Below are 230,686 nucleotides of genomic sequence, written 5' to 3'. Positions count from 1 at the left end.
GTGGCACGCACATCCAAGGCTCCCCTAAAAATAAAAGGAAAACCGAGTACGTTGTTGACTTGGTTCGGATGGTCCGAACGTCCCGTAGCCATAATAATATCTTTACGCGTCTTAACGGCCAGGTCATAATCTACCTCTGGATCGGGGTTCGCCATGGCAAAGACGATAGGGTTTTCGGCCATTGATTCCAACATCTCGGCAGTAACGATATTCGCAATGGAAAGACCGACGAACACGTCGGCATCGACCATAGCTTCGGCAAGCGTATTTATTTTCCTATCGGTCGCGAATTCTTTTTTAGAGGCAGACAGGTTCTCGGCATCTTTTCTAATGACCCCCTTACTGTCTAGCATAACAATATTTTCGGCCTTGGCCCCAAAAGCCTTGTACAGTTTGGTACAGGATACTGCCGCAGCTCCGGCCCCACTGATAACGATACGTGCGTCCTCTATTTTCTTTTCCGATAATTCGAGGGCGTTCAACAATGCGGCGGCAGAAATGATGGCCGTACCGTGTTGATCATCGTGCATTACCGGAATATCGAGTTCTTCTTTAAGCCTTCGCTCTATTTCAAAAGCTTCAGGAGCCTTGATGTCTTCCAAATTGATTCCACCAAAAGTAGGGGCGATCATTTTAACGGTCTGCACAAACTCGTCTACATCTTCCGTATCAACTTCTATATCTATACCATCGATATCGGCAAAAATCTTGAACAACAAACCCTTCCCTTCCATAACGGGCTTTGACGCTTCGGGCCCAATGTTACCCAGCCCCAAAACGGCCGTACCGTTCGAGATAATGGCTACAAGATTCCCCTTTGAGGTATATTTATAGGCGTTATCCTTGTCCTTTGCAATTTCAAGACAAGGTTCTGCCACACCCGGTGAGTAGGCCAAAGCCAAATCACGTTGGGTGCTATAAGGTTTTGTAGGAACGATTTTTATTTTACCAGGCTGTGGTTTCGCGTGATAGATCAACGCTTCCCTTCTCTGTTTTTGATTGCCCATAGGATTATTCTGTTTTAAGGAGACAAATTTAAGGGTATTCTTCGGATATGTGTAGCCCGTTAAGCGTATAAATTTCTACGATTTAGCCATATTAAAGAGGGAAAACATCTCAACTAGCCCATTTTTTCTTCCTTTTCGCCCTTTACGTTCAAGCGCAGCGAAAACACAGCTGCAAGTACAAAAAACACGCCAGCGAACAAAATGGCATTAACCGCATTGCCCCCTAAAAGACTTTTAAAAATAGGTCCGAAAGTAAGGGTCTCTATCCCCATGGGAATAACGATCATCATATTCAAAATGCCCATATAAACCCCGCGCCTATCTTGCGGTACGATTTTAGACACCATGGTATAAGGTATACCCATCATAGCCGCCCAGCCTATACCAAAAAACACCATGGGCAATAAGACGTATATAGGGTCGGAGATATACGGAATAGCAAACAGTGCCAAACCGGTACCTAACAAACTGGCCGCATAAACCTTTTTGCTTCCGATTTTAAGGACCAAGGGTACCAAAGCTAAAGCCACGACCATGGTAGATATATTGTAGGTAGTACTCATTTTTGCCGATTGGGCGGCGGCCTCGGAAAGATCAAACCCCATGGTATGCATAAACAAAGGGGTTATAAACTGCCAATACACAAAAAGTGCATACCACTGAAAAAGATAAACTACGGAAAGCTTCCACATAAAGGGAGGCATTTCTTTGATTGCCTTGGATATTTCCACGAAAGGCATATTGAAACGCTGAACGAAGGACAGTGCATTATGCTCCTTTATTTCCCTCATTTCTTTTTCCGTTGGCGGAATCTCCGGCGTTTTCAATACGGACCAAAGAATAGTGGCTACCGATAAAAAGGCCCCTATAAAAAAGGAATAGTACAACCATTTCGGAATAGACCCTGCCACATCGGCAACATCGCCGCCCCCAAACCAATCTTGAAACAAGAAAATGGAAGCATTGGCCAAAACAATACCCGCTCCCACGAACAGACTTTGCATTTGATACCCGAGACTCAACTGCTTTTCGGGGAGTTTATCGCCTACAAAGGCACGATAGGGTTCCATGGCCATATTGTTCCCCACATCTAAAATCCAAAGTAGGCCAACGGCGAACCATAAGGCGGGACTGAGCGGAAATGCGAATAAACACAGACTGCCAATAATGGCCCCGATCAAGAAAAAAGGTTTTCTACGACCAAAACGGGGAGACCAAGTCTTATCCGATATCGCCCCGATAATAGGCTGAATGACCAGACCCGTAACCGGACCCGCTATATTCAAAATGGGCAACATATCTTCAGACGCCCCCAAGAACAAAAAAACAGGATTGATAGCGGTTTGCTGTAGGCCAAAACTGAACTGAATGCCCAAAAAGCCAACGTTCATATTAAAAATCTGCCAAAAACTTAAGCTTGGTTTTTTTATCAAGTGCATTACAAGGAGGTTTGGTACAAAAACTACCTAACAAGATAACACAATATATCTTCGGCCCGAAAGAACTTTAGTGGAATTTTCAAAAGTTGGCCAACTCTAAGGTTTGAGGACCGCCCCCTCTATTACTTCAAAAATTTGATATTTCGTTGTAAACCAGAAAATTTAGTCCGCTTGACCGCCGATTTTTGAAACACCTTTCGAAATACATCTTCGGTAATCTCTTCCCAATCTTTTTTTGTCATGGACAATAGCTCGGGATGGGGGTCGAACAGCGGTTCTTGGTGGGGTTTGGAAAAACGGTTCCATGGACACACATCTTGGCACACATCACAACCGAAGGCCCAATCGTCAAACTGACCCTTAACCTCGGTCGGAATCTCATTTTTAAGCTCAATAGTGAAGTATGAAATGCATTTACTGCCATCGACCACATAGGGCTCAACAATAGCTTCCGTTGGGCATGCATCGATACAGGCAGTACAGGTTCCGCAGTGATCCGTGACCCGGTGGTCATATTCCAAATCGACATCGACGATAAGTTCGGCTATAAAATAAAACGAACCTACACGTTGGGTGAGTAGATTGCTGTGCTTACCGATCCACCCCAAACCACTTTTAGCGGCCCATGCCTTATCGAGTACCGGTGCGGAATCTACAAAGGCCCTGCCCCCGACTTCACCAATATGCTCCGACATAAAATTCTGCAGTTCGCGCAACTTCGATTTAATGACGTGGTGGTAATCTTGCCCGTAGGCGTACTTCGATATTTTGTACGTATCTTCTTTTTGCGTTTCCTTGGGATAGTAATTGAGCAATAAGGAAATAACGGACTTGGCGCCATCTACCAGCAAACGCGGATCCAACCGCTTATCAAAATGGTTGGCCATGTACGACATTTCACCGTGCATATTATTGTTGAGCCAGCTTTCAAGTCTCGGGGCCTCTTCCTCTAAAAAATCGGCTTTGGAAATACCACATGACAAAAAACCGAGGCGTTTGGCTTCGGTTTTTATAAGTTCTGAATATTTCGCTTTGGAGTCCATATTAAAACAACCCGGGCTGTATTCCTCCTTTAAGCTTTCCCAAGTGTTTATAGGCCAAATCGGTAACTTCACGCCCACGTGGGGTACGCATGATAAAGCCTTGTTGTATCAAAAAAGGTTCGTATACCTCCTCAATGGTTTCGGCACTTTCCGAAACTGCAGTGGCCAAGGTTGTAATTCCCACCGGACCACCTTTGAACTTATCAATGATGGTGGAAAGAATTTTATTGTCCATTTCATCCAATCCGTGGGCATCGACATTCAATGCCTTTAGACTGAACTTAGAAATCTCCATATCTATCGTCCCGTTCCCTTTGATCTGGGCAAAATCGCGTACACGACGGAGCAAGGCATTGCAGATTCTGGGCGTCCCCCTACTTCTGCCCGCAATCTCTATGGCGGCCTCTTGACTAATAGGCACCTTCAATATTTCGGCACTACGCTCTACAATGGTAGAGAGCAGCTCGGTTGAATAGTACTGTAAGCGGCTCTGGATGCCGAATCGGGCGCGCATAGGCGAAGTCAATAGTCCCGAGCGGGTAGTAGCCCCTATCAAGGTGAAGGGATTTAGATTTATTTGAACCGATCGGGCGTTGGGGCCCGTTTCGATCATAATATCTATTTTATAATCTTCCATGGCCGAGTAGAGGTACTCCTCGACAATAGGGCTCAACCGATGGATCTCATCGATAAAAAGCACATCGCGCTCTTCGAGATTCGTAAGCAGGCCGGCCAGGTCACCAGGTTTGTCGAGTACTGGCCCAGAGGTGATCTTTATCCCCACCCCCAACTCATTCGCCAGAATATGTGCCAAAGTCGTTTTTCCAAGTCCCGGAGGACCGTGAAACAAGGTATGGTCTAATGCCTCACCCCTTTGATTGGCTGCCTCTACAAAAACCTTTAAATTTTCCAAGACCTGTTCTTGCCCCGTAAAATCGTCGAAACTTATGGGGCGCAAGGCTCTTTCTATATCAAATTCCTCTGGGGTAAAATTCTCCCCTACGGGGTCTAGGTACTCGTTCATATCAAAACAAAGATAATGGAAAAAGAAACAAGCCCACTATACTTTACAAGGGGAATACATCGTTTTCCAAATGGTCGGATTCCATCTTACCGTGAAAATAATTTTCGTAATTTCATTCTATGCAAGACTCCACTTACTCCTCAGAAATACTTCAGTACATTCCCTTTTTCTATGTCATCTGGTCCGACGACCTACTTACGACGTCTGAAATCGACGTAGTACAAAATGCTATAGATGCAGATAACTCCCTATCGGAAAGGAGTCGTGCGCAGTTGCTTACATGGCTCAACACCAATAATCCCCCAGCCAATTCGGAACTAAAAAAATGGAAACGGACCATTTCGAATTCCTCCGTAAAATTGACCGAAAACGAAACCTATCCCCTGACCTCCTTTAGTCAAAAAATAGTATGTCATTACAAGAAAGAGTGCCCGTTTAACGACCAACTGAAACACATTGAAATACAATTGGGCATTCAACCCAACCATTACAACCACCTCTTTGACGTGGAGGTAGCTCACAAATCTACTTCGGATTTCTACAGTGCCGATGCCATCGATACGATCTTAAAGGGAAAGCACGCCCCGGTAGTCGATAGCTTTAGAAAGACATTGGCCGACCCCATTTTTAAATGGGAAGTACATCGTAACAAGGAGGAATTCAGGGAAACCGTCTTGAAGCAAGTGAAGTTTTTGGCGGATAAGGGTTATGGGGCCATGGCATACCCAGAGGCCTACGGAGGCACCGATGACATGGAAGGTTATGCCTATATGTTCGAAAACATGATGTTCGCCGACGGTAGCCTATCTATCAAATTCGGTGTTCAATTCGGACTATTCGGCGGGAGCATACAAAAACTAGGCACTAAAAAACATCACGACCAATACCTTACAAAGACAGGAAAGACCGAACTCTTAGGATGCTTTGCCATGACGGAAACGGGGCACGGCTCCAATGTGCGTGGAATAAAAACCACCGCAACCTATAACAAAGCGACCGACGAGATTGTAATCCATACCCCTGGCAAAAACGACAACAAAGAATATATTGGCAATGCCCTGCACTCTAAAATGGCCACGGTATTCGCCCAACTCATAGTTAACGGAAAAAACGAAGGCGTTCACGCCATTCTGGTTCCACTTAGGAATAAGGAGCACGAACTTCTGCCTGGGGTAACCGTAGAGGATAATGGATACAAACTAGGACTCAACGGGGTGGACAACGGTAAAATATGGTTTGACCAAGTTGCCGTTCCCAGGGAGAACCTACTCAACAGATATGGAGACATCAAGGAAGACGGCTCTTATTATTCCGAAATCAAAAATCCGAACAAACGCTTCTTTACCATGCTCGGCACCTTGGTAGGGGGAAGAATTTGCGTCGCCCGAGCAGGACTCGGAGGGGCGAAATTTGCCCTGGCCGTAGCCATCAAACACGCCCTAAAAAGAAGACAGTTCAATGACAGCGTTAAAATACAGGAAGACCTATTAATGGATTACCCCTCCCACCAATTACGACTAACGCCGTTAGTAGCAAGCGCCTATGTATATCACGTAACCCTTGATAAGATGATGCAGCTCTATTGCGACCCTTCAGAACCGGACAAAAGAAAGGTAGAGACCCAGGTCGCAGGCTTAAAATCGATCATCACCTGGTACGCCAACGACAGCATTCAAGAATGTCGCGAAGCCTGTGGCGGAAAAGGCTATCTTCTTGAAAACCGAATCGCCGACCTGAAAGGCGACGTGGATATCTTCACCACTTTTGAAGGCGACAATACCGTTCTTCTTTTATTGGCGGCAAAAGGGGTGTTGTCCGATTTCAAATCGGAATTCAATAGCGCAGGATTTTCGGCCGTACTAAAAATATTGGGCATGCAGATCAACGACAAGCTAACGACGATTAACCCGATATACTCCAACAAGGTAGACAAAGACCACTTGTACAATCCAAAGTTTCACAAACACGCCTTGGAGTATCGCACAAGACGGCTGACCTACACCCTGGCCATGCGCATCCGTGACTACATAAAACAAGGGGTACCTTCCTATCAAGCCTTCCTAAAAGTGCAGACCCACCTTTTGGCATTGGGCAAGGCCTACAGCAATGAATTGGCCTATAACACCTTCATTGATTTTATCCAAGACATCGAGGACGACAAAAACCGTACACTCTTTCAGAAACTAGGCACGCTCCACGCACTTCATACCATCAGGCAGGATGCGGAATGGTACTTGGAACAAGGTTATATCGGCGGAACGAAATCAAAGGCCATACGGCAGCGCGTAGAGCGGCTATGCACCGAGCTAAGACCCCATATAGGCGTTTTGGTCGACGGCTTCGGCATACCCGAGCACTGCATGACGGCACCCATTACCCAGTAGAAAAGTATTCTTAGGAATTGTTTACTTTTCCTTATGCAATTCAGAAGTGTCGAGGAAATCGATAATTTCGACTTTTCCTTCACCGAACAGGTAGGTCTTGGCATTGCCACTTGAAGACAGTTGAATATTTTGGGTGGGCCGCACTTCGGCGGTAGCCGATTCCTCTACGGTCAAATATATGGATTCAGCTTCCAGCTTCTCCCCCTTTAACTTAGAGTTCTCAAGAAGATTGGCATATAACTCAATGGCCGTTCCTTCAAGAATAGCGGTAGCGTTCTTATACATCTTGATATTGTTCAGATGGGTATTTGCATAAATCTCAACATCGACCCTATCCTTTAGCACTAGGTTCATTTCCCTTCCCGCAATATTAAAATCTCCCGAACTATTCCCTTCCATATTGATATTGAGGATTTCGGCATCGGCGTTTAAGTTGAGCCTTGCGGATTCATGCAAATCTACGTAGAGGTCCTTTGAGTTGATGGCCCCGTCCATATCTATCTTTCCATCATACATGGTAATCCCCTCAAGGTAGATGTAGTCGACCGTGATTTCAAGTTTCTTCTTTCTTGTAATATTGTAAAACGAACTGATCTGCAAAACACTATCGATTACCCTAAACCTCAAAACATCGATTAGGTTGTCATCGGCTACAATAGACACCCCTTCTTCCGTTGCATCATGGAGCTTGATTTCAAGTCCGTCACGCAACTCTATCGCATGAAAGGGGGGTAGGCCTTGATAGACCTCAATAACACTTTTGTTTCCCTTTATTTTAGGCTTACGTTGGGAGAAACCTTGACAAACGAAAAGAACAACAAATAGAAAAACCAGATTCTTCATCCTAAAACATCGTTAACACAGGTCGTTAAAAAGAAATTGGATTTTGAAACGCCCGCAGATTTCAATTATCAAAAGTAGTGTAAATGTTAAATATAAGGGTCAAAAAAAATGCCTAACTATAAAAGTTAGGCATTGTACATTTGAGTTAGTCCAGCATTTAGTGCTGAAGTTCTTCTTCATCTTCTTGAAGCGGTACGGTCTGTGGGATAAAATCCTGTCCCGGAATAATGTACTCGCCGTTCGCGTCGACCTTACTATAATCATAGGCCCAACGGTGAACTTCAGGAATGGCACCTGGCCAGTTCCCATGAATGTGTTTCTGTGGAGCAGTCCATTCCAAGGAAGTCGCCTTCCAAGGGTTTATAGGACCAACCTTACCGTAGAATATACTTCTTACAAAGTTGAATACAAATACAAGCTGTGCCGCTGCCGTGATGATGGCGAACACGGTCATCAATACTTGAATATCGGTCAATTCATCGAACATCGGGAAAGCGGTGTTCTCATAATAACGTCTAGGTACACCTGCCATTCCGACAAAATGCATCGGAAAGAAAACACCATAAGAACCAACTGCGGTAATCCAAAAATGAACATAACCTAGGTTCTTATTCATCATCTTACCTTCGAACATTATCGGGAACCAGTGGTAAATACCGGCAAACATCCCGTATAGTGCAGATATACCCATTACCAAGTGGAAGTGGGCAATTACAAAATAAGTATCATGAACATTGATATCAAGAGTACTATCACCTAAGATGATACCTGTTAGACCCCCAGTAATAAAGGTAGAAACCATACCGATTGAAAACAGCATCGCCGGATTCAACTGCAAGTTACCTTTCCAAAGAGTGGTTATCCAGTTAAACGCTTTTACCGCAGAAGGAATAGCGATCAACAAGGTAGTAAAGGTAAATACCGATCCCAAGAACGGGTTCATACCAGAGATAAACATATGGTGACCCCAAACAATGGTCGACAAGAATGCGATTGCCAAAATAGAAGCGATCATCGCTCGATAACCAAAAATCGGCTTTCTTGCATTTACCGCCATCACTTCAGATACGATACCCATTGCCGGTAAGATCACAATGTAAACTTCAGGGTGACCTAAGAACCAGAAAAGGTGTTCATATAATACAGGAGAACCACCTTGGTAATGCAAAACTTCACCTTGTATAAATATATCGGACAAGAAAAAGGATGTTCCAAAACTTCTATCCATTATCAACAGCAATGCTGCAGACAATAATACCGGGAAAGATATAATACCAATAATAGCAGTTACAAAAAATGCCCAAATAGTCAATGGCAATCTAGTCATAGACATTCCCTTGGTACGAAGGTTAATTACGGTCACTACATAATTCAAAGACCCAATAAGAGAAGAAGCAATGAATATTGCCATTGCGACCAACCAAAGTGTCATACCCATACCAGAACCAGGCTGCGCCATTGGCAAAGCACTTAAAGGCGGATAGATTGTCCATCCCGCTGCCGCAGGACCTGCTTCTAAAAATAAAGAAGATAACATTATAATACACGAAACAAAGAACATCCAGAACGATAACATGTTCATAAAACCAGATGCCATATCACGCGCGCCAATCTGCAATGGAATAAGTAAATTACTAAAGGTACCACTCAACCCCTGTGTAAGTACGAAAAATACCATTAAGGTACCGTGGATGGTCACCAAAGCAAGGTATACATCGGCATCCATAACACCTTCTGGTGCCCACTTACCCAATAAAGCTTCGAAAACCGAAAAGGATTCACCTGGCCAAGCCAATTGCATCCGGAACAAAAGAGACATTGCAATACCTATTGCCCCCATAACGAATACACCAAGAATCAAATATTGTTTAGAGATCATTTTATGATCCTGACTAAATATATATTTGGTTACAAAGGTTTGTTTGTGGTGATGCTCATGATCGTCATGTGCATGATCATCAACCTGTGCATTTGCAGTAACAGACATATTTGTTATTCTTTAATTATAAAATTTTCCTTTTCTAACTAGCAAGTACGCCTTCCGTATAAAGACTTAGTGACTTGCCGTAGCCGTTTCTAGTTTACCAAAATCCTCAGTCGAACCCGCATCGGCCTGCCCCATGTTTTGACCGAAAGTTTTCTGTTCGGCAATCCAAGCGTCATACTCTTCTTGGGTCTCGACGATAATTTTCATTTGCATGTTGTAATGCGACTTTCCACAAATCTTGTTACAAAGCAAGACATAATCGAATTCCCAAGGATCAGAATTATCTTCACCCCTAGCGGCTCTCTCAGCCCTGATTTCGTTGGTTCGTTTTACCTTCGCGGCAACATCGGGATTCTGACGCATTTCCTCAGTTGTGTAAATCGGTGTAAAAGAGAACTCGGTAATCATACCGGGTACACAGTTCATTTGCGCCCTAAAGTGAGGCATGTAAGCAGAATGCAACACATCTTGTGAACGCATTTTGAAATTCACCTTTCTCCCCACGGGCAAGTGCAATTCCTTTACGATGATATCATCGGCCGCATAGGTGTCAGATTCATCCAACCCAAGAACATTGGCCTTGTTGATGTCGATCATTCTAACGTTGGCCTTCCCCAAGACATTATCATCACCGGCGTATCTGGCCGTCCAGCTAAACTGCTGTGCATATAGTTCTACAACAATAGGATCATCCTCGTCATTGATATCCATAATATTGGTCCACGTGTACAATCCCCAAAGGATAAGACCTGCCAATACAATTACGGGAATAATCGTCCAAATAAACTCCAAACGGTCGTTATCGGCAAAGAAAAGTGCCTTTCTTCCTTTAACACCCCTGTATTTGTATCCGAAATAATGAAGTAAAGCCTGAGTCAAGGTCTGTACGATGAAAATGATCACCATAGACACCAACATTAGGGAGTCGTAATCGCCACCGTGCTCGGATGCAGCTTCCGGTAGTAAGTATTTACCATAATTCCAAAAGCTGAAAATGGTTATACCATAGATAAAGATAAGAAACGCAAACAGTAGATATCCGTTCGTCTTGTTATCTGAATCGTTAGCTATTTGAGAATTTTCGGCCTTGAGCTGGGACAGTTCGAAAATCTTCGTCATCTGCCAAATCGCTATTGCCACAAGGGCCAAAACCACTAAAGTCAATAATGTAGTCATCGTACGTTCTACTATTATACGTTAAAATTACTAATAATGAAAATGCCTGCTTTCTTCTATAAACGGATTTCGTTTCGGTTGTAAAGGCGCACTGCTCAAGGCACGGAAAACCCAGAAAATAAAGGCTCCAGCAAAGAATAGTATCGACCCTATCTCAGGAATACCGATAAACCATTGATCACCCACCGTAGATGGCATTATCATATTAAAGATATCCATATAGTGCCCTGCTAGAATAACGATACCCGTAAGAACCACAAACCAATTCAAACGTTTGTAATCACTATTCATCAAGAGCAATACTGGGAATAAAAAGTTCATAGCGACCATTCCGAAAAACGGTAATCTATAATCGGCAATTCGAGTTACGTAATACGTAACTTCCTCAGGAATATTAGAATACCAGATCAACATAAACTGAGAGAACCAAAGATAGGTCCAGAAAATACTGATACCGAACATAAACTTGGCCAAATCATGAATATGGCTATCATTAACATCTGGTAAGTATCCTTTCGATTTCAAGTATATGGTTATCATAGCGATTACCGTAATACCCGACACGAACATACTTGCAAACACATACCATCCAAAAAGTGTACTGAACCAGTGTGGGTCAACACTCATGATCCAATCCCAAGACATAATAGACTCGGAAACCAAATAGAATACCAAGAAAGCGGCAGACCATCTAAAGTTCAATTTAAAATTGGAATTATCATCCGATTCATCTTGTCTAAGTGAAAGCTTTCTAGAGTATTCCCTATAGAATATCCATCCGCCTAAGAATATAGCGGCACGAATCAAGAAGAAAGTAGGGTTCAAATACCCAGATTTTCCTTGTAAAAGGTGATCATGCGCCACCACTTCGGGATCCATCCAAACAAATAGGTGATTCATGTGCAATACGGAAAGTACCAATATTACAAATACTATTATACCACCCGGCACCAAATAGGCCGTAATTCCTTCCATCACACGAAATAGCAATGGCGACCAACCCGCTTGGGCCGCTCGTTGAATGGCATAAAAGGCCAATACTCCCAATGCGATCATAAAGAAAAAGAATGCCGCAACGTAAAGCGCCGCCCATGGCTTGTTCCTTAATTGGTGAAAAACATGCTCGTCATGCGAGGCATCGTGCGCTTCTGCCGCTTCACCATGCGCATCGGCAGCAACCGCGGCATGTGCGTCCGTAGCACCATGAGCATCACCGTGTGCGTCACCATGGCCGGCAACAATAGCTTTTGCTTCTTCAACGGTACTCGGTGCCGAAATGAATCCGATTGCAATACCAAGTATTCCAAGCACCATTAAAACAAAGGAACCGATCTTTAATTTGTTTGAAAACGTATACATATCCCTTTTCTAAGTATTATTTCGTTAAGTCTTGTTTCAATTTCATCACGTACTCCGAAACCTGCCACATCTCTTTGGTATCCAATTGAGATGCATAAGACCCCATTGAGTTCAAACCGTACTGAATTGTATGGTAAGCCGTACCTATAGTAATGTTACGTGCCTCATCGGCGTAACTCGGTACCCCTAAAATCTTTTCTCTTTTTACCAATGTACCCTGACCGTCGCCCTTGTCACCATGACAAATCGCACAATAAATGGTATACAACTCGGCACCAACCGCCAAATCAGATTCAATGTTCAACGAATCTAAGGGGCTCTTTTGTACCCTGGCCAACTCTTTACCTTCCGGTGTGTTTTCGTAACCATAAGGAATCCATCCCCGCGAAATCGTATTTGCAGGAGGCACCATGGCCTCTTGCCCATTTGGCAGAAAATCGACTTCCCCATAGGCTTCATAGCCCACTGGTTCGTACATATTAGGCATATACTGATAGTTGGGACTGTTTTTATCGGCACAAGCCGTAACGCACAGTAGCAACCCGAAAACAATTCCTATTTTGCTAAAACTGTTCATATTTAATGACTGTTTTTTTCCACTATATTTATTTCGACTGCCCCTGTATCCAACAACAGATCTCTCAATTCTTTTTCGTTATCGTGTATATCGATCTCCATTAAAAAATGGTCATCGGTAGTACGCGGATCAGGATTCTCAGCATCTTTAAAAGGCCACAACCGGCTTCTTAGGTAAAACGTGATAACCATTAAGTGAGCTGCAAAGAATACGGTAAGCTCGAACATAATCGGTACAAAAGCCGGCATATTCTCTAGATAGCTAAAACTAGGCTTACCTCCAATATCTTGGGGCCAATCTTCGATCATAATGTAATTCATCATCAAAGTTGCCACTGTCAAACCAACACAACCGTAAAGAAACGATGTAATGGCTATACGCGTAGGGGCAAGCCCCATAGCCTTGTCTAAACCGTGAACCGGAAATGGGCAATATACCTCTTCAATGTGATGCTTGGCTGCTTTTACCTTCTTAACGGCAAGCATTAGCACATCATCATCGTCATAATATGCGTGTATCGCTTTAGATGCCATAATTACTGTTTCTTGTTATTTAATAGTTTTGCCTGTCCGGCCCAATCGTCTCGTTGTGCCCTACCTGGGAAAGATTCGGTAATTGAATCCAACAAATCGTATTCCTTAGCCGTCATTCTTGCCACCTGGGCAAAAGTGAAGATACCGATTTCATTAAGGGTAGCTTCCATTTGAGGTCCAACACCCTTAATTTGCTTAAGGTCGTCAGCCGTTTCCTTGGTCGCATCGAAAGTACCGATAGTACTCAAAAGCTCGGATACGCTCTCACTAGCATCTTTTTGAGGAACAACCTCTCCCATCAACACATCATCCGTAATAACAGCTTCCTTTATTTTTGAGGCATCCATCTTTTTTATCTGATACAATGGCTTACCTGCATCCCTAAGATCTTTGTAACGTTGGCCTGAGGATTTCAAAATAGATTTTACTTCTGCCTGTGCAATCACAGGGAACGTTCTAGCATAAAGCAGGAACAACACGAAGAAGAACCCTATCGTACCCACGAAGATACCGATATCGACAAAGGTAGGAGAGAACATCGTCCAAGATGACGGAAGGTAATCCCTATGCAAAGATGTAACGATGATCACAAAACGTTCGAACCACATACCTATGTTCACGACAATAGATATAAAGAAAGAGAACATGATACTGGTACGTAATTTTTTGAACCACATGAACTGTGGGGAGAACACGTTACAAGTCATCATTGACCAGTAGGCCCACCAGTAAGGCCCCGTAGCCCTGTTCAAGAAGGCATATTGCTCGTACTCCACACCTGAATACCAAGCCATAAAGAGCTCTGTAATATAAGCACAACCTACGATAGAACCTGTAATCATGATTACGATGTTCATCAATTCAATATGCTGAACGGTTATATAAGCTTCTAGATGACACACTTTACGCATAATGATCAAAAGCGTGTTCACCATGGCAAATCCGGAGAAGATAGCCCCTGCCACAAAATATGGAGGGAAAATCGTTGTATGCCATCCAGGAATTACCGAAGTAGCAAAGTCAAAAGATACGATGGTGTGTACGGAAAGTACAAGTGGCGTTGCCAAACCGGCCAATACCAAAGACACCTCTTCGAAACGTTGCCAGTCTTTTGCACGACCACTCCATCCGAAACTCAATAGACTGTATATTTTCTTTTGAAAAGGAAGTACCGCCCTATCACGTATCATGGCGAAATCGGGAAGCAAACCTGTCCACCAGAAAACCAAGGATACGGAAAGGTAAGTAGAGATCGCGAACACATCCCAAAGCAAGGGAGAGTTAAAGTTCACCCAAAGCGAACCGAATTGGTTCGGAATAGGCAATACCCAGTACGCCAACCAAGGACGTCCCATATGTATGATCGGGAAAAGTCCCGCTTGTACCACCGAGAAGATGGTCATAGCCTCCGCAGAGCGGTTAATGGCCATTCTCCACTTTTGACGGAACAATAAAAGTACCGCGGATATCAACGTACCGGCGTGACCGATACCTACCCACCATACAAAGTTTGTAATATCCCAAGCCCAGTTAACGGTCTTGTTCAATCCCCAAGTTCCAATACCTGTTGATACGGTATAAATGATACAACCTACACCCCATAGGAATGCTACCAAGGCAATGGAAAACACAATCCACCAATGCTTATTGGCCCTTCCTTCTACGGGGGCAGAGATGTCCACACTAACATCGTGGTAACCTTTATCCCCGACAACTAAGGGCTTTCGAATAGGTGCTTCGTAATGCGACGCCATAAAATTCTGTTATAGTTGTTTACTTAAATACGATTATGCTTCGTTCGTGTTTCTGACCTTAACATGGTAGAACACATTTGGTTTTGTTCCTACATGCTCCAATAAATGGTACATGCGGTCGCTCTCGGCCAATTTGGCAACTTTACTTTCCTTATCGTTGACATCACCGAAAACGATAGCCCCAGTACTACAGGCAGACGAACAGGCCGTTTGAAACTCGCCATCTTTTACAAGGCGACCATCTCTCTTGGCATCTAAAATGGTTTTTTGTGTTTTTTGGATACACATCGAACATTTTTCGATAACCCCTCTTGAACGAACGTTTACATCTGGGTTTAATACCATTTTACCCAAATCGTTGTTCATGTGGTAATCGAACTCATCATTGTTGTTATACAAGAACCAGTTGAACCTTCTTACTTTATACGGACAGTTGTTAGCACAGTATCTCGTACCTACACAACGGTTATACGCCATGTGATTCTGACCTTGACGGCTATGCGATGTTGCAGCAACCGGACATACCGTTTCACACGGCGCATGGTTACAGTGCTGACACATTACAGGCTGAAAGGCCACTTGTGGGTTGGCCGCTGGATGCTCCAACTCACCAAAACCACCTAAAGAACCATTATCTCCGGAAAGACCGTCGAAATTATCCTTTTTGGTATTGTCATCCTCAAAGGTATCCTCCGAAGAATAATATCTATCGATACGCAACCAGTGCATATCCCTACTTTTTCGCACTTCTTCCTTACCTACTACAGGAACATTGTTCTCCGCATGACAAGCAATAACACAGGCACCACAACCGGTACACGCATTAAGGTCAATGGACATGTTGAAATGATGACCGATAGAACGATCAAAACTATCCCACAAATCGACAGAAGTAGCAGGAACCTCTTTATGGTCTAAGGACACCATCGGTTGAACATTCCACTCCGAATGATCTTTGGTGTTGAATATCTCCAAGGTAGTTTCTTTAATGATATCACCCCTACCCATCAAGGTTTTATGCAACTGAATACAAGCGAACTCGTGTGTACCTGAAGCTTTTTCTATAGTAGCCGACTGAACGCTCTTAAAATCTTGATATAATGGATAAGCGTTTACCCCGGTCTGCATTTCAGACTTCATACCGACCTTTCTTCCATAACCAAAGGAAAGTCCGATTGAACCCACTGCCTGACCAGGCTGTATTATTACAGGAACATTGCTTACCGTAACACCGTTGACCGTAATATTGGCATAGCTACCATCAAGGCCACCGTTGGCCACATGATAGTTTTCGAAGCCCAATCGTTCGGCATCATCCTTGGAAACCGTTACGTAATTATCCCAGGAAACCCTTGTTATAGGATCAGGGAACTCTTGCAACCATGGGTTGTTAGCCTGATGACCGGCACCCATTCCTGTTTTTGAATAAAGCTCCAATTCCATACCCCCGCCACTTGTAGCATTGACCAAACTATTAATGGCCGCGGCAATAGAAACACCGGAAGCAACAACTTCCTCGGCCTCACTCGCATTGACAGTTTCCTTATCTTCTTCCGAAGCGGCCTCATCCTGTGGATCAGCATCGTTTCCAGCTGTAAAGACAGCAGCAGCACCCGAATACACACCATCATGAAGCGCCTTATTCCAATCGTTCCCGGCCAATATGGAATTTGACCAAGTCTCCTTAATATAATCGTAATAACTTTTATCACTACCCAACCAGTTCAACAAGGCCGTTTGAAACTGCCTTGTATCGAACAACTCTTGAATAGTAGGCTGCATTAAACTATAATACCCTTTTTTCACCTGAACATCACCCCACGACTCAAGGAAGTGATTCGCAGCAGCAGTGTACTGCATCACCTCGGTAGTTTCGTTCCAATTGGTAGAAAAAGCAACTGAAAGCCCTACTTTCTCAACACCTTCCTTAAAATCGGCGGCGTTGGGCAAGGTATACATTGGGTTGACCCCATCGGTTATCAAAGCACCCACCTTACCGGCCTTCATGTCGGCAATCAACTTTTGAACCGATTTCACGTTACCCTGTCTTACATAACGGGGCGACTTCGCATCAAAAGCCTTACTTCCCAACATTTCGTTGATGGCCAATACAACGGTCTGTGCATTTATATCATCAAGCCCCGTAACCACTACGGCACCATTTTTATTCTTAGCTATCTGCGCGGCAACATCTTTTATCGCCTTCAACACCCCTTCCGAAAGCTCACCACCAACACTGCTACCGTTCAATTCGGCGTACAACTTGGCCAAGGCGATTTTTTGCTGCATTGGAGTCAAGGGAACACGCTTATCGGCATTAGCCCCACTCAAAGTCATGTTCGCCTCAAACTGTACGTGACGCGACATTTTGCCCTTCTTAGGAATTCTACCCTTGGCATAACCCGAATCATAACCGCCTCCTTGCCAATCCCCTAAGAAATCCGCTCCGAAGGAAACAATAAGATCCGCTTTTTCAAAATCGTAATCGGCCAACGCACGCTCACCATATCTTGCTTCAAAAGCACTGGCTGCGGCATCTTCGGCTATAGCATCGTAAACCACATGGTTCACATTACCGAACTCGGCCTTCATATCAGCTATCAATCTATCGGTAGACGGACTGGCATATGTCTGGGTCAACAAAGCGATTTGTTGCCCTGAACCTTTAAGACTACCCAACTTGGCTTTTACCGCCGCATCAAGCACCGACCATTCCACAGGCTCACCGTTGGCCATTGGACCTTGCAAACGCGTACTATCATACAACGAAAGCACAGAAGCCTGAACCCTGGCATTGGCAGAACCCGCAACCTTGGCATCTTTATTATTCTCAACCTTTATAGGTCGACCTTCCCGAGTCTTTACAAGGATACTTGCAAAATCAAAACCATCCGCTATGGTAGTAGCATAGTAGTTCGCAACACCAGGAATAATATTCTCCGGTTGAACCACATAAGGAATGGATTTATGAACAGGACCCTCACAAGCCGCCAATGCGGCCGCTGCCGTACTAAAACCGACGTATTTAAGGAAATCCCTTCTATTGGTAGATGTAGCGGACAAACCTTCTTTATCACCCAAAAAATCATCTACGGGAATTTGCTCAACAAATTCGTTCTGTCTTAGCGTCTCAACAATGGAATCGTTCGGATTTAACTCCGCTTCGTTTTTCCAGTATTTTTTGTTTGATGCCATACGTTTTTATGTAATTAGCTACTTTCTAGTTCGATTAATAGTGACACTTTCCACATTCCAGACCACCCATTTGAGCAGCGGTCAACTTATCCACCCCATACTTCTTGGAAAGTTCGGCATGAATTTTTTCATAGTAAGCATTCCCTTCTACCTTGATATCGGTCTCACGGTGACAGTTCACACACCAACCCATGGTCAATGGCGAATACTGATACATAACCTCCATCTCCTCAACCGGTCCGTGACATTGCTGACACTCAATACCCGCAACACTCACGTGTTGAGAATGGTTAAAGTAAGCAAAATCAGGTAAGTTGTGGATACGCACCCATTTTACAGGCTGGCTTTCCCCGGTATACTTTTGATTTTCTTCATCCCAACCAACGGCAGCATAAAGCTTCTTGATTTCTTTATTATAGTCGATACCGTACTCCCTCTTACCTTCTTCCAAGGTTTCATCGGCCACTTGATAGATCGACTTATGACAGTTCATACAAACATTCAAGGATGGAATTCCGGAAGTTTTGGAAACCCTAGCCGAAGAATGACAGTACTTACACTCTATTTTATTGTCACCGGCATGGATACGGTGCGAGTAATGAATAGGCTGAACCGGGGCATAACCCTGATCAACACCTACCTGCATCATCCACCCATAGGCAAAATACGCACTTCCCAATAACAAGAAGACAACGGTCACCAAAACCAAAAATTGGTTTTTAGCAAAGGCCTTCCAAAGCGGAAGTCTTTTTGCCGACTCTTCTTGACTCAAATCTACACCATTTGCCTCAGCGATTCTTCTTAGCGTTTTGTTCACCAAGAACAACATCACCACCAACAAGGCAAAAACCAGGACCAAGGCGCCAAGCACCAACTCATTTGAAACCCCATCACCGGAAGAACCACTACCCGAACCGGAAGCTTCCCCTGCAGCAGTGGCAGCAGGAGCGGCCGTTTTCGGCGGAGCGGCAGTATAGGCCAAAATATTATCGATATCCTCATTCGACAAAGTCGGAAAAGGAGTCATTGCAGCCTGGTTGTACTCACTGTACACCTTATTGGCATACGCATCCCCGGAAGCAATCAAGCCCGGACTGTTTTTAATCCAATTGTAAAGCCATTCACGATCCAGACCTTCATCATCCGACAACCTTGACTCAACATTAGCCAAAGCCGGACCGGTCATTTTTCGAGTTAATGAGTGACATGCGGCACAATTCTGATTGAACAGTGCTTTACCTTTCGCCGGATCCCCAGAGGAATCTCCCGAATCCGCAACCTCGGCAGAAGCCCCCTCAGCGGAACCTCCATCTTGAGCGAATATAGAAACGGAAAATAGCAGGAATACAATTAGAGATACACCTAAAACCTTAGAAATCGAATGGCGGTACGGAACCTTTTTCATATGAATCTTATTTCTATCGAGATCTTGGCACGATAATTTCAGTTGCAAGGAACGACACCTTGTTTTTATCAGTGCTAAAATTGATGGCAAAAATACGTAATACACTTTATTCTTTAAATGTTAGCGGATTGATAATTTCTAATTTATAATAGTTCTAAATAAATCGGAAGGGCTTTCTATGCCTCATAATAATTTACTTTTGCATAAAATATTAAAACCCAATTATTTCACGACAATGAAAACATTTTTCACCCTTAGTCTCACCATAGCGTCATTAGCCATTGGCCACGCACAACAGGGCCAAGTTCATATAGAACAAGACCAAAAAATCACCGATCTCATAGAAATCTACAAGACTTCAAACGAAAGTTCGGACTATTACCGCATTCAAGTCGGCTTTGGTTCTTATAGCAAAGCCCAAAACATTCAAGCGAAAGTAGAACAAGATTTCCCCGACCTTCCTTCTAAAATCGATTTTGACTCCCCTACCTACCGCGTAAGGGTCGGAAGGTTCGCCAACAAATTGGACGCCGAGCGGAAATTTCGCGAGGTACGGCAGAAATATCCCGATGCCATGTTGTTAAAACCAAAAAAATCGACCCGTTAGGTCGATTTTTTTATTCTTATTATTACTTCACAGGTCACAAGGACCTATTTCAAATCACTTATTTCGTCTTAAGCTTCTTCTTAACAGCTACTTCTTGGAAGGCCTCTACGATATCCCCTTCCTTGATATCGTTGTAATTCTTCACCTGAAGACCACAGTCATATCCTTTGGAAACTTCCTTGACATCGTCTTTGAAACGTTTCAACGAAGACAGCTCCCCGGTAAAGACCACCACACCATCACGTATCAAACGTATACCGGCGTTACGAAGAATCTTACCATTGGTAACCATACAACCTGCAATGGTACCGACTTTAGAGATTTTAAAGGTCTCTCGTATCTCGGCCGTACCGGTAATCTCTTCCTTGATCTCTGGAGACAACATACCTTCCATCGCATCCTTAAGGTCATTGATCGCATCATATATAATAGAGTACATTCTGATATCGATCTCTTCTTTTTCAGCAACATCCCTTGCATTACCCATCGGCCTTACATTAAACCCGATAATAATTGCATCGGATGCAGAAGCCAACAACACATCGGATTCGGTAATGGCACCTACACCTTTATGAATGATGTTCACTTGAATTTCTTCAGTAGACAATTTCTGGAAAGAGTCGGTCAATGCTTCAACAGAACCATCCACATCACCTTTAAGAATGATGTTCAACTCCTTAAAGTCGCCCAATGCGATACGTCTTCCGATTTCATCAAGGGTAATATGCCTTTGTGTCCTGACCGATTGCTCACGCTGTAATTGCGAACGCTTGGTGGCAATTTGTTTTGCCTCCCTTTCATCTTCAAGCACATTGAACTTATCACCGGCCTGTGGCGCACCATCAAGACCCAATATGGATATCGGTGTTGCAGGACCTGCAGTTTTCACGATGTTTCCCCGCTCATCTTGCATAGCCTTGACCTTACCACTATTTGTTCCGGCAAGCACATAGTCACCTATTTTAAGCGTACCACCCTGCACCAAGATCGTAGATACATATCCACGGCCCTTATCCAAGAAGGCTTCTACAACAGTACCATGAGCCATCTTGTTCGGATTGGCCTTAAGCTCTAACAGTTCAGCTTCAAGCAGGACTTTTTCCAAAAGTTCTTTTACGCCCTCACCTGTTTTTGCCGATATGTCATGTGATTGTATTTTACCCCCCCAGTCTTCGACCAAAAGGTTCATTTGAGCCAATCCTTCTTTTATTTTATCAGGGTTAGCCGTAGGCCTATCGATTTTATTTATCGCAAAAACAATAGGAACACCTGCCGCCTGGGCATGGCTTATCGCTTCTTTGGTCTGGGGCATAATATCATCGTCCGCCGCAATAACGATTACCGCTATATCGGTAACCTGCGCACCCCTGGCCCGCATCGCCGTAAAGGCTTCGTGACCCGGAGTATCAAGGAAGGTAATTTTTTGTCCGTCTTCCAACGTAACACCATAAGCACCGATATGCTGGGTAATCCCACCACTTTCGCCTGCAATTACATTGGCTTCCCTAACGTAATCCAACAACGAGGTTTTACCGTGATCCACGTGACCCATAACGGTTACGATGGGCGCTCTTGGCTCAAGATCTTCAGGCGCATCGGCCTCAACTTCTATGGATTCCTCTAATTCGGCAGTTACAAACTCGACCTCATAACCGAACTCGTCGGCTACGATAGACAAGGTTTCCGCATCTAGACGTTGGTTCATGGTCACCATGATACCTAAAGACATACATGCCGATATAATTTCAGTGGTAGACACCTCCATCATGGTAGCGACCTCACCAACGGTTACAAACTCGGTAACCTTCAACACCTTACTTTCCAGTTCTTGTTGTTCAAGATCCTTCTCGGTCTGTTGACGGTGTTGATCTCTTTTATCCCTTCTATATTTGGCACCTTTGCCCTTCTTCGATTTACCCTGTAACTTCTCTAGGGTCTCCCGAATCTGTTTTTGTACATCTTCTTCGGTAGGCTCTACTTTTGGAGCTCCATAACGTGGGTTACCACCGCCACCGCCTTTTCTGGCAGCTGGGCCCGTACCTCTTTGTCTAGGCGCATTTCCGGTATTACCGCCCGAATTATTGCTTACAATACGTTTTCTTCTCTTCTTACGGTCATTGCCCGCATCGGAGCCAGTCTTGGGCTCTTCTTTTTTCTTCTTGGGCTTATTGAACTGCGAAAGGTCAATTTTGGCCGTAATCTTAGGACCGGTAAGTTTCTTGTACTTCGTAGCCAGTATACCGTCATCCTTAGGGACTTCAGCTTCTGTCTTCGCAGCAGCTTCCTCTTTTTCCGCTTTTTCCGGTTTGGCCTCAACCTTAGGCTCTTCCTTAGGAGTTTCTTCCTTCCCTAGCTTCTCCGGTTTCTTCTCCTCTACTTTCTCGACCACCTTTTCAACAGGCTTCTCCTCTACCTTTTTAGGTTCCTTTGGAACCTCTACCTGTGGTTTCACTTCTTCGACCACAGCTTTCTCCTCAACCTTCGGCTCTTCCTTCTTAGCAACTGGAGCTGGAGTTGGAGTCGGTGCCGGCGTTTCCTTGGCTTTCTTCCCACCATCCAAATCGATTTTGCCAATCGTTTTGGGGCCTTGAAGTTCCACCTTGCCAACCAAAGTCTTTTCTGCGGCAGCTGCACGTTTTTCACGGGCCAAACGTCGTTCCTCTTGCTCTTGCTCTAATTGCAATCGCAGGGCCTCCTTTTCTTTACGCTTTTCTTCACCGACTTCCTTAGAGGCAACTTTCTTGCTCTTATCGGTCTGAAATTCTTGTTGAAGCACTTCATAGACCTCGTCAGAAATCTTCGTTGTCGGCCGTGCATCTATTTCATGCCCTTTCGAGGCAAGAAAATCCACAGCCCTATCCAAAGAAATATTAAACTCTTTGAGGACTTTGTTAAGCCTTATTTTTGCAATGTCTGCCATAAATACTTTCTCCTAATTCTCTTTAATCCTTGCTAATATACAGAACCTTGGCCAGGTTTCACAAACCAATACAGAAGCAGAATTTTCCGCTAAAGTATTAAAAACCCTTGACTAGTTCATAGCTATTCTTCCAATTCTTCCCGAAGAATGCGCACAACTTCCAAAATTGTTTCCTCTTCGAGGTCGGTACGCTTAACAAGATCATCAACATCTTGCTCCAATATACTACGAGCTGTATCCAATCCTATTTTCTTAAATTCTTCTATAATCCATGCATCGATTTCATCGGTAAACTCGGTCAATTCCACATCTTCCTCGACCCCTTCCCTGAATACATCTATCTCATAACCAGTTAACTGACCCGCGAGACGAATATTGTGTCCTCCCCTACCAATGGCCTTTGAAACCTCTTCGGGTCTTAAGTACACCTGGGCGGTCATCTTCTCGTCGTTCAACTTTACCGAAGACACCCTTGCCGGGCTCAACGCCCTGGTTACCATCAACTGAGGGTTAGCCGTCCAGTTGATTACATCGATATTTTCGTTACCCAATTCACGAACTATGCCATGAATTCTCGAACCCTTCATACCCACACAGGCACCTACAGGGTCGATACGGTCATCATACGAGTCAACGGCAACCTTTGCCTTTTCCCCAGGAATACGAACCGCTTTTTTAATGGTGATAAGTCCGTCGTACACCTCTGGAATCTCCTGAAAAAACAATTGTTCCAAGAATTTAGGGGAGCTCCTAGACATTATGATGGTAGGCTTGCTTCCTTTCAACTCCACACTTTCGATCACACCTCGCACATTATCTCCCTTTCTGAAAAAGTCGGAAGGTATCTGCCTATCTTTTGGCAAAATAATCTCATTTCCCTCATCATCCAACAAAATAATGGCCTTGTGACGAATATGGTGGACCTCGGCGGTGTAAATTTCACCTTCCAAATCCTTAAACTGCTTGTAAATAGTAGTATTATCATGCTCGTGTATCTTAGATATCAAGTTTTGGCGCAGTGCCAAAATAGCCCTTCTACCCAAGTCGATCAACTTTACCTCTTCGGAAACATCTTCCCCGACCTCAAAATCGGGCTCGATCTTACGCGCTTCGGAAAGCGATATCTCTTCGTTAGGCTCTTCAACCTCTCCATCTTCGACTACTACACGATTTCTCCATATTTCCAAATCGCCTTTATCTGGATTGATAATGATATCGAAATTGTCATCAGAGCCAAATTTCTTCTTGAGGGCACTTCGAAATACATCTTCCAAAATGGCCATCAACGTTACCCTATCTATGAATTTATCGTCTTTAAATTCCGAAAAAGACTCAATCAGTGCAATATTTTCCATTACGCTACTATTACCATTAAAATTTTAAAATGACTTTTGCTTCCTTGATGTCAGAAAAATTGATTTCCTCTTTTTTCTGAACTGTAACTTTCCCTTTTCCAATGGGTTTGGGTTCCCGTGCCTTCCATTCCAGCACAATACCTTCATCGGTAGTTCCGGTTAAATTTCCTTCAAAGGTCTCCGCCTCGGTTCTCACCATGAGCTTTCGACCTATATTCTTAGTATACTGCCGAGGCATCACTATCGGCGATGCTGCACCGGCCGAAGCGACCTCCAATGAAAAATCGTATTCATCGCGATCTAAATTATGTTCTATTGCACGACTAATTTTCATACAGTCTTGCACCGTTACACCTTCATCGCCATCTAAAACCACTTTTATATGGTTATCGGCAGACATCGAAAAATCGATTAAAAATAACGTGTCATCCGCTGCCAGCGCATCGTCTAAAAGTGCCTTGACCTTGTCCTTCAACATAACATTTAGAAATAAAAAAGAGGACCAAATTGTCCCCTCATGAATACTTTTATATCCTTTCAGTGATGCAAATATACGATTTTTTTATTTCCGACAATATAGCTTTCACTTAAAGAGTTTTATATCATAGTTATTCATATAAAATTAACAATTTTACAATAGATTCAAAACACCCAACCCAATCAACAGCCCATGGAAATCTTATCTTCTTACAATATGATCATCGGAGCCTCGGCCATTGTGATCATATCATTCTGGTTTAACGGCATCTCGAAAAAGACCAACATCCCCTCCGTTCTCATGCTGATCGTCTTAGGCGTTCTCTTACAATTCGGCCTAAAACACCTTATGGGCGCCGAGATCAATTTTGAAAAGAACCTACGCGGCACCCTTGAAATTATCGGAACCGTCGGCCTGATCATGATCGTGCTCGAAGCCGCGCTAGAACTCGAACTCAAAAAAGAAAAACTGATACCCATTCTAAAATCTATGGCCATTGCCCTGGTCGGCCTGGTCGCCTCGGCATGGGTAGCAGCCCTTGTACTCCATCAATTCATCGACGGCATGAGCATGCAATCGGCCTGGCTCTATGCCACCCCACTATCGATATTATCGAGCGCCATAATCATACCCAGCGTGAGCGGACTACGCGAAGACAAAAAGGAATTCCATATTTACGAAAGCACCTTTTCCGATATTATGGGAATCATGATGTTCTATTTCCTGATCGGAACCCTAGACCCCGAGACCGACACGGGCGCCCTGGCCTTCGGCGGAAATATCGTTCTCACCATTGTCATCGCCATTGTTGCCAGCTACGCCCTAGTACTTATTTTTCAAAAAATAAAAAGCCAGGCCAAGCAATTTTTATTGATTGCGGTACTCTTACTGCTTTACGCCATCGGAAAGAAAATGCACCTGTCTTCCTTGATCATTATTTTAGTGTTCGGATTGGTCATCGCCAACGTCAAGCTCTTTTTTCCGGGTAAGACCGCTATTTTTCTCGAAAAGGAAAAGATGCAGCAGATTTACCATGAGCTACATATCATCACCCTCGAGACCGCCTTTGTCGTTCGTACCTTTTTCTTTGTCATCTTTGGTATAACCATCGTTCTTTCTTCACTTTTTAGCATTAACGTTGCCCTAGTCAGCATATTGATCATCGCCTCTATCTACGTCATTCGATATGGCATGCTAAGGCTTTTTATCGGCAAGGACATTTTCCCCCAGGTTTTTATCGCCCCACGGGGATTGATTACCATTTTACTCTTCTACGCCATTCCCAAAAAAGCAGAAGTGGCGGGTTTTGAATCGGGCATCCTACTCTTTGTCATCATAGCCACCAGCCTGATCATGACCTGGGCCATGATTCGCGACAAGAAGAAAATGGGCACCATGCTAGACGAAATAGACGAAGAGATGCTGGCCCGCAACGCGGCCGAAGACGAACTCAACGAACTTCAAAACGAATCCCTTGAAACGGAAACTCCCGAAGAACACACCTTTGAAACCCCTTACGACAAGAAAGACCCGCCCGATTACGGGAACGAAACGGCTTAACACAAAAAACCCGATACTTTGCAGTATCGGGTTTTTTAATTTTTGTTGGCCTACTAGGACTCGAACCTAGAACGACTGGACCAAAACCAGCTGTGTTGCCAATTACACCATAGGCCATTACCGTAATTGTCACTGAAACAAGTTCAGCATTTGAGCGTGCAAATTTAAAACAAAGTTTGGTTTGCACAAACATTTTCTGCTACAATAATTTAAAATCTACACAACTTACAGATTTTCAACACCATAAAATCTACAATTTGACACATTTTTATAAACACAAGACTTGCCCGCAAAGCCTTGACGACATAGAAATTCGTATTCCTCCTACAAATTGCCTGTTAAAGGTTTATCAAAAATGGCCTTGCATATGTATATTAATTAGTAAATTCGCCACATTGGTTAAACCACGTAGTACATGTTTTCAAAGAACTTCGAAAAATGGGACAATCTTCTTGGATGGTCCGTCTTTTTTATAGCCCTTATCACTTATGCCATTACCGTTGAACCCACGAACAGCTTTTGGGATGCCGGTGAATACATAGCCACTTCGGCCAAACTGCAGGTCGGTCACCCCCCAGGGGCACCACTGTTACAAATGATCGGCGCATTTTTCGCCATGTTCGCCATCGAACCTGACCAGGTGGCCCGTATGGTAAATTATGTTTCGGGCGTATCGAGTGCCTTTACCATTCTTTTTATGTTTTGGACGATTACCAATCTCACCCAAAAACTTATAAAAGGAAAGGACGATGTCATTACCAACAGTAAGGCCATTGCCATTTTTGGCAGCGGTATCGTTGGCTCACTGGCTTTCACCTATTCCGATAGTTTCTGGTTCAATGCCGTTGAGACCGAAGTATACTCCACCGCGAGTTTACTCATGGCCCTCTTGTTATGGCTCGGACTGAAATGGACCGACGACCTTCAAAACCCTAGGGGCAATAAGTGGCTCGTTCTTATTTCATTCGTTGTCGGACTGACGTTCGGGGTACAGTTCATGGGCTTTTTGGCCATACCTTCCATAGGACTCCTCTACTACTTCAAGACCTACGAAAAGACGACCGTAAAGAACTTTTTAGTGGCGAATCTTGCCGTGATTGCGGTATTAATGTTGGTGTACAAGTTTTCCCTGACCTACGTTTTAAAACTTTTTGGCTGGAGCGAAGTCTTTTTTATCAACACTATCGGCCTTCCCTTTAATTCGGGTACCATAATCATGGGGCTTATTTTTATTGCCGCATTCTACTTCGGATTGAGATATACCCGACAAAACAACTACAAAACGGCAAACACCATCGTGCTTTGCCTAATGTTTCTCTTTTTAGGATTCTCATCATGGATGATGCTTCCTATCCGTGCGAACGCCAGGGTGGTCATCAACGAGAACAACCCTGAAGACGCCCGTGCCTTATTGGCTTACTACAACAGGGAGCAATATCCCGGGGTAGACAGCCCTTTTTTCGGAACCTACTACTCCAATACCTTTGGCGAGGGCGGTGAAGACAAAGACGAAGCCCCCAAATATGAAAAAGACGAAAAACTGGGCAAGTACGTTATCGTAAACCACTACAAAGGTGCGGTACCGGGCGACGACCCCAAACACATTGGCTTCCTGCCCCGTATGTGGAGCGGCCAACATGCCGAAAATTACATGCGCTACTTCGGTCCTTTAGATTTTAAATTGAAACAATCCAACGAAGAACTGAGACAAGCAGCCACCCAAGTAAAGGAAGGTTTTGCCAAAGGCGAAATAGACGCCGAGCAATACATTAGCTTCCTAAGAAGGTTTGGCGACTACCTTGAAGTCCAACCCCCATCGATCTGGCAGAACATCGTTTACATGGTAGAGTTTCAGTTTGGATATATGTACTGGAGGTATTTTATGTGGAACTTCGCCGGTAAAAACAACGATGTACAAGGGCGCTACAACGGTAATGGCGAATGGCTTAGCGGCATCGACCTCGTTGACAGCGCGCGCTTGGGAAGCCAAAACAACCTGCCCGACGAAGTAAAAAACAATAAAGCTAGAAACACTTATTTTTTATTGCCCCTTATACTGGGTATTGTAGGCATTCTATTCCAGATCAGCAAGAACCCTAAACAATTTTGGGTCTTACTCGTTTTCTTTTTATTCACGGGTCTGGCCATTCAGTTTTATACCAACCCCTACATTTTCCAACCCCGTGAACGCGACTATTCGCTTGTAGGCTCATTTTATATTTTCGGCATATGGATAGGCTTGGGGGTTTACGGTCTTTTTGACGAAATGAAAAAATACCTGGCCCCAAAAATACTGGCCCCGGCCATAACCATAGTCTGTCTTTTGGCCGTTCCGACGGTAATGGCCGTTCAAAACTGGAACGACCATGACCGATCTAATCGGTACACCGCAAATTCATCGGCCAAGGCCTATTTAGACTCTTGCCAAAAAGATGCGGGCGCCATACTCTTTACCATTGGCGATAATGACACCTTCCCCCTCTGGTACGCCCAAGAAATCGAAGGCTATCGCACCGATGTACGTATTGTATGTACCAGCCTTTTTGAAACCGACTGGTATATTGACCAAATGAAAAGGAAGGCCTATGAGAGCGAGGCCATACCCTCACAGATTTCCCACGACAAGTACCGATGGGGATCGCGTGATGTTCTATACTACCAAACGGTAGACCCACTTTTCAACAAAAAGATATCGGAAAGCCGATGGTCTATTCAAGATTTTATCAAATGGGTCGATAGCGACAACCCGCAAACCAAGCTAAAATATATCTTAGAAAGGCAAGAGAACATAGATTTAGGCGCCTATTCGGAAAGCAGCCAGAACATTGTTTACTACCCCACGAACAAGCTTCGCATACCGGTAAACAAGAAAAACGTTTTGGAGACCGGCTTGGTCAAAGAAAAGGACTCGGCACTTATCGTTGACTATATCGATATCGAATTGCCAAAGAGCGCCATTACCAAAAAGAGTATGATGATGCTTGACATCATTGCCAACAACGACTGGAAGCGCCCGATTTACTTTTCAGGAGGAAGTTTTGACGATGCCGAATTTATTTGGATGAAAGACTACTTACAGCTTGACGGCATGGCCTATAAGTTGGTTCCCATAGAAACAAAACGAAAGAATTCTTTTGAAATGGGAAGGATAGATTCTGACCTAATGTACGAAGTGGTGACCAACTGGGACTGGGGCAACTCAGGAAGCCCTGACATCTATCACGATCCACAGACCCGTATCCAAGGGCTATCGTACCGAAGTAATCTGGCGAGACTACTCGAACAATTGCTGAAAGAAGAGAAAATTGAAAAGGCGAAGAACATTATCGACATTACCATGAAAAACCTCCCTGTAGAGTATTTCGGGTACTACACCTTTGTCGAACCTTTCGTTGATGGCTATTACAAAGTTGGCGAAACCAACAAAGCCAGGGAACTTTTCGGAAAATTAAAATACATCTACCAAGACCGCTTGGATTACTATGCTGGCATACCTTTGGATGAGCAGTATAAAAAGATAGATGAAATTATAGGCGACATGGAAGGTTACCGCAGAAACATCGACATCTTGATCGGTAACAACGACCGTGAAATGGCAGAAAAGGAAACTTTGATTTTCAATGAATACATTGAAAAGTTCGAACATTTCTACAAAAACAGCCTATTGGAGGAAGACGAGCTAGAACCAGGACAAAACCCCGACTTGGAAGACAGCACCCCTATTTCCGACACAACCGCCAAGGATGCCGTAAACGTGTTAGAAACCATAAAAGACACAGTGCTGATACCCGAAACCAATTAATGCGTTTTATATCACTAAAAAAGCCGGTGCGAACAATGTTCACACCGGCTTTTTCTATTTCTGCCATCGACAGAATTACCTTAGAATTGCCTAAGCTGAATTTCAGTAAAACAATTCACTATATATAACTTCTAAACGTATTCCTTTAGAATACCGATAAGCGTATTGGCATCTTGTTCACCGCTCTGCCGCCATACCATTTCGCCCTTTTTGTAAATCATCAAGGTAGGAAGACCTTTAACACGAAGTGCCTGGGCAAGCTCCTTGTTCTTGTCCACATCGATCTTTATGACCTTTCCCTTGTCACCCAAAGCAGCCGCAACATCGCGCAGAACGGCGTGCATGGTATTCGATTGCTCGTTCCAATCCGCATAAAAATCCAAAAGAACAGGGATTTTCAAATCTATAAGTTCACCAAACTTTGACATACGTAGTTATTGGGTTAGGATCCAAAAGTAAGAAAAAATGTTAAATAGCCACCTATAGCCCAAATTTTATAGACTTTACGCGGCGTTAAAATCGTGTTAAGCCCTCTTTTTAAGTGTAATTACGGTTATTTCCGGCCATATACCAACCCTTCCCGGATAGCCTAAAAAGCCAAAACCCCGGTTTACATTAATGTATTGGCCCAGCTCATTATAGATGCCCGCCCAGTATTTGTAACGCCATTTTACCGGGCTCCACTTGACCCAACCGGGAATTTCAATCCCGAACTGCATACCATGGGTATGACCACTCAAAGTAAGGTGATAATGGTAGTCATCATGAAGGACCACATCTTCCCAATGCGAAGGATCATGGCTCATCAAGATTTTAAAGTCCTCTTGATTCACATGGGCCACGGCCTTTCTAAGGTCACCGGCCTTTTTAAATCCGCCACGCCCCCAGTTCTCGACTCCGACCAAGGCAATTTTGTCATCGCCTTTCTGCAAATATCGATTTTCGTTGAGCAATAGATCAAAGCCCATATCGCGCTGTAGCGCCTTTAGATCTTCTAAATTTTTATGCTTGGCCTCTTCGGTTTCCCAATCTACATAATCTCCGTAATCGTGATTTCCCAAAACCGAAAACTTACCATCGGCAGCCTCAAGGGTCGAAAACAAATCCGCCCAAGGAAGCATTTCCTCGGCCTTGTTATTGACCATGTCCCCCGTAAACAAAATCACATCGCTCTTTTGCTTATTGATAAGGTCTATGGCATATTCTATTTTTTCCCTATTGTCAAAACTACCACTATGCACATCGGATATTTGGGTAATCTGATACCCATCGAAGGCTTCCGGCAAATCGTCGAACTCTAAATTATACTTCAATACCTTAAAGTTATACTTGCCTTTGTACATTCCGTAAAGCAGGGCCCCAAACGGAATCGCCGCCAGCCCAAGCCCTATCATACTCAAAAACTTCCGGCGTTCCGGCAAGGTAAATTCTTTTGACCGACCCGAAAACTTGAAGTAGACACTAGAGAAAAACCGAAAGATATCCTCTGAAAAAAGAAATAGAATGGTGACCAATTGAAAAGACAACACGGTGAGCAAAAAGCCAAAAGCGTAACTTTTTGACCGACTCAACACCCTACCTTCTTCTTCTCCCAAGGTAAATTGATAAACAAAATTACCCAGCACCAGTACGGCGACCGTTATAAACAGATAGTATACCCAAGGGTATCGGGTTACGGTTTTCAGTGCCTGCAAAGTATAGAGGCCCATTACAATATAAACGACAATAAATATAATCCAACGTAGCATAGCCGCAAAGATATTTCAATCTAACGCCAAGATCGCCCCATTTAGTTTTTATTTAACCCTATTTACAACATCTTCTATAGTATTAAGGTCGGTAAGGGCTATTTCCGTATCGCTTAAAAAGGAGGCCGAGTTCATAGAAACCCTATTGGATTCGGGCAAGGTCCTAAAAAATTTGGTTCCCGACAAATGCACGGCCTTAAAGCCCTCGGCCATAAAGGTTTCAACATTGGTCGGCTTCACCCCTCCACCGGGCATAAGAACACAGTTCGATTCGTCTTTTAGGAGTTCTTTCAGCAAGGCCATTCCCTCAACGGCCGATGGCCGCTGCCCCGAAGTCAACACATAGTCCACTCCCAAAGATTGAAGTTGTCCGAAGGCTTCCCGAGGATCCCGAACCCAATCGAAGGCCCGATGAAAGGTAAACTTCAAGCTTCCGGAAGCCTCTATCAGTTTCTTGGTCCGATCTATATCCAAAGAAAAATCCGTCTTTAAAACCCCTGAAACAATTCCATCAAAACCCAGTTCCACACAAAGGGCAATATCCTCTTTCATGATTTCCAGCTCATTGGAAGTATAAGTAAAATCACCGCTACGGGGGCGCACCAAGACATGAACGGGTATTGAAATCATTTCGCGAACCGATTTTAAGAGACCATAGGAAGGGGTAATCCCCCCGACGGCAAGTTCGGAACAAAGTTCGATTCTATCCGCCCCCGCCCTTTGGGCGTTTAGCGCAGATTGCAATGAATTGGCACAGACTTCTACTAGCATTTTACTTATATTTAATGCCCAAACGTTTTTTAAAACTACGCCTAAAATAGAAATCCTTAGACCATGCAAAGAAGAAACTTCCTAAAAAAATCTACCGCGGCTACCGCGGGACTGATTTCAGGTCCGATATTGGCTTCCCCACAAAATATCACCGGCCCGACCACCGAAAAATATCATAAGCCGGTAAAACCTATCGTTATATGCACCTGGAATTTTCTCAATGCATCCTCAAAAGCATGGGAAGTATTAAAAGAGGGCGGCTCTTCTTTAGATGCCGTTACCCAAGGCGTAATGGTAGAAGAAAACGACACGAGCAACCAGACCGTTGGGGTGGGCGGCAGACCGGACCGCGACGGAAACGTAAGCCTTGACGCCTGTATTATGGACAAGGACGGCAATTGCGGTGCCGTACTGGCCCTACAGAACATCGCCAACCCGATCTTAGTAGCCCGCAAGGTCATGGAAGAAACACCCCATGTGATGCTCGCGGGAAAAGGCGCCGAACAATTCGCTTATGAAATGGGGTTCAAAAAAACCAATCTCCTTACCGAGAAATCAAAACAAGAATGGCTGGAATGGAAGAAGACCTCACAATACAAACCTATTATAAACATTGAAAACCACGATACCATCGGCATGCTGGCCATTGACAAGAAGGGGGATATTTCAGGAGCCTGTACCACCAGCGGCATGGGATACAAAATGGCGGGACGCGTAGGCGATTCCCCGATTATAGGGGCCGGACTTTTTGTCGACAACGAAATTGGGGGCGCCACGGCAACCGGAATGGGCGAAGAAGTCGTACGTACCGTAGGCAGCTTTCTCATTGTTGAATTGATGCGCCAGGGGAAATCGCCCCAAGAAGCCTGTGAAGAAGGGGTGAAACGCATTATGGCCAAAAATAAAGGTAGGGACGATTTTCAAATCGGATTTATCGCTATCAATAAAAAGGGCGAAACAGGCAGTTACTGTATTCACCCGGGCTTTACCTTTCGGTCGTATTCGGAGGAAGGACATGTTAATAATCCTTCGGAAAGCTATATCAAATCGTAAAACACTAAAAAGAAATCAAAAACTTGATTAGCTTTGAAACCTTTTGAAAAACTATAAAATGCCAGAACAAAAACGACTCTTCCTTTTAGACGCCTACGCACTAATCTTTCGCGGCTATTATGCCCTTATAAAAAACCCAAGAATCAATTCCAAAGGCATGGACACCTCTGCCATCATGGGATTCATGAATTCGCTTTTTGACGTAATCAAGCGTGAAAAACCCGATCACTTGGCCGTTTGCTTCGATAAGGGAGGGAGTGCCGAACGCACCGAATTATTTCCTGAATACAAGGCCAACCGCGACGAAACGCCCGATGCCATAAAAATAGCCATTCCCTATATACAGAACATTCTCAAGGCCATGCATATTCCTTCCGTAGTCCTAGAAGGATGGGAAGCCGATGACATCATAGGTACCTTGGCAAAACAGGCCGAAAAAGAAGACTATAAAGTATTCATGGTTACCCCCGACAAAGATTTTGGCCAATTGGTCTCCGAAAACATATTCATGTACCGCCCTGCCCGAATGGGTAACGGAATCGAAATATGGGGCATTCCAGAAATACAGAAACGTTTCGGCGTTGAACGCCCCGAACAAGTCATCGACTATCTCGGTATGATGGGCGATGCCAGTGACAACATTCCCGGCTTGCCTGGTGTAGGCGATAAAACCGCCAAGAAATTTATTGAACAGTTCGGGTCTATGGAAGAGCTATTGGCCAACACCGATAAATTAAAAGGGAAAATGAAAGAGCGGGTCGAAGCCAATAAAGAACTAGGCCTACTCTCTAAAAAACTAGCGACCATCTGCACCGATTGCGACGTAACCTTCAACGCGGAAGACTACGAACTTTCGGTACCCGACAGCGAGAAGGTACAGGAAATCTTTGAAGAACTGGAATTCAGAAGACTCAAAGACCAATTTATAAAAATATTTTCGGGCGAAGCGGAAACACCGACCCAAGTTAGTAGTACCGATACCGGCAAAAAACAATCCTCGTCGGCCGGAAGCGGTCAGTTTTCACTCTTCGGTGGCGATGGGGCCTCACCGGCAACCATAAAAGACAGCTCGAGCCGCAAGACCATAAAAGACGTAGCCCACGTCTACCAAAGCGTAGCACCGGGCATGGCCATGAAGCTCTTTATGCAGAACCTGATGAAACAGCCCTCGGTATGCTTTGACACCGAAACCACATCCTTGAATCCACTTGAGGCCCAACTTGTAGGTATTGCATTTTCTTGGGAGGCCACCAAAGGATACTACATTCCTTTTCCGGAAAACAAAGAGGAAGCCCAAGGACTCATCGAAATACTTCGACCTTTCTTTGAATCGGAAACCATTGAAAAAATAGGCCAGAACCTAAAATACGACATCAAGGTTCTCGACAAATACCATATTAAGGTACGGGGTACTTTTTTCGACACCATGTTGGCCCACTACCTTATCAACCCCGATATGCGCCATAATATGGACGTGCTTTCGGAAACCTATTTGAACTACACCCCTATTTCAATCACCGAGCTTATAGGTAAAAAAGGAAAGAACCAATTAAATATGCGCGATGTGCCGTTAGAAAAACAAACGGAGTACGCGGTAGAAGATGCCGACATCACCTTTCAATTGGCAGAACACTTCAGACCCGAACTGGCCGAGGCAAAAACAGATGTACTTTTTAAAGACATCGAGATCCCCTTATTACGTGTTTTGGCCGATATGGAACTGGAAGGCATCAAGCTTGACGAAAAGTTTCTGAACTCCCTTTCCGAAGACCTGAACAACGATATCAAGACCCTTGAGCAAAAAATCTACCAAGATGCAGGCGAAGAGTTCAACATAGGATCGCCCAAACAACTCGGGGAAATACTGTTCAGCAAAATGAAGCTGGTCGACAAACCCAAAAAGACCAAAACGGGACAGTTCTCTACCTCGGAAGACGTATTATCGTACCTGGCCAAAGACCATGAGATCATAAGGAATGTATTGGAGTATCGTGGATTGGCCAAGCTAAAAAGCACCTATGTCGACGCCTTGCCCGAACAGGTGGAGCCTTCCACCGGAAGAATCCATACCGACTATATGCAAACCGTAGCCGCAACCGGCCGCTTAAGCAGCAATAACCCGAATTTACAGAACATCCCCATTCGTACCGAAAGGGGCCGTCAAGTACGTAAAGCTTTTGTGCCCCGCAATGAAAACTATATTTTATTGGCGGCGGATTACTCTCAAATCGAATTGCGCATCATTGCCGCCCTAAGTGAAGAGACCACTATGATCGAAGCCTTTAAAAACGGCGAAGACATTCACGCCTCTACCGCTTCCAAAGTTTTTAACGTACCCATTGAAGAAGTTACCCGTGAACAAAGAAGCAACGCCAAGACCGTAAACTTCGGAATCATTTATGGGGTTTCGGCCTTCGGACTTAGCAACCAAACCGACCTATCGCGTTCGGAAGCCAAAGAACTGATCGACACCTATTACAAAACCTACCCCAAGCTTCGCAACTACATGAGCGAACAGATCGATTTCGCCCGTGAAAACGGTTACGTACAAACCGTCTTGGGCCGTCGCCGCTATCTAAAGGACATCAACGGAAGCAATCAAGTGGTTCGCGGAGCCGCAGAGCGAAACGCCGTCAACGCCCCTATCCAGGGCAGTGCCGCCGACATCATAAAAATAGCGATGATCAACATCCACAGAAAGCTGACCGAAGGCAACTACAAATCTAAAATGCTGTTACAAGTACATGATGAATTGGTATTCGACATCTTTAAACCCGAATTGGACGAATTGAAATCGCTTATCAAATCGGAGATGGAAAACGCCTATACCCTATCAGTACCTTTAGATGTAGAAGTCGGAATCGGACAAGATTGGTTGGAAGCACATTGACATACAAAACCCTCCTTTTCACAACATTTTTTGGATTAAAGCCTTTTTCATAATTACTTTTACACTCCCGTTCCAAACGGAACAGGGTCTAGCAACGTTCATATGAAAACCTTCGTATCACTTATCTGCCTTCTTTTTTTTATCTGCACCGCCCAAGCACAGGACAGCGCGGAAAACAATGGGCGCCAGAATACCAGCATTACTTCAACAAAAAAAGTAAAGGTCTTCCCAAACCCCGCCAGTAATGTCGTAAACATACTAGGCCTAGAAAATACGGACAAGGCACATATATCCATAATGGACATCTATGGCAACACGGTTCTGATATACGAATGGGAAATCAGGCGCAATGCCATTAATATCCCCATTCCCTCTTTAGATTCCGGTGTATACACGGTCACCGTGAATTCCAAAGAACAAAAGGTATGTGTCAAATTCTACAAGCAGTAGCAACTGCACCACCCTAAAACAAACCAAATTTTACAATAATACGCTTTCCCGACCCCCTCTTTTAAATAGGCTTTATAAACCTAGCAGCCCATTCCGAATTGCAAAAAGGAAGACAAAAAGTTTCCCGTTAAAGTTTGCCATCGGAAAAACAACAGATCGCCCCATGGTCTCATCACGAGTTACCTCCCTCCTCACTTTCCCTTTAAAGTCGAAGCATTAATTTTATTTAAATTTGGCCCAAGAAATTGAAAAAGAGTATTTTTAACTAAAAATAATCGTAAATCACCACTTGTTTTTCAATAGAATTAGTGTACATTTGCAGCCCGTTTGACGGGATTGAAGTGTTTAATTAAAAAGTAACCGTAGTGGATACATTGAGTTATAAGACCGTTTCTGCCAATAAGGCGACTGTTAACAAACAGTGGTTGTTAGTTGATGCAGAAGGAGAGACTTTAGGCCGATTGGCTTCTAAAGTTGCCAAAATGCTTAGAGGAAAACATAAGCCAAATTTCACGCCCCACGTTGATTGTGGCGATAACGTTATTGTTATCAATGCAGAAAAAATCGACATGACCGGTAACAAATGGGAAGACAAAACCTATTTGCGTTACACAGGTTACCCTGGTGGTCAGCGTGCGACTAGCGCAAAAGAACTTTTGGCCAAGAAACCTGGGCATATCGTTGAAAAAGCGGTTAAAGGCATGCTTCCTAAGAACAGATTGGGTGCAGACCTTTTCAGAAACCTTAAGGTTTTTGTAGGTCCTGAGCACAACCATGAAGCTCAAAAACCACAGGTTATCAACTTAAAAGAATTCAAGTAATGGAAATCATTCATAAAATCGGCAGAAGAAAGACAGCGGTTGCCCGTGTATATGTTTCAGAAGGAAAAGGAAACATTACCGTTAACCAGAGAGATCTTAACGATTATTTTCCAACAGCCACTCTTCAGTACAAAGTAAAGCAACCTTTTGCCCTTACTGAAAACGAAGATGCTTACGATGTAAATGTAAACGTTTACGGTGGCGGTATTACCGGTCAAGCCGAAGCTATCCGTTTAGCTCTTTCGAGAGCTATCTGTGAAGTAGATGCTGAAAACAGATTGGTTCTTAAGCCAGAAGGCTTATTGACCCGTGACCCGAGAATGGTTGAGCGTAAGAAATTCGGACAGAAGAAAGCTCGTAAGAAATTCCAGTTCTCTAAACGTTAAGAGTACAATTTTATTGATACCCACCAATCGGTGGGTATCACCTTTATATTTTTTTCTTTAATCAAAGTTCATTGAAAGTTCGCATCGAGCGAATAAATTAAAAACTATTTTCCATTTAGGGAATAGTTATTCGGGAGACCCAAGAACATCTCATGTTCAAAGGCACCGTTAGTTTAGCATCTAAATGCTTGAGGCTTGTCGATTATATCGGTATACCACTTGGGCATTGCCTATTCAAAAGAACGTAAACTAAATTCAAATGGCGAAAGTCGAAGTAAAACAATTATTGGAAGCTGGTGTGCATTTTGGCCACCTTACACGAAAGTGGAACCCTAACATGGCGCCCTACATCTACATGGAGCGTAACGGTATCCACGTTATCAACCTTTACAAAACTGTTGCAAAATTAGATGAGGCCAATGAGGCCCTCAAGAAGATTGCAGCATCTGGACGAAAAATTCTTTTCGTAGCCACAAAAAAACAAGCAAAGGACATCGTTGCCGAAAAAGTAGCGAACGTAAACATGCCCTACATCACAGAAAGATGGCCCGGTGGTATGTTGACCAATTTCGTTACCATCCGTAAGGCGGTAAAGAAAATGGCATCTATCGACCGTATGAAAAAAGACGGTACGTTTATGACCTTATCTAAAAAAGAACGTCTTCAAGTAGACCGTCTTCGTGCCAAGTTAGAAAAGAACTTAGGTTCTATTTCCGACATGACCCGTCTACCTGGCGCCTTGTTTATCATCGATACTATGCGTGAGCACATTGCGGTAAAGGAAGCCCAAAAATTGAACATCCCTATTTTTGCAATGGTCGATACCAACTCCGACCCAAGAGATGTCGATTATTTGATTCCATCTAACGATGATGCCTCAAAATCTATCGATATTATCATGACGCAAGTAACCAATGCTATCGCAGAAGGCTTGGCCGAACGTAAATCCGAAAAACAAGCAGACAAAGAGGGCGCTGAAGAAACCCAAAAAGAGCAGCCTAAAAAAGCTGCCGCAGAAGCTCCTAAAGCTGAAGCTCCAGTAGCTGAAGCCCCAGCTGCCGCTACGGAAGCCCCAGCAGAGGCCGTTGACCTTACCAAAATAGAAGGTGTTGGTCCAAAAGCCGCAGAAGCTTTGGTAAACGCCGGCTTTGATTCTTACGCTAAATTAGCCGAAGGTGACCCTGAAAAAATCAAGGAAATCTTGAACGAGGCCAGCTCTAGAATGGCCCATTTAGATCCTACCTCATGGCCAAAGCAAGCCAAAATGGCTGCCGATGGCAAATGGGACGAGCTAAAAGAATGGCAAGACAGCGTTAAAGGAGGGGTAGAATAGATTTCTTTCCTTACTTATACAGTAAACGAAATAATAACATAACATTTGCTTTAAGATAGAGTCGTAAAATGGCTCTATCTTGGGGGCAAATTGAAAAATAGAACACAAAATGGCAAAAATTACAGCCGCAGAAGTAAACAAATTAAGAAAAGCTACTGGCGCAGGAATGATGGACTGCAAAAATGCTTTGGTTGAAGCTGAAGGAGATTTTGACAAAGCAATTGAAGTTCTTCGTAAAAAAGGACAGAAAGTAGCCGCAAAAAGATCTGACAGAGAGTCCTCTGAAGGTGCTGCAGTTTCTAAATTGAATGCTGACCAAACCGTTGGCGTTGCAATCGTATTAGGTTGTGAAACCGACTTTGTTGGAAAAAACGAAAACTTCTTAGCATTAGCAAACCAAATTGCCGATATAGCTTTGAACTGTGATTCTAAAGAAGCTCTTTTAGAAGCTGATTTTGGAGGAATGACCGTTGCTGAAAAATTAATTGAGCAAACTGGGGTTATCGGTGAGAAATTAGAAATCACCGCTTTCGAAAAACTAGAGGCCCCATATGTTGGAACTTACGTTCACATTAACAAAATTGCCGCTTTAGTCGGTCTTTCGTCTCGAGTAGATTCTGCCGAAGTGCTTGCAAAAGACCTTTCTATGCAAATAGCTTCAATGGGAGCAACAACTTTGTCTTACAAAGATTTTGACCCTGCATTCGTTGCCGCCGAAACAGAAGCTAGAATCGCCGTTATCGAAAAGGACAATGAAGAACTTGATCGTTTAGGAAAGACGCTTAAAAACGTTCCTAAATACATTTCAATGGCCCAATTAACTGACGAAGTTTTAGCCCAGGCCGAAGAAGATGCGAAAGCACAATTGAAAGCTGAAGGCAAGCCAGAACAAATTTGGGACAAAATTCTTCCCGGTAAAATGGAAAGATTCATTTCTGACAACACAACTTTGGACCAAGAACAATGTTTATTGGACCAAAACTTCATCAAAGATGAGAAAATCAACGTTGCAAAATACGTTGCTTCTTACGGCGATGTATCCGTTACCGGATTCAAACGTGCTACAGTAGGATAACCCTATATTCAACACATACAAGAAAAACCGCATTAACTTCATCGTTAGTGCGGTTTTCTTTTTAACATATACTACTTAGGTATTTCAAATAAAAACCGTGACACTTTTCAGCATCACGGTTTTTTTATAGGTTAAATTCACCCGCCTAACCTTTCAACCAGGCTTGACGCAATTCCAAAACTTCATCAGATACATTTTCAACGGGAACTATGGTTTCCACATTTACGGTAGGCGCACCAACCTTTCCTTCCAACAATACCTCTTTGCCGTCACGATCAACCACCATACTGATTTCGGTATCGGGAGACCAACCAAAACTCTTTCCTATAATGGGCCGAATCGACTCCAAGGTTACCGCAGTTCCGTTAATTTCCTTGATTATATCACCTCCTTCGGCGCCCAGCCCCTTAAAGAAGCTATTCAATTGAATGCCCTTTCGAATAAAAACAACATTCTCATTGCCTTGTTCCACATCTATAAAGGGGTTATCACCATCTAGAAAATAACCGGTTTCCTGCTCAATTAAATCAGTCGACAACCCTACCATACCCAAATAAGAGTTGTAATCAATAGGCGTATCGCCAATAACGTAGGTATCAAAGAAAGTCCGTATTTCAGGATAGGTCATGGCAACGATTTCATCAATCAGCTTATCATCTTCAAAAGGCGTGTCGTTCCCGTACTTTTTAGAAAGCTCCTTCATCAACCAAAGCACCCCTTTTTCCCCATTGCTCAATTGACGCAACTGAATATCGAGAACCATATTTATCAAGGTGCCTTTTTCATAGACATTGGCATAGTTCTTTTTATAGGGGTCCACCAAAATGTTCTTACTCATCTCGGTAAAAGACATGGCATCATCGTATGACTTAGCGTTATTGATCTTATCCATCATCCGTTGATAAAACTCCCCTTCATCGATGAGTCCTTGCTGAATTTGAAAAAGATTGGCAAAGTATTCGGTCGTCCCTTCATACATCCACAAGTGTTGTGACATTTTTGGATCGTTAAAATCGAAATACTGCACCTCTTCCGAATGTACGTTCAAAGGAGTAACTATATGAAAAAACTCGTGCGAAACCACATCGACCATAGCCTGCTCCAAACGTTCTTTCGGCATGGCTTCGGGCAACACGACCACCGTTGAAGTATGATGTTCGAGGGCACCAAAACCGGATGCATCATCAGCTTCCATAGTAGACAAATACAACAGTATGTTGTAAATTTTGGTTCCATCTACATCACCCAAGAACGTCTTTTGGGCACCCATCATTTTTTCCATGCGGTCCTTTAAACTTAAGGCCGAATAGATTCCCGATGGCGAATACACGCTCAAGGTTACAGTTATACCATTAATCTCAAAGGTTTCGGTATTGGGCTTTGCGTAAAGAATAGGGTTATCGATAACATCAAAATACCTACTAGCCGAAAAGACATCAACATTTGCAACCGGAGCTTCCAGTACTTTGGGCGTTAATGAGGTCGTAGGCTTTAAAGCTTCCGGCCTGACGATGGACAATTCATAAGGCACTTCTTTCAGTCCCCCGAAATACCCGACAAAACCATGAAGGTTGAGCATAAAGGTCTTTCCCGCATTGATATTTGTTCCTGAAGGGGAAAAAACCTTGTCCTTCACTTCGCCTTCCGTATCATAGGTATCATTCACCCAATAAGTCACCTTATCAAGGTTTTTTCCATTGGAAACCTTCCACGTATTATCGTCCAATTTAGAAAAAGTCAATTCCTTCCCTTCATAATCCAAGGCCTTAAACCCTTCAATATATTGACCGTAATTATCTGTACTATACGTACCGGGCACCGTTTTAGGTATATAAAACAAAACTTCATCCGTAGTAAAAGCACCAGCATCGACCGTTACGGCAACTTTATCGTCAACCACGTTTTTTAGGTCTAATTTGGCCAAGACCGGGGCCTTGTCTGCCGTCAACACCGTTTTGGTCGCTCCGCAGGCCGCCAAAAGTACGGCAAATGCGAGTAATCCTATTTTTCTCATTGTATCTATTTAATCGCTTTATTGTAAGTAATCCCTCTAATTTTTAAAGGGTTACAAGATTATAAAATTTAACAGAATACGGCATCATTATTAGGAAATAATTAAGGTTCGCTTAATCTGCACCTTCAAAAACAAACCCTAAGATTTTTTGATTATTTTTGCCCCAACGAAATACTAGCCATGCAATACAAAAGAATACTCTTAAAACTCAGCGGTGAAGCCCTAATGGGCGAAAAGCAATACGGAATAGACTCAAAACGTCTAGCGGAATACGCCGAGGAAATTAAAGAGGTAGCCGAAAAAGGCATAGAAGTAGCCATCGTAATCGGCGGAGGAAACATTTTTAGGGGCCTAACAGGTGCCGCAACCGGTATGGACCGCGTACAGGGCGACCATATGGGCATGTTGGCTACCGTAATCAACAGCTTGGCCCTACAGAGCGCCCTTGAGACCATAGGCGTACAGACTAGGGTACAATCGGCCATTCAGATCAACGAGGTTGCCGAACCCTTTATCAGAAGACGGGCCATGCGACATCTTGAAAAGGGACGTGTCGTCATTTTTGGTGGAGGAACGGGAAACCCCTACTTTACTACCGATTCGGCGGCGGTGCTTCGGGCCATTGAAATCGAGGCCGATGTCATTTTAAAGGGCACGCGCGTAGACGGCATCTACACCTCCGACCCCGAAAAAGACAAAAACGCCACAAAATTCGATTCTATCTCTTTTGCAGACGTTCTTCTAAAAGGCCTAAAAGTTATGGACACCACCGCTTTTACCCTGAGCCAAGAGAACGAACTGCCGATCGTTGTTTTCGATATGAACAAAAAAGGGAACTTAAAAAAACTGGTTGAAGGTGAAAACATCGGTACGGTCGTAAATCTTTAAAACAGGTCTACTATATATTTGCACCGTTATATTATATTTGAATTATGAACGAAGAGATACAGTTTATACTTGATTCCGCAAAGGAGAACATGGATGCCGCTATGAGGCATTTGGAGAAAGAATTTGTAAAAATACGTGCAGGAAAGGCAAGCCCCGCCATGCTTTCTTCCGTGATGGTCGAATATTACGGCTCGCAGACCCCCCTATCACAAGTAGCCAACATCAATACGCCCGACGGCCGAACCCTATCGGTACAGCCATGGGAAAAGAACATGCTCCACGAGATAGAAAAAGCCATCATGAACTCGAACTTGGGCTTTAACCCTATGAACAATGGTGATTTTGTGATCATCAACGTTCCACCGCTGACCGAAGAGCGTCGTATTCAGCTAACCAAACAAGCCAAAGCCGAGGCCGAAGACGCCAAAGTCGGTATACGTAGCGCCCGTCAAGATGCCAATAAGGAAATTCGGGATTTAGACGTTTCCGAGGATTTACAAAAAAACGCAGAAGTAGACGTTCAGGCCCTTACCGACAAATTCATTAAAAAAGTAGATGCCTTTTTGACCGTAAAAGAAGCGGAAATCATGAAGGTCTAATTCAGCATCTTTTTATAAAAAACAGAAAAAGCAGCCCTAGGGTTGCTTTTTTCATTTACAGATACGTTAATAAAATATTACATTTTAGGTACACTCCCGATCATTCTATACCTTTGCGCTCGGTAAAATTGAACGATGGCAGCGAAACTTAAACAAGGTTTTTGGGAAAAGACAGCGAGTATAATTCTCCGTAATCGCATTTTAATACTTATTCTAATCATTGCTTTCACCGTCTTTTTGGGCATGCATTGGAAGAATATGCGCTTTAGCAATACCCAGGCCAACCTATTGCCCGACCACCACCCGGTCAACCTTGAATACCGTGCATTTCTAAAAAAATTCGGTGAAGAAGGCAATGCCGTAGTCTTCGCCATTCGCGATTCCTCTCTTTTTACTCCCGACAAAATCAATAGATGGAATAAATTCAGCAAGCAACTTGCCGCTTTTCCCGAGGTTGATTTTGTGCTTTCACTCGACAATCTGCAAGAACTCAAAAAGGACAACAAAAACCAAAAGTTCATACTCGAACCCCTTATTCGTTCGCAAGTAAAGTCAAAACAGGAAATAGACAGTATAAAGAACCATCTTTTCAACGACCTTCCTTTTTATGACAATTTGCTTTTCAACAAAGAAAGTGGAACGGTAAGAACCGTTGTCAACCTAGATAAGGATATCATCAACACTACGGTCCGTAAAGATTTCATTTTAGAGGACCTGACCCATTTGGTGGAAAAATTCGAAGAGGAAACCGGCCTCGACGTACGCGTATCGGGCATGCCCTACATACGCACCATGAACTCGCAGAACATCATAGATGAAATCGGCAAGTTCATTCTGGCGGCCCTTGGGGTCACTTCCTTGATCTTCTTTTTCTTCTTTAGAAGTTTTAGGGCCACCCTAATTTCAATGTGCGTGGTTATCATTGGTGTTATGTGGGCCTTTGGTATTTTAGGCCTCTTACAGTACGAAATAACCGTGCTTACCGCCTTGATCCCGCCTTTGATCATCGTTATCGGTATACCCAACTGTATTTTCTTGATCAACAAGTACCAACAAGAAGTAAAGAAACACGGCAACCAGGCCCTTTCGCTTCAAAGGGTGATTTCCAAAATCGGAAATGCCACCTTGATGACGAATATGACTACGGCTTCCGGTTTTGCCACTTTTATTATTACCGACAGTAAACTGCTCAAGGAATTCGGAATCGTAGCTTCGATCAATATCATTGGTATATTTATACTTTCCTTATTGATCATCCCTATCATCTATAGCTTTTTATCCCTTCCCAAGACAAGACACCTTAAGCATCTCAACAAGAAATGGATCGATGCTTTTGTCAACTGGATGGAACGCATTGTAAGAAACCATAGGATCTCGGTCTATATCGTATCCATTGTTCTTTTAGTAACCAGTATCATCGGCATCTATCAGATCCAGATTTCAGGAAGCCCTATCGAAGACATGCCCAAAAATGCGCAATTCTTTAAGGACATTCGCTTCTTCGAGCAAGAGTTCGACGGTATTATGCCCGTAGAAATCGTCATCGATACCAAAAAACCCAAGGGGGTTTTAAAGCCGGCCAACCTCAAACGAATGGACCAATTAGGCGATGTGATCATGGAGATTCCCGAGCTATCGCAGCCCATCTCGGTCGTTAACCTGGTAAAATATTCCAAGCAAGCCTTTTACAACGGTATCCCAAAGTACTACCAATTGCCCACTTCGCAAGAGAACAACTTTATAATGAAAGTGGCGCAAAACTCGGGAGGCAATGGCAACCTGCTCAAGAACTTCGTCGACAGTACCGGTCAAACGGCGCGTATCACCACCTTCATGCAAGACGTGAAGACCGATCGCATGGAGCAAATTGAAGAAAGGTTGAACGAGAACATCAACAAGTTCTTTCCACCTGACCGCTATAACGTTTACATGACCGGTAGCGCCCTTTTGTTTTTAAAGGGCACCAAGTATCTCGTAAAGAACTTAGTACTCTCATTGGCCTTCGCCATATTCTTGATAGCCCTCTTTATGGCCTATCTCTTCCGTTCGTTCCGAATGATCGTCATTTCATTGATCCCGAACCTTTTGCCCCTGGTAATTACCGCAGGAGTCATGGGCTTTGTAGGTGTCCCCATAAAACCGTCTACCATACTGGTGTTCAGTATTGCTTTTGGAATATCGGTTGACGACACCATTCACTTCTTGGCCAAATACCGTCAAGAACTGATAGCGAACAAATGGCATATTCGAAAATCGGTCTATGCCGCCTTGCGCGAAACAGGGGTTAGCATGTTCTATACCTCCATTGTACTTTTCTTCGGGTTCTCGGTATTCATCATTTCAAACTTTGGAGGTACCGTAGCCCTTGGGGCCCTAGTTTCGGCCACCTTGATGTTCGCCATGCTGGCCAACCTGATCTTGTTACCTTCGCTTTTGTTGTCTTTAGAGCGAAATATTGCGAGTAAAAAAATCTTAAAAAAGCCACAAATCAATATTCTACCGCAAGGTGAAGACGAGAACCCTAAAAAATGAGGTTGATTTAACCCTTCATTAGCACGGATTCTTTTGTCCAAAAACTTATCTTTGACCTTCAATTTTCAAGTGACTCAAATGAAATCGTACAGCGTAAAAGAACTGCTTTCGGAAAATTTTTTATTACAAGAGGTAACCGTCAACGGATGGGTTAAAACCTTCAGAAGTAATCGTTTCATAGCCTTAAACGACGGATCCACCATCAACAATATTCAGTGTGTTGTCGATTTTGAATCATTTGACGAGAGTCTTCTAAAGCAAATCAACACGGGTGCCGCCCTTAAAATATCGGGGACCCTTGTAGAAAGCCAAGGCAGGGGACAAAGCGTAGAGATCCAAGTAAAGGACCTAAAGGTCCACGGCGGCGCCGACCCGGAGACCTACCCTATCCAACCTAAAAAACACTCTTTGGAGTTTTTGCGTGAAAAGGCGCATCTACGTATACGCACCAACACGTTCGCTGCGGTAATGCGCGTACGGTCGGCCTTATCTTTTGCCATTCATCAATATTTTCAGCAAAACGGCTTCTATTACTTTCACGCACCGATCATAACCGGATCCGATGCCGAAGGCGCCGGTGAGATGTTCAAGGTGAGTACATTAGACGATAAAAATCCGCCCCTAGACGAGGATGGAAACGTAAACTATAAAGAAGATTTCTTCGGAAAGGAAACCAACTTAACGGTTTCCGGCCAATTGGAAGCCGAAACTTACGCCATGGCCTTGGGCAAGGTCTATACCTTCGGCCCCACATTCCGTGCTGAAAACAGCAACACCTCAAGGCACCTGGCCGAATTTTGGATGATAGAGCCCGAAATGGCCTTCTTTGACCTAGACGCCAACATGGATCTAGCCGAAGACTTCATAAAAAGCGTTATCAAATACGTTCTCGACAATTGTCAAGACGACCTTCAGTTTCTTGAAAAACGTCTTTTAGACGAAGAGAAAACCAAACCACAGGCCGAACGCAGTGAGATGGCCCTAATCGAAAAGCTTAAGTTCGTTGCCGAGAACAATTTTATGCGGGTATCGTATACAGAGGCCATCGATATCTTGCGAAACAGCAAACCGAACAAAAAGAAAAAATTCCAATACCCCATTAATGAATGGGGAGCGGACCTACAGAGCGAACACGAGCGCTTTTTAGTGGAAAAGCATTTTAAATGCCCCGTAATCTTATTCGATTATCCGGCAAAGATCAAAGCTTTCTACATGCGCCTTAACGAAGACGGAAAAACGGTTCGTGCCATGGACATCCTATTCCCAGGTATAGGTGAAATCGTAGGTGGGTCTCAGCGTGAAGAACGCCTTGACGTCCTCAAAGAAAAGATGGCGGCATTGGGTATTGACGAAGAAGAACTATGGTGGTACCTAGACTTGAGAAAATTCGGTAGTGCGGTGCATAGTGGTTTCGGCCTAGGATTTGAACGCTTAGTGCTGTTCGCTACAGGCATGGGCAATATTAGGGATGTAATTCCTTTTCCAAGAACACCGCAGAATGCAGAATTTTAGCAGGAATTCGCTAACTTAGAAGGCAGGCAAAACGAATTTTAGACCCCAATGCTAAAACAACACTTACAATTCAAATTATCACAAAAGCTATCTCCCCAGCAGATACAGCTTATGAAGTTGATTCAATTGCCCACACAGGCCTTTGAGCAACGTCTTAAACAAGAATTGGAAGAAAACCCCGCATTGGAAGGAGGCAAAGAGGAATCGGACTCCATAGACGACGAATTTGCCGACACTTACGAAAACGATGAGACCGATAGTGAGATCATATCCACCGAAGACATCAACATCGACGATTACCTAAGTGACGACGAAATACCCGACTACAGAACAAAGGCCAACAATTATAGCGCCGATGACGAAGAAAAGAACGTTCCCTACGCGGCGGGCACTTCGTTCAACCAGTATTTGTTGAGCCAAATGAACACCGTATATCTTAGCGATGACGAGTGGAGCATTGCCGAATTTCTTGTCGGTAGCGTAGACGAAAGCGGCTATATCAGAAGACCGCTCTCAGACATAACCGATGACCTTGCGTTTACCCAAAACATATACACCGACGAAGAAACGGTAGAACGGGTATTGAAAATCGTTCAGAAACTCGACCCTCCCGGGGTTGCGGCACGCTCATTGGAGGAATGCCTAATCATTCAACTCAAGAGAAAAGAAAGCTCGCCAAGCATAGAACTAGCGATTACCATTCTCGAAAAGTCATTCGAACAGTTTACCAAAAAGCACTACAAAAAGCTTATTCAGAAATACAATATTTCAGAAGAACAGCTCAGGGAAGCCATTAGTGAAATCGAAAAGCTAAACCCAAAGCCCGGTGGCTCGTATTCAGGCAACAACCGCATGGTAGAGCACGTTGTTCCCGATTTTTCCATTCGGATCGTAGACGGCGAACTAGAGCTTAGCCTAAACGGAAGAAACGCCCCGGAACTTCACGTATCGAGGGAGTACAGCAACATGCTAAAGGGATATAAAGACGCCAAGAAGAAGTCTAAATCACAGAAAGACACCGTTATGTTCATCAAGCAAAAGCTCGATGCCGCAAAATGGTTTATAGATGCCATTCGACAACGTCAACAGACCCTGTTCATCACCATGAACGCTATAATGCAGTACCAGTCGGAATACTTTCTTACGGGAGACGAACGCAACCTGAGACCCATGATCCTAAAGGACATTGCCGACGAAATAGAAATGGATGTCTCTACCGTGTCGCGTGTAGCCAACAGCAAGTACGTTGACACCCCTTACGGCACCAAACTCATCAAGGAATTCTTTTCCGAATCAATGAAAAACGACCAAGGGGAAGATGTATCTACCAAGGAAATAAAGAAAATCCTTGAAACGGTCATTGGGGAAGAATCGAAGAAAAAGCCCCTTACCGACGATAAATTGGCAGCACTGCTTAAAGAAAAAGGGTATCCGATTGCCCGTCGAACCGTTGCCAAGTACAGGGAGCAGTTAGACATTCCGGTAGCCAGGCTGCGCAAACAGATTTAATGAAGGTTCTCTTAAAAGCCATATCCTACGTTTTCCACCCTTTATTCATACCGGTGGCAGGTACGGCAGCCTATTTTCTCATAACACCGAAATACACTCCCCTGAGCGTTCAGGGCGCCTTCTTTTTTCCCATTTTCGTACTTACCGTAATCATTCCCATAATCACGTATTTTATATTGAGAAACCTCGGTTTGGCCAGTAGTGTTTTTATGAGCGACCTGAAAGAACGCAAATACCCCATGTACGTTCACATCATACTGTTGCTCTTTGTCATTTATAAAATCATCCCCCACTCCAATATCGTTGAACTCTATTTCTACTTTGTAGGTCTTGTCATAGCCGCACTGACCGCATTGACCCTTTTGTTTTTCAAAACAAAGATAAGCATGCATCTTATGGGCATGGGTAGCTTGGTCATGTTCTTGACTAGCCTAAGCATTCACTTTGAGGTAAATATCACATTGGCAATAAGTATCGCCACACTACTCACCGGTGTAGTCGCCACCTCTAGATTATACCTAAACGCGCACACCCCGATAGAACTTGTTCTAGGTTTTTTTATCGGGTTTCTGTCCCAACTATTAACGATACGTTTTTGGTTATAGGATATAGAAGATGAGTCCTATTCTAAGCGGCTTTGAATTCAAGCTTTCGTCACCCAAAACCACTCCATCGTTAAAGAGACTGTTCAATGCGTAATACGCATGCAGATTGAAGGTGTTATACCCAAAATTTAAGGTAACACCATAATGAAAATCCCTGATATCATTATTGTAAAAGGAGACTTTAGGAGTATCGTTCGGTACGAGTTTAGACCTACCACCGAACACATAACCGAATTTCACTCCCGCATATAAACGCCAGAACTTATACTCCGAAGGTGTAGAGTTACGCCATCTGACCTCAAACGGCACCTCCAACATGTGGGTCTCTACCTTATTTCGCTTAAAATCATCGTCTATCACACTATAGACAACACCATCGGCCGTCTCGCTTGCCAAAAGGTTAGTATAATACGAATAAACGCCGTATCCAAAGCCAATTCCAAGCGCGGTAGTTCTACTATGGTTAAGGGGGATATCCTTTATAAAACCCGCTTGTAAGCCGTAAGACAGGTTACGCTGGCTTACACTCTCAGGCTGGGCCACAAGAAAGTTATAGGTAATACCAATATAAAACTGATCCTCTAGATATCGCTCATCGGAAACGACAGAATCATTGACCGCTTGCGCCATTACGTTCGCACAGCACAAAAACATCAGCACATAAAAACAAGGCTTCATCATGGGTCAAAAATAAGCAAATAAAAAACGCTTCGGAAAAGAATCCGAAGCGTTCATATATTCTAACTATAGTTTGAAAAAATACTATTGCAAATTGTTGAAGGCGTCACCGTCATAAGTCGTATAATTGACCTTAAGGGCGTTAACCTTTCTCAATTCTTGCTTAATATCGGAAATGAGTCCCATATTAGCATTCTTATCCACTTTCAAAGCAGTAGTCAATACATTCTGCAATTCTTGAGGCTTCTTAGCTCTTTCCTGCAAAATATAGTCGCCTACTTCGTTAGGCGATGAGAACTTATCGTTCAATTGAATTCTTGCCTCTTCACCGAACTGAGCCTTATACTGAGAAGTTGGTTCCCCAACGTAAATGTATATAACCCTATCTTTCTTTTCCAGTTTCTTGGTCTCACTGGCGTTTGGCAGAGTATTCTCTACTTTCAAGGTATTGTCTTTCATCACCGTTACGGTCATGAAGAAAAATAAAAGCATAAATACAATATCAGGTAACGATGCAGTGTTTACAGCTGGTAAACCGGCGTCTTTTTTCTTTGCAAACTTTGACATATATTTTGTTTTAAGCTCTTATTAATTACTTGAATCAGTCTCCGCCTCGGACAACTTCTGTGGAAACAATTCCTGAATCCGCTTCACCTTCTCTTTAAGATCCTCTTTTCTACTAGATTCGGTTTCTGGATTAAGGTACTCTGCTTCCATATCGGTAAAGTCCCTTTTATAAAGACGTTGTGCCTCACGGTTACGCAAATCATTGTAAGCCCCTACCAATTCGTTTTGAACCGTTATATAGGTACCGTACTTTGTTTCACGGTCGTTTTTAAGAGAGATAATCGCCTTAGTAGGGTTATCCGATGAATCGGATAATCTTTTGCCTTTACAGTAGCTACAGTAGTCAGGAGAACCTGATGGCGCGCCACCGTTATCAAGAAAAGCGATCGCTTTTTCTCTCAAACTTTTGATATCGGTAAGCTCGTCTTCAACTAACAGTTGACCGTTACGGTTAATGTTCACCGTAAAGATATTCTTCTCCTTAATGATTGGCGGTGCTTCGGTAGGCGGCTCTATAGGTGGCAACATACGATCCAAACCTGCATCTGTTTCAATGGTCGTGGTGACCAAGAAAAATATAAGCAGTAAGAATGCTATGTCTGCCATGGAACCGGCGTTTACCTCTGGTGGTGCTCCTCTTCTTGGCATAGTTTTATCTTTTAATTATTTTATCATCTTTCTCACACCGCCCCAAAGCATAGCTCCTACGGCTACAAGGGTCAATATGAAAAACACATTTATACCAGCTCCGATCTGCTTGATTTCAGACTCATTGGTAGATACACCCCTATCAGCCATTTCCCGAATATTGACATCAGTACCACTGGCCATTACATAGCCGATACCGATCACCAAAAGAAAACCTACGACTACGAAAAGGGATTTCTTTAAGCTAGCAGGATTCGAAAATAGATTCTTAAGGGCGAACACAACGCTGGACACTATGGCTATTCCCAATAGCAACCATGTAATCACGAACATCGCGTTAAGCGCTCCGTTATTGATCGCTTCGGAAGCAGGCATTTCAGACTCTGGAAGCATGAACCACAAGGCAGCGCCTATCAAGCCCACAACGACCAATATAATCTTTATTATTTTGTGCATAATTTAAGGTATTAAGTTGTGCGACTTATTTTTTGTGATCCACCAACATATCTATCAAAACGATAGAAGAATCTTCCATATCATTAACAATGCTATCGATTTTAGCAATGATGTAGTTATAGAAAATCTGAAGGATAATAGCAGTAATAAGACCAAATACAGTTGTCAATAACGCTACCTGGATATCACCTGCAATAAGGGATGCACTCAAGTTACCAACAGCACTAATTTTCTGGAAGGCCTGAATCATACCGATTACCGTACCCATGAAACCAAGCATAGGCGCAACAGCGATAAACAAAGACAACCAAGAAACGTTTTTCTCCAATTGACCCATTTGAACACCACCGTAAGCAACAACAGCTTTCTCAGCAGATTCGATACTCTCTCCAGCTCTATCCAAACCTTGGTAATAAATAGAAGCAACAGGACCTTTTGTGTTTCTACAAACTTCTTTTGCAGCCTCAACACCTCCGGATGCCAAAGCATCTTCAACTTGTTGTCTAAGTTTAGCGGTGTTTGTAGTTGCCATATTCAAATAGATGATTCTTTCGATGGCCACGGCCAAACCAAGAATCAAACACAAAAGAACAATACCCATGAAGCCGGCACCACCTTGTATAAACATTTCTTTCAACACTTGGGTAAAACCTGCTTCAGCTTCGGCAGGGGCATCTTGTAGCATTGTTGCTGCAGTAGCCATTGCATTAACAGTATTTGTACTCATTACAAACAACCCGCCCACGGCTAGGATAGAGGATAATTTTTTCATTTGTTCAAACTTAAATTAGTTATTTAATAGGGTTAAAGATAAAAAAAAATCACAATAAAAAAAGTAAAACTTCGTTGCATCGGGGAAGTAGGGCCAAATACAGCACAAGACATCCTAATAGGCCTTTCGCACTATTATAGCGACTTGATAGGACCAAGCGCAGACTTCCATTTTACATACAGAAACTAAACTTACAAAATTTCCAGTCTAAACTATTCTATTATACACTGAAAATTCCTTTTTTGTTCTCGCAGAGAGGAAGGGATTCGAACCCTCGATACACTTTTGGTGTATACACACTTTCCAGGCGTGCGCCTTCGACCACTCGGCCACCTCTCTAAATTTACCCCGCCCATCCATTTCAAAACAAAAACAGACCAGACAAGATCACCCTTTTTAAGGGGTGCCCAAATAACAAAAAAAATATTAGTTGAAGAAATTAAAATTGCTAATTTTCTTCGATTTCACCGCGCAGGGAGGTCTCGAATATCGATTTGAACAGTTTCGGGGAAACATTACTACCCAATAGATACATCAGCTTGGCCACGGCCGCCTCGGTCGTAATGTCTTTACCATTAATCACTTGCAGCTCCTCCAACTGCTTACTCGTTTCATAGCGCCCCATTGAAACACTGCCCCCAGAACACTGGGTAACATTTACAATATGAATATTTTTTTCTTTCGCCTCCCTTAGAATATCGATTACCCAAGGTTCCGTTGGGGCATTTCCGGCACCATAAGTCTCCAAAACCAATGCTTTCAGACCCGGAATACGCACTACACTTTGCAATACAAGCGGCCCAATACCGGGAAACAACTTCAAAATCGCCACATTTTGATCCATTTCCTTGTGTACCGTAAACTTTTTTCGACCCTTATTTCGCAAAAGATATTCTTCACTCACCTTCAAAAACACCCCAGATTCGATCAATTCAGGGTAATTTAACGAGGCAAACGCCTGAAAATGCTCGGCATTTATTTTAGTGGTTCGGTTGCCCCGGTACAGCTTATATTCAAAATAAAGTCCCACTTCCTGAACCACAGGTTTGTTTTTCTTTCGCAAGGCCGCAATCTGAATAGAGGTTATCAGGTTTTCCTTGGCATCCGTCCTTAAGTCGCCAATAGGCAATTGAGAGCCCGTAAAAATCACGGGCTTGCCTAAATTTTCAAGCATAAAACTTAAGGCCGAAGCCGTATAACTCATGGTATCGCTACCGTGCAACACTACAAAACCATCGTGCGAATCATAATTTTCCTCGATCAAGGTAGCGATCTGCACCCAGTGCGAGGGATTCATATTCGAAGAATCGATCGGCTCCTTAAAAGAAACCGAATCGACATGACAATCAAGTTGCTTGATTTCCGGTATACTCTCCAGTAATTTATCAAAATTGAACGCCTTTAACGCTCCGGAGGCATAGTCCTTTACCATACCAATGGTTCCCCCGGTATATATTAATAGGATACTACTTTTTTTCATCGTCTCATAATTTTTCGATTCAAGCCCTATCTCAGACCCCGAAAACACGCTTCGAATTTTCCGTGGTAAGCTCGGCCACCGTCTCGACAGGAAGCCCATATAAGTCCGCAAGCTTCTCGACCACCTGCATCAAATAGGCACTTTCATTTCTTTTCCCTCGATAGGGAACCGGTGCCAAATAGGGCGAATCGGTCTCCAATACGATATTTTTCAATGGAATCTCGGCCAAAAAGGTATCGATCTTTCCATTCTTAAAAGTCACGACCCCACCGATCCCGAGCATCATATTATAACTAATGGCTTTTTGCGCCTGTTCCAAATTTCCGGTAAAACAGTGAAAAACACCATAGAGTCCGTCACCCTTTTCGCTTTCAAGCACTTCAAAAACCTCATCAAAGGCATCCCGACAATGGATAACTATAGGAAGTTTATATTTTTTTGCCAACTGTATCTGCGTACGAAAGGCCTCTTGCTGTTCCTTGATAAAAGTTTTATCCCAATACAGGTCAATCCCTATTTCACCGACGGCATAAAACTTTCGCTGGGCCAACATTTCCTCAACATGCCGCAATTCCTCCTTATAGCTTTCCTTTACGTGTGTAGGATGGAGGCCCATCATCAAAAAAACACTCTGAGGATATGACTTTTCAAGCTCAAGCATGGCTTGGGTATACGTAGAATCGATGGCCGGTATAAAAAACCGTTTAACACCAAGCGCCATGGCCTTTTCAATAACAGCCTCCCTATCTTCATCGAAGGCTTCACTGTACAAATGTGTATGGGTATCCGTTAGTATCATGCTGCAAAAATAGCCTTATCTTTGACAAAAAGAATACATGTCTTCCCTGAAAAGATTTCTTCGGAAAAAAAACTACACCCCGATCACCCTAAAACTTACAAATACCGACCACTTTGAAATATCGGCCAAAATAAATGGCATTTCAGGAAGGTTCATCCTCGACACCGGCGCATCGAACACCTGCATCGGCATAGACAAGATAAGCCGATTCGGACTAGCATCCGAGGCTTCGGAGGTAAAAGCGGCCGGGGCCGGGGCCACCAACATGGAAACCCTTATCTCTTCAAAAAACAAAATTGAAATAGGCCAATGGAAAAAGAAAAACCTAAAAATCGTACTCTTTGACCTCGTACATGTCAACGAAGCGCTAAGCGCACAAAACGCATTGCCCGTAGACGGCATTATCGGCGCCGATGTCTTAAAACAAGGCAAAGCCATTATCGACTACGAAAAATACTGTGTCTATTTAAGGAAATAGCCGGGCCCACCCCAGCCGGACATATCAAAACTTCGCATAAAAAAAGCCCCGAAAATGCATATCATCTTCGGGGCCATATTATATAAAGAGCTGTATTCCTACATCTCCAAAGCTTTCTTCACGTTACCGTCCATCAACAATTCTTCAGGACTCTCCAAAGCTTCCTTGATCGCTACCAAAAATCCTACGGACTCCTTACCATCAATGATACGGTGATCATAAGACAAGGCGACGTACATTATCGGAGCAATGGCAATACCTCCATCCCTTACGATAGGTCTTTCCACAATATTGTGCATTCCTAAAATAGCACTTTGTGGCGGGTTGATTATCGGAGTCGACAACATTGAACCAAAAACACCACCATTGGTAATCGTAAACGTACCACCGGTCATTTCATCAACCGTAATCTCTCCTTCTCGAGCACGGATGGCCAATCTTTTCACTTCCGCCTCAATCCCCCTGAATGTAAGGTTCTCCGCATTCCTGATAACAGGAACCATCAATCCCTTAGGTCCAGAGACCGCAATACTGATATCACAGAAATCGTAAGTAATCATTTCCTTTCCGTCTATCATAGAATTCACGGCAGGATACATTTGTAACGCACGAACCACCGCTTTGGTAAAGAAGGACATAAAGCCCAAACCTACGCCGTGCTTACTTTTAAAGTCTTCCTTATATTGTTTTCTAAGTTCGAAAATAGGCGACATATCAACCTCGTTAAAGGTGGTAAGCATAGCCGTTTCGTTCTTGGCGGACACCAAACGTTCGGCGACCTTTCTACGTAACATAGATAATTTTGAACGGCTCTCACCCCTATTTCCTCCTGTTGGGCTACCCATTGAAGGCACGGCCTTGACCGCATCATCCTTGGTTATACGACCATCTTTTCCACTACCTTTTATTGCGGAAGCGTCTATACCTTTTTCACTTAATATCTTTTTAGCTGCGGGCGAAGCCACTCCGGAAGCATAGGTTTCCTTGGCCTGAGCCGGCTGTGGAGCTTTAGCCTCCTCTTGCTTAGGCTGCTCTTTTTTCGGTTCACTTGTTTCTTTACCCGCACCTTCAGGCTTGGCCGCATCGGTATCGATCAAACAAACCACTTCACCAACGGCAACAGCATCGCCAACTTCAGCCTTAAGGGTAATTACCCCGCTCGCTTCGGCCGGAAGCTCTAAAGTAGCCTTATCGGAATCTACTTCGGCAATGGCCTGGTCTTTTTCAACGTAATCGCCATCTTCTACCAACCATTCCGCTATTTCAACTTCGGTGATAGATTCGCCCGGAGATGGGACTTTCATTTCTAATATCATGCTATTCTTATTTGCTATGTTATCTAAACTATTTGAACAACCTTTTTCTTAACCCTTGCTTGGCTTGGGCATTGGTTTTGACATATTATTCTTGCTCTTATCGAACACATAATCTATCACTTGTTGATGTCTCATTTTGGAACGAACGGCACTACCCGCGGCCGGCGAAGCATAGAATCTTCTAGAAGCCACCCTGAATTTATCAGAATCGCTAAAATGCATCATCATGTGACTCCAGGCCCCCATGTTTCTAGGCTCTTCTTGGGCCCAGACCAAATCATCGGCCTTCGTATATTTCGCTATCACCTCTTTCATTTTCTCCGATGGCAAGGGGAACAACTGTTCCACACGAACCAAGGCCACATCATCCCTTCCTTGCTCTTCCTTGGCCGCAAGCAAGTCATAATAAAACTTACCGGTACAGAACACCAAGGTCTTTACCTTATCTACGTTGGCCGTAGCATCATCGATCACTTCCTGAAAATAACCCGAAGCCAATTCATCTACCGTAGACACGGCCTTTGGGTGACGCAACAGACTTTTGGGCGTAAAGACAATCAAAGGTTTTCTAAAATTGACCTTCATTTGCCTTCTTAAGATATGGAACATTTGGGCCGGGGTAGAAACATCGGCTATATACATGTTATCACGGGCACAAAGCTGTAAATATCGCTCCATACGGGCGGAAGAATGCTCCGCTCCCTGCCCCTCATACCCATGGGGAAGCAACATCACCAATCCGTTCTGCAACTTCCACTTGTCTTCGGCCGCCGAAATGTATTGGTCGATCATGATTTGGGCACCGTTGCTAAAATCACCAAACTGTGCCTCCCAAATGGTCAACGTATTCGGGCTCGCCATGGCATATCCGTAATCAAAACCAACTACACCGTATTCCGACAATAAGGAGTTGTAGATTTGGAATTTAGCTTGCTTCTCACCGATATGGTTCAACAGCATTACTTCCTCCTCACTCTCTTCAACCTTCATTACGGCATGTCTGTGCGAAAAGGTACCTCGCTCCACATCTTGACCTGACATACGAACCGCATAGCCTTCTTGCAACAAGGTACCATAGGCCAACAATTCGCCCATTGCCCAGTCTAACCTATCGGTTTCGAAGAACATTTTTTTACGGTCGCGCACCAATTTTTCAACCTTTCGCAAGAACTTCTTATCGGAAGGAAGCTCAGTGAGCACCTTTGCAATTTTGGTCAGTTCCTTTTTATCGAAAGTCGTATCGACGCGCTCCATCATCTCCCACTCCCGAACATTGGCAAAGCCTTTCCATTCATCGGCCATAAACGGGGTAATCTCCGTTTTATCCTCTTTACGCGAATCTTCAAGTTCCTCTTCCAAGGAAGCTTTGTACTCTTCTTCAAGACCTTTGACAAAATCGGCCTCAATAACCCCTTCCTTAAGCAATCTTTCCGCATAAATATCACGCGGGTTTTGATGCTTGGCAATGGCCTTGTATAATTTGGGTTGGGTAAAACGAGGCTCATCACCTTCGTTATGCCCATATTTTCTATATCCTAATAAATCGATAAATACATCCCTATTGAAACGCATACGGTATTCCAAAGCGAATAAAGACGCATGTACCACAGCTTCGGCATCATCGGAATTGACGTGCAACACAGGACACAGGGTCACCTTACCCACGTCAGTACAATAGGTAGAACTACGTGCATCAAGGTAATTGGTCGTAAAACCGATTTGGTTATTGACCACGATATGTATGGTACCATTGGTTTTATAACCATCAAGATTGGCCATTTGCACTACTTCGTACACCAAGCCTTGACCCGCAATAGCCGCATCACCGTGGACTACAATAGGAAGTACTTTTGAAAAATCGTCAGGGAAATGGGCATCTTGCTTGGCCCGAGTTATACCCTCGACGACCGCACCCACGGTTTCCAAATGCGATGGATTGGGCGCAATATTCATTTTTATTCGATTACCGTTATCGGTCTTGCGTTCCGACGTCCACCCTAAATGATATTTTACATCACCGTCAAAGATTTCCTGCTCGTAATCCTTGCCATCAAATTCGCTAAAAATATCCTTGGCGGCCTTTCCGAAAATATTGGTAAGCACGTTAAGTCGACCTCTGTGGGCCATACCCATAACAAACTGCTCTACACCCAATTCGGCGGCCCGCTCCACCACGGCATCAAGGGCCGGTATTAACGATTCGTTCCCTTCCAATGAAAAGCGTTTTTGTCCAACGTACTTGGTATGCAAAAAGCTTTCGAAAGAGACCGCTTGGTTTAATTTCTTTAAGATGCGACGCTTGTGCTCCGCATTGAATTTCGGATGGTTATCGTTAACATTGAGCCAGTTCTGGATCCATTCGACGCGCTCAGGTTTTCGAATATACATATATTCAACCCCTATGGCATCACAATAAATACGCTTCAGGTGCTCAATAATCTCCCTCAAGCTGTTCGCACCGATGCCAATGATTTCACCTGCGCTGAAGACCGTATCCAAATCGGCCTGTGAGAGTCCGAAATTCTCGAGATCAAGGCTCGGCTCATATTGTCTTCGCTCGCGAACCGGGTTCGTTTTGGTAAACAAATGCCCCCTGCTTCGATAACCGTCTATCAGGCGGATCACTTGAAACTCCTTTTGCAAGGACTCCGGCATTTGTTGCGCCACACCGTTCTCTCCCGCTTTCGCGGTCATTAGACTTTCCACATCCAACTCATCAAGAGCTGTTTCGGTTCCAAAATCAAAACCTTGAAAGAAGGCGCGCCAACTTGGCTCTACGCTATCGGGGTTCTTGAGGTATTTATCGTATAAATCCGCAAAAAAAGAGGTGTGCGCGGTATTTAGAAAGGAATATTTGTCCATAGAAGATTCTCTGTCATGCAAATAAATGGGTACAAAAATACAATATTTCCTATTTCTGGAACGTATCTTAGTATGCAATATTGAAAAATTAAAGATAATGATTAAAAAACTTTTTAAGACCCCAAAAAATACTTTTTTAGGTCTATTTCTTATAGTTTTCGCAATAAGTGGTTCCGCACAAAACACGAATACACCTACGAATTTCTGGAACAATGTTCGATTTGGTGGAGGATTGGGTCTGGGATTTACGAACGGAGGCTTTAATGCATCGGTATCACCGAGTGCCATTTATCAGTTCAACGAGCAATTTGCCAGCGGGGTCAGCCTGACGTTCAACTACGCCAAATTCGACGCCAATCACCGATATGCTTACGGCGGAAGCATTTTATCACTCTACAACCCCATTCCCTTTTTACAGATTTCGGCAGAGCTGGAACAACTTCGCATCAATCAGAACATTTCCTATAACGGACTCCCTACGATCAGCGAAAACTATTGGTCGCCAGGCCTGTTTCTAGGACTGGGCTATACGGACCGAAACTTTACGATAGGCATACGCTACGATGTGCTTTACGACGACAACAAAAGTATTTATGCGAGTGCCTGGCTACCCTTTGTACGGGTGTATTTCTAGGAGTATTTAGCTTTGAGCCATACCTTTTGGAGTTCCCTTTTCAACACTAAAAAAGAAACTTGGTCGGCCACCTCTACCGCATCGGTAACTTTAATTTCCTTAAAGGCCTTTTCGGGCACATCAATGATGTACAAAAGATTCAGATACTCCGAAAAGCGCTCCATAATCAGGTAATACACCTTCTCACGCAACACTGTCACCAAATCGTTCGGGGAAATCCCTTGAAACAAATCTACATGAACATTGGCCAGACTAAAATCCTTTTCCAATTGGGCCACCAACTTGTCGTATAACTGTTGGGCCTCTGCATTTTGAAGGAGGTCGTTACTATCGTCAAAATTTAAAACCATGAATTATCTACGTTCCCAATTTGGGTTTTGGTTCGACCTCGACTCCTAAAAAAAATACAAAATCCCGCCTAAACCTTATATCAGGCCCTTATTTTTTGTTCCCACTCCCAAGCGGACTTCATAGCCTCATCCAAGGTATACTCGGCCTTCCAACCTAAAACCTCATTGGCCTTTTTCGTATCCGCGTAGGCAGAGACCACATCACCGGGACGTCGGTCGACAATTTTATAGTTCAATTTTTTTCCGGATACACGTTCAAAACTATGAATGACCTCTAGCACCGAGCTTCCTTTTCCGGTACCCAGATTAAAGACCTCGTAGTTCTCTTCGTTCTTCCCCTCCAATAGTCGCTGTAATGCTTGAACGTGGGCCTTGGCCAAATCTACCACATAGATATAGTCACGAATACAAGTGCCGTCTTCCGTAGGATAATCGTCGCCAAAAACCGATAACTGCTCCCTAAGGCCTACCCCTGTCTGGGTAATGAAGGGCACTAAGTTTTGGGGCACCCCTATCGGCAATTCCCCGATATGACCGCTCGGGTGCGCCCCCATAGGGTTAAAATACCGCAAAGCGATAGCGTTCAACCCCTGGGTAACCGCACAGGTATCACGAATAATCTCTTCGCCCATCTGCTTGGTATTGCCGTATGGCGATTCTGCAGGCTTAACAGGAGCGGTTTCACTGATCGGCATCTTGTCGGCCTGACCGTAAACGGTGCACGACGAACTAAAAATAAAGTTCGACGTATTCTTTTTTGAAAGTTCTTTCAACAGATACACCAAGGTGCCGATATTGTTCTCATAGTACAACAACGGTTTCTCCACACTCTCGCCCACCGCCTTGGAAGCGGCAAAATGAATAACCCCTTCTATATCTTGGTACTTCTTAAAAAAAGCTTCTACTTTCGATTTTTCCTTTAGGTCAATTTTTTCGAACAAGGGCATTTTTCCCGTAATGGAGGCAATTCCCTCCAACACCTTTTCCGACGAATTTGAACAATCATCGATTATAACCACCTCAAAACCCTTGTCCTGAAGTTCTACAACAGTGTGAGACCCAATAAAACCAAGACCTCCGGTCACTAATATCTTCATATCTTTTAGCTTTTCCACATTCTTAGTACCGCAAGAATGCAATTGTATTATTTATAGTTATTGGTTGGGCGGGACGCCCAATGAAGGGCACGAAAATACGACCTTGCCTATCCGTTCACAAACTCCAATACCGTTTTTGTAATAAAATTTATTTGCTCATCATCTAACTCGGTATGCATCGGCAACGAAATGACCTCTTTTACCAACTGATTGGTTACCGAAAAATCGGCTTCGTCATAACGCTCATCCACATAGGCTTTTTGTAGGTGTAACGGAATAGGGTAATACACGCCACAAGGAATATCGTTCTCCGCCAAATGCTTCACAAGTCCGTCGCGTTTGCCATTGGTGATCCGTAAGGTATACTGGTGGAAGACGTGACAACTGCAATCATCACATATTTCCTTTTCACACTTGACCGTTTGGGGCGTTACTATATTCGGCTGCCCCTTAAAGGCCTGGTTATAACTTCGGGCCGCGGCCCTCCTTCGATCGCAATACCCATCCAATTTTGGCAATTTCGCCCTTAAGACAGCTGCCTGAATGGAATCTAATCTCGAATTAACGCCTACTACATCGTGATGGTACCTTTCGTACATGCCGTGATTTACGATACCCCTTAGGGTATGCGCAAGTTTATCATCATTGGTAAAAATGGCACCGCCATCACCATAGGCCCCTAGATTCTTTGAAGGAAAAAAGGAGGTAGCCCCTACATGGCCAATCGTACCGGCCTTTTGTTTTCTACCGTCGTCAAAAGTATAATCGGCCCCTATAGCCTGTGCGTTATCCTCTATAACAAAAAGGTTATGTTTCTCGGCCAATTGCATAATGGCACCCATATTGGCGCATTGCCCGAATAGATGTACCGGCACTATAGCCTTCGTTTTTGGGGTAATTGCCTTTTCTACGGCCTCTATATTGATATTGAACGAATCCATATCGACATCGACCAAGACCGGGGTCAATTGCAAAAGTGCGATGACCTCTACCGTTGCCGCAAATGTAAAATCTGCCGTAATTACCTCGTCGCCCGGTTTCAGACCTAGGCCCATCATCGCTATTTGTAAGGCATCGGTACCGTTGGCACAAGGGATAACGTGTTTTACCCCAAGGTAGTCCTCCAACTCTTTTTGAAAGGACCGTACTTCCGGACCGTTTATAAAAGCGGAAGTTTCCATAATGGTGGCAATGGCCGAATTAACTTGTTCCTTTATCCCCTCGTATTGGCCGCCCAAGTCGACCATTTGAATTTTTCTCATCGTGATGAATTAAATAGATCACAGCAAAAATACGAAACCAAGCAGTACTATTTTCTGTAAAGAAGCGTAATTTAGCCCAAAATATCGATCAGTGCGCGGCATCTATAATGTGATTGTTCAGATTTCTTGGTATATCTTGAAAGTCTTGTCCCTTTTCAGTTCAAAGCTCAAGCTGTTCGTTGACGGCCGAAAGCAATCTTTTGAGGTGCTCGGCAATGCCATTTCGAAGGAAGACAACACCCTCTGGGTTCATGCCGCCTCCTTGGGCGAGTACGAACAAGGGCTTCCTATTATCGAAAGACTCAAAACCGAATATCCATCGCACAAAATCGTACTTACGTTTTTCTCTCCCTCGGGATACGAGGTAAAAAAGAACACAACAGCGGCCGATGTCGTAGCCTACCTTCCCATGGATACGGCAAAAAATGCCGCACGTTTTATAAAAATGGTACATCCTGACCTGGCCATTTTTATCAAGTACGAGGTTTGGCCCAATTATATGCGTGCCTTGGACACCAAAAAGGTTCCATCAATATTGATTTCCGCCCTATTCAAAAAGAACCAAGCCTATTTTAAGGCCTACGGTGGATTCATGAGAAATACGCTCAAAAAATTCTCGTATTATTTTGTTCAGGACGAAAATTCAAAAACACTACTAGAATCCATCGGGATCACTAATGTAACCATTAGCGGGGATACCCGTCTAGACCGCGTTTCTGAAATATTAGACCGAGATAACAGCTTAGACTTTATGGCGGCCTTCAAAAGCGATAAGCTTTGTTTTGTAGCCGGAAGCACATGGCCCGAAGACGAAGCCATATTGATCGACCACATCAACAACGCCCCAAAAAACCTCAAATACGTTTTGGCGCCCCATACCATTAAAAAGGACAAGATCTTAGGACTGGCCGGAGCGTTCACAAAAAAGACCACGCTCTACTCCAACATCGCCAACAACCACTTACGTGATTACGATGTATTGATCATTGACCACATCGGATTGTTGACCAAAATATACAGTTACGCCGACATCGCATATGTCGGGGGCGGTTTTTCCACCGGATTGCACAACACCTTGGAACCTGCCGTTTTCGGCATTCCCGTCATCATCGGCCCAAACTATGAAGGGTTCAAGGAAGCCGAAGACTTGGTAAGGCAAAAAGGCATCTACCCCATAAAAGACCAATGGACCTTCGGCGAATTGCTAAAAAAGCTTCTCGACAATACTGACCTACGCAAACAAACGGGACAGATAAACGCCTCTTATATCTCGAAGAACAAAGGAGCCAGCGTAGAGATTATGGACCATATCCGCAAATTATTATAAAAAAGAGCTTTCTAAATCGACCCTACCGATGCTATAGCCCTTCAACTAAAAAACGGCAACCACCAACAATTGAACAACACCCCACCCAACAGCCCTGTTCTTCGTCGATTTTTTTAACACTTCAACCGATGAATATACTAAAATACAGCCATTTAAATCAAATATTTCGCAAGAAACGGGCTTTATATATATAAATTTCTTAATTTTAAGAAAACCTATTACAAATGGAACGAGAACTAACAACCGGGGTAAAATTGCTCAATGGATTTCTCCGCATCATGATTGCCTGCTTGGTGTTTATCCTTTTAGCCATACCTGTGGCCTTTATTTTAGATTTGATAGGAATTCTATAGTATTAAAGAATCTTTCATCATAAAACATAAAAAAGCCCCTTGATAGGGGCCTTTTGTCTTTTGTGAACCTTAGAGCGTGGGTTCCCAGCCTTCTTCATATTCGCGTTTCCACCAATCTTTCATGACTTTCTCATTGTTGAGGACCTTTCCGGTAGCCGGATCGATTTTTAAGGTTTCCCCAGCGTCTTGGGCCATATTGCCCAAATGACAAAGCATAGTCGATACGCTAGCATCCTTTATATCGGAATGCAAGGATTTATCTTGACGAATCGCCTCGAAGAAGTTACCGATATGGTTGGCATCAAGATCACCGGCACCTTGGGTATTTACCGTAGTACTTTGTTTGCCCGCTTCCTTTTCCTCTTTAATAAGCTCTCCGTTCAAATCGAACAATTTATACCCACCACGGCTAAGGGTTATAATACCTTTACTTCCGTAGATAGTAGCTCCCCTACCCGGTTGGTTCGGCACGATCTTACCACGGCTATGTCCCGTCCAGGTTATGAACTTATCCCCAGAATACTTATAGGTGACCTGTTGGTTGTCTACAAATTCCCAATCATCGTCGTAAGCGTATTTCCCCCCAAAGGAAGTTACGCTATCAGGAAGGTCTACCCCAAGTGCCCATCGACAGATGTCAATTTCATGTGTACCATTATTATGTACCTCACCAGTACCCCATGTCTTGAACCAATGCCAGTTGTAGGGATGGATATTATCCCTGTAATTTTCCCTAGGCGCAGGCCCCTGCCATAAGTCCCAATCCAATGTTTTGGGCACAGCGATCTGGTTGCCCTTTCCGATAGAGCCCCTATTGTTCGAATAATAGGCCTCTCCTTTGAACACCTCTCCGATAATACCTTCGCGGATTTCCTTTACGGCCAATATAGACGTTTGGGCAGAACGCTGCTGGTTGCCCATCTGTACTTTTTTCCCATATTTCTTTTGAGCGGCGACCAACAATTGGTTCTCATAGGGGTTGTGGCTACACGGTTTTTCGACATACACATGTTTACCCGCCTGCAAGGCCATAATAGCCATGGGTGCATGCCAATGTTCCGGAGTCGCGATAAAAACCGCATCGACCTTTTTTTTGTTTAAGACCTTTCTAAAATCTTTTTCGACCTTTGGCACATAGCCAATATTTTCCTTACACCATATATTATGCTCCTCTAAAATAACATCGTCAACATCACAACTATAGAGCACCTTGGCATTGGAATCCTTATTGATGGCCATAAAATGTGCCTTGGCCCTACTACGCACCCCTATGACCGCACAATTGATACGATCGTTGGCACCCAAAATTCTTGAATAACTTTCCGCCGACATGGCATTTATGCTTCCCCCAAAGGCCAAGCCTGCTGCACCCACAGATGCTTTTTTAATAAAATTTCTTCTGTCTGAACTCATTTCTATATATTATAATGTTGATAATATTCCTTTTACATAGCCTATAGACTCCATCATACCGGGCAATGGATCATTCCCTTCGGCCTCATATTCAAGCGCCAAGGTTCCTTGATACCCTAATTTTAAAACCGTCTTTAAAAATGCAGGAAAATCGATAACCCCACGACCAATAATACAGGTTTGCCCATCATGTTCGGAGGCCGTTACATCCTTTAAATGGATATCAAAGACCCGATCGAAAAACTGGGTAAGGTCTTGGGAGGGATCACGCTTTATGCGTTGGGTATGTCCGATATCTATACAAAGCCCCATACGTTTGTCCCTATCCTTAATTTTAACATAGGCACTTTCGGCGCTTGGATACACTTTATCGCCCGGGCCGTGATTATGGATGGCAAGTTTAATATTGTAAGACTTCACCTTTTCTTCTACGTAATCCAATAAATCATGGCTCGGCACCCCGACAATCATATCCAACTCGGCCGTTTTAGCATATTCGAAGGCTTGATCCACTTCCGCCTTGGTCTTCATATAAACGACCCCGGCCCCGTATAAAACAACGCCTTTCTTTTTACACTGGGCCACGGCTTCCTTTATCGTGTGCGCACCCGAATCTAGCGGAAGATGCATACTCTTAAAGGTGATTCGATTCAAACCGCACCGCAAAGTCATATCCAAAGCCTTTTCCCTTGTAAATTCCCTGAGGGTATATGAAGCCACCCCTAATTTGAGCTCGGCCATCATATTTTCCATAGTTTCTTCCGCCATGGCCGCACGGGACATTTCAGGAAAGGACAAGGCTCCAATACCCAAAACCCCGGCCGAAGTACGTTTTAAAAAATTTCTTCTGTTCGCTTTCATTTCTCTATATTATCAAATGTCTTTTCCTTTACTTTTTAAACTAACCAGGACCATCTCTTTACGGTCGCGACATCTATTCCCTTGATTATCATAGACCGGCTTTAATTCGTTTCAATACATAAAACAAAAAAGTGCCTCTTGGACTTAAACCCTTATACCCGTATTGACCTCATTGAAATTTAAGGGCGCATGCCCTTAAAAAACACCAGTAAATAAAAAGCAACCAAGGCCTTCGGTTCCAATCTATATTTTTGACTCGATTCTATTTTTTCAATGACCGAAACCTAAAATTGCGATAACCGTATAAATCTAACAAAATATATACTGTTTTTACGCCTATTCCTGAAAATAAGTGTAACCTTAACACAGAAAAGAGTCAGATACTGATACCATTAACATCTAAACCCCCTTCGAATACGTATTTTAAATGACCTCCAATATTGCAAAATGAATTATATCGATTTAAACCGCCTCATACCGGAATTAGCGGAAACAGGCACATGGATAGGCAGGTGCATGGTACCGGCACAAAAAGCGTACAATGGTATAGCTGGGCCCCACGTGGTGATGGCCCGCAAAGGAAAAATCTACGACCTATCGGCCCACTTCAACTCCACAAGTGAGCTATTCAACTGTAAGAACCCGGTTTCCCGCTTAAAAGCCTTAAACGATTTACCGGAACTAGGCAGCCTGAAAGATGCCTTGAAAAACGCCCTATACTTCAATCAGAATCCACTACTCCCCTACATCATAGCGCCAAACGATATACAAGCCGTAAAAGCCTTTGGTGTAACTTTTATCAAAAGCTTGCTCGAGAGGGTCATTGAAGAAAAAGCAAAAGGCGATGCCCTAGTAGCGAACGACATACGTCAAACCATTTACGATACCTTAGGCAACGACTTGAGCAAGGTTACCCCCGGTTCACCGGAAACCGAAAAGCTCAAGGAGGAATTACAGAAAAAAGGCCTATGGTCGCAATACCTCGAAGTGGGCATTGGCAAGGATGCCGAGGTTTTCACCAAGGCCCAACCCTTGTCTGCCGTTGGTTTCGGAGCGGAGATAGGCGTTCTAAAGAGTTCCAAATGGAACAATCCGGAACCTGAAATCGTGCTCGCCGTATCCTCCTCGGGAAAAATCGTCGGGGCCACACTTGGCAACGACGTAAACCTTCGCGATTACGAAGGTCGCAGCGCCCTATTGCTCGGTGAGGCGAAAGACCAAAACGGATCTTGTGCCATTGGCCCCTTGTTTCGCTTGTTCGATGAGACTTTTTCCCTAGATGACGTAAAGGATTGCGATGTAATGTTTTCTATGAAGGGGAAGGACAATTTCGCCACTTCCGGAAGCAATAAGATGAAAGAGATTAGCCGTAGTCCTGAAAATTTAGTGGCCCAGGTCATAGGAAAAAACCATCAATACCCAGACGGGCTCGTGCTTTTCTTAGGTACTATGTTCGCCCCTACGGAAGACCGCAATGGAAAAGGTTTGGGTTTCACCCACAAAAAGGGAGATCAAGTCAACATCTCTTCTTCGCATTTGGGCACACTCATCAATTGGGTGAACACTTGTGACCAAATACCAAAGTGGGAATTCGGCATTGGTGCTTTTACGAACTATATTGTAAAACGGAATTTAAAATAGTACCAGGTCGACCAACCGTATAATTTTCACCCGAAAAAGCTTGACATCCACAACAATACGATCGTGGCATGTTCCCTTATAAAGTGAAGGGCCTTAGACATTTGATTTTCAACCGTTTTCACGGAAATACCCAAATCTAAGGCTATTTCTTTGTACTTCTTTTGCTCTATTTTGTTCTGCACGAACACTTCCTTACACCGTGGCGGCAACTTAGAAATGACAACGTTTAAATTTTCGATTTTCACATCGACCTTCTCGCGCTCAAAAGCAGTGTCGGATATAACTTCCCATTTGACCTTATCCAAGGCATCAAAATCTATTTTCTGCACACGTAGCTGCTGCAAAAACTGATGATAACAACATTTGAACAAATAGTTCTTGACCGATCCCGAAATGTATAGTTTGGCCCTTTTCTCCCAAAGATTAACGAAAGTATCTTGAACAATATCTTCTGCCAAGTGTCGGTTGTTACACATTTTAAAAATGTAATTACACAACCATTCATAGTATTCCAAAAACAAATACCGATATGCTTCGGCATTGCCGTTCCGCATTTTTTTTACCAGTTTTCGCTCATTCATTTTCAATGGTATTCATTCAAATTTAAATAAAAATCACACATCCATAGGGGTTTTTTATCAATTATGCATCTTTAAGTTAAAAGGTGTAAATATTCATGAATTACCACAAATTAATTTCTAAATGGCTAAAAGGAAGCATCTCTACCGATGAGCGCCAACACTTACAAGCTTGGGTTCATAAGAGTGATGCCAACATGGACCTGTTTAAAAAGTGTATTCGAGAGTGGCAGCATCAACAAAGTCCGAATTTTGACCCACAAACCGGCTTTGCCGGTTTCAAGGCAAAAATTTCCGCTAAAAAACGAAAAAGAAAACGCCTAGTTTCCGCCATACCTTATGCCCTTGCATTGCTTATCCTTGTAGTTTTAGGAATACAAATAACAGGTACACAATCGAACAAAACCGAACCAACACCTTCGCAAATATCAACAAGAGACACCCCAAAAGAAAAGATAACCCTCACCTTGGCCGACGGAAGTACGCAAATCCTTAGCGGCCACGGCAACGAAATATTGACCGACGCCCAAGGAAATATAATAGCCGATAAGGACACCGACGTATTAAGCTTCAATGCCTCTCAAGATCAAGACCAAAATTCCAATGCGTACAACGAAATCTACATTCCACATGGCCAAACATTTAAACTGCGGTTGTCCGATGGCACCAAAGTGTGGCTGAACGCCGGCACAAAATTAAAGTTCCCATCCAACCTCAACAGCGAAGCCCTGACCGCAAGAACCGTCTTTCTAGATGGTGAAGCTTATTTTGATGTGACCAAGAACGAGAAAAAACCATTTTTGGTCGTCACCCAAAATGTAGCCGTAAAAGTGTTGGGCACACAATTCAACCTTTCTTCTTACGATACTGATGAAAATATAGCCACTACACTAATCGAGGGCAAGGTCAGTATGTTTGAGTCTGACAGTCCTGATAACGAAATAGAACTGAGCCCTAGTTTTCAGGCGAAATACAAAAAAAACGAAAGCAGCTTTAGTAAGGTGAAAGTCGACACCGAACAGTTTACCGCATGGATGCATAACAAACTGATAATCGACAACCTTAAATTTTCGGAAATCTTGACCAAGCTTGAAAGGCTTCATCAGGTAAAATTCCTGAACAAGGCGGAACATTTGAACAACGAGGTGTTTAAGGGGGAATTCGAGAACGAAACCATAGAGGCCGTACTTAACACCATTTCGCTAAGCACACCTTTTAATTACACTAGAAACCAAAACCTTATAACAATAGAGAGCAAAAGCTAACAGGCTTTAAAAACAACTATTACTAACAATCAAATACTTTATGATCATGAAAAAAGACCTTGAACACAGCGCCTTGGCCACAAGGCGGCTTAAACAGATTAACCTAAAAATAATGTTGAACCTGCTTTCCGTCTTTTTTATCGCCTTTCAAGCGAGTGCCCGTACGGGCTCGTCCACGACGATAGAGCTCGACTACGAAAATGTACCGCTCAAACGTATCTTAAAAGACATAAAGGCACAAACAAATTACAGCTTCTTTTACAACGTAAAGGAAATAGACGACACCAAGAAAATTTCGTTTCGCGCCAATAACGAGGCCATAGACCAAGTACTGAAAAAACTGGCCCAAAAAGCCGCTTTCAACTTTGAAATAAACGGAAAACAGATTGTTTTGACCAAAATATCACAGCGTACCGACACTCTACAAGAAAGAGAGGTTAAGGGTAGCGTAAAAGACGAAGAAGGCAATCCGCTCTCGGGCGCCAGTGTCGTCATCAAAGGCACCACCACAGGCGCCCAAACCGATTTTGACGGGAACTTTACCCTGACCCTAGCCGATGAATCGGCCATTATAATCGTTTCGTATATAGGATTTGAAACAAAGGAAATCAGCGTTGGCAACCAAAGTTCACTAGATGTAATTCTAAAGGAAGCTGCCGCACAATTAGACAACGTAGTCATTGTGGGCTCAAGAAACCCCAATAGAACTTCTACGGAAACCGCAACGGCAGTGGATGTCATTCCCATGGCAGACGTGGTTTCAAAAACCGGTAAAATAGAAGTTAACCAATTGCTACAGTATGCCGCGCCATCGTTCAATGCCAACAAGCAATCAGGTTCCGATGGGGCCGACCATATTGACCCCGCTTCCTTACGCGGACTTGGCCCAGACCAGACCTTGGTCTTGATCAACGGAAAAAGAAGGCACCAATCTTCATTGATCAATGTATTCGGTACACGCGGTAGAGGCAACACAGGCACCGACCTTAATGCCATTCCCGCTTCGGCCATCAAAAGAATCGAAATATTAAGGGACGGAGCCTCGGCACAATACGGTTCCGATGCCATTGCCGGCGTAATTAATATCGTATTAAAAGACCGAACCGACGAACTTTCGGGCTCCATCAGTTACGGCGCTTACAACACCAATGCCCAAGGCGATTTTCCCGATGGAACACCTAATACCGACGGCAACCGCCTAGACACGGAAAGAGATGGAAACGCAATTGGCGAAGACCAGAGCTTTGACGGGGGCTCCATCAAATTCGCCGCCAACTACGGGGTCAAGATAGGTGAAGAAGGTTATGCCAACTTTACTACCGAATACATCGCCAAAAACAAAATACTAAGACCTGGTTTTGATTTTAGGAGAGGATTTGGAGAAGCTGCCATAGATGGATTTAATTTCTTTGGAAACGTAAATATTCCTGTTTCGGAAAACACCGAATTTTACGCTTTTGGTGGTCGAAACTATAGAGACACCGATGCCTTTGCCTTTACCCGTAACAACCCTACGGAACGAAACGTGGTCAGTATTTACCCTAATGGCTTTACCCCACGTATCACATCTAATATTATTGACAACTCCGTGTCGGCCGGAATACGTACAGAGATGGAAAACGGCTGGAACGTAGATATAAGCAACACTTTTGGAAAAAACTTGTTCCATTACTTCATTAAAGGTTCGTTGAACGCCTCCCTTGAAGAAACATCACCTGTCGATTTCGACGCAGGCGGACATAGCCTTAGCCAAAACGTTACGAATTTGGACATCTCTAAATTCTACGAAGATATCATGGAAGGCATGAACCTAGCCTTTGGTGCGGAGTACAAGACTGAAAATTTTGAAATTTTTGCCGGCGAGGCATCGTCATACGGCACTTTTGATATAGACAGGGCCCTGATTACCAATCCCGCTACGCAAACCATCCCTACGGACCCAATAACAGGTGAACAAAGACCTGGAGGCTCACAAGGATTCCCTGGCTATAGCCCGGCCAATGAAATAGACCGAAGCAGAAGTAACGTTTCCTTGTACGGGGATTTGGAACTTGATATAACCGAAAAGTTCTTGGTCAGCGGTGCTGCCCGTTTTGAATATTTTAGTGATTTCGGAAGCACTACCAATGGTAAGTTAGCCGCTAGGTACAAAGCGACCGAGAACATCAACATAAGGGGTTCCGTAAGTTCTGGGTTCAGGGCCCCATCATTGGCACAGATTTATTACAACCTTAAATACACCGACTTTGTCAGTGGGCAAGCGTCCGAATCCCTGTTATCACCCAACAACAGTCCGGTAACGGCTTCTTTTGGCATAGGCCCCTTAAAGGAAGAAAAAGCATTTAACGCCGCACTTGGCTTTACGGCCAAAGCGGGTAACTTTACCGCAACGGTAGATGGTTACTACATTGATATTAAAGACCGTATTGTTCTAACCGGAGCTTTTCCCGCACCACAGATACCTAACGTTAACTCCGCCCAGTTCTTCGTAAATGGAGTGGATACAAAAACAACCGGTTTAGATGTTATTCTGTCCTACAAGAACACCCTTTCCGAAGACAGTTCGTTTGGAGCAACCTTCTTGGCTAACTTCAACAACATGAAAATCGAAAACATACACAACGGCAGCCTTGACGAGAGCACGTATTTTGGTCCAAGGGACAAGGCTTTTTTGCTAGCCTCTGCACCTGACAGCAAATTAAACCTAAACCTTACTTACGATAAAAGTTGGTTTGACACCTCCTTAAGCTTCACTCATTTCAGTGAAATAGAATTGATCGATTATGGATTAGTACCGGATTATTATGGAGCTAAAACAGTTACCGACCTTAATTTTGGTTTCCAGCTTTCAGAGAGCTTAAAATTAAACGTTGGCAGCAACAACCTTTTCAATGTTTACCCTGACCAACAAGATGCAGATTCAGATTCAGGCGGATATTGGGATGCCGTTCAAATGGGTTTTGCCGGGGCTTTCTATTATGCCAGACTTGGTTTTACCTTCTAAGGCAAGTTCTTATTTATTCGTTTTAGCCATATAGCAAAGGCTACTCAACAAAAAGTTGGGTAGCCTTTTTTTTCTACCGTTGTTTTATATTTTAAACGGCCAGTCCGCACTTACACTTTCAAAATAATTTTTACCGGTAAAAGGCGGAAATCAAAAAAAATCACTCTACAATCTTGACATCTACCGAGGTCCTGCCCTGCCAACCCGTAACATCGGTAACCGAGTAGGCACAATGGTAATCTCCGGTATCCACATCTTGGGGTATGGTCAATTCAATAGTGATCTCATAGGAGGTTTTACCCGGTTCAAGGGTATAGTTTTCCATAAAAATCAAGGGATTGTCAGGAGTTTTCTTTGCACTAAGCTCGCATTTACTACCTTGATCGTCGTGGGTATGATGGTCAAAATTATGGTGTAAATCTAAACTGTAGGCAGAAAGCCCGACGTTGTCACTAACGTTTGCCTTAAAAATATAGGTCTCTCCCCGCTTAAGCTCGGTGCATGATTGTGGAAACCCTCCGGCCAAACTAATAGATGGCTTTTCGTCGTCTACATCGGTGTCATCCCCGTTTGAGCACGAAGCCAAAAACAAGAGGCACAGGGTAGACAGAAAAACATATTTTATTGATTTCATAAAATGATTTTTGAATTAAAAATTGGCCACCAAGGGATAACCGCTTGATGGCCTTAAGTACTAGGGGGCGACTACATCAATATGCGCTTCGTAATCAAAAGTGTTTCCCTCTTCATCGGTAATGGTAAACTTAATATGGTATTCGCCTACGGGAGCGCTTACCGGCACGTCGATATGCTCATGGAATTCCGCTTCGGTGGCTTCGTGGTATTTTTCACCGTAATTGAATTCACCGTCCCACTCTACTTCCCCTTCGCCTACGGTGAGTCCGTGGGCATGCACATCGACCATAAGTTCGTGAATCCCGTGAATTGCACTTATCTGAAATTCAACATGGAAATCTTCCCCTCGCACTACGGACTCATCCATGGAAAAATCGCTTACTGCGATCACATCCAAAATTTGCAAATGGGCTTCCGTCTCGGTACTGTTCCCCATTTCGTCGGTAACGGTTAAGACTATATGGTATTCACCGGCAGGAATATCTGAAGGAACATCAATATGCTCATGAAAAGTTGGGTTTTTAACGAGATACGTGGCATCGGTATAGCTTTGTTCAAAATGCCACTCCACTTCGCCCTCTGCAGGCGTCACATCATCGGAATGAATATCGACCGAGATACTCTTCACCACAGCCTCGGCCGTTATAGCGGCCTCCAAATGTATATCGGAGCCCTTATACGCTACGCGGTCGGTCGAGTGTTCGCTTCCTGCGCCGTATTCAAAATCGGAAATTACGGGAGCTGTCACACTAGGATTTTCATCGTCACTGCTACAAGCGCTAAAAAATAGGATCAAGGATGCGAAAAAGATTGATAATTTAAAATTTGCTTTCATTTTACTTTTGTTTTGGGTGTTATACTTCATTTGATTAATTATTAAAAAGGAATTGTTATTGATAGCGATATATTTCTACCGGCCTCCGGCACATCTATAAGCCTGTAAAAGCTGGTATGGTCGTAGTATTCGGTATGGAATACATTGTTGAGTTTTACCCGTAATCGGGTAGGCCTCTCGAAGCCGGGCAAGTTCAACTTGGCCGTGGCGGAAAGGTTCAAAACCTGGTAGCCATCGGTGCGTTCTTCGGGAGGGACAATTTTATTTTGTTCGGCCGTAACCCGCAGATCCGCATTGAGGGAGGGCTCGGTCAGAAAGCCCAAATCGTTAAACCGATAATTGATAGAGAACAAGACGGACAGCGGTGGGGAAAAAGGAAGGGTAAAATTTTTCTTCGGTCCACTGGTCTGCCTCGAATAGACGTACTCCAGCGAAGCATCGGCACTTAAGGAAGCATTAAGGTCTACCCCTGCACTAAGTTCTCCCCCATAGCGGACCACCTTACTTTGCACATATTCATAAACCTGTAGCGACTCGTTGTAACCGGAAGTAGGATTGAGATAAATAAAATTTCCGAAAAAATTCAAGAAGGGACTTACACCTATGCGATACCTGCTTCCCTTATGTTCAATATCCGCATCGATTTGGTAGGATCGCTCGGGGTCGAGGTCTATATTCCCCCTTTCATAGCGGTACATGTGATAATTGACACCATCTGAAGCCAGTTCGTTCGGCAAGGGCATTCTAAAACTCTTGCCCAGGTTCAACTTGTAGATAGTCTTGTTGCTATGATAGCTCAGGCCCACCGAACCATTGACACTGTTAAAGTCTAGGCTCCTTTCCTGTGACCGTTGCATGTATACATAAGACGTGGTACCGTCGGCATTATTGACCGTAGACGGAAACCAATCGCGATACCCTTGGGTGGACATATGCCCCCAATCGTAGCGTATCCCTCCCTGTAAATGAAAATTCGCGTTAAGCTTATAATGGTCAAATACATATGCCCCAACATTGTAGCGCTCGTACTCGGGTATCAAAAACCCCCAGCCGCCAATATTGTTATTTTGCATCTCACCGTTGAGTCCGAACACGAAACTATGTGCTTCATTGGGCTTATAAGTGGTTTTTGCGTTCAAGGAAAGGGTATTTTTGCTAAATATCCGCTCCCTACTATCGGCAGGCTTGGGCATATAACCATGGGGCACCGGCTCGGAGTGCTCTTCCCTTTGGTTGTTCTGAAAGCCGAAATCGAGCTGTACGATATGCTTATCCTTAAAAAAAGTGGTGTTGTTAACCACCTTGAAATGGTTCACTTGGTGAAAGGGCAAATCGACATCGCGGCTCGACCCGTCGTAATCGATGGCGGAAGTTCTCACCTCAAGGCCATGGGCATTGGCGAAGAATCCATTCTTGGCAAAAACATTGCTAAAAAAGGTTTCCGACTTAATGCCATCCCCCAGATAGCCCAGGCTGAAACTTACATTGGCCTCTTGCCCCGCCGTATTCCTCAAGTGATTGTCATGCAGGTCAAAAATATAGCTCTCATACCGAATTTTATCGGTTGGCACCTTGTAATCCCCGTAGTCCCTCAAGGTGAGTCTCCCGCGGTAAAACCAAGTCTCTTTTCGCCCTTGAACTCCCGTTGAGACCCCCAAGAGGGCGTTATTGGTTTCACCCAGCAGGTTCACTTCGCCTTCAAAAGTGTGGGGTATTGGCACACTAGGCGGCTCGATATCCACCACTCCCGAAATAGCATCAGATCCATACAGAAGGGAGGCCGGCCCCTTTATGATCTGAACGTTCTCTATACCGTACTGGTCGATTTCAAGTCCGTGATCATTACCCCACTGTTGGGCCTCGTGTTTTACCCCGTTCTGAACCACGCTTACGCGATTAAAACCGAGCCCCCTGATAACGGGTTTTGATTGTCCAGAACCGATGGAAATAGTGCTTACCCCGGGGATTTTCTTAAGGGTCTGCATAAGGCTGTTCTCCCTGTTCCCCTCCAAAAACGCCTTTGAAACCGCCACGGAAATCGTCGCCAACTCCTGTGCCTTACGCCCATCCGTTGTTGCGGAAAGCTCTATCCCCTCCAAGTTCGTCACGGCTTCCTGAAGCCTTATTACCCAGGGTTTATGGTTGCTATCTACCTCGATTTCAAGGTGCTGTAGCCCATAAGCAATATGGCTTACCGTAAAGGTGTATTTTCCTTTGGGGACATCGGAAATTTTAAACTCGCCGTTGTCGTTGGAAATGGCAAAAAAGGGTTTACTGAGGATGTTTACATCCTTGATCGGTTTTAAGGTATGCCCGTCCAACACCACACCTTCGACATCAAAAGTGCTTTGTGCATGGGCTACCAAGCATAGGCTAAAACACAGCCACATGCCCAATAATCTGTACATCATACTGATTGCTAAAAAACTAGAAAAATTAAGAGAACAAGAACGCGGAAACGCGTCCTTTTACAACTGTACACAACTAGTGTTCAAACAGATACACTCAAAAAAAACGAAGCATACCGACCACGGATTACCGTAGCAAACCACATATAAACTGACTCAGGACGGAGCAAAAACCTACTCAAAACCCATCACCTACGTGGTGTTAGAACTATAGAAATGTACAGGAAAGATTATAGCCTAAACGGAGGAGGCCTAGAAAAGAGTTGATCGGAATCTATTGTACCGCTAACCACAAAGGTATATTCGGCATCGGATTCTTGAAGGGAAATTTCCTCAAAATTGTTTACCGTGAAATCAGGAACATCCGGAGCAATAGCCGGAACTAGATTATGTGCGGTAGTCAGATCACAAACCGTACAATGAACGGCATGGTCTTTATCTTCAGAATGAGACAACACGTGCAGACCTGCCATTTTCACAGAAAGGAAAAGAACAAGTAAGAAATACGAGCTGATATGTTTTAAACGACCCTGAAGCATTTGCGGCAAACTTACTAAAATATTGCCAAGCCCATGTTAATTTCGTCTTAAGGAAATCGTTAAATACAGAAAATGGGTTAATAATTCTAACTGATCTAAGCAAAGCTTCCCTCCTGCCTTCATCTTTTTACAAGCCCGGTATCCCAATAAAAAAGCCATTTAGAGTTATGACGGCTTATATCCCAATACTCCATTGTACCATTGACGGCTGTAAAATCCACCCTTATAAATTGATGTTTTTAACGGCCAAAATCTCAATTTGGGGCTCAAAATGTTGTTTTTTTTCGGTTTTCATTAACCAGGTTTCAGTTCGTTAAAGCTATTTTATACTATTCACCAGTACCTGTTCTGAAAGGATAGGCAGGCAAATCGGCCCCGTTGACTAAATTGACATCCGGTTTCCCCGAAAAGGCATAGCGGATATAAATTGGAGCTTCAATTTCCTTTGATTTTAAAACTACGGTCCGTCCTTTGATTTTTGCTGTGGCCGGCTTCAAAAGCTAAACGATGGTCGATAGCGAGTTTATCTTTAGGATGGATTATCTACTCTATAGTATTGATTACACTCACCTTTGGAAAATCCAATGCCTTGAGCTGCGATTCCCCCATCCAAGTCCAAGATCGGGCGGTTGGGTCTACAGCTTTGCTCCATTAAAAATTAACATATGGTCTGCGCACCACTCGTTATCAGCGCGGAATATCGGTTCAGCTACTGCGAATGGCTCCTTATTATCTTTAGGTACGGATGGCGGATCATCACCGCCACCCGAACATAATCCAATAAAAATTGCCGTTACGAACAAACGTACAAGCACTTTTATTGCCTTTTTACTTTTTTATGATTTTTGCATTCACCACTTTATCGAGCATAATTTTTGCAAAATAAACACCCGATGGCCGATTTCTTAAATCAACCGTAACCTTGCCCGAGGTTATCGTATAGACTTTTGAGGAAACTAATTGGGACTGAAGGTTCAATAGGTCAATTTGAACCGTGTCCTTATGTGTAGGCAAATGAATCTCAACCAAACCATCCGTAGGGTTCGGGGCAATGGACACATCGTCGTAGGGGCCTACGATTTTTTCAAGCACCCCTTCGCAATCCTTATTGGACCGGACCTGAACTAGGTCGCCATCCTCAACATTTACGGTAAAGGATTTTGAATTGGTTTGATATACTTGATTGTTATTAACCTGCACCCGAAATGGCGGTGTTCCCTTCTCGATATCCAAAGTCATTTTTTTGGATGCAACGGAAGATTTACCCGATATGACGGCAGCCTCTTTTACCTCTAGATGATAACAGGCCTTATCCTCTTGGTTTTTGGTTTCAACACACAATTCATACTTACCCGGTGACACGTTGTCTATGGTCAGGTCTTTTGTAAAATCAAACTTTTCCCCATTAAAGGTTGCCGTGTAGTTTTGTTCTAAATCAGCAACAATATTTACCTCTCCGTTATCTTTATCGTGGCAGGTTTCTTCGGTAGTGGAAACTTCAAACCGGTTGTCATCTGCCGTTCTTTTCCTCACCTCCAACAAATACACGGTTTCCGGTTCCATAACAAAACTAGCATCTAACTTCTCTCCCGTCAACAAATCAACGACGACCAAATCTTCAGAAGTATTCTTCAGTTGTAGTTCTATATTGGCGCTTTCTTTTCCGATGTTTATAATATTGATAATATCTTCTCCCTGTGGACTTCTATAGCCTCTAGAAACACAGCCTTTTAAACCTAAGCCATTGGTTTCCTTTAAAGTTACATTCGGGAACCTTCCTTTTGCCTTGGCAATTCCCAAAGCACTGGAAACCACATCCGATGCCGATGCACTAGAAATTATTTTTCCTCCCTTTCCCGTGTTCAACCCTAGGCCATGACTTCTTCCATATTCATCTTTTTTAAGGCTTTCGGCATCTACAATAATGGTACCTCCCTGGTCTAGGTAAGCCTGTAGTGCTTCCAATTCCCCCTTCGTTACATATTCCGTCTTGTTTACAACAATAACATCCCACAGTGCATTGTTTTGCCCAGTGATTATCCTTTCTGTCGCAAAACCTATGGGCAGGCCTTCAAAATAGAGTGATTCATAGATTTCGAAGAGCTCATCCATATGCTTCTTTTTGTTAATGGCCGATGTTTCCGAGTAAAAAATTCTAATGGGCTGCCTTAAATTCTGCAATGCATCAAGATGTTCCGAATATGAATTTATATCCATCATGGTAGATGTAATCTCATGTATTACCTGCGGTTGGTTAATTGGAGAACCTGCCAATTCTTTTTCAGAATCGTGGCCCAGTCGCAACGACCCATCTTCAAGTCTAGGCCAAAACCAAGTTTGAGCTGAATTCATACCTTGTAGAACAGCCAGCCAATAAACCGACCTTACATATTTTCGGTCTAAAAATAAATCTGTAAAGGCAGGAGCCTGCAAAAAGTGAACTTCGGAATTGTAATTGACCTTATTGGGAGAAACCGACCTAAAAAAATCATAGGACATACTGAGGTCCCTCCAGAAAAAATGGTACCGGTCTTCCCAATCTTGTGGCGCCCCCCACCGAAGTGAGTTTTTTGCCCCGGCATCGTTACCGATATGGTCCGTTATGCTGGTCAACATCTCAAAGTCCAATCCATGATGTCTATCATTTCCCGCCCATTGGGAGGGAATCAGTTTAATATGGGTCTTGGCATCAGGGTCGTATTTTTTCACCTCATCATGCAAAAAAGAAAACCAGTTGTTCACGCGGCTCTGATTGAACTTCATAAGATCGTACCATACGGGCCCACCTCTCTCGGTTTCGGGCATCGGAACGGTTACGGACACCTCATCAAAACTCGAATAATTCTTGCCCCATACTGTGTTCAAATTAGAAATATCGCCGTGTTTGTTTTTTAACCAATCCCTAAGACTATCCTTGGCGTGGTTAGAGAGCTGAACCGTCTCCCAAGTACCCGACAGGTTCCAATGGGGTTCGTTGCTCAACATATAGCCCTGCTCAACATATTTCTTTCCTTTTAGATTGGGAATGGTCCCCTTGAACAATTTTCGCATAACTTCCTTGGCTCCAGGGCTACTAATATCATACTTTGTAAAAAGACCTCCACCTATACGTATATCAGGATATTTTGTTTCCAACCAACTAGGAATACGGGTATGCCCTATAAACAATACCCCAAAATTACCTGAGGGTCTACCGCTTATATCGCCCAAGACCCATGGCGAAATATCTCCTGCTTCATTTTCCACCATGTTTGCATCCATATAAAAACTTCCGTAATTTCCAAAATAAGTAGTTATATCATATGGGCCGGCCTTATCTTTTTGCCAGGTATAATCCGCTAAAAAAATCGGTTTCCCATCAAGTACCTGTTTGTTGTTTTCATAGGATATTCGGGTCCAATCGATACTAGGTATCGGTTTTCGGGTTATCTCTCCGTCGATCAACCGGTTTAAAGTGGCCATAGCGTTATCGAGAACGGTGATTACCTCGCTACGTTCAAAGGAAGGTAAGTGTTCAGCAAGATTTTTAGCCGTAGTTCCATGAAACGTATGTAACCCATCGAACATCTTCTCATAGGCTGTTTTATTTTTCTCGTCCCAGTTGGCATAGAACAAGAATATTTCGGCAAGCCGTACGGCCATTTTCTCTTTTGTAGGGTCTATCCCCAATTCTTCCGCCTCTAAAATACGCTTGTTCAAGGCTTCTATTTTAGTTTCGGCTTCTTCTTCGGTACCCGAAAAATCCTCGATATTTATTTGGGGGGTTCTTGTTCTTTGGGCCACAGAGGTAAAGCCCACAAGACATGCAATAACAAGGTGGGCAAAATGGATTAAAATTCTATTTTTCATAGGTTCTATTATAGGTTATAGTATAACTTCCATAGCCTATCCGCCAACAAAAAGTCAGAGGCGAAAAGACTTAGAAGTCCTTCTAATATTAAGTTTTAAGATATGATTGTAAGGGGCAATCCTTATAATTGTTTTAGGGGCGATCTTTCTTAGTATCTTACATAGTTTATGATTTTAGGTTGAAAAAGTATAGTTTAATTTCCCCTTGGCGCAATTCACGCCAAAGGGAAAAAACTCAACTAACTCAATGCGTTAATAATTATGTTTACGGACGGGCTTCCAGCGGGGTTAACCGTATATCGTCTATATAAAAGGTCTGGGATCCGGAAACACCCGGATTGTCAAACTTTCTTACGCCCAAATTTAATCTTTCCATAGCTCCGGTCAACTGAATATCTGCCGAATATTTTATCCATTGTCCATCAGGACCCTCACTAAAATCAATTACACTTACGACCCAATCGGGGTTAGTGTTGAGCGCCAAGGCCCCGATAGTGGAACCCGATTCCCTAAAGACCTCAATGGAAAGCCTGTAGGTTCCCGCATTGGGCACAAGCGCCGCGGTCTCAGCCGCCGGTAGACCCCACAACCAAGAAACATCGGGTGCGGCCGAAAAATCATCGGCATGATACCTTACCACACGTACTCCATCAGCTGCAGTAATTTCTTGAGTTCCCCAGAAATACCATGGATTGTTATGTTGTGTCCAAAAGCCTGCGGTATTACCGCCATCTCCCCTATCGTCTTCAATTTCGAAGCTATATCTTTCATCGGCTTCAAGGACACTATCCCCTAGGTGCGGGATTACTTTTTTATCATTGAATATTTCCAATGTTCTTTTATCAGTGGATTGGATATCACCCCCGACATATGACACCAAAATCTCATCAGAATTATAAATAGGTTCTGCCAAGGTCAATTCAAGAATCGACCCATCGGTCTCATTTACCCCGATTGATTGTACCGCAATATCTTTATCAAATCCGGCGGCCGCATTTACAACGTTCACGGTGAAATTTCCATTCTCCCCTACCAAGGAAGCTTGATCAATTACACCTGCAACCTGAAATGATAATTTTTCCGTTTCATCTTCGGTGATTTCACTCAAAATCTCAAAGGGTTGAGAGGAAGAAACCACCCTAACCTTTAAAGGAATCGCCCTAAAATTTGAGGTTTGGGGTAAAGGGTCTATTCGAGAAGACCTTATATTACCCACATTCGTGGTGGTCCCAAAATTCAAAAAAGCAACCTCGACAATAGAATCGTTCGATGTTTCAGGCGTTCCGGTTATATTCCAGGTTCTAAAGTTGGGCCGTCCTACAAGGGATAAGTCTACGAAGGTCAAGGTTTTGTTTACTTCAACATCAACAACGGGCCATGTACTCGGATCATCACTTGTTTTATCATCTGCCCCAATATTTAAAATTTCCTCACCATCTTTAAGAACTTTAAAAGCAGGTTTTACATCTTTTGCAAAGACATCCACCTCAAAACACTTTTCAAATACCCACTCATCACCATCTTGAACTGCCGAAATAGGTCCGTCCTCCGTCTGTATCGTAACCTGTTCGCCAAATGTATTTTTTAGGCAAACTGTATTGAGCCCCTCTTTCACGAACATTACGTGAACCGTTTTATCGGTGCTGGTCAAACCTAGTTCTTCGTCAATAAAAGTAGGCAATGAATCACCGGCCGTAAAACCTGGTCTCAAAAAGAAGCTACCCTCTTCAATGACCCATTCATGGGTGATGGCACCTTGTGACGCATCTAAAAAGGATATAAAGTCTTTTTCCGCAGATACGTTAAACGGGGAACCTGGAAACACACTAGTGTACCACGCCATATCGGACAAGGCATCAGGAGCTTCATATTCATCGTCATTCTGGCAGCTCGACAGCAGTGCCAAAAAACATAACATTACTAATTTTATAGTTTTCATAAATGGGCTTTAACGGTTAGTCAATACTTGAATTGCTGGTTACTTCACTCAGAGGAATAGGCAAATAATCGTGTAATTCGGGATTATAATTCTCGGCTGTCAAATCGTATTCAAAATCGACCAACAATTCAAATTCGGCCGGTTCAGGCCCCATAATCACAGATGCGTCGTTCCACCCTTTGGTACCGTCCAATCTTGTAAAATTATAAGGCACGGCATAATAGACTTCACTTGCCAATCTATCAAAATTCGATTTTATAATGCCCCACCTTCTTAGGTCGGCCCATCGAATGGAATGCCCCTCATTTGACAATTCCAGGGGTTTTTCCACGTACATTAAATGATCCATTAAGGTTTGTGCGGTGTACATAAGGCCGTCATAGGTATGACCGCCATCTTTAACAGGACCTAATAGCTGTAGCCCCCATCTTTTTCTAATTGTGTTTATATCGTTCAAGGCCTCGGAAAGATTACCCATTTGAATATGGCACTCAGCACGCATGAGGTACACTTCCGCCAATCTATTAACAATGACGTTCTTTCCTGAATTCCATGAACCTTTCGGGTTATCATCTTCACTTTTTAGATGATCGTGGTTACTGTATTTTTTAGAATGTCCGAAACCCCAGCCCCTTGCTCCTTTTTTCATGTTTTCGCTAACATTATCGTCTAAATAATACAGGGTTTGCTCATCTTCGACCAAGGTTACCATTTGTGAAGCCCTTAAAGGAACATTGCGTAATTTTCGTCCCTCTATCGCATCGACATAATAATTTCTTTCGTCCAATGGATCCATAGGTTCCGTCTTGTATCGGTATTGGATCCAAGCCGGCATAGACGTGGTAACACCCGAAAAGAGAAAACCATACCTGTTTGTTTGACTCAACTCATCCCATTGGTTCAGCTCTGGCCTATGAATAACATTATAGGGAATCTCGAAAATAGATTCCGAATTAAACTCTCCTTCAATTGTAAAGAGGACTTCCGGATCTACGAGTCTATATCCATACTCGGGATTGTCAATGACATCGTTAAATAAATCAAGTGCCTTTGTATACTCTTCTTCATAGAGAAAACTTGTTCCTAATATAGTAGCGGCCGTTCCTGCGGTTACCCGGCCTTGGTCAGCACTAAGGTTTTCATACTTAGCCGGTAGATTTTTGTATGCATATTCTAAATCGGCCCTAAAAAAGTCTAAGACTTCGCCAGAGGGCGAAACCCCTTTATTGAAATCTTCTTGGGTTACGGGAACCTTGTCCCTTAAAATCACATTCCCTTCATTAAAGGAAGTATGCAAATAGAAATGGAACAAACCTCTAAAGAAACGGGCTTGGGCCATTTGCAATGTCCATTCGTCTTCATTGACCGTTCCCTTTAAACTTTCAAGACCGCTAATTGTCTGGTTCGCCCTAGATATCCCTTGGTACAGTCCCTCCCATTTCTTTTGTATGGAATTATCACTATTGGTATATGTTTTATAATAATAGGTTCTCCCCTGTCCGTCACCTGGTGTTGGCCTCCCAAATCCAGGCCACCCCATATCAGAACGCCATGATTCTTCCACCAAGCAAAGTATATAATGATCGAATAATGTAGCGTACGTGGCGGTTAGCGTACTATTTGTATCGTCTAAATTTTTCCAGAAGCTATCGGTGGAAATTCTATTTGGGTCAGTTTGATTTAAAATATCGTCATCGCACGAACCAAGTGACAATGCCAGAAATAAAATTGAAAAAAAGTATTTTTTAGTAATTCGTATCATAACAATTGCACATTAAAAATTAAATTCCAGTCCAAATAAATATTGGGTTGATATTGGGTAGTTCCCCTTATCCAACCCTCTTGCACTAATCCCGCCTCCTATTTCGGGGTTGTAGCCCTCATACCCAGTGAAAGTCAATAAATTTTGGGCAGTTGTGTAAACCCTTAATTTGCTTACGCCTATTTTTTGTACGATTTTTTTTGGTAGACTATACCCCAAAGTCAAGTTCTTAAGCCTTAAATAATCTCCATCTTCCAGCCATAGATCGTTATACCCCCTAAAGTTGGGATGTGATTTTATATCTCCCCTAAAAGCTGGGATAGGGGTCGACGTATTGGAGTCGGACCAAGCGTAGATCAGGTCTTTATGTCTTCCATAGCCATAGGCCGTAGCTTTAGAACCATTCATGATTTCATGCCCCAAGGCGGCATACCATTGCATGGAAAAATCAAAGCCTTTATAGTCTAAATTAAAGTTATATCCGATTTCATACTCCGGCAAACCACTGCCACTATATACCCTATCTGCATCCGATATAGTTCCATCTTCGTTCGAATCAATATATATAAGGTCTCCCAATTTTGCCGCTGGATCGATTTTTTGGTATTCTTCCAATTTTTCGGGAGTATCGGCAATACCGTTGGTTCTTCGTAAGAAAAAAGCGCCGGCCTCATACCCCTCCGCCAATACGGTAACCTGAGATTCCGGTCTTGCCCCGCTAACCAAACCATAATCGTTGGTAAACAAGAAACCATTGTCGCCATTTATTTGGGTAATCTTGTTTTCATTAGTGGTGAATGTCCCGTTCATATTAAAATTCAAGTGTCCAATTTTACCTCGATACGCCAGGGCCAGTTCCAGTCCTTTATTGGTCATATTACCCACATTCAGCACAATCTGTGAATTACCACCTCCTCCAGCCGAACCGGGCAAGACAACAGGGAACAACATATCTTCGTTTTCGATATCATATATATCGGCAGAGAGTGTGACCTTGTTTTTAAAGAGCCCTATATCCGCTCCAAAATTGGTTTCTTTTTTCGTTTCCCATTTTACTAGGGCATTGGCAAATTCCGATTGGGCCGAACCGATATTCAATATACCATCGCCCGTACCAAATGGAAAGTCTATTCCGTTTGCAATGGCTGCAGAAAAAGCATAATCCCCAAACCTATTGTTCCCTAAAGACCCTTTATTGGCCCTAAGTTTAAAATTATTGACAACGCCTTTTAAGGGTTTCCAAAAGCCCTCATCCGATACATTCCATGAGGCGGCTATTGAAGGAAAAAGCCCCCAGCGCTTACTCTCTCCGAATTTTGAAGAACCATCTCTACGAACACTGGAGCTAATAAAGTACCTCCCTTTGTAGTTGTACTGTAATCTTCCTAAAATTCCCAGAATGGTGGAAGTATAGTAATTTCCCGATTGTGCGTCAGGGTTTATGGTAGCATTGTCCAAAACCCGAATATCATTGTTCAATACACCGTATTTTTTGGCACTAAAATCCTTACCACCATATTCTTCCCGCGTGTACCCGCCCGTCATGGTCAGGTGATGACCGTCGGCCAGTTCCTTCTTAAAGGTCAGCACCGTCTCCCACACATTGGAGGACCTTTGGAATGCACTACTTTGCGCAAAACTATTGGCGGGATTGGTCAAAAGCTCCCCTTCCTTTGTAAACACCGGTGTATAGCCCAAAAACTTATCTCGATACCCGTTAGTTTCGTTAATTCCGATCCTAGACCAAATATTAAGTCCTTCTACAATTTGATAGTTAATATTAAATGACGCGAAGGTTCTTATGACCCTTTCTTCATCCGTACTGTTCAGACTATTCAAAACCCATCCCAACCTATTGGATTCCGTAGACCTGATTTCCACCAAGGGTTCATCTTGATCCAATGCTTCCAGACCTTGTTGCGTAGGAAGGTATCTAATGACCTGGTTGATGATACCCCCTGGTTCCCTAGACTGATCTTCCCTACTCAACCCCACACTGGCATTGATTCCCCATTTACCATGGTTATAGGTGGTATTTACCCTAGTGTTAAATCTCTTAAAATCTGAATTTATAAGTATTCCTTCCATATCATACAAGCTAGTTGACACATTATACTTTATATCGTTGGCGCCGCCCGATACGTTGACCGCATAATTCTTAAATGGAGTATTATCCCTAATTATGATATCCCTTACGTCCGTATTGTTTTGAAATCCCATAGGGCTTCTGGCCAAGGTCAATACGGTGACATCATCGGTACTACCGGTTTCGTTTCTAGCAGTAACCAAATCGAAATAGGTTTGTTCTTCGGTATTCATCAAATCAATTCCGGAAGCAATTTTTTGGAAACCATAGGATGCATTCAACCTTACAGACAAGGCCCCCTGTTTGCCTTGCTTCGTTGTGATCAAAATTACACCGGCCGCGCCCCTGGTTCCGTAAATAGCCGCAGATGAAGCATCTTTCAAGATATCTATGGATTCAATATCACCGGGAGCTATTCTTGGGTCTCCCTCTTGTGGAATTCCATCAACCACGTACAAGGGGGTATTTGATCCTGAAATACTGGTTATTCCCCTTATCAATATTTCAGATGCGGCCCCGGGTTGCCCAGAGCTTACCACATTGACCCCTGAAACCTGCCCTTGTAACGCCGTACCCAAATCTTGGGTAACTATATTCTCTATATCTTCAGATTTTACACTTGCCACGGCCCCTGTCAATTCTTTTTTCTTAACACTACCATAGCCGATTACCACAACCTCATCAAGGTTTTCAACATCGGTTTCCATTTTCACATTTACAACCGGACTCGAAACGGTAATGGTGCGTGCCTCCATTCCTATATAGCTAAACTCCAAAACATCGCCTGTTTTAGCCTTTATCGAATAGTTCCCGTCAAAGTCGGTCGATACCCCTACGGCGCTTCCTTTTTTTACGACCGACACACCTGGGATCGGCACCCCCTCATCGGCATCTATAACCGTTCCCGTAACCGTATTGGGCTCTTGGGCATGCACGACCATGCCGGTACACAAAAACAGTAAAAAGAGCACTAGAGTACCATCTCCCCGCCACTTTTTAAAGCTTGTTCTTTGTTTTAATTTCATAGGTTTAAAATTAGTTAGTTAGTTGCCGACCATCGATAACAAGTCTTACAGTATCGACGACCGGCCAAAGGTTAAATACTCGGTTTTCTATTAAAGCCATACCTCGCTCAAGGTAACCGCCGCTTACTTTTCGTTCACTTATACAATCCCATAAATTCTATTTATCGCAAATCGCTTTCAACCGCTACTTCAAGTTGGGCATCACAGGAACGTGTACTCCGGATAAGTTCAAAATTCCCTGATGTTTTTATTTCAATTCCCGGTATCCGATAGTGCAGTCTTAAAAAGCATTGGAATTGATAAAAAAGAATCCTCAAAACACATCAAACCAACAGTAACCATTGGTTTATCAATAACAAAGCCCAGCTGTCGGCAGCAGCCTGTTCGCACACCAATTGCAAATGAATCTATAAGGTCAACAAAGTGGGTTGTGACGGTAGAAACCCCTTACAACTTCACCCTTTTTCATTGCTAGAGACACACAACTGACAAGCAAACACAACTATTTTTTAGAGCACTTAACTTTCTAAAAAACATTTTGACATTTTCCATAATCAATGCTTGGTTATCAAATATTTAAATATAAAGGAAGAACAAAATGTTGCACCGTAAATTAAAAATGCTCACCAGTAAATCAATGCAATAACAAATTGAATTACAGTTCTATAAGCCGAATAAACATGTAGTTCAACAACCAGCTCAAAAAATTCGCTGACACCATTTCGTGGTTCTCTTGTTGAAGAGGAAATTAATTTTATTCCATAATATATCTATATTCGGCTATGGTTATGGTTTGTCGCAAATTGTTGTTCTCCACTTGAATGTCATCGAAAATGACCGAGCTTTTTGGAAAAACAAAAGTAGAATTACATATGGAGAGCCGATCCGCTCCCCTCTGAACAAATTAAACACAGTGACATATGAAGTTATTGATGAATTATATATTTCTTCATTTAGTATTGTTCCTGAACAATGCTCCCGTCATGGCCCAAAACCCAATTCCCTCGACACAGTTTACCACCAGTAACGGATTGGCCCATAATGGCATAACATCCGTATTGGAAGATTCAAACGGATATCTTTGGATAGGCACTTACGAAGGCTTAAGTCTTTATGACGGTTATGAATTCAAGACCATTAAAAACACAAATAGTCAGAAGCCTTTGAGCAATAACCGGGTAAGAACATTATTTGAGGATAAAAACAAAAACATTTGGATCGGTACCGATGAAGGTCTTAGCATCTACAATACTTCAAAAGAAGAATTTAAGGAAATCACAATGGAAGGCCTTTCTAAAAAAAATGGCGACAGCCCTGTAATACGGAGCTTCTCGGCAAGTAGCGGTTTTGTTCTTTGTGCCACCGAAAATTATGGTATTTTATTGTTCAAGGACGATTATAGTTTTGTGGGGACCTATCCGCTGCCCGTTCAAAAATTAAAATCATCGATAATTTACAATGTAGCTAAGCTTGACCCTTTCAACTATTTATATACCACTTCTGTAGGTTTCTTCATATTCAACTTAAACACCAGAACTTTCAAAAGAATCTTACGTAAACATATTTACGCATGCACCGCTATAGAAAAAATTGATAAAAACACCTTGCTAGTAACACTTAATGAAGGTGGTATAGCCCTTGTCGAATTTGAGCAAAACAATGACTCCTTTCGCTTTAAACTCATCAAGAAAGCCTTCGTTAAAAAAATTTTCAACAGTTGTATGGTCGACAATACCAATCAAGTTTGGCTAGGACTACTCTATAATGGGTTTATGCGGATAAACAATGCATCAGACCTTAAGGCCAGCGCCCCATACGAGACTTCTTACTTTGAGTTTGAAACAGGAAATATAAAAAGCAGTTGCTTTTATCAATCATCATTAGGGGATTGTTGGTTCGGCACTTTCAACAAGGGACTATACCAATTCAAATCAGACACCTCCCCTTTTAAAAAGACCGATACAACTATAGGCGCCCCCCTTGGTTTTGGACATAACAACATTACTAGTATATCCGCAATAGACCCGAAAAGAATCTACCTTAGTTCAGAACTGGAAGGGATTCACTTGTTCAACACCGAAACCCAAAAATTTGAACACACAAATTTCAATTTCACCAAAGAAGAAAGACAAAACTCGGGAACCGTCTTTAACGATTCGCGAAAGAACATATGGTTAAAGATCAAAGACATCGGTTTGTGCAGAATACCCACGGGCCGTAAAAACTACCAAGTCGTAAAAACCGATAAAAAAACCTTACCCACTTACATCCATATCAATTCCTATATCGAAGACAAACAAGGAAACATATGGCTAGCAGGTATGACCGGGGTATATAAAATAACCTTGAACAAGGCCAACGAAGTTATCAATATCGAGGAACTGAACGAAAACGCCCTGTTTAAGGACAGCAAAATAGGACACGTGCGATGCATATACGCAGACCCATTGGATACCAACATCTGGATCGGAACACATAAAAAAGGATTGTTCAGGATAAACTCCGAAGATTCCTTGAAAAATGCCCAGATACAACAATACAAAAACGATGTTTCCAATAGTTTTTCCCTACCCGTAAACTTTGTGAGTTCGATAATACGTCTACCTAACAACGAACTATGGATCGGGACCGAAGGTGGGGGGATATGCAAAATGACAGAAAGTGAAACGGGAACAAAATTCATATCTTTTACCGAAGAGCATGGCCTATCCAATAATGTAGTAAAAAGCATATTACACGATAAAGACCAGAATCTTTGGATTGCGACGAACATTGGCCTGAATAAGCTTGATACCAAAAAAAACACCATTAGAAAGTTCCATTCATCCGACGGGCTGCCTTTTGAGGATTTCTGGTATTCCAGCGCCTATTTAAAAAATGGCTACATGGCTTTCTCAGGCCTAAACGGCATTTGTTATTTTAAACCCGAAGAAATACCGAACTGCGAACCCTTGCCCAAATTTGACTTTGGAAACTTTAAACTGCTCAACACAACCATCAAGGCGGGTGATTCGATAAACGGAAGGGTACTTTTGGATAAACGGCTGTCCGAAACCGAAAACCTCGTATTAAAACACAATGAAAACGTTTTTTCCTTGGAGCTCACAAGCCTCCACTTTGCCAACCCAACAAACCATAGTATAAAATATAGGCTGTCTCCATTGAACAAAGAGTGGATCAGGGTCCCATCACATCAAAAAACTATTTCCTATAGTGGGTTGCCCCCAGGGGAGTATCAATTACAGGCCATGGTTTCCAATTCTCTAAACGAATGGACCAAACCCAAACAAATCAATATATCTATCATTCCTCCATTTTGGAAAACAAATCTAGCCTATGCCACCTATATTCTGCTTATTCTGATAGTTGGTTTCATCGTAAACCGGACCTTAATGAAGATTCAGGATTTAAACCATAAGGTAGAGATCGAACAACTTAAAATCAACAATGTAAAAGACGCCAACGAAGCCAAATTGCGTTTCTTTTCGAATATTTCACATGAGATAAAAACCCCCTTAACTTTAATAGCCGGGCCAACCAACGCACTAATAGAAAGGTTTAACGGAAACCCGGAACTTACCGATAAACTGAACCTAATAAAACGCCAACTAAAAAAAATCTATGAACTTATAGAACAAGTACAAGATTTCAAACGGGCCGATGACAATCTTTTAAAAATGACTTATTCCCGCTTTGATTTTAAGGACTTTCTGGAGGAGGTTATAGCAGACTTCAGGTTTATGGCCATGAACGACAAAAAAAGCATAGAGGTGATAGGCGGTAAAGAATCACTTATTGTAGTCGCTGATCGTGACAAACTAGAGAAAATTTTAAACAACCTACTCAACAATGCATTCAAATACACTAAAACCAATGACAAGATTACGGTCGAATTTACCGATCAAGACAAAGACCTTATCGTATCGGTTACGGACACGGGCATTGGTATTGACAGTGTAGATTTAGATCATATTTTTGAAAGGTTTTACCAATCGCATAAAAAGCAAAACAGTCACTTAAGTGGATCTGGTATAGGCCTGGCCTTTTCTAAACGACTCGTAGAAATGCACTACGGATACATTAAAGCGGAAAGCAAATTGGGCGAAGGCACTAAAATCACGATGAAACTACCTATTGTAAAAAGTCAATCCACCAAAGATAAACTCTCGTTAAAAGAAATAAAACTCCCTGAAGAAAAAGAAATTGCCTTCCACCGTGACCAGGCAAACGAAAATGCTCCCGTTCAAGTAAAAGTAAGCGGAAAGTTCTCCGAGTCCTTAATTTTTTACGTGGAAGACAATCTAGAAATGAGAACCTATGTAACTGAATTGCTATCGCAATATTTTAGGGTAAAGAGTTTTAGAAACGGAAAAGAGTGTTTAGAGGCCCTGAAAGAGCAGTGGCCCGATATTATAATCAGCGACATACAGATGCCGGAAATGAACGGTCTAGACCTTTGCGTGAACATTAAATCCAATTTGCAGACCAGTCACATTCCGGTAATTCTTTTAACTGCGTTGACCAATATAAAAGACCATATACGTGGTATTAAAGATGGAGCCGATGCCTACATAAAAAAACCTTTTGACCCACAAAGGCTGATTACCACAACCGAAGCCCTATTGACCAACCGTAAGCGCTTAAGCGAAAGGTACCAAATAGGCATTCCATTGACCAAAGACAACAAAAACAGTAGAAACGACAATGCCTTTCTTGATAAACTGTATAGTTTAATCGAAGAAAATGTAGACAATCAAAACCTAGATTTAAACAGTCTGGCCAAAAAGCTCTATCTGAACCGCACCCATTTTTATCAAAAAGTAAAGGTTTTAACCGACCAGACCCCCTATGAACTATTAAAGAATTATCGCCTTAAAAAGGCGGCCAACCTATTGATTCACGAAAAGCTCTCCGTTCAGGAAACCTGTGAACTAACAGGATTTAAGAGCACTTCCCATTTCAATAAACTCTTTAAGGAAAAATATGGCGTCACACCTGGAAAATATTCAAAGCAAGCGATTTAATGAACCCCTCGATGACACTTAGCTATCTCCAAAACATAAGCTCTTACTTCATTGCGCCCTTTATTTTTGGGGTTTCGGATTGCAAAAAACAAAAATTCAGATAAGTACCAGAACGTCCCCTGCATAATTAAACGTTTCCTTTTCCTCCTCCCCCTATGTCTTATATCCCAAAACCTGATATCCGCCTTGGATCGTAACAGGTCTTTCCGTTGAATATTAATAATTCACATTGGGTCTACCGATGACGCCCTTTAAATTTGACCCCTATTTCCGTAAACGGGAGGTCGGCTTTTCTATAACATTCCTAGGCCGGTGCAATATGTTCCCCCTTTCCTGATCCATATCATAGTATTTTGAACGGTACATGAATAATTTTAATCTATAAAAAAGTCATTATGCTAAAAATAGTCTTACCCACCGATTTTTCAGCTAACGCCCAAAATGCAATAGATTATGCCCTTTTTCTTTTTGAAAACGAAGAGTGCACCTTCTATCTGCTTCACGCCTATCACGACGTCCCATCGGCCCCTGGAACAAGGTTGGATGCAATTAAGAACCTAGAACGCTTGACTCAACATACGGAAAGGAAAAACAACAATACCAAGCACCGTTTCCAAACCATATTCGAGACCGATTCCGTTTTGAATCTTATCAACCGAACGGCAATAGATAATGCGGTAGATTATATTTTTATGGGAAGCAAGGGATACTCTACATTGCACGAGGTCTTCTTAGGAAGCAATACGGTAGATGTCCTCAAATACCTCGCCCATCCATGTGCCGTCATTGCCGTACCCGAAGATTACGATTATGACCTTCCGGATACAATCACCCTTGCAAGTGATTACAAACATACTTTTACCCCCTCTGAAGTAGCCCCACTTATCGCCATTTCAAAACTTTGGAATACAACGGTTTCCATCGCACATATTCATACCGAAAAGGAACTGAGTGACGAGCAGAAAGCCAATAAAAGTGTTCTAAAACACATTTTAAATGAGGTCGATACTAATTTTATAGAATTGGAAATGAAAAATTCGGTCGCCTCAACCCTACTTTTTCTGGAAAAAGAAAACCCCAATATCGGTATGGTCTCCCTTTTAAATACAAAACACGGCTTCTTTCAAAAGCTACTACGGGAGCCTATACTGCGCAACACATGCTTTCAAACCCGGGTACCGCTGTTGGTTTTGCCCCAAATTGCCCCATAAAGGTTTTTAGAACTATGATGACAGCCTGATCAAAAATAAGGTTCCAGAAAATACGAGATGGCCGTGAATGGTATAAAATTTTGGCTACCATTGAGTTTATTAGCGATTACGAAGAGTTCTCCCCATTACAATTTACTGTAATACTACCTTAAAACCGTACCAGTGGCTTGGTTAAAAACGAAAGTTTAAATTCAACCAAGATCATGAAAGGAAAACGCATAAAATTCAGTCCCCGGTTCAAGGCAAATGTTTCCATTGAGGCCATTAAGATACGTTGCACGCCGGCCGAACCGAGAGGTTCAATGTCAGCGGTGTTATGATATCGAGATGGAAGAAAGAGTTTTTGGAGAACAGTTCCAAGGCATTTGGGGATAGTGCCCAAGAAAGGGGAAAAGAAACCGACAACGAGAAACCCTATGCCAGATTGGCCAGTTGAAAGTCGGGAACGACTATTAAAAAAAAGCTTCAAGAGAACAGGTCTGTTATGGAAAGGAAGCAATTAATAAGGAAAACGCCGAAAGGGATGAGTGCTGGCAGCCAATGTTCCATTTTACAGGTAAACCGTTCAAGCCTTTATTATCGACCGGGGTGTCTCCCAAAACCCTGAAGATTACGAGACTGATAGACAGGTACGCGACCACCTTCCTTGCCGAAGGGCTGCTCTCCTTGCTGAACATGTTGGTAGGAAAAGAATATGTGGTCAACCATAAATGGGTAAGACGTTTGCTCGGAAGTATGGGGCACAAGACACTGTTCCCAAAAAAGTACCTGAGCCAATCGGGTCTTGCCGAATATAAACAACCTAGTTATATTGGTCTAATTAATGGCCAGTATTAAAATGTCAAGGGCATACAAACATATGCCTATTGTCTTTGTTTGATCCCTTCTTTGGTCAATGGTGCTGTCTAAACCTCTGTTTGTCGATTCGGAGAACCCAACCTAATTTCAGCTTAGTAAATTGGCTCAATGGGCGCTGCCAAAAGCCTAGACAAAATCTGAACAACTCATTTTTTTTGTGCATTGTGATAATGTCGGGTCCATGTTCCTCAAACGCGCCGAATCCCTCTTTTTTACATGTCTTCACATAGTTTGGGCCTATCTCGATCATTTAAAATGGGGAACAGCTTAGTGAACGCATGTTTCAGATGAGACCAAATGGTTTTATGGCCCTGGTTTTGGGTAGAAAACTACTGATGTTTTTTTTGATCAACCTCCGATCGTTAAATTGATGTCTAGTTTTTATCAAGTTTACATTTGATCAATCCTTTTATCAAATACATATTTTTGGCTACAATAATTCATTTATTCGCAATTATCAACCATAACTATTCTTGTTTTATCAGTTATTGATAATTTTTCTAAACCACTTAACGTAGCATTATGAAAAGAAAAAAACGTAAACTAAATTATTTAGTCGTGATTTTGCTGTTATTTAATTTCCTGGGGCATGGCAATTTACTGGCTCAGGAAACTGTTACCGGAAATGTAAAGGACGACGCAGGGGTTCCCATTCCAGGGGTTACCGTTATGGTACACGGTACGACCAGGGGTGCCGCCACCGATTTTGACGGAAATTTTGAAATCGAGGCAAGTGAAGGAGAGGTACTCGACTTCTCTTATATCGGTTTTAAGAAGGTATCAAAGACCATTACTTCTACTTCAACGCCCATATCGATTGTGATGCAAGAGGACACCCAACAATTGGACGAGGTGGTCATAGTAGGTTATGGTACACAACGAAAAAAGGAAGTGACCGGAGCGGTCGTCGGACTAAAATCCGATATTATCGAAAAGGCGCCGGTTTCCGACCTTGGGGAATCCATTCAAGGGCAGATAGCAGGTGTTAACGTCCAAGCGAGCGATGGTAGGCCCGGTGCTTCCGCAAACATTCAAATCAGGGGGCTAGGTTCACTATTGGGATCCAACACGCCTTTGTATGTTGTTGACGGCATCCCCTTTGAGGGCACCCCGAATATTGCCCCGGAACAGATCCAATCCATAGACGTTCTAAAAGACGGTGCTTCTGCGGCCGTTTATGGAACAAGGGCTTCCAACGGGGTTATCTTGATTACTACAAAAAGAGGGAAAGAGGGAAAGGTAGAAGTAGACTTTAGCACCTATACCGGTATCCAAAATATAACCTCCGGTATCCCTTTGATGAATACTACACAACAAATGTATCACGAAGAAATAATGTTGGAGGCCCTAGGAAGCGACCCGCTAATTTTCTTCTTCAATCCTGATGCGCTAAAATACGACAGTGACTATGTCAGCGCCGTACAGAACGACAATGCCCTTCTTAAGAATTACGTGGTAGGGGTCAATGGAGGAACGAAAGACCTTTCCATGAATTTCAGTGCCAACTACTACGATCAAGATGGTGTAATGATCAACTCTGGTTTTAACCGTTTGAGCACAAGGTTGAACACACAATTCACCAAAGGAAAGTTCAAGCTTTTCGGAAGCTTGGGCCTAACCTACGAAAACACTACCCAAGAACCTTGGGGACTGTATGAATATGCCGTTTGGCAACAACCATGGCAACCTCCTTTGAACGGCCTGACGCAAACAGGGGAAAACGAAGTAGTACTTCCTGTAAGAAACGCCATCGCCTATAGCTATTTGTCAAGTACATTGAAGAATAGCGATAAAAGAAAGGTAAAGAGCAACAATATTGCCATAAACATGGAATATGAGATTCTAGATGGCCTGACCTACAAACTCAACTTGGGCAGAAACAATTGGGACTACCAAAGAAAATTTCTTCAACCCCAATATTTGGTAACCAATCTCGATGGTTCCTTTAACGCTACGGCATCGAGGGAAGATGCCATACTATCTGAAGATTTTGTTTGGAACGAGCGAAATACAATGGAGAACATATTGAACTTTAATACCGATTTCGGAAAACATAACTTCAATGCTACCGGGGTTCTCTCTTATGAGAAATTCAAATCGAAAGAAGTAGGTGTTGGGGTGATAGGACTTTTAAGTAATGAGACCCCTTCCTTGGGTGCCGGACAAAATGGAATAACCCCGACCAGTTACGATTATACCAATACCTTAAGTGGTCTAATGGGAAGATTACAATATAACTATGACGGTAAATACCTATTCTCGGCGAGTATACGAAGGGATGGCTCCTCCAATTTTTCCAAAGAAAACAAGTACGGTGTTTTTCCGGGAGTTTCTATAGGATGGAATATTTCTGACGAAAACTTTTTAAAGAACAGCGACAAAATAAGCAACCTTAAACTAAGGGGTAGCTGGGCCGAAGTCGGAAATCAAAGTATTGCCGCATATTCTACCGCTACCCAAATAGAAACAGGGGTAAATTATCTGTTTGACGATGCCGAAAGCCTAACACCAGGTTATGTTCAAAGAAGAATTTCAAATAGCGACCTGAAATGGGAAACCAAGATTTCAAAAAATATTGGATTGGACCTTTCGATGTTCAATAACCGGTTTACCTTCACTGCAGACGTTTATGAAAACGAAAGAAAAGAGATGCTTCTTCCTTTATCGACACCTCCTTCCGCAGGAACAAGTCAGCCAAGGGACGTAGGCACGTACAACCCCATTTTCGTAAATGCAGGGGATATGACCAACAGGGGCATTGAACTTGCGGCATCGTACAAAGGGGGGCTGGACCACGAGCTTGTTTGGGACGTTTCGGCAACCTTTACGACAAACAAAAATGAAATCACCAACCTTAACGGAATCGAAAGGGGATACGGGGGCGCCCGACCATCCGTCACATTAGGGACGGGGGTAGACTACACCACCTTCAACGCCGTGGGCTACGAGGCCGGTGCCTTTTTCTTGGTAGAGACCGATGGTGTGATCAAGACCCAAGAGGAACTGGATGCCTATAAAACCATTTATTCCGGGGCCAAACAGGGCGATATGCGCTATGTAGACCAGAACGGTGACAATGTAATTGACGATAACGATAGGGTTTATAAAGGATCCGGCCAACCCGAATTCGAGATAGGCCTCAACTTTAACCTTGCCTATAAAGGTTTTGACCTCTTCGTTCAAAATTACTTTTCGGGAGGAGCCGAGATCTTTAACGGTTCAAGATATCTGGCCTATACAAAAGGAAGGCATCTGGAGCAATATAACATGTGGTCTCCACAAAATCCGAATTCGGATATACCGACATTCAGACAAGATTCGTACGGCAATAACGTACGGGCAAGATCAGATTATTGGCTGGAGGACGGAACTTATTTTCGGGTAAGGAATATCACTTTAGGGTATACCATTCCTTCTGAAACTACCTCATCCATCGGATTGAACAAGTTAAGATTGTACCTGTCCGCCATGAACCCTATTACCATAACCGACTATACAGGTTTTGACCCCGAAATTGGAGGTAACGGACTAAGCACCAGAGGCGTAGACATAGGCAACTATCCGGTAGCTAGGAGATTCCTACTCGGTTTACAGGTTAAATTCTAATAAAAAATTGAAACAAGATGAAAACGAAATCATTTAAACTTATTGGGTTGACCCTTCTTTCCATGGCTACCTTGCTTATAGGCTGTAGTGAAGACGAATGGTTGAACGAGGTTAATCCGAACACGATTACAACGGATATTTTCTGGGAAACACCGACACAGTTCAATTCGGCATTGACCACGGTCTATGGAGCAACACAATTTCAGGCTATCAGTGGTGGGGGTTTGCAATTTGAGATGATGTTGGGCGATGAAGCGGGCACCGAATCTTGGTACGGCCCCTTTGCTTTCAGAAATTTAACCTATAATGATGGGGCCAGTCAAATAGAAGACAAGTGGTCGCAACTTTACATCGGTATATTCAGGGCCAATCAGGTCATCAATAATATAGCGAATGCAGATGGCAGTCTGTTTTCCGAAGGGGAAAAAGAAGTAATCGAGGCACAAGCCAGGTTCTTAAGGGCCTTCTTTTACTTTGAAGTGGCACACACTTTCGGAGGTGGAATTATAAGGACGGAAGCGATCGAGGGTGTTGACAACCTACCTGGAAAATTTTCTTCAATAGAGGAAATAACGAACTCCATCATAATTCCTGATCTTGAATTTGCAAAAGCGCATTTGCCCCGCACTTGGGACGCCGCTAACAAGGCTAGGGTAACCTGGGGCACTGCCACTTCTTTATTGGGCAAGGTCTATTTATATGGTAAGGAGTGGTCTACCGCCGCCGGTCTGTTCAAAAGTGTTATCGATTCTGATATTTATGAGCTTACCGACAATGTAAATGACAACTTCAGACATGATACCGAGTTTAATTCAGAGTCTATTTTCGAAGTAGCCTACAGTGCCGATTTAAACCCCGGTGCAGGTGGGGATGCCGTTGACGACAACAGTTTTGAATCGGGTGCCGAAGCAAGTTCATTGGCCCGGGCCACGGGACAATTGAACTACGGTGCGTATAACACGGTATTGCCTACCTATTACATGCACGAATTGTTTCTTAGCGACGAGATAGACCCTAGCAATCCGGTCAACTACGGTTTTATACAATCTCAAAGAATGTATGGGTCTATTGTTCCAAGTAATGCCGACGGTCTTTATTACGGCGATGAACCTGGGGCAAAAGGATGGGCCTATGGCCAAAGTAGTTATGTAAAAAAACATTCCAATTGGTATCATTTGACCAACGAGGACGGTTTGAGCCGATCAGGAATCAACTTTAGGCATATCCGTTATGCAGATGTGCTTTTAATGTACGCAGAGGCTCTATTGAATTCCGGAGGTTCTGTTGACCAAGCCATCGATTATATCGATATGGTCAGGGCAAGGGCAGGAGTTATTACCCTGAAACAATACCTTGCCGACAATGGCAATACCTTTCCCCAGCTACATATTAGCAAACAGGTACATGGTACCCAGCCCTATGTCGCCCCAACAGCGGAAAACGTTCTCACCCACCTACAACGTGTAGAAAGACCTTTGGAATTATGTTATGAAGGCCATCGATACAAAGATTTGGTACGATGGGGCATTGTTCAAGAGGTCTATGATGAGTTAAGGGCCGATGAAGAGTGGAGAATAAACAACTTTGAAACTATTGAAGAACAAGCGCCATTGTTCATTGTACAACATACAAGACCAGATTTTCTGTTCAGCTCACAGAACTATAATCCAGCCGAATTTGACTATTTCCCCATTCCGGCCGCGGAGCTTCAAACAAACGATGGTTTATAAACAAAAAAATAAAAATTATGAAACTAGGATATAAATTCAAATTGCCGACACTACTGGGCTTAGGCCTAATGATACTAGGGCTGTCCTGTGATGATGACCCTGCAGACGATGTCGCTTTACCAGAAACCAGCCATAGGGTGGTAATGACCTCCGAAATGGATTTTGACAATAAAGTGAACCTGAACGAAGACATCACTTTTGGGGATGTTTCCACAGGTGTGGAGAACAGGACCTGGACCTTTCCCGAAGGTGTTGTCGACATTGCCGGTTCCGACAATGACGCCACCTCTTCCGAAGCCACCGTTAGGGTCTATTTCAAAAAAATAGGTGACCATGAGGTAAAACTTCAACAAACGTTTCAGAGCGATGCCTATGTAGGTACCACCAAAATGGGCAAAGAACTGGACACTACTTTTATTGTTAGGGTTTTAGGAGCGGTAAAAGTTTCCATTTCCGCCAATATCGTAAACAGCGATGGAACTTTAGGAGATGCCCTTACCATAGGCGACAACGCTAAAAATGAAGTTATGGCCGGTTCTACGGTCAGGTACACAGTTGCTACCGAGGGAGAACCTGAAAATTATATTTGGACCGTGAACGGGGGCGACCCGGAATCTTCGGAAGTATTCGAGGATGAATTGGATGTAAAGTACAAAAAGTTGGGATCTTATGATTTTAGCTTTGCCGCGAACAGGGAAAGACCGGAAGGAGGAACCGAGGTCACCTATAAAAATCTAATCACCATCATTCCTTCCACAGAACCCGTAACCTTGGATGCCGTTAACGAAAAAGACGGGAATATAGCCTTGAACTTTAGTCGTGAAATGGAAGAGTCGACACTTAACCCAGAGGACTTTAGCGTAAGCGTCGTAAACGGTGGTGCCGATGTGCCCGTAACCATAGAAAGTGTTACCGTCGATCCTGATGAAGGTAATTTGGTAATCATTAAGTTGGCGGGCAATCAGATTTATAATGATGATACGGTTACCGTTTCCTATACCGCAGGAAGTATGGCTACTACGGATGCATACCCCGCAGAGAGTTTTACAGACCAACAGGTAGTATTCAAGGGAGAGAACATCTTTGAAGGAAGCGCTTTTGATTATAGCTTCGAAAATTACACTGCCGCAAATTGGCCATACCAATGGTGGGGAGCTCCTTATGATGGCTACACCTTTGAAATTTCAACGGCCCAAGCCTATGACGGTGCCAAAAGTGCTTATGTAGAAATGCAGCCAAACGGGGGAATGATCATCGCCAATGTAGATTCCGACAATGCAGCCATACCCTTTAGCTTCGAAACTGGACAATGGTACGAAATAGGTATATGGGTATATGTAGAATCTGTCAACCCTCCCGACACAGGTGATATGTTCAATGCGGATGTGCGGTTTTTCTGGTTCCCCGATGTTGATTGGGGGGTAGGGCCAAATCCTGACCTTACAGCCATTCCTGTGGGTGAATGGGTCTATAGTTCACAGCTGGTACAGTTCTCTTCAGAGGCTCCACAAACCTTTTCGATCAGAGGATATAACGCAAGCAACACCACGGCTACCAGATTCTATATGGATAACATAAGTATATCCAAAGCAAGCTTGAGACCATAGAGAAATTGTTGAGTTAGTTTAATTGGAAAAAGGGTGTTTATTTAGTTAGACACCCTTTTTTATTATTAAACGTTTTACTCGCATGTACACCTCTAAACCCTCTTAAAGATTAATTGTCAATATAAATGAGAAAGTGTTCGAACTTTCCAAGCGATCGGGAAACGTATATGAGGCCTACAAAGTGAGGGATATAGATAAACATTGGAGCACTTTAGTCATTGAAACTCTTCACAGATGAAAGCTAGCGGGGCCCGAAAGACTAACTTTTGCGTATTTACATCCTCATTTTAATTTTACCGGTTGTGTTCTTCATAGCCCTAAACTTTTAAAAACGACAACTCCCCAATAAAATAAAAGGTTTCTGTATTCGTACAGACGGAGAGATTCCCCGAGGCCATGCTCGGGACGGGCTTCTCGCCTCTCCTTATTCTTTCACACCCCGAAACATCACCCACAAAAAAAGCCCCTCAGTTTCCTGAAAGGCTTCCCGAGGCCATGCTCGGGACAGGATTCCCGTTGTACAGGCGGAGCAGGCTTCTCGCCTCTCCTTATTCTTTCACACCCCGAAACATCACCCACAAAAAAAGCCTCTCAGTTTCCTGAAAGGCTTCCCGTTGTACAGGCGGAGAGACTCGAACTCTCACACCTTGCGGCACTAGATCCTAAGTCTAGCGTGTCTACCAATTCCACCACGCCTGCATTTCCAATATCAAATTGGGATGCAAATATAATGCAAAATTTTAATTCTCTAAATTTTCCTTCATATAAAAACGTTCTTTTTCGTATTTTTAAATTACACTCTAAATTTGCTCCATGCAAAACGTACAAGATTACATTCAAAAAAATAAGCAAAGGTTCTTAGATGAACTCATACAACTACTACGCATACCTTCGGTCAGCGCCGACTCCGCCTTCTCCCAAGATGTTATCGACACCTCTGAAGCGGTAAAGACCGCGCTAGAAAATGCAGGTTGCGATACCGTAGAAATTTGTGAAACGGATGGCTACCCCATCGTCTACGGAGAAAAGACGATAGACCCAAACCTTCCCACGGTTTTAGTGTACGGCCATTACGACGTACAACCCCCCGACCCGGTGGAGCTATGGAACTCCCCTCCCTTTGAACCGGTCATCAAAGAAACCGAAATCCATCCCGAAGGGGCCATATTCGCCCGTGGTGCTTGCGATGACAAAGGACAAATGTACATGCACGTAAAGGCTTTGGAATTTATGGTCAAGACCGGCCAATTGCCCTGTAACGTAAAATTCATGATCGAAGGCGAAGAAGAGGTAGGCAGTAACAACTTGGGGGTTTTTGTAGCCAATAACCGTGAAAAACTGGCCAACGATATCATCCTGATTTCCGATACCGGAATGATTGCCAACGACGTACCGTCCATCACTACGGGACTACGGGGCCTTAGCTATGTAGAAGTAGAGGTAACCGGCCCCAATCGGGACTTACATTCAGGACTCTATGGTGGTGCCGTGGCAAATCCGATCAATGCACTTACCAAAATGATCGCCTCCCTCCATGACGAGAACAACCATATTACCATTCCCGGATTTTACGACAAGGTAGAAGAACTCTCCCAAGAAGAACGGGCAGAAATGGCCAAGGCCCCGTTTAGCCTTGAAGCCTATCAAAACGCACTCGACATTGCATCCGTTGACGGAGAAAAAGGCTATAGCACCAATGAACGTAACAGCATACGGCCTACATTGGACGTAAACGGAATTTGGGGCGGCTACACCGGCGAAGGTGCAAAAACGGTAATAGCCAGTAAGGCCTACGCCAAGATATCCATGCGTTTGGTACCCCACCAAGATTGGCAAGAAATTACCCAATTGTTCAAGACCCACTTTGAAAGTATCGCCCCCAAAGGCGTTACCGTAAAAGTAACCCCCCATCACGGCGGACAAGGCTATGTAACCCCAATTGACACTATAGCCTATCAAGCGGCATCAAAGGCCTACGAAACTACCTTCGGCAAAAAACCGATTCCACAACGTAGCGGGGGCAGCATTCCCATTGTGGCCCTATTCGAAAAAGAATTGAACAGCAAGACCATTCTTATGGGCTTCGGGCTCGATAGCGACGCTATACACTCGCCCAACGAACATTTCGGGGTTTGGAACTATCTAAAGGGTATTGAGACCATACCCTATTTCTACCATCACTTTACGGAAATGAACCGGTAAAGGAAAAAAGGGAATCGATCCTAGACCGATTCCCTTTTTTTTATGTCTTCTTTACGTATTTCGTAATGATCACTATCTGTTGGCCATCGACCTTGCCTTCAATATATTCGGCATTCTCGCGGTCCAATGAAATTCGGCGCACCGCCGTACCTTGCTTGGCTACCATACTCGAGCCTTTTACCTTCAAGTCTTTTACAAGTACCACGTTGTCACCGTTTTCCAAGATAACACCGTTGACATCGCGGTGAATGATTTTCTCGCTTTCCGCAAGACCTTCACCCGTGGCTTTCGCCCACTCCAAGGCTTCGTCTTCCATATACATCATATCGAGCAGGTCTTTGGGCCAGCCCTCTTCCTTCAAACGCGAAAGCATACGCCAAGCCACCACCTTTACGGCATCGTGCTCGCTCCACATGCTATCATTTAAACAACGCCAGTGGTTGGCATCGGTAGTATCGGGATTTTCAATTTGTCCCGTACAGGTCGCACAGGCCAAAATACTGCCATCGATTCCTCCTGTAGAAACCGGAGGCACCTCATACACATTCAGTTCGTCAGTGGCCCCACATAGTTCGCAGGCATTGCCACTCCTCTTTTTCAATTCTTCAAGTACACTCATAATTGTTAAATATTCGCCAAATTTAACGGTTTCAACCTTAACAAGACGTACACGACCTACACTTTTATAACAGAAATTTTAACAAGGGCGTTCCCCGTAACAAAACGGGGCCGGGCTATACGTTTCAAGTACGCTTCGCCAAAAGGCGAATGCGGGCTTTCCACTCCTATCCCTAACGCAGACGAACACCAAATAAGCCCCAATCTCCCAAAAAAATGGGCGGCCCTAATTGCTCTACATTTGTAGAATTTAAATTTTTATTCTATGTTTGTAGAACAAAAAGAAGATGCAGCATGAAATTATCAAAAGCCGAAGAAGAACTAATGAACCTCTTATGGAAGCAAAAAAAAGCCTTCATGAAAGACCTTTTGGAAGCCTACCCAGAACCCAAACCGGCAACAACGACCATTGCCACCCTTCTAAAGCGCATGACGGACAAAGGCTTTGTAGCCTATAAAAGTTTAGGACGCTCTCGCGAATACTATCCGCTGGTCAAGAAAAAGGAGTATTTCTCGAAGCACGTAAACGGACTCATCAAGAATTTTTTCAACGACAGCCCTGGTCAGTTCGCTTCTTTTTTTACCCAAGAAACCGACCTGAGCAAAGAAGAATTGGAAGATCTACGAAAGCTGATAGACAACGAAATCAAAAAGCGATAGCCATGGAAGTGTTCCTTCTAAAATCATCTGCCTGCTTGGCCATTTTTATGGCCTTTTACAAGCTGCTATTAGAAACCCAGCCAATGCACGGCTTTAAACGCCTATACCTTGCAGCGGCCCTCTTGCTATCGTTCACCATTCCCTCTATTACCTTTGTCGAATATGTTGAGGCCGCACCGCTCACGGTGGAGACACCTAAGCTCCAAGCCCACCTTTTCCCGGCAACCCAAACGGCCACCTCCTTTGACGTCGCCCATATACTCTGGGCCCTCTACATTTTAGGGGTGTTGGTTTTTTCTATCCGATTTTTAAAAAATTTGGGCCGAATCCTTATCAATATTCAGAACAACCCAAAACTGAGAATGCAAACCTTCATCAATGTGTTGCTGCAAGATGCCACGACTCCGCATACCTTTTTCAATTATATTTTCTTGAACAAACAAAAATTTGAAGCCCAAGAAATTCCTGAAGAGGTATTACTTCACGAAGCGACACATGCGAAACAAAAACACAGTCTCGATATTCTTTTCGTAGAGGTATTGCAAATCATCCTTTGGTTCAATCCGCTTATATACATCATAAAAAACTGGATCAAACTAAACCATGAATTTCTGGCCGACCGCGCCGTTCTAAACCAAGGAACCCCTACCCCCACATATCAAAATATACTTTTAGCGTTTGCCTCATCAACAAACCTTAAAGATAATCAGTCGAGTTTGGCTAACGCCATCAATTATTCATCAATCAAAAAACGTTTTACAGTCATGAAAAAAACAAGCTCTAGAAAATCGGTGGTCTTAAGAAGTGTCGCCGTGGTGCCCTTAATTACCATGCTTCTATTTGGTTTTAGTGAACAGATAACATTGCCGAAAGAAACATCAGCTGTACAGGCCTATCAAAGCGAAGCCAAAAAACAAGAAGTAAAACGCTATAATGCACTGGCCAAAAAATACAATGCCATCCCTAAAGAGACAAGAAATATAGCTTTAGAAGATTTAAAGACCCTAGAACTTATCTATGGTAAAATGTCAAAAAAACAGCGGAACGAAGCACAACCCTTTCCTGAATGCCAAAACAGCCAAACCCATAACAATGGCGCATGCGCTGAAGAAATAGCCGAATACAATGCATTGGCCAAAAAATACAATAAAATGCTGACCAAGGGGAAAAACATACGTATCCTAAAAACGGATGTGGACCGTATGGCCTATCTATATGCCGAAATGACAACAAAACAACGTGCCAGTGCACAGCCCTTTCCCGAGTTGCCGGAACCACCTAGCCCTCCGGCCCCACCAGAGGAGACCTTCATTATGCCCGTAAACAAAACCGAAGTTGCCGCTTTTGAAAAACGTATAGAGGAGATTATTGAAAATCAAGAAATCTATGATGAAGTCAGTATGATAGAACACCTAAACCTCCACACCGGTAATATCACCCCCAACCTTGTTCCCCATATATTTATACAGGCTCCCCCTAATCCGCCCGAACCACCGTCCCCTTTAGAACATGTTCGGACACTGGCGGACAAAAATGCGGTATTCTTCCTAGACGAAAAGGAAATCAGCTATACAAAAGCGATTCAATTGCTTGAGGAAAACAAAAGCATCAATATCGATTTGCGCTACGGTACGGACGGTCGTCCCAAGGTCAAGCTATCGCTAAACCCAATAGAAATTAACCCCTAAACTCAACCAGACCAAGTCTTAAAGCCTTCTAAACAGAAGGCTTTTTTTGTAACAAAAAACGTAACTTACCTACTATTCATCATCAATCGACCCATTTATGGGAATCATCAAAAAAAATCGAACATCATGGTACAACAATTTTTTATCCTCTGCTCGGGGGCCGACACCTCCATTCTAAAAACCTGTTCCAATGGCGAACAGAACAAATACGCCGGTATTGGCGCCACCGTATTCTTTACGGCCCTTATGGCCTTTATTGCCAGCAGTTATGCCCTATACACCGTTTTTGACAACGTATACACCTCCGTTTTCTTTGGTTTGATATGGGGACTCCTTATTTTCAATCTGGATCGTTTTATTGTATCGACCATCAAAAAGCGGAACAGTTTCGGCAATGAACTTTTACAGGCCACACCACGTATTGCACTGGCCGTTATCATAGCCGTGGTCATCTCAAAGCCCTTGGAAATAAAAATTTTCGAAAAGGAAATCAATCAAGTCTTATTGGAGCAAAAGAACGAAATGACCCTGGCCAACAAAAATCAACTCGCCCTGCAGTATACCCCGGCCATTGAAAAACTGAATGCCGATATCACCCAATTAAAAAACGAAATCACCCGTAAAACCGCAGAAACCGATGCCCTATACGACACCTATATCAGTGAGGCCGAAGGTACCGCCGGCACCTTAAAACTAGGCAAAGGCCCGGTTTACGAAGAAAAACGCCAAAAACACGATGCAGCCTTAGCCGAACTTCAGCAATTAAAAGAGAACAACAAGCAGAAAATCATCGCCATCGAAAATCAGATTGAAACTTTAAATGCGGAGTATTCCGATGTGGTCAAAAACTCACAACCCGTAATAGAGGGTTTTGACGGACTCATGGCCCGTATCAATGCCCTGAACGAGCTGCCTTGGCGGCCTTCCTTCTTTATCTTCCTATTGTTTTTGGCCATTGAAACCTCACCCATTATTGCCAAATTATTGGCCCCCAAAGGTCCATACGACATTAAACTGGAAGAAGAGGAACACATGGTCCACACTTGGGCACAACAAAAAATACAGCAGCGCAATGAAATATTGGCTACCGATATTACCCTAAATGAAAAAATATACAGTGAAATAAAACGCGAAGAAGCCGTATACGCCTACAAAAAGAAGAAAGCGGAAGAGCTATTCATACTTCAGGCGGATGCCTTTAAAGACCTACAGGCAAAACAACTTTGACCCAATTTTATTTACACAAATTCTAAGAAGACGTTTATTTTTTTCAACACTTCCTTAAAGTCTCCATCAAAGATTGTATCCCCTGAGTGCAGCCTTTCTTTATGTTCTTCGGCAAAGAGAAAGGTTTTCTCCATACCCAGAATACTGATCTTGTATTTCAGCTTGTGGACAATCTCGGCAGCGGCCCTAGGCTCGCCTAGCTTAATATGGTACAAATATTTGCCCAGGTCCCATGAAAATTCGGATTTCAATTAGGAAATAAATTTTTGTTCAAAATCTAAATCCCTCGCTCCTATGAGGTTTTCCACATAGTTTAAACTTGGTCTCTCTAACTTATAGCCCTCAAAATGCTCCATAAAATCTACCACGTTTTAGCACAACCATCTTTCTCTCATTGTATTTAAAGGTAAGGATTATACTATCGCAATTTTTTTGTTTGTTGTGAAACCTTAAAAAAATTAAGTTATCGTTTAAAAAAAAGATGTTAACCCAAAAACCTAACATCATTACTGCTATTACGACAGAACCCCCTTTTTATTGTTCAGAAACTACTTTTTAACTCACCTTTATGGTTTCGGTGAAATGAAGCGGGTAGCGCCCCTTACTAATTCCCCCAAATTCGCTGCCATAGCGCGCCCAGCAAACGCTTGGCATCTTTTCTGTATTTGGGTGTTTCATAGATACTTAGTCCGTTATCGCTCGGTCTTAGCGCATAAGTAAAGGCAAACCGACTTTCTTTGGGACCTAGACTAATCAGTCCGAATCGGAGATCGTTAAAATAGAGTCCGTCTTCTTTTTTATTAATGGTGTACCACCCTTCGGTCACCTTAATGAGGCGTTCTATCTTTTCGTCGGAGCTCAAGTCCCCCAAAAGTTGATGGTTCTTAGGATAGGACCTAAAAACGATTTCCTTGGTATCGAAAAAAGAATACTCGCCTATTAAATACACATCACCGGCATCTACATTGGCCGACCATAAGATGGTGTTGAACGGAGTAGGACGGGTATCCAACTTCTCGTAGGCGATGCCCTGTGCCTCCAAACTATAGGAAAACTGCCGATAAGCGACCCATTTCAAGATCAAGGTCGTTACCAAATAGGCCGTACTGACCGTTAGCCCCAACCGGTTATATCTTTTTCTTTTGGGCGATGTTTTTTTCTGGCGCATGGCCATAACCAGAAACATGATAAAGGGAAGGGTATACAAGGGGTCGATAACAAATATATTCTGAAAGGCCAATCGCGTCTTAAAGGGCCAAAACAATTGCGTGCCCCAGGTAGTAAACGCATCGAGAACAGGGTGCGTAAACAAGCCCCAGAACATTAACCAGCTCCAATCTTTGAAGCTTGCCCCGCCCTTGCGTTCTATTTTTGAAATAAGCCAACCGAAAATGGGTGCAAAAAGTATGGCAAAAAATATAGAGTGACTGAAGCCGCGGTGTATTTCGGTAGCGGTAACGGTATCAAAAAGGAAACGCGCCATCACATCCAAATCAGGAATGGTACCCGCAATGGCCCCATAGAGCATGGCCTTATTACCAACTTTCTTGCCTAAAACCGCTTCTCCAACGGCAGCACCTAAAACTATTTGTGTCAACGAATCCATGTACTGGCATCTTTAATAAAATTCCTATTCTACGATCTGCATCTTCTTTAATAAAAAGGAGGCGTTCATGTTCTGGCAGATCCCGTCTTTGAACTTATAGTCAAAGTGAAGCTCATCGTCAATGATTTCCGCATCGAAATAATGATTCTCTACCTGTGGCAGCTCATGGGCCACTTCACAAAGGCTTAAATCATGGGTAGCGATTATTCCCGTTGACTTCGAAGCCACCAATCGTTCTACGAACTTACGGCTTCCTTCGGCCTTGTCGGTACTATTGGTTCCTTTTAGAATTTCATCCAAGACAATAAAATAGCGGTCGTTTTGAATTTCGTCAACAATAAATTTCAAGCGTTTCAACTCCGAAAAGAAATACGACTCGTCATCGGTCAACGAATCGGTGGTACGCATACTCGTAATCAATTTTATAGGCGAGTACTCGACCTTTTGGGCACAAAGCGGCAGCCCTACATTGGCCATTACGATTTGCAATGAGACGGTACGCAAAAAGGTACTCTTGCCCGCCATATTGGCACCGGTAACGATAAAGAACTGTTCGCGGTCTATCTTAAAATCGTTCAATACACTTTTCTCCGGGTCCAACAAAGGATGTCCGGCCCCTTCCGACCGAAAGACCACGCCCCCATCATTAATGGTCGGGTAATGGTAGTCCGGATGGTTAAAGGCAAAATTCCCCAGACTGTTATATGCATCGAAATAGGCTATGGCATCAAACCATTTTTCCACAAAATTACCGTGGGCGGCAATCCATTTCTCTATTTCATAACAGTGGGTCAACGTACGCAACATAAAGCCATTGGCCAAAAAGAGGTAGATTACGTTGTTGTTTTTGTCGAGACTATTGAGCTGTTTCGAAAATTGGGCAATGATCAAGGAGGTCTTTTCCCGTTCATGAAGTACATTGCCTTTCAACTCCTTTAAATAATCGGAAGTAAACTCGGTATTTTCAATCAAGGTCAGCAACTTGTTGTATTGCTGAAAAGTGCTCTGCACTTTTGAAGCATCGGAACCGAGTTTCGTAATTTTCTTGGTATATACCCCTGTGATACCCATACCTACCACTAGCCACAAGATCAAGGCCGACTCAGGAGCCAAATCGGCAAAATACAGTCCGAACAACAACGCCGACCCCCCTGAAAAGACCATGGGCAGGTAACGCATGATTTTCGGTACGAAAGCGGTATAGTCGGCCAGCCATTTGACTATAGAATCGGTCTTTCCCTCTATTCTGGTAAGCGAAGCTATGGCCGAAAAATTCTGTCGCCATTCGGGCATTTGGGCCAATTCCTTAATCGCTTCCTGCTTCTGTTCAATCCCTTCTATTTCATTGGCCTTGAACAAGGCCGCAAAAGTCTCCGCCCCCTGCTTTAGGGCGGTTCGGTTGGCATACTGGAAAAAAGAGCCCCTTCCGAACAGATCAATATCTTGACTGAAATAATGCAAGGGGTCCTTGAACTCTTCTCCTTGTGGCAAATCGTGAAATCGGCGATCCAATACATCGAGTTCCGTTTGGTTGATGCGCAACAAGGCCATCAGCCTATCGCGCTGATATTGGAGTCCCGCATGTCGGGTCACAAGAAAAAGGAAAAGCACGATCGTTACCAAAATCACGCCCATAACCCATTTGGAATCGCCAAAAAACCAATAGATTGCAAAACCTGCCGCTCCAAATATGGCCAGGCGCAACATACTTGAAGCAAAGAGTTGCTTTTTTATTTTCGCCAGTTCTTTGGAGTATTTTTCAATTTCGCCACGATAAAAAGAATTCAATTGCTGCATAGTATCCTACAAGGATTTATATATGATTATTGGGGTAATGTTTTTTTTAAAGGGCATCGTACCCCGCCTTAAGCTTTTTGGTGAATTTGGAAATGACCAATGCATACGAATGGTCTACAAGTTCGGTTATAAGTTGGGGAGGAAGGCTTTCCAACAGAAGCGTATTCCAATGCACCTTGCTCATATGATAGCCCGGTATAATACGACCGTCATATGCTTCTCGCAGGGCAATGGCACGCTCGGGATCACATTTCAGGTTTACCTGAGACGGTATCCGCTCCAATGCACACAGGGCGAACATCTTCCCCATAACCTTGAACACCAAGGTTTTTTCATCAAAAGGAAATGACTCGGTAACGCCTTTTTTGGCTATGCAATAGTCGCGAAACTGTTCTATGTTCATTTTACCCCATTCTTATCCGAAGATCTTACCACCAACGATTTTATCTCCGGCCAATGATACCTGACTTTCATGATGGGCCTATCTCCTATATCGCATCCTTCCACGGTTTCCATTTCCTCGCCTCCACAGGCCTTATAAAAACCATGTGCCGCTTCATTCTGCCGCAACACCCACAGGAAGAGTCCTTGTTTCAGACATTGATCAGAGCAGATTCCGGCCACGCGAGACATCAATTGCCTACCCACGCCCTTGCCCTGTACTTCCCTAGAGACGTGCAGATTGTCAAGCAAGGTTCCGAACAGAGGGTCGTAATCCATAAAGACACAGGCAAAACCTATTATCTTCCCTTTATACTCCGCTACCAGAACGACCTGGCCCTCAAGAGGGTCGCGAAGTCTATCGGCCCAGACCTCTTGTCGGTCGTTTAAGGCCTCTCCATCCAAATAACGGTCGCTAAATGCACCGCGATAGTTTTCTTGCCAGCTCTTGGCATGCAAATGTGCAATGGCCAAGGCATCATCGGCCACGGCAGGCCTATAGACCATCATACCTTTATTGTACGCCCATTGAATCGTAAACGATTACTTTGGCCCATAGGTGGCTCGACTCTTCAATAAATACCTTGTGAGGGGCTTCGTCTTGGTACTTTTGCTGGGCTTCGGCCGATTCAAAAGTTACGATCAAGGAATAGGTAAAAGATCCATCTACCACATCACGGCTAGCTTTGGGCGGTTTGCCTATAAAGCTGGTTTTCGCATAGGCCGAATTATCCAAAAACTTCTGTAAGGATTTTTCGAATGCGGCACGGTCTTCTTGGTTATCGGGATTTTTGAACCAGAAAAATACGGTATGGGCAAAATGGGGATCAAACTCTCTCATGTCATTCTTTGTTTGGCCATTAGCGGTAATGGCAAGGGTTAAAAATAATATTACTGTAGTAAGCGTTCTCATAATCATTGTATTTATATAAACCATTTATACTAGTCTTCAAGCATTTCCTTTTGCTTCTCGGTGATTTTCAAAGCCGTGTAATCAAGTTTCCAACCAATGGTCTCCACTATATTCTCGATTAACAATACGGCCTGAATGGCCTCCTTTTTGGCCGTTTCCATCAATCCGCTTTGCGGGATTTTCTCCCGGATATGTTGTTTGGCTTCTTTGTTCAACAAGGTGAGGTCTTCCGAAGAAAAAAAATTGAACATCCCGCTCTGAATATCGTAAAACTGGATATCGGGCTCGATCGACAAGATTTCCGGCTCTGGAAAATGGGTCAGTATGATCCGCTTGTTCTCCTCATCGGCCTTGATCTTTATTTTTTTCAGGTCGTATCCGATATGGGCCTTGGCATTGATGACCAGCAGGGCTTTTTTCTTGCTGCTCACCAAGCTCATAAACCGTTCCTTGATATTCTCATAACGGTAGATTTCGGCAAAATCGCCTTCGACCGAAACCAGTTTGCACACACGCTGTATCTTATCGACAAGTACCGTAGATTGGTGCTTGGTGACCTCTTTCTTCTTCTTCTGCCTTAAAAAGGAATATACCCAGTACATGAGAATAGCACCTAGTATCAGGCCTAAGAAGGTATCGAAAATATTATCCATGTTATTTTCCTATTTCCCCCAAATGGGTAAATTTAAATCCTTTGTCATACTTCAGGCCGTACCCGAAAACACGATCCATTGCAGCATGCGAAAATAAGATAATCCCTATCAACTGCAATATCGGTCCTGAAAGATACACCCCAATTACATAGATGACAAGGGCAATGCCCTTATGATGGAACAGATTGTAGGTAAAGGCCCCCGCCTTGTTTCCCAAAAGATAACCGAGCATACCAATATCGGGGGTCAACAATAAAACCAAAAACCACCACCAAGCATAGGGCAAGAGGCTGAACAGATAAATGCCGAAGAGGAACATGAAGAATTCCTCCACCTTCAAGATTCTTTTCATTTTTTAATAATTTCATAGAGTACAGGCCTACTGGGGCTAGCGTCGTTCTCAAAAGGCGCCACCTGTAGGTTTAACATATAAGAGCCATCTCCTACGGAGTTGGGCACATAAACAAATTCCGTTATGGTAGCATTCTTGCGAAGTTTACCATTAAAGTTCCAAAATGCCTTATGGGCGACCAAGGCCCCATTGTCTTTTTCCTTATCCACGGAAGGGAGGTCTACCAATAAATGCCCGACTTCCTTTTCCACCAAAAATTCGGCCGCTTCCTGTGTAAGATAAGGTGGATTCGAATGCGAGTACTGCCTAGATTTTTTCTGACTCAAATTGGGCAAGGTACGGATGACCACGGCTTCCCGCTTTTTATTGCCCAAAGCGTATTTCAGCTGCTTTTTTGAAATCACAAAATCGCCATCAAGCATTTCCGGGGCAATGGTGATCACTTCGGCCAAAAAGAAATATTGCTTTAAGTTCTTATTGACGGAATGAAACTCGTCCGTGATATGCCCGACACATTCGGTATGGGTACCATGGGCATGGGGATTGAAGGCAATATCGTTAAAATTGATCGATGCCCCCTCAGACACCTTACCCACAAAACCATCTTCTTCATGTGCCTTTATTTCAGGGGGATCAACGTACCATGCAGTTACGTTTTCACTCCCCCCTTTTATAGCGATGGAAATATCCAAAGGCTTGCTAAGGTCTATCGGGTAATTCTTTGTTCTATATTTTATTGTGGCAATCATAACATGTGTTGAGTTTTAAGGACATCCATAAGCTACGGAAACTCAAAAGGCTCCATTTTCCTTTTCGATGCCATATGCCCACACCTACCCCAAATTTACCATAAAAAGGTCAGATGCGAGGCCGTCTGCCAAAAAACGCCCTTTTTTGGTAGTCAGCAAGGTGTCTCCCTCAATATGGAGCAATTCGTCCCTCAGGTGTTTTTCGGCCTGTATCAATGCGTACTCACGATAGTTTTTGCCAAAATCAGATGCTATCCTTGAAAGCGACACCCCCCAAATGGTACGTAGGCCGGTCATTACATATTCGTTATAGGTATCGGTAACCGATAGGGTCTCCGTCTCCATAGGAAGCTCCCCTTTTTCGATAGCCCTTAGGTATTTTGGATTATTATTGATGTTCCACCCCCTACGTACACCATCATAAGAATGGGCCGAGGGACCTATTCCCAAGTATTTTTTCTGTTGCCAGTAAGCCGTATTGTTTTTTGAAAAATAGCCCGGCTTCCCGAAATTGGAGATTTCGTAGCTCTCAAACCCGGCAGCTTCCAAGGTCTCCGATAAAATATAAAAATGTGCTTGCGCCACCTCATCATCTACATTTTTGACCAAGCCCTTTTTAATAAAACTAGAAAGGGCCGTTTGCGGCTCAACGGTGAGGGCATAACTCGAAATATGGGGAATACCAAAGGAAAGGGCTTTCTCTATATTATGCTTCCAACGCTCGTTGTCCATATCCGGAATGCCGTAAATCAAATCGATAGAAATATTATCGAAATAGGCGCTTGCTTCCCTTATGCAATTCTCCGCTTCGCTGGCATTATGCGCCCGGTTCATCAGTTTTAAATCTTCTTCAAAAAAGGACTGTATTCCAATACTTAAGCGATTGACAGGACTCTTAAAAAGGGCCATTATCTTCTCCGTCGACAAATCATCGGGGTTGGCCTCCAAGGTGATTTCAGGATTCCCTGCAACTTTATAATTATCGTAAACCGAATCAATAATGAATTGTATTTCCTCGGCATCCAAGACACTGGGCGTTCCTCCTCCAAAATAAATAGTTTCCACCACCTCATCCTTAAACTCCTCTTTCCGCAAGAGCAGTTCCTTCCGCAATGCCGAAACCATCGCCTCTTTCTTTCCCATGGAGGTCGAGAAATGGAAATCGCAATAGTGACAGGCCTGTTTGCAAAAAGGGATATGAATGTAGATTCCGCTCATTTTTTTTTAGTAATTAGTATTAAGTACTAAGTAAACAGTATTAAGTAAACAGTATTAAGTAATTAGTATCAAGTACTAAGTATTAAGTACTAAGTAATTAGTATTAAGTGTTTAGTTCTTAGGGCTTCGGGATATTGGCTTTTTTTGATGTACGGAAATAAGGTCTAACGTTCACCGAGTAATCTTTACCTCATTCCCAGCACCATAATTTCGCCTACTTCTTCACCCTAGAACTATTCTGTTTCACAAATGCGTCCCAACCAGAGTAACTTTTACCGACCTCTACCCTGCCCTGGTTATAAAAATGACAAACGGCAGCGGCAAGGCCATCGGTGCTATCCAAATTCTTGGGCAAGGATTTTAATCCCAGTAGACTTTGTAGCATTTTGGCCACTTGTTCCTTACTGGCGTTACCGTTTCCCGTGATGGCCATTTTTATTTTCTTCGGCAAATATTCCGTTATGGGAATTTCACGTGAGAGTCCCGCAGCCATGGCCACACCTTGGGCACGACCCAGCTTGAGCATCGACTGTACGTTCTTTCCAAAAAAAGGTGCCTCAATGGCAATTTCATCAGGGTGATACGTATCTATAAGCTCTATGGTGCGCTCGAAAATGAGCTTTAGTTTTACGTAAGGGTCATTATATTTTTGAAGTAGCAATTCGTTCATTTGAACAAATTCCATTTTTTTTCCTACCACTTTTATAAGACCAAAGCCCATAATGGTAGTACCTGGGTCAATACCGAGTATAATTTTTTCCGTAGCCAAATGATTTGTTTTATTGTAGTACTATAGGAATTCTAAATTTCGCCCTAACGGGAATACCTCTTTTTAATGCGGGCTCAATTTTGGGCAAACGGTTTAAACATTTTGAAATCTGCTCGTCAAAACCCGGAAGCTGGTCGTCGGTAATACCGCCCTTATCGATTTCCAAAAGTGAAATAGTCCCTGAAGCTTCCATTAAAAAATCGACAAAAATAGTATCGTTGAGAGCTTCTTCCACTACAAAATCCGATTCTTCCAAAGTTTCTGAGAAGTGCTTCAACAAGGTTGCCATAAAACATTGCTTCTGCTCTTGTTTAGAAGCCGTTTCGTCACAATCGGCGAAAAGAGGGTATTGGTCCACATCTTCCCAGTCGATACCCAATATCTCTTTGTTTACCAATTCTTGGGTTTTCTTTTCCCTTGAAGCCGACCAATTACACGCGGTCAGCACGAACAGAAAGCATAAAAATGTAAGGTTTCGCATTGCCCTGAATTCTAGGCGGAAATTACGATTTTTTAGGGAGGTTTACGCTATGAATAGCGATTCTCAAAGGGAAAACACCTAAAAAACGGACCTTAGTAGTAAAAAAGCAACCTAGAAAACAAGGTGGATTATTTCACATCATAATGGATTTCCTCTTTTAATTCAGAAATACGCTTGTTTACCATTTTGGACATATAGTCGTTTTTATCACCAAATCGCTCGTCAAATTTTTCGTAATATGTTAATTTGATTTTGGGGTCTTTGTAATACCGATCGGCCACTGTACAGACATTATGATAAACCAGTGCTTCATCCGGGTCTTCTTGATGTGCTAATTTGTAGTATTCCAAAGCCGTTTTCATATCGTCCTTATTCCTTGCGATTCCCGCTAAGGCAACATACTCTCTTAATAAAAAAGGCTTTTGAACCGCTATGGATTCTTTGATATAATATTGGGCACTATCTATCTGTCGGTCTTTCCAAAACACCTGTCCCAGATTGAAATAGGCATCGGCATTTTCATCGTTCAATTCTAAAACCTTTTTATAGTTGGCTTTTGCCTTTTCAAACTCCCAATCCTTAAAGTAACAATAACCTAATTTCTCGTAGATGTACTCTTTGTGCTCGCCCAATTCTAAAAGCCTTTCAAAATAGTGAGATGCCTTGACATACTCATCGTTATTATAATAGGCCAGTGCTTTTAAGTTTATCAGTGCTACATCATTTTCATAGAAGCGAAGTCCTTTGTCAATGAAAGTTAAGGCCGAATCCTTTTCGCGCTGCCCTACATAATATTTTCCTAATTGAAACAGACTTCTTAAATGCGTATTATCAATTACCACTGCCTTTTTGTAAGACGCCAGACCACGCTCCGTCTTTTTTTCTTCTCGAAAGGTCTCTCCCAAGTAAAAATAATACTCAGGGTTGTTACTTGCAGCATGCGTCAGTTCTAAGAATAGGGCCTCCGCATTCGTAAAGTCTTTTGTTTTCAGATAGAGCATTCCCAGTTCAAATTTTGCAATTTGAAGCGTTGCATCTTGAGACAGCACATTCTGATACTGTGCAATTGCTTTTTCATAATTGCCAATAGCGTTATAGGCCCTTGCAATCTGTAAAGTAGAAGTAATGGAACCATCTTCCGCATAATGGTTAATAGCCTTAATGTAGTTACCTGTAGCGTATAGACTATCGGCTATCTTAGAATTTGATATTTGACCTTCTGCCGTAACACAGAATACAAGTAAAAAAACAGAAATTAAGGTTCTCAAAACTTATTGGAGTTTAAAAGCAATAGGTATAGAATAAGGAACATTTACGGCTACCCCATCGTTCTGTCCAGGAGTCATTTTAGGCAACTTTGAAATAATACGTTCCGCTTCCTTCTCTAAAGATTCATCCGGTCCTCTGGTAGAAATATGAGTAATGTTTCCTGAGGTATCCATTAGGAAAATGACCAGAACCCTGCCTTGAATCCCTCTTTCTTGTGCATCCTGCGGATACCTGAAATTCTCGGAAATATGCCGATACATACTTCTCTGAAAACAGTCTTGTATATTATCCACATTTTCGCAACCCGGAAAAACAGGGGGGATTTCTACTTCTTTAAAAGCCACGGAATTCCCATAAGCTATTTGCGCCTCAGTGGATAATTCAGCTATTTGTTCCTTTTGCATTTGCGCATAAATATCGTCAGTACTAGACGGACTAAACCCCGCCTGTTCCAACTTAAAAGTAATCGGAAGTGAAAATGGAACCTTCACGGTTTTGCCCTCATAAGAACCCGGCGTCATACGTGGCAATTTTTCAATAATACGAACCGCTTCATTTTCTAATAATTCATGGGGACCTCTTTTTCGAATATCTACAATTGAACCATCTTCATCAATAGTAAACATAATACTTACCCTGCCTTGAATTCCCTGTTTCTGAGCTTCTTCGGGATATTTAAAATGTTTACCAATATGTTTCTGGATATTTTGTTGAAAGCAAGCTTTTAAATCATTTTCATTTTCACAACCCGGAAAAACAGGAACTTCGTCGGCATAAGTAAAAGGCACTAGATTTTCTTCCCTATAAATCTTTTTCCAATCGTACGGCTTGCCTGCAGAGGGCATAAAGTTTTTAAAGTACTTTGGCGAGCCATTATTACCAATAGTCATTTTAGCCCGAATTGGCTCATTGTTAATCCCCGAAACAAATACGTCATCCTTTGTACTTTCGAACTTCAAGGAATTTTCGGAATCCTCTACCCTCAAGCTCCAGGCTTCTTCGGAATCGGCTAGAGACTTCAATCTTGCATACACCTTAGTCTCCTCTTCTTCTGAGAGATTATCTACGCTACTTACGGTTATGATATTTTCATTATCCTCCAGACTATTTTTATCATCGTTTTCGCACGAAGTATAAAATAACATACCTAAAATCAATGGCACCAAGGCCAAATACTTTAATTTGAAAACCGATTTTGACTGTGCTTTTTGTAACATGACAATTCGTTTTTTGATTAATGATGATTTAAAAAAGTGATTGATGAACGATATATTTTGTGTTTGAAATACTTGGGAAAGCAATAATTGGTACTGCTCGTTTTTATTGTTTTTCGCAACTTTTGCATCGGCGATGAACTCGTGCAATTCCGAAATTCTATTTTGGTAGATATAAACCAGCGGATTAAACCAGCCAACAATGCGCATGAGCTCAAAAAAGAGCAAATCCCACGAGTGCCCTTGTTTTATATGAACCAATTCATGGGCTATGATATTCGTGTAATCCGTTTTTGAAACTTTATCCCCAATAAAAATTGATTTAAAGAAGGAGAAAGCCATGTTGCTATTGGGAATCAATATTTGCGTAAACTCCTTGAAACTAATCCTGTCTCCCTTTGTGCCCAAAAGATATAGCTGGCGCAGCTTATACGCCAATAACAACGTAGCTACTAGTGCTCCTGATACAAATAATACCGTTTGCCACGAAATGTCTATTCCCGTAGGCTCTTGAGCTCCAAGTACAAGGGCATTATTTACCCCCCAAAGTTCCTCGCCATATTCAATATAGGGCTGCTCCACTGTGGTTTTAAAAGCTTCGATTTTTACAAAAGGCAGCAAGAGCGATAGCAAAAACGTGCTCAAAAGATAAAACCGGTTCCATTGAAAAAAGGTTTCCCGTTTTAAGAAAAAATCATAAATAACAAGAAAAACCAGTTGAAAGGCGATGCACTCTAAGATATATTGTATCATCAAAACAGATTTTAATTATTCTTTTTATTTATCCCTTCCGGCCCGGAACCCTTTTTAATATCCTGCATTATAGATTCCAATTCAGAAAGGCTCATATCGTTCTTCTTCATAAAGAAAGAGACCATGCTTTTAAAAGAGCCCTGAAAATACCCGTCCACCAGCTTATTGATACTCTGGTTGCTGTAATCCGACTTTTTTACGATAGGAAAGTAGAGATATCCCTTCCCTTCTTTTTCATGACCTACAAAACCTTTACTTTCTAAAATCCTTACAATTGTGGATACGGTGTTGTATGCTGGTTTTGGTTCTGGTAATTGTTCAATAATAGCGGCAACATTGCATTTTTCCAGTTGCCATAATTGCTGCATCACCTCTTCTTCCGCTTTTGTTAATTGCTTCATTTAACTAAGTATTTAGTTCATATACGAAACAAATATAACTAAAAACATAGTTCAAACTAAAATTTTAGTTAAAAAAATAAAAATCGGTTTTAAACTTCTATCAAAATCGCTAACATACTAACAGTCAGACCACCCTTAAAAGCAGCAAGAGAACCCACCGGAAAGATGTAACAAAATGTGCTTATCTTCGTCAAACAGCAAATTGATAAAATGGACATTGTACTGCTTGTTTTAGGTTTCGTTTTTATGTTCATGGGAATTTTGGGCAGTTTCTTGCCCGTTCTCCCAGGACCCCCGATCAGTTGGGTGGGGCTACTACTGCTACACCTCACCAAGGCCGTTCCCCAAGACTGGTTGTTTTTAGGTATCACCGCGGCCCTCGCACTGATTGTATTTGCCCTAGACTACGTCATACCCGCCATAGGCACAAAAAAATTCGGAGGAACCAAGGCAGGGGTTATCGGCACTACCTTGGGACTATTGGTCGCCCTATTCTTCCCTGTTTTAGGTCCGTTTGGTATTATTATTTGGCCATTTGTCGGTGCCCTGGTAGGTGAATTATTGAATAAAGCCGACGGAAAAACGGCCACCAAAGCCGCTTTTGGGTCGTTTTTAGGTTTCTTGACCGGTACCTTTATGAAATTCTTGATTGCCATAATCTACTTGGGACTATTTATCTCAAAAGCGTGGGATTATCGCTTAGAACTATTTCCTTTTATAAACTAAACCCGTATTTCCCATGAGAAAATCAGTATTTGTTCCGCTCGTATTTCTACTGATTACCGGATCGATTTTTTCCCAGGAATTTGACACCAAAAAACTTGATAGCCTTTTTGCAACCTTAGAAACCCATGATCGTTTTATGGGCAGTGTTGCCCTATCAAAAAACGGAAAGACCATTTACAGTAAAACCACGGGCTATGCCGATATAGAGACGAAACAAAAGATAAATACAACAACAAAATTCAGGGTGGGGTCCATTTCCAAAATGTTCACCTCAGCCCTTACTTTTATGGCTGTTGAAGAAAACAAAATAACTTTAGACCAACCTCTATCAAACTTCTTCCCCTCAATTAAAAATGCATCCGATATTACTATTGGCCACTTGCTCAGCCACCGCAGTGGAATCATGAACGTAACAAGTCTACCCAGTTATCTTCTATGGAATACACAGCCAAAAACAAGAACACAGCTTTTAGAGTTGATCGAACAAGGGGGAAGCGTTTTTAACCCTGATAGCAAAGCGGAGTACAGCAACTCTAACTATATACTATTGACCTTTATTTTAGAAGATGTCTTCAAAGACAACTATGCCAATCTAATTAAAGACAGAATAGCGGTTCCTCTAAAATTGAGCAATACGTATGTAGGCTCAAGCATAGACCTAACAAACAACGAGGCCCACTCCTATAGCTATGACACCCAGTGGAAGAAATCTTTTGAAACCCACATGTCTATTCCTTTAGGAGCCGGGGCCATAGTCTCTACACCTAACGACCTCAACACTTTTGCAAGGGCTCTTTTTGAGGGCAAACTCATTACGAGCGAAAGCCTGGAGCAAATGAAAACTTTTAAGGACGGTTATGGAATGGGCCTATTTGAGATGCCCTATTTCAGCAAGAAGGGATTTGGCCATAATGGCGGCATAGATGGATTCTCATCTCAATTAGCCATTTTCCCCAAAGACCATATCTCCATAGCACTTACATCGAACGGCACCCGTTATAGCAACAATGACATCTTTATTGCCGTACTAGCGGCATACTATGGCAAATCTTTTGACATACCCGACTTTAGCACCATAGAAATAGCCGCAGAAGACCTAGAAAAATACCTCGGCACCTATGCAAGTCATCAGAAAAAATTAAAGATAAGTATTACTCAAAATAATGGCACCCTTATGGCACAGGCGACCGGACAACCCTCATTTCCGTTGGAGGCCGTAGCAAAGAATGTTTTTGAATTTCACCTAGCGGGAGTACGCCTTGAGTTCGACCCTGAGAACAAAACAATGCTTTTAAAGCAAGGCGGTGGCGTATTTAAATATAAAATGGAATAGACTATAATAGCTTTCTAATCCATCCAAACTACCTTATCCGCAATGGGACTCCGTTGTCCTTCAGGAATTTCCTCATCGGAATAGCCCATATAGAAAAAGCCCAAACAGGCTTCGCCCTCGTTCATTTCAAAAAAATCGTTCATATGCTTTACGAGTCCCGGAGAACTCCAATAGCAGCCAATACCCATTTCCGTACAGCAGAGCCACATATTTTGAACGGCCATTGCGGTAGCGGCGACTTCTTCCCATTCGGGAATACTTTGGGCGGGGTCCCTTTGCATACAGATAGCGATAATTGCGCCCGCACGCTTCGGGTTTTCAATTAGTTTTTTGGCTTTGAACTCCTTCGGGTTGGGATCGTTTTCCAGATATTTCAAGGAAAGGAAAAGTCCCAATTTCTCTTGAGACTCCCCTTGCAGCACACGAAATCGCCAAGGTTCTGTTTTCTTGTGGGTAGGAGCCCAATTGGCCGCTTCCAATATTTTTTCGATATCGGCCTTGGCAATAGGCTTATTATTATACTGAGCCGGAAATACCGAGCGTCTGTTTCGTATTAAATCTAATATCACTTGTTTCTTTTTTTCTTGTCTCAAAAGTATCCAAAAAGCAAAATGTAAGCATTGGCTTTAGCAAAAAGATAACAAACAGCCCTAAGCGCTACTCCAACCAGCTTTGGTAATACTTGCCATCATCGATATCCAAGGCCTGTTGGGTTAATTTCAACGGCTTGAACGTATCTATCATTACTGCAAGTTCTTCAGTTTTGCTTTTCCCTATACTGCCTTCGTAAGTGCCTGGGTGCGGACCATGCGGAATACCCGCCGGGTGCAGGGAAATGTACCCTTCATCAATACCCTTCCGACTCATAAAATCACCGTCTACATAATAGAGCACCTCATCCGAATCTATATTGGAATGGTTATACGGTGCCGGTATGGCCTGTGGGTGATAATCGTACAACCTCGGGCAGAAGGAACACACCACAAAAGCGCTTGTCTCAAAGGTCTGGTGCACTGGGGGCGGTTGGTGAACGCGACCTGTAATGGGTTCAAAATTATGGATGGAAAAGCCGTACGGAAAATTGTACCCGTCCCAACCGACCACATCAAACGGATGGGTGGCATATACCAGATGGTGCAGCTGCCCTTGTTTTTTTACCTTCATCAAAAACTCACCCTTTTCATCAAAGGTCTGCAGGTTCTGTGGCAGCTTAAAATCGCGCTCGCAAAAAGGCGAATGCTCTAAGTGCTGACCGAACCAATTCCGGTATCTTTTAGGGGTATATATGGGGTGATAGCTTTCGGTGATCAATAAACGATTATCCTCTGTATCAAACTCGATTTGATAGATCATACCTCTTGGAATCACAAGGTAGTCTCCATATTCAAAAGGAATTTCCCCTAAAAAGGTCTTTAAAGTACCTGAGCCCCTGTGTACGAACAATAGCTCATCGGCATCGGTATTCTTATAAAAATAATCCGTGACCGACTTTCTGGGCGCAGCGAGCCCTACATGCACATCTGAATTGAAAAGTACGGTCTTTCGGCTCTGTAGATAATCGTCTTGGGGCTTTACCTCAAAGCCCTTTAGCAATCTTGACTTTATATTGTATTCTACGGCGGCCCTCGGAGCAATATCCAAAGTTTTACCGACTTCCTTCACCTGTGTAGGCCTATGCAAATGATATAGTAAAGAGGACATTCCGTCAAACCCAATGGTACCGAACAATTGTTCGTAATGCAAGGTGCCATCGTCTTTTTTGAAGATGGTATGACGTTTTTGCGGAAACTTTCCGAGCTTATGATATAACGGCATATGTTCTGCGTTTATAAATGTACTCCTAAAATTAGTGCTTTTTTAGCGATATCGCATATTTGACCTTCCATAAAAACGGATGGAATTATTTTTCTTATAAGAAATCCTTAAAATGGAAAAAACGTTTTAATAATGTATTTCACCGATAAAAAGAGCGCATTTCGTCGTAAGTTTGACCTGTCGTTAAGCTCATAAAAAATGAGTGGCATAAACTAGGGGCGCTAAAAATTTGAACCTGGTTTAAAGCACACGAAATAGTCGAATCCTTAACACCTCGTATCATGAAAAGAACACATCATCAGATAAAAGCGGAAAGGGCCAAAAAAGCATGGATGCTCATCCAAAACCAGACGACTTCCAAGCAAAACAAACAGGCATCGTTAGAGCGCCAATTGCAAAAAATCTAAAGTTTTCCTTCCAAAAATTCTCCCTTCACCAAATACTGGTCGACAGCCTTGTCCGTCGTGTTTTTAAATTACCGAAGGGGGCAAACAAAAAAAGCCTTCCAACAAGGAAAGCCTTTCATTGGCCCAAACCTATAAAGGTTCTGGGTCACAACACAACAGGGCAAAGATACTAAAGCATTTGAATTAATTGCAATTTGCCGACCACAAACTAAGCCTTAGGCCTGAAGCGTCTCATAATGAGCCGCGCAGCCTTATCGTAGTTAATGTAGTTGTAGGCCCAGTTAAAAAATACTACCACCTTATTTCTAAAACCTACCAAGGCCATTAGGTGAACGAACATCCAAATAAACCAGGCAAAGAAGCCAGCGAATTTTAGCTTCTTAATATCGGCCACCGCCTTATTTCGGCCGATGGTGGCCATGGTTCCCTTATCGCGATAAGTAAAAGGCTTCAATTCTTTTCCCTCTAGCATGCGCTCAAGGTTATCGGCCAACAACTCCCCTTGTTGAATGGCGGGTTGTGCCACTTGGGGATGCCCTTTCGGGAAGCCATCAGTTTCCATATAGGCAATATCACCAATGGCAAAAACCGTATCATAGCCCTCAACTTGGTTGAACCGGTTTACCTTATAGCGGTTCAACCGCTCCACAAGAACATGGGTGGCAAAACCTTCAATGGCGGCCCCCGTAACCCCTGCCGTCCAAATAAAATTCTTGGTATTTAAGGTCGTGCCATCCTTTAGGGTCAGTCGCTCCCCATCATAATCACTGGCAATCACGTTCAAATGAACGCGCACACCTAGGGCCTTCAAAAATTCGGTCGCCTTTTTGGAGGCGTTCTCACTCATTGGGGGCAGTACCCTTGGGCCGCCCTCGAATAGGTTGATTTCCATTTCATCTATGTTGAGATGCCGGTAATCTTTAGGAAAAACGTTGTTCTTCAATTCGGCAAAGGCACCGGCCAACTCTACTCCCGTAGGGCCCGCACCCACGATACAAAAATTTAACAACGCCTTGCGTTCAACCGGGTCTAGACAGTCATCGGCCTTTTCAAAATTCTGTAACATAAGGCTCCTGATATCAAGCGCCTGGGGAACGGTCTTCATAGGCATGGCGTACCGGGCAATATTCTGGTTGCCAAAAAAATTGGTCTTTGTGCCTGTGGCCAAGACCAAATAATCGTAACCTAGGTTTCCTATATCGGTAAAAACGGTCTTTCCATCAGGATCGATACGTTGCACCGAAGCCATCCTAAAATAAAAATTATCGAGTTCGTTCAAGACCTTTCGAAGCGGGTATGCAATGGAATCAGGCTCCAAGCCACTGGTAGAAACCTGATATAGAAGTGGCTGAAAGGTATGGTAGTTATGGCGGTCGATCAATACCACCTGTAAATCAACTCCTTTTAGATTTTTTGCCAGTGATATTCCGGCAAAACCGCCACCAATTATCACTATTCGTTTTTGACCAGTATCGGGAAGGTTCATGTCGTAATTTTATACAAAATTAAGAAGAACCGATGCTGCGGGGCGTGCGATTAGGAGAAATATAACAGATAATTTTGACCCAATAAAAAAACTGCCCTTTCAAGCAGTTTTGTGTTTTATTTCAAGATCAAGTCCTACTTGCCCATGTCCCCTATTTACTGGGAAACGGAGAGGCCTTCTTCGTTTTGGTTTTTCGATTTTTTGTTACACATCCCCAGTTCGGGTATGACCAATAGGGGTATCTGTGTATGAAATGCCATTTTCTTTACAACGGGCTCCCTTGTGATTTTTTCCATATAGCTATGCTGATAATTAAGCATGGCCAACAGGTGTATGTCCAGTTCATTACTAAAGACCTCCAAAGTTTTTGATACCGAGTTCAATTCCGATACGGTATGAACATAATGCTCTACATTTTTCAAATACTTTCTAAGCATGTCTAAATTGAATTTCTGCAGTTCGCTCAAGGCATGTATCCCTTGTTGTACGTGTACGATGCGGATGACCGCACCGAAGGTCCGGCTCATATCGAGCAAGGGCTCTAGTTCAGATTCGGTATAAAACCGATTGAAATCCGTAGCAAAGGCAATTTCATTGGGGCGGACAAAGGGAAAGGATTCAGGCACGGCCAATACTGGGCAATTGTTCACCGATTTTATGATCCGTACGGTATTACTGCCCATAAAGACCTCTTCCAGCCCCGAGGCTCCTTTGGTTCCTGTCACCACCAGATCGATCTGCTTATCTTCTATGGTTTCCTTGACTTCATCGACCAACATGCTAAACGACGATATCGCATAAAAACTATGCCGTGGGTTGTTGAACTGGGCCTTGATGCGCGATATGACCTTGGCCAGGCCCGATTCCGATATTTCCTTGGCCGTATCTTCCAACATATTCCCTTCGAGGGCGGCCGCCATAAAACGACTGTGCGCAATGTGCGGCGTGTAGGTATTCAACACGTAAAAAGTACAGGCCTCGTTGGCAAAAAGCTCTATGGCGTAGCATGCGGCATTCCACGCATTTTCTGAAAAATCGGTTGGCAACAATATATTCTTCATCTACTTTTTTATTGAAATCTTCAAGGGTAAAAGTAGATGCAAAACCATAGGTAAACTATGACATATGTCAGTTTTGGAATGTCCGGTTTAGAATCTTTCGGCGAGTTCCAAGAGTTTGCGCTCGTCGAGCACCCCTATTTTTTTTCCGGAAGTTTTGATCAAGCCTTTCTTCTTGAACTCCGAAATAATCCGGATACAGGATTCGGTAGCGGTTCCTACCACATTTGAATAATCTTCACGAGAGAGTACCAGATTCAAGAAACCATCGGTATCGTCCCCATAGTTTTTTCTCAGGTATAGAAAGGCTTCGGCCATTCGCTGTTTCACCGTTTTTTGAGACATGTTTACGATAACGTCATCAGCTTCCTTTAGGTCGTGGGCCATATGCCGTAAGACCTCAACCGCAAAGTTCGGATTTTGATCGAGCGTATTGGAAATCACATCCTTTGGAATAAAACAGACTTCCATATCACTTACCGCGATTGCGCTCAAATTGGTAACTTCTTCGGCAATCACGGCACGCTGGCCCATTACCTCGCCCTTGCTGGCCAGTTTTACGATTTGGTCCTTTCCGTTCGCACTCAGTTTCGACAGCTTTGAAACCCCGGTCCTTACGCAAAAAACCCCATTAAGTTGCTCGCCCTCTTGAAATAGGGCCTCGCCTTTTTTAAGTTTTTTGGAAATCTTGGAATCGGATACTTTCTTTAATTCTTCCTTGCTCATCGCACGTAACGAATTAAATTGTCGTATTATACAATTTTCACATCTGCTGCTCATAACACTATTATTTATACCTGACTATGCAAACTACTTATACCTGACAATGCAAAGATAACCTTCACCGACCGTGTTAAACCTGACAATTGTCATATTTTTTAATACCTACCTTTTGCATCTTTGCAAACAGGTATTAGCAAGTGTAATATGAATTCTAACAACTGTTTCCATTGCGGCGACGACTGTGGCAATAACCCAATCGCACTAGACGATAAAAATTTTTGCTGCCACGGTTGCAAGACCGTGTACGAAATATTATCGGGCCATGACCTCGATTACTATTACGACTTGCAATCTGCGGCCGGGGCATCCCCGAAATCAATTGATGGAAGATACGATTTTTTAGATTCAACTCCAATCGCCGAAAAACTTATTGAGTTCAACGACGGTGACTTACAGATCATAAACCTCTATATTCCGCATATTCACTGTAGCTCGTGTATCTGGGTTCTTGAGAACCTGAACAAGCTAAACCCCTATATTAAGGGCGCCCAAGTAAATTTCCCCAAAAAGACCGTACGGATTACATATAGCAGTTCCGATATTTCACTAAAGGAAGTAGTGGTGTTGCTGGCCCGGATCGGTTATGAGCCCTATATCTCCCTTGATGATTTCGACAAAAAGAAGAAAAGTGCCGACCGTAGCCTCATCTATAAACTTGGGGTAGCAGGTTTCGCCTTTGGCAATGTGATGTTCCTGTCGTTTCCCGACTATTTCGACCTATCGTCAAGCAATGCATCCGGCGGCGAATACTGGCTCAACAAATACGAACCGGTCTTTCATTGGCTTATATTCTTGTTTTCTCTACCGGTACTTCTTTATGCCGGCAGGGATTATTTTATTTCGGCCTACAAAGGCATCCGTAGTAAAATGTTGAATATTGACGTACCCATTGCCCTTGGGATCTTAGTGCTCTTTGTTCGCAGCACCCTCGACATTGTCTTTGATTGGGGAAGCGGGTTTTTCGATTCGCTTACGGGATTGGTCTTTTTCTTGCTCTTAGGAAAGTTCTTTCAGCAAAAGACCTACTCCTTCCTTTCCTTCGAACGTGACTACAAATCATATTTTCCTATAGCTATAACCCGCATCACTAAAGGCGGCAAGGAAGAAACCGCCCAAGTACACGATATTGAACGCGGCGACTGCCTACTGATCCGAAACGAAGAACTGATTCCCGTTGACGGCATCCTCATCAAGGGGCAGGCCCGTATCGACTATAGCTTTGTTACGGGCGAATCGGAACCGGTAAAAAAAGAATCTGGGGAAAAAGTCTTTGCCGGAGGAAAACAACTCCAAGGAGCCATAGAGATGGAAGCCCTAAAATCGGTCTCTCAAAGTTACCTCACCCAATTGTGGAGCAATTCCGTTTTCCAGGAAGACAAGGCCAGTAAGTTTCAGACCCTGACCGACAGTATCGGCAGAAGGTTTACCATAGCCGTGCTCAGCATTGCTTTTTTATCGGCCATTTTCTGGCTTTATTTTGACCCGAGCAAGGCCTTGAACGTTTTTACCGCAGTCTTGATCATTGCTTGCCCATGCGCCATTGCCCTTTCGTCACCCTTTACCCTGGGCAACATGCTCCGAATCTTCGGACGGAAGAAATTTTATTTAAAAGACACCCAAACCATTGAGCAATTGGCCCAAATAGATACGGCTATTTTTGATAAAACAGGTACGATAACCACTGCTAAAAAGAGCACGGCCACCTATGAGGGCATGCCCCTTACGGAAGCCGAGGCCTCCCTATTGAAGAATACCTTAAGGGGGTCGAACCACCCCTTGAGCCGCTCCCTTTACAACCTGTTGGCCGAAGAGAATATCGTTACCCTTGACGAATACGAAGAACATATCGGCAAAGGCGTAGAAGGGTCTAAGGACAACGAACACATTAAAGCGGGATCGGCCGACTTTGTAGGTAACGGACAAACTACGGATGCCCTTACCACGGCGGTTCATATCAGCAGCAACGACACGTATAAGGGCAAGTACATTTTTCACAATGAATACCGCGAAGGGGTTTCCCAAGTATTCGAAAAAATGTCAAAAGATTTTAATGTAGCCGTACTCTCGGGCGATAACGAAGGTGAAAAGCAGCGCCTTGAAAAATTGTTACCAAAACTTACCCCCCTGTATTTTGGCCAAAAACCACAGGATAAGCTCGAATTTATTAAAACATTACAAGAACAGGGCAAAAAAGTACTGATGGTAGGTGACGGGCTTAACGACGCCGGTGCCTTGGCCCAAGCCGAAGTAGGCCTTGCCATTTCCGAGAACATCAATGTATTTTCACCTGCCAGTGATGGCATTATGGATGCCAGCAAATTCAAACAGCTACATCAGTACATCTGGGCCTCTAAAAAAGCCATGAAGGTTATAAAAATGAGTTTCATCCTATCTTTGGCCTATAACCTAATTGGACTTTATTTTGCGGTTACAGGGCAATTAGAGCCGGTTATTGCGGCCATCTTAATGCCCCTGAGCTCCATTAGTGTGGTAGCGTTTACCACAATAGCCACTAATTTTATAGGCAGAAACATTGACTGATATTGCAAGTTATAGCGTCCACATTTGTAACTTCATAGTAAAAAAACGGGATGGATTCGTTTAAAAAGTTAGGTTTGTAAAACGAACAATCCACCAAACTCGTTTAAGTATAAATGCCAACTTTCAAGACCTCTTCGATTTTAAACCATTTTAAAAACATCTCTTTTCTTCAGATATCGATAGCCATTGTATATCTCTGGTTCGGAGTACTCAAATTTTTCAACGATGTAAGTCCCGCCGAAGAATTGGCCAAAGAAACCATTACATCATTGAGCTTTGGTCTTATCCCCCCGAACGTTTCAATTATACTTCTAGCCCTTTTGGAAGTCGGTATCGGCACATTCCTGCTTTTCGATTTATTTAGGAAGCAAACCGTTATCGTGACCCTATTGCATATGGTCTGTACCTTTTCCACTTTATTGCTTCTGAACGAAGCCTCTTTTACCTTCAGCCCATTCGCCCCTACATTGCTCGGCCAATATGTAATCAAGAATTTGATTATCGTTGCCGCATTAATTTCTATCTATCAAGGCGCAAAAAAGGCCTAAGATCTCAAACCGAGGCCTATTTACCCCCTAGGCACCCCATTTTTATATTTTTTTCTAGAAATACGATTATTTTATCTTTTTATAAATCAAATGTTTACATTCGATAATTAAGAAACTTTAAGAGAATCGTCAAAACCTGATATAAGTCATATTTAATCGGGTACACACGCCGTAGTTTTACGGCATAATTCAGGTAGGTATGAGTGTTATTTATGTGTTATTGGCCATCAGCGTTCTAGTTGCGGTCTTATTTTTCATTGCATTTATCGTTTCGGTAAAGAGCGGTCAGTACGATGATTCGTATACCCCATCGGTACGTATGCTTTTTGAAGATGAGCTGGTAAAGAAGCAAAAAGATGTCTCCATCAAGAAAAACAAAGAAAAAATCCAACTAAATAAACAGGTATAATTATGGAAGTACAGCAGTTTTATTACGATAACAAAATCGTGAAAAATTTCCTCTATGCAACCATGTTCTGGGGTATTGTGGGTATGTCCGTAGGCTTATTGCTAGCCTTCATGTTCATGTTTCCCAACTTGACCGACGGAATATCATGGTTAAGTTTTGGCCGTTTGCGCCCATTACACACCAATGCGGTGATTTTCGCATTTGTAGGAAATGCTATTTTCGCGGGGGTCTATTATTCAACACAACGATTGCTCAAGGCCCGTATGTACAGTGACTTCTTGAGTAAGTTCAATTTTTGGGGCTGGCAGGCCATTATCGTATCGGCGGCCATTACCTTGCCGTTAGGATACACCAGTACCAAAGAATACGCCGAACTTGAATGGCCCATAGATATCGCCATTACCTTGGTATGGGTCGCATTTGGCGCCAACCTTATCGGTACCATGCTTAAAAGGAGACAACGTCACCTTTACGTGGCCATTTGGTTTTATCTGGCAACTTTCGTTACCGTAGCCGTTCTGCATATTTTCAATAACCTGGAACTTCCCGTAAGCGCCCTAAAAAGTTATTCGGTCTATGCGGGCGTTCAAGATGCCTTGGTGCAGTGGTGGTACGGACATAACGCGGTAGCCTTCTTCTTGACCACACCGTTTTTGGGCCTTATGTACTACTACGTTCCAAAAGCCGCGAACAGACCGGTATACTCGTATAGATTGTCTATAGTCCACTTTTGGTCTTTGATCTTTATTTACATCTGGGCCGGACCTCACCATTTATTGTATTCCGCATTACCCGATTGGGCACAAAACCTAGGGGTTGCGTTTTCCATCATGCTTTTGGCCCCTTCTTGGGGAGGTATGATCAACGGACTCTTAACCTTGCGTGGTGCCTGGGACAAGGTTCGTACCGATCCCGTCTTAAAATTTATGGTGGTAGCGATTACCGGTTATGGTATGGCCACTTTTGAAGGCCCTATGCTTTCACTTAAAAACGTAAATGCCATTGCACACTTTAGTGACTGGATCATTGCCCACGTACACGTAGGGGCCTTGGCCTGGAACGGTTTCTTGACCTTTGGTATGATCTATTGGTTGGTACCTAAAATGACCAAGAACAAATTGTTCTCGACCAGTTTGGCAAACTTCCACTTCTGGATCGGTACCTTGGGTATCATTCTATATACCTTGCCTATGTATGTGGCCGGATTTACCCAAGCCTTGATGTGGAAAGACTTCAACCCAGATGGCACCTTGGTTTACGGTAACTTCTTAGAGACCGTACACGAAATCATGCCGATGTACTGGATGCGCGCCATTGGTGGCACCCTATATATCACCGGGGCCTGTGTAATGATCTATAACGTAGTGAGAACTATACGCTCCGGTAGCACTATAGAAGACGAATTGGCCGAAGCCGCTGCCTTGACCCGCGTTTCAAAACACAGAACCGCTGGGGAAACCTTCCATACTTGGTTGGAGCGCAAGCCTATTCAGTTGACCATTTTGGCCACCGTAGCCATTTTGATCGGAGGTATTATCCAGATCGTACCTACACTTTTGGTAAAATCGAACATCCCTACCATAACCAGTGTAAAACCCTATACGCCTTTAGAATTGGAAGGCCGTGACCTCTATATCCGTGAAGGCTGTGTAAGTTGCCACTCACAAATGGTACGCCCCTTCAGAAGCGAGGTAGAGCGTTATGGTGAATATGCAAAGGCAGGTGAATTCGTATACGACCACCCCTTCCTTTGGGGAAGTAAACGTACCGGTCCCGATTTGCTCAGGGTGGGCGGTAAATATTCCGACAACTGGCACTTGAACCACATGTACGACCCACAAAGTACCTCTTCAGGCTCTATCATGCCCTCATATTCATGGCTAGTGCGCAACAAGCACGACCGCAGTGATATACAGAAAAAAATGAAAGCCATGGTCACCTTAGGGGTTCCCTATACCGAAGAGGAGATTGAAAACGCCGATGCCCTTATGGATGCACAGGCAGAAAAAATCGAGAAAAACCTGTATACGGATCCCGATTTTGCAAAGAACTATGAGGCCGATAAAGCCAATGCCGCAGAAAACGGCGAAGAGTTCATAGAAATGAGAGACCGAGAAATCGTAGCCTTAATCGCCTACCTACAAAGGTTAGGAACCGATATCAAGGTCAAGGAAACCGGTGAAATATTATCTGACAACAAAAACTAAAGATCATGCTCAAATTTGTAAAAGGTTACATGGAAAGTATCGATGGCGTAGCAACCTACCCCATGATATCGTTACTTATCTTCTTTGTGTTTTTCACATTGTTGTTCTGGTGGGTCTTCACCGCCTCGAAATCGTACATAAAAGAAGTGAGCGAATTGCCTTTGGAAGAAGATAACCAACAAAACCTAGAATTATGAAAAATACATCGACTTGGTGGATTAAAATACCACTGATTTTCTTTTTAATATTCGGCCTGACGGAATTCTTTGTTGATTCAGGAGAGATTCCGGCCTTTATAAAATACCCGATGGTACAGGTGTTTCTCGTATTCATCCTGTTCTTGCTTATCGTTATTGCGGTAATTACCAGGGCTATTGAAAACGTAATGTTCCAAACGCTTTCCAAAGAAGGCCAAGAGCGCTATATCGCCGCCAAGAGCAAATCGTTCCAATGGGAATGGGGCCAAAAAGTCTACCAAAAACTACTTGGTTCAAAACCCATTGAAAAAGAGGAAGAAATCATCCTTGACCACAATTACGACGGTATTCGCGAACTAGATAACAATCTTCCGCCGTGGTGGGTATATCTTTTCTATGCCTCCATTGTCTTTGCCGTAGTCTATTTGGCACGCTTTCACGTGTTCAACGACTATAACCAAGACCAAGAATACGAACAAGAGGTGGCCGCCGCGCAACTAGAGATCGAGGCCTACAAAAAAACCGCTAAGGGACTTGTGGATGCCAATACGGTAGAACTACTTACCGATGCGGGCGACCTTAAAGCCGGACAGACGATTTTTGAGAGCAACTGTATCGCCTGTCATATGGCCGATGGTGGTGGAGGTATCGGACCGAACCTTACCGATCAACATTGGATTTTGGGTGGAGGCATCAAAAACGTTTTCCATACTATTTCAGAAGGTGGTCGTGATGGCAAAGGTATGATTGCCTGGAAGCAAACCTTAAAACCAGCGGAAATTGCCCAGGTGGCCAGCTACGTACTAAGCTTTCAAGGTACAACACCGGCCAATCCAAAACCCGCCGAAGGTGATTTATGGGTAGACCCGAACGCTACTGAACAGCCAGCACCGGCACAAGAAAACAGTACCGAACAGGTCATCGACTCCACTTCGGTAACCGTGAACTGAATATTGCGGGACCAAGGCCCCGAAAGCTGATAAAGCGAACATAAAATGGCACAAGACCAAGACAATTTCAGAGATTCAATAGGCACCATTAAAGAAGATGGTAAACGCGCATGGGTTTTTCCTAAAAAACCCAGTGGCAAATTTTACCAATATCGCAAATATGTCAGTTATGTTCTTCTGACCTTCTTGATTGCCTCTCCGTTTATAAAGATAAATGGCAACCAATTCTTGATGTTCAACGTACTCGAAAGACGGTTCAACATCTTTGGCTTTCCATTCTACCCCCAAGATTTTCATCTCTTTGTTATTTCGATGATTATCGGGGTGGTCTTTATTGCACTTTTTACCGTGGCCTTCGGTCGTATTTTTTGCGGATGGATGTGCCCACAGACCATTTTCATGGAGATGGTCTTCCGAAGGATCGAGTATTGGATCGATGGGGACAGAGGCGCGCAAATGCGACTCGACCGACAACCTTGGAATGCCGAAAAAATCAGGAAACGCACGCTCAAATGGTTTATCTTTTTTATCATATCGTTCATTATAGCCAATGTCTTTCTGGCTTACCTTATCGGAAGTGACCGTTTGATACAATACATTACCGATGGCCCGACCGAGCACCTGAGCACCATGTTGTCTTTATTGATATTCACCGCTGTCTTTTACTTTGTATTCGCGTGGTTTAGGGAACAGGTATGTATCATCGCCTGCCCTTACGGCCGTATGCAAGGGGTGTTGCTCGACAACAAATCTATTGTAGTGGCCTATGACCACAAGAGGGGCGAAGGTGAGAACGGAAGAAAAAAATGGCGTAAGAACGAAGACCGAGAGGCCTTGGGCCATGGCGATTGTATCGACTGTTTTCAATGTGTGAACGTTTGCCCCACCGGAATAGATATTAGAAATGGAACCCAATTGGAATGTGTCAATTGTACGGCCTGTATCGACGAATGCGATACAATCATGGAAAAGGTAAACCTGCCCAAAGGCTTGATCCGCTATGCCAGTGAAGACGAAATCACAAAAAAGGAAAAGTTCAAATTTACGCCCCGTTTAAAAGGGTATACGGCCGTATTGGTGATTTTAACCGGTGTGCTTATCGGTATGATGTTCTTGAGAAACGACCTTGAAGCCAATATTTTGCGGTTACCAGGTCAACTTTACGAACACAAGGAAGGTAATATTATCAGCAATGTATATACCTATAAACTATTGAACAAGACGACCAAATCGGTCGACAACGTGAATTTTAAATTGATGTCGCACGAAGGCAATATCAAACTGGTCCGTAACGAGAATTTTTCCGTGCCACCAGAAGCCTTGGCAGAAGGCACCTTGTTCATTGAAATCAAGGCCTCGGCCCTGAGCGGTGATAAAAACAACCTAAAAATCGGGGTGTATAGTGACGATAAACTGATAGAAACCACGACGGCCCGCTTTTTGGCTCCGCGTAGTTATAAATAAGATTAAAAAAGGAAAATCATGAAAATAAATTGGGGTACGGGTATCGTAATAGCTTTTGTTGGCTTCATCAGTTTTATACTGTTCTTCGTGATACGAATGACCACGAGCCACAATGCTAACCATGATTTGGTAACCGAAGAATATTACAAGGCCGAACTGGGCTATCAAAAAGAGATCGACGCGGAACAAAATGCCCTTAACGCTAGCGAACAAATAGAATTAAAAAAATCGCCTGACGGATTACTGGTTATTTTCCCCGAAGGATATGACAATACGAACGTATCAGGCAATGTGTCCCTATACAGACCATCCAATAAGCACTTGGATTTCAACTTACCTTTAAGTTTATCCAATTCACATTTGCTCATACCTGACAAACGCCTGTTGGATGGTCGCTGGGACATAACCATATCTTGGAAACACCAAGGCAAGGATTTTATGCACAAGGAAAGTATAACCTTTTAAAAGCACTATGATTTTATCTGCCGTCGTTTTAGGTCTTATGGGAAGCTTGCACTGCGTGGGTATGTGCGGTCCTATAGCCTTTATGCTTCCGGTAGATCGGTCAAATGAGTTTAAAAAATTCGGCCAGATATTCATTTATCACTTGGGCCGGCTCATGGCCTACGGTATTATCGGGGTAGTATTCGGTCTTCTCGGCAAAGGACTTTCCATTTTCGGGATGCAGCAGAAGCTTTCCATCATCATTGGGGTTTTAATGATCCTGGTCATCTTGATTCCCTATAAAACTTTCAACAAATACAATCTATCGAAGCCTATTTACAAAATGGTTTCAAAAGTCAAGAACCGATTGGGAAAGGAGCTCAAGAAAAAATCGCCCGACACCTTCCTGACCATAGGCTTCCTTAACGGCTTTTTACCTTGCGGCCTGGTCTATATGGCACTCTTTGGGGCCATTGCCATGGGGAATGCCGTACAGGGCGGTCTTTATATGATGTTGTTCGGTTTAGGTACCCTGCCCTTAATGACCGTCGCCATATATTTTAGTGGCCTATTGAAAGGCGGTATACGTCAGAAAGTACGCAAGGCCATTCCGGTTTTTGTCGTCATCATCGGTTTACTATTTATTCTTAGGGGCCTAGGCCTGGGCATCCCGTATGTATCGCCAGCACCCATTACGGAAATGGCTTCAAGTGCCATAGAGTGCCAAAACTAACGGCCACGGCCACCAAACATCTCGCTTATGAAACCCTTACCCAACGAAATTGTACTTCGCCCGAGGTTTCAATGGGATGTGTCCGGAGCCAAAGAAGAAATACTTAAAAAATTCGAAACGGCAGGACACCCCCCTTTTTTAGTAAAGCGCCTAGACGAACACGTATTTATTAAGTTTAACGCCCAGAACAATCATTTCTGGTCGCCCCAATTGCACCTCCAAATTGAAGAAATAGACGCCACCAATAGCCAGCTATACGGCATATTCGGCCCTAACCCTACCCTATGGACCTTCTTCATGTTCATACACTTCATCATAGCCTGTCTTTTCATTATTTTTGGCATTTGGGCCTATTCAAGTGCCTCCTTGAACAAACCCTATCACATTCAGATGGGTATTATGGGCTTCTTGGTCATCCTATGGTTCGTACTTTACTTTTTTGGGAGGAGCGGCAAGCAAAAAGGGAAACCGCAAATGCAAGAATTACAAACATTTACAAGAAAAATCCTTGAGCAAAAAGCCTAGAGTTTTTATAGTCTTCCTTATATTTAACGGCTACAAATAACCTAACAACCAATAAAATGAAGCGTATTTTAACCTTGGCCCTTACGTTGGGTCTACTATATTCCGGTGTCATCTTTGCCCAGAAAAACCAAGAAGAACCAAGAGGAACGGAGAATGTTGCCTACCAATGGGGGAAAATGGCCTTAGATGCTACGGCCTCCGATACGGAAAGGTTCAAGCCACGCCCCACCATTACCTCACGCTATCTAGGCTTGATCTTTGTTTCCATTTTTGACGCCTGGTCTCGTTATGACGAAAGTGCCATACCCGTTTATTTGAACGACGTAGACCGCAGGCCCGCCAATGAGCGCAACCTCAAGAACAAAGAAATCGCCATTAGTTATGCCGCTTTCGGGGCAATGAAGGAGTACTACTTTTCAGATACCGAAATGTTCAGAAAGCTCATGACCGACCTAGGGCTTGACCCCGACAATACCTCAATGGACCCGACCACACCCGAGGGCGTTGGCAATTTGGCCGCCAAGGCCACCATTGAGGCCAGAAAAAATGACGGCAGTAACCAATATGGTGAAGCTAAAGGCGCAAACGGCGAACCCTATTCAGACTACACCAATTACAGCCCCGTAAACACGGCGGACGAGAACACCGATATCAACAGATGGCAACCCAAGTATTTCTCTGATGGAAAAGGTGGACAATATGCCCCTGGCTGCCTTACGCCCTATTGGCAAAAAGTAAAGCCCATTGCATTAACCTCAGCCGACCAATTTAGACCCGGACCACCGCCCTTGGTAGGCTCCAAGCAGTTGAAAAAAGAAGTCAAAGAGGTAGTTGATTTGCAGGCCCATCTTTCCGACGAAGAAAAAGCTTTGGTAGAATTTATGAGAGACGGGCCCCAATCGGTACAACAAGCGGGCCACTGGCTGAAGTTCGCGCAAGATGTTTCCCGAAGAGACAACCATACGCTAGACGAAGATGTAAAAATGTATTTCTTGACCGAGATTACGGCTATGGACGCCTTTATTGCTTCATGGGACTCCAAAATGTTCTATGATTACGCAAGACCCTATGCCTTGGTACACGAATACTACAAAGACAAGACCATAAAAGCCTGGGCCGGCCCCGGCAAAGGCGTCATTAAAATGAAAGGCCAGGAATGGCGTCCCTATTCCCCAGATATCTTTCTATGCCCTCCCTTCCCTAGCTATACTTCCGGACACAGTACCATTAGTGGAGGCTGCGCCGAAGTACTACGCCTTTTTACGGGAAGCGAACATTTTGGCGAATCCGTAAAACTCGTAGCAGGCTCTATGACCGAACTCGACTCCGCCCATTATGGAAAAACCGTAACCATACACTTCCCAACATTTACCGAAACCGCAAATATGGCCGGTATGTCAAGGGTTATGGGAGGCTACCATATACAGGCCGATAATATAGCAGGCTTACAATTGGGGCGTGATGTTGCATCCCAAGCCTGGAAATTCTACAACAAACACCTGGGTCAATAGAAAATTGAACGTATAAAGAAAAAAGGGGAGCCGTACAAGGTTCCCCTTTTTTTATGCTATATTTTAAAACATGATAATGTTCATATTTTAAAGAAGCCCTATTCTTGATATTTGCATAACAAAACCGACCATTATGAAAATTGTTTCAAAGGAAGAAGCCGTATCAACGATAAAATCAGGTGACCGCGTATTTTTACAGGGGGCCGCAATGACACCCAATACGCTCATAGACGCTTTATGCGACAGACATGAAGAATTAAAAAACGTTGAAATCGTTTCGATACACACCGAAGGCGAGGCGAAATACGCTCGTGAACCCTACAACAAGAGCTTTAGAATGAATAGCTGTTTTGTGGGCGGTAATGTAAGAAACGTTGTCAACAGTACCCAAGGTGACTATATTCCAATTTTTTTGAGCGAGATCCACCTTTTGTTCAGACAGGGCATTTTACCCATTGACGTAGCCATAGTACAGGTCTCCCCGCCAGACCGACACGGATATTGCTCTTTGGGTGTTTCTGTAGATGTAGCCCTTCCGGCCATTCAGGTCGCCAAAAAGGTCATTGCCCAAATCAACCCCTCCGTGCCAAGAACGCATGGTGATGGAATTATCCATATAAAAAATATTGACTGCGCCATTGAGATCGACAGTCCGATCCACGCCCACGATATTGTTTCCATATCTCCCGTAGAGGCGAAAATAGGTAAAAACGTGGCCGGCCTTATCGAAGACGGTGCCACCCTGCAAATGGGCATCGGCAGTATTCCCAATGCCGTATTGAGCAATCTGGGCAACCACAAACGCCTTGGCATCCATACCGAAATGTTTTCCGACGGTATACTGCCCTTGATCGAACAAGGCGTGGTCACCGGGGAAGACAAACAGATCAAGACCGGAAAAATAGTTACTTGCTTTGCCGTGGGATCCCAAAAACTATATGACTTTGTAGATGACAATCCCTCGGTACATTTTAAGGAAGCCGCCTATACCAACGATACGGCCATCATAAGACGAAACCCAAAAGTAACGGCGATAAACAGTGCCATTGAAATAGACCTGACCGGTCAAATCTGCGCCGACACCATCGGCAGTCGCCAATACTCTGGGGTCGGGGGCCAAATGGATTTCATTCGTGGGGCATCGCTTTCAAAAGGCGGCAAACCTATTTTCGCCATGCCCTCACTTACGGCAAAAGGCGTTTCCAAAATTACGCCCTTTCTAAAACAGGGTGCCGGGGTTACTACGACCAGGGCTCACGTACACTATGTTGTAACCGAATACGGTGTGGCCAATCTCTTCGGAAAAAACCTAAAGGAAAGGGCACAGGCCCTAATTGCCATAGCCCATCCCGACTTTAGGGAAGAATTGGAAAAGGCCACGTATGAACGCTTCAAGAACTAAAGTTAATAGTGTATTTTTGATGCGATGGAAAAAAAGGAAATCAAAACCCGGCAAGATGTACGGCTACTGGTCGACACCTTTTATGGAAAAATAAGGGAGGAGGAAACCCTTGGCCCTATTTTTAACGGGATCATTTCCGATTGGGAGGCCCATCTTGAGCTGTTGACCGATTTTTGGGAAACCCAACTCTTTCTCCAACGCAAGTACCATGGCAACCCGGTTACGGCCCATCAGGAAGTAGACGATAAAACAAATCACACCATTACTTCCGAGCATTTCGGGCTTTGGCTCAACCTCTGGTTCGCCACCCTAGATGAACTTTTCGACGGGGAAAGGGTCTGGATCGCCAAAAACAGGGCGCAAAAAATGAGTACCATGCTTTTTATGCAAATGTACCAGCACAGGAAAAAAAACTAAACCATCTATATGGATATTTTTAATTCGGATATTTTTATCCTAATTAAAAATACCTATCTTTGTAAAGAAATAAACACCATCTGAATGTTTTCAAAAGCATGTGAATACGGTATAAGGGCATCGACCTACATAGCATTGAAGTCGCTTGAGGGTACTCGTGTGAGCCTAAAGGAAATCGCCGATAAAATCGATTCTCCCGTAGCCTTTACCGCTAAAATATTGCAACAGCTATCTAAAAAACAGATTATAGAATCCGTAAAGGGATCCTTAGGTGGTTTTCAGATTTCACAATCGAACATTCCCAAGATAAAGCTTGCACAGATCGTGTATGCCATAGACGGAAATAACGTATACGAAGGTTGTGGCCTAGGCCTTAAAAGGTGCAATAGTAACGAACCTTGCCCAGTACACGACAAATTTGTTCAAATACGGGCCGACCTCAAAGACATGCTCGAAAGCACGAGCCTTTATGATATGACCATGGGCCTTGAAGAAGGCTTGACCCACCTGAAACGCTAAAAAAAATTTAACTATAAATCGGACAAAAATGTCCTATTTAATATATCTAATTATAAAAACAAGAAATCATGACAAAGACCATAGGTGAAATCGTGGCCAAGGACTACCGCACGGCCCAAGTTTTCAAAAACCACAGCATTGACTTTTGTTGCAAAGGCAATCGAAGCTTGGAAGAGGTGGCGAAGAAAAACAACTTAAACCTTGACCTCCTTTCCGCTGAACTAAATGAAGTACAAGAAGAGGGCAAGGGAGACCGCCTAGGCTATCAATCATGGCCATTGGACCTTCTTATCGACTACATCGAAAAGAAGCATCACAGATACGTTGAAAAGCAAAGTACGGTGTTAAGGCAATATCTCGACAAGTTATGCCGCGTTCATGGCCAAAAACACCCCGAGCTCTATGAAATCAAGGACCTTTTTACTACCTCTGCAGGCGAGTTGGCCATGCATATGAAAAAAGAAGAATTGGTACTCTTTCCCTTTATACGCAAAATGGCAGCGGCAAAGCAATCGGGCAAGACCTTGGGCACCCCACACTTCGGCACCGTGAGCAATCCTATTGAGGCCATGATGCACGACCATGACCACGAAGGAGAGCGTTTTAGAACCATTGCCGCACTCAGCAACAACTATACCCCTCCCGAAGACGCGTGTACGACCTACAAAGTGGCATACGCCCTGTTACAGGAATTTGAAGACGACCTACACCAACACATCCACTTAGAGAACAATATACTTTTTCCGAAGGCCAGTGAACTAGAGTCGCAACTATCGGCATTGGTATAAAAAGCCAGCTCACTCAACGAATTGCTAAAAACAAAATTTTAACCCTAAAATTAATCCCGATGAAAGATTCAACCCTACCTCCCCTAAGCGTTTCAGAAGAACAACACAGAAGCAACCCTCTATCAAGACTATATTTTAGCCTATTGAATGAATTCAAACGCGGACAGACCGGATATGCCACCATTGCCATCATCGCCCAAAGCTGTATTGGCTCCGCCGCGGCCATGGTACTGCTCATGGGCAACTTACATGACTTCTCGAAGATGACCTTGGTGTTTTTCGTGACCATACTATGTATGGCCTATAACGCTTCGGTACTGGCCAATTTGAAATCCAAGTTTTCGTTCAACCTGTTATTGGCAAGTCTGCTCTTCAGTTGTTCGGTTATTATCGCAAGCTTTCTTTAGCAACAATCTTTTCTAAAAAACATATGTCCCTAAAGAAGTTGAGCCTTACTTACATTGACGAATTTGGCGAGACCTGCCAGGCCGATTTTAACAACCACGAATACCATAGCCTTATGGAACTCTTGTTCGACAAATACCTACAGGATTGGGGCGACTGCAAAGGCCGTGCCTGGTGTGGTACTTGCCACATTCAACTACACAGTGATCGTAATTTGGAAAAAATGGATATCAATGAAGAAAATACACTTTCAAATATCACCGGCCGTACCAAGACCAGTCGCCTAGCGTGTCAAATCCCACTCGATTCCAATTTAGACGGTATTGTTTTTAGCATCTTAAAGGACGATGCGGTCTAAGCCCTTACCTTCGAACTTTTTTTCCTTTCCCCAGCAATAGGCCCACCAGCGCCAATAATACCAGCAAGCTAGCAATGCCCAAAATGGCATCAAACCTAGACAGGAGTTCGAGCCTTTGCCAGTACGCGATCGCCCTATAAAAAATAAGTGCTTCGGTCAGTAGAAACCCTAAGGCATACAAGAAAAAGAACTTCCGATTCAGAGCTAGCAACTTAAAAGAATCAAGGAATAAAAACAGCCCCATAGTAACCACTCCCAAAAACGTCCAATGCAAATAGCCAATGGTAAAATCCAAATAGGTGACGGCCAAATCGGCAAAGTTCGGCAAGGCACTTAGTAGTTGCAATAACATCTTAATTCCCCATAATAAGGCCACTGCCCCCAGCAATCTGTACTGAAACGGTGATAATGCCTTCATTACCTCGCTTTGTCTCCCCCTAGAAAACCTTAGTAAAATATAGAAAGCACCTAGCTGTAAAACCGCCCCAACTCCCCCTAACAGATAAGACCCCGGTCCCGGATGGGCAAACAAGGTAGACAGGAAGAAGGAAAAAACGATTCCAAGATTCAAGCCCCAGAAGAAGGTTTTAAACTTACGCTCGGGCAAAACCACCTGTTGCTTTTCAAGAAAAAAGAGAAAAACGGCCACAAGTGCCATTATCATCCATCCGTTGTACAAAAAATGGAGATAGAAATAAATGGCCAATCGATACCAAATGGAGTCGGGGCCAAGGATATTCATTATAGCGCCCAATGCCCACGGGCCTATACTGGAAACCAATAAATATACAATAGCGGCCTTGGCACACTTGAAGGATGGTACTGTCTTGTACTCCCTTGGCACGTTCTTATAAAAAAAGTATGAAAACCAATAAGAGGCGAACAGGAACAAGGTAGAAAAGACAATTGAAAAGACGGCATACCCTTGCAACGGAAAGGTCAACAACATACCGACCAAGGTCAATTGGGTAAACCAAAAGATCCTAGCGTATTTCTTATCGATTCCTAGACCTTTCAAAAACAGCTCATACAGCAGGGTGGTAAGGGCCAAATACACCCAACCCAATAAGGCGATATGGGAATGGGCATGAACGATAAACTTATAGGTAACGGGAATATCGAATACGCGAAAAAACCGAAGTACACAACCCAAGGCGGCCGCTACGACCAAATACACCAAGGCCATTTTACTTTGGTTCCTAAGAGTTGTCATTAATGCGGCCATTGTATCGGCAATGTATTAAAAATCTTTTTTCTTGGCCACGGAAACCAATCGCCAAATAGGCAGAACGGTCCATAAAACGAGCATCAGCATAGAAATAAGCAGGCCTTGGTCCGTGCCGAAGAACTTCTTGAACACGGCCCCGGTATATCCTAAGAGGGCGGATATATCCAATTTTAAAAGAATCAAGGTTCGTGATAAGTCTATGGGGTTCAACATTGTCGCGCCCAAGGAAAAACTATCCAGTGGATATTCCTTAAAAATAATTAAGGACATCAGAAAGAGTCCGTCATAAATCACCGCAAGGAACAACCACAGCAATACGGCATAGCCAAAACCTTTGATCTTGTTCTCATTGGAGAGGGCGATATTAAATGCCAATACCGTAAAGATCAAGGTCAAGAAGGCCCCTGTGACCAAGAGCAGGGTAAAGTCGAAAATAGCATCGCTCTTAAAAAGGCCGTAGAGTACAAACGGAATACCGAGCCCTAGCACCAAACTTAGGGTCAAGGAACCCGCCACACCGAAGTACTGCCCCAAAAATATAGAGGAACGCTTGACCGGTTGCGCCAGCAATAATTCTGTAAATTCCTTTGAATTGTAGAAGTACATTATGCCGAAAATGGTACCGATAAGGGGTACGAGCAGAATAATAACGTTCATCAGGGTTATAATGGCCTTTGACACATCGTTGTTCAGGAACAACAATACAAAGCCCAACAAAAGGTAAAACAAAAAGTACACGTAGCTCCATCGGCTACGGATCAGGTCGTAAAAACTATATTTGAGTATCTTAAGCATGGCTAGGTGCAGTTGCTATGGCCGCAATGGCGTGTTCTAAATCGGTTTGTCCGGTCTTGGTCTTGAGTTCCTCAATACTGCCCTTAAAGTAAATATTACCTTCCAACAGGTAGACGATAACATCCGATACTTCGGCAACGAATTGCATAATATGCGAGGTAATCAGTATGGTTTTTTTCATTTCCCGCTGTTCGCGTATAAGCTCTTTTAAATGGATCAAGGAAGCGGGATCAAGCCCTGTGGTAGGCTCGTCCAAAATCAGCAAGGGACTGTTGAACATAAAGGCCAATACAATGTTCACCTTTTGTTTGGTACCCCCTGATAAGGTCGAAAGCTTCTTATCTAAAAAAGGTTCGAGTTTAAAAAGGGCTATCAACCTGTCTTCATCGCTCGGGCTTTGCCGAAGGTCTTTGATCATCCGGATCAGTTCACGGACCTTCAGGTTTCCCGGAAAGTTGGCAATCTGCGGCAGATAGTCGATTTCTTTACGGTACTTCCAATTCTTTTTAATGGGCTCCCCTTGCACGGAAATCGTTCCTTTATCGGGCACCACCATTCCCAATATACTCTTGATCAAGGTGGTTTTTCCTGAACCATTGGGCCCCAAGACCGCAAAAACACCCTCCTTATTTATGGTAAGGTCTAGGCCGGAAAGCACTGGGTTCTTTCCGAATTTTTTATGTAAGCCTTCAATATGAATCATTGTACTTTGGTCATTAAGGGATTAGTATCCAATAAATTATCTGGTGTAAACACGGGCGATACCTTTTCGGAAAAATCGATAATATCCATAAAAAGACTACGCAGCAAAACAATGGCCTCCGGAGTTTGGTTCACGATATAGGAAAACAATTTTACGGGACGATAGGGCACATCGCCAATACCGTTCCTATCCAAATCATAACCGGTATACGCGCTCCAATAATTGCCGTCGAAGACATTATCGTTCAACTTGCTGTTATACGATATATCGAAGCTGTTGTACAGAAAATTGTTAGCGCTAAAAGTGTTGGCATAACAAGCCCCCAACACTTTAATGCCCCATCCGTTCTTTACGAAGTTATTCTCTTTATACTCGATACGATTAGATCCTTCAATATGGATACCTATGGTATTTTCTTCAAAAGTATTGCCACTGATTTCGGCATCGTTGATTTCCTTCAACAACATCCCGAAAGCCGCGGGACCCCAATTTTTTCGAAAAGTATTCCCCTTCATTTTAATTCGTTTGGAGAACATGACGGCCACTCCCGCCCCGTTGTTTTCAAAGATATTGTCGGTATACATATCGTCATCGGAGAACATAAAGTGCAATCCGTACCTTAAATTATCGGTGCTTTTATTGTTATGTATGGTAATGTTATCGGAAAATTCCAAGTAGATTCCGTCCCTTGCCCCTTGAACGATATTTTGACTGACCTCAACATGATGCGAATACCAGAGTTGAATTCCGTTCCCTGAATTGTACTCGTCTATGGCATCGCCGATAATTTTGTTGTGATAGACTTTCCCGTGGCTTGATTTTTCGAGATAAATACCGAAGAACAGTTTTTCAAGAACTATATTCTGAATTAAAAAGTTCTTACTCTTCACTACCCTTATTGCGGCATAATCCGTCGTATAACTTGTACCTACGTTCACTATAAAAAAACCATCTACAGTAACATTATCGGATACGATCCGTATAATTTCACCCTGGTCTTCCCCATCGATAATAGGGTAATTTTCGCCTATCAAGGTCAGGGGTTTATCTATGAGGATATTATATTCTTTGTAAGTCCCCTTTTTAACCAATAGGGTGTCAAAGTCTATGGCCAAAGCCACCGCTTCCGAAATGGACTTTACCACGCAGCTTTCGCAAACGACAATGGGTTTTGCCCACAGCTGTGCCGTAGTAAAAAGTACGAGGACAAATATGAATAATTTTGGGTATTGCATCATCTTTAATTGAGAAGTTTGGCAACCTCGTGGTTTCGTTTGCCCCACCTTCACTTCTATCGACAAAGGCAGGCGATATGGTACTAGTGAACACTCCTCCCGTTATATCTGTATAAAAACATGGTTTAAAACGACACTAAGAGCCAATAAAATACAGGCCCATAAGTATGAAACGATTGAAACCTACCCCTATCGGTGCGATTTAAAACGGTGTATACTTCGGGTATGGCGCAAACTGGAAGTAAACCTTAGCTACGCACGGTTCTGTATTTGCCTACAATGTCAGAAATATGAATTCGGAAAACGATAGGCAGGGTCTCCATTTCCAATTTGCTCGAGAAATCCTTTATGAATTCAGGCTTCTCGCCTTGGGTTCGCAAAATCGTATCCTGTACGCCTTGGGCAAAAGTATGAAGGCTTTTTTTGGCCGTACTGCCTTTTAATTCTTCAAAGCGACCATTGACCAAAACCGAACGCCACTCAGACATAGAATCGATATCCTCAACTTGAAGGGCTACATGTTCGTAGCTCCTCATTGCATTGATTTTATGGCCCAAGGCCGAATAACTCAGTATACTTTTATTTTCTTGATCATAATAATAGGTTATTGGCACAATGTAAGGGCTCCTGCCCGAAATGTAACCTAAATGGCCGATACTGTGATCACTTAAAAAAGCCATGCACTCCGAAAGCTCTAACTTTACTATCATAGTTTCTTGGGGTTTAAAATGGGTTATCTTTTTCAAATTTATCTCTGAGCTCGGGCCATGAATAAATCGTACCCGTATTTCCCGACTGGGCGCTACTCGCTTCTTCTTCATTGGCAAACGCCGTCAAAAACGCCCCCATGGGACTGGGTATGTTCTTACTGATCAAATACGTAGCCTTGGTGGCATCGATAAAGACCCCGGGGTTATTGTAATCGTTCACCCGATAAAGGGCTACCGATTCAGGATCTACATCTTTCAAGTAGTTCAGCATACACTCTACCGCATCAAAGGAGTAACTTCTTCCTTTCTTCGTCATAAATTGGGCAGCATGTTGCTTATCGACAATGGTCATGCTACAAAATTGGCAACCCTCGCCACCGTATGCTATGGGTTTCGGTTCGCCTTTACAAGCGGAAATTACCAAAAGCCCCATCAAAATGAGTATTTTACAACTTTTCATGGTGTAACCAATTTATGCTTTTTTTCAGATGAAACGGAATTTTTGCACCTCCATCCTACAAAAAATGCGATTACCGTCAACAACATACCTATGAACATCATCCATGCTCCTGTGGCCGGCATTGAACTTACATCAAAATTCAACAATTTTTTGTACCCAAAAAGTGGCGGTTTATAGCTCATGGGGGTACCGTCTTCATTGACCACCTTTATTATGGCGTGAGGATCTAGGTTTGAACCGTAATCGGTCAGCCATAGGTTAAAATCGTACATCCCCATGATTCCTAAGATAGACATTAGTAAGAACCAACCCAAGAAAAATCGGTAGTCAATTTTACCTATAAAACCGAGTATCCCCAATAGTACCCCTAAGAGTACCATGGCGATTATTACTATAGGAAATATATCGAACTCCCACATCTCGCCAGCTTTGGGAATCGTCTTCATACCAATATAGTGGTTGAGTCCGTCAATGTTCTGAAGGTCGAATTCAGATACCCCTTGAATGCCCGTAATATGGATGTTCATACCTAAGGGCTCGGGATATTGCGGGGCGCCCAGCATAATATTCCAAAGTGGAAACTGAAACAGTCCCAACAAACATAAAGACCCCAATATCATAAGTATACTTGCCTTTTTCATCTTACCTCAATCTTAAAATTCATAGCTATTGAACAGGCCGGTATTTTTAAAAAGCAGGCCGGTCTTGGTACGCGACCTGCTTTTCGTTTGAACAAATACTCTTGTGCCCTTCCTTTATTCCCCTAGGGACCACGACAGCTCAGTATTTGAACCTGCCGGTGACACCCGTATATAACCTTGCATTTCTTGGTGCAAAGCAGAACAGAAATCGGTACAATAAAATGGCCATACCCCTACTTTTTTAGGCTCCCATACCAGAGATTTGGTCTGCCCTGGCATAATTAGCAATTCGGAGTTATTCGCGCCGATCATGGCAAACCCATGGGGCACATCAAAATCTTGTTCTTGGTTGGTGACATGAAAATACACCTTGTCGCCCACTTTAATACCTTCTATATTATCAGGGGTAAAGTGGCTTCGGATCATAGACATGTAAATATGAACCTCATTCCCTTCCCTTACCACTTCAGTATCGGCGGGGCCGGTTGCGGCAAAGGGGTGTTTATTTTCGGAAAGCTTATAGATCTTCTTAGATTTCGGGGCCAAAAGTTCAGCGGGTATACCTGCTGCATAATGGGGTTCACCGTGGGTGGGAAAATCGTAAATAAGCTCCATTTTATCTCCGGAAATATCATAAATCTGGGCGGAATGTTCCAGTTCGGGACCTGTGGGCAGGTACCTATCTTTGGTTATTTTGTTCATGGCCACCACGTATTTACCGAAGGGCTTCCTAGAGTTCCCCCCAGGTATCATTAAGTGTCCCACGGAATAATAAGTAGGTTTTCTATCGATAACTTCCCATGTACCCAACTTCCACATCACCACTTCAGAGGAAATAAAGAAGGTAGTATAGGCATTTCCCTCTCCATCAAACTCGGTATGTAAGGGGCCCAATCCGCCACTTTTCACGGTTCCGGCAAGTACATCGTCGAATTTCAAGATGGGGATGCCATAAGCTTCTCCGTCGAATTTTTTAGCTTCGATCGCAGCCACCATTTTATCGAAGGAATGGATCGTAAGATCGGCCGATAGCTTTCCGTTACCAATGATATACTCTCCCGAAGGATCAACATCTACCCCATGGGGCGATTTTGGTGTAGGCAAGAAGTAAACGGCTCCCGGCACTTTGGTCGGGTCTATGGTCAAGACTTCCTTTTTTAGGGTGGAAGTCGCGGTATGGCTTGCTTCATCGTACACATTGTGGGCATATTCGGCCGGCATCATTGTACCCCCTCCATTTGCCACATACTCTTCAATTTTCTTCCAATTCACCGCAGCGATAAAATCTTTATCGTTTTGCGAAGCATTTACTTCTAAAAGTGAATTTGCCTCTTCGGTATTGTAGGTCGTAAAGAAAAACCATCCATGGGATTTGCCCCTACCCGGATGCGACAGGTCGTAATTAAACCCTGGCATCAAAATTTGAAACTTTAGATCCATGTGTCCATCTTCAGGATCAACGCTTATAAAGGAAAGCGAGCCCCTAAAATTCCCCTTGTACTCGTTAATGGGCATATCCCTTTGGGGAATAGGCACCGAAAAACGGGTTCCGGCAACTACATACTCGGTATTTTCGGTAACAAAAGAAGAACTGTGGTTCCCTGCACTGTTGGGTACCTCCATAATTTCCTCGGTCTCGAACGTACTCAAGCTGATCCGGGCAATTCTTGGTGTGTTGTTTCCATTAATAAATATCCATCTACCGTCTAACTCCCCATTGGTCTGGGAAATATCGGGGTGGTGGGCATCATCCCAAGGAACGAAACCGAAAGATGTGTTCAACATGGGTTTTGTTTCTTCCGAATATCCATAACCCGAGGTAGGAAACTGCGAAAAAACGGGAATCTCTTTGAACATTCTTCCCGAAGGAAGTCCGTAAACCGTAAGGTTTCCGCTATACCCGCCCGACATAAAAGCATAAAACTCATCATGCTCTCCCGGGGCAACGTATACTTTTTCCGCATTGTTCGACGATAGTCCGCTATTTGAGGACGCCTTGCCGTTCTGGTCACCGCAACTAGAGAGGAACAGAGCCATCCCTAAAATCGCGAATAGATGAAAGGTATATTTTTTCATTTGTACTGTTTTTATGGTTATCTTATTACTGCTGCATCAACAGCCATGGCCTCTTATGGCTAGAACTACTCTAGCGTTCTAAAAAATTCCAGTACGCTTCGAGCCTGGTCTTCGGTCAACCCCTGGTTCGACATCGGAGCTCCGTTGAATTCGGCAATAAGCTCTTTTGCCAAGGGATCTTCTTTTACCATTACCTCTGGGTTTAGAATCATGTTCATGACCCACTCGGGGCTACGTCTTTTTAAAATACCCGTTGGTGCCGGACCAATGAATTTTTTATCGACCCTATGGCAGGCCAAACACATTTGGGTATAGATTTCCTCCCCCTTTTTGGCCAAGGCCTCGTCGATATCGGGAGACAGGGTCACCGATTTTACCGGGCCGACCCCCTTGTTCTCAAGATCGACACGTTGAGATGCCGGTACCGCACTGGTAGCCGGTACCGCCTCAGCCGGCTTTTCCGTTTTTGCCTTTTCACGATCTACGCTAAATCCTTCTTTCTTCTTTTCTTCCTTGCCTCCACAGGCCGTAAGCAAAAGCGAAAAAATCAGCACTACACTTTTAACTACTATTTTCATTTTGAGTGGTTTAATGATTAATTTTCAACAAAAATAGGCGCTATACAAGGTGAAAAACATGATATATATCAGTAAATAGGACAAAATTGTCTTTTTTCTTTTCCCTAAAAAGAAATCAGGGATCGGTAGAAAATTGTAAATTCATCGGTTGACCGAACAAAACCCTGATTTATTACATGAAACAAGACAACTCTAGAAGGTATTTTCTTAAAAAAGCAGCCTTAGGTTCTGCAGCAGTGACTTCTGCCCCCTTAATCTTATCGGCATCAAAAGACGAAAGCATCTTAATGCAACGCGAATACGACACCAAGGTGTTCTCCTCAAATGATCAAATACAACTGGCCTTGATCGGAACCGGTATTCAGGGTATTTTCGACACCAAGGCCGCGCTCACCGTTTCCGGCATAAAGCTGGTTGCCGCATGCGACCTTTATACGGGCCGACTGGAAAGGGCCAAGGAATTGTGGGGCGATGCTATTTTCACCACCCGCGACTATAGGGAAATCCTCAAAAGAAAAGATATCGATGCAGTGATTATCGCCACGCCCGACCACTGGCACAAACAAATTACCATAGACGCCCTTAAAGCCGGAAAACATGTCTACTGCGAAAAGCCTATGGTACAGGAGTGGCAAGACGGACAAGCCATAATAGACGCCCAAAAGGCTTCTGGCAAGATATGTCAAGTAGGGAGTCAGGGAATGGCTTCCTTAGGCAATGAAAAAGCAAAACAGCTCTACCAAGATGGGGCCATTGGCGATATTGTAATGCTCGATTTTTATAATGACCGATACTCGGCAGAGGGCGCTTGGCAATACCCGATCCCACCCGACGCAAATAAGAAAACCGTTGATTTCGATACGTTTTTGGGACAGGCGCCCAAGGTGAAATTTGAACCGAAACGATTTTTTAGATGGAGAAATTATAGGGATTACGGCACAGGTGTTGCCGGAGACCTTTTCGTTCATGCATTCTCAACCTTGAACTACGTTATCGACTCCCATGGCCCTAACCGCGCCATGGCTACCGGAGGCCTTCGCTATTGGAAGGATGGCAGGGACGTACCCGATGTAAGCATTACCCTTTACGATTATCCTAAGACAGCGACCCACGCGGCCTTCAATGCGGCCTTTCGCATCAACTTCATCGCCGGAAGCGGAGGAGGAAGCGGCTTTAAACTAATCGGGACCGAAGGCGAAATGGAAATTGGCCAAAATTCCGTTTCCCTAAAACGTTCCAAACTCGGCCTAGTGCCCGGTGGCTATTCCATGATTTCCTTTCCCGAAGCCATGCAAGAACAAATCAGGAGGGGCTATGCCCAACAGAACTTAGACACCCGTACCTCGGCCTTGGCCACAGGAACTACCAAATAGCAGGCACCAAAGGATTACAAAGGTGGCCACCACGATCATTTTTATAATTTCTTCACCGCCATTCGCGAAAACGGAAAGGTCGTTCAAGACCCTACGTTCGGACTACGGGCTGCAGGTGCGGCCTTATTGGCCAATGAAAGCTATTACAAAAAAGAACCCGTAAACTGGAACCCCGAAGAAATGAAGATCGGCTAACCCAAACCGGTAAAAAAATGGCCGGTCCGTATGAAACGGACCGGCCTTATAGTTGCATAAAGTTTAAGTGCATCTATATTTTAAAAGTAACCACGGGTATCTTGGAGTGGTTCACGATGTCTTCCCCAATACTTCCCATAAAGAAATGGGATAGTCCCCTACGTCCATGGGTAGGTATCCCTATGGCATCGGCACTGTTGCTTTCGCTATAATTCAACACCCCGCGCTCTACACTATAATCGTTGTAAATCTCTACCTGTAAGGCTTCGTTTACCTTTCCGATAAAAGCGTTTACACGTTTGTAGATATCCGCTGAACTTAAAAAATTATCGCCCGGTGTATTGATATACACCAAGTCTAAATCGGCTTTTAATAAATCGGCAAATGCCTTGGCCTTTTTATAGGCCGGGATGCTTTCTTCCCTAAAATCGCAGGCAAAGACAAAACGGTTTATACTAAAATTGGCTATTTCGTTCTTAATGACCAATACGGGCACTTCGCTATTTCGCACTACCTTTTCGGCATTCGACCCTATAAAAATCTCTTCGAGGCCATCGGTACCATGTGAGCCCATAACAACAAGCTCGGCCTTGTGTTCTTCGGCAATCGCATTCACCTCACTAAAGACTTTGTAGTGTTTGATGATGGGCGTGACCTTCACACCTTCCAAATAGGGTTTCTTTAAAAACTCGTTAAACCTTTTCTCTGCCAGTTTTATCAGAAAAACGGTCTGTTCTGGGTGGAAGCCTTCGGAAGAAGTAATCATGGCCTGATTGAGTTCCAGCATGTGCAAGGCCAGTATTTCCGAATCGTGTTTTTTTGCCAACGATACGGCAACCTTAAGGGCATATTCAGACTGTTCGGAGAAATCTAGAGGTACTATAATTTTTTTCATAATATATCTATTTTAGAAGATTAGGGCCTATTAAATTGTCATTGAAAATAATCTTTTTTCCGGTTCCTTTTTATGTAAAAGCACATCAAATGCCATACAAATGTTACGAATGAACGGGCGTCCTTTTTCGGTGACCTCTACCCCATCTTCAACGACAACCACCAAAGCGTCCTGTTCCATTTCACGCAACCTTTCCCGCACCTCGTCAATTGCCTCAAAACGAAGGCCCGGTAGCGACCAAGAGGTTTTAAACCCGCACATCAAATTTAGGATATGCTTTCTTATCACGCGATCTTCATCGGTGAGAATATGACCTCGATACACTGGAATAACGTTGTTTTCCACCAAATGTTGGTACTCTTCGATACCTTTAACATTTTGGGCGAAGCTATACCAACTATCACTGATACTAGAGGTTCCCAAGCCAATCATTGCCTGGGTCTTAGAAGCCGTATACCCCATAAAGTTACGGTGCAGTTCGCCCGATTGCATAGATTTATACAACGCATCGGTAGGAAGGGCAAAATGGTCCATACCGATTTCACGGTATCCGACCTCGGCGAGCAAGGCCTTACCGGTTTCATACTGTTGGCGCTTCTCTTCGGCCGAAGGCAAATCGGCATCTTTATACCCTCTTTGTCCATTACCTTTTAACCATGGCACATGGGCATAGCTATAAAAGGCCAAACGATCTGGGCGCAGTTCCTTGGTTCTCAATATAGTTTCGCGAACATGTTCCTCCTTCTGAAAAGGAAGTCCGAAAATAATATCATGGCCGATCGATGTATAACCGATCTGCCTGGCCCATTGCGTTACGTTTTTTACGTTCGCAAAAGGCTGTATGCGATGGATGGCCTGTTGTACTTTGATATTGTAATCTTGCACCCCAAAACTGACCCGCCTAAACCCAACATCGTACAGTGCCTGTAAATGTTCTTTGGTGGTGTTGTTCGGATGTCCCTCAAAACTAAATTCGTAATCTTCGGCCTTTTTGGCCATGCTAAAAATTCCATTGATCAAGTTCTGGAGGTTCTGTGGTGTAAAGAAAGTAGGGGTTCCGCCCCCCAAATGAAGTTCTTTTATTATGGGCCGCTGAGAAAAGAGGTCGCAATACAATTTCCACTCCTTCAATACGGTACGAATATACGGTTCCTCAACCTCATGCCTTTGGGTTATGCGTTTATGGCAACCACAAAACGTACACATACTTTCACAAAAGGGCAAGTGTATGTACAGGCTAATACCTTCTTTCGCATTGCTTTCCTCAAAACTTTGGATCAGGGTCGATTGCCACTTCTTGCTAGAAAAAGTATCCATATTCCAATAAGGAACAGTGGGGTAACTGGTATATCTCGGACCCGCCACATTGTATTTTTGAACTAGACTGCACATAAATCGTATCTTGTTTTATACAAACTTAACTTTGTTAAGCTGTTCAAAATATGATATATGTCAGGTATAGGAAAATAGCGGGCCGATTTGGCCCACTAAAGTTCTTCGCAAACGTAGCCCTGTTCTTCCAATAGGCGTACTACCGAAGATGGGCATTGACGGGTTTCGACCCGGAGGATATTATCACAATCCTCCAGATCAAAATTCCATCGTCCTATCGGTTCGACCAATTGGGTCAAGAGGGGTTTGAGCCTTTTTACCTGTTTATTCTTGGAAACGGATGTCTTAAAGACCAATACTGTCATTGCCTAGGCTTTTTACCGTTAATTTCTATCCCAGAACATGGGCGGCTCGATACCTAGGGTTCGCAAATAGACATAGCCTTGGCCGCGATGGTGTATTTCATTGTCTATGAAATATAAAATACTAGATTGAATAGTCCCTTCGTACTGACCAAAAAGTTTGATAGAATCATGAAATTTATCAACCCCGATCTTAGCCCAATTAGCGTTGATCTCTTCCGTGGCTTCGTCCCAAAGCGCTAAGACTTTGGCTTTACTATTTCCATGAGCTACGGCTTCTGTGAAGGCAGCCGCTTTTCCCGAAACTATTTCTTTCATTCCAGGACCCGCTATGCTCAAGAGCTCATCTACCATTTTTGAAAATGGCCGCATTCCTCCAATGCTGTATTCGAAAAAATCTTTCTCAGGAAATGCTTCTATTACTTTTCTGGTCAAAGTTCTATGCCCTTGCCAGTGGGCCAATAGTTCGGCAGGAAGAATTACCTGCGCCACTTTTTCTACGGATGGGTTTGCTGTGCTCATAATTTACATTTTTAAGTTCGTATTATTTTACGGGAACAAATGTAAAAGTGCCACGTGACAACCCTTTGTCAGTAGTGATGTAGAAAAGAAGTTTTTTTTTAAAGCCCCTATTTTAAGGAAGGCCAACAACCGATCCTGAAACGAATACAACCCTTACTTTATCAACTTGGCAAAATTGTAACTGGCATTTACCAAATTCGTATAGCTGGAAGCCATAGCTTCGGGCAAGGTAGAGACTCCCCTTACGATGGAATTCACATAGGCCAGCCCGAAGCCTTCTTGTTGTTCAATGGATATAGATACCGAACCACAAAGCGCGGCAACCGGAACATTCGCCTTCTTTGCGGAAGTAATCACCCCATCTATGGTCTTGCCCGACAGGGTTTGCTCATCTAACTGGCCCTCTCCGGTAATCACCCAATCGGCATTTGCGATTACCTCATCAAAACGGGCCAAGCCCTTGACCAAATCGATACCGGAAGTGAGCTCGCCCCTTAGAAATACGATAGCCCCACCGCCAATTCCTCCCGCGGCACCCGAGCCCTGTATTTTCTGTAGACTTATATTGTAGGTATCAAAAACGACCTTGGCAAAACTCTTCAAGCCGTTGTCCAACAACGCTATTTCTTCTTCAGATGCCCCCTTTTGTGCGGCATAGATCTTGGCCGCCCCGTTCACGCCATAAAACGGGTTGGAGACATCACAGGCGATTTTAAATTTTGCATTGGCCAAGAGGGGGTGGACCTTTGATGCATCAATACTTTTTACCTTGTTCAAATTGCTTCCTACCGGATTCAATTCTTTACTGAAGCTATCCTTAAAACGATAGCCCAAGGCATTCGCCATGCCCATGCCCCCATCGTTGGTGGCGCTTCCCCCTATCCCTAGAATAATTTCTTGGGCCCCACGTTCAAGGGCATCGGCAATAAGCTCACCCGTACCGAAAGTTGTAGTGTTCATACAGTTTCTATCGGCATCGGCCAATAACTTGAGTCCGGATGCTTCCGCCATTTCAATATAGGCGATGCGGTTTTCCGAAGCATATAGGTAGGAAGCGCTTATAGGCCTAAACAAGGGGTCGTTTACGGTTATGCTTATTTTTTCACCGTGTATATAGTGCCTCACCACGTCGATGGTACCGTCTCCCCCATCGGCCAAAGGCATTTTTACGATTTCGACGTCATCGAACACGTGCTGCAGGCCTTCCGCTACGGCATCACAGAACTCAAACCCAGTGAGGGAATCTTTAAATTTATCGGGAGCGATTACAATTTTCATAATGCTTACTTTAATTGAAAACAGAGGGAAGCAAAAGACAAGCACAAAGAATGATTACAAAATAACCGACCAAAATAGCCACTTCTTTCTTCCCTGAATAGTATACCACCTCTAGACCTTCGTTTACCGTTCTCTTGACCGTATAGCTAACGGCAAGAGCTATAAGAATGGTGACCAAACACCCGAGGGCGTTCCACCAGAACCAGAATATTTGCGGCACGTACAACCAAAGGTAAATATTGAACAATACCCCGGCAACAATACCGATGTTGGCCCCAAGGGCATGGGTTCGTTTCGTCAAGATCGCCAAAATAAAAGCGGCCAAGATCGGACCATAAAATACCGAACTGATCTTATTGATGACCTCGATAACGGTACCTTCTATATTACCCGCGAAAAAAGCAAAGAATAAACAGACCAAGCCCCAAAATATGGAAAGCAATCTTGAGTAGGACATGTATTGCTTATCCCCCATATTGGGCTTGAATCGCTTCACAAAATCTTCCATGGTAACGGCAGACAATGAATTGACCGTAGAGCTAAGGGTCGACATTGCGGCCGACATAATGGCCACGATCAATATACCGATTACCCCGTTGGGCAAATATTTAATGATGAACACCGGTACCAAGAGATCGGCCTTTTTTCCTTCCAAAGAAGAAATATTGGCCTGATATACACTTTCCATCTGGTCTTGAAAGCCCAAATCTTGCATCAACAAGGTACCTAACACCAAGCCCATAATACAATAGGTCAAGGTAAAAGGAAAACGCAACAGGCCGTTGGCCATCATCAATTTCTTTAGATTGGACATACTACTCGATGACAACAGACGCTGCGACTGGGTCTGATCTGTACCGTAATACGATGCGTATAAAAAGAAACCGCCGATAACCATGGGCCAAAATCCGAATTCATCATTACCATCGGCATTGCTGAACCCCCATTTATCAAAATCAATGGCCGTAATACGGTCTTGATCTACGTTGGCCAAAAAGCTATCGATGCCCCCAAGCTCGCTGAACCCGTAAAAGAGGCAGATGATTATTCCTAAGAACAAAATACTCATTTGAATGACATCTCCCCAAATAACGGCTTTCATACCTCCTTGAAAAGAGTAGACCATAGTAATGACCCCAATGATCAAGACCGATATCCAAAAATCCAATTGTATGGTAGCCTGCAATATCAAGGCCATGGTATAGACCATTACCCCGGTCGCTACGGAGCGACTGATCTGGAATACAAAACTGATCAATAAGCGCGAAGAAGCGTCAAAGCGTTTTTCGAGGTATTCGTAAACACTTACAATACCCGATTTATAGAGGGTCGGCAACACGGCTACCAGCAGAAATGCCATGGCCAAAGGCACGCCCAGCTCATAGGTAAGCCATTGCATGCCCCCGCCATCTTTCAGGCCCACAAATGCCGGCGCCGAAATAAAACTGATGGCCGAAAGCTGGGTCGCCATGGCCGAAAGGCTCAAAGGCAACCAAGAAGTTTTTCTTCCCCCTAGAAAATAGTCGCCCCCAGAACTGTTTTCCTTAAACAGAAAACCAAGACCCAAGAAGCCCACTAGGTAAACAACGATTATGATATAGTCTAAATAATTCATGAGTAAATTTACTTTTGGTTTGGTATGTTATCTCCTACTCATCCAATTAGCTGAATGTTCTACGGAACTGTCCTTTTTAACAATTCCTGGTCATCTACGTTCCTTTATTGCACTACTAAAAACAGGGGGGATTACACCAAATATAAGTGTTTAACCTCCCAAAAATGGTATTCCATATCGTTTTCAAAGGGAGTTTGGGAGCCGAAACGCCCCATAACCGTCATCCAACAGAGGGGAAAAATAGATTTTCCCACACATTTTAATTCCGCGCCCCCAAACCTTTAAAAAAACCCTTATTCAATTTTTTAAAAGATCGATGATCAAGGCCGCACTCCATGAGAAGTTATCGCCTCCATAGCCTTTTCTTGTTTCATCACCGGTGTCTTTTCTACAATCGAAATATTCAAAAAAGCCATCGCGCTCCACAAGCTCGATCGAATCATTTTTTACTCGCTCGGCAATATCAGTATACCCGTACTCCTTTAAGCCACGGTACAACATCCAGTTCATATTGATCCAAACGGGGCCCCTCCAATATTTTCTAGGATTGAAACGGTCATTTGTCGGATCAAAAGAGGCGCAAAGGTATTTATCGTCACCTCCGAAACGCTCCATCATGGTATTGACCAAAACCTCGGCCCTTTCTTTACTAGGTATAGCCGCGAACAAAGGCGAAAACGAAGAAGAAGACACATGGCGTATGGGCGTATTGTTTCGCAGGTCATAATGAACATATGCTCCCAATTCAGCATCCCATAGTTTCTGGTTGAAAGCGGCAATGCTTCTTTCTTGGTTCTTTTTCAGGTATGTAATTTTATCGTCATTCCCCCCGATTATTTCATAAAGCTCGATCAGTGCCTGGTTCGACTTGATGAGCATGGCGTTGAATAACGGGTCTTGCACCAAGAAAGGAGATAATTCGGCTATTTTGGCATCATCGTAATTGTTTTGCTTGGCTATATCAATGATGTACAGGTAGTGATCATACTCTCTTTTTGAAGGCCTTTCCGAGGCATCGACATGAGTGGTATCCTTTCGCTCAAAAGTATATTCCGGTGGATTCATTGTATCCCAAATATCATCCCATACCGGAGAGTTATCGGTGCCCGACTCCCAATTGTGGTAGATGTATACCAGACCTTCGTTTTGCGGGTCACGGTTTTCGTAAAAATACACATGGTTGCCATACACCTTATCGATCTGCCCTTTGATAAAATCGAGCATATCTTCTTTATCCTCTACAATGCGCAACATATCCTGTAATACAAAGCCGGTAACCGGAGGCTGGGTCATTCCTGTAGACTTGTATTTTTTTGATGAAAGCGGATGTAAGTCCGATCTGTGGAAATCATGGCCTGGAAAATAAGAATCGTCATCCGTATGAAAAACAATGTGCGGTATAAAGCCGTTGTCCCATTGTGCGTTCAGCAAGGTCTCTATTTCTTTTTTTGCGTGATCCGTATTGTAATGGGCCAAGCCTATGGCAATAAAACCGCTATCCCATTTCCATTGAAACGGATAAAGTCCTTTACTCGGTATAGTAAACCCTCCTTCTTGAAAATTGGCGTCTAAAACGTCAATTGCCCTATGGATTAAATTTTCTTTCATAACATGCATAAAATAAAAACACATTGGCAGCAAATCCACCACCAATGTGTCTTTGGATTCAACAAACTAAACTCAAACTAAATTTCAAATACCTTTTAGAAATTGAAGGTAGCCGTCAAGAAGAACCTTCTCGGAAGAATAGGGCGACCGACAAAGAACTCAGATTCGCTCTGGCCTGCGGCACCTGCCCTTGGGTTTCCTTCGGTAATACCATCACTGTCAAAAAGGTTGAAGATGGAGAAACCCAAACGGACCGTTTGGTTTTCTTCTGGCTTACCAAAAGTGTAGCCAGCGCCCAATCTACCGATCGGAATAGCATCTAATTCTATATCATTGACATCGGAAGCGTATTTGCTACCCGTATAGTTCACACCAAAGTTGGCGTCGAATTTATTGTTGTCGTAATACGCTCCCAAAGACCCTAAAAAGTTGGGTTGTCTTGCCAATTTGTTTCCTACGTTGGCTTCGGTAGACGTACCGTTCACCAAATCAAAATCTGTATTTTTCGTGATTTCGTGAGCTTGATAAGTTACTGTACCGCGAAGGTTGAAATTACTGGCCACTTCGTAATCGCCCGTAGCCTCTACACCTATAGTTCTAGTATCTTGCTCAGAACGCGTCTCATCTATCAACTGGCCACCAACAATGGCTTGTTGAATTTTTATCCTATCCTTCAAGGCTACATAGTAAGCGGCAACCGATCCAGAGAATTTGGGCGTACCAAATTTAGCACCTGCCTCGAACTGAATAATGTTTTCCGGATCATATGCATTTTCTGAAATACCCGCCACTGGGGCAAACCCCCTTATTTGTGGAAAAAAATAGCCTTTAGAGAAGTTTGCATACAGGTTTGTTGCATCGGTCAATTCGTAAAGACCGGCGAAAGAAACGGCCCATCCCGAAGCTTGTATCGATGACCGAATAAAGCTACCATCTGCCGTTTGAACATCACTTAATGCAGTGGTCAATTCAGGATTGTCATAAACGGTTGCGCTCATAATGCCCCCTTTACTGTTTTCACCATCGGTATGCTCATATCTAAAACCAACATCAAAACGCCATCGGTCAAAAATCATCTCATCGGTCAGATAAAAGGCCAACCTGTTTTGAGACAGGTAGTTGTTTGCGGTTTGACCGATACGATCGTACAATCCGCCTTCGGAATAAATAACATTGTTACCCCCTGCATCTGCATAGCTCAAGTTCACCAACCTTGGAGCGTTATTGAATTCGGAAAGCACACGGTATTGGTAATTAACGTCTTCCGCTTCGGTACGGGCGATAAAAGTACCTAAGGTTACGTTGTGACTTCCACCATTCATAGTCTCTATCGTTTTGGTCAAAGAAGCCTCTCCCGAGTAATCGGTCATAGGCCTTAAACGGTCAACATGCAGGTTGTCGACAACCAAGTCGGAACCGTTTATTTGTTGGTTGGGATTTCCACTTTGGTAATTCGCCGTATATCCTTGATTTCCTGGAGCGATGCTCTCTACGTAATTATCTAGGGTAATAGGGTTTCCGTTGTTTCCGTCACCTCCCACATAGAGGGCAAAATTGTGCTTGTAGTTGGCATATTTTACTTTGGATTTAAATCTTAGGTCATCGTCCAATCTATAGTCAAAATCGGCCAAAAGATAGCCGCCAGTGGTAGAAACACCATCGGCAATGGGACTATTGTAAGTTCCACCTGGGGTAAGAAAGGAAGTATTGGCCAATTCCCCTGTCAACAATTGCTCTACGGGCTCACCGTCATTTCCGTTTATACGCTCCCTACTTCCCCCTTTTAAAGGTATCGGAAGGTAGAACTGGGCCTTATCATTTATGAATTGGCCATGCACGGTAAACGTACCTTTGTCAAATTTCTTCTTGATATTAGCCCTGAACTGCACCCCTTTTGTTGGTAGACCTGTATCTATGGGGCCACGGTCATGTCTTACAAAACCAGTAAAAGCATAGTAGGTATTAGAATCTTCTCCACCCAATTGGCCACCACTATAAAAATCGGTTTTTAACCGGCCCATATTGGCTACTTCTAGGTTTACGATGTTACCCGGGTTGGTATCCCCTGTTTTACTCGTATAGTTAATGATACCGGCCACAGAACCCGCACCATATAAAATTGCAGAACCACCACGTACAAATTCCACTCCTTTAAAACCAATATCGGGTCTTGCGTACACATCATGAGCGGAAGAGTTTAAACCAAAAGTGCTCATTAAAGGCATACCGTCGTATTGTAACGGGTTGAACACATACTGCCCACCTGAAGGAAGCCCCCTAACGAATACGTTTGTTGCGGTTTCACCACCACCACCTTCAGCGGTAATACCAGGAACACTACGAAGAATATCCGCTTGGCTGTTGGCCGATAGTTTGGTAATCTCTTTCATTTTTACCGAACTGATCGATAAAGGCGCCTGCTTCTGCGACCTAAACGTACTGGAAGCGGTCAAGACCACCTCGTCTAATTGTTGCCCTCCCTCCTGAAGTACAACATCTATGGTCAAAGCGGTATTGTTGAGCTCTACCGGCTTATCTATAGTGGTAAAACCTAGATAGGAAATACGAAGCATATGGTTTCCTTCAAGGTCGGTTGAAAAGGTATAGTTGCCATCAAAGTCAGATGTCGTACCCGAGGTACTCCCAACTATTATAATGTTCGCTCCCGGGATAGGTTCCCCAGCACTATCCGTAATGGCACCGGAAATTTCTGTCTGGGCAAAAGCGCCAGTTCCCAAAAATAAACCGATTACCGCAAAAACTATTTTTTTCATAATCGTAGTTTTTTAAGTTGTTTTAACTTGAGTTGTTATTAATTTATCAATACAGAGTCAAAACTATCTGAATATCACACTATTTCGACGAAAAAATTACAAATATGACATGCAAACGTTTGCGGTAACGTTTGCAATTCTTAATTTTATCACAATCACAAGCGTACCGAACTGAAAATCAATATCCATTTACTTTATGAGCAAAAGACATAACACCACTTTAAAGGAATTGGCCTTAGCCCTGAACCTGTCGATCTCAACAGTTTCCAGAGCCTTAAACGATCACCCGGACATCAATGAAAAAACCAAGGAAAACGTAAAGAAACTGGCTCGGCAAATGAACTATTCGCCCAATCTCTTCGCCAGAAGTTTCCGCTCCCAAAAAACGAATATCATCGGGGTGATCGTCCCCAACATTTCGCATTACTTTACCTCTACGATATTAAAGGGGATTTTAGAGGAAGCCGAAATACAGGGCTACCGTGTCATTATTTCAGAATCGAACAATAGTGAAACCAAACAAACCGAAATGCTCAATACCATGACCCAATTCGGTGTAGACGGCATTCTGATGTCGCTTGCCCGAAAAACTACCAAAGTAGACGATGTGCTTCGCACTTTGAACCGGGCACCTATTGTTCTGTTCGACAAAGTGTCTCAAAAAATCCCATGCACCCAGGTGGTCATCAACGAGGAGGAAGCCGCCTTCAATGCCGTGGAACACCTCATCGAATTGGGCAAAGAGCGTATTGCCATCATTAAGGAAACCGAAAATTCATATAACTCCGAAAAACGCTACGCCGGCTACCTCCGTGCTCTGGAACATCATGGGATCCGTATTCGCGAAAAGATCATCTTAAGTACCGAGGACATCTCCCTTATTCACGGTAGACGACTGACGAACATTCTCTTGAGCATGAAAAAACGGCCCGATGCCATCTTTGCCATTACCGATGATGCGGCCATAGGCGCCATAAAGGCCCTAAACAAGTTCAAAATAAAAATACCCGAGGAAATAGCCGTGGTAGGCTTTAGCAACTCGGCCAGTTCAAAAATCATTCAACCCGAACTCACAACCGTCGATCAGCCAGGGGATAAAATTGGCCGTACGGCGGTAAAATACCTTATCGATGAAATTGATAGCCCTTCCAACAACATCATCACCAAAACCGTTGAAATAAAAACCACCCTCGTCGTCAGGGACTCTTCCTTAAGGGCCTAACCCCCTACTGACATACCCTTGTCACCTCCCCTTCCTTTCTTTGTGGAACATTAGTTCCTATGAATCTGCAAACAATACAGAATGAAATTCCGAAACTGCCCAGGCCATCACCTGAAACTTTATCTTTGGAATTTATACCGTAAACTTATGGGATTGGATACCATTAACCGATTTGACCGCATTGTAGCCATACTGATCCAACTGCAATCGAAACGTATTGTAAAGGCCCAAGAATTGGCAGAGCGTTTCAATGTCAGTTTACGAACCATCTATAGGGACATCCGTTCCTTGGAAGCTTCAGGGGTTCCCATTTCAAGTGAGGCCGGTGTAGGGTATTCCATCATGGAAGGATATCGCCTACCTCCTGTCATGTTCACATGTGAAGAGGCCAGTAGCTTCGTCGCTGCCGAAAAATTAATGCAAAAGTTTACCGACCCCTCCTTAGGCTTGCACCATCGGTCGGCCATGTACAAGGTAAAATCGGTTTTAAGGGGAAAGGAAAAAGATTGGATCAGCACCTTGGAGTCGCAAGTATTGATAGACCCGTCACAAAAACCTTTTGACGAAAACATTCCCAACGCCCTAGAAGTCCTATTCGAAAGTATAGCCGAAAAAAGAAAGGTCTTTTTAAAATACCACTCGCTCAATGCCGAACACCCTTCGGAACGGTTTATTGAACCGGTAGGACTTTTTCACGAAAACAATTTTTGGTATGTGCTCGGCTATTGTCATTTTAGGTGCGATTACCGGCAGTTCAGAACCGACAGGATGCTCAAGATCCAAAGGACCGACCAAGCCTTTACCCTAGAACACGGCTCGCTCGACGAGCACCTGAACAAAAATCCGGAAAAGGAAAAAACCAAAATCGTGATTTCCATTGACAAGGATATCGCCCGTTACATTTCCGTTCGAAGCAGACAATATGGTTTCGTTTCCCAAGAAAGCAAGGCCGACAAAGTCGTAATGACCTTTATGACTTCCGATGTGCTGCACGGTTTCCCCCGCTGGTATCTGATGTTTGCCGATTATGCCGAAATTCTCGAGCCCGAAAGCCTAAAGACACGGGTCATGGAAATTCTCAAGGAAGCCCAAAACCGACTTTCCCGTTAAAAATAGGCTTAGCATCCATAACGTCCAAACGCCCTGTAGCCCCCTCCTTTCAAATACTCCATCAAGGGCAAGCACTCCCCTATCGATAAAAACACCAGAGCTTGGCAACCCACAAGATGTCAAAAAATTGTTATGTAAATAGAAATGACCTACAAGTTTTCATGTGAAAACCTTATTTTAGCGGCTCTCTAAAAAAAGAAAAACATGACCTTATTATTAATGGCCGCTGGTAGCGGTAGTCGATACGGAAAACTAAAACAATTTGACGATTTAGGCCCTAACGGGGAATTCTTAATGGAGTTCGGCATTTACGATGCCCTTAAAAACGGTTTTGACCATATAGTACTCATTACTAAGAAGGAAAATGTTTCTTTGGCAGAAGACCACTTAAGACCAAGAATCCCCGCCAACATCAAGCTAGATGTCTTGGCCCAGGAAATCACCGATTTACCGGAAGGATGTTCTTTTTCGGGAGAGCGTAAAAAACCTTGGGGTACCGCCCATGCCGTTTGGACCGCCAGAAACGTAATCAACGGACCTTTTGCCGTTTTGAACGCCGATGATTTCTACGGACAATCGGCCTATGCCAATGCCGCCAATTTTGCACGCGAACATAACAACGACAATACCTTTGCCCTTGTGGGATATACCTTAAAGGACACCTTGTCGGAACACGGTTCCGTTTCAAGAGGGGTTTGCCAAGTAAACGGAGACGATTTGGTCTCTGTTGACGAACGCCTAAAACTTGAGCCCAAGGATGGCAAAGTATTAGACCTTGATTCTGGCAACGAATACACGGGAGACGAGCAAGTAAGCATGAACTTCTGGGTATGTCAGCCATCAATTTTCGAAAAAATAGAAAGCGAGTTCAGAAATTTCCTTGCCGATGAAAACCTGGCCACAACAAGTGAGCTTTATATTCCAAAGACCGTTCAAGAAATGTTGCAGGCTGGCGAAATAAAGGTAAAAGTTGTACCATCCGGTGGTGATTGGTTTGGTGTGACCTATGCCAGCGACCGTGAAAAGGCCGTTGCAAACCTCCAAGAGAAAACCGATGCCGGCAAGTATCCTTCCCCGCTTTGGCCAAAACAATAATGGACAGCTATTCCCATGAAAAGCTTAACAGCCTATTAGGGCATTTTGCGGTGCCTGAAAAGAAATATTTGATCAAACCGTTGACTGACGGTTTGATCAATGATACTTTTTTGGTTTTTGACGCTTCCACCCCCCTATACATATTACAACGGGTAAACCATCTTGTCTTTACGGATGTAGAAGGGTTGATGAACAACATCCATCATGCCTTTCGTTATTTGCACGATACCGATTACACTAAGATTACCTTGGTCAAATCGAAAAAGGGCAGTAGCTTCTACCTCACCGAAACCGGAGATTATTGGCGGGTGATGACTTATATTGACGGAAGTACGGCCTATAACACTACCGAAAACCCGAATATAGCCTATGAAGCGGGAAGGATAATCGGAAAGTTCAATTCGCTGCTGCAACAAGCCCGTCTTGACGACTATACCGACACCATACCTCGATTTCATGATATCAGGTTGCGCAAAGCGCAATTTGAATCCGCCATCGCAAGTGCCAACTCCGAAAAGCTGAAGACCGCCGAAAAGGCCATCGGTTTTACGCATGAGGTCTTAGAAAGCCTAATGGCCCTTGACCTTAGCCAACTCCCCCTCAGGGTTTGCCATAACGATACCAAGCTCAACAATATCCTTTTCTCAAAAGAGACCGAAAAGGCCCTTTGCTTGATCGACTTGGATACCCTTATGAAAGGCTATTTTCTTTTTGATTTCGGTGATGCCATACGCACTATAGCCAATACGGCGGCGGAAGACGAGCAAGACCACGATAAAATTGTTTTTGACGAAACCCTCTTCGAAGCTTTTGTTGACGGCTTGGGCGAGAACGGTGCTTTCTTGACCCAAAAAGAAATCGAACTGCTTCCTTGGGGAGCCGTACTCATGCCTTTTTTACATGGCATACGGGCTTTGACCGATTTCCTCAACAACAACGTCTACTATAAAGTGGCTTATGAAAACCAGAATCTAGACCGCGGCCTTAGCCTTTATAACTTTACCCAAAAGGCCCTGGATCGTATCGATTATATGGAAAAGGTACTGAGTGAAAAATTAAAAAAATAGGTAACCCTATTCTACAGAATTCTTTTTTCGGGAAGTAACCACTGCCAAAAATAAAGCTCATTTAACTTCGTTACTAAGCTTGAACTATTGTATTTTTAGTATCTTGAAATTTAGTTTCTAAATCAACCACCTGGTTTCTGGCGGTATGTCCAAAAACATTTACTCCACATTCATCTGCCTATTTTTCTTTCTATGTGCCCTAGCACAAGAGAGCCAACCTAGATATTCCCAGAACTACACTATTTCAAACGGACTGGCGCACAATGGGGTCACCTCTATTTTAGAAGACTCTCAAGGCTTCATTTGGGTCGGCACCTATGAAGGCCTGAACCTTTTTGACGGTTACGAATTCAAGACTTTTAAAAACACGGTGGGTCATGATCTTTTCGTAAGCAACCGCATTCGTTCGCTACAGGAAGACAGCAAAGGCAATATTTGGATCGGTACGGACGAAGGTATATCCGTATACGATTACACCACACAAAAGTTCACCAATATCTATTCGAACCAGCTTGTCAAGAAAGCCGTTAAAGGCCCGATTGTTAGAGATATTGTCGTCAACGAAAATTTAGGGATCATTCTATGCGCTACCGAAAAATACGGCGTATTGATCTTTAACGACGACTATTCCTTCAAGGACGAATATTCCCCTACGGCTTTTTACCGAAACGGAGCGGCCGAATTTTATGGCTCCGCCCCCATAGATGACAGCACCTATCTATACGCTACTTCGGTCGGACTACTTTCTTTCGACCTGAAAACCCATCAATTCTCAAGGGTTTTACCAGAAGAAATCCGCTATTGCCAATCGCTTTTACGCATTGACCCTTCTACCTTTTTGGTCACCCTTAAATCGGGCGTTCTTATGTTTTCCTACGGAGCAAATGGCAAGGGTTACGACTATTCCTTGCTACAAGATGAAATTTTACCGGAACACAACTTTAACAGCTCGGCCTTCGACCTGGAAAACCACCTATGGTTGGGCACCCTGAACAGTGGAGCCATACGTATAGACGATATCAACGCGTTGCGACACGGTTCCCAGAACCAGTACGCCCCCTTTAGCTTCGAAAACAAACAACTTCGAATGAGTTGTTTCGAGAGTACCAAAGAGCATGGTTTTTGGGTGGGATCCTTTGACAAAGGGCTTTACAGGTTTGACCTAAAGAAAAATCCTTTTAAGGAATTTAAAGGAAATAGCCCCTACGAATTTGGAGTAAGTGACAGGCACCTGATCAATATCTCACCTTTAGACGACCATAGGGTGTATTTGACAAAAAATCGCGGGGGACTCGCCCTATTTAATACGGAACGGCAGAAATTCGACCCCCTGCCTTTTTCTTTTGACCCAAAATACGCTTCACGGATATCATCGGTATATGTCGATACCAAAAATCGGACTTGGTTGAAAGTCGCCCAAGAGGGCTACTTCCTTTTAAAACCGGGAGAGACCGAACCCCAACGCATAGATACAAGCACCTATCCCGAATTTTCACAAATAGACCCCTATAAAATAACGGAAGACCAAAACGGAAACCTATGGCTAGGTTGCAAACAGGGCGTTTTTAAAATAACGGTCGGCAAAGAGGGGAAAGTACTTCGGATCGAAGCCTTAAATGACAACCCGTATTTTGAAAACTCCAAAATAACCTTGGCCCGCTACGTTTATGCCGACCCCCTATACCAATTCATATGGGTGGGAACGGCGGAAGACGGTCTATTTAGGGTAGACACAAAAGACGCTCCCCGCTTATCAAAGGCCAAAATCACCCATTTTAGGGCTACTAAAAAGAAGGGCGGACTTCCGAACAATTTTGTTTCGGCCATAACGCGCAGCCCTAAAGGCAACTTATGGATAGGCACCGAAGGGTCGGGTATCTGCAAGGTGGAAAACAGCGAAAGCACCCCTCGCTTCGTTCCTTTTTCAGAAAAGGACGGACTGTCGAACAATGTAGTCAAAAGCATTAATATAGACGAACTAGGCAACCTATGGGTCGCCACGAATATCGGACTGAACAAATTCTATCCAAAAGAGAAAAAATTCAGGAAATTCGGAAAGCAAGACGGCCTACCTTTTGAAGATTTCTGGTACGCTTCGGCCCGTCTTAAGAACGGTTCCCTCATTTTGGCGGGTCTTGAAGGTTTCTCTTTTTTCAGCCCGAAATCTATAACCGATTCAGAAGCGCTCCCTATATTGCGATTTGGTGATTTCAAGATTTTTAACCAAACCATACGTCCGAACGACACGGTGGGCGGTAGGGTCTTACTGAACGAACGCTTACAGAACGGGCAGACCCTTAATCTAAAATACAATGAGAACGTATTTAGCGTCGAGGCCTTATCCCTACATTTTGCCTCACCGAAAAACCACTTTTTAAAATACCGTTTACTACCCGTAGACCAAAATTGGTTCGAGACCACTTCCGATCAACGTTTGATAAACTATAACGGTCTTCAACCTGGGGAATACAGCCTAGAAGTGGCCGCATCGAACTCTATTGGTGAATGGACCCGGCCCAAGACCTTGCACCTTGTCATCTCCCCTCCGTTTTGGAAAACGCCTTGGGCCTATGTACTATATGCCTTGTTAACGCTTCTTATCTTGGGAACCGTGCTGTTTTATATCATAAAGGTACAATCGTTACGCTACAACATTCAACTGGAGCAAATTGAAAAAGACAAGGTAAAGGAAGTCAATGCCGCCAAATTACGCTTCTTTGCCAACATATCGCATGAGCTAAAGACGCCCCTCAACCTCATCGCAAGCCCCATAAAGCAACTGTCAGAACGCTATAGGGACAATCCTGATTCCCAAGAAAAACTCCATATCGTCGCACGTCAGTCCAAAAAAATAAGCCAACTCATCGACCAGATCCACGATTTTGAACGGGTCGATGCCAATTTGATGGAGATGGACTACTCAAGGTTTTACTTTGATGAGTTTTTAGACCACCTTGTGCCCGACTTTCACTTCTTGGCCTACAACAGCGATAAAAAGTTGGAGATCATTGCCAAGAACAAAAATATTGTGGTATCGGCCGATCGCGACAAGCTAGAGAAAGTCTTTAACAACCTGTTGAGCAATGCGTTCAAATACACCGGTGAAAACGACGTCATTACCATTACCTATGAAAGTGACGACAAAGACCTGATCGTTTCGGTAACGGATACGGGAAAGGGCATCGACGACGACGACCTACCCCATATTTTCGAAAGGTTCTACCAGTCAAGAAAAAGGGAAAACGTCCATTCCACAGGCTCGGGAATAGGCCTCGCCTTCTCAAAAAAGATGGTCGAAATGCACTATGGCTATTTAGAAGCTACAAGTGAGATAGGAGTAGGTACGACAATCAGTGTGCGCTTGCCCGTGGTCAAGAAAGAATCGGCAGATGACCAGGCCACAAAAGAAAAGGCCATCATAACCGCCGAGAACCAGGTTTCCAAGGCGGAAACCACTATTGAAAAGACCGAAATTTCAAAAATCAAGGCCAGCGGCGATTATTCCGGTAGTCTTATCTTTTATGTAGAAGATGATTTAGACATGCGCCTCTATGTCAGCAAGGTACTGTCTAAGTTCTTTAAGGTAAAAACCTTTACTAACGGCCGGGAATGTCTGGATGCCATGGAGGACCAATGGCCCGACTTGGTCATTAGCGATATTCAAATGCCCATAATGAACGGCCTAGAGCTTTGTAAGCGCATAAAGGCCGATATAAAAACAAGCCATATTCCGGTCATCTTACTGACGGCCTTGGCCGATATAGAAAACCAGATCCAAGGTATAAAAGACGGTGCCGATGCCTATATCAAAAAACCCTTTGACGCCCGTCAATTAGTGGCCCGCACCGAGGCCTTGCTCGAAAACAGAAAACGCCTACGGGAGCGTTTTGAAATCGGCATAGCCCTGACCAAGGACAACAACGTCAACAATAGAAACGATAATGCCTTTCTGGAAAAGTTATACCACCTTATGGCCGAAAATCTAGACAATCAAAACCTAGATATGGACCAATTTGCGCGTCAACTCTACCTAAACCGCACCCATTTCTACCAAAAAGTAAAGGCCTTAACGGACAAAACCCCCTTTGAACTGCTAAAAATGTACCGTTTAAAGAAGGCCGCGGAACTATTGGTACACCAACCCGAACTATCGGTAAACGAGGTCTATACCATGACCGGTTTTAAAAGCCGAACCCACTTCAGTAAACTCTTTAAAGAAATTTACGGTGTTTCACCGGGCAAGTACAAGGGCTCAAAATAATCACACCTTTATTAAATCTGAAATATCCTTGGTATATAGATAGGTTTTTATGCCCTTTTAAAAAAATCGCCCCCTTTGTCCTGATTTTCCCAACAAAAAAGGCACAAAGCCCTTTTGTATTTCTATTTGTGCAAAACCGTCAAACTACCACGCTTAGCCCCTTTCCCCCTAACAATTACACGTTCCATACACCAGTAACAAACTGTTACGGGCGAGGCGTATTGATCTATAAATACATAAAATTTACCTAGAGATACACCTTTCCTTCCCTAAAAAATACCTTTGATTCTGCGAATGTCGAAAAACTACAGGACACTTTTCCATTCGAAACTCACACAACAAGTATTTAAATAACTTAACTCAAACCATGAAAAAAGACAAACCTAAATTTTTCAGGCGGTGGCTCTTTCCACTATGCATTCTCAACATGCTCATCTGCGGTGCCGCATATGCACAAACCACAGTGAACGGAACGGTAATTAGCACGGAAGACGGCATGCCCCTTCCCGGTGCAAACGTACTCGTAAAGGGCACTACAGTAGGTATCGTCACCGATTTTGACGGCAACTATTCCATCGAAGTACCCGAAGGCTCCAATGTGTTGATCTTTAGCTATATCGGTTATAGCACACAAGAAGTAGCTATCGATGGAAAAACAACCATAGACATTTCCCTAGATACCGACTCCGCCAAGTTAGACGAGGTAGTAGTCATCGGTTACGGAACCTCTACCAAACGAAAAATGGTAGGAGCCGTTACGACCTTGGCACCCGAAAAATTGGAACAGACCCCTTTTAACAACGTGGGCGAAGCGCTTCAAGGGCAAGTTTCAGGTCTGATCGTCGAAAACAGTGGTGGTGCTCCAGGTAGTTCGCCGGCTATTTCCATTCGTGGGGGTGGCGCCCCTTTATACGTCATTGACGGGGTCATTACGGAGCAGCAAGATTTCAACACCATCAATTCCAACGATATTGAAAGCATTAGCTTCCTTAAAGATGCTGCAGCTACGGCCGTATACGGTTCAAGGGCAGGAAACGGTATCGTCTTGGTCACCACCAAGCGGGGTAAAGACGGTAAGATCAATGTCAACTACTCGTACAACTACCAAATGAGCCAGCCTACCATTCTTCCTGAAATGATGAATTCTTATGAATTTGCCCAAGTCCAGAATGCGGCCAGTGCGTATGAAGGCATACCGGTTCCCTACTCCCCAGACCAATTGGAGACCATCAGGACGCATGCCGACCTCGACACCTATCCCGATAATAACTGGCCAGACCTGACCTTAAAGGAATTTGCACCCGAACAACGCCACAACCTTTCGCTGTCGGGCGGTGATAAAAAGACCAACTATTTCGTTTCCCTCGGATATATCGACGAAGGCAGCCTACTAAAGGCAGACGTAGTCAATTATAACCGGTTCAACGTTAGAAGTAACGTTACCACCAAATTCGAAAAAATAGGTCTTGACGTGGGTATCAACCTCAACTCAAGTATTGAAAACTATCAAGAACCATCGTCAGGAATGTACGGCATATGGCGTGCCGTAAACCAAAACACCGACCCGCTTTACAGGGGGTATAACCTTGACGGCACCTTGGCTGGAGGTGGTAACGGCGACAACCCGCTCGCCCTCACCGACAAAGACGCCGGCTACAACAAAACAAGGGATAAGTTTATCAATGCCCAATTAGACCTAAAATGGCAAGTTCCGAACGTAGAAGGCCTAAAACTAGGTATGATGGCCAATTACCGCGATGGTGACGGTTGGGGAAAATTATGGGAATACAATGTGCCCCTCTATATGCAAGACGGCTCACTCATGGCGCAAACGCCCCCCGCACTAAGCTTAAGTTCATACTACAGCAACCGATTGTATTTTGAATCTAGCGCTTCGTACTCCAGAACTTTCGGCATGCACGGTCTTGATGCTACCTTTGTTTATAACCAGACCACCAGCAACTATGCCAATTTAGCGGCCTCGAGAAGAAACTACCTATCAGGTGCGGTCGATCAACTTTTTGCCGGCCCGGCCGTAGGAAAAGACAATGATGGCAGCGAACGTGAAGCCGCCAATGCGGGGTATGTCTTCCGTTTGAAATACGACTTTGATTACAAATACATTATTGAGCTTAGTGGCCGATACGATGGTAACGACAACTTTGCCCCTAAAAAAAGATGGGGCTTCTTTCCGGCCATGTCATTCGCCTGGAATATTGCCGAGGAGAATTTTATGCAAAAATTAAAGGAAGACAACATCGTCAACTCCTTAAAACTACGAAGCTCTTATGGTAAAACCGGAGTTTCCGAAGGAGTGAACCGATTCGGTTATATTCCGGTCTACAACCTTGAATCGGGCATTTATACTATTGGAAACTCCTTGGTCAACGGCTATTCGGAAGGCAACTTGGTCAACCCCGACGAGCTCACTTGGTACAATAGGGAATCGTTCAACTACGGATTGGACTTCTCTACCTTTGGCGATAAGTTCAGCGGTACCTTGGAATATTTCTACTACCTCACCTCCGGATTTTTGGTGAGTCCGCAAAATGTATATTCCCAACCATTAGGCAAACCTTTGCCGCAAATCCGTTCCGGATCTAAACAGCGAAGGGCAGGATACGAAGTTTCGCTTCGCTACAAGAGCCATATCAACGAATTCAAATTCGGATTGGGCGGAAACGTCTCTTATTTTAATCAATTATGGGAGCAATTAGACACCGAAGACGAGGCTACCCTCAAAAACCCATACACTAGGGAAACCCATAGGACCGATTACTGGCAAGGTGGAAAAATCTATATCACCGACGGATTGTACCAAAATGACGAAGACATCTTGAATACACCCCGTCTACTAAGTTCTACCGAAACACAAGGCGGCGATATCCGCTATGTCGACTCTAACGGCGATGGAAAAATAGATGAGCAAGACAAACGCTTGGCAGGCCTTCCTTCCCAACCCCACCTGACCTATGGCATCGATTTTAATATGAGCTACAAAGGATGGTTCATGAACGGCCTCTTTCAAGGTGCCGGAAACCGATATATTGGTTTTGACCGTTTTATTGCGGCGGAAGCCAAACGCCTGACCTATGTGTATCAATTGGATTATTGGACCCCAACAAATCCCGATGCCACATACCCAAGACCGGTTACCTCCGTAGATGTAAATGGAGGAAACAATAACATCATAAGCAACCCTTCGGATTACTTCTTAAAGAACGCCAAATATTTCAGATTGAAGAACATTCAACTGGGCTACGACCTAAAGAAATCGATTTTGGCCGACAACAACTGGATTTCTTCGTGCAAAATATTTGCAAGTGGTACCAACTTGTTCACCATTTCCCCTGTGAAAGACTTTTTTGACCCGGAACAAGTACAGGCCGACAACAATGGGATCAACAGCTACGGCTACCCTGTTCAACGCACCTATTCATTTGGTATAAACCTTGGATTTTAATTCAAAAAAAAGTTAGTAATGAAGAACGTATATATATCCCTATTTTCCATTTCGATCGCCCTCATGAGTTTCTCGTGTAGCGACGACCTATTAGATACCGAGCCCCTAGATAAATACACCGAACAAGATGTGTGGAGCGATGCCAATCTGGCCCAAGGTTTTATCTATAACACCTATAATTCGGTCTTACCCGAATTGTTGGTCAACCCAGAAGACCCTGACCCAAAAGGTGGTGGTGCCGGTAACGATGACTTTACCGATAACACGGTCTTGGTAAATGCCAACAAAGTAGCCTTAGACCTTATTGACCCGTTTTATGATGCGGGTTGGGCCAAGAACAATTCTTATTACTTCTATGGCAATGCCCCATTAGGACTTAAAGCCCCTATCAAGCAAAATTCCTTTGAAGTTATCAGGGACTGTAACTTGATCATTGAGAAAGTCGCTGCCTCAGAGGGCATTCCTGAGAACATCAAACCCAAATTGATAGCACAGGGCAAGATGTTACGGGCTTTGATCTATTATTCTAAAGCTCGCTTGTTCGGCAAATACGTCATTGTCGACAAAGTGCTTACCCCCCAAGACGATTTAAAGCTTCCTCGAACCGAAACGATTAAAGAAACCTATGATTTCATCATCAAAGACCTGCAGGAAGCGGCCCTTGACCTACCTATTGCCAATAATGCGGAGGTCGGTGAACTTACCAAAGGGGCAGCCTACGCCATGTTGGCCGAAATTGCCTTGCACGGTGCCGCATATATAGAAAGTGGAAAACAAGACTATTACAGCATCTCAAAGAAAGCCAGTGAAGACCTATTTACCCTAGGGTATGCCCTAGACCCCAATTACGGTGAGCTATTCAACGATTACGATCGGGCCTTGAACTCTTCGGAAATCATACTAGGGCTATACACCAATATAGACGCCACCCTTTGTGTGCTGACCCCAATGCAACGTATTGTACCCAATATGGAGGTAGCCAAAACCGAAGGGACTCCCAAACTCAACGAATCATTCTTAGGTTGGACAACGGCAATGCCCTCAACAGACCTAATCGACGATTATTTGGTTACGGATACCGACGGCGTAGCCAAAAGGTGGGACGAAACCTCGTATTGCCAAGATTTTGAAATGAACGGAGGTTTTCTTTCCGACGCCATCTATAACGAGCACCGCGATGCCCGTTTCTTCGCTTCCATTGTACAAGACTCCTCTCAACTCTTCACGAATACGGTAACTACAAGAATTGGGGGGAACATGCATTACGCCCAAAGTACAAAGGGAACCGGGGCCTCTACCATATCGGGCTATTTTATAAGAAAGGGCATTTACGACATTGAAGGGTACAAGGCCGTAAACTTCACCAATTACCATCAGGTCATTACCAGATTGGGCCGCGCCTATTTGAACTATGCCGAAGTCATGCTCCGTATGAACGATGCCGAAACGGCCGTGCAGTACATCAACAAAACACGGGCGCAGCACGGAAAACTCCCCGAACTTATGGCGGGTATGACCCTAGACCAAGTTTGGGATTGGTACAAAATAGAGCGTCGGGTAGAATTATTTTTTGAAAACGACCGCTACTGGTCCCTACTGCGATGGGGCAAAGAAGCAGGCGGCGGTGTTATCCCTGAACTGAACGACAAAGAATATTCCTTCTTTGAAATTTCCGCAGATGGAAAAAGCTTTGAAAGCAAGCCCGTGGTACTTAAGCCTGGCAACCAAAAGAAACGTTTTTCCACAAGACGCTATCTATTTCCCGTACCGGAAAACGAACGAATACTCAACGAAAAACTAGACCAGAACCCAGGTTGGTAAATTAACGCACCATATTAAATCACATACGATGAAAAAACATATACAATACTTGATGTTTCTGTTTGTAGGTCTTACAATGACCTCTTGCCTGAAATCCGACCTAGAGGAGCTACCTGCATTTAGCGAAGCCGAAATCACCAATTTCAGATTTGAATATAGGTGGATAGATGACACCCAAGACTACAATCGCCTCCAAGTAGTTCAACTTGATACGGAAGCGACCATAGACACCGTGAATCAAAAAGTCGCCTGCATCATATCGGTTCCCCCTGCCAGTAGCGATTTTCCAGAGGAAATCCGTTCGCAAGTAAGCCTTTCGGCCATTGTCGGTTATGCCGACATATCCACGGCTGCTACATTGGCCCCTTCAAATGGCGCCCCTGCCCTCGGTGAAATAGCCGATTTCGGCAAAGGTGACATGAACTACGAAGTTACCGCAGCGGATGGCACCAAGGTCATCTGGAGTTTGATCATTTCGGAATTCAATAAGTAAGTACCATATTGAATCCAACCGCTGTAAACAATTTGTAACTTACCTGTAAAAACCAGGACCATGATAATATATACTTTTCAATTTCTGCAATCGATCCTCAAATTCGGTATTGTCGGGATGCTCTCACTTAGCGCGAACCCGCCAAGTACACCGCCCGAACGCCCGAACATCTTATTCTGTATTGCGGACGATGCCTCCATGAAGAGTTTTGGCGCCTATGGCGACACCTTCATCAACACCCCGGCCATCGACCGCTTGGCCAAAGAGGGTACGGTTTTTGAAAATGCATATAACGGCAATCCCAAATGTTCACCGGCAAGGGCCTGTATCTTAACGGGCAAGTACAGTTGGCAGTTGAAAGAGGCCACCGATCACAACGGGCGTTTTCCGCTGGAATTCAAAACCTATCCGCAGCTACTGGCCCAAAAAGGTTATCGCGTAGGGTATACGGGTAAAGGCTGGGGACCTGGCGTTTACGACACCAAAGACAACCCCGCCGGACCTGAATACAACACCATTAAACTCGAGCCCCCCTATAAGGGAATCACCGATGTTGACTATGCCTCAAATTTCGAGGCCTTTCTAAACGAAAACCCCAAGAACGTTCCCTTTTGTTTTTGGTTGGGAACCAAAGAACCCCATCGTTTTTACGAATTGGATTCTTGGAAAAAAGCCGGTCGCAAACTAGAGGAAGCCGACGTTCCCCCTTTTTACCCCGACAACGAAATTATTCGCGGCGACCTGCTCGACTATGCCAATGAGGTGGAATGGTTCGACACCCATGTAGGGAAGGCCATAAAGATCTTGGAGAAAAAGGGACTCTTGAAAAACACCTTGGTTCTAATCACTTCTGATCACGGTATGCCCTTTCCAAGGGTAAAAGGCCAGATTTACGAAGAAGGTTTCCATGTTCCACTCATCGCGTATTGGAAGGGCAAGATTATCTCTGGGCGTACCGTGAGCGATTTCGTCAGCTTTTCAGATCTAGCCCCTACCTTTATGGAAGTAGCAGGGGAAACGCCCCATCCGCAAATGACGGGAAGCAGTATTACAAAGCAACTTTTCGATTCTCGATCCGGTCGGATCGATTCTAGTAGAGATTACGTTCTTTTAGGTAAGGAACGCCACGATGTGGGCCGGGCCAATGAAGATGGCACCAACCTTGCCTATCCCGTAAGGGCCATTAGAAACGACTCCCTCTTATACGTTCACAACATAAAACCCGAAAGATGGCCCGTTGGCAATCCGGAATATGGTTTTATGAATACCGATGGTTCGCCTACCAAGAGTTATATCACTTCCCTAAAACCAGATGATGACGAATATCACTTCTTTGAGATGAATTTTGATAAGAGACCGGAGCACGAACTTTACAATATTCAAAAAGACCCGCATTGCATCGATAACCTGGCCGACCGACCTGAAAATGCCGAGGTCATTACAAAGCTTCGTACCCAAATGGAAACTGAACTCATAGCACAGGGCGACCCCCGAACATTGGGACAAGGAGATATCTTTGACAACTACATCTATTACGGTAAGCGACTGGACTACAAAACAGGCAAACGTATTGCCCCGCTCAAGTACATTAAAAAAACCGAATAAATGTTTGGCACCATGCTTCTAAAAAAGGGCTCTTTTTTTCTGTCATTGCTATTTCTAATGTCTTTTGGGTTCAGCTGGGCCCAAGAAAAACAACCTAATATCATTTTTGTTCTTGTAGACGACCTCGGTTATGCCGATGTCGGCTTCAACGGCTCCACTTATTTCGAAACCCCGGCACTAGATGCGTTGGCCAAGGAAAGCTTGGTATTCGATAATGCCTATATGTATCCTACCTGCTCGCCTTCAAGAGCCGCCCTTTTCACCGGGAAACAATCATTCCGAACGGGGGTGTACACCGTTCCCGTATTGGAGAAAGGAGATGCCCAAGAGAACATCTTCTCTCGTTGGACGGTCGGAAAGGAACATCCCATCTATGCAGAAGCCCTTGCTGCCGCAGGTTACCAATCCATTCACTTAGGGAAATGGCATATTGTAGGGCCCTATCCTGAAAAAGAACTGGCCATGAACTGGCCCATCCAGCAAAAATTGGATCAACCTCGACCCGGGGATTTCACTTGGGTAGAAAACCATAAGACACCAGCCGTAAAACAATACTACCCCGAAGGCAGGGGCTTTATCAAAAACGTCGGCGGTACATTTCGCGGAGACCCGGCCCTAGAAGAAGGAGGCTACAAAAGTGAACGTGGAGGGTATCGCGCCCCGTTCAGCAATCCGTTTATATCCCCAAAACCCGATGATGAATGGCTCACGGACCGACTTTCCAGCGATGCCATTGAATTTATGGACAACCATAAAAACGCCCCGTTCTTGATCAACCTTCATTTCTATGCGGTACATCGTCCCATAAAGAACAGAAACGATGAGCTCTTTGATAAATACATGAACAAACCCGGCGACCCCATAACGGGACAAGGTATAGGCAAAAACAAAGAACGGATGGCCAGTTACGCCACCATGGTACAGTCTATGGACGAGAATATCGGTAGAATCACAACATACCTCAAAAAGAATAATTTAGAAGAAAATACATTGATTATCATTACCTCCGATAATGGCTATCACAGTATTGCCTCCGAGAATTTAAAGTTAAGAGGTTCCAAAGGGGAAATTTATGAAGGAGGAATAAAAGTTCCCGCCTTAATTCATTGGCCCGGCAAGGTAAAAGCCCGTAGAACGGAGATTCCTATTTCGGTTACCGATTATTTTCCGACACTAATGGATGTTGCCCATGTAGATTACACTGGGCAACTAGATGGAAATTCCCTTACGCCCCTATTTCAAAAAGACAAGAACAGTTTTAAAAAACGCCCCTTGTTCTGGCATTTGGCCAGCCAATACAAGCATGGTACCTGTTCGGTCATCCGTAAGGGAAAGTACAAACTGATCCAATTTTTGGCCGATGGAAGGCTCGAACTATACGATTTACAGAACGACCCAAGGGAAGCGAGCAACTTGGCCAAGGAACAGCCAAAAACCGCCAAGGCCCTGCTCGATGAACTCGTGGCCTGGCGTAAAATGAACAGGGTGCCCCTGCCCCCAAATTCAATCCTTTCCAAGTAATCAAAAAAAGCCCCACAAGTGAACCGGCCACCACTATTGTATACCACAAAACTTCTCTTTATCCAGCTGCTGTTCATCCTGTGGAACGTACCCCAGTCCCAAGCCCAAAAAAAGATAAAGAAGCCCAACATTGTGCTTATTTACGCCGATGACCTAGGCCGTGGCATGTTAGGCACCTACGGGCAAAAGATGTTGACTACCCCCAATATCGACAAGTTAGCCTCGCAAGGCATGCAATTTGAAAGGGCCTACGGCGCCATGTATTGTGCTCCAGCAAGGGCCAGCCTATTGACCGGAATGCACGACTGCCATGGGGGTGATGCCATGACCATTGTAAAAGCGGGCATCTATAAGGAATTGGATAATGGGCTCACCCTGGATGAAATCAAGGCTAAAATCCACAAAGTAGCCCTTCCGGCCGAAAAAGGCGAGGTGTTCTTGGGTGAAATTGCGCAAAAGGCAGGCTATACCACAGGGCAGTTCGGAAAATTGGAATGGGGTTTTGCCACCACTCCCGAACGTATGGAACGTCATGGTTGGGACCATCATTTTGGGTATTACGACCATCTTCGGTGCCATGGTTTTTACCCCCCTTTCCTTTTTGAGAACGGCAAAAAAGTCGACATCCCAGGAAACACCCATGTCGATTGTGCCAAAACCACGGAATACGACTCTTCCGAAAATTTTAAGGATCGGTGGAATATGGAAGGTAAGGCCGTCTATTCGGAGCATATTATCATGGAAAAAATGTTGGGTTTTATGGAAGCCAACCACCCCCAAAAAACAAACAAACCCTTCTTTATCTATTTCCCTACACAGTTGCCCCACGGGCCGACCATGGTTCCCGAGGTACATCCTGAATTAGCCAATAACCCCAACTTGACCCAATGGGAAAAAGAATATGCTTCTATGGTAAAGATGTTGGATGACGATGTGGGCCGAATTTATTCCAAACTCGAAGAAATGGAAATTCTTGACAACACTATCATTGTCTTTACTTCCGACAACGGACATGAAATTTACTACCCCGAAAAAGGGCGTACCTCAAAAAACAACGTCAATGTAAAGGGAGAAGAATTTGATAATATCACCACACGCTTCAACAGTCGCGTTGCCGGTGATATTTTTGACGGCAATGACGGTATGTCGGGAAAAAAACGCGACAACTGGGAAGGCGGGGTTCGCGTTCCCCTATTCTGGTACTGGAAAGACCACATAAAAGCCGGTACGGTTTCGGACCAAATGGTAAGTAACTATGACTTTTTGAATACCCTAGCCGAGATCGTAGGTGTGCCCCAGCGCGATGAAAAAGATGGGGTTTCTTATGCACAGGTACTATTCGGCGGCACGCCTAAACTCCGTGATTATACGGTTTATAGCTCTAAAATGGGTCCCGCCTTGGTCACCCAAGAAGGATGGAAGCTCCGATATTTTCTGAAGGCAGATGTTTTTCAGCTCTATTATCTACCCGATGATTACGAAGAAGTAAATGATTTGGCCCAAGAGCATCCTGAAACAACTGAAAAATTAAAAGCGACACTTTTTAAGGAATGCAATGAAAACTGGGAAAATGGTATTGGCCCCGTTCAAAAAAAAGTTTAAAACCAAGTTGAACTATTATGCTTAACAAAATCAAACCCGGTCACACCCTACTCCTCTTACTCATATACCTACTAGCATCATGTTCTAGTACGAAACTTGGTTCTCAAAAGGAAAACCCGGCAGCCCAATCCGTTCAACTAGAAGGTGAATGGTGGAACAAACGGCACGAGACTATTAAAAGTCGACTTAAATCTGACCCCGAACTGATTTTGGTGGGCAATTCCATTTTTCACACGTTGGAAAAAGAAGACCGAAAAGAGGTTTGGACCAAGTACTTAGATCGCTACCGCACCGTCAATATGGGCATCAGCGGTGACCGTACCGAGAATGTCATATGGCGCATCGAAAATGGCACCTTAGAAGGTATCAATCCAAAAGTAGCCATTGTACTTATAGGTACAAATAATACGGACGGCAACCATTATTTAAACATAAGCACCCCAGAAGAACTGGGCGATGGTATTTACAAAATATGTAGTCTATTGACCCAAAAACTACCGAATACCGAGATTCTCCTCATGGGCATTCTTCCCTATGGGTACAAACCTAATCACAGAGATAATATCAACAAGGCTACGAACAAGCTGATTTCATCCTTCCCAAAAAAGAATTCAAAAGTCCATTATATAGATATCAGCTCTAAATATGTTGACGAGAGTGGAAAGGTCAACAAAGAACTTATGCCCGATTACCTGCACCCCAATGCAGAAGGACATTTACTAATGTTCAAAGCACTGGATGCCGATATCCAAAAATTAATGAAATAATTGAATCCTTTTAAATGAAACTCAGTCACCTTCTCCTTGCCTTCGCAATTCTCAATATTTCATCAATTGAGGCACAACAAAGTACCCCTTCAAAAAAACAAAAAAAGAAAGCCCACGAAATGGTCGTAAAAAGGGAGCGTCCGGCAGCTTGGGACAAGCTCGTCTGGGGAGGCCGTTTTATGGACCGTTTTTTACCCATGCCCGATCTCGGGGGAAGGACTTCCGATACTTGGGGCTCCCCCAATGTCATCCCTAGAGACATCAACAATGGCGTTGAAAGTCCGCTTTGGTCCTATTGGGGAGGCAATACCTTGCTCGAAAAGGAAGATGGAAAATACCATTTGTTCGTTTGCCGTTGGCCAGAAAGTGCAGAAAAAGGGCATATGGCCTACCCTAACAGCCGTGTGGTACACGGTGTTTCGGAATCTCCTTTCGGTCCTTTCAAAATTGCCGGCGAAGTAGGCCATGGACACAATCCCACATGGTACGTAACCAAAAAAGGACGATATGTTCTTTACGTGACCGATAAATACTATGTAGCGCAACACATTAACGGTCCGTGGCGAGAAGGACAATTTGAATTCGACAAACGGGACCGCAAAACCTCGAGTGCTTCTAATTTCATGCACAATTGCACCTTTGCCCAACGCGAAGACGGCTCCTTCTTAATGATAAACCGCCATGGCTACCCTTGGTTCAGCAAAGATGGCCTGGCCACCTGGAACATGGTAGGCGAAAAATCGGTTTACCCCCCCGTGGAAGGCAAGTATGAAGACCCCGTCGTCTGGAAAGACCACGTACAGTACCACCTCATCGTCAACGATTGGTTGGGCAGGATTGCGTGGTACCTTCGCTCTAAAGATGGCGTGAACTGGAAGGTAGACCCCGGGGAAGCCTATACGCCTGGTATTTCCGTCCATAAAGACGGTACTAAGGAAGGTTGGCACAAATACGAACGTATCCGTATACTACAAGATGAAAAAGGAAGGGCCATTGCCGCCAACTTTGCGGTAATCGACACCTTAAAATACGAAGACCTCCCCAAGGATAATCACAGTTCAAAACTCATTGTCGTGCCCCTTAGAAAGGAAAAGTTGTTGACCGTTCTAAACACCAAAAAAATCACTTCCAATACAAAAGAAATCAAGCTTAAAATTGAGGCGGAAAACGATTTTGACCCACATAGCGATATTGATTTAGGTTCGTTACGTTTTGGTGCCTCTGAAGAAGTAAATTTCGGAAAAGGAAGCAAATTATCACGTACGGAAAAATCGGGAGATGACCTTATCCTCATTTTTGAAGGAAAAGGCAATGGCCTTACCGACGAAAATTTCGCTGGAAAATTATTGGGGAAGGACAAAAACGGGGAACTGCTCTTTGGCTATGCACGTTTACCCGAAGTTGAATACATCACCCCCATTCTTTCTTCTCGGGCCCCGGTCTTCACAAAAACCACAAGCGGATACGACCTAAGCGTAAAAGTCGAAAATTTCGGGCAAGTCGCATCCTCATCCGCCCATATCGTCATAACCCTTGTTGAGAACGGAAAAGAAACGGAGTTGGCCTCAGGAGCGCTAGATTCCATAAAACCCTTTCAATCTACAACAGTTAGCCTCACGACCAAGGTCCATCCGCAAAAAGGGACCACCTATACCCTAAAAAACACCCTCAGCTCAAACGGACGTACCGTTGAAACTTTTACCCAAACACTCACACTTCAAGAATAGCACGAACATGAACAACCGAAGAGATTTTATAAAAAAAGCAGGTATGGGTATTGCCCTTGCAGGAGTTTCAGGCCCATTGGCGGCACAAGCCACCTCTACACACTATGAGGTTTTGAACAAAAACGATAAGGTTGAAGGGGAACAGGTAAAAATAAAAGTCACCAAACCATTGTTTTGTCCCTATAACAGCAATGGCACCGCAGCCCAAAAAGGTGGTGATGCCTATTACTTTCAAAGCGATGCCTTTACCCACAATCCCTTCACCATTCCGGCTAGTGGAATGAGCGGTTCGCCGGTTATCAGAGACGCTGCCGGTAAGTTCGTGGGTTTTATGACCACCTTCGGTTTTGAAAATTCTACCTTTAGTTTCGACGGAAAAGAAACCCTGACCATAAACATTCCCGAGGGACAGGAACTTTTTGTGGATGAAAGCGGTAAGGGCGATGAAGCGTGGAAGACGTACAATACCCAAATGATGCACCGCCTGAACATTCAGCCTTATAAAGTGTTTCCCCACTTTTGGGCCGATGTGGAATATTGCACCTGGGTAGAGCAGAAGATACAATCCAATGTTCCCAAAGGACATTTTAATCTACTGAATCACGACTTTGTAGCGAAGTATTTAGACAAAGTTATCGAATACGGATTTCCCAAGGGGAAAATGACCTTAGATCACGGTTGGGGCCAATTTCCCGACGGCAGTCTCAACTCCGGCTACGGCTCATGGCATCCCGACCCCAAAAAATTTCCCGATTTTAGAAAGACCATGGACCTTATAAACGAAAAAGGGTTTACACCCGGTCTATGGATAGGCTTTCCTAAAATACACGCCTCAAGTATCGCGGCCCAGAACAACCCGAACCTCTTGGGAGCCTATCGGGCCCAAGGCAAAACGGAATACGACAAAGGCGTGCGATGGTTGAACCCCAAGGCCGACATTTTCGAATACGCTTCGGAGACCATTCACCGCTTTCATAAAATGGGGGTACGGAAATTTAAAATTGATATGTCGTACAACACCAAATCAGACATGCTCCACATACACAAAGAACTGTACAAAGCAGCAAAAGGCATTGACCCCACCATTGAAATGGAATTCCACGTCCCCGATATTTTCTTTACCAAATTCACCGATGTTACCCGTACCAACGATGTATGGCTCAACGATAAATACGACTGGCCCGCACGTGTAAAGACACATTACGAAATCTCATATAAATCTTCTCCCGGCCGTGGTATCAACCTTGACCATATTGGGGGAAATGCCGAAAATGATATTACCGAAGAAAAATACTTGAAGCATTTGGAAATGTTCAAGTCAAAAATAGGATACCCCTTGGTTTCGGTACTTCCGCACCATATCAGTCAAAAGTGTGTCGAAGCTACCGGCGATTATTTATGGGATTATGAAAAAGGGGCCAGACACATCATTTCCGATTTTTATTCGTAAGGTTCAAAAAGCCTCGAATGTACCGAGAGAGACAACAGATAAACCGATACATACATAAGTCCGCCCGATTTCTATTTCATTTGACCTATAGATAATATAACGCTTATGATTCCTTCGGTAAAAAAAACTGTGTTCCCCATTTTATCTTCCTGCCTTCTTATGTTCGCCTCGTGCGGAGATACCAAAAAAAAGGCCCAAAAGGAAACGAGCGACACCCGCCCCAATATCTTATGGATTACCATTGAGGATTGGAGTCCTGACCTTTCCTGTTACGGCACAAAGGGCATTTACACCCCTAACGTAGACCAATTGGCGGCCGAGGGCATTCGCTACAACAAGGCCTTTACGACCTCTCCCGTTTGTTCGACCTCGCGCTCCGCCATGATGACCGGTTTCCACCAAAACTACATTGGCGCCAACCAACACCGTGAGCACAACAAAGAAGCCTTGCCCTACGGTATAAAACCCATTCCTAAACTCTTAGAAGAGGCTGGGTATTTCACCACTTTAATGAGTTGGAAAACCGACATGAACTTTTTGCCCGACACCAAGGAAGAGCTCTTTATGAACACCAACGACTGGGCCGATCGCAATCCGGGCCAACCATTTTTCGCAAGAATCACCTTTAGCGGAACCCACCGTTCGTGGAAGCGCGATCCCGAAAGACCTATCGACATTAAAGACGTTGAGCTCCCTCCCTATTATGCCGACACGCCCTTTGTTCGCCGTGATTGGGCCAACGGACTGGAACAAATGCAATTGGTAGACCGCGAAGTAGGCGCCTTGTTAAAGCGACTAGAAGATGAAGGCTTGGCCGATAATACCATTGTATTTTTTATAGGCGACCATGGCCGTTGCCACATTCGGGGCAAACAATTTTTATACGATGGCGGTACCCGTATCCCTATGATCATGCGGTGGCCAGGCCAAGTAGAACCCGGTCAGGTAAGCGACGACCTGGTCATGTCTTTGGATATTGATGCCACCATACTTGATGCGGCCCATGTTACCCCTCCGCTTCCCTTACACGGAAAAAACCTTCTAGGGGAAGCCATTAAAAAACGAAAATACGTTTTTGCCGCCCGTGACAAAATGGACGAAACCCATGATGCCATGCGTTCCATACGATCAAAAGACTACAAGCTCATTCTCAATCTGATGCCTGAAAGACCATACTTACAGTACAACCAATACAAGGAAAACGCCTACCCCGTATTGGCAGAAATGAGCATCATGTACCTAAAAGGCGAACTTACGCCCGAGCAGGCCGCCTTCTTTGCACCCGTAAAACCCGAAATCGAACTATATGATCTAGGAAAAGACACATATGAGGTAGAGAATGTAGCCGATAATCCCGAATATGGCCCTGTGAAAAAAGAGCTATTGGCCGAACTTCAGAACTGGCGCACCAACGTGATCAAAGACCAAGGTGTTAGCGATGAGTTCAAGGCCATTGGCGTTTTTCCTGATAAGAATCCATTTTCAACAGTGGACGAATGGGTCGCCAAAAACCAAAAAAATTACGATTTTAACCGTATAGGCTGGCCTGCATGGTATCCTACAAAAACGCTTCAAGAATGGCAAAAGGCCCGAAAAAAATGGGAACCTTACGTTATGAGAGGGGCATCGGAAAACATACCTCGTCCTGAAATTGGCATTATCAAAAAGAAGAAAAAGAATTAAAGCCAAAATTCAGAATGACAACAAAAAACAAATTTGTAAGCCAAGTAGCCATGACCCTTTTATTGTTCATGGGGATTACCGCACTACACGCCCAACTTCAACCGAAAAAATTCCAAGCCGAATGGGAATCGATACGCGCCGGATATGAGATTCCCGAATGGTTCAGGGATGCCAAATTCGGTATTTTCCTGCATTGGGGCCCCTATGCCGTACCCGCTTACAGCAGTGAAAAATACCCCAGAGGTATCTATGACGAAAAATGGTCAAAAGGCGGCAAAAAGCCCTACACCTACCATAGGGCCCATTATGGCGACCCCTCGAAATTCGGCTATAAAGACTTTATACCTGATTTTAAAGCGGAGAAATTTGACGCAGAGGAATGGGCCGCCCTATTTAAAAATGCAGGGGCCCGCTATGTAGTACCGGTTGCCGAACACCATGACGGCTATGCCATGTACGCTTCTAAGCACACGCGCTGGAACGTTAAGGATACAGGCCCAAAAAAAGACGTTATGCGTATGTTGTCGGATGCGGTCAAGGCCAAGGGGATGAAGTTCGGGGTATCCTCCCACTTTGCCCGCCACAGGGTCTATTACCGTAAGGACGACCCGACCTGGGACACCAATAATCCGGAGTTTTACGACCTGTACGGCGAGCCCATAGGCAATGATACCCTACCCACTAAAAGATTCCTGAACCTTTGGTGGAACCGTACCACCGATATCATTGACAATTATGAGCCCGATTTGCTCTGGTTCGATTTCGGATTGGACAAACCCGGTTTTGAGGTCGTGCATAAAAAAATACTTGCCTATTACTACAACAAGGGCGAAGAATGGAACAAAGGCGTTGTTTTTCAAAACAAGAACATGAGAAACAAATCCTTTCCCGAAGACCTGATAGTACTCGATATTGAACGCGGCCGTATGGACGGGATCTTCAAATACCCGTGGCAGACCGATACTTCCATAGGAAAGATTTCTTGGGGCTATGTTACCAATGAAGAATACAAGACTTCAAACTACCTCCTCGACGAATTGATAGACATCGTAAGCAAAAACGGATGTTTGTTGTTGAACATAGGTCCAAAGGCAGATGGCACCATTCCCGATGAAGCTCAAAAAATATTGAACGAAATGGGCCAATGGTTGAGTCTTAACGGCGAAGCCATTTACGACACCCGACCCTGGACCATCTTTGGCGAGGGCCCTACGAAAGTTGAAACGGGTCATCATTCCGAAAAGAACAATAAAGAATCCGGCCCCGAAGACTTTCGCTTTACCACCAAAGGAAAAACCCTATATGCTACGGCATTGGGTTGGCCAAAAGATGGCAAATTCAATATTAAATCCCTTTCAAAAAACAATCCCAATACATCAAAACGAATTAAATCGGTAGAATTCATAAGCGGCAAAAACGACATCAAATGGAAGCAGACCTCTAAAGGCCTATCCATTTCCGTTGATGGCCAAAAGCCTTGCGAGGCGGCCTACGTTTTTCGTATCGGCTTAGAATAAAAACAAATCAAAACCTCTTTTTCAAAACATAGCAAATGAGCAAATTTTATTTTAACGAAGAACAAAGTTCCTATGATGCCATTGTTGTAGGTACGGGTGTCAGCGGAGGCTGGGCCGCCAAGGAATTGTGCGAAAACGGACTAAAGACCTTAATGCTCGAAAGGGGCAGAATGGTGGAACACATAAAAGATTACACTACGGCCCATATGGATGATTGGGACTTTGAATTTGGCGGTGAGCTTTCTATTGCCGAAAAGGCAAAGCGCCCCAAACAGAGTCGGACCAACAAAGGCAGAAGTGCGGATTCGTACAAATGGTTCGTGAATGATCTGGAACACCCATATAACGAAACCAAACCCTTTAACTGGATGCGCGGCTACCATGTAGGTGGCAGATCCATAACCTGGGGGCGCCATAGTTACCGCTGGAGTGAAATCGACTTTGAAGCAAATAAAAATGACGGCCATGGCGTTGATTGGCCCGTTCGCTATAAAGACATTGCCCCTTGGTACGATAAGGTAGAAAGTTACATTGGTGTATCAGGTGAAAAAATGGGACTGAGACAACTGCCCGACGGTCAGTTTTTACCGATGATGGAATTGAACTGTGTGGAACAGCACTTTAGGGACAAAGTTTATGAAAACCTAGACGGAAGGGTGGTTACCTCGGGGCGGATCGCTCATATTACGGGCGACAAGGAATTTGAAGGACGCACCAAATGCCAGTTCAGGAACCGTTGTTCCAGAGGATGTCCTTTCGGTGGATATTTTAGCAGCAACTCCTCTACCCTACCGGCCGCGGAACGCACCGGCAACCTGACCCTAAGACCCGACTCCATCGTCACCGAAGTGATGTACGACCCCGACACAAAAAAAGCGACCGGAGTCAAGGTCATCGACCGCTTGACCAAAGAAGAGTTGGTGTTCAATGCCAAGGTCATTTTCTTGTGCGCATCGGCCATTGCCTCGGCCTCTATTCTTCTACAATCAAAATCGGACCGTTTTCCGAACGGAATGGGCAATGATTCCGACCAAGTAGGCCGAAATATCATGGACCATCACCTAGGGGCAGGGGCCAATGGCAAATTCGATGGCTTTGAGGACAAATATTACAAAGGACGAAGACCTGGCGGCGTATACATTCCCCGTTTTAAGAACATCGATGCCAAATCGAAAAGCACGAACTATCTGCGCGGTTTTGGGTATCAAGGTAGCGCAAGCCGTAAAAACTGGAAAGATGCCGTAGCGGAACTCACCATGGGCCAAGAATTGAAAGAAGCCATCTTAAAACCTGGCGGGTGGACCATGGGGATAGGGGGCTTTGGTGAAATCTTACCCTATCAAGACAACCGCATGACCCTAGACTATGACAATCTGGATGGATGGGGACTCCCGACCGTGACCTTCAATGCCGAAATAAGGGACAACGAACTAAAAATGCGTGAAGACATAGTGGTTCAGGCCGCCGAAATGCTGAAAAAGGCCGGTTTTCGCGATATCAATACCCACAACAGCTCCTATAACATGGGACATGGCATTCACGAAATGGGAACGGCACGCATGGGAAGGGACCCCAAAACTTCGGTGCTGAACGGTCACAACCAAATACACGAAGTACCGAACGTATACGTAACCGACGGTGCCTTTATGGCCTCATCGAGTTGTGTCAACCCTTCATTGACCTATATGGCCTTTTCGGCAAGGGCCGCCAATCACGCAGCACAAGAACTCAAAAAAGGAAATATATAATGGATAGAAGAAAAGCATTGATGCAGATAGGAATGTCAATGGGCTACGTAATGGCCGCACCGACATTCATGAGCGTTTTACAAAGTTGTAATGACAAAAAGGAAACCATTTGGGTCCCTAAATTCTTAAGCCAAGACCAAGGTACTGTGCTAATAGGTTTGGTCGATAGTATACTTCCCAAAACGGACACCCTTTCGGCTTCGGAAGTAAACGTCCATGTATTTTTAGACCATTTCGCCAAGGAGGTCATGCCCCCGAAGCAGCAAGACCAGTTTAAGACCACCTTGAACCAATTGGCCATCAACGCCTTAAACAGTTCCAAAAAAGAGAAGATAAGCGACCTTACCGCCATTGATCTGGCCCCCGTAATGAAGAAGGCCCTTACCGACAAAAAAGCCAAGGGCCTACCCTTTGCCAAAAAGATAAGGGAGCTGACCATTTGGGGCTATAAATGTACGGAGTACGTAGGCGAGGAAGTACTGGCCTATGATTCCATTCCCGGACAATATATTGCCTGCGGCAACCTAGAAGAGTTGACCGGAGGAAAAGCTTGGTCTCTTTAAACCAAGATTCACCTTATACCACCGACCCGCACCATAGCAAGCACACCAAAATGAAGAGACGTAATTTTATACAGAAAGCGGCATTGTCCACAGGGGCGATTACCATGGGTTCCGGACTATCTTATGCCTCCACCCCGACACATCCAAAAGCCTCCAATAAATTCAAGCTGAAATATGCCCCTCATTTGGGCATGTTCGAACACCATGCGGGCAAAGACTCCATAGACCAATTGAATTTTATGGCCGACCAAGGTTTTACCGCCTTTGAAGACAATAAAATGCGCACCCGCGATGTCACCTTACAGGAAAAAATGGCGCAAACCATGCAAAAAAGGGGTATTGAGATGGGCGTTTTTGTAGCCGTCTTTTTAAAGGAAGGCCATGTAGCTTCCGGTGACCTGGAAAAAAGAAAGGCATTTTTAGCCCACTGTAAAGAATCGGTGGAAGTGGCCAAACGGGTCAATGCGAAATGGATGACCGTTGTTCCCGGCAACCTCGCCCCTAAAATAAAGAAAGGCTATCAGCAAGCCCATGTAGTAGAGACCCTAAAACAGGCCTCGGCAATTTTTGAACCCCACGGTCTCACCATGGTGCTCGAGCCCCTTAACTTTTTCAATCATCCAGGAGCCTTCCTGACCGATTCGCCACAGGCCTATGACATCTGCAAGGCCGTAGATTCCCCTTCGTGTAAAATTTTATTCGACATCTATCACCAGCAAATACAGGAAGGGAACCTCCTTCCGAATATGGAAGCCTGTTGGGACGAAATCGCCTATATACAAATGGGCGACAACCCGGGCCGAAATGAACCTACGACAGGAGAAATCAATTACTGGAATATCTTGAAATTCATTCACGAAAAAAACTACAATGGTATTTTAGGAATGGAACACGGAAACTCAAGACCCGGAAAAGAGGGAGAACAAGCGGTTATAAATGCGTATAAAAACGTAGATTCATTCGTGCATTAAATTTACATCTCATTACATAGTTATTTAACAATCACATAGTACCCTTGGACTACTTCTTCTCAAACTCTTGACAGAGAGAGACATTCAATTTACGGAGAGATACATTTTACCAATAATCTAAGCGCACTTTTGAACAGACCCAAACCATTCGGACTAATTGATTATGCGTGAATACTAGTAAAAAAGAGACTTCAAAACTATTATACCTGGATCATATGTCACCCTTTTGAAACCATTTGTTATACTTCAAAACTAACTTCAAAACTATATTCGCCTTAATAACTCAAAACTCTCAAATGATCTTATGAAACACAAAAAACAATCGACCAAAAAACCTTTGTTGTTGCGGCTGGGATTATCCTTTTTAGGACTCCTTTTAGCTACCATGCAACTACACGCCCAAGATGACTCTATTAGTGGTACAGTTTCAGATGACACCGGAATGCCTTTGCCCGGTGCAAACGTATTGGTGAAGGGAACCACAACAGGAACCCAGACCGATTTTGACGGGAATTACACAATTTCGGCCCCCAATGATGCTATTTTAGTTTTTAGTTACATTGGTTTTTCAACTCAAGAAGTACCCGTAAATGGAGAATCTACCTTAAATGTTACTTTGTCAGAAGATGCAAGTAAGCTAGATGAAGTTGTCGTTGTAGGTTACGGCCAACAAAAGAGAGTAAACCTTACCGGTTCGGTAACTGCTGTAGATGAAGAAGCTTTGGAAGACAGAAACGTACAAAATGCGTTCCAAGCACTGCAAGGACAAGCGGCCGGTCTACAAATTTCACAAAATAGTGGAGCTCCGGGTAATGAAGGCCTTAACATTAAAATACGTGGTCTTAACTCTTTTGGCAGTAACAACTCTCCATTAGTATTGATTGACGGCGTAGAAGGTAATCTACAAGATTTAGACCCCTCTGTAATTAGTTCCATTTCTGTGCTAAAAGATGCTTCTTCAGCAGCTATCTACGGTTCTAGAGCTGCAAATGGTGTTATATTAGTGACTACCAAGAGTGGCGGTAACAACAACTTTAAGATTGAATACAGCGGTAGTGTGTCAACCGAGACCTTTACCAAGGTACCGCAAATGATATCCAATTCGGCAGATTATATGACTTTAATGAACCAGGCATTAATCAATACACCTGGAGCATCTGCCAATCCGTATCCTCAAGAAGTGATAGATGCTTACCGAAACAATCAAGGCAATCCAGCTTTTCCTAATACAAATTGGTTTGATGAAGCCTCTAGAACCCCAATTGTACAACGTCATGTTGTAACGGCTAGTGGTGCAATTGATGGCACCAGCTATAATATTTCTATGGGTAACTGGGATCAGCCGGGTATTATTCGCTCTTCAGGGTTTAAGAAGAATAACTTCTTTATGAGTGTAAAATCAGATATAGGAGAAAAGATTACCGTAGGAGGTACCGTATCTGGTGTAGCTTCAAAAACAAGTGGTCCTCAGCAGGCAGGCACAGAATCCGGCTTATTCAATTTATTTAGAGTTAGGCCAACTTGGGGTGTGTATACCTTAGATGGCACAGGACATTATTCAGGTAAAGCATTCTCTGGAACTGACACAGAGTTTCCTGGTTTTGACGAAGGATTTACTAGAAACAACCCTATCGCCGAGCTTGAAGTTCAGGATGGAGAGGTTTTAAATCAATATAACTTTAACGGAAACCTCTTTTTTGACGTTAAGCTTTCAGATGATTTGGTTTGGAGCACAAAAGGGGCTTATAAGTTTGATTATGACTACTATAAAAATCAACGTATTCAATATGACGAATACAATTATAGAACAGGCGAATACCTAAGAACAACTCGTGATGCTTCACAATTAACTATTGATAATACGTGGAGTAAGCAAACTACGTTATTCTCTACGCTGACGTATTCAAAATTGATTGGCGACCATGACTTTAAAGTTTTAGGAGGGTATAGCCAAGAAGGTTTTGATCGTAATTTCACTAGATCACAAAGAACTGGCATTCCAAATAGAAAAATCACTGATTTAGAAGGTGTAAATTCTGAAAATCAATTTACAACCGGTTTTTCTGAGAGTTGGGCCATTCAGAGTTTCTTTGGTAGAGCCAACTATAACTACAAAGAAAAGTACCTACTTGAAGCAAACGTAAGAGGAGATATCAGCTCACGTTTTGCTAAAGGAAACAGATTAGGTGTTTTCCCATCGGTATCTGCTGGTTGGAGATTGGACAAAGAAGATTTCTTTCAAGATATTGAAGCAGTAAGCGAACTAAAACTTAGAGGTTCTTGGGGGCAATTGGGTAACCAAAATATTGGTATTAATGTACAGGATGATGAATTAAATTCTGGTATATACCCTTACCAATCTACCCTATCTTTTGACCAATTTGGCTATCCTTTTGGAAGTAGTGTTCTTGCCGGAGTTGGTCTAAGAAGTTTGGTTGATTCTGATATTACTTGGGAAACTACAACTGTTACTGACTTTGGAGTAGATTTTAATATATTTAATAGAAAACTATATGGTTCTGCCGATTACTACGTAAAAGAAACCGTAGATATATTAAGACAACTACAAGTTGATGAAAGTAGTGGATTGGACGCTCCCGTAGTTAACCAAGGTGCAATGACCAACAAAGGTTGGGACATTGTTATTGGTCATGACAATAGTATAAACGAGGATTTGCGATACAGTATAAACGGAAATATTTCATGGTTCAAAAACCGTCTAAAAACTTTTGGAGATCCGGAGATACAGGACAGAAACATAAATGAAGAAGGTTACGCTTTTGAAGATTGGTACATGTGGGAAGCCGATGGCTACTTCCAAGATGAGGCAGAAATTGCAAGTTCGGCTACGCAACCTCAACCCGGTAAGGTAGGTTTCATTAAATTGAAAGACCAAAACAATGATGGTGTTATTGATGGCGATGACCGTATCCATATAGACGGTAGATATCCTGCTTTTGTGTACGGGTTAAATCTTTCTTTAAACTACAAAAACTTAGATTTTAGAATGTTTTGGGAAGGTGTAGAAGGTACTAAAAACTATATTGCCCGTGACCCTTTTAGACAAGATGGCGGTACGGATAAAGCATGGTTAACCGAAGCATGGACGCCCGATAACAGAAACTCTAGATTGCCTACGGTATATTACGAAACTGCAGAAACACGTAGAGCTACAGTATATAACAATTCTTTCTGGTTATGGGACACGTCTTATCTACGATTAAGAAATGTTACCTTGGGGTATTCTCTACCTACTGATGTATTGGACAAGACACCGTTCAACAGATTACGATTCTATTTTGCAGCAGAAAACTACCTTACCTTCCAAAAAGACTACCCTATTGATGTAGATCCGGAAGCTAATGGTGTAGATGCTTATCCATTTAGAAAAACATTAACATTAGGTGTAAACATGACATTTTAGTCAATCAAAAATATTATATAAATGAAAAAGACAATCTTATTACTCGTTCTATCCTTTCTGGGGATTACAATAAGTTCGTGCGAGGACGATTTTTTAGACAAGCAGCCCTCTTCTCAACTGCCTTCAGAAACTTTTTGGCAGACTGAGCAAGATGCAGAACTAGCATTGACTGGTGTATATAGTAATTTACAACAGAACATGTTGGCTATACGTGCTGATGGGGGATGGCCTCCAACAATCAAACCCAACTGGGACGCCCTAACAGATGATTGTTACCAAACATTCAATTATGGCTTTAGAGAATTAATTGATGGAACGGCAAGTCCTACCTCTGGCGGTAATAATGGTGCAATCGCACAACTTTATAATGTATGTTACAAAGGAATTCAAACCTGTAATTTCTTTTTGGCAAACATTGACCGGGTTGAGAATATTGAGGCTGATAAATTAAATGGATGGAAAGGTCAAGTAAGCACTCTCCGCGCATTTTTCTATTACAACTTAGTTACTACTTATGGAGAGGTTCCTCTTAGAATAGAACCAACTACTTTGGAAAATCAAGATTTACCAAAAGCTCCTGAGTCAGAAATATTCGCTCAAATTGAAAAAGACCTCATATTTGCTGCTGCCAACTTACCAGAAGCTCCTTACGGAGATGGTTATGTTGTTAAAGGGTCTGCAAATGCTTTATTAGCCAGAACTTACTTATATCAAGAAAAATATGCCGAAGCAGCTGTAGCGGCAAAGGCCGTAATGGACGGTGGTAGTTTTTCACTATCTACTAATTACGAAGACCTTTTTGTAGATGCGGGACAAGTTGATAACCCTGAAATTATTTTCTCTACAAAATACTCAAGTGCTCCTGGCGAATTTCAAGATAGAGGTACTGAAATCATGATAGGCTTTTGGGGAACTCTTAAGCCAACTGAAGATTTTGTTAATTCTTTTGAAGCTACTGACGGTTTACCAATAGATGAATCTCCTCTTTATGATGAAGCTAATCCTTTGGAAAACCGTGACCCTCGATTAAGTAAAATAGTACAAGTAGGGGAATGGAATCCTGAAATTGAGCAAAAGACCTTATCGGGTTTTGGTTTGTTAAAATGGACAACCCCACAAACAAGGGCTTCCCTAGTACAGAATTTTACAGAAGGCACAGACTATATCCACATTCGATATGCCGATGTTTTATTGATGTATGCCGAAGGTAAAATAGAATCCGGTAGTATTGACACCTCTGTTCTTGATGCCATTAACGAGGTAAGAGCAAGAGCATATGGTGTTGCAGTAGGAGATACAGGTTCTTACCCAGCCATAACTACTACAGACCCTGGCGAACTTCGTGAAGCTGTTCGTAACGAACGCAGATACGAATTTGGTTTTGAAGGTTTACGTTATTTTGACCTGAAGCGTTGGGGCATAGCAGAAGAAAAACTAAACGGTTTTTACGATCCGCATGTAGATGCCAATAGAGTATTCCTTCCAAAACATTATAAATGGCCGTTGCCACAAAGTGCAATTGACAAGAATGATGCTCTTGAGCAGAATCCTGATTACTAATAGTCTTTATTACATGAGAACAGTAAGACATCTGTTTTTATTAAAATTGTTGAGCTAGTTTTACCCTAAAGCCAGTTGACAAAAAGGTCAACTGGCTTTTTTATATCGTTCCCATAAATTAATAGTATTTTCAATCTTCCTTTAACAGTTAACTCATGAGAATTCTAAAAAGAAAACTAGTCATACTTACCACACTCTTTGAATTGGCGGTAACCTTCCAAACTTATGCCCAACAACCCAACATTGTAATCATTTATGCCGATGATATGGGCTATGGTGATTTGCAATGCCAAAACCCCAATTCAAAAATACCCACCCCGAACCTAAACCAACTAGCTTCCGAGGGTATGCGTTTTACCGATGCCCATAGTTCTTCCGGAATTTGCTCGCCCAGCAGATATGCCTTGCTCACGGGCACGTACCACTGGAGAAGGCAACATGGTATCGTGCAATCTTTTGGACCTCCCTTCTTTAACGAATCGGATCTTACCCTTCCCGAAATTCTAAAAACCAATGGCTATAAAACCGCCGCTATCGGAAAATGGCATTTGGGTTGGAACTGGAAATTCAAGAACGAACCTACGGGCGAGGTAGTGCAATGGAACAAAAAACGAAAGTTCTACAAACCCGAAGATATCGATTGGAGCGAACCACTTACGGGCGGCCCATTAGACCAAGGTTTTGACTATTATTTTGGTGATGGCACCATCAACTTCCCCCCTTACGCATGGATTGAAAATGACAAATTTGTTGAACTTCCTAGGGAAGTAATGGATGTACATAACGTAGGCTTTGATGTCAACGAAGGTGAATGGGAATTTAGGCCCGGCCCCAAGGTTAAAGGCTGGAACCCATACGAAGTACTTCCGACACTTACCAAAAAAACCGTCGCCTACATCAATCAGCAGGAGGCGGACAAACCGTTCTTTCTTTACTTGGCCCTTCCTTCCCCCCATGCCCCGATTATTCCGAACGAAGAATTTATCGGCAAATCAAAAGCAGGCCCCTATGGCGACTATATGTTTCAAACCGATTGGGTTGCCGGTCAGGTTATGAAAGCCTTAAAGGAGAAAGGTCTTGACCAAAACACCATCGTTATTTTCACTGCGGATAACGGTCCGGAAAAATATGCTTTTAAACGTGCCGAAAAATACGACCATTTCAGCATGGGTGATTTTAGAGGCCTAAAACGCGATGTTTGGGAGGGGGGCCACCATGTACCCTTCATCATTAAATGGCCCGGTAAAATCAAGGCGGGAGCCGTTTCACAAGAGGTAATATCACAAGTGGATATCATGGCGACCCTGGCCGAAATCACAGATGCCCAGCTTCCTGAAAATGCAGCTCCCGACAGCTATAACCTATTGCCCCTCCTCAAAGGAAAAAAATACAAAAGCCCGTTACGCGAGGCTACAGTTCACAACACCTTCGATCATGTATGGGGACTTCGAAAAGGGAAATGGCTTTATATCAACAAACCTTCGGGAGAGCATTCCAAAATGCCAGAAACCTTTAAAAAATTAAGAGCTTATACAGATTTCGACACGCCTGCATTGCTGTTCAACATGGACAAAGATGCCGAACAGAGAAATAATATTTTTGAGGCGCACCCCGAAGTAATTCAGGAAATGGCCACGATTTTAGAAACCTATCGCAAAAAGGGGTATTCCGTAAAACGATAAAAACACTTTTACCATACATCAAACACATGCCCATATTCTCGTTTACATCTATAAGACCCAAGGTGTTCGCCTTGCTGGTAGTGTTCTTTATTTCTTGTCAAGAAAAGCGAAAATCGGTACCTCAACTTGAAAAAAACACGCTTTTCCAAGAGATGTCCGACAAAACTACGGGTGTAAGTTTCGCCAATACCGTAAAGGCTTCCAAAGAGTTAAACCTGTTCTCCTACATGTATTTTTACAATGGTGGCGGGGTCGCCGCAGGGGATTTAAATGGCGACGGACTCGATGATCTTTATTTTACCGGCAATCAAGTCAAAAACAAATTGTATCTCAACAAAGGTAATTTTAAGTTCATAGACATCACGGAAAAATCGGGTACCGGCGGTGCAGTAGACGCTTGGTATACGGGAGTAAGCTTTGCCGATGTGAATGGGGATGGAAAAATGGATATTTACGTGAGCCAGATTGGAGAAATTGCAGGAAACAACGGACGCAACCTTCTTTTTATCAACCTAGGAAATGAAGCCGACGGTACCCCAAGATTTAAAGAGAGTGCGGGTGAAATGGGTCTGACCGTAAAAGGGGCAACCACCCAAACCGCCTTTTTCGACTATGATTTGGATGGTGACCTAGACGCATACGTTATGACACACTCTAATTTTAATGATGGAGTACTTCCTCCCGCGGAAAAACGTTTGATCTCAAGTCCGTATGGCGATAAGCTATTTAGAAACGATAGGGGGAAATTCACCGATGTCACCGAAAAATCAGGAATATACAGTAGTAATCTAGGTTTTGGCTTGGGCATTAGTACAGCTGACATTAACCAAGATGGCTATCCGGATATTTATATCGGAAATGATTTCTATGAAGATGACTACCTATATATCAATAATGGAGACGGCACATTTTCAGAAGATTTGGCTTCCCATATAAAACACACTAGCCGATTCTCCATGGGCAACGACATTGCAGACATAAACAATGATGCCCTACCCGACATTCTTTCTTTAGATATGCAGGCCTATGAGCCGGAAATTCTAAAAGCTTCCCATGGTGAAGACTCCTATGCTATTTTCAATTACAAACTATCGTTTGGGTACCAACACCAATACGCCCACAACACCCTTCAACTCAATAGGGATGGAAAGCATTTCAGTGAAATAGCAAGATTAGCGGGAATTGAAGCTACAGATTGGAGCTGGTCTGTTTTGGTCAATGACTTAGATCTGGACGGAAGTAAAGACATTTTCATCACCAATGGCATTTTCAGAAGGAGCAATGATATGGACTATATGCAGTTCTTGTCAGGCGATGAAGTGCAAAAACAACTGCGTTCCGGCAATTACGACTTCAGCCAAGCCCTAACGGACAAAATGCCCAGTTATCCGTTACAGAATTTTTTCTTTAAGAACAACAATGGCCTTAGCTTTAAGAACACATCAACAGAATGGGGCGGCACCAAAAAAGGATTCTCAAATGGCGCAACATATACCGACTTGGATAACGATGGTGATTTAGACTTGGTCGTCAACAACCTTAATGCAAAAGCTTCTATCTTAAAAAACACCACTTTAGAACGAGACAGCCTTAATAAAGGCTACCTACGAATAAGGCTAAAGGGAAAATCTTTAAACTCCTTTGGTGTTGGTGCCAAGGTCACTTTAAAACACAAAGACCAACTACAGTATCAAGAAATGCTGAATACCAGGGGTTACCTTTCCTCCACTCCTCCCTATCTTAATTTTGCCGTAGCCAAAAATACCCGCATAGATACCGTTTTGGTGCAGTGGCCCAATAAAGAACAAACACTTTTAACGGACGTTGGCTCAAATCAAGAATTAATCATCGAACAAGCAAATTCCCCAAACTTTGAACTCGGCACCGAAGAGGCGAATACATCTATTTTTACCCCAATACCGAGTAGCGAACTAGGAGTCGATTACAAACATCAAGAAAATCGATTTTATGAGTTCAATAGGGAGCATCTTATTCCCCATATGAATTCCACTTGGGGGCCGCCTATTGCTGTGGGAGACCTTAATAATGACGGTTTAGACGATTTTTTCGTTGGCGGGGCACAACACCAATCACCTAGGGTTTACCTCCAACGATCAAATGGAAAATTTGTGATATCCGCACAGCAAACCCTTCAAACCGATGCCGCTTCGGAAGATTCTGCTTCAGAACTAGTGGACGTAAATGGAGACGGGCATTTAGACCTTATTATAGGTAGTGGCAGCAACCAAGAGATTAAACCAGAGCCTAAAAGCTTGACCCGGCTCTATATCAATGATGGTAAGGGCAAGTTTTCTAGAAGCCAAAATTTCCCTGAGATATATACAACCGTATCGGATTTGGCCGTATCGGACTTTGATAAAGATGGAGACAACGATATTTTCATATCCTCAAGATCCCTCCCCGGAAAATATGGTTCACCAGCAGATTCCTATTTACTCATAAATGATAGCAAAGGAAATTTTACACTAGATGTTCAATCAAAAAAATATTTCGATAAATGTGGGATGGTCTCTTCCGCAAAATGGGCCGACTTAGACGGTAACGGATGGGAAGACCTTATTTTAGTTGGTGAATGGATGCCCATTAAAATATATTACAACCAAAATGGAAACCTTAGCGAAGCAAACCCAGAGATAAATGCATTGCAATTTTCAAATGGTTGGTGGGGCACGTTAGAATATGGGGATTTTGACAATGATGGGGACCTTGATTTGGTTGCCGGAAATCTTGGGTTAAACTCAAAATTAAGGGCTGCCCAAAAAGAACCTGTACAGATGTACTATGCCGATTTCGATAAAAATGGTTGGCCCGAAGGGGTCACCACTCACTTTATCGAGGGAAAAGAACATGTATTTTCCTCCAAAAGCCTTCTAGAGAAACAAATGGTGTACCTACGTAAAAAATTCAACACCTACAGTGTCTTCGCCCAAGCAGACTTTAAACACATTTTTACACCAAAAGAATTACAGAACGCCAAGACCTTAAGAGCGTATGAATTCAGAAGTTGTTTCATTGAAAATCTTGGGGGTAAAAAATTCAAACTTACTCCCCTACCTACCCTTGCGCAATTTTCTACGGTAAATTCCATTCATAAACTTGATTATAACCAAGACGGGAACTTAGACCTATTGCTTGGAGAAAACTTCTATGACGCCAATACCGAACTAGGACGATATGACGCAGGCTATGGAACGCTTTTAAAGAACATGGGAGGTGGTGATTTTAAAGAAATACCCATTTCCCAATCAGGATTGCTATTGGATAAACAGACCAGACATATCAAAACTTTGACCAGCAAAAGTTATGGCGAGTTAATGATGATAAGCAACAACAACGATAGCCTTCAGTTTTATCGCACTTCTGCCCAATAGAACTGGCGCACTATAGTCCTATCTGTTTTGTAACGTCACAACTTGGTTATTATATACAAGAAATACAGTAATAACAGACATTTTGTATGGAAACGTATGATTACCCATTCCTGAAAAAATATGGGGAAAGTCGATTTCAAAATATTCCCGTTAAAAAAAGGGGCTGCCGTGGCAGCCCCTTTTCGTTTACCCCCTAACCGCTTCCGATTACACTTTGGTTTTTATTCCATTTTCTTCTTCAATATTGCAATCGACCCCATTATTCTTTTGTACGCATAAAACACACACTTTAAAGTGTTTGACCCTATACAGAATCCGAGACCGACCGATTTCCCCCCTCAAAAAAAACGGAACACCCCCTCTCCGGAATATTTGATTTACAGACAGATACAAAAAAATACACTCAAAAGACAAAACCTCTTTTATTTATAATATTTTCACTAAGTTTCACATATATTTAACTTTTTTATTAAATAATTAACACGTAGGCTAAAGATTTTCCGTCGATAAAATAGACGATATTTCTGAAACAGACTGAAACCAAACCAACCATCCATCTTTATTTTAACATTTTAAAATCAACTTAAAAGTTCACTTATGAAGCGAGATCAACTATTTATTAATTGGAAACATACGCTTAGGATAAGCGTATCATTCTTGATGTTATTTCTTATAACATCAACTATTTATGCCCAAGACACTACCGTTAGTGGTACGGTGGTAGACCAAACCGGTTTACCCTTACCTGGGGCCAACATCTTGGAACAAGGAACCTCAAACGGTGTCACTGCCGATTTTGACGGAAATTTTTCCATAACCGTTAAAAGCCCCAATGCCGTATTAACGGTATCATATATAGGGTTCTCAACACAACAAATCGCCACACAAGGCCAAAAAACCCTAAAAATAGTGATGCAAGAAAACGCTGCAGGGCTAGATGAGGTCGTGGTAGTAGGTTATGGTACACAAAAGAAAAGCGACCTTACCGGATCGGTAGGCTCTATTTCCGCCAAAGACCTACTCAAGGCGCCCATTACCAAAATCGGGGCAGGTCTACAGGGAAAGATCAGTGGGGTAAATATTCAACAAACCACGGGAGCACCAGGTCAAAAAATGAAAATACGTATCAGAGGGGGAAGTTCCATAAACTATGGCAACGAACCTTTATATGTAATCGATGGCTTTATAGGGGCCGATATTTCAACCATCAACCCTAACGACATCGCCACTATAAACTTTCTAAAAGATGCATCCGCAACAGCCGTGTACGGATCAAGAGGTGCCAATGGCGTGGTCTTGATAACAACCGTCGCCCCGAAGGAAGGGCCCTTAAAGGTTACTTTCGATTCCAATATCTCCATGAGTTCCATGGTCAATAAATACGAGATCTTACCCATCGACGAAATGGCCGAACTTATGAACGAGCAACAAGCTTCGCTCAACAAATCCCCTTACTTTTCAGCTGAGGACATTGCCGGTTTTAGGTCTAAAGGCGGAACCGACTGGGTCGACCTTATCACACGCCAAGGATATAAACAAAACTATTCCTTGAATCTTACGGGCGGCTCTGAAAATTTAAAATACTTTTTCTCCGCCAACCATTTAAACGATGAAGGCGTTATAAAAAATTCATTTTATAGAAGAACTTCCATCCGTTCCAATATATCAGGAAATATTGGAGAACGTATCCAATTTAAATTTAACACCTATGGAACCCATATCGAATCCCAAGCCAATGGAAGGGGTACGGGCGGTACGGCAAACCCAATCGGTAATGCCGTGATATTCCCCCAAATGTGGGAGTCGCGTGACGCCAACGGTGAATTTATAGATGGAACCACCTATAATGGATATAATGGGGCTTTTCTTGTGGGAAGACTCATAAACCCCGAAATGCAGGTTAGGCAAAACCAAGAAACCCTCAATGATAAGATCACTTCCAACATTGACCTTAACATTGATGTGGCCAACCATTTGACCTTATCGCTAAGTGCCGCCGGAAGCCTCTCAATGAATTATCACGGTCAGCGAACCCTACCGGACTTTATCAACATAAGTAGAGACAACATTACCGCACAACAAGCCTACGGCAGAAACAATAGCTGGTTGGCCAACAGTATTCTTACCTATGAAAACAACTTTGGCGATCACAACCTGAAAATATCGGGCGTATATGAGTTTTCAAAATCGATAAACCGAAACAATACGGCCACCGTCGGCAATCTTTCCACCTTAGCCAACGAATGGCACCTTTTGGCCAATGGCTCTCCCTCGTCACTTAATTCAGGCTATGGTACAGGAAAACTCCGTTCGTATATGGGACGTCTTAATTATAGTTTTAAGGACCGTTACCTACTCACAGCTTCTATGCGTGCAGATGGATCGTCTCGATTTAACGCCGACAACAGATGGGGTTATTTTCCCTCAGCTGCTTTTGCATGGAGGGCTTCCGAAGAAAATTTCCTTAAAACCTCCGACTTCGTAAGCAACCTGAAATTTAGGTTAGGTTTCGGTTCCGTGGGGAACCAAGCGGTCGGTTATGGAACCATTCAACAAACATTTGCAGCTTCCGATAGTGGAGACGGACGTAATTATGGTTGGTACCAATTAGACAATGGGGAATCCGTTCAAGGGGTCGTGCCCGGCTCTATTACCGATAAAGATTTAAAATGGGAAACCACCACCTCCTATAACGCCGGTATCGATTTCGGTATTCTAGACAATAGGTTAACCGGTACCATAGATGTCTATTCAAAAAAGGCAACTGATGTCATCATCGCTAAATCCATACCCCGATATACCGGTCAATCCTCCATTACCGACAATTTTGCCGATATAGACAACAATGGTATTGAAGTGGGCCTTAATTGGAATATCGTGAGCAAAGATGATTTTCAATGGAGTGCGTACGCCAATTTCTCAAAAAACAAAAATATCGTTCAAAACCTAGGCCAATCGGGAGGTGAATCCGTAGAAGAAATTTTTATCGCCAATGAAGAGCCCATTGGCATATGGAGCTTAGTTGGGGGCAATAATAAATTCATTGTAAGAAAAGGTGAATCTATGGGCTCGTTCTACGGATTGAAGGCCATAGGTATTTGGCAAGAAGATGAGGCTGTAGAAGCCGATTCGTATAGCTCCAGACCAGGTGAAGTGCGCTATGAGGACATAGACAACGATGGAGCCATATCGGCGGAAGACCGACAAATTATCGGTAACGCTTCTCCCGATTTTACGTATGGACTTGGTACAAGCATCGCCTACAAAGGCCTCGACCTTTCCATACAATGTATTGGAACCGTAGGTAATGATATCTATAATTGGACGGACAACAGGTTGAACTATGGTATTCTTTCAACGGATTACAGAAATAGGTGGTCACCTACCAACACCTCATCTACCCAACAGGTGATGCCTTATGGAACGGACTACTCCCTTACCTATGTCGTAAGCCAGTATATCGAAAAAGGCTCCTTCTTCAAGATCAGTAACATGACCCTTGGGTACAACATACCCGATAATACAACCGACGCCCTAGGGCTCAGTAGTATCAGGCTATACGTTAGTTCAGACAATATACTGACTATCACCAATTATTCTGGTCTAGACCCTGAAGGTTCGAGTACGGCACTATCCAGTGACTCCCAATCAGGTGTCGATGCCTTTTCATACCCATTAACAAGAACTATTTCCCTCGGACTCAAAGTAAGTTTTTAATCAAAAAACAAAGAAAATGAAACGAATTTATAATACATATACAGTACTCTTTGCCTTCATTATCCTTCTAGGATTTGGAAGTTGTGAAAAGTTAGACGAAGGATCGGACGGGGTAGTTGCCTCATCGACGTTCTATTCGGACGAAAACACATTAGATGCCGGTATAATAGGCATCTACGGCACCCTACGTAGAAATACTTGGGGCTTAGATAATTATGCACATTTCACGGGTGCGGATGACCTAACCTCAAGATTGGGCAGCAACAAATGGGTCGTTCTTGAATCGGACCAATTTGCAAGGACTGCAGGTAACTCGTGGGCTACCAACGATTACAATGGGAACTATCAAACCATTCTGGCCTGCAATAGCTATATCGCCGATGCCCACCCAGAAGGTGTAGAGGAATCCGTAATAAACGCGGCCCATGCCAACGCCTATTTTATTAGAGGCCTGTGCTATTTCAGACTTGCAACAAGTTTTGGCGATGTGCCTATGCCTTTGGATCCCGTTCCAGACCTGGAAATTCCATTAACCCCTATGAGAGAGGTAATGGCCCAAGCCATCAAAGATTTTGAGTTCACCATTAAATGGGCCGTTAACGAGAGAGATTCCAATCCCACGATATCGAACGGTAGGGTTTCAAAAACTGCGGCCAAGGCCTTCTTGGCGAAAACATATATGCAGTTGACCGGCTATCCCTACAATGAAGCGGATAAATGGGAGCAAGTAAAACAACTGACGGGTGAAATTATTGCTGACGGCGTTTATTCCCTAACCGATGATTTTGCCTATAACTTTCAAGATCCCCATCAGATCAACAAGGAAGTCATTTTTGCCCATATTATGTCTAAGGAATCTTGGCCAATAATTACCCAAAACAGGGTATATGGTTACAGATGGGCCAACTGGATGGACTTGTACATGGAGTGGACCTATTTTAACAATTTCCCTGAAGGCTACCGAAAAGAGTTTTGTACCGCTACAGAGGGAAATCAGTTCTTTGAAGAATTCAAAAACCCTATAGTCACCAAGTATACCTGGGGTACACCGGCCCCCAATTCAACCGATCCCCTTGACCATGTCGTTGAACATACATGGGAAACCTCCAACGACCGTATTGCCATGCGTTATGCGGAAGTTTTACTAATGCATGCCGAAGCCGCTGCAAATACAGGAGACCTAGCTACCGCCTTGGAAGAATTGAACAGGGTCAAAAGAAGGGCCTATGCCAAAGGAGCGACCAAACAAGCCGAAGTAGCCGCCTTGGAACCCGGATTTTGGATGACTCCCGACCCGGCCATCGACTATACACTTGCCGAACTTTCAACTCCCCAGTTGATGATCGATGCGATCGTTAACGAAAGGGCCTATGAATTCTTAGGGGAAATTAGCGGCAACCGCTGGTTAGACTTGGTCCGTTTAGAAAAAGTTGCGGAAGCGAATGCTACGCGTGATGCAAGGGAGGTTCCCTTAATCGGAGATCCCGCCGACAAAAACCTATGGTTTACCCCTATTCCCGCTACCGAAACTACACTAAACCCTAACCTAAACTAAGGCCTTAGCCTTCACCCTATTTAGTCTAAAAGTCATTCCTTTCATCGGGAATGACTTTTTCTCTATAACCACATTTGTACTCCCAAATACATTTCATAAACCCTTGCATACATAGAAATCAAGAATATATATCTACTTTGTACGGCAATGCCTTATGTTTCAAAATCAAAGACATACCATGACCTCAAAACTTTTTACCCCAGTCCTTATCTTTCTTTTACTATTTGTTGGCTGTACCACCAAAGACAAAACAAAAGACCTTGCTAAAAAAGACGCGAAAAACACATCGCCCAACATCATTCTCTTTGTTTCCGACGACCATGGCACAGATGCTATCGGCGCCTATGGAAACAAAGTGATCAAAACCCCCAACCTAGATCAACTGGCCGCCGAAGGTGTACGTTTCAACAATGCCTATTGCACCAGTGCAAGCTGTGCCGCCAGCCGATCGGTTATACTCACCGGTCTCTATGGGCATGCTACCGGCTCCTACGGACATGTACACGACTATCATCACTTTAGCAGCTATGACAATGTTAAATCCCTGCCCGTCCTACTGGAAAAAGCAGGTTACGAAACGGCTCGAATAGGAAAATACCACGTTGCCCCCGAATCGGTTTACCACTTTCAAAAAGTATTGGAGGCCGACCCACGGAATACCGTAGAAATGGCCGAGAAGTGCAAGGACGTCCTTAATTCCGAAAAACCTTTCTTTCTCTATTTCTGTACAGACGACCCCCACCGTGGCGCCCCCTTTCAATCGGACCCTTGGTACCTTCCCAACAGTTTCGGCAATAAGAAAGAAGGATACGAGGGCGTAGAGACCGTTACCTATGACCCCAAAGATGTGGTCGTACCCGATTTCCTTCCCGACAGCAAGGAAACCCGAGAAGAAATAGCACAATACTACCAAAGCGTTTCAAGAATAGACCAAGGTTTTGGAAAGCTCATGAAAATGCTAAAAGATACGGGCAAGGACAAGAACACCGTAGTCATCTATATTTCAGATAACGGCATGGCCTTTCCCGGTGCCAAGACTACCGTTTATGAGCCGGGCATTAAATTGCCCTGCATTATAAAAGACCCTCTGGCCGGCCTGAAGGGTGGTTCTGTCAACAACGCCCTTATATCGTGGACCGACCTTACTCCCACCATCTTAGATATGGCGAACGTCAGCTATGACTCCAACGCCTTTCATGGTAAATCGTTCAAAAAAATACTCGCCGAGGAAAACCCAAAGGGATGGGATGAAATCTATGCCTCCCATACCTTCCACGAGATTACCATGTACTACCCCATGCGGGTAGTCAGGGATAAAAACTTCAAACTTATCCGCAATATCGCATGGCGTCAAGAATATCCCTTCGCATCGGATCTTTGGGCCGCATCTACTTGGCAGGAAGTATACCGAAGCGAAAAAGAATACTTTGGAAAACGCAAGGTCAAAGACTACCTCTTCAGGCCTGAATTTGAATTGTTCGACCTGTCAAAAGACCCCAGTGAAAGCCATAATTTGGCGGATGACACAAATTACAAAGACGTTCTAGAGGCCTTAAAAGTCAAAATGAAAGCTTTTCAAAAAGAGACCAAAGACCCTTGGCTCATTACATGGGACCACGACAATTCTTTACAAGGCACCGGAGTTAACCTCTAAGCACAAAACCGACATTTTTTTAGATCTATGAAATCAACACATGTATTCGTAATATTCCTTTTAGGGGTATTCCACCTTACGGCACAACAAACCATTCAATTTCAACCCGATGCCGAAGATATGACCCCCGTGGTCCGTAAAGCCTTAGAGAATGTGAGCGATAAAAACCTGACCTTGGTTTTTGAGACAGGGGTTTATAAATTTTTACCAGATTATGCCACCCAACGATATTCGTATATCACCAATCACGGCAATGGATTAAAGAATATTATTTTTCTGTTGGAGGATTTTGATTCGGTTACCATTGAAGGCAATGGGGCCGAATTTATCTTCCACGGCCAAGTAGCCCCTTTTCAGTTCAAAAACTGCAAGAAAGTCACGGTAAACGACCTCAGTATAGACTGGGATATCCCTTTTACCTTTCAGGGTGAAGTAGTTGCAGTAAACGAAAAGGAAGGCTGGCGTGATATCAAGCCCTTCACCGAGGGCTATTCATGGAAACTGAACAACGGGCGGATCCTTTTTCCCGATATAGACGGCTTCGTCTTCCCCGAAATGGGAAGCACCTTGGCCTTTGACCCCGAATACAAGCGGGTGGCCCATGGCGCTTGGGACATGAGCAGTAGACCACGTTGGGTTGAAAAACGCCCCAATGGAACGCTTCGTTTTTACGAACATTTAAAGCAATACCCTTCTGTAGGCTCCATCCTCCATTCAAAGGGGGACCATGACCATAACCGATATGCCCCGGCCTTTCAGGTGACCTCGTCACAAAACATCCTCCTAGAAAACATAAAGGTCCACCACGCCCTTGGAATGGGCTTCTTGTTCGAACGAACCGAAAACATTACAATCGACAATTGCGGCGTGTATGTACGAGAAGGGTCTGACCGTGTGGTCTCGACCATTGCCGACGCCACACATTTTGCCAACTGTAAAGGTGATATCCTTATAGAAAACTGCACCTTTAAACACATGCTTGACGATGGTACGAACGTACATGGCACCTATGTGGTCGTCGACCGGATCATTGACCAACGGACGGTAAGGGTAGCGCTCCAACATTTTGAGCAAATGGGATTCGAATTTGCCGCTCCCAATGATGAAATCTGGTTTATACACCAACCGGACCCCAAAAGAGGTTCGGTTCATACCGTAGCTTCGGTATCGGTAGTAAACGACAAGTATATCGACCTTTCCTTTAACGACGGACTCCCCCCGGAATTGGCCGTAGGCGATATTCTGGAGAACAAAACCTGGAACCCTACCTTCACCATGCGCGGCTGTACCATTAAAGACCACAGGGCCCGAAACATTGTACTGAAGACCCCTTTAAAAACGGTTATCGAAAACAATAATTTCTCTTCTATGATGTCTTCCGTTTTCTTTCGCGGAGAAAGCTTTTTCTGGTTCGAAAGCGGCGCGGTACAAGACGTACTCATACAAAACAACAATTTTGAATATTGCGCCTATAGTGGTATGGAACACGCCGTTCTCTATATTACCCCACGTCTAGGCAAGGGCTTTGACCAAAATATTCGCTATGACCGAAATATCCGCTTCGTGAACAACCGTATACAGACCTTCGGAAACCGTATCGTATGGGCCGATCGGGTAGACGGATTGGAGGTCTCGGGCAATACCATTATTCAAACCAAGGATGCCCCCGAGCTATACCCGAACGCCCCCATGTTCGAAATCACCAAGGGCAAGGCCACTAAGATTATAAAGAACAGTTATTCGGGCACAAACGAAAACATCATCAAAAGTGATCCGACCTCGACCAAAACACTGCAAACAAAAAACAATAAAGGCTTTAAAATCAAAAAATGAAGAATACATCTCCCTATAAAAACCTTATCGCCCTAACCCTATGTCTTGTGGGTATTATGGGATTTTCACAATCGGCATCCCTCAACGAAAAAGTACTTTTTAAAACCGATATTGCCGATGATGCCACCCCTGCCCTTCTAGCACGGATACGTCAAGCAAAAGACCATCCTATTTCCGAAATAAAATTTGAAAAGGGCACCTATCACTTTTATCCCGATAAGGCTTTTGAACGCTTTACCCGCATCTCGAACCATGACGACGTAATGGCAAAAACGGCCTTGCCCCTTCTCGGTTTTAAAGACCTCGTAATTGATGGTCAAGGTTCTACCTTTATTTACCATGGCAGAATGATCCCTTTCTTAATTGAAGGCTCTGAAAACATTACGGTGCAGAATGTTACTATAGATTGGGCCATGCCTTTTCACAGCGAGGGTACTATAGTAGCTAACGACGAAAAAAACAACACTTTTGACATCCATTTTTCAGATGAATATCCGTATGAGATTAGGAATGAACAACTCATCTTTCTAAAAGAATACTATGAGCACGACCTTGGCCAGTCCATTCTATACGACCCCATAAGAAATGCTATTGCCTTTGACACAGAAGCGTACACACCCATCACAACGATACGTAATTCAAAGACGCAGCGCAACTTCGATAAAATAAAATACAAATACAAAGTTGACCCACGCTCTAAAGTAGAAAAAGTAAGGGGCAAGGAAGATAATTTAAGGGTAAAAGAGATAAAACCTGGTACCGTTCGCATATACAATCACAGAAAAAAACTGCCGCCCGTAGGCATGATCTTGGTCTGTAAAGGCGACCAAAGCTTAAACCGGTTGGCCCCTGCCTTCCGTATAACCGGAACCGACGGTTTTAACGCAAATAACGTAACGGTAAACCATGCCGGCGGTATGGGCCTGATCGCCGAAAACTCATCGGACCTCATCTTAGATGGTTTTCATGTAAAACCCTCCCATGGTAGAATGGTTTCCACCTCTGCAGATGCCACCCATTTCGTGGGATGCCGCGGGAAAGTGGTACTAAAGAACTGCACCTTCAACAATCAGTTGGACGATGCTACGAACGTACATGGCACCTATCAGGAAGTAGTGGATATCTTAAGCGAAAACAGCATTGGGGTCAGAATGGGGCATGCACAGCAACAAGGCTTTCCTATCGGCACCCCAAATGACACCATAGGCCTGGTTCGCCTGTCCGACTCCTTTTTTGCCTATGACCACTTGACCCTGAAAGCCATTGAAAACATCAATGGGCGGTATCAGATCGTTACTTTCAATGAAAAGCTTCCCGCTACCCTAAAAGTAGGTGACCTAATCGAAAATTTGGAAGGCTACCCCGACCTATTGGTCCAAAATTGCAACATTAGCCGTAACAGGGCACGTGGATTATTGATTTCCAACCCTAAGAACACCTTGATAGAAAATAATTTTTTCAGTACCGAAATGGAAGCTATCTTAGTACCTGTAGAGAGCAGCCATTGGTTCGAGTCGGGCAATGCCGCTAATTTGGTCATCAGGAACAATACCTTTCAAGACAACCAACACAGTGGGTTCAATAGAGGGGTCATACGTTTCGTAACCGATGATGACAATGATAACATTGCCTTTAAAAATATTGAGATCACGAACAACACCTTTAACCAATTCGACAATCTGATCCTTGAGATTTCAAATGTAGACGGATTATTGTTCGAAGGGAATAAAATCACCAATTCGGGAACCTTCCCTATGCTACATCCCGAGAATCCGGCGATAAAGGTGAAAGCCTCTAAAAACATCGTGTTCAAGAAAAACGGTTACAAGGGCAAGGCCAAGCCTATCTTAGAAAAAGACGACAGCCAGCCTAAGTTGAAGTTCAAATAAAACAACACTACAATAAGATTAAGAACAAAGCATGTCAATACAAAAATTTTCAGTTCAACTCTTATCGGTTCTGGTTTTTACAGCTACCCTACTCTCATGTGCCGAAAAGAAACAACAAGAAAAAGCGGACCAAACGGCCGGACCAAAAAAGAAACCGAATATTATCTACATTCTTACCGATGACCTCGGCTATGGAGACATTGGCGTATTTTTCCAGAACCAGAGACAAAAAGAAAACGACCGTAGCGAACCCTGGGCCCTGACCCCACAGTTGGATAAAATGGCTTCAGAAGGTGCCATGCTCACCCATCATTATACGGCGGCACCGGTATGTGCCCCTTCGCGTTCCTCCTTATTATTGGGGGTCAGCCAAGGCCATGCCAATGTCCGTAATGGCCAATTTGACAAGGCCCTGGCCGATAACCACACCTTGGGCAACCTTATGCAACGGGCGGGCTATACCACCGCCGCTATAGGCAAATGGGGACTCCAAGGCTCCAGCAGGTGGTCGGAAAATGGCGATTCGTGGCCGGCACACCCCAACAATAGGGGCTTTGACTACTATTACGGCTATATGCGCCACAGGGATGGCCATGAGCACTATCCCGTTGAAGGTATTTACCGCGGTAAAAAAGAGGTTTACGAAAACAAGAACGAGGTAAGCGAAGGACTCGACAAGTGCTATACGGGCGATTTATGGACGGCCGTAGCCAAAAAATGGATCGTAGAGCAAGTGAAAGAAAAAGACGCACAAGAACCCTTCTTTATGTACTTGGCGTTTGACACACCCCATGCCGTCCTCGAACTACCTACACAAGCTTACCCAGAAGGAGGTGGTTTGAACGGAGGTTTACAATGGATCGGCCAAGCCGAAAACATGATCAACACCGCATCAGGGGAAGTCGACTCCTACATTCATCCCGATTATGCCCATGCTACCTATGACCACGATAAAAACCCAGAAACGCCCGAAGTCGCTTGGCCCGATGTATACAAACGCTATGCGACCAGCACTCGTAGAATCGATAATGAAGTAGGAGACCTGCTGCAACTCCTAAAAGACCTGAACATTGATGAAAACACCTTGGTCATTTTCAACTCAGATAATGGCCCATCAATAGAGTCGTATTTACCCGAGGAAGAATATGCCGCCGACTTCTTCAATAGTTTCGGCCCCTTCAACGGTATTAAAAGAGATGTGCTCGAAGGAGGCGAACGCACCCCGTTAATAGCCCGATGGCCCAACAAGATTCCCGCCGGCCAAGTGATCGATGCCCCAAGTATCTCCTATGACTGGCTTCCTACTTTTTCGGAAGCCGCAGGCTATACACCACCGGCGAATACCGATGGGATCTCCTTATTACCCATCCTGACCGGAACGGGCGAACAAGAGGAAAGCCTTATCTATGTAGAGTACAATCAAGGCGGAAAGACTCCTGAATACGAAGAATTCGCACCCAATAACCGGGGAAGGCGACGAAAACAGATGCAAATGATGCGCATGGGCGATATCGTCGGTTTACGGTACGACATCCAAAGTGCCGATGATGACTTTGAACTCTACGATGTCACAAAAGACTCCCACCAAACTGAAAACCTAGCGGGCAAACCCGACATGACGGCCCTACAATCACGGATGAAAGAACGCGCGTTGCAAGTACGTATGCCCGATACCGCCGCCGCAAGGCCCTATGACCCGGCCATGGTTTCACCCCTTCCCATACCAAAGGTAAGCAAGGGCCTAAAGTGGGCCGCATTCGAAGACAGTGCACCCTGGCTACCTAAAGTCGATGGTCTAAGCCCTATAGCAAACGGCACGTCTCAGACCCCTACATTGGAAAACATCGTAGGAAAAGGCGAGGTCTTTCTATTTGAAGGCTTTATTAAAATACCTACGGACGGCAATTACACCTTTTCCTTGGCCGCTTCCGGCAAGGCCTTTGTACGCATTCACGAAGCAAGCGTGATCGATGCCGATTACGGCTACGAGGCAGGCACCTTAAAAGAAGGTAGCATGAATTTAAAAGCCGGTTACCATCCTATTCGAATTTACTACAAAAAGAAAACAGGAACAAAGCCTACATTAGACATACAGTGGAGCGGACCTACTATAGAAAAGGGCCCGATTCCTGAGTCGGCATTTTACTCCAACAATTAAAAAACACTCTAGTCAAATGAAAAATACCCTTTTTTTAGCGGCACTCTTTATCAGCATTTTTAAAGGTATAGCCCAAGAACAACCGAACATCGTATTGCTTTTTGTAGACGATTACGGCTGGGCCGATGTTGGATTTAGAAACCCGAAATTTCATACGCCGAACATCGACCAGCTCAAAAAAGATGGCTTGAACTTTAACCGGGCCTACATCGCTACACCTACCTGTAGTCCAAGCAGGGCTTCGCTCTTAACGGGCAAGGAACCCGTGCGGTTTCAAATGGTACGCCACATCATAGACAGTAAAGAAAAAGCCGCCAAGAACAACGTACCCGGGGGGGAATTCAACCTATGGCCTACCGATCCGGTACAAATGCCCTCCAGAAATTGGTTGCCCTTAGAGGAAGTTACCTATGCCGAGCGACTTAAAGAATTCGGCTATTACAATATGTTTATTGGGAAATGGCATTTGGGAAGCAAAAAGTACCATCCCGTTCATCAAGGTTTCGATGCGCAATACGGCACCGGAGACCACGGCCACCCTGGAAATTATTATGCACCCTTCTTTAAAAAAGGAAATCCGCTACCCGATTCCTCCGAAGGCACCTACCTGACCGATGTGTTGACCGATGGTGCGGAAAAATTCATTGGCGAATACGATAAAGAACAGCCCTTTATGCTATCGCTTTGGTACTATAACGTGCACGGGCCACATATAGGCCGAAAAGACTGGGTGGAACGCTATAAAAAGGAAGGCTTAACCGGTAAGGACGCCGAGTATGCCGCCATGGTCAGTACTATGGACGAATCGGTAGGCAGGGTCAGAAAGGCCATCGAAGCGAAAGGTATCGCCGACAATACCGTTATCATATTGCTATCGGATCAAGGCGGTTATTTTAGCAATGCTCCCTTATCGGGAGGAAAAACCGGAGGCAATACCCTCGGTGAAGGTGGGGCCAGGGTTCCGTTTATCGTTCACTATCCCGGGGTGACCACACCAGGTATTTCATGTGATGTCCCGGTGCAATCCATTGACCTTTTCCCGACTTTGGTAGAGATCGCTTCCGGCAAAAAACCAAAGACAAAGGATATTCAAGGCAAAAGCCTGATGCCCCTGCTTCAAGGTAAGAAATTCAAGGAACGCAACCTGTTCTTTTTCCGAAGTTATGAAGACCAATATACCGCCATTATGAACGGCGACTGGAAGATGGTCAAATACCACAGTGGCCGACACGACCTATTCAATATTAGAACGGATAGGAGCGAATCGAAAAACCTTATCGATATAGAAGTAGATCGGGCCAAGAAGATGAAGAAGCAACTCGAAAAATGGGAAAAAGAGGCGGTACCTGAATTTTGACCTCTAAAAAAGACTACCGATGATGAAAAAAAACACGATAAAAAAGACGTTTGCAGCCAGTATATACCTTTTGTTCGGCTGTATGCTCTTCGCCCAGGAAAAGCCCAATATCATCTGGCTCATGGCCGAAGATATGAGCCTTGACCTTGAATGCTACGGTATGAAAGGCGTAAAGACCCCCAACCTTAACAAAATGGCGGAGGAAGGCGTCAAATTTGAAAATTGCTTTGTGACCAACCCCATCTGTTCGCCCAGTCGTTCGGCCATGCTGACCGGCACGCATCAGGTAAAAATCAACGCCCATCACCATAGAAGCAACAGGGACGTACCCTTAGACGAACGGTTCAAACCTTTCACCTATTGGCTAAGAAAAGCTGGCTATACCACTATTTTGGGTCATCACGGGGTAATGGGCAAAGGCCGTAAGATAGATGCCAATTTCAAGCACGAGGCCATCGGTCCTTGGGACGGAAAAACACAGTTCGGCCTCTTCGACAAATACGACACCTTTGAAAAGGAAGACCAACCCTTCTTTGCACAAATCCAACTTGTGGCCAGCCATAGGGGCGATTGGTGGGACGAAGTCCGCGAAAACTCAAAACACCCCGTAGACCCAGCCGACGTCGAGCTGCCCAAGTTTATGGCAGACGACCCCGTCATTCGTTTGGATTGGGCCAAATACCTAGACCAAATCGAGTTTTTGGACCATGAAGTCGGCATGATCTTTCAAGAACTGGAAGACAAAGGAATGGCCGACAATACCGTGGTCATTTTTATCGGTGACAACGGCCGTTGTAATATACGGGGCAAAGGATACCTGCAAGACCCGGGGTTGCACATTCCCCTAATCGTGTATTACCCAAAAGATCTAAAAGCAGGCCAGGTGAGACCGGATGTGGTTTCGGCTACGGATATCACCGCAACCGTATTGGATTTTGCCGATGTAAAAATTCCCGACTACATGACCGGTAAACCCATATTCGATAAAAACTTCAAACGCGAATACGTCTATGGAGCCCGGGACCTATGGGATGAAATAGAAGAGAAATCGCGTGCCATTACCTCGGGCGAATGGAAATACATCCGCAACGACATGCCCGAAGTACCCTTCGACGCCCATCAGGCCTATTTGGAATTCTACCGCCCTGCGGTACACCGAATGCGTGCCCTAAAGGCCGAAGGCAAACTGAACGAAAGCCAAAAGTTGTTCTTTGCGCCCCGCAAGGACAAAGAAGAGTTGTACGACCTAAAAAACGACCCCCAGGAATTGCACAACTTGGCCGAAGACCCCAAATATGACAAGGTGCTTCAAAAGATGCGCCAAAAGACCTTGGAGTTTGACCGGCAAATGGAACCCGTAAGCTCGGTTTACCATCCGGTACACGCCATTTCCGTAGATGCTCTTGAATGGGTGAAAAAGGAAAGGCCTGAAGACTACCAAAGAATGTTAGCCGGTGAAGAAATAGGCTTTAAAAAAGCTGTAGAAGGCTATAAAGCCAGTCTTAAGTAGGAATCTAGAGCATACTGAATTCATTTTTGTTCCTTTATCCCTTTCGTGGCCGGTTGTTCAACTTGTGCATATAACTCACTATAAAGTAACGGCCCAAACTTTCAGATGTCGTTTCCTCAAAGTAGTTGGTCGTACTCCGCCTGTAGATATCTATATTTTTATCGAGCAGGTCAATGAACAACAGTTTTAAAACATGGTTTTTCTGTTTTGTAAAGGCATACGACACCGTGGCATTCCACAGGGGGATATTTTCGTTTGAGGCAAAGGCATTATCGGTATAAATAAAATAATCGAATTGGGTATTGAAATTCACCTTTTCGCCCAAATCGCAATCGAGCATTGAAAAATACTGCTGCTTGGTATACTTCCGGTCCAAATCGTGTTCTATGGAAAAAGAGGTGTTGTTAACGCTATAGGTAGCCCCCGCCTTAAGGTCCACCATACTTTTGTTATTGTTCTCTAGGGTTGCACTTACCAGAAAATCTCGGGAAGTCACCTCATTAAGCTGAAAATTGATAATCGCATTGTTCGTATTGAAAAAGTTACGGTTACGGATGGAATATCGTAGTCCCAGACCTTTTAGTTTTTGGCTAAAGCCCAAGGAAGTATTAAGCCGACGTTTGATGCCGTTGTTTTGGTAGCTGAGGGTTCTAACGTAGTCTTCATCCACATCAACACTTTTTATAATGGCATCTTTGGTGTATTGGTACTGTAACCGTGTATTAAAACTCAAAGACGACCTAAAGTCATGAACAATGGCCGATACGGTAAGGGCATCTATCTTTTCGGCAACCAGGTCGGGGTTTCCCTTTCTAATGGAAAAGGGATTTAGGTCGTTGACCACCGTCGAGCTTTCTGTAGGTCGTGGCGTACGAACGTTCCTTTTATAGCTCAATCTATACTTCCTTCCCCTTTTTGGGATATATTGAACCGTTGCTATCGGGTTGACGAACAAGCGGTCCGTCGTCATCGACGCTTCATTGACCACGCCAAAAGAACGTACGATGTCTTGCAGTTCCATGGCCGCATAGGTATTGATGGTCCCCACGTTATAACTATGTGCCAAGCGGGTCTGATAATTGTTTTCGTTATGGTCGTAGTCGTACTGTAAGATTTCTTCTTTGTTACTGGAAGTAATGGTCGTCTTATTCTGATAGACGTTTTCCCTATCGATTTTATTCCCCATATACGACTCCAACTTCAAATAATGGTTTCCCCCAAGGGGCTCGGTATATTTAAAATTGAAATTGATTGCCGAAGTATTCAGTTTCTGATCCCGTAGGGTATTCAGCTCCTTCACCGATTCATTTTGGGTATTGACCTGCCTTGTGATCAAAGTATATTGATCGTTCTTCATGGTAGACCGATTAAAGGTAGTTTTCAGACCAGTCGCTAGGCTCCTCCCCTTTTTACGCAGTTTTTGATAGAAATTAAGGGCCATATTGCCTCTTTTTCTATCTCTATCAACGGTAGATAGATTGTCATTTTTAGTGCTTAGTCCTTCCTCCTTGAAATACCGCCCCTTACGGTTGGAATAGCTATTGACCTCATCTGAGATCAACTGGCCTTTTACGATAAGACTGTTGTTAGGGTTCGACTTGTTTTTATAATCGAGGTTCAGGTTGTGGTTGTTCTTAGTGTTGATGTATTCGTTTTCGGCCTCATAATCAAAGTTATTGGCATTCGAAAAAGTGATACGCTTAGAAAGGGAGCTACCGTCATTCTTAGAATAGTTATAGAAGTAATCGCCGTTCAACGATTCCTTTTCCTTGAACTCGTGCCCCACGTTCACCCCGGCCACGGCCGTATTCAGATATCCGCTGAGGCTTTTGGTCCTTTGCGCCGAGTTCTGCTCTTCTTCATCGTCGCCATCGCCATCAACACCGTCGGCATTCTTTAAAAAATCTTGGATATTCGACCCGGTTATATTGATGTTATTGATTTTACCAATAACCGAAAACTGGGTTTTAGAGGTAAATTTGTTGTAATTCAAATTCCCAAAATACCGATTATCCAATCCGCCTCCGGCAGAGATCTTTCCGAAGCCGTTATTTTTTCGCGACTCTTTCAAGGTAAAATTGATGACCACCTCCTTGTTTCCGTCCGCCACGCCCGTGAGTTCCGATTCGTCGCTCTTCTGATCGATGATCTCAACATTGGCAATGGCATCTGCGGACAGGTTCTTTAGTACGATGGAAGGATCCCCTCCGAAGAATTCCTTCCCATCGATCATAATTTTGGTCACCTCGTTGCCTTGGGCATTGACCTTTCCGTCGGAATCGATTTCCATACCTGGAATTTTATTCAACAATTCCTCTAAGTTATCATCGGAATCTACCTTGAACGAATTGGCATTGAAGGCTATGGTATCTTGTTTGATTTGCACCGGCACTACGGCGGTCAAGGTCACCCCTTCGAGCTCATAAGTGTCTTCCCTTAAAATGAGGTCTCCCAAAGCAATGGCTTCCCCAGTATACGACAGATCCTTATATACCGAAAGGTATCCCAAGGACGAAATATTAAGAATGTAATTCCCCTTGGGCACCTCGCTTATGTTGAAATCCCCATTCGCATCGGTAATGGTATAATCCACATAAGTGGAATCCTTTACCCCGAGCAATACCACGGCAACGGCTTCCAAGGCTTCTTTTTCCGCCGAAAGCACCCTTCCCGAGATAGCACCGGAAGATTGTGATTGCATTGAAGTAAGCGATAGGAAGAAAAGAATGAGTATAAAACCATACTTTAATTGAAACTTGACCATCAAACTTTTATTGAATTATAATTCGAAATGAACAAGGCTAAAGATAATTTGAAAGAAATGAACACCTGTACATAAGAATACAAGAAATGTATTGTGGAGTACAAAATCCACAGAACTTATGATTAATTTGCTATAATTATGCAACATATGATCACGGGACTAACCTATACGAGGTAAAATAGCTACATTGCTCGGTATCTTTTTCCTTTAGCATATGAAACGAATCGTATAGCTATACCCAATAGTTGTCGCCCCTAAAAAATTGATCGTACCCTTTTAAAACCTAAATGAATACCACTATGAGATTACGTTTTGTCCCCAACCTATCCATTCTTTTTGTTTTTTCCCTTTTACTAAGCTTAGGTGCGTGCAAAGAAGAAACCAAAACCGTAACTACAACCACGGCAAACACCCAACAAAAACCGAATATCATCTATATTCTAGCCGATGACCTCGGTTATGGCGACTTAAGTTCGTACGGCCAGAAAAAATTTGAAACGCCCCGTATAGACGAATTGGCACAAAGGGGGATGAAATTTACCCAACATTACAGCGGTGCGCCCGTTTGCGCCCCGGCCCGTTCTTCCCTCATGACCGGACAACATACCGGCCACACCCCCATAAGGGGCAACATGGAGTTGGAAGGCGAGGGGCAAACGCCCCTACCGGGCAATTCGGTGACCATTGCCGAGATGTTGAAAAAAGCAGGCTATATTACAGGAGCTTTCGGAAAATGGGGATTGGGATTCATCGGTACGGAAGGCGACCCCGTTGCCCAAGGTTTTGACGAATTCTACGGCTACAATTGCCAACGTATGTCCCACAGGTATTATCCGACCCACTTATGGCACAACGAAGAAAAGGTTTTGCTCGAAGGGAACGATTGGACCAAGACAGAGACCTATGCTCCCGACAAAATTCAGGCCGCTACCTTAAACTTTATCGAGACCAACAAAGAAAAACCCTTTTTTGCCTATGTGCCCTTCGTTCTGCCACATGCGGAATTAATTTCACCGAATGATTCCATATTTGACAAGTTCAAGGACAAATACGAAGAAACCCCGTATACAGCGGAGAATTCATATACCTCCGACTACGGGCCGGATATCGTTCCCCAAGAGTATGCCCCACAACTCAAGCCACATGCCGCCTTTGCCTCCATGGTATACCGTATGGATGTTTATGTAGGACAGATATTGGATAAATTAGATGAGCTCGGTATTGCCGACAACACCATCGTAATGTTCACCAGTGACAACGGTCCCCACGCCGAAGGAGGTGCAGACCCAGAATTCTTTAACAGTAGCGGTGGCTTAAAAGGAATCAAAAGGGACCTTTATGAAGGAGGTATCCGTTCACCCTTTCTAGCGGTTTGGCCCAATAAAATAAAAGCCGGATCCACCTCAGACCACGTCTCGGCATTTTGGGACCTTATGCCAACACTCGCGGAAATCACCAATACCGATGTGCCGGCAAGTAGTGATGGTATTTCATTCCTTCCCACCCTACTCGGAAAAAAAGACCAAAAGCAGCACGAGTACCTCTATTGGGAGTTTTCCATTCAAAACGGCCGTAAAGCCGTTCGCAAGGGGGATTGGAAAGGAGTAATCTACAATTTCAACAAACAACCGCAAGGCCCATTCGAACTCTATAACCTGGCCGATGACCCCGAGGAAACCCATAATCTGGCCGACCAACACCCCGAAATAGTTACGGAAATGAAGCAGATTATGGAAAATGCCAGCGAAGAATCGGAACTCTTCCCCTTCTAAGCCTTATTTTTCAACCAATAACCAAGCCATCGTCACCCTATGAAAACCATTTATTTTTTACTTTTCCCATTCTTCCTGTCCTTTTCATGTTACGCCCAAAAAGCGGATAGCGGTGCCGACAAACGCCCAAACGTGATTCTGATCATGGTCGATGACCTAGGTTACGAAGGTATTGGCAGCTACGGTGGAACTTCCTACCATACTCCCAACATCGATAAACTTGCGGCAACGGGCATGCAGTTCAATCAAGCCTATGCCCAACCGCTCTGTACCCCCACGCGTGTAAAACTTATGACGGGGCAGTACAACTTTCGGAACTGGGAAGCCTTCGGGATCTTAAACCCCAAACAGAAAACCTTTGGCCATATCATGCAAGATGCGGGCTACGCCACCTGTATGGTGGGCAAATGGCAACTACAGAGTTATGACCCGCCCGGCTATCCCGGAGGCGAACACAGGAGAGGAATCGGTATGAAGGTCGAAGATGCCGGCTTTGACGAATACAGCATGTTCCACGCCTTCCATACGGAAGATAAAGGCTCTCGTTTTGCCAACCCGACCATTTATCAAAACGGTGAGTTTTTAAAAGATACCGAGGAAAAATACGGTCCTGATATTTTCTCAAAATACTTAAATGACTTTGTTGACCGTCAGGCCGACAAGCCCTTTTTTGTGTATTACCCCATGGCATTGACCCATGGCCCATTCAATCCCACCCCAAACAGTAAGGATTGGAAACACGCCGAAAAACGATTGAACGACGAGACCGTATATTTTAAGGATATGGTGGAATACTTAGATAAGATTATTGGTGACATCGTGGCCCATCTTGAGAAGAAAGGACTTCGCGAGAACACCCTGCTCATGTTGTATTCCGATAACGGTACCCACCAAAGCATCTTTTCAAAAATGGGAGACCGAACGGTACAAGGCGGAAAAGGCCTGACCACCGAAGCGGGTATCAAGGTGCCGTTTATCGCCAACTGGCCGGGACACATTAAGGCAGGAACCATATCGAACGAATTCATCGATGCCATCGATTTTATGCCGACCATCCTTGAAACGACCCAGACCCCAAAGCCCCAAGGCCTCCATACCGATGGCGAAAGCTTCCTGGCCGTTCTCAAAGGAGAACCCGTACAGCGCAGAGATTGGGTATTTATGAGCTACGACCCCAAACCGGGCTGGGACAAAAAACAATTTGCCCCAGCAGAATTCGTCTTAAACGAAAACTATAAACTTTACGGTGATGGGCGCTTTTACAATACAAGGAAGGACGTATTGGAAAAAGACGAACTGACCGACGCTAAGTTGTCTCCCGATGAAATACGATTGAAAGAAAAATTCAAGGCCGTCTTAGATTCCCTAAAAAAATATCCCGCTTACGGATGGATCGAACGCTTGGCCCCCGAATTCGACTCACTGGTATCGCCACATGCCCGTATTGAACTTGTCGCCGAAGGCTTCAATTGGTCCGAAGGTCCCGTATGGCTTCCGAAAGAGCAAAAACTCATTTTTTCCGATGTTCCCGAAAACAAAATTTACCAATGGCACGATATAGACGGATTGAGTCTCTACATGGCGCCTTCCGGAGGTACCGGAATCCCGAACGGCAATACGGGAAAGGGTTCTAACGGACTCATTCTCGACCCACAGGGTGATTTGGTGATTTGCCAAGTAGGCGACCGCAGAATCAGTAAGCTTACCAGCTTACGCGATTCACTACATCCAAAGTTCGCCCCCATAGTAACCGGCTATAAAGGCCAACCCTTTAATTCGCCCAATGACCTCGATTATGACGCTCACGGAAACCTCTATTTTACCGATCCGTCTTTCGGACTGGACAAGGGTGAAAGTGCCATCGGTTTTAACGGGGTGTATTTCTATGGAAAGGACAAAGAAGTAGTGCTCTTGGACGATTCGATAAAGGCCCCGAACGGCATTGCGGTATCTAATGACAATAAAACCCTCTACGTTGCCGATTCTTTTAAAGAACAACCGAAGATCCTGGCCTATGATATTATTGGGGATGGAAAAGTAAGCAACAAAAGGATATTTTTTGATGCTACCGCCCTTCACGATGCAAGCATTAGCAAGCAATCGCCCGATGGTATGAAGATTGACAAAAAGGGAAATATTTTCTTGGCGGGACCCGATGGGGTATTGGTGATTTCCCCTTCGGGAAAGCATTTAGGAACGATCAGAACCGATAAAAATACCGGCAATTGCGAATTCAGTGATGACGGTAGATACTTATTCATCACCGCCGACGATGCCCTGTTAAGGGTAAACCTAAGACCTTATTCTAAATAAAACCACCATGCGCAAAAGTCATTTACTGCCCTTATTGATCTCAAGTCTTTTATGGGTCTGCTCCTGTACCGAGAAGAAAAAAGAGGAAGCAAAGCCTGCCCAAGAACGCCCGAACATTGTTTTTATCATCGCCGATGATATGGCCTGGGACGATAGCGGAGCCTATGGCCACCCCAACATACAGACGCCCAACATCGACCAACTGGCCAAAGACGGTATGCGTTTTGACAATGCCTTCTTGACCACCAGTTCGTGCAGTCCCAGTAGAACCAGTATCATCACCGGTCTCTACCCCCACAATACCGATGCGGAACAGCTACATTGGCCGCTACCGACAAGCAAGATTACCTTTGTCGAGCAGCTGAAAAAATCGGGATATTGGACGGCACAAGCGGGAAAATGGCATTTGGGCGATTCCATAAAAACGCGCTTCGACCTGGTAAAAGACGTAGGCACCCACGGCTTTCAACTATCGCCCACCGGCGAAAAAACAAAACAGAAGGGTGATGGCAGCGGTTGTGAGGAATGGGTTCCCGTGCTTAAACAAAGGCCCCAAGACCAACCCTTCTTTTTATGGCTGGCCGCGGTCGACCCACACAGGCCTTATGACGATGATATCATTGCGAATCCCCATGCCTTGAAAGACGTAGTGCTCCCTCCCTACTTTCCCGATACCAAGGAAGTACGTGAAGATTTTGTCTATTATTACAACGAGATCACCCGACTTGACAATTATGTGGGCCAAGTAGTGGCCGAACTAGACAGGCAAGGCGTTTCCGACAACACCATAATCTTATTCATTAGCGATAACGGCAGGCCCTTCCCCCGTGATAAGACGACCCTTTATGACGGCGGAATAAAAACCCCATGGATCGTAAAATGGCCGAAAAAAGTAGAAGCTAATTCCGTCAACACCAAGTTGGTGAGCGCGATAGACATTGCCCCTACCTTCCTAAAACTTGCCGGATTGGAAGCCTTACCGAGTTTTGAAGGGAAGGATTTTTCCCCTCTACTGGAAGACCCCAAGGCAAAAATCAGGGATTTGGTCTATGCCGAGGACCATTGGCACGATTACGAAGACTACACACGGGCCGTACGAACGGAAGAATTTAAGTACATACGCAATTTCTATACGGACTTGCCCAACACCCCTTCCGCAGATGCCTTCGTGGGCGGAACCTTTCAATCGATGCGCGAACTAAAGAAAAAAGGCGAACTCAACGAAGCCCAATTGGCCTGTTTTGTAAGCCCGAGGCCAAGCGAGGAACTCTACGATGTGGTAAACGACCCTTACGAACTTAAAAACCTGGCCGAAGACCACGATCACCAAAAGACCCTAAAAACCCTACGTTCAGAAATGAACCGTATTAGAAAGACATCAAAAGATAGCCTACCCGATTTTAGGACGCCCGATGAGTTTGATCGCGAGACCGGCAAATCGAATGCCTTCAGAAAAAGACCCCGACCATCAAAGGTAGAGATGGAGAAGATTATCAGGGCCATGCCCCATTAAACTTTTGGGTATACACCGGCCTTTCTACCGAACAAAAGAATCTTCCCGGGTACTATGTAGCGGAACGTACTTCTGAATGATATAGGGAGTGATTTTACGCAAGGTCTCCCCATTGGTGGGATGCAGGCCCGGGGCCGTATAATACTCCATCCTACCATCTTTATTCTTAAAATACCAGACCAAGGGTTCGCCCGTATCCTTTTTAAAGAAGGGGTACGACTGTGAGACCTTTACCTTTTTAAAAGTGGCCAACCTCACCGGATCCAAGGGTTCTACCTTGGTACCCTGTGGTGAAAACGGAATGTGGTTACAATCTACCTCAAGATATAAGGAGTCGGCCCAAGTCATACACAACTGGTTCGCCCCTTTGTAGCTTCCTATTTCGGGAATAAGGCTAGTGTAGGCCATCCAAATAAGGCCTCCCATAGCGATTATCGCTATGGCCCCATACATCCATGGTTTAGAAAACCCCTTTCTTCCTTCATCGATTATCGAGGCTTTCTCCTCCCTCTTTTTCTTTGAACCGTAGTTTCGATCCACATAATCGGCATAATCTCTATACCCAATGTATCTACATAATTCATCAATGGTTTCCTGACTTTGCGGGCCCGGATTTTTCTTTCCCTTGATATAACGATCATAAGCCCGTTCTATAGTTTTATAACTAAGGTTTACCTCTTCCCCTATCTGTTTTGCCAAGGCATATTTTGCTGGCGATACGGATTTCTCCCTTGCCTTGTCAAAAGCCTCTTGAACAATTTTCTTGATCCTATTATCGTCCATAATCCTAAAAATACAAATTTTAGATAGATCCGCCCCTAACACCAACCTCTGTAAAGCCCTGATTTTATTGGTGTCTAAAACATGTCGAACACAAGTCCGATCCGTGTCTGCAACCAC

General features: G+C 43.7%; 172 protein-coding genes and 3 tRNA genes (1 of these 175 cut by a window edge). 89 read left to right on the top strand and 86 right to left on the bottom strand.

What is annotated here, in order from left to right; translation table 11 throughout:
- The 4 genes from B4Q04_RS06880 to ruvB all read right to left on the bottom strand — a co-directional run.
- Positions 1–1,007, bottom strand: the 5' portion of a protein-coding gene (locus B4Q04_RS06880; protein WP_013993728.1) for an NADP-dependent malic enzyme. Its footprint begins 1,291 nt before the window's first position; the window shows 1,007 of its 2,298 coding nt (coding positions 1–1,007); its start codon is at positions 1,005–1,007; the stop codon falls past the left edge of the window.
- Positions 1,008–1,120: 113 nt separating this feature from the next.
- Positions 1,121–2,446, bottom strand: coding sequence for an MFS transporter (locus B4Q04_RS06875; protein ID WP_088696331.1), 1,326 nt, complete (start codon positions 2,444–2,446; stop codon positions 1,121–1,123).
- 122 nt (positions 2,447–2,568) lie between these two features.
- Complete coding sequence (gene queG / locus B4Q04_RS06870; protein ID WP_088696330.1) at positions 2,569–3,489, bottom strand: tRNA epoxyqueuosine(34) reductase QueG; 921 nt, start codon at positions 3,487–3,489, stop codon at positions 2,569–2,571.
- Between the two features lies 1 nt (position 3,490).
- Complete coding sequence (gene ruvB, locus B4Q04_RS06865; protein WP_088696329.1) at positions 3,491–4,513, bottom strand: Holliday junction branch migration DNA helicase RuvB; 1,023 nt, start codon at positions 4,511–4,513, stop codon at positions 3,491–3,493.
- Between the two features lie 119 nt (positions 4,514–4,632).
- Here ruvB and B4Q04_RS06860 point away from each other — a divergent pair, with 119 nt between their 5' ends.
- A complete protein-coding gene (locus B4Q04_RS06860) occupies positions 4,633–6,897 on the top strand; it encodes an acyl-CoA dehydrogenase (RefSeq protein WP_088696328.1) in 2,265 nt (754 codons plus the stop codon).
- A 21-nt stretch (positions 6,898–6,918) separates the two neighbouring features.
- Here B4Q04_RS06860 and B4Q04_RS06855 read toward each other — a convergent pair whose 3' ends face one another.
- The 9 genes from B4Q04_RS06855 to B4Q04_RS06815 form a co-directional block, all read right to left on the bottom strand.
- Positions 6,919–7,740, bottom strand: a complete 822-nt coding sequence (locus B4Q04_RS06855) for a GIN domain-containing protein (protein ID WP_013993722.1) — start codon at positions 7,738–7,740, stop codon at positions 6,919–6,921.
- Between the two features lie 157 nt (positions 7,741–7,897).
- Entirely contained in the window at positions 7,898–9,727 is a 1,830-nt protein-coding gene (locus B4Q04_RS06850; protein ID WP_013993721.1) for a cbb3-type cytochrome c oxidase subunit I, read from the bottom strand.
- A gap of 66 nt (positions 9,728–9,793) precedes the next feature.
- Complete coding sequence (locus tag B4Q04_RS06845) at positions 9,794–10,903, bottom strand: cytochrome c oxidase subunit II (protein ID WP_013993720.1); 1,110 nt, start codon at positions 10,901–10,903, stop codon at positions 9,794–9,796.
- Positions 10,904–10,933: 30 nt separating this feature from the next.
- A complete protein-coding gene (locus B4Q04_RS06840; RefSeq protein ID WP_088696327.1) occupies positions 10,934–12,262 on the bottom strand; it encodes a quinol:cytochrome C oxidoreductase in 1,329 nt (442 codons plus the stop codon).
- A gap of 16 nt (positions 12,263–12,278) precedes the next feature.
- A complete protein-coding gene (locus B4Q04_RS06835) occupies positions 12,279–12,839 on the bottom strand; it encodes a c-type cytochrome (protein ID WP_013993718.1) in 561 nt (186 codons plus the stop codon).
- Between the two features lie 2 nt (positions 12,840–12,841).
- Positions 12,842–13,372, bottom strand: coding sequence for a DUF3341 domain-containing protein (locus tag B4Q04_RS06830; RefSeq protein ID WP_013993717.1), 531 nt, complete (start codon positions 13,370–13,372; stop codon positions 12,842–12,844).
- Between the two features lie 2 nt (positions 13,373–13,374).
- Positions 13,375–15,126: an NrfD/PsrC family molybdoenzyme membrane anchor subunit gene (nrfD, locus tag B4Q04_RS06825; protein WP_013993716.1), complete on the bottom strand. Its 1,752-nt coding sequence runs from the start codon at positions 15,124–15,126 to the stop codon at positions 13,375–13,377.
- 33 nt (positions 15,127–15,159) lie between these two features.
- Positions 15,160–18,321 carry a TAT-variant-translocated molybdopterin oxidoreductase gene (locus B4Q04_RS06820; protein ID WP_088696326.1) on the bottom strand — a complete coding sequence of 1,054 codons (3,162 nt, stop codon included), beginning with the start codon at positions 18,319–18,321 and terminating at the stop codon, positions 15,160–15,162.
- Positions 18,322–18,355: 34 nt separating this feature from the next.
- Positions 18,356–19,726 (bottom strand): c-type cytochrome, encoded by a 1,371-nt coding sequence (locus B4Q04_RS06815; protein WP_088696325.1) that lies wholly within the window; start codon positions 19,724–19,726, stop codon positions 18,356–18,358.
- A 235-nt stretch (positions 19,727–19,961) separates the two neighbouring features.
- On the opposite strand from B4Q04_RS06815, the gene B4Q04_RS06810 reads away from it, so the two are divergent.
- Positions 19,962–20,333 (top strand): SPOR domain-containing protein, encoded by a 372-nt coding sequence (locus B4Q04_RS06810; protein ID WP_088696324.1) that lies wholly within the window; start codon positions 19,962–19,964, stop codon positions 20,331–20,333.
- A gap of 58 nt (positions 20,334–20,391) precedes the next feature.
- On the opposite strand, the gene infB is transcribed toward B4Q04_RS06810, so the two are convergent.
- The 3 genes from infB to rimP all read right to left on the bottom strand — a co-directional run bounded on the left by infB (position 20,392) and on the right by rimP (position 25,086).
- Positions 20,392–23,253 carry a translation initiation factor IF-2 gene (infB, locus tag B4Q04_RS06805; RefSeq protein ID WP_088696323.1) on the bottom strand — a complete coding sequence of 954 codons (2,862 nt, stop codon included), beginning with the start codon at positions 23,251–23,253 and terminating at the stop codon, positions 20,392–20,394.
- A 122-nt stretch (positions 23,254–23,375) separates the two neighbouring features.
- Positions 23,376–24,608 (bottom strand): transcription termination factor NusA, encoded by a 1,233-nt coding sequence (gene nusA / locus B4Q04_RS06800; protein WP_013993711.1) that lies wholly within the window; start codon positions 24,606–24,608, stop codon positions 23,376–23,378.
- 16 nt (positions 24,609–24,624) lie between these two features.
- A complete protein-coding gene (rimP, locus tag B4Q04_RS06795) occupies positions 24,625–25,086 on the bottom strand; it encodes a ribosome assembly cofactor RimP (protein ID WP_013993710.1) in 462 nt (153 codons plus the stop codon).
- Positions 25,087–25,278: 192 nt separating this feature from the next.
- Between rimP and B4Q04_RS06790 the strand changes: the two genes are divergently transcribed.
- A complete protein-coding gene (locus B4Q04_RS06790) occupies positions 25,279–26,646 on the top strand; it encodes a cation:proton antiporter (protein WP_088696322.1) in 1,368 nt (455 codons plus the stop codon).
- Between the two features lie 45 nt (positions 26,647–26,691).
- Here B4Q04_RS06790 and B4Q04_RS06785 read toward each other — a convergent pair.
- A tRNA-Gln gene (locus tag B4Q04_RS06785) sits at positions 26,692–26,763 on the bottom strand.
- A gap of 298 nt (positions 26,764–27,061) precedes the next feature.
- Here B4Q04_RS06785 and B4Q04_RS06780 point away from each other — a divergent pair.
- The gene (locus B4Q04_RS06780) at positions 27,062–30,448 is read left to right on the top strand and encodes a DUF2723 domain-containing protein (RefSeq protein WP_088696321.1); all 3,387 of its coding nucleotides are present in this window, start codon (positions 27,062–27,064) and stop codon (positions 30,446–30,448) included.
- A gap of 131 nt (positions 30,449–30,579) precedes the next feature.
- Here the strand turns inward: B4Q04_RS06780 and B4Q04_RS06775 are convergent, their stop codons facing one another.
- The 3 genes from B4Q04_RS06775 to B4Q04_RS06765 form a co-directional block, all read right to left on the bottom strand.
- The gene (locus tag B4Q04_RS06775) at positions 30,580–30,876 is read right to left on the bottom strand and encodes a thioredoxin family protein (protein ID WP_013993707.1); all 297 of its coding nucleotides are present in this window, start codon (positions 30,874–30,876) and stop codon (positions 30,580–30,582) included.
- A 96-nt stretch (positions 30,877–30,972) separates the two neighbouring features.
- Complete coding sequence (locus B4Q04_RS06770) at positions 30,973–32,196, bottom strand: metallophosphoesterase (RefSeq protein ID WP_013993706.1); 1,224 nt, start codon at positions 32,194–32,196, stop codon at positions 30,973–30,975.
- Between the two features lie 48 nt (positions 32,197–32,244).
- Positions 32,245–32,967 carry a copper homeostasis protein CutC gene (locus B4Q04_RS06765; protein WP_088696412.1) on the bottom strand — a complete coding sequence of 241 codons (723 nt, stop codon included), beginning with the start codon at positions 32,965–32,967 and terminating at the stop codon, positions 32,245–32,247.
- A 63-nt stretch (positions 32,968–33,030) separates the two neighbouring features.
- On the opposite strand from B4Q04_RS06765, the gene B4Q04_RS06760 reads away from it, so the two are divergent.
- From B4Q04_RS06760 to tsf, 7 genes are all read left to right on the top strand, one after another.
- Positions 33,031–34,020, top strand: coding sequence for an isoaspartyl peptidase/L-asparaginase family protein (locus B4Q04_RS06760; protein ID WP_088696320.1), 990 nt, complete (start codon positions 33,031–33,033; stop codon positions 34,018–34,020).
- Between the two features lie 58 nt (positions 34,021–34,078).
- Complete coding sequence (gene polA, locus B4Q04_RS06755) at positions 34,079–36,910, top strand: DNA polymerase I (RefSeq protein WP_013993703.1); 2,832 nt, start codon at positions 34,079–34,081, stop codon at positions 36,908–36,910.
- Positions 36,911–37,012: 102 nt separating this feature from the next.
- Complete coding sequence (locus B4Q04_RS06750; protein WP_013993702.1) at positions 37,013–37,360, top strand: T9SS type A sorting domain-containing protein; 348 nt, start codon at positions 37,013–37,015, stop codon at positions 37,358–37,360.
- Between the two features lie 365 nt (positions 37,361–37,725).
- Positions 37,726–38,181 carry a 50S ribosomal protein L13 gene (gene rplM / locus B4Q04_RS06745; protein ID WP_013993701.1) on the top strand — a complete coding sequence of 152 codons (456 nt, stop codon included), beginning with the start codon at positions 37,726–37,728 and terminating at the stop codon, positions 38,179–38,181.
- The gene (gene rpsI, locus B4Q04_RS06740; protein WP_013993700.1) at positions 38,181–38,567 is read left to right on the top strand and encodes a 30S ribosomal protein S9; all 387 of its coding nucleotides are present in this window, start codon (positions 38,181–38,183) and stop codon (positions 38,565–38,567) included. The genes rplM and rpsI overlap by 1 nt, the downstream gene beginning before the upstream one ends.
- A gap of 259 nt (positions 38,568–38,826) precedes the next feature.
- Positions 38,827–39,900, top strand: a complete 1,074-nt coding sequence (gene rpsB / locus B4Q04_RS06735) for a 30S ribosomal protein S2 (protein ID WP_013993699.1) — start codon at positions 38,827–38,829, stop codon at positions 39,898–39,900.
- Positions 39,901–40,009: 109 nt separating this feature from the next.
- Entirely contained in the window at positions 40,010–40,975 is a 966-nt protein-coding gene (gene tsf / locus B4Q04_RS06730) for a translation elongation factor Ts (protein WP_088696319.1), read from the top strand.
- Between the two features lie 145 nt (positions 40,976–41,120).
- Here tsf and B4Q04_RS06725 read toward each other — a convergent pair whose 3' ends face one another.
- Positions 41,121–42,989, bottom strand: a complete 1,869-nt coding sequence (locus B4Q04_RS06725; protein ID WP_088696318.1) for a peptidase M61 — start codon at positions 42,987–42,989, stop codon at positions 41,121–41,123.
- Between the two features lie 180 nt (positions 42,990–43,169).
- On the opposite strand from B4Q04_RS06725, the gene pyrH reads away from it, so the two are divergent.
- The 6 genes from pyrH to B4Q04_RS06695 all read left to right on the top strand — a co-directional run bounded on the left by pyrH (position 43,170) and on the right by B4Q04_RS06695 (position 50,634).
- The gene (pyrH, locus tag B4Q04_RS06720; protein ID WP_013993696.1) at positions 43,170–43,877 is read left to right on the top strand and encodes a UMP kinase; all 708 of its coding nucleotides are present in this window, start codon (positions 43,170–43,172) and stop codon (positions 43,875–43,877) included.
- A 44-nt stretch (positions 43,878–43,921) separates the two neighbouring features.
- Complete coding sequence (gene frr / locus B4Q04_RS06715) at positions 43,922–44,476, top strand: ribosome recycling factor (RefSeq protein WP_088696317.1); 555 nt, start codon at positions 43,922–43,924, stop codon at positions 44,474–44,476.
- A gap of 135 nt (positions 44,477–44,611) precedes the next feature.
- A complete protein-coding gene (locus tag B4Q04_RS06710) occupies positions 44,612–47,008 on the top strand; it encodes an efflux RND transporter permease subunit (RefSeq protein ID WP_088696316.1) in 2,397 nt (798 codons plus the stop codon).
- Between the two features lie 78 nt (positions 47,009–47,086).
- The gene (gene asnS, locus B4Q04_RS06705; RefSeq protein ID WP_013993693.1) at positions 47,087–48,520 is read left to right on the top strand and encodes an asparagine--tRNA ligase; all 1,434 of its coding nucleotides are present in this window, start codon (positions 47,087–47,089) and stop codon (positions 48,518–48,520) included.
- 48 nt (positions 48,521–48,568) lie between these two features.
- Positions 48,569–50,029 carry an RNA polymerase factor sigma-54 gene (rpoN, locus tag B4Q04_RS06700; RefSeq protein ID WP_088696315.1) on the top strand — a complete coding sequence of 487 codons (1,461 nt, stop codon included), beginning with the start codon at positions 48,569–48,571 and terminating at the stop codon, positions 50,027–50,029.
- Entirely contained in the window at positions 50,029–50,634 is a 606-nt protein-coding gene (locus B4Q04_RS06695) for a membrane protein (protein WP_013993691.1), read from the top strand. Before rpoN ends, B4Q04_RS06695 begins: the two co-directional genes overlap by 1 nt.
- Here B4Q04_RS06695 and B4Q04_RS06690 read toward each other — a convergent pair.
- The 8 genes from B4Q04_RS06690 to B4Q04_RS06655 form a co-directional block, all read right to left on the bottom strand.
- Positions 50,629–51,315 carry a porin family protein gene (locus B4Q04_RS06690; RefSeq protein WP_013993690.1) on the bottom strand — a complete coding sequence of 229 codons (687 nt, stop codon included), beginning with the start codon at positions 51,313–51,315 and terminating at the stop codon, positions 50,629–50,631. The genes B4Q04_RS06695 and B4Q04_RS06690 overlap by 6 nt on opposite strands.
- A gap of 81 nt (positions 51,316–51,396) precedes the next feature.
- The gene (locus B4Q04_RS06685; protein WP_013993689.1) at positions 51,397–51,879 is read right to left on the bottom strand and encodes an ExbD/TolR family protein; all 483 of its coding nucleotides are present in this window, start codon (positions 51,877–51,879) and stop codon (positions 51,397–51,399) included.
- Positions 51,880–51,900: 21 nt separating this feature from the next.
- Positions 51,901–52,527, bottom strand: coding sequence for an ExbD/TolR family protein (locus tag B4Q04_RS06680; protein ID WP_013993688.1), 627 nt, complete (start codon positions 52,525–52,527; stop codon positions 51,901–51,903).
- Positions 52,528–52,542: 15 nt separating this feature from the next.
- On the bottom strand, positions 52,543–52,983 hold the full coding sequence (locus B4Q04_RS06675; RefSeq protein ID WP_201723377.1) for a hypothetical protein: 441 nt from the start codon (positions 52,981–52,983) through the stop codon (positions 52,543–52,545).
- A gap of 25 nt (positions 52,984–53,008) precedes the next feature.
- Positions 53,009–53,755 carry a MotA/TolQ/ExbB proton channel family protein gene (locus B4Q04_RS06670; RefSeq protein WP_013993686.1) on the bottom strand — a complete coding sequence of 249 codons (747 nt, stop codon included), beginning with the start codon at positions 53,753–53,755 and terminating at the stop codon, positions 53,009–53,011.
- A gap of 251 nt (positions 53,756–54,006) precedes the next feature.
- A tRNA-Ser gene (locus tag B4Q04_RS06665) sits at positions 54,007–54,094 on the bottom strand.
- A 109-nt stretch (positions 54,095–54,203) separates the two neighbouring features.
- On the bottom strand, positions 54,204–55,235 hold the full coding sequence (locus B4Q04_RS06660; RefSeq protein WP_013993685.1) for an asparaginase: 1,032 nt from the start codon (positions 55,233–55,235) through the stop codon (positions 54,204–54,206).
- Positions 55,236–55,266: 31 nt separating this feature from the next.
- Positions 55,267–56,034: a TatD family hydrolase gene (locus tag B4Q04_RS06655; protein ID WP_013993684.1), complete on the bottom strand. Its 768-nt coding sequence runs from the start codon at positions 56,032–56,034 to the stop codon at positions 55,267–55,269.
- Between the two features lie 37 nt (positions 56,035–56,071).
- Between B4Q04_RS06655 and B4Q04_RS06650 the strand changes: the two genes are divergently transcribed.
- On the top strand, positions 56,072–56,512 hold the full coding sequence (locus tag B4Q04_RS06650; protein WP_088696314.1) for a TIGR02281 family clan AA aspartic protease: 441 nt from the start codon (positions 56,072–56,074) through the stop codon (positions 56,510–56,512).
- Between the two features lie 98 nt (positions 56,513–56,610).
- Here the strand turns inward: B4Q04_RS06650 and odhB are convergent, their stop codons facing one another.
- Positions 56,611–57,828, bottom strand: a complete 1,218-nt coding sequence (odhB, locus tag B4Q04_RS06645; protein WP_013993682.1) for a 2-oxoglutarate dehydrogenase complex dihydrolipoyllysine-residue succinyltransferase — start codon at positions 57,826–57,828, stop codon at positions 56,611–56,613.
- 48 nt (positions 57,829–57,876) lie between these two features.
- A complete protein-coding gene (locus tag B4Q04_RS06640) occupies positions 57,877–60,690 on the bottom strand; it encodes a 2-oxoglutarate dehydrogenase E1 component (RefSeq protein WP_013993681.1) in 2,814 nt (937 codons plus the stop codon).
- A 97-nt stretch (positions 60,691–60,787) separates the two neighbouring features.
- Between B4Q04_RS06640 and B4Q04_RS06635 the strand changes: the two genes are divergently transcribed.
- Positions 60,788–61,324, top strand: coding sequence for an alpha-ketoglutarate decarboxylase (locus B4Q04_RS06635; protein ID WP_236630979.1), 537 nt, complete (start codon positions 60,788–60,790; stop codon positions 61,322–61,324).
- Here the strand turns inward: B4Q04_RS06635 and B4Q04_RS06630 are convergent.
- From B4Q04_RS06630 to B4Q04_RS06620, 3 genes are all read right to left on the bottom strand, one after another.
- Positions 61,321–61,674, bottom strand: coding sequence for a hypothetical protein (locus tag B4Q04_RS06630; protein WP_013993679.1), 354 nt, complete (start codon positions 61,672–61,674; stop codon positions 61,321–61,323). The genes B4Q04_RS06635 and B4Q04_RS06630 overlap by 4 nt on opposite strands.
- A gap of 80 nt (positions 61,675–61,754) precedes the next feature.
- The gene (gene galE, locus B4Q04_RS06625) at positions 61,755–62,771 is read right to left on the bottom strand and encodes a UDP-glucose 4-epimerase GalE (RefSeq protein ID WP_088696409.1); all 1,017 of its coding nucleotides are present in this window, start codon (positions 62,769–62,771) and stop codon (positions 61,755–61,757) included.
- A gap of 107 nt (positions 62,772–62,878) precedes the next feature.
- On the bottom strand, positions 62,879–64,033 hold the full coding sequence (locus tag B4Q04_RS06620) for a DegT/DnrJ/EryC1/StrS family aminotransferase (protein ID WP_088696313.1): 1,155 nt from the start codon (positions 64,031–64,033) through the stop codon (positions 62,879–62,881).
- 91 nt (positions 64,034–64,124) lie between these two features.
- Between B4Q04_RS06620 and B4Q04_RS06615 the strand changes: the two genes are divergently transcribed.
- Complete coding sequence (locus B4Q04_RS06615; RefSeq protein WP_013993676.1) at positions 64,125–65,360, top strand: 3-deoxy-D-manno-octulosonic acid transferase; 1,236 nt, start codon at positions 64,125–64,127, stop codon at positions 65,358–65,360.
- A 224-nt stretch (positions 65,361–65,584) separates the two neighbouring features.
- Positions 65,585–65,713 (top strand): hypothetical protein, encoded by a 129-nt coding sequence (locus tag B4Q04_RS23075; RefSeq protein WP_262507931.1) that lies wholly within the window; start codon positions 65,585–65,587, stop codon positions 65,711–65,713.
- Positions 65,714–65,782: 69 nt separating this feature from the next.
- On the opposite strand, the gene B4Q04_RS06610 is transcribed toward B4Q04_RS23075, so the two are convergent.
- The gene (locus B4Q04_RS06610) at positions 65,783–67,126 is read right to left on the bottom strand and encodes a Gfo/Idh/MocA family protein (RefSeq protein ID WP_088696312.1); all 1,344 of its coding nucleotides are present in this window, start codon (positions 67,124–67,126) and stop codon (positions 65,783–65,785) included.
- Between the two features lie 9 nt (positions 67,127–67,135).
- The gene (locus tag B4Q04_RS06605) at positions 67,136–67,987 is read right to left on the bottom strand and encodes a sugar phosphate isomerase/epimerase family protein (protein WP_013993674.1); all 852 of its coding nucleotides are present in this window, start codon (positions 67,985–67,987) and stop codon (positions 67,136–67,138) included.
- Between the two features lie 447 nt (positions 67,988–68,434).
- Between B4Q04_RS06605 and B4Q04_RS06600 the strand changes: the two genes are divergently transcribed.
- Entirely contained in the window at positions 68,435–69,628 is a 1,194-nt protein-coding gene (locus B4Q04_RS06600; protein WP_088696311.1) for a fumarylacetoacetate hydrolase family protein, read from the top strand.
- 26 nt (positions 69,629–69,654) lie between these two features.
- On the opposite strand, the gene B4Q04_RS06595 is transcribed toward B4Q04_RS06600, so the two are convergent.
- Positions 69,655–70,209, bottom strand: a complete 555-nt coding sequence (locus tag B4Q04_RS06595; RefSeq protein ID WP_088696310.1) for an RNA polymerase sigma factor — start codon at positions 70,207–70,209, stop codon at positions 69,655–69,657.
- A 95-nt stretch (positions 70,210–70,304) separates the two neighbouring features.
- Between B4Q04_RS06595 and B4Q04_RS06590 the strand changes: the two genes are divergently transcribed.
- Together B4Q04_RS06590 and B4Q04_RS06585 are read left to right on the top strand one after the other, a co-directional pair.
- On the top strand, positions 70,305–71,471 hold the full coding sequence (locus B4Q04_RS06590) for a FecR family protein (protein ID WP_088696309.1): 1,167 nt from the start codon (positions 70,305–70,307) through the stop codon (positions 71,469–71,471).
- Between the two features lie 46 nt (positions 71,472–71,517).
- Positions 71,518–74,475: a TonB-dependent receptor gene (locus tag B4Q04_RS06585; protein ID WP_236630978.1), complete on the top strand. Its 2,958-nt coding sequence runs from the start codon at positions 71,518–71,520 to the stop codon at positions 74,473–74,475.
- A gap of 160 nt (positions 74,476–74,635) precedes the next feature.
- Here the strand turns inward: B4Q04_RS06585 and B4Q04_RS06580 are convergent, their stop codons facing one another.
- The 8 genes from B4Q04_RS06580 to B4Q04_RS06545 form a co-directional block, all read right to left on the bottom strand.
- Positions 74,636–75,109, bottom strand: a complete 474-nt coding sequence (locus tag B4Q04_RS06580) for a DUF4625 domain-containing protein (RefSeq protein ID WP_013993669.1) — start codon at positions 75,107–75,109, stop codon at positions 74,636–74,638.
- Between the two features lie 60 nt (positions 75,110–75,169).
- On the bottom strand, positions 75,170–75,946 hold the full coding sequence (locus tag B4Q04_RS06575) for a DUF4625 domain-containing protein (RefSeq protein WP_046287885.1): 777 nt from the start codon (positions 75,944–75,946) through the stop codon (positions 75,170–75,172).
- 41 nt (positions 75,947–75,987) lie between these two features.
- Positions 75,988–78,357, bottom strand: a complete 2,370-nt coding sequence (locus tag B4Q04_RS06570) for a TonB-dependent receptor (protein ID WP_088696308.1) — start codon at positions 78,355–78,357, stop codon at positions 75,988–75,990.
- A gap of 227 nt (positions 78,358–78,584) precedes the next feature.
- Positions 78,585–78,893, bottom strand: coding sequence for a hypothetical protein (locus B4Q04_RS06565; protein ID WP_013993666.1), 309 nt, complete (start codon positions 78,891–78,893; stop codon positions 78,585–78,587).
- 828 nt (positions 78,894–79,721) lie between these two features.
- Positions 79,722–82,742: a beta-galactosidase gene (locus B4Q04_RS06560; RefSeq protein ID WP_088696307.1), complete on the bottom strand. Its 3,021-nt coding sequence runs from the start codon at positions 82,740–82,742 to the stop codon at positions 79,722–79,724.
- A 265-nt stretch (positions 82,743–83,007) separates the two neighbouring features.
- Positions 83,008–84,681, bottom strand: coding sequence for a hypothetical protein (locus B4Q04_RS06555; protein ID WP_123772339.1), 1,674 nt, complete (start codon positions 84,679–84,681; stop codon positions 83,008–83,010).
- Positions 84,682–84,697: 16 nt separating this feature from the next.
- On the bottom strand, positions 84,698–86,443 hold the full coding sequence (locus tag B4Q04_RS06550; protein WP_088696305.1) for a RagB/SusD family nutrient uptake outer membrane protein: 1,746 nt from the start codon (positions 86,441–86,443) through the stop codon (positions 84,698–84,700).
- A 12-nt stretch (positions 86,444–86,455) separates the two neighbouring features.
- On the bottom strand, positions 86,456–89,554 hold the full coding sequence (locus B4Q04_RS06545; RefSeq protein ID WP_013993660.1) for a SusC/RagA family TonB-linked outer membrane protein: 3,099 nt from the start codon (positions 89,552–89,554) through the stop codon (positions 86,456–86,458).
- A gap of 920 nt (positions 89,555–90,474) precedes the next feature.
- Here B4Q04_RS06545 and B4Q04_RS06540 point away from each other — a divergent pair.
- The 6 genes from B4Q04_RS06540 to B4Q04_RS06510 all read left to right on the top strand — a co-directional run bounded on the left by B4Q04_RS06540 (position 90,475) and on the right by B4Q04_RS06510 (position 103,590).
- The gene (locus B4Q04_RS06540; protein WP_088696304.1) at positions 90,475–94,578 is read left to right on the top strand and encodes a two-component regulator propeller domain-containing protein; all 4,104 of its coding nucleotides are present in this window, start codon (positions 90,475–90,477) and stop codon (positions 94,576–94,578) included.
- Between the two features lie 395 nt (positions 94,579–94,973).
- Entirely contained in the window at positions 94,974–95,789 is an 816-nt protein-coding gene (locus B4Q04_RS06535; protein WP_013993657.1) for a universal stress protein, read from the top strand.
- Between the two features lie 540 nt (positions 95,790–96,329).
- Positions 96,330–96,626, top strand: coding sequence for a hypothetical protein (locus B4Q04_RS06530; RefSeq protein WP_088696303.1), 297 nt, complete (start codon positions 96,330–96,332; stop codon positions 96,624–96,626).
- A 543-nt stretch (positions 96,627–97,169) separates the two neighbouring features.
- Positions 97,170–100,253, top strand: a complete 3,084-nt coding sequence (locus tag B4Q04_RS06520; protein WP_088696302.1) for a SusC/RagA family TonB-linked outer membrane protein — start codon at positions 97,170–97,172, stop codon at positions 100,251–100,253.
- 17 nt (positions 100,254–100,270) lie between these two features.
- On the top strand, positions 100,271–101,983 hold the full coding sequence (locus B4Q04_RS06515; RefSeq protein WP_088696301.1) for a RagB/SusD family nutrient uptake outer membrane protein: 1,713 nt from the start codon (positions 100,271–100,273) through the stop codon (positions 101,981–101,983).
- Positions 101,984–102,000: 17 nt separating this feature from the next.
- Positions 102,001–103,590, top strand: coding sequence for a hypothetical protein (locus tag B4Q04_RS06510; RefSeq protein ID WP_088696300.1), 1,590 nt, complete (start codon positions 102,001–102,003; stop codon positions 103,588–103,590).
- A gap of 617 nt (positions 103,591–104,207) precedes the next feature.
- Here B4Q04_RS06510 and B4Q04_RS06505 read toward each other — a convergent pair.
- Positions 104,208–104,289, bottom strand: a tRNA-Leu gene (locus B4Q04_RS06505).
- 114 nt (positions 104,290–104,403) lie between these two features.
- Here B4Q04_RS06505 and B4Q04_RS06500 point away from each other — a divergent pair.
- Positions 104,404–105,792: a dipeptidase gene (locus B4Q04_RS06500; protein WP_013993644.1), complete on the top strand. Its 1,389-nt coding sequence runs from the start codon at positions 104,404–104,406 to the stop codon at positions 105,790–105,792.
- 40 nt (positions 105,793–105,832) lie between these two features.
- Here B4Q04_RS06500 and B4Q04_RS06495 read toward each other — a convergent pair whose 3' ends face one another.
- Positions 105,833–106,411, bottom strand: a complete 579-nt coding sequence (locus tag B4Q04_RS06495) for a PhnA domain-containing protein (RefSeq protein WP_013993643.1) — start codon at positions 106,409–106,411, stop codon at positions 105,833–105,835.
- Positions 106,412–106,704: 293 nt separating this feature from the next.
- Here B4Q04_RS06495 and B4Q04_RS06490 point away from each other — a divergent pair, with 293 nt between their 5' ends.
- The 3 genes from B4Q04_RS06490 (at position 106,705) to B4Q04_RS06480 (ending at position 109,985) form a co-directional block, all read left to right on the top strand.
- Entirely contained in the window at positions 106,705–107,070 is a 366-nt protein-coding gene (locus tag B4Q04_RS06490; protein WP_046287453.1) for a BlaI/MecI/CopY family transcriptional regulator, read from the top strand.
- 2 nt (positions 107,071–107,072) lie between these two features.
- A complete protein-coding gene (locus B4Q04_RS06485; protein WP_088696299.1) occupies positions 107,073–108,758 on the top strand; it encodes a M56 family metallopeptidase in 1,686 nt (561 codons plus the stop codon).
- Positions 108,759–108,884: 126 nt separating this feature from the next.
- Positions 108,885–109,985, top strand: coding sequence for a DUF4407 domain-containing protein (locus B4Q04_RS06480; RefSeq protein WP_088696298.1), 1,101 nt, complete (start codon positions 108,885–108,887; stop codon positions 109,983–109,985).
- A gap of 11 nt (positions 109,986–109,996) precedes the next feature.
- On the opposite strand, the gene B4Q04_RS06475 is transcribed toward B4Q04_RS06480, so the two are convergent.
- From B4Q04_RS06475 to B4Q04_RS06405, 15 genes are all read right to left on the bottom strand, one after another.
- Positions 109,997–110,236, bottom strand: a complete 240-nt coding sequence (locus tag B4Q04_RS06475) for a histidine kinase (RefSeq protein WP_088696297.1) — start codon at positions 110,234–110,236, stop codon at positions 109,997–109,999.
- A gap of 353 nt (positions 110,237–110,589) precedes the next feature.
- The gene (locus B4Q04_RS06470) at positions 110,590–111,591 is read right to left on the bottom strand and encodes a metal-dependent hydrolase (protein WP_088696296.1); all 1,002 of its coding nucleotides are present in this window, start codon (positions 111,589–111,591) and stop codon (positions 110,590–110,592) included.
- Between the two features lie 24 nt (positions 111,592–111,615).
- Positions 111,616–113,388, bottom strand: coding sequence for a MutS-related protein (locus B4Q04_RS06465; protein ID WP_088696295.1), 1,773 nt, complete (start codon positions 113,386–113,388; stop codon positions 111,616–111,618).
- 46 nt (positions 113,389–113,434) lie between these two features.
- A complete protein-coding gene (locus B4Q04_RS06460) occupies positions 113,435–113,791 on the bottom strand; it encodes an MmcQ/YjbR family DNA-binding protein (protein ID WP_013993636.1) in 357 nt (118 codons plus the stop codon).
- Positions 113,788–114,339: a GNAT family N-acetyltransferase gene (locus B4Q04_RS06455; RefSeq protein WP_088696294.1), complete on the bottom strand. Its 552-nt coding sequence runs from the start codon at positions 114,337–114,339 to the stop codon at positions 113,788–113,790. Before B4Q04_RS06455 ends, B4Q04_RS06460 begins: the two co-directional genes overlap by 4 nt.
- 4 nt (positions 114,340–114,343) lie before the next feature.
- Positions 114,344–114,670 (bottom strand): Dabb family protein, encoded by a 327-nt coding sequence (locus B4Q04_RS06450; RefSeq protein ID WP_316932906.1) that lies wholly within the window; start codon positions 114,668–114,670, stop codon positions 114,344–114,346.
- Positions 114,671–114,771: 101 nt separating this feature from the next.
- Entirely contained in the window at positions 114,772–115,395 is a 624-nt protein-coding gene (locus B4Q04_RS06445) for a DUF4230 domain-containing protein (RefSeq protein ID WP_013993633.1), read from the bottom strand.
- 1 nt (position 115,396) lies between these two features.
- Complete coding sequence (locus B4Q04_RS06440) at positions 115,397–115,747, bottom strand: DUF4260 domain-containing protein (protein WP_013993632.1); 351 nt, start codon at positions 115,745–115,747, stop codon at positions 115,397–115,399.
- A complete protein-coding gene (locus B4Q04_RS06435; protein ID WP_013993631.1) occupies positions 115,744–116,496 on the bottom strand; it encodes a cyclase family protein in 753 nt (250 codons plus the stop codon). Before B4Q04_RS06435 ends, B4Q04_RS06440 begins: the two co-directional genes overlap by 4 nt.
- Positions 116,497–116,580: 84 nt before the next feature.
- Entirely contained in the window at positions 116,581–117,714 is a 1,134-nt protein-coding gene (hemW, locus tag B4Q04_RS06430; RefSeq protein WP_088696293.1) for a radical SAM family heme chaperone HemW, read from the bottom strand.
- A 214-nt stretch (positions 117,715–117,928) separates the two neighbouring features.
- Entirely contained in the window at positions 117,929–118,483 is a 555-nt protein-coding gene (ruvC, locus tag B4Q04_RS06425) for a crossover junction endodeoxyribonuclease RuvC (RefSeq protein ID WP_013993629.1), read from the bottom strand.
- 10 nt (positions 118,484–118,493) lie between these two features.
- Positions 118,494–118,964: a hypothetical protein gene (locus tag B4Q04_RS06420; RefSeq protein ID WP_088696292.1), complete on the bottom strand. Its 471-nt coding sequence runs from the start codon at positions 118,962–118,964 to the stop codon at positions 118,494–118,496.
- Positions 118,965–119,092: 128 nt separating this feature from the next.
- A complete protein-coding gene (locus B4Q04_RS06415; protein ID WP_088696291.1) occupies positions 119,093–120,232 on the bottom strand; it encodes a tetratricopeptide repeat protein in 1,140 nt (379 codons plus the stop codon).
- 3 nt (positions 120,233–120,235) lie between these two features.
- A complete protein-coding gene (locus B4Q04_RS06410) occupies positions 120,236–122,200 on the bottom strand; it encodes a M56 family metallopeptidase (RefSeq protein ID WP_161496048.1) in 1,965 nt (654 codons plus the stop codon).
- An 11-nt stretch (positions 122,201–122,211) separates the two neighbouring features.
- On the bottom strand, positions 122,212–122,601 hold the full coding sequence (locus tag B4Q04_RS06405; protein WP_013993625.1) for a BlaI/MecI/CopY family transcriptional regulator: 390 nt from the start codon (positions 122,599–122,601) through the stop codon (positions 122,212–122,214).
- A 210-nt stretch (positions 122,602–122,811) separates the two neighbouring features.
- Here B4Q04_RS06405 and B4Q04_RS06400 point away from each other — a divergent pair, with 210 nt between their 5' ends.
- Positions 122,812–123,327: a DUF456 domain-containing protein gene (locus tag B4Q04_RS06400; protein ID WP_046287449.1), complete on the top strand. Its 516-nt coding sequence runs from the start codon at positions 122,812–122,814 to the stop codon at positions 123,325–123,327.
- 13 nt (positions 123,328–123,340) lie between these two features.
- Complete coding sequence (locus B4Q04_RS06395; RefSeq protein ID WP_088696290.1) at positions 123,341–124,660, top strand: serine hydrolase domain-containing protein; 1,320 nt, start codon at positions 123,341–123,343, stop codon at positions 124,658–124,660.
- Between the two features lie 14 nt (positions 124,661–124,674).
- On the opposite strand, the gene B4Q04_RS06390 is transcribed toward B4Q04_RS06395, so the two are convergent.
- Entirely contained in the window at positions 124,675–125,229 is a 555-nt protein-coding gene (locus tag B4Q04_RS06390; RefSeq protein ID WP_088696407.1) for a nitroreductase, read from the bottom strand.
- 88 nt (positions 125,230–125,317) lie between these two features.
- A complete protein-coding gene (locus tag B4Q04_RS06385; protein WP_013993621.1) occupies positions 125,318–126,475 on the bottom strand; it encodes a homogentisate 1,2-dioxygenase in 1,158 nt (385 codons plus the stop codon).
- Between the two features lie 281 nt (positions 126,476–126,756).
- Between B4Q04_RS06385 and B4Q04_RS23070 the strand changes: the two genes are divergently transcribed.
- Positions 126,757–126,882, top strand: a complete 126-nt coding sequence (locus tag B4Q04_RS23070; protein WP_262507930.1) for a hypothetical protein — start codon at positions 126,757–126,759, stop codon at positions 126,880–126,882.
- 208 nt (positions 126,883–127,090) lie between these two features.
- Here the strand turns inward: B4Q04_RS23070 and B4Q04_RS06375 are convergent, their stop codons facing one another.
- From B4Q04_RS06375 to B4Q04_RS06365, 3 genes are all read right to left on the bottom strand, one after another.
- Positions 127,091–128,368: an NAD(P)/FAD-dependent oxidoreductase gene (locus B4Q04_RS06375; RefSeq protein ID WP_088696289.1), complete on the bottom strand. Its 1,278-nt coding sequence runs from the start codon at positions 128,366–128,368 to the stop codon at positions 127,091–127,093.
- A gap of 155 nt (positions 128,369–128,523) precedes the next feature.
- Positions 128,524–129,429: a universal stress protein gene (locus tag B4Q04_RS06370; RefSeq protein ID WP_013993618.1), complete on the bottom strand. Its 906-nt coding sequence runs from the start codon at positions 129,427–129,429 to the stop codon at positions 128,524–128,526.
- A gap of 87 nt (positions 129,430–129,516) precedes the next feature.
- Positions 129,517–130,152: a Crp/Fnr family transcriptional regulator gene (locus tag B4Q04_RS06365; RefSeq protein WP_084724347.1), complete on the bottom strand. Its 636-nt coding sequence runs from the start codon at positions 130,150–130,152 to the stop codon at positions 129,517–129,519.
- Positions 130,153–130,353: 201 nt separating this feature from the next.
- Here B4Q04_RS06365 and B4Q04_RS06360 point away from each other — a divergent pair, with 201 nt between their 5' ends.
- The 17 genes from B4Q04_RS06360 (at position 130,354) to B4Q04_RS06280 (ending at position 145,627) form a co-directional block, all read left to right on the top strand.
- Positions 130,354–132,750, top strand: a complete 2,397-nt coding sequence (locus tag B4Q04_RS06360; RefSeq protein WP_088696288.1) for a heavy metal translocating P-type ATPase — start codon at positions 130,354–130,356, stop codon at positions 132,748–132,750.
- A 113-nt stretch (positions 132,751–132,863) separates the two neighbouring features.
- Positions 132,864–133,298: a DoxX family membrane protein gene (locus B4Q04_RS06355; RefSeq protein WP_088696287.1), complete on the top strand. Its 435-nt coding sequence runs from the start codon at positions 132,864–132,866 to the stop codon at positions 133,296–133,298.
- Between the two features lie 199 nt (positions 133,299–133,497).
- Positions 133,498–133,707 carry a cbb3-type cytochrome oxidase assembly protein CcoS gene (ccoS, locus tag B4Q04_RS06350; RefSeq protein ID WP_013993614.1) on the top strand — a complete coding sequence of 70 codons (210 nt, stop codon included), beginning with the start codon at positions 133,498–133,500 and terminating at the stop codon, positions 133,705–133,707.
- Between the two features lie 2 nt (positions 133,708–133,709).
- The gene (ccoN, locus tag B4Q04_RS06345) at positions 133,710–135,914 is read left to right on the top strand and encodes a cytochrome-c oxidase, cbb3-type subunit I (RefSeq protein ID WP_013993613.1); all 2,205 of its coding nucleotides are present in this window, start codon (positions 133,710–133,712) and stop codon (positions 135,912–135,914) included.
- 5 nt (positions 135,915–135,919) lie between these two features.
- Positions 135,920–136,111, top strand: a complete 192-nt coding sequence (locus tag B4Q04_RS06340) for a cytochrome cbb3 oxidase subunit CcoQ (RefSeq protein WP_013993612.1) — start codon at positions 135,920–135,922, stop codon at positions 136,109–136,111.
- Complete coding sequence (locus tag B4Q04_RS06335) at positions 136,108–137,061, top strand: cbb3-type cytochrome c oxidase N-terminal domain-containing protein (RefSeq protein WP_013993611.1); 954 nt, start codon at positions 136,108–136,110, stop codon at positions 137,059–137,061. Before B4Q04_RS06340 ends, B4Q04_RS06335 begins: the two co-directional genes overlap by 4 nt.
- Before the next feature lie 45 nt (positions 137,062–137,106).
- On the top strand, positions 137,107–138,525 hold the full coding sequence (gene ccoG, locus B4Q04_RS06330; RefSeq protein ID WP_013993610.1) for a cytochrome c oxidase accessory protein CcoG: 1,419 nt from the start codon (positions 137,107–137,109) through the stop codon (positions 138,523–138,525).
- Positions 138,526–138,543: 18 nt separating this feature from the next.
- The gene (locus tag B4Q04_RS06325; RefSeq protein ID WP_013993609.1) at positions 138,544–138,990 is read left to right on the top strand and encodes a FixH family protein; all 447 of its coding nucleotides are present in this window, start codon (positions 138,544–138,546) and stop codon (positions 138,988–138,990) included.
- Positions 138,991–138,997: 7 nt separating this feature from the next.
- Positions 138,998–139,702: a sulfite exporter TauE/SafE family protein gene (locus B4Q04_RS06320; RefSeq protein ID WP_013993608.1), complete on the top strand. Its 705-nt coding sequence runs from the start codon at positions 138,998–139,000 to the stop codon at positions 139,700–139,702.
- A gap of 27 nt (positions 139,703–139,729) precedes the next feature.
- The gene (locus tag B4Q04_RS06315; protein ID WP_013993607.1) at positions 139,730–140,227 is read left to right on the top strand and encodes a hypothetical protein; all 498 of its coding nucleotides are present in this window, start codon (positions 139,730–139,732) and stop codon (positions 140,225–140,227) included.
- A gap of 56 nt (positions 140,228–140,283) precedes the next feature.
- Complete coding sequence (locus B4Q04_RS06310) at positions 140,284–141,738, top strand: vanadium-dependent haloperoxidase (RefSeq protein WP_088696286.1); 1,455 nt, start codon at positions 140,284–140,286, stop codon at positions 141,736–141,738.
- Positions 141,739–141,871: 133 nt separating this feature from the next.
- Entirely contained in the window at positions 141,872–143,140 is a 1,269-nt protein-coding gene (locus B4Q04_RS06305; protein ID WP_013993605.1) for an acetyl-CoA hydrolase/transferase family protein, read from the top strand.
- A 24-nt stretch (positions 143,141–143,164) separates the two neighbouring features.
- A complete protein-coding gene (locus B4Q04_RS06300) occupies positions 143,165–143,557 on the top strand; it encodes a group III truncated hemoglobin (protein WP_013993604.1) in 393 nt (130 codons plus the stop codon).
- Positions 143,558–143,641: 84 nt separating this feature from the next.
- Entirely contained in the window at positions 143,642–144,076 is a 435-nt protein-coding gene (locus B4Q04_RS06295; protein ID WP_013993603.1) for an RrF2 family transcriptional regulator, read from the top strand.
- A gap of 68 nt (positions 144,077–144,144) precedes the next feature.
- A complete protein-coding gene (gene ric / locus B4Q04_RS06290) occupies positions 144,145–144,864 on the top strand; it encodes an iron-sulfur cluster repair di-iron protein (RefSeq protein ID WP_088696285.1) in 720 nt (239 codons plus the stop codon).
- Positions 144,865–144,923: 59 nt separating this feature from the next.
- Positions 144,924–145,271: a hypothetical protein gene (locus B4Q04_RS06285; protein ID WP_088696284.1), complete on the top strand. Its 348-nt coding sequence runs from the start codon at positions 144,924–144,926 to the stop codon at positions 145,269–145,271.
- Positions 145,272–145,294: 23 nt separating this feature from the next.
- Entirely contained in the window at positions 145,295–145,627 is a 333-nt protein-coding gene (locus tag B4Q04_RS06280) for a 2Fe-2S iron-sulfur cluster-binding protein (RefSeq protein ID WP_013993600.1), read from the top strand.
- A gap of 4 nt (positions 145,628–145,631) precedes the next feature.
- Here B4Q04_RS06280 and B4Q04_RS06275 read toward each other — a convergent pair whose 3' ends face one another.
- The 9 genes from B4Q04_RS06275 to B4Q04_RS06235 all read right to left on the bottom strand — a co-directional run bounded on the left by B4Q04_RS06275 (position 145,632) and on the right by B4Q04_RS06235 (position 154,053).
- Complete coding sequence (locus tag B4Q04_RS06275) at positions 145,632–146,840, bottom strand: hypothetical protein (RefSeq protein ID WP_088696406.1); 1,209 nt, start codon at positions 146,838–146,840, stop codon at positions 145,632–145,634.
- Between the two features lie 27 nt (positions 146,841–146,867).
- On the bottom strand, positions 146,868–147,650 hold the full coding sequence (locus tag B4Q04_RS06270; protein WP_013993598.1) for an ABC transporter permease: 783 nt from the start codon (positions 147,648–147,650) through the stop codon (positions 146,868–146,870).
- Complete coding sequence (locus B4Q04_RS06265) at positions 147,643–148,353, bottom strand: ABC transporter ATP-binding protein (RefSeq protein WP_013993597.1); 711 nt, start codon at positions 148,351–148,353, stop codon at positions 147,643–147,645. Before B4Q04_RS06265 ends, B4Q04_RS06270 begins: the two co-directional genes overlap by 8 nt.
- Entirely contained in the window at positions 148,350–149,588 is a 1,239-nt protein-coding gene (locus B4Q04_RS06260) for a nitrous oxide reductase family maturation protein NosD (RefSeq protein ID WP_236630985.1), read from the bottom strand. Before B4Q04_RS06260 ends, B4Q04_RS06265 begins: the two co-directional genes overlap by 4 nt.
- A 248-nt stretch (positions 149,589–149,836) precedes the next feature.
- Positions 149,837–150,298: a pyridoxamine 5'-phosphate oxidase family protein gene (locus B4Q04_RS06255; RefSeq protein ID WP_161496047.1), complete on the bottom strand. Its 462-nt coding sequence runs from the start codon at positions 150,296–150,298 to the stop codon at positions 149,837–149,839.
- Between the two features lie 13 nt (positions 150,299–150,311).
- Complete coding sequence (locus B4Q04_RS06250) at positions 150,312–150,758, bottom strand: nitrous oxide reductase accessory protein NosL (protein ID WP_013993594.1); 447 nt, start codon at positions 150,756–150,758, stop codon at positions 150,312–150,314.
- Entirely contained in the window at positions 150,755–151,399 is a 645-nt protein-coding gene (locus tag B4Q04_RS06245; protein ID WP_088696281.1) for a hypothetical protein, read from the bottom strand. The genes B4Q04_RS06250 and B4Q04_RS06245 overlap by 4 nt, the downstream gene beginning before the upstream one ends.
- A 114-nt stretch (positions 151,400–151,513) precedes the next feature.
- The gene (nosZ, locus tag B4Q04_RS06240; RefSeq protein ID WP_088696280.1) at positions 151,514–153,475 is read right to left on the bottom strand and encodes a Sec-dependent nitrous-oxide reductase; all 1,962 of its coding nucleotides are present in this window, start codon (positions 153,473–153,475) and stop codon (positions 151,514–151,516) included.
- Between the two features lie 65 nt (positions 153,476–153,540).
- Entirely contained in the window at positions 153,541–154,053 is a 513-nt protein-coding gene (locus B4Q04_RS06235; RefSeq protein ID WP_013993591.1) for a c-type cytochrome, read from the bottom strand.
- 176 nt (positions 154,054–154,229) lie between these two features.
- On the opposite strand from B4Q04_RS06235, the gene B4Q04_RS06230 reads away from it, so the two are divergent.
- Positions 154,230–155,426 (top strand): Gfo/Idh/MocA family protein, encoded by a 1,197-nt coding sequence (locus B4Q04_RS06230; RefSeq protein ID WP_236630977.1) that lies wholly within the window; start codon positions 154,230–154,232, stop codon positions 155,424–155,426.
- 268 nt (positions 155,427–155,694) lie between these two features.
- On the opposite strand, the gene B4Q04_RS06225 is transcribed toward B4Q04_RS06230, so the two are convergent.
- The 8 genes from B4Q04_RS06225 to B4Q04_RS06190 all read right to left on the bottom strand — a co-directional run bounded on the left by B4Q04_RS06225 (position 155,695) and on the right by B4Q04_RS06190 (position 166,007).
- A complete protein-coding gene (locus tag B4Q04_RS06225; RefSeq protein ID WP_013993589.1) occupies positions 155,695–156,516 on the bottom strand; it encodes a universal stress protein in 822 nt (273 codons plus the stop codon).
- A gap of 30 nt (positions 156,517–156,546) precedes the next feature.
- Entirely contained in the window at positions 156,547–157,908 is a 1,362-nt protein-coding gene (hemN, locus tag B4Q04_RS06220; protein WP_013993588.1) for an oxygen-independent coproporphyrinogen III oxidase, read from the bottom strand.
- 95 nt (positions 157,909–158,003) lie between these two features.
- On the bottom strand, positions 158,004–158,213 hold the full coding sequence (locus tag B4Q04_RS06215; protein WP_013993587.1) for a hypothetical protein: 210 nt from the start codon (positions 158,211–158,213) through the stop codon (positions 158,004–158,006).
- 18 nt (positions 158,214–158,231) lie between these two features.
- Positions 158,232–158,732: a DinB family protein gene (locus tag B4Q04_RS06210; protein ID WP_088696279.1), complete on the bottom strand. Its 501-nt coding sequence runs from the start codon at positions 158,730–158,732 to the stop codon at positions 158,232–158,234.
- A 153-nt stretch (positions 158,733–158,885) separates the two neighbouring features.
- Positions 158,886–160,010 carry a glycerate kinase gene (locus B4Q04_RS06205; RefSeq protein WP_088696278.1) on the bottom strand — a complete coding sequence of 375 codons (1,125 nt, stop codon included), beginning with the start codon at positions 160,008–160,010 and terminating at the stop codon, positions 158,886–158,888.
- A 10-nt stretch (positions 160,011–160,020) separates the two neighbouring features.
- Entirely contained in the window at positions 160,021–161,625 is a 1,605-nt protein-coding gene (locus tag B4Q04_RS06200; RefSeq protein ID WP_013993584.1) for a sodium:solute symporter, read from the bottom strand.
- A 297-nt stretch (positions 161,626–161,922) separates the two neighbouring features.
- Positions 161,923–163,233, bottom strand: coding sequence for an amylo-alpha-1,6-glucosidase (locus B4Q04_RS06195; RefSeq protein ID WP_088696277.1), 1,311 nt, complete (start codon positions 163,231–163,233; stop codon positions 161,923–161,925).
- Positions 163,234–163,328: 95 nt separating this feature from the next.
- A complete protein-coding gene (locus B4Q04_RS06190; RefSeq protein ID WP_088696276.1) occupies positions 163,329–166,007 on the bottom strand; it encodes a TonB-dependent receptor in 2,679 nt (892 codons plus the stop codon).
- Positions 166,008–166,203: 196 nt separating this feature from the next.
- On the opposite strand from B4Q04_RS06190, the gene B4Q04_RS06185 reads away from it, so the two are divergent.
- The 31 genes from B4Q04_RS06185 to B4Q04_RS06035 all read left to right on the top strand — a co-directional run bounded on the left by B4Q04_RS06185 (position 166,204) and on the right by B4Q04_RS06035 (position 221,424).
- Complete coding sequence (locus B4Q04_RS06185; RefSeq protein WP_013993580.1) at positions 166,204–167,229, top strand: LacI family DNA-binding transcriptional regulator; 1,026 nt, start codon at positions 166,204–166,206, stop codon at positions 167,227–167,229.
- 147 nt (positions 167,230–167,376) lie between these two features.
- Complete coding sequence (locus B4Q04_RS06180; protein WP_046287448.1) at positions 167,377–168,339, top strand: helix-turn-helix transcriptional regulator; 963 nt, start codon at positions 167,377–167,379, stop codon at positions 168,337–168,339.
- Positions 168,340–168,543: 204 nt separating this feature from the next.
- Entirely contained in the window at positions 168,544–169,434 is an 891-nt protein-coding gene (locus B4Q04_RS06175; protein ID WP_013993578.1) for an NDP-sugar synthase, read from the top strand.
- Positions 169,419–170,501: a phosphotransferase enzyme family protein gene (locus B4Q04_RS06170; protein ID WP_236630976.1), complete on the top strand. Its 1,083-nt coding sequence runs from the start codon at positions 169,419–169,421 to the stop codon at positions 170,499–170,501. Before B4Q04_RS06175 ends, B4Q04_RS06170 begins: the two co-directional genes overlap by 16 nt.
- Positions 170,502–170,646: 145 nt before the next feature.
- Positions 170,647–174,762 carry a two-component regulator propeller domain-containing protein gene (locus B4Q04_RS06165; protein WP_088696274.1) on the top strand — a complete coding sequence of 1,372 codons (4,116 nt, stop codon included), beginning with the start codon at positions 170,647–170,649 and terminating at the stop codon, positions 174,760–174,762.
- A gap of 367 nt (positions 174,763–175,129) precedes the next feature.
- Positions 175,130–178,225 (top strand): SusC/RagA family TonB-linked outer membrane protein, encoded by a 3,096-nt coding sequence (locus B4Q04_RS06160; RefSeq protein ID WP_013993575.1) that lies wholly within the window; start codon positions 175,130–175,132, stop codon positions 178,223–178,225.
- A gap of 18 nt (positions 178,226–178,243) precedes the next feature.
- Positions 178,244–180,046 carry a RagB/SusD family nutrient uptake outer membrane protein gene (locus tag B4Q04_RS06155; protein WP_088696273.1) on the top strand — a complete coding sequence of 601 codons (1,803 nt, stop codon included), beginning with the start codon at positions 178,244–178,246 and terminating at the stop codon, positions 180,044–180,046.
- A gap of 28 nt (positions 180,047–180,074) precedes the next feature.
- Complete coding sequence (locus B4Q04_RS06150) at positions 180,075–180,539, top strand: DUF5018-related domain-containing protein (RefSeq protein WP_013993573.1); 465 nt, start codon at positions 180,075–180,077, stop codon at positions 180,537–180,539.
- Positions 180,540–180,599: 60 nt separating this feature from the next.
- Positions 180,600–182,144 carry a sulfatase gene (locus B4Q04_RS06145; RefSeq protein ID WP_088696272.1) on the top strand — a complete coding sequence of 515 codons (1,545 nt, stop codon included), beginning with the start codon at positions 180,600–180,602 and terminating at the stop codon, positions 182,142–182,144.
- A 12-nt stretch (positions 182,145–182,156) separates the two neighbouring features.
- Entirely contained in the window at positions 182,157–183,665 is a 1,509-nt protein-coding gene (locus B4Q04_RS06140) for a sulfatase (protein ID WP_088696404.1), read from the top strand.
- A gap of 18 nt (positions 183,666–183,683) precedes the next feature.
- Positions 183,684–185,267 (top strand): sulfatase-like hydrolase/transferase, encoded by a 1,584-nt coding sequence (locus B4Q04_RS06135; protein WP_088696271.1) that lies wholly within the window; start codon positions 183,684–183,686, stop codon positions 185,265–185,267.
- A gap of 17 nt (positions 185,268–185,284) precedes the next feature.
- On the top strand, positions 185,285–186,034 hold the full coding sequence (locus B4Q04_RS06130) for a GDSL-type esterase/lipase family protein (RefSeq protein WP_088696270.1): 750 nt from the start codon (positions 185,285–185,287) through the stop codon (positions 186,032–186,034).
- 14 nt (positions 186,035–186,048) lie between these two features.
- Positions 186,049–187,761 (top strand): glycoside hydrolase family protein, encoded by a 1,713-nt coding sequence (locus B4Q04_RS06125; protein WP_201723376.1) that lies wholly within the window; start codon positions 186,049–186,051, stop codon positions 187,759–187,761.
- 7 nt (positions 187,762–187,768) lie between these two features.
- Entirely contained in the window at positions 187,769–189,211 is a 1,443-nt protein-coding gene (locus B4Q04_RS06120) for a twin-arginine translocation signal domain-containing protein (RefSeq protein WP_088696269.1), read from the top strand.
- A 129-nt stretch (positions 189,212–189,340) separates the two neighbouring features.
- On the top strand, positions 189,341–190,894 hold the full coding sequence (locus B4Q04_RS06115) for a sulfatase (protein WP_201723375.1): 1,554 nt from the start codon (positions 189,341–189,343) through the stop codon (positions 190,892–190,894).
- Positions 190,895–190,908: 14 nt separating this feature from the next.
- Positions 190,909–192,411: an alpha-L-fucosidase gene (locus B4Q04_RS06110; RefSeq protein ID WP_236630975.1), complete on the top strand. Its 1,503-nt coding sequence runs from the start codon at positions 190,909–190,911 to the stop codon at positions 192,409–192,411.
- A gap of 35 nt (positions 192,412–192,446) precedes the next feature.
- Positions 192,447–194,159 (top strand): GMC oxidoreductase, encoded by a 1,713-nt coding sequence (locus B4Q04_RS06105; RefSeq protein WP_013993564.1) that lies wholly within the window; start codon positions 192,447–192,449, stop codon positions 194,157–194,159.
- Entirely contained in the window at positions 194,159–194,722 is a 564-nt protein-coding gene (locus B4Q04_RS06100; RefSeq protein ID WP_088696267.1) for a gluconate 2-dehydrogenase subunit 3 family protein, read from the top strand. Before B4Q04_RS06105 ends, B4Q04_RS06100 begins: the two co-directional genes overlap by 1 nt.
- A 50-nt stretch (positions 194,723–194,772) precedes the next feature.
- Positions 194,773–195,693: a hydroxypyruvate isomerase family protein gene (locus tag B4Q04_RS06095; protein ID WP_088696401.1), complete on the top strand. Its 921-nt coding sequence runs from the start codon at positions 194,773–194,775 to the stop codon at positions 195,691–195,693.
- Between the two features lie 304 nt (positions 195,694–195,997).
- A complete protein-coding gene (locus tag B4Q04_RS06090; protein WP_088696266.1) occupies positions 195,998–199,117 on the top strand; it encodes a SusC/RagA family TonB-linked outer membrane protein in 3,120 nt (1,039 codons plus the stop codon).
- Positions 199,118–199,138: 21 nt separating this feature from the next.
- Entirely contained in the window at positions 199,139–200,677 is a 1,539-nt protein-coding gene (locus B4Q04_RS06085; protein ID WP_088696265.1) for a RagB/SusD family nutrient uptake outer membrane protein, read from the top strand.
- A gap of 155 nt (positions 200,678–200,832) precedes the next feature.
- The gene (locus B4Q04_RS06080; RefSeq protein ID WP_088696264.1) at positions 200,833–202,359 is read left to right on the top strand and encodes a sulfatase family protein; all 1,527 of its coding nucleotides are present in this window, start codon (positions 200,833–200,835) and stop codon (positions 202,357–202,359) included.
- 26 nt (positions 202,360–202,385) lie between these two features.
- Complete coding sequence (locus B4Q04_RS06075) at positions 202,386–205,751, top strand: VCBS repeat-containing protein (protein WP_088696263.1); 3,366 nt, start codon at positions 202,386–202,388, stop codon at positions 205,749–205,751.
- Between the two features lie 597 nt (positions 205,752–206,348).
- On the top strand, positions 206,349–209,468 hold the full coding sequence (locus B4Q04_RS06070; protein ID WP_013993559.1) for a SusC/RagA family TonB-linked outer membrane protein: 3,120 nt from the start codon (positions 206,349–206,351) through the stop codon (positions 209,466–209,468).
- Between the two features lie 16 nt (positions 209,469–209,484).
- Positions 209,485–211,023, top strand: coding sequence for a RagB/SusD family nutrient uptake outer membrane protein (locus B4Q04_RS06065; protein WP_088696262.1), 1,539 nt, complete (start codon positions 209,485–209,487; stop codon positions 211,021–211,023).
- 178 nt (positions 211,024–211,201) lie between these two features.
- The gene (locus tag B4Q04_RS06060) at positions 211,202–212,677 is read left to right on the top strand and encodes a sulfatase (protein WP_088696400.1); all 1,476 of its coding nucleotides are present in this window, start codon (positions 211,202–211,204) and stop codon (positions 212,675–212,677) included.
- A 27-nt stretch (positions 212,678–212,704) separates the two neighbouring features.
- A complete protein-coding gene (locus B4Q04_RS06055) occupies positions 212,705–214,510 on the top strand; it encodes a right-handed parallel beta-helix repeat-containing protein (protein ID WP_088696261.1) in 1,806 nt (601 codons plus the stop codon).
- A complete protein-coding gene (locus B4Q04_RS06050; RefSeq protein ID WP_236630974.1) occupies positions 214,507–216,399 on the top strand; it encodes a right-handed parallel beta-helix repeat-containing protein in 1,893 nt (630 codons plus the stop codon). Before B4Q04_RS06055 ends, B4Q04_RS06050 begins: the two co-directional genes overlap by 4 nt.
- Before the next feature lie 31 nt (positions 216,400–216,430).
- Positions 216,431–218,557 (top strand): sulfatase-like hydrolase/transferase, encoded by a 2,127-nt coding sequence (locus B4Q04_RS06045; protein ID WP_088696260.1) that lies wholly within the window; start codon positions 216,431–216,433, stop codon positions 218,555–218,557.
- Between the two features lie 16 nt (positions 218,558–218,573).
- Entirely contained in the window at positions 218,574–219,914 is a 1,341-nt protein-coding gene (locus B4Q04_RS06040) for a sulfatase (RefSeq protein ID WP_088696259.1), read from the top strand.
- Positions 219,915–219,933: 19 nt separating this feature from the next.
- Positions 219,934–221,424, top strand: a complete 1,491-nt coding sequence (locus tag B4Q04_RS06035; protein ID WP_236630973.1) for a sulfatase-like hydrolase/transferase — start codon at positions 219,934–219,936, stop codon at positions 221,422–221,424.
- Positions 221,425–221,458: 34 nt separating this feature from the next.
- On the opposite strand, the gene B4Q04_RS06030 is transcribed toward B4Q04_RS06035, so the two are convergent.
- Positions 221,459–224,188, bottom strand: a complete 2,730-nt coding sequence (locus B4Q04_RS06030; RefSeq protein ID WP_088696257.1) for an outer membrane beta-barrel protein — start codon at positions 224,186–224,188, stop codon at positions 221,459–221,461.
- A gap of 299 nt (positions 224,189–224,487) precedes the next feature.
- Here B4Q04_RS06030 and B4Q04_RS06025 point away from each other — a divergent pair, with 299 nt between their 5' ends.
- The 3 genes from B4Q04_RS06025 to B4Q04_RS06015 are packed head-to-tail and all read left to right on the top strand — an operon-like array spanning position 224,488 to position 229,786.
- A complete protein-coding gene (locus B4Q04_RS06025) occupies positions 224,488–225,960 on the top strand; it encodes an arylsulfatase (protein WP_088696256.1) in 1,473 nt (490 codons plus the stop codon).
- Positions 225,961–225,999: 39 nt separating this feature from the next.
- The gene (locus B4Q04_RS06020) at positions 226,000–228,273 is read left to right on the top strand and encodes a sulfatase-like hydrolase/transferase (RefSeq protein WP_088696255.1); all 2,274 of its coding nucleotides are present in this window, start codon (positions 226,000–226,002) and stop codon (positions 228,271–228,273) included.
- Between the two features lie 7 nt (positions 228,274–228,280).
- Positions 228,281–229,786 (top strand): sulfatase, encoded by a 1,506-nt coding sequence (locus B4Q04_RS06015; protein WP_088696254.1) that lies wholly within the window; start codon positions 228,281–228,283, stop codon positions 229,784–229,786.
- A 24-nt stretch (positions 229,787–229,810) separates the two neighbouring features.
- Here B4Q04_RS06015 and B4Q04_RS06010 read toward each other — a convergent pair whose 3' ends face one another.
- On the bottom strand, positions 229,811–230,569 hold the full coding sequence (locus B4Q04_RS06010; RefSeq protein WP_088696253.1) for a hypothetical protein: 759 nt from the start codon (positions 230,567–230,569) through the stop codon (positions 229,811–229,813).
- Between the last annotated feature and the right edge of the window lie 117 nt (positions 230,570–230,686).

Origin of the sequence: Zobellia sp. OII3 (assembly GCF_002211465.1) — a bacterium.
Classification (GTDB): Bacteria; Bacteroidota; Bacteroidia; order Flavobacteriales; family Flavobacteriaceae; genus Zobellia; species Zobellia galactanivorans.
Note: the sequence above shows the minus strand (reverse complement) of the source record. Positions and strands in the feature narration are given on the sequence as shown.

What these genes read in the sequence shown, in the direction of transcription:
- B4Q04_RS06875 (WP_088696331.1), bottom strand. Translation starts at nt 2,446, where the DNA reads ATGCACTTGATAAAAAAACCAAGCTTAAGTTTTTGGCAGATTTTTAAT.
- queG (WP_088696330.1), bottom strand. Translation starts at nt 3,489, where the DNA reads ATGGACTCCAAAGCGAAATATTCAGAACTTATAAAAACCGAAGCCAAA.
- ruvB (WP_088696329.1), bottom strand. Translation starts at nt 4,513, where the DNA reads ATGAACGAGTACCTAGACCCCGTAGGGGAGAATTTTACCCCAGAGGAA.
- B4Q04_RS06860 (WP_088696328.1), top strand. Translation starts at nt 4,633, where the DNA reads ATGCAAGACTCCACTTACTCCTCAGAAATACTTCAGTACATTCCCTTT.
- B4Q04_RS06855 (WP_013993722.1), bottom strand. Translation starts at nt 7,740, where the DNA reads ATGAAGAATCTGGTTTTTCTATTTGTTGTTCTTTTCGTTTGTCAAGGT.
- B4Q04_RS06850 (WP_013993721.1), bottom strand. Translation starts at nt 9,727, where the DNA reads ATGTCTGTTACTGCAAATGCACAGGTTGATGATCATGCACATGACGAT.
- B4Q04_RS06845 (WP_013993720.1), bottom strand. Translation starts at nt 10,903, where the DNA reads ATGACTACATTATTGACTTTAGTGGTTTTGGCCCTTGTGGCAATAGCG.
- B4Q04_RS06840 (WP_088696327.1), bottom strand. Translation starts at nt 12,262, where the DNA reads ATGTATACGTTTTCAAACAAATTAAAGATCGGTTCCTTTGTTTTAATG.
- B4Q04_RS06835 (WP_013993718.1), bottom strand. Translation starts at nt 12,839, where the DNA reads ATGAACAGTTTTAGCAAAATAGGAATTGTTTTCGGGTTGCTACTGTGC.
- B4Q04_RS06830 (WP_013993717.1), bottom strand. Translation starts at nt 13,372, where the DNA reads ATGGCATCTAAAGCGATACACGCATATTATGACGATGATGATGTGCTA.
- nrfD (WP_013993716.1), bottom strand. Translation starts at nt 15,126, where the DNA reads ATGGCGTCGCATTACGAAGCACCTATTCGAAAGCCCTTAGTTGTCGGG.
- B4Q04_RS06820 (WP_088696326.1), bottom strand. Translation starts at nt 18,321, where the DNA reads ATGGCATCAAACAAAAAATACTGGAAAAACGAAGCGGAGTTAAATCCG.
- B4Q04_RS06815 (WP_088696325.1), bottom strand. Translation starts at nt 19,726, where the DNA reads ATGAAAAAGGTTCCGTACCGCCATTCGATTTCTAAGGTTTTAGGTGTA.
- B4Q04_RS06810 (WP_088696324.1), top strand. Translation starts at nt 19,962, where the DNA reads ATGAAAACATTTTTCACCCTTAGTCTCACCATAGCGTCATTAGCCATT.
- infB (WP_088696323.1), bottom strand. Translation starts at nt 23,253, where the DNA reads ATGGCAGACATTGCAAAAATAAGGCTTAACAAAGTCCTCAAAGAGTTT.
- nusA (WP_013993711.1), bottom strand. Translation starts at nt 24,608, where the DNA reads ATGGAAAATATTGCACTGATTGAGTCTTTTTCGGAATTTAAAGACGAT.
- rimP (WP_013993710.1), bottom strand. Translation starts at nt 25,086, where the DNA reads ATGTTGAAGGACAAGGTCAAGGCACTTTTAGACGATGCGCTGGCAGCG.
- B4Q04_RS06790 (WP_088696322.1), top strand. Translation starts at nt 25,279, where the DNA reads ATGGAAATCTTATCTTCTTACAATATGATCATCGGAGCCTCGGCCATT.
- B4Q04_RS06780 (WP_088696321.1), top strand. Translation starts at nt 27,062, where the DNA reads ATGTTTTCAAAGAACTTCGAAAAATGGGACAATCTTCTTGGATGGTCC.
- B4Q04_RS06775 (WP_013993707.1), bottom strand. Translation starts at nt 30,876, where the DNA reads ATGTCAAAGTTTGGTGAACTTATAGATTTGAAAATCCCTGTTCTTTTG.
- B4Q04_RS06770 (WP_013993706.1), bottom strand. Translation starts at nt 32,196, where the DNA reads ATGCTACGTTGGATTATATTTATTGTCGTTTATATTGTAATGGGCCTC.
- B4Q04_RS06765 (WP_088696412.1), bottom strand. Translation starts at nt 32,967, where the DNA reads ATGCTAGTAGAAGTCTGTGCCAATTCATTGCAATCTGCGCTAAACGCC.
- B4Q04_RS06760 (WP_088696320.1), top strand. Translation starts at nt 33,031, where the DNA reads ATGCAAAGAAGAAACTTCCTAAAAAAATCTACCGCGGCTACCGCGGGA.
- polA (WP_013993703.1), top strand. Translation starts at nt 34,079, where the DNA reads ATGCCAGAACAAAAACGACTCTTCCTTTTAGACGCCTACGCACTAATC.
- B4Q04_RS06750 (WP_013993702.1), top strand. Translation starts at nt 37,013, where the DNA reads ATGAAAACCTTCGTATCACTTATCTGCCTTCTTTTTTTTATCTGCACC.
- rpsI (WP_013993700.1), top strand. Translation starts at nt 38,181, where the DNA reads ATGGAAATCATTCATAAAATCGGCAGAAGAAAGACAGCGGTTGCCCGT.
- rpsB (WP_013993699.1), top strand. Translation starts at nt 38,827, where the DNA reads ATGGCGAAAGTCGAAGTAAAACAATTATTGGAAGCTGGTGTGCATTTT.
- tsf (WP_088696319.1), top strand. Translation starts at nt 40,010, where the DNA reads ATGGCAAAAATTACAGCCGCAGAAGTAAACAAATTAAGAAAAGCTACT.
- B4Q04_RS06725 (WP_088696318.1), bottom strand. Translation starts at nt 42,989, where the DNA reads ATGAGAAAAATAGGATTACTCGCATTTGCCGTACTTTTGGCGGCCTGC.
- pyrH (WP_013993696.1), top strand. Translation starts at nt 43,170, where the DNA reads ATGCAATACAAAAGAATACTCTTAAAACTCAGCGGTGAAGCCCTAATG.
- frr (WP_088696317.1), top strand. Translation starts at nt 43,922, where the DNA reads ATGAACGAAGAGATACAGTTTATACTTGATTCCGCAAAGGAGAACATG.
- B4Q04_RS06710 (WP_088696316.1), top strand. Translation starts at nt 44,612, where the DNA reads ATGGCAGCGAAACTTAAACAAGGTTTTTGGGAAAAGACAGCGAGTATA.
- asnS (WP_013993693.1), top strand. Translation starts at nt 47,087, where the DNA reads ATGAAATCGTACAGCGTAAAAGAACTGCTTTCGGAAAATTTTTTATTA.
- rpoN (WP_088696315.1), top strand. Translation starts at nt 48,569, where the DNA reads ATGCTAAAACAACACTTACAATTCAAATTATCACAAAAGCTATCTCCC.
- B4Q04_RS06695 (WP_013993691.1), top strand. Translation starts at nt 50,029, where the DNA reads ATGAAGGTTCTCTTAAAAGCCATATCCTACGTTTTCCACCCTTTATTC.
- B4Q04_RS06690 (WP_013993690.1), bottom strand. Translation starts at nt 51,315, where the DNA reads ATGATGAAGCCTTGTTTTTATGTGCTGATGTTTTTGTGCTGTGCGAAC.
- B4Q04_RS06685 (WP_013993689.1), bottom strand. Translation starts at nt 51,879, where the DNA reads ATGTCAAAGTTTGCAAAGAAAAAAGACGCCGGTTTACCAGCTGTAAAC.
- B4Q04_RS06680 (WP_013993688.1), bottom strand. Translation starts at nt 52,527, where the DNA reads ATGCCAAGAAGAGGAGCACCACCAGAGGTAAACGCCGGTTCCATGGCA.
- B4Q04_RS06675 (WP_201723377.1), bottom strand. Translation starts at nt 52,983, where the DNA reads ATGCACAAAATAATAAAGATTATATTGGTCGTTGTGGGCTTGATAGGC.
- B4Q04_RS06670 (WP_013993686.1), bottom strand. Translation starts at nt 53,755, where the DNA reads ATGAAAAAATTATCCTCTATCCTAGCCGTGGGCGGGTTGTTTGTAATG.
- B4Q04_RS06660 (WP_013993685.1), bottom strand. Translation starts at nt 55,235, where the DNA reads ATGAAAAAAAGTAGTATCCTATTAATATATACCGGGGGAACCATTGGT.
- B4Q04_RS06655 (WP_013993684.1), bottom strand. Translation starts at nt 56,034, where the DNA reads ATGATACTAACGGATACCCATACACATTTGTACAGTGAAGCCTTCGAT.
- B4Q04_RS06650 (WP_088696314.1), top strand. Translation starts at nt 56,072, where the DNA reads ATGTCTTCCCTGAAAAGATTTCTTCGGAAAAAAAACTACACCCCGATC.
- odhB (WP_013993682.1), bottom strand. Translation starts at nt 57,828, where the DNA reads ATGATATTAGAAATGAAAGTCCCATCTCCGGGCGAATCTATCACCGAA.
- B4Q04_RS06640 (WP_013993681.1), bottom strand. Translation starts at nt 60,690, where the DNA reads ATGGACAAATATTCCTTTCTAAATACCGCGCACACCTCTTTTTTTGCG.
- B4Q04_RS06635 (WP_236630979.1), top strand. Translation starts at nt 60,788, where the DNA reads ATGATTAAAAAACTTTTTAAGACCCCAAAAAATACTTTTTTAGGTCTA.
- B4Q04_RS06630 (WP_013993679.1), bottom strand. Translation starts at nt 61,674, where the DNA reads ATGGTTTTAAATTTTGACGATAGTAACGACCTCCTTCAAAATGCAGAG.
- galE (WP_088696409.1), bottom strand. Translation starts at nt 62,771, where the DNA reads ATGAAGATATTAGTGACCGGAGGTCTTGGTTTTATTGGGTCTCACACT.
- B4Q04_RS06620 (WP_088696313.1), bottom strand. Translation starts at nt 64,033, where the DNA reads ATGAGAAAAATTCAAATGGTCGACTTGGGCGGCCAATACGAGGGGATA.
- B4Q04_RS23075 (WP_262507931.1), top strand. Translation starts at nt 65,585, where the DNA reads ATGGAACGAGAACTAACAACCGGGGTAAAATTGCTCAATGGATTTCTC.
- B4Q04_RS06610 (WP_088696312.1), bottom strand. Translation starts at nt 67,126, where the DNA reads ATGAGTTCAGACAGAAGAAATTTTATTAAAAAAGCATCTGTGGGTGCA.
- B4Q04_RS06605 (WP_013993674.1), bottom strand. Translation starts at nt 67,987, where the DNA reads ATGAAAGCGAACAGAAGAAATTTTTTAAAACGTACTTCGGCCGGGGTT.
- B4Q04_RS06600 (WP_088696311.1), top strand. Translation starts at nt 68,435, where the DNA reads ATGAATTATATCGATTTAAACCGCCTCATACCGGAATTAGCGGAAACA.
- B4Q04_RS06595 (WP_088696310.1), bottom strand. Translation starts at nt 70,209, where the DNA reads ATGAATGAGCGAAAACTGGTAAAAAAAATGCGGAACGGCAATGCCGAA.
- B4Q04_RS06590 (WP_088696309.1), top strand. Translation starts at nt 70,305, where the DNA reads ATGAATTACCACAAATTAATTTCTAAATGGCTAAAAGGAAGCATCTCT.
- B4Q04_RS06585 (WP_236630978.1), top strand. Translation starts at nt 71,518, where the DNA reads ATGAAAAAAGACCTTGAACACAGCGCCTTGGCCACAAGGCGGCTTAAA.
- B4Q04_RS06580 (WP_013993669.1), bottom strand. Translation starts at nt 75,109, where the DNA reads ATGAAATCAATAAAATATGTTTTTCTGTCTACCCTGTGCCTCTTGTTT.
- B4Q04_RS06575 (WP_046287885.1), bottom strand. Translation starts at nt 75,946, where the DNA reads ATGAAAGCAAATTTTAAATTATCAATCTTTTTCGCATCCTTGATCCTA.
- B4Q04_RS06570 (WP_088696308.1), bottom strand. Translation starts at nt 78,357, where the DNA reads ATGATGTACAGATTATTGGGCATGTGGCTGTGTTTTAGCCTATGCTTG.
- B4Q04_RS06565 (WP_013993666.1), bottom strand. Translation starts at nt 78,893, where the DNA reads ATGCTTCAGGGTCGTTTAAAACATATCAGCTCGTATTTCTTACTTGTT.
- B4Q04_RS06560 (WP_088696307.1), bottom strand. Translation starts at nt 82,742, where the DNA reads ATGAAAAATAGAATTTTAATCCATTTTGCCCACCTTGTTATTGCATGT.
- B4Q04_RS06555 (WP_123772339.1), bottom strand. Translation starts at nt 84,681, where the DNA reads ATGAAAACTATAAAATTAGTAATGTTATGTTTTTTGGCACTGCTGTCG.
- B4Q04_RS06550 (WP_088696305.1), bottom strand. Translation starts at nt 86,443, where the DNA reads ATGATACGAATTACTAAAAAATACTTTTTTTCAATTTTATTTCTGGCA.
- B4Q04_RS06545 (WP_013993660.1), bottom strand. Translation starts at nt 89,554, where the DNA reads ATGAAATTAAAACAAAGAACAAGCTTTAAAAAGTGGCGGGGAGATGGT.
- B4Q04_RS06540 (WP_088696304.1), top strand. Translation starts at nt 90,475, where the DNA reads ATGAAGTTATTGATGAATTATATATTTCTTCATTTAGTATTGTTCCTG.
- B4Q04_RS06535 (WP_013993657.1), top strand. Translation starts at nt 94,974, where the DNA reads ATGCTAAAAATAGTCTTACCCACCGATTTTTCAGCTAACGCCCAAAAT.
- B4Q04_RS06530 (WP_088696303.1), top strand. Translation starts at nt 96,330, where the DNA reads ATGTTCCATTTTACAGGTAAACCGTTCAAGCCTTTATTATCGACCGGG.
- B4Q04_RS06520 (WP_088696302.1), top strand. Translation starts at nt 97,170, where the DNA reads ATGAAAAGAAAAAAACGTAAACTAAATTATTTAGTCGTGATTTTGCTG.
- B4Q04_RS06515 (WP_088696301.1), top strand. Translation starts at nt 100,271, where the DNA reads ATGAAAACGAAATCATTTAAACTTATTGGGTTGACCCTTCTTTCCATG.
- B4Q04_RS06510 (WP_088696300.1), top strand. Translation starts at nt 102,001, where the DNA reads ATGAAACTAGGATATAAATTCAAATTGCCGACACTACTGGGCTTAGGC.
- B4Q04_RS06500 (WP_013993644.1), top strand. Translation starts at nt 104,404, where the DNA reads ATGCAAAACGTACAAGATTACATTCAAAAAAATAAGCAAAGGTTCTTA.
- B4Q04_RS06495 (WP_013993643.1), bottom strand. Translation starts at nt 106,411, where the DNA reads ATGAGTGTACTTGAAGAATTGAAAAAGAGGAGTGGCAATGCCTGCGAA.
- B4Q04_RS06490 (WP_046287453.1), top strand. Translation starts at nt 106,705, where the DNA reads ATGAAATTATCAAAAGCCGAAGAAGAACTAATGAACCTCTTATGGAAG.
- B4Q04_RS06485 (WP_088696299.1), top strand. Translation starts at nt 107,073, where the DNA reads ATGGAAGTGTTCCTTCTAAAATCATCTGCCTGCTTGGCCATTTTTATG.
- B4Q04_RS06480 (WP_088696298.1), top strand. Translation starts at nt 108,885, where the DNA reads ATGGTACAACAATTTTTTATCCTCTGCTCGGGGGCCGACACCTCCATT.
- B4Q04_RS06470 (WP_088696296.1), bottom strand. Translation starts at nt 111,591, where the DNA reads ATGGATTCGTTGACACAAATAGTTTTAGGTGCTGCCGTTGGAGAAGCG.
- B4Q04_RS06465 (WP_088696295.1), bottom strand. Translation starts at nt 113,388, where the DNA reads ATGCAGCAATTGAATTCTTTTTATCGTGGCGAAATTGAAAAATACTCC.
- B4Q04_RS06460 (WP_013993636.1), bottom strand. Translation starts at nt 113,791, where the DNA reads ATGAACATAGAACAGTTTCGCGACTATTGCATAGCCAAAAAAGGCGTT.
- B4Q04_RS06455 (WP_088696294.1), bottom strand. Translation starts at nt 114,339, where the DNA reads ATGATGGTCTATAGGCCTGCCGTGGCCGATGATGCCTTGGCCATTGCA.
- B4Q04_RS06450 (WP_316932906.1), bottom strand. Translation starts at nt 114,670, where the DNA reads ATGAGAGAGTTTGATCCCCATTTTGCCCATACCGTATTTTTCTGGTTC.
- B4Q04_RS06445 (WP_013993633.1), bottom strand. Translation starts at nt 115,395, where the DNA reads ATGGATAATATTTTCGATACCTTCTTAGGCCTGATACTAGGTGCTATT.
- B4Q04_RS06440 (WP_013993632.1), bottom strand. Translation starts at nt 115,747, where the DNA reads ATGAAAAGAATCTTGAAGGTGGAGGAATTCTTCATGTTCCTCTTCGGC.
- B4Q04_RS06435 (WP_013993631.1), bottom strand. Translation starts at nt 116,496, where the DNA reads ATGATTGCCACAATAAAATATAGAACAAAGAATTACCCGATAGACCTT.
- hemW (WP_088696293.1), bottom strand. Translation starts at nt 117,714, where the DNA reads ATGAGCGGAATCTACATTCATATCCCTTTTTGCAAACAGGCCTGTCAC.
- B4Q04_RS06420 (WP_088696292.1), bottom strand. Translation starts at nt 118,964, where the DNA reads ATGCGAAACCTTACATTTTTATGCTTTCTGTTCGTGCTGACCGCGTGT.
- B4Q04_RS06410 (WP_161496048.1), bottom strand. Translation starts at nt 122,200, where the DNA reads ATGATACAATATATCTTAGAGTGCATCGCCTTTCAACTGGTTTTTCTT.
- B4Q04_RS06405 (WP_013993625.1), bottom strand. Translation starts at nt 122,601, where the DNA reads ATGAAGCAATTAACAAAAGCGGAAGAAGAGGTGATGCAGCAATTATGG.
- B4Q04_RS06400 (WP_046287449.1), top strand. Translation starts at nt 122,812, where the DNA reads ATGGACATTGTACTGCTTGTTTTAGGTTTCGTTTTTATGTTCATGGGA.
- B4Q04_RS06395 (WP_088696290.1), top strand. Translation starts at nt 123,341, where the DNA reads ATGAGAAAATCAGTATTTGTTCCGCTCGTATTTCTACTGATTACCGGA.
- B4Q04_RS06385 (WP_013993621.1), bottom strand. Translation starts at nt 126,475, where the DNA reads ATGCCGTTATATCATAAGCTCGGAAAGTTTCCGCAAAAACGTCATACC.
- B4Q04_RS23070 (WP_262507930.1), top strand. Translation starts at nt 126,757, where the DNA reads ATGAAAAGAACACATCATCAGATAAAAGCGGAAAGGGCCAAAAAAGCA.
- B4Q04_RS06375 (WP_088696289.1), bottom strand. Translation starts at nt 128,368, where the DNA reads ATGAACCTTCCCGATACTGGTCAAAAACGAATAGTGATAATTGGTGGC.
- B4Q04_RS06370 (WP_013993618.1), bottom strand. Translation starts at nt 129,429, where the DNA reads ATGAAGAATATATTGTTGCCAACCGATTTTTCAGAAAATGCGTGGAAT.
- B4Q04_RS06365 (WP_084724347.1), bottom strand. Translation starts at nt 130,152, where the DNA reads ATGAGCAAGGAAGAATTAAAGAAAGTATCCGATTCCAAGATTTCCAAA.
- B4Q04_RS06360 (WP_088696288.1), top strand. Translation starts at nt 130,354, where the DNA reads ATGAATTCTAACAACTGTTTCCATTGCGGCGACGACTGTGGCAATAAC.
- B4Q04_RS06355 (WP_088696287.1), top strand. Translation starts at nt 132,864, where the DNA reads ATGCCAACTTTCAAGACCTCTTCGATTTTAAACCATTTTAAAAACATC.
- ccoS (WP_013993614.1), top strand. Translation starts at nt 133,498, where the DNA reads ATGAGTGTTATTTATGTGTTATTGGCCATCAGCGTTCTAGTTGCGGTC.
- ccoN (WP_013993613.1), top strand. Translation starts at nt 133,710, where the DNA reads ATGGAAGTACAGCAGTTTTATTACGATAACAAAATCGTGAAAAATTTC.
- B4Q04_RS06340 (WP_013993612.1), top strand. Translation starts at nt 135,920, where the DNA reads ATGCTCAAATTTGTAAAAGGTTACATGGAAAGTATCGATGGCGTAGCA.
- B4Q04_RS06335 (WP_013993611.1), top strand. Translation starts at nt 136,108, where the DNA reads ATGAAAAATACATCGACTTGGTGGATTAAAATACCACTGATTTTCTTT.
- ccoG (WP_013993610.1), top strand. Translation starts at nt 137,107, where the DNA reads ATGGCACAAGACCAAGACAATTTCAGAGATTCAATAGGCACCATTAAA.
- B4Q04_RS06325 (WP_013993609.1), top strand. Translation starts at nt 138,544, where the DNA reads ATGAAAATAAATTGGGGTACGGGTATCGTAATAGCTTTTGTTGGCTTC.
- B4Q04_RS06320 (WP_013993608.1), top strand. Translation starts at nt 138,998, where the DNA reads ATGATTTTATCTGCCGTCGTTTTAGGTCTTATGGGAAGCTTGCACTGC.
- B4Q04_RS06315 (WP_013993607.1), top strand. Translation starts at nt 139,730, where the DNA reads ATGAAACCCTTACCCAACGAAATTGTACTTCGCCCGAGGTTTCAATGG.
- B4Q04_RS06310 (WP_088696286.1), top strand. Translation starts at nt 140,284, where the DNA reads ATGAAGCGTATTTTAACCTTGGCCCTTACGTTGGGTCTACTATATTCC.
- B4Q04_RS06305 (WP_013993605.1), top strand. Translation starts at nt 141,872, where the DNA reads ATGAAAATTGTTTCAAAGGAAGAAGCCGTATCAACGATAAAATCAGGT.
- B4Q04_RS06300 (WP_013993604.1), top strand. Translation starts at nt 143,165, where the DNA reads ATGGAAAAAAAGGAAATCAAAACCCGGCAAGATGTACGGCTACTGGTC.
- B4Q04_RS06295 (WP_013993603.1), top strand. Translation starts at nt 143,642, where the DNA reads ATGTTTTCAAAAGCATGTGAATACGGTATAAGGGCATCGACCTACATA.
- ric (WP_088696285.1), top strand. Translation starts at nt 144,145, where the DNA reads ATGACAAAGACCATAGGTGAAATCGTGGCCAAGGACTACCGCACGGCC.
- B4Q04_RS06285 (WP_088696284.1), top strand. Translation starts at nt 144,924, where the DNA reads ATGAAAGATTCAACCCTACCTCCCCTAAGCGTTTCAGAAGAACAACAC.
- B4Q04_RS06280 (WP_013993600.1), top strand. Translation starts at nt 145,295, where the DNA reads ATGTCCCTAAAGAAGTTGAGCCTTACTTACATTGACGAATTTGGCGAG.
- B4Q04_RS06275 (WP_088696406.1), bottom strand. Translation starts at nt 146,840, where the DNA reads ATGACAACTCTTAGGAACCAAAGTAAAATGGCCTTGGTGTATTTGGTC.
- B4Q04_RS06270 (WP_013993598.1), bottom strand. Translation starts at nt 147,650, where the DNA reads ATGCTTAAGATACTCAAATATAGTTTTTACGACCTGATCCGTAGCCGA.
- B4Q04_RS06265 (WP_013993597.1), bottom strand. Translation starts at nt 148,353, where the DNA reads ATGATTCATATTGAAGGCTTACATAAAAAATTCGGAAAGAACCCAGTG.
- B4Q04_RS06260 (WP_236630985.1), bottom strand. Translation starts at nt 149,588, where the DNA reads ATGCAATACCCAAAATTATTCATATTTGTCCTCGTACTTTTTACTACG.
- B4Q04_RS06255 (WP_161496047.1), bottom strand. Translation starts at nt 150,298, where the DNA reads ATGATAGTAAAGTTAGAGCTTTCGGAGTGCATGGCTTTTTTAAGTGAT.
- B4Q04_RS06250 (WP_013993594.1), bottom strand. Translation starts at nt 150,758, where the DNA reads ATGAAAAGTTGTAAAATACTCATTTTGATGGGGCTTTTGGTAATTTCC.
- B4Q04_RS06245 (WP_088696281.1), bottom strand. Translation starts at nt 151,399, where the DNA reads ATGAAAAAGGCAAGTATACTTATGATATTGGGGTCTTTATGTTTGTTG.
- nosZ (WP_088696280.1), bottom strand. Translation starts at nt 153,475, where the DNA reads ATGAAAAAATATACCTTTCATCTATTCGCGATTTTAGGGATGGCTCTG.
- B4Q04_RS06235 (WP_013993591.1), bottom strand. Translation starts at nt 154,053, where the DNA reads ATGAAAATAGTAGTTAAAAGTGTAGTGCTGATTTTTTCGCTTTTGCTT.
- B4Q04_RS06230 (WP_236630977.1), top strand. Translation starts at nt 154,230, where the DNA reads ATGAAACAAGACAACTCTAGAAGGTATTTTCTTAAAAAAGCAGCCTTA.
- B4Q04_RS06225 (WP_013993589.1), bottom strand. Translation starts at nt 156,516, where the DNA reads ATGAAAAAAATTATAGTACCTCTAGATTTCTCCGAACAGTCTGAATAT.
- hemN (WP_013993588.1), bottom strand. Translation starts at nt 157,908, where the DNA reads ATGTGCAGTCTAGTTCAAAAATACAATGTGGCGGGTCCGAGATATACC.
- B4Q04_RS06215 (WP_013993587.1), bottom strand. Translation starts at nt 158,213, where the DNA reads ATGACAGTATTGGTCTTTAAGACATCCGTTTCCAAGAATAAACAGGTA.
- B4Q04_RS06210 (WP_088696279.1), bottom strand. Translation starts at nt 158,732, where the DNA reads ATGAGCACAGCAAACCCATCCGTAGAAAAAGTGGCGCAGGTAATTCTT.
- B4Q04_RS06205 (WP_088696278.1), bottom strand. Translation starts at nt 160,010, where the DNA reads ATGAAAATTGTAATCGCTCCCGATAAATTTAAAGATTCCCTCACTGGG.
- B4Q04_RS06200 (WP_013993584.1), bottom strand. Translation starts at nt 161,625, where the DNA reads ATGAATTATTTAGACTATATCATAATCGTTGTTTACCTAGTGGGCTTC.
- B4Q04_RS06195 (WP_088696277.1), bottom strand. Translation starts at nt 163,233, where the DNA reads ATGAAAGAAAATTTAATCCATAGGGCAATTGACGTTTTAGACGCCAAT.
- B4Q04_RS06190 (WP_088696276.1), bottom strand. Translation starts at nt 166,007, where the DNA reads ATGAAAAAAATAGTTTTTGCGGTAATCGGTTTATTTTTGGGAACTGGC.
- B4Q04_RS06185 (WP_013993580.1), top strand. Translation starts at nt 166,204, where the DNA reads ATGAGCAAAAGACATAACACCACTTTAAAGGAATTGGCCTTAGCCCTG.
- B4Q04_RS06180 (WP_046287448.1), top strand. Translation starts at nt 167,377, where the DNA reads ATGGGATTGGATACCATTAACCGATTTGACCGCATTGTAGCCATACTG.
- B4Q04_RS06175 (WP_013993578.1), top strand. Translation starts at nt 168,544, where the DNA reads ATGACCTTATTATTAATGGCCGCTGGTAGCGGTAGTCGATACGGAAAA.
- B4Q04_RS06165 (WP_088696274.1), top strand. Translation starts at nt 170,647, where the DNA reads ATGTCCAAAAACATTTACTCCACATTCATCTGCCTATTTTTCTTTCTA.
- B4Q04_RS06160 (WP_013993575.1), top strand. Translation starts at nt 175,130, where the DNA reads ATGAAAAAAGACAAACCTAAATTTTTCAGGCGGTGGCTCTTTCCACTA.
- B4Q04_RS06155 (WP_088696273.1), top strand. Translation starts at nt 178,244, where the DNA reads ATGAAGAACGTATATATATCCCTATTTTCCATTTCGATCGCCCTCATG.
- B4Q04_RS06150 (WP_013993573.1), top strand. Translation starts at nt 180,075, where the DNA reads ATGAAAAAACATATACAATACTTGATGTTTCTGTTTGTAGGTCTTACA.
- B4Q04_RS06145 (WP_088696272.1), top strand. Translation starts at nt 180,600, where the DNA reads ATGATAATATATACTTTTCAATTTCTGCAATCGATCCTCAAATTCGGT.
- B4Q04_RS06140 (WP_088696404.1), top strand. Translation starts at nt 182,157, where the DNA reads ATGCTTCTAAAAAAGGGCTCTTTTTTTCTGTCATTGCTATTTCTAATG.
- B4Q04_RS06130 (WP_088696270.1), top strand. Translation starts at nt 185,285, where the DNA reads ATGCTTAACAAAATCAAACCCGGTCACACCCTACTCCTCTTACTCATA.
- B4Q04_RS06125 (WP_201723376.1), top strand. Translation starts at nt 186,049, where the DNA reads ATGAAACTCAGTCACCTTCTCCTTGCCTTCGCAATTCTCAATATTTCA.
- B4Q04_RS06120 (WP_088696269.1), top strand. Translation starts at nt 187,769, where the DNA reads ATGAACAACCGAAGAGATTTTATAAAAAAAGCAGGTATGGGTATTGCC.
- B4Q04_RS06110 (WP_236630975.1), top strand. Translation starts at nt 190,909, where the DNA reads ATGACAACAAAAAACAAATTTGTAAGCCAAGTAGCCATGACCCTTTTA.
- B4Q04_RS06105 (WP_013993564.1), top strand. Translation starts at nt 192,447, where the DNA reads ATGAGCAAATTTTATTTTAACGAAGAACAAAGTTCCTATGATGCCATT.
- B4Q04_RS06100 (WP_088696267.1), top strand. Translation starts at nt 194,159, where the DNA reads ATGGATAGAAGAAAAGCATTGATGCAGATAGGAATGTCAATGGGCTAC.
- B4Q04_RS06095 (WP_088696401.1), top strand. Translation starts at nt 194,773, where the DNA reads ATGAAGAGACGTAATTTTATACAGAAAGCGGCATTGTCCACAGGGGCG.
- B4Q04_RS06090 (WP_088696266.1), top strand. Translation starts at nt 195,998, where the DNA reads ATGAAACACAAAAAACAATCGACCAAAAAACCTTTGTTGTTGCGGCTG.
- B4Q04_RS06085 (WP_088696265.1), top strand. Translation starts at nt 199,139, where the DNA reads ATGAAAAAGACAATCTTATTACTCGTTCTATCCTTTCTGGGGATTACA.
- B4Q04_RS06080 (WP_088696264.1), top strand. Translation starts at nt 200,833, where the DNA reads ATGAGAATTCTAAAAAGAAAACTAGTCATACTTACCACACTCTTTGAA.
- B4Q04_RS06075 (WP_088696263.1), top strand. Translation starts at nt 202,386, where the DNA reads ATGCCCATATTCTCGTTTACATCTATAAGACCCAAGGTGTTCGCCTTG.
- B4Q04_RS06070 (WP_013993559.1), top strand. Translation starts at nt 206,349, where the DNA reads ATGAAGCGAGATCAACTATTTATTAATTGGAAACATACGCTTAGGATA.
- B4Q04_RS06065 (WP_088696262.1), top strand. Translation starts at nt 209,485, where the DNA reads ATGAAACGAATTTATAATACATATACAGTACTCTTTGCCTTCATTATC.
- B4Q04_RS06060 (WP_088696400.1), top strand. Translation starts at nt 211,202, where the DNA reads ATGACCTCAAAACTTTTTACCCCAGTCCTTATCTTTCTTTTACTATTT.
- B4Q04_RS06055 (WP_088696261.1), top strand. Translation starts at nt 212,705, where the DNA reads ATGAAATCAACACATGTATTCGTAATATTCCTTTTAGGGGTATTCCAC.
- B4Q04_RS06050 (WP_236630974.1), top strand. Translation starts at nt 214,507, where the DNA reads ATGAAGAATACATCTCCCTATAAAAACCTTATCGCCCTAACCCTATGT.
- B4Q04_RS06045 (WP_088696260.1), top strand. Translation starts at nt 216,431, where the DNA reads ATGTCAATACAAAAATTTTCAGTTCAACTCTTATCGGTTCTGGTTTTT.
- B4Q04_RS06040 (WP_088696259.1), top strand. Translation starts at nt 218,574, where the DNA reads ATGAAAAATACCCTTTTTTTAGCGGCACTCTTTATCAGCATTTTTAAA.
- B4Q04_RS06035 (WP_236630973.1), top strand. Translation starts at nt 219,934, where the DNA reads ATGATGAAAAAAAACACGATAAAAAAGACGTTTGCAGCCAGTATATAC.
- B4Q04_RS06030 (WP_088696257.1), bottom strand. Translation starts at nt 224,188, where the DNA reads ATGGTCAAGTTTCAATTAAAGTATGGTTTTATACTCATTCTTTTCTTC.
- B4Q04_RS06025 (WP_088696256.1), top strand. Translation starts at nt 224,488, where the DNA reads ATGAGATTACGTTTTGTCCCCAACCTATCCATTCTTTTTGTTTTTTCC.
- B4Q04_RS06020 (WP_088696255.1), top strand. Translation starts at nt 226,000, where the DNA reads ATGAAAACCATTTATTTTTTACTTTTCCCATTCTTCCTGTCCTTTTCA.
- B4Q04_RS06015 (WP_088696254.1), top strand. Translation starts at nt 228,281, where the DNA reads ATGCGCAAAAGTCATTTACTGCCCTTATTGATCTCAAGTCTTTTATGG.
- B4Q04_RS06010 (WP_088696253.1), bottom strand. Translation starts at nt 230,569, where the DNA reads ATGGACGATAATAGGATCAAGAAAATTGTTCAAGAGGCTTTTGACAAG.